This window comes from Nostoc sp. FACHB-280 (assembly GCF_014697615.1).
GTDB lineage: Bacteria > Cyanobacteriota > Cyanobacteriia > Cyanobacteriales > Nostocaceae > Nostoc_B.
Map to the genome: position 1 here is coordinate 1 of NZ_JACJSD010000008.1, position 226,662 is coordinate 226,662.

Annotated in this window: 159 protein-coding genes, 2 tRNA genes, 3 pseudogenes and 2 CRISPR repeat arrays; of the genes and pseudogenes, 88 read left to right on the forward strand and 76 right to left on the reverse strand. The window is 40.3% G+C overall.

Annotated features, from left to right (window positions below; genetic code table 11):
* From H6G75_RS07865 to H6G75_RS07880, 4 genes are all read right to left on the reverse strand, one after another.
* Positions 1 to 4,289 (reverse strand): AAA family ATPase (locus H6G75_RS07865; RefSeq protein WP_190979395.1); only part of this gene is annotated, 4,289 nt, incomplete at its 3' end.
* Positions 4,290 to 4,363: 74 nt separating this feature from the next.
* Positions 4,364 to 9,733, reverse strand: a complete 5,370-nt coding sequence (locus H6G75_RS07870; protein ID WP_190979396.1) for an ATP-binding sensor histidine kinase — start codon at positions 9,731 to 9,733, stop codon at positions 4,364 to 4,366.
* A gap of 403 nt (positions 9,734 to 10,136) precedes the next feature.
* Positions 10,137 to 15,926 (reverse strand): ATP-binding sensor histidine kinase, encoded by a 5,790-nt coding sequence (locus H6G75_RS07875; RefSeq protein WP_190979397.1) that lies wholly within the window; start codon positions 15,924 to 15,926, stop codon positions 10,137 to 10,139.
* A gap of 74 nt (positions 15,927 to 16,000) precedes the next feature.
* Positions 16,001 to 21,832: an AAA family ATPase gene (locus H6G75_RS07880; RefSeq protein WP_190979398.1), complete on the reverse strand. Its 5,832-nt coding sequence runs from the start codon at positions 21,830 to 21,832 to the stop codon at positions 16,001 to 16,003.
* A 238-nt stretch (positions 21,833 to 22,070) separates the two neighbouring features.
* Between H6G75_RS07880 and H6G75_RS07885 the strand changes: the two genes are divergently transcribed.
* The 6 genes from H6G75_RS07885 (at position 22,071) to arsS (ending at position 27,953) form a co-directional block, all read left to right on the forward strand.
* On the forward strand, positions 22,071 to 22,709 hold the full coding sequence (locus H6G75_RS07885) for a histidine phosphatase family protein (protein ID WP_190979399.1): 639 nt from the start codon (positions 22,071 to 22,073) through the stop codon (positions 22,707 to 22,709).
* 4 nt (positions 22,710 to 22,713) lie between these two features.
* Complete coding sequence (locus H6G75_RS07890; protein ID WP_190979400.1) at positions 22,714 to 23,844, forward strand: succinylglutamate desuccinylase/aspartoacylase family protein; 1,131 nt, start codon at positions 22,714 to 22,716, stop codon at positions 23,842 to 23,844.
* A gap of 20 nt (positions 23,845 to 23,864) precedes the next feature.
* Complete coding sequence (locus H6G75_RS07895; RefSeq protein ID WP_190979401.1) at positions 23,865 to 24,872, forward strand: NAD(P)-dependent alcohol dehydrogenase; 1,008 nt, start codon at positions 23,865 to 23,867, stop codon at positions 24,870 to 24,872.
* A gap of 110 nt (positions 24,873 to 24,982) precedes the next feature.
* Positions 24,983 to 25,951, forward strand: a complete 969-nt coding sequence (arsM, locus tag H6G75_RS07900) for an arsenosugar biosynthesis arsenite methyltransferase ArsM (protein ID WP_190979402.1) — start codon at positions 24,983 to 24,985, stop codon at positions 25,949 to 25,951.
* Between the two features lie 14 nt (positions 25,952 to 25,965).
* Positions 25,966 to 26,925, forward strand: coding sequence for an inorganic phosphate transporter (locus H6G75_RS07905; RefSeq protein WP_190979403.1), 960 nt, complete (start codon positions 25,966 to 25,968; stop codon positions 26,923 to 26,925).
* A gap of 38 nt (positions 26,926 to 26,963) precedes the next feature.
* On the forward strand, positions 26,964 to 27,953 hold the full coding sequence (arsS, locus tag H6G75_RS07910) for an arsenosugar biosynthesis radical SAM (seleno)protein ArsS (RefSeq protein ID WP_190979404.1): 990 nt from the start codon (positions 26,964 to 26,966) through the stop codon (positions 27,951 to 27,953).
* Positions 27,954 to 28,143: 190 nt separating this feature from the next.
* Here arsS and H6G75_RS07915 read toward each other — a convergent pair whose 3' ends face one another.
* Positions 28,144 to 28,281, reverse strand: a complete 138-nt coding sequence (locus H6G75_RS07915) for a hypothetical protein (protein ID WP_190979405.1) — start codon at positions 28,279 to 28,281, stop codon at positions 28,144 to 28,146.
* Positions 28,282 to 28,357: 76 nt separating this feature from the next.
* On the opposite strand from H6G75_RS07915, the gene H6G75_RS07920 reads away from it, so the two are divergent.
* Entirely contained in the window at positions 28,358 to 29,041 is a 684-nt protein-coding gene (locus tag H6G75_RS07920) for a calcium-binding protein (protein ID WP_199337751.1), read from the forward strand.
* Positions 29,042 to 29,541: 500 nt separating this feature from the next.
* Here the strand turns inward: H6G75_RS07920 and H6G75_RS07925 are convergent, their stop codons facing one another.
* Positions 29,542 to 31,758, reverse strand: a complete 2,217-nt coding sequence (locus H6G75_RS07925; RefSeq protein ID WP_190979406.1) for a family 10 glycosylhydrolase — start codon at positions 31,756 to 31,758, stop codon at positions 29,542 to 29,544.
* Positions 31,759 to 32,123: 365 nt separating this feature from the next.
* A complete protein-coding gene (locus tag H6G75_RS07930; RefSeq protein WP_190979407.1) occupies positions 32,124 to 33,080 on the reverse strand; it encodes a glycosyltransferase family A protein in 957 nt (318 codons plus the stop codon).
* A 157-nt stretch (positions 33,081 to 33,237) separates the two neighbouring features.
* Here H6G75_RS07930 and H6G75_RS07935 point away from each other — a divergent pair, with 157 nt between their 5' ends.
* Positions 33,238 to 34,470 (forward strand): glycosyltransferase family 4 protein, encoded by a 1,233-nt coding sequence (locus H6G75_RS07935; RefSeq protein ID WP_190979408.1) that lies wholly within the window; start codon positions 33,238 to 33,240, stop codon positions 34,468 to 34,470.
* Positions 34,471 to 34,550: 80 nt separating this feature from the next.
* On the opposite strand, the gene H6G75_RS07940 is transcribed toward H6G75_RS07935, so the two are convergent.
* Positions 34,551 to 34,874 (reverse strand): hypothetical protein, encoded by a 324-nt coding sequence (locus H6G75_RS07940; RefSeq protein ID WP_190979409.1) that lies wholly within the window; start codon positions 34,872 to 34,874, stop codon positions 34,551 to 34,553.
* 616 nt (positions 34,875 to 35,490) lie between these two features.
* On the opposite strand from H6G75_RS07940, the gene H6G75_RS07945 reads away from it, so the two are divergent.
* The 3 genes from H6G75_RS07945 to glpK all read left to right on the forward strand — a co-directional run bounded on the left by H6G75_RS07945 (position 35,491) and on the right by glpK (position 40,482).
* A complete protein-coding gene (locus H6G75_RS07945; RefSeq protein ID WP_190979410.1) occupies positions 35,491 to 36,768 on the forward strand; it encodes a hypothetical protein in 1,278 nt (425 codons plus the stop codon).
* A gap of 726 nt (positions 36,769 to 37,494) precedes the next feature.
* Positions 37,495 to 38,658, forward strand: a complete 1,164-nt coding sequence (locus H6G75_RS07950) for a helix-turn-helix domain-containing protein (RefSeq protein ID WP_190979411.1) — start codon at positions 37,495 to 37,497, stop codon at positions 38,656 to 38,658.
* 312 nt (positions 38,659 to 38,970) lie between these two features.
* Positions 38,971 to 40,482 (forward strand): glycerol kinase GlpK, encoded by a 1,512-nt coding sequence (gene glpK, locus H6G75_RS07955; RefSeq protein ID WP_190979412.1) that lies wholly within the window; start codon positions 38,971 to 38,973, stop codon positions 40,480 to 40,482.
* Positions 40,483 to 40,687: 205 nt separating this feature from the next.
* Here the strand turns inward: glpK and H6G75_RS07960 are convergent, their stop codons facing one another.
* Complete coding sequence (locus tag H6G75_RS07960; protein WP_190979413.1) at positions 40,688 to 41,689, reverse strand: hypothetical protein; 1,002 nt, start codon at positions 41,687 to 41,689, stop codon at positions 40,688 to 40,690.
* A gap of 11 nt (positions 41,690 to 41,700) precedes the next feature.
* Positions 41,701 to 41,946 carry a hypothetical protein gene (locus tag H6G75_RS32910; protein ID WP_206756988.1) on the reverse strand — a complete coding sequence of 82 codons (246 nt, stop codon included), beginning with the start codon at positions 41,944 to 41,946 and terminating at the stop codon, positions 41,701 to 41,703.
* A gap of 288 nt (positions 41,947 to 42,234) precedes the next feature.
* On the opposite strand from H6G75_RS32910, the gene H6G75_RS07965 reads away from it, so the two are divergent.
* Complete coding sequence (locus H6G75_RS07965; RefSeq protein WP_190979414.1) at positions 42,235 to 42,441, forward strand: hypothetical protein; 207 nt, start codon at positions 42,235 to 42,237, stop codon at positions 42,439 to 42,441.
* A 199-nt stretch (positions 42,442 to 42,640) separates the two neighbouring features.
* Here the strand turns inward: H6G75_RS07965 and H6G75_RS07970 are convergent, their stop codons facing one another.
* Complete coding sequence (locus H6G75_RS07970) at positions 42,641 to 43,282, reverse strand: transaldolase family protein (RefSeq protein ID WP_190979415.1); 642 nt, start codon at positions 43,280 to 43,282, stop codon at positions 42,641 to 42,643.
* Positions 43,283 to 43,573: 291 nt separating this feature from the next.
* Positions 43,574 to 44,653, reverse strand: coding sequence for a WD40 repeat domain-containing protein (locus H6G75_RS07975; RefSeq protein ID WP_190979416.1), 1,080 nt, complete (start codon positions 44,651 to 44,653; stop codon positions 43,574 to 43,576).
* 324 nt (positions 44,654 to 44,977) lie between these two features.
* On the opposite strand from H6G75_RS07975, the gene H6G75_RS07980 reads away from it, so the two are divergent.
* Positions 44,978 to 45,388: a hypothetical protein gene (locus H6G75_RS07980; protein WP_190979417.1), complete on the forward strand. Its 411-nt coding sequence runs from the start codon at positions 44,978 to 44,980 to the stop codon at positions 45,386 to 45,388.
* Positions 45,389 to 45,490: 102 nt separating this feature from the next.
* On the opposite strand, the gene H6G75_RS07985 is transcribed toward H6G75_RS07980, so the two are convergent.
* The 3 genes from H6G75_RS07985 to H6G75_RS07995 all read right to left on the reverse strand — a co-directional run bounded on the left by H6G75_RS07985 (position 45,491) and on the right by H6G75_RS07995 (position 49,682).
* Positions 45,491 to 47,227 carry a diflavin flavoprotein gene (locus tag H6G75_RS07985; protein ID WP_190979418.1) on the reverse strand — a complete coding sequence of 579 codons (1,737 nt, stop codon included), beginning with the start codon at positions 47,225 to 47,227 and terminating at the stop codon, positions 45,491 to 45,493.
* Positions 47,228 to 47,342: 115 nt separating this feature from the next.
* Positions 47,343 to 47,834 carry a phosphate-starvation-inducible PsiE family protein gene (locus H6G75_RS07990; RefSeq protein ID WP_190979419.1) on the reverse strand — a complete coding sequence of 164 codons (492 nt, stop codon included), beginning with the start codon at positions 47,832 to 47,834 and terminating at the stop codon, positions 47,343 to 47,345.
* 117 nt (positions 47,835 to 47,951) lie between these two features.
* Positions 47,952 to 49,682, reverse strand: coding sequence for a diflavin flavoprotein (locus H6G75_RS07995; protein ID WP_190979420.1), 1,731 nt, complete (start codon positions 49,680 to 49,682; stop codon positions 47,952 to 47,954).
* A 240-nt stretch (positions 49,683 to 49,922) separates the two neighbouring features.
* Here H6G75_RS07995 and H6G75_RS08000 point away from each other — a divergent pair, with 240 nt between their 5' ends.
* Complete coding sequence (locus H6G75_RS08000; protein ID WP_190979421.1) at positions 49,923 to 50,861, forward strand: 1-aminocyclopropane-1-carboxylate deaminase/D-cysteine desulfhydrase; 939 nt, start codon at positions 49,923 to 49,925, stop codon at positions 50,859 to 50,861.
* On the opposite strand, the gene H6G75_RS08005 is transcribed toward H6G75_RS08000, so the two are convergent.
* From H6G75_RS08005 to H6G75_RS08015, 3 genes are all read right to left on the reverse strand, one after another.
* Positions 50,837 to 51,175: a hypothetical protein gene (locus H6G75_RS08005; RefSeq protein WP_190979422.1), complete on the reverse strand. Its 339-nt coding sequence runs from the start codon at positions 51,173 to 51,175 to the stop codon at positions 50,837 to 50,839. The two genes, H6G75_RS08000 and H6G75_RS08005, sit on opposite strands and share 25 nt — an antisense overlap.
* 82 nt (positions 51,176 to 51,257) lie before the next feature.
* Positions 51,258 to 51,575, reverse strand: coding sequence for a hypothetical protein (locus H6G75_RS08010; RefSeq protein ID WP_190979423.1), 318 nt, complete (start codon positions 51,573 to 51,575; stop codon positions 51,258 to 51,260).
* Between the two features lie 67 nt (positions 51,576 to 51,642).
* Complete coding sequence (locus H6G75_RS08015) at positions 51,643 to 52,188, reverse strand: NADPH-dependent FMN reductase (RefSeq protein ID WP_190979424.1); 546 nt, start codon at positions 52,186 to 52,188, stop codon at positions 51,643 to 51,645.
* Between the two features lie 530 nt (positions 52,189 to 52,718).
* Between H6G75_RS08015 and ftsH the strand changes: the two genes are divergently transcribed.
* Positions 52,719 to 54,680, forward strand: coding sequence for an ATP-dependent zinc metalloprotease FtsH (gene ftsH, locus H6G75_RS08020; protein WP_190979536.1), 1,962 nt, complete (start codon positions 52,719 to 52,721; stop codon positions 54,678 to 54,680).
* Between the two features lie 445 nt (positions 54,681 to 55,125).
* Here the strand turns inward: ftsH and H6G75_RS08025 are convergent, their stop codons facing one another.
* Positions 55,126 to 56,154: a VOC family protein gene (locus H6G75_RS08025; RefSeq protein WP_190979425.1), complete on the reverse strand. Its 1,029-nt coding sequence runs from the start codon at positions 56,152 to 56,154 to the stop codon at positions 55,126 to 55,128.
* 119 nt (positions 56,155 to 56,273) lie between these two features.
* Complete coding sequence (locus tag H6G75_RS08030) at positions 56,274 to 58,496, reverse strand: CHASE2 domain-containing protein (RefSeq protein ID WP_190979426.1); 2,223 nt, start codon at positions 58,494 to 58,496, stop codon at positions 56,274 to 56,276.
* A gap of 204 nt (positions 58,497 to 58,700) precedes the next feature.
* Here H6G75_RS08030 and H6G75_RS08035 point away from each other — a divergent pair, with 204 nt between their 5' ends.
* Entirely contained in the window at positions 58,701 to 59,084 is a 384-nt protein-coding gene (locus tag H6G75_RS08035) for a nuclear transport factor 2 family protein (protein ID WP_190979427.1), read from the forward strand.
* 192 nt (positions 59,085 to 59,276) lie between these two features.
* Here the strand turns inward: H6G75_RS08035 and H6G75_RS08040 are convergent, their stop codons facing one another.
* Both H6G75_RS08040 and H6G75_RS08045 read right to left on the reverse strand, forming a co-directional pair.
* A complete protein-coding gene (locus tag H6G75_RS08040; RefSeq protein WP_190979428.1) occupies positions 59,277 to 61,328 on the reverse strand; it encodes a LysR family transcriptional regulator in 2,052 nt (683 codons plus the stop codon).
* Positions 61,329 to 61,351: 23 nt separating this feature from the next.
* A complete protein-coding gene (locus H6G75_RS08045) occupies positions 61,352 to 62,401 on the reverse strand; it encodes an LLM class flavin-dependent oxidoreductase (RefSeq protein WP_190979429.1) in 1,050 nt (349 codons plus the stop codon).
* 543 nt (positions 62,402 to 62,944) lie between these two features.
* On the opposite strand from H6G75_RS08045, the gene sfnG reads away from it, so the two are divergent.
* The 5 genes from sfnG to H6G75_RS08070 all read left to right on the forward strand — a co-directional run bounded on the left by sfnG (position 62,945) and on the right by H6G75_RS08070 (position 68,946).
* Entirely contained in the window at positions 62,945 to 64,042 is a 1,098-nt protein-coding gene (gene sfnG, locus H6G75_RS08050) for a dimethylsulfone monooxygenase SfnG (protein WP_190979430.1), read from the forward strand.
* Between the two features lie 292 nt (positions 64,043 to 64,334).
* Positions 64,335 to 65,834 carry a sodium:solute symporter gene (locus H6G75_RS08055; RefSeq protein ID WP_190979431.1) on the forward strand — a complete coding sequence of 500 codons (1,500 nt, stop codon included), beginning with the start codon at positions 64,335 to 64,337 and terminating at the stop codon, positions 65,832 to 65,834.
* 97 nt (positions 65,835 to 65,931) lie between these two features.
* Positions 65,932 to 66,462: a hypothetical protein gene (locus H6G75_RS08060; protein WP_190979432.1), complete on the forward strand. Its 531-nt coding sequence runs from the start codon at positions 65,932 to 65,934 to the stop codon at positions 66,460 to 66,462.
* Positions 66,463 to 66,596: 134 nt separating this feature from the next.
* Positions 66,597 to 67,805, forward strand: a complete 1,209-nt coding sequence (locus H6G75_RS08065; protein WP_190979433.1) for an SfnB family sulfur acquisition oxidoreductase — start codon at positions 66,597 to 66,599, stop codon at positions 67,803 to 67,805.
* A 91-nt stretch (positions 67,806 to 67,896) separates the two neighbouring features.
* Positions 67,897 to 68,946, forward strand: a complete 1,050-nt coding sequence (locus H6G75_RS08070) for a hypothetical protein (RefSeq protein ID WP_190979434.1) — start codon at positions 67,897 to 67,899, stop codon at positions 68,944 to 68,946.
* Positions 68,947 to 69,033: 87 nt separating this feature from the next.
* Here the strand turns inward: H6G75_RS08070 and H6G75_RS08075 are convergent, their stop codons facing one another.
* The gene (locus tag H6G75_RS08075) at positions 69,034 to 70,635 is read right to left on the reverse strand and encodes an iron uptake porin (RefSeq protein ID WP_190979435.1); all 1,602 of its coding nucleotides are present in this window, start codon (positions 70,633 to 70,635) and stop codon (positions 69,034 to 69,036) included.
* A gap of 648 nt (positions 70,636 to 71,283) precedes the next feature.
* On the opposite strand from H6G75_RS08075, the gene H6G75_RS08080 reads away from it, so the two are divergent.
* A complete protein-coding gene (locus H6G75_RS08080; RefSeq protein ID WP_190979436.1) occupies positions 71,284 to 72,468 on the forward strand; it encodes an acyl-CoA dehydrogenase family protein in 1,185 nt (394 codons plus the stop codon).
* Between the two features lie 150 nt (positions 72,469 to 72,618).
* Complete coding sequence (locus H6G75_RS08085) at positions 72,619 to 73,644, forward strand: LD-carboxypeptidase (RefSeq protein WP_190979437.1); 1,026 nt, start codon at positions 72,619 to 72,621, stop codon at positions 73,642 to 73,644.
* A gap of 219 nt (positions 73,645 to 73,863) precedes the next feature.
* Here H6G75_RS08085 and H6G75_RS08090 read toward each other — a convergent pair whose 3' ends face one another.
* Entirely contained in the window at positions 73,864 to 75,192 is a 1,329-nt protein-coding gene (locus tag H6G75_RS08090) for a GTPase family protein (RefSeq protein ID WP_190979438.1), read from the reverse strand.
* A 306-nt stretch (positions 75,193 to 75,498) separates the two neighbouring features.
* Here H6G75_RS08090 and H6G75_RS08095 point away from each other — a divergent pair, with 306 nt between their 5' ends.
* Positions 75,499 to 76,356: a metal ABC transporter permease gene (locus H6G75_RS08095; RefSeq protein WP_190979439.1), complete on the forward strand. Its 858-nt coding sequence runs from the start codon at positions 75,499 to 75,501 to the stop codon at positions 76,354 to 76,356.
* A gap of 77 nt (positions 76,357 to 76,433) precedes the next feature.
* Positions 76,434 to 76,506, forward strand: a tRNA-Phe gene (locus H6G75_RS08100).
* A 217-nt stretch (positions 76,507 to 76,723) separates the two neighbouring features.
* On the opposite strand, the gene H6G75_RS08105 is transcribed toward H6G75_RS08100, so the two are convergent.
* The 3 genes from H6G75_RS08105 to H6G75_RS08115 form a co-directional block, all read right to left on the reverse strand.
* Positions 76,724 to 78,409 (reverse strand): alpha/beta hydrolase, encoded by a 1,686-nt coding sequence (locus H6G75_RS08105; RefSeq protein WP_190979440.1) that lies wholly within the window; start codon positions 78,407 to 78,409, stop codon positions 76,724 to 76,726.
* A gap of 547 nt (positions 78,410 to 78,956) precedes the next feature.
* Positions 78,957 to 79,841: a WD40 repeat domain-containing protein gene (locus tag H6G75_RS08110; RefSeq protein ID WP_199337752.1), complete on the reverse strand. Its 885-nt coding sequence runs from the start codon at positions 79,839 to 79,841 to the stop codon at positions 78,957 to 78,959.
* Positions 79,784 to 80,170 carry a hypothetical protein gene (locus tag H6G75_RS08115; protein ID WP_190979442.1) on the reverse strand — a complete coding sequence of 129 codons (387 nt, stop codon included), beginning with the start codon at positions 80,168 to 80,170 and terminating at the stop codon, positions 79,784 to 79,786. Before H6G75_RS08115 ends, H6G75_RS08110 begins: the two co-directional genes overlap by 58 nt.
* A 582-nt stretch (positions 80,171 to 80,752) precedes the next feature.
* On the opposite strand from H6G75_RS08115, the gene H6G75_RS08120 reads away from it, so the two are divergent.
* The 7 genes from H6G75_RS08120 (at position 80,753) to H6G75_RS08150 (ending at position 95,347) form a co-directional block, all read left to right on the forward strand.
* The gene (locus H6G75_RS08120) at positions 80,753 to 82,105 is read left to right on the forward strand and encodes an AAA-like domain-containing protein (protein ID WP_190979443.1); all 1,353 of its coding nucleotides are present in this window, start codon (positions 80,753 to 80,755) and stop codon (positions 82,103 to 82,105) included.
* A gap of 326 nt (positions 82,106 to 82,431) precedes the next feature.
* A complete protein-coding gene (locus H6G75_RS08125; protein ID WP_190979444.1) occupies positions 82,432 to 83,325 on the forward strand; it encodes a hypothetical protein in 894 nt (297 codons plus the stop codon).
* 189 nt (positions 83,326 to 83,514) lie between these two features.
* A complete protein-coding gene (locus H6G75_RS08130; RefSeq protein ID WP_190979445.1) occupies positions 83,515 to 85,785 on the forward strand; it encodes a TOMM precursor leader peptide-binding protein in 2,271 nt (756 codons plus the stop codon).
* A 28-nt stretch (positions 85,786 to 85,813) separates the two neighbouring features.
* A complete protein-coding gene (locus tag H6G75_RS08135) occupies positions 85,814 to 86,914 on the forward strand; it encodes an amidohydrolase family protein (protein WP_190979446.1) in 1,101 nt (366 codons plus the stop codon).
* 113 nt (positions 86,915 to 87,027) lie between these two features.
* On the forward strand, positions 87,028 to 92,490 hold the full coding sequence (locus H6G75_RS08140; protein WP_190979447.1) for an ATP-binding sensor histidine kinase: 5,463 nt from the start codon (positions 87,028 to 87,030) through the stop codon (positions 92,488 to 92,490).
* Positions 92,491 to 92,767: 277 nt separating this feature from the next.
* The gene (locus H6G75_RS08145) at positions 92,768 to 93,127 is read left to right on the forward strand and encodes a response regulator (RefSeq protein WP_199337756.1); all 360 of its coding nucleotides are present in this window, start codon (positions 92,768 to 92,770) and stop codon (positions 93,125 to 93,127) included.
* A 24-nt stretch (positions 93,128 to 93,151) separates the two neighbouring features.
* Positions 93,152 to 95,347: an AAA-like domain-containing protein gene (locus H6G75_RS08150; protein ID WP_190979449.1), complete on the forward strand. Its 2,196-nt coding sequence runs from the start codon at positions 93,152 to 93,154 to the stop codon at positions 95,345 to 95,347.
* Here the strand turns inward: H6G75_RS08150 and H6G75_RS08155 are convergent.
* Both H6G75_RS08155 and H6G75_RS08160 read right to left on the reverse strand, forming a co-directional pair.
* Positions 95,337 to 95,699, reverse strand: a complete 363-nt coding sequence (locus tag H6G75_RS08155; RefSeq protein WP_190979450.1) for a hypothetical protein — start codon at positions 95,697 to 95,699, stop codon at positions 95,337 to 95,339. The two genes, H6G75_RS08150 and H6G75_RS08155, sit on opposite strands and share 11 nt — an antisense overlap.
* Positions 95,700 to 95,722: 23 nt before the next feature.
* Complete coding sequence (locus tag H6G75_RS08160; protein ID WP_190979451.1) at positions 95,723 to 99,127, reverse strand: SUMF1/EgtB/PvdO family nonheme iron enzyme; 3,405 nt, start codon at positions 99,125 to 99,127, stop codon at positions 95,723 to 95,725.
* Positions 99,128 to 99,280: 153 nt separating this feature from the next.
* On the opposite strand from H6G75_RS08160, the gene H6G75_RS08165 reads away from it, so the two are divergent.
* The gene (locus H6G75_RS08165; RefSeq protein ID WP_190979452.1) at positions 99,281 to 99,571 is read left to right on the forward strand and encodes a hypothetical protein; all 291 of its coding nucleotides are present in this window, start codon (positions 99,281 to 99,283) and stop codon (positions 99,569 to 99,571) included.
* 141 nt (positions 99,572 to 99,712) lie between these two features.
* Here the strand turns inward: H6G75_RS08165 and H6G75_RS08170 are convergent, their stop codons facing one another.
* The 6 genes from H6G75_RS08170 to H6G75_RS08195 all read right to left on the reverse strand — a co-directional run bounded on the left by H6G75_RS08170 (position 99,713) and on the right by H6G75_RS08195 (position 107,325).
* On the reverse strand, positions 99,713 to 100,060 hold the full coding sequence (locus tag H6G75_RS08170) for a hypothetical protein (protein WP_190979453.1): 348 nt from the start codon (positions 100,058 to 100,060) through the stop codon (positions 99,713 to 99,715).
* A gap of 144 nt (positions 100,061 to 100,204) precedes the next feature.
* Positions 100,205 to 100,534 carry a hypothetical protein gene (locus H6G75_RS08175; RefSeq protein WP_190979454.1) on the reverse strand — a complete coding sequence of 110 codons (330 nt, stop codon included), beginning with the start codon at positions 100,532 to 100,534 and terminating at the stop codon, positions 100,205 to 100,207.
* A gap of 50 nt (positions 100,535 to 100,584) precedes the next feature.
* Positions 100,585 to 104,028, reverse strand: coding sequence for an SUMF1/EgtB/PvdO family nonheme iron enzyme (locus H6G75_RS08180; RefSeq protein WP_190979455.1), 3,444 nt, complete (start codon positions 104,026 to 104,028; stop codon positions 100,585 to 100,587).
* Complete coding sequence (locus H6G75_RS08185) at positions 104,025 to 105,674, reverse strand: hypothetical protein (protein WP_190979456.1); 1,650 nt, start codon at positions 105,672 to 105,674, stop codon at positions 104,025 to 104,027. The genes H6G75_RS08180 and H6G75_RS08185 overlap by 4 nt, the downstream gene beginning before the upstream one ends.
* A gap of 30 nt (positions 105,675 to 105,704) precedes the next feature.
* Positions 105,705 to 107,021, reverse strand: coding sequence for a hypothetical protein (locus H6G75_RS08190; protein WP_190979457.1), 1,317 nt, complete (start codon positions 107,019 to 107,021; stop codon positions 105,705 to 105,707).
* Positions 107,022 to 107,142: 121 nt separating this feature from the next.
* Positions 107,143 to 107,325: a hypothetical protein gene (locus tag H6G75_RS08195; RefSeq protein WP_190979458.1), complete on the reverse strand. Its 183-nt coding sequence runs from the start codon at positions 107,323 to 107,325 to the stop codon at positions 107,143 to 107,145.
* Positions 107,326 to 108,181: 856 nt separating this feature from the next.
* Between H6G75_RS08195 and H6G75_RS08200 the strand changes: the two genes are divergently transcribed.
* From H6G75_RS08200 to hetL, 3 genes are all read left to right on the forward strand, one after another.
* Positions 108,182 to 109,054: a 6-carboxytetrahydropterin synthase gene (locus H6G75_RS08200; RefSeq protein WP_190979459.1), complete on the forward strand. Its 873-nt coding sequence runs from the start codon at positions 108,182 to 108,184 to the stop codon at positions 109,052 to 109,054.
* A gap of 139 nt (positions 109,055 to 109,193) precedes the next feature.
* Positions 109,194 to 110,267, forward strand: coding sequence for a nitronate monooxygenase family protein (locus H6G75_RS08205; protein ID WP_190979460.1), 1,074 nt, complete (start codon positions 109,194 to 109,196; stop codon positions 110,265 to 110,267).
* Between the two features lie 279 nt (positions 110,268 to 110,546).
* Complete coding sequence (hetL, locus tag H6G75_RS08210; RefSeq protein WP_190979461.1) at positions 110,547 to 111,260, forward strand: heterocyst differentiation pentapeptide repeat protein HetL; 714 nt, start codon at positions 110,547 to 110,549, stop codon at positions 111,258 to 111,260.
* 83 nt (positions 111,261 to 111,343) lie between these two features.
* Here the strand turns inward: hetL and H6G75_RS08215 are convergent, their stop codons facing one another.
* Complete coding sequence (locus H6G75_RS08215) at positions 111,344 to 111,514, reverse strand: hypothetical protein (protein ID WP_190979462.1); 171 nt, start codon at positions 111,512 to 111,514, stop codon at positions 111,344 to 111,346.
* A 29-nt stretch (positions 111,515 to 111,543) separates the two neighbouring features.
* Here H6G75_RS08215 and H6G75_RS08220 point away from each other — a divergent pair, with 29 nt between their 5' ends.
* Both H6G75_RS08220 and H6G75_RS32920 read left to right on the forward strand, forming a co-directional pair.
* On the forward strand, positions 111,544 to 111,777 hold the full coding sequence (locus H6G75_RS08220; RefSeq protein ID WP_190590284.1) for a hypothetical protein: 234 nt from the start codon (positions 111,544 to 111,546) through the stop codon (positions 111,775 to 111,777).
* Between the two features lie 136 nt (positions 111,778 to 111,913).
* A pseudogene (locus H6G75_RS32920) lies at positions 111,914 to 112,063 on the forward strand (type II toxin-antitoxin system VapC family toxin); the annotation flags it as partial.
* 204 nt (positions 112,064 to 112,267) lie between these two features.
* On the opposite strand, the gene acsF reads toward H6G75_RS32920, so the two are convergent.
* Positions 112,268 to 113,323, reverse strand: coding sequence for a magnesium-protoporphyrin IX monomethyl ester (oxidative) cyclase (acsF, locus tag H6G75_RS08230; protein ID WP_190979463.1), 1,056 nt, complete (start codon positions 113,321 to 113,323; stop codon positions 112,268 to 112,270).
* A 255-nt stretch (positions 113,324 to 113,578) separates the two neighbouring features.
* Between acsF and hemF the strand changes: the two genes are divergently transcribed.
* From hemF to H6G75_RS33480, 7 genes are all read left to right on the forward strand, one after another.
* Positions 113,579 to 114,622: an oxygen-dependent coproporphyrinogen oxidase gene (gene hemF / locus H6G75_RS08235; protein ID WP_190979464.1), complete on the forward strand. Its 1,044-nt coding sequence runs from the start codon at positions 113,579 to 113,581 to the stop codon at positions 114,620 to 114,622.
* 123 nt (positions 114,623 to 114,745) lie between these two features.
* Positions 114,746 to 115,495 (forward strand): heme oxygenase (biliverdin-producing), encoded by a 750-nt coding sequence (locus H6G75_RS08240; protein ID WP_190979465.1) that lies wholly within the window; start codon positions 114,746 to 114,748, stop codon positions 115,493 to 115,495.
* 89 nt (positions 115,496 to 115,584) lie between these two features.
* Entirely contained in the window at positions 115,585 to 116,982 is a 1,398-nt protein-coding gene (hemN, locus tag H6G75_RS08245) for an oxygen-independent coproporphyrinogen III oxidase (protein WP_190979466.1), read from the forward strand.
* Between the two features lie 112 nt (positions 116,983 to 117,094).
* The gene (locus tag H6G75_RS08250; protein WP_190979537.1) at positions 117,095 to 117,919 is read left to right on the forward strand and encodes a fatty acid desaturase; all 825 of its coding nucleotides are present in this window, start codon (positions 117,095 to 117,097) and stop codon (positions 117,917 to 117,919) included.
* 419 nt (positions 117,920 to 118,338) lie between these two features.
* Positions 118,339 to 118,663: a CRISPR direct-repeat array (repeat unit 35 nt; unit sequence GTTTTAAATCCTTTACCCCTCACGGGGATGGAAAC).
* A 185-nt stretch (positions 118,664 to 118,848) separates the two neighbouring features.
* Positions 118,849 to 119,265, forward strand: coding sequence for a XisH family protein (locus tag H6G75_RS08255; protein WP_190979467.1), 417 nt, complete (start codon positions 118,849 to 118,851; stop codon positions 119,263 to 119,265).
* Positions 119,253 to 119,588: a XisI protein gene (locus H6G75_RS08260; RefSeq protein ID WP_190979468.1), complete on the forward strand. Its 336-nt coding sequence runs from the start codon at positions 119,253 to 119,255 to the stop codon at positions 119,586 to 119,588. Before H6G75_RS08255 ends, H6G75_RS08260 begins: the two co-directional genes overlap by 13 nt.
* Positions 119,589 to 119,614: 26 nt before the next feature.
* The gene (locus H6G75_RS33480; RefSeq protein WP_277884080.1) at positions 119,615 to 119,737 is read left to right on the forward strand and encodes a hypothetical protein; all 123 of its coding nucleotides are present in this window, start codon (positions 119,615 to 119,617) and stop codon (positions 119,735 to 119,737) included.
* 233 nt (positions 119,738 to 119,970) lie between these two features.
* On the opposite strand, the gene H6G75_RS08265 is transcribed toward H6G75_RS33480, so the two are convergent.
* Entirely contained in the window at positions 119,971 to 120,921 is a 951-nt protein-coding gene (locus H6G75_RS08265) for an RpoD/SigA family RNA polymerase sigma factor (RefSeq protein WP_190979469.1), read from the reverse strand.
* 260 nt (positions 120,922 to 121,181) lie between these two features.
* Here H6G75_RS08265 and H6G75_RS08270 point away from each other — a divergent pair, with 260 nt between their 5' ends.
* From H6G75_RS08270 to H6G75_RS08280, 3 genes are all read left to right on the forward strand, one after another.
* Positions 121,182 to 121,553: a hypothetical protein gene (locus H6G75_RS08270; protein WP_190590279.1), complete on the forward strand. Its 372-nt coding sequence runs from the start codon at positions 121,182 to 121,184 to the stop codon at positions 121,551 to 121,553.
* A gap of 120 nt (positions 121,554 to 121,673) precedes the next feature.
* Positions 121,674 to 122,576, forward strand: a complete 903-nt coding sequence (locus tag H6G75_RS08275; protein WP_190979470.1) for an aminoglycoside phosphotransferase family protein — start codon at positions 121,674 to 121,676, stop codon at positions 122,574 to 122,576.
* A 204-nt stretch (positions 122,577 to 122,780) separates the two neighbouring features.
* Positions 122,781 to 125,117 carry an adenylate/guanylate cyclase domain-containing protein gene (locus H6G75_RS08280; RefSeq protein WP_190979471.1) on the forward strand — a complete coding sequence of 779 codons (2,337 nt, stop codon included), beginning with the start codon at positions 122,781 to 122,783 and terminating at the stop codon, positions 125,115 to 125,117.
* Positions 125,118 to 125,292: 175 nt separating this feature from the next.
* Here the strand turns inward: H6G75_RS08280 and speY are convergent, their stop codons facing one another.
* Both speY and H6G75_RS08290 read right to left on the reverse strand, forming a co-directional pair.
* Positions 125,293 to 126,468 (reverse strand): homospermidine biosynthesis protein, encoded by a 1,176-nt coding sequence (gene speY / locus H6G75_RS08285; protein WP_190979472.1) that lies wholly within the window; start codon positions 126,466 to 126,468, stop codon positions 125,293 to 125,295.
* A gap of 107 nt (positions 126,469 to 126,575) precedes the next feature.
* Positions 126,576 to 127,082 (reverse strand): O-acetyl-ADP-ribose deacetylase, encoded by a 507-nt coding sequence (locus H6G75_RS08290; protein WP_190979538.1) that lies wholly within the window; start codon positions 127,080 to 127,082, stop codon positions 126,576 to 126,578.
* A 617-nt stretch (positions 127,083 to 127,699) separates the two neighbouring features.
* Between H6G75_RS08290 and cobO the strand changes: the two genes are divergently transcribed.
* A complete protein-coding gene (cobO, locus tag H6G75_RS08295) occupies positions 127,700 to 128,395 on the forward strand; it encodes a cob(I)yrinic acid a,c-diamide adenosyltransferase (RefSeq protein WP_190979473.1) in 696 nt (231 codons plus the stop codon).
* Between the two features lie 61 nt (positions 128,396 to 128,456).
* Here the strand turns inward: cobO and H6G75_RS08300 are convergent, their stop codons facing one another.
* The gene (locus tag H6G75_RS08300; protein WP_190979474.1) at positions 128,457 to 129,173 is read right to left on the reverse strand and encodes a hypothetical protein; all 717 of its coding nucleotides are present in this window, start codon (positions 129,171 to 129,173) and stop codon (positions 128,457 to 128,459) included.
* A 427-nt stretch (positions 129,174 to 129,600) separates the two neighbouring features.
* Here H6G75_RS08300 and H6G75_RS08305 point away from each other — a divergent pair, with 427 nt between their 5' ends.
* On the forward strand, positions 129,601 to 130,296 hold the full coding sequence (locus tag H6G75_RS08305; RefSeq protein WP_190979475.1) for a Uma2 family endonuclease: 696 nt from the start codon (positions 129,601 to 129,603) through the stop codon (positions 130,294 to 130,296).
* On the opposite strand, the gene H6G75_RS08310 is transcribed toward H6G75_RS08305, so the two are convergent.
* The 6 genes from H6G75_RS08310 to H6G75_RS08335 all read right to left on the reverse strand — a co-directional run bounded on the left by H6G75_RS08310 (position 130,273) and on the right by H6G75_RS08335 (position 136,098).
* Positions 130,273 to 130,872, reverse strand: a complete 600-nt coding sequence (locus H6G75_RS08310) for a hypothetical protein (RefSeq protein ID WP_190979476.1) — start codon at positions 130,870 to 130,872, stop codon at positions 130,273 to 130,275. The genes H6G75_RS08305 and H6G75_RS08310 overlap by 24 nt on opposite strands.
* Before the next feature lie 41 nt (positions 130,873 to 130,913).
* On the reverse strand, positions 130,914 to 131,249 hold the full coding sequence (locus tag H6G75_RS08315; RefSeq protein ID WP_190686508.1) for a XisI protein: 336 nt from the start codon (positions 131,247 to 131,249) through the stop codon (positions 130,914 to 130,916).
* Complete coding sequence (locus tag H6G75_RS08320; RefSeq protein WP_190979477.1) at positions 131,237 to 131,653, reverse strand: XisH family protein; 417 nt, start codon at positions 131,651 to 131,653, stop codon at positions 131,237 to 131,239. The genes H6G75_RS08315 and H6G75_RS08320 overlap by 13 nt, the downstream gene beginning before the upstream one ends.
* A gap of 109 nt (positions 131,654 to 131,762) precedes the next feature.
* Positions 131,763 to 132,746 carry an RNA polymerase sigma factor, RpoD/SigA family gene (locus tag H6G75_RS08325; protein ID WP_190979478.1) on the reverse strand — a complete coding sequence of 328 codons (984 nt, stop codon included), beginning with the start codon at positions 132,744 to 132,746 and terminating at the stop codon, positions 131,763 to 131,765.
* A gap of 649 nt (positions 132,747 to 133,395) precedes the next feature.
* Positions 133,396 to 135,135, reverse strand: a complete 1,740-nt coding sequence (locus H6G75_RS08330) for an ATP-binding protein (RefSeq protein WP_190979479.1) — start codon at positions 135,133 to 135,135, stop codon at positions 133,396 to 133,398.
* Positions 135,136 to 135,306: 171 nt separating this feature from the next.
* Positions 135,307 to 136,098, reverse strand: a complete 792-nt coding sequence (locus H6G75_RS08335; RefSeq protein ID WP_190979480.1) for a glutathione S-transferase family protein — start codon at positions 136,096 to 136,098, stop codon at positions 135,307 to 135,309.
* 427 nt (positions 136,099 to 136,525) lie between these two features.
* On the opposite strand from H6G75_RS08335, the gene H6G75_RS08340 reads away from it, so the two are divergent.
* Positions 136,526 to 137,371 carry a fasciclin domain-containing protein gene (locus H6G75_RS08340; protein WP_190979481.1) on the forward strand — a complete coding sequence of 282 codons (846 nt, stop codon included), beginning with the start codon at positions 136,526 to 136,528 and terminating at the stop codon, positions 137,369 to 137,371.
* A 195-nt stretch (positions 137,372 to 137,566) separates the two neighbouring features.
* On the opposite strand, the gene H6G75_RS08345 is transcribed toward H6G75_RS08340, so the two are convergent.
* The 3 genes from H6G75_RS08345 to H6G75_RS08355 all read right to left on the reverse strand — a co-directional run bounded on the left by H6G75_RS08345 (position 137,567) and on the right by H6G75_RS08355 (position 139,397).
* Positions 137,567 to 137,854 carry a hypothetical protein gene (locus H6G75_RS08345; protein ID WP_190979482.1) on the reverse strand — a complete coding sequence of 96 codons (288 nt, stop codon included), beginning with the start codon at positions 137,852 to 137,854 and terminating at the stop codon, positions 137,567 to 137,569.
* A gap of 67 nt (positions 137,855 to 137,921) precedes the next feature.
* A complete protein-coding gene (gene bchI, locus H6G75_RS08350; RefSeq protein ID WP_190979483.1) occupies positions 137,922 to 139,046 on the reverse strand; it encodes a magnesium chelatase ATPase subunit I in 1,125 nt (374 codons plus the stop codon).
* Positions 139,047 to 139,187: 141 nt separating this feature from the next.
* On the reverse strand, positions 139,188 to 139,397 hold the full coding sequence (locus H6G75_RS08355; RefSeq protein ID WP_190979484.1) for a hypothetical protein: 210 nt from the start codon (positions 139,395 to 139,397) through the stop codon (positions 139,188 to 139,190).
* 101 nt (positions 139,398 to 139,498) lie between these two features.
* On the opposite strand from H6G75_RS08355, the gene miaB reads away from it, so the two are divergent.
* From miaB to H6G75_RS08385, 6 genes are all read left to right on the forward strand, one after another.
* Positions 139,499 to 140,863: a tRNA (N6-isopentenyl adenosine(37)-C2)-methylthiotransferase MiaB gene (miaB, locus tag H6G75_RS08360; RefSeq protein WP_190979485.1), complete on the forward strand. Its 1,365-nt coding sequence runs from the start codon at positions 139,499 to 139,501 to the stop codon at positions 140,861 to 140,863.
* 45 nt (positions 140,864 to 140,908) lie between these two features.
* Positions 140,909 to 142,483, forward strand: coding sequence for an RNA-directed DNA polymerase (locus H6G75_RS08365; protein WP_190979486.1), 1,575 nt, complete (start codon positions 140,909 to 140,911; stop codon positions 142,481 to 142,483).
* A gap of 259 nt (positions 142,484 to 142,742) precedes the next feature.
* Positions 142,743 to 143,090 (forward strand): hypothetical protein, encoded by a 348-nt coding sequence (locus tag H6G75_RS08370; protein WP_190979487.1) that lies wholly within the window; start codon positions 142,743 to 142,745, stop codon positions 143,088 to 143,090.
* A complete protein-coding gene (locus tag H6G75_RS08375; RefSeq protein WP_190979488.1) occupies positions 143,087 to 143,482 on the forward strand; it encodes an HNH endonuclease in 396 nt (131 codons plus the stop codon). The genes H6G75_RS08370 and H6G75_RS08375 overlap by 4 nt, the downstream gene beginning before the upstream one ends.
* A 178-nt stretch (positions 143,483 to 143,660) precedes the next feature.
* A complete protein-coding gene (locus H6G75_RS08380; RefSeq protein ID WP_190979489.1) occupies positions 143,661 to 144,449 on the forward strand; it encodes an RNA ligase family protein in 789 nt (262 codons plus the stop codon).
* A gap of 60 nt (positions 144,450 to 144,509) precedes the next feature.
* Entirely contained in the window at positions 144,510 to 145,652 is a 1,143-nt protein-coding gene (locus H6G75_RS08385; RefSeq protein WP_199337758.1) for a hypothetical protein, read from the forward strand.
* Positions 145,653 to 145,675: 23 nt separating this feature from the next.
* On the opposite strand, the gene H6G75_RS08390 is transcribed toward H6G75_RS08385, so the two are convergent.
* Positions 145,676 to 146,524, reverse strand: coding sequence for a lysophospholipid acyltransferase family protein (locus tag H6G75_RS08390; protein ID WP_190979490.1), 849 nt, complete (start codon positions 146,522 to 146,524; stop codon positions 145,676 to 145,678).
* A 199-nt stretch (positions 146,525 to 146,723) separates the two neighbouring features.
* On the opposite strand from H6G75_RS08390, the gene H6G75_RS08395 reads away from it, so the two are divergent.
* The 4 genes from H6G75_RS08395 (at position 146,724) to H6G75_RS08410 (ending at position 154,111) form a co-directional block, all read left to right on the forward strand.
* On the forward strand, positions 146,724 to 147,836 hold the full coding sequence (locus H6G75_RS08395) for a D-alanine--D-alanine ligase family protein (RefSeq protein WP_190979491.1): 1,113 nt from the start codon (positions 146,724 to 146,726) through the stop codon (positions 147,834 to 147,836).
* A 282-nt stretch (positions 147,837 to 148,118) separates the two neighbouring features.
* Positions 148,119 to 148,724, forward strand: a complete 606-nt coding sequence (locus tag H6G75_RS08400) for a hypothetical protein (protein WP_190979492.1) — start codon at positions 148,119 to 148,121, stop codon at positions 148,722 to 148,724.
* A 663-nt stretch (positions 148,725 to 149,387) separates the two neighbouring features.
* The gene (locus H6G75_RS08405) at positions 149,388 to 152,468 is read left to right on the forward strand and encodes a Calx-beta domain-containing protein (RefSeq protein WP_190979493.1); all 3,081 of its coding nucleotides are present in this window, start codon (positions 149,388 to 149,390) and stop codon (positions 152,466 to 152,468) included.
* 176 nt (positions 152,469 to 152,644) lie between these two features.
* Positions 152,645 to 154,111 (forward strand): diguanylate cyclase, encoded by a 1,467-nt coding sequence (locus H6G75_RS08410; protein ID WP_190979494.1) that lies wholly within the window; start codon positions 152,645 to 152,647, stop codon positions 154,109 to 154,111.
* A gap of 147 nt (positions 154,112 to 154,258) precedes the next feature.
* Here the strand turns inward: H6G75_RS08410 and H6G75_RS08415 are convergent, their stop codons facing one another.
* The 3 genes from H6G75_RS08415 to H6G75_RS08425 form a co-directional block, all read right to left on the reverse strand.
* Complete coding sequence (locus H6G75_RS08415) at positions 154,259 to 155,488, reverse strand: DUF4336 domain-containing protein (protein ID WP_190979495.1); 1,230 nt, start codon at positions 155,486 to 155,488, stop codon at positions 154,259 to 154,261.
* A gap of 119 nt (positions 155,489 to 155,607) precedes the next feature.
* Complete coding sequence (gene cls, locus H6G75_RS08420) at positions 155,608 to 157,050, reverse strand: cardiolipin synthase (protein ID WP_190979496.1); 1,443 nt, start codon at positions 157,048 to 157,050, stop codon at positions 155,608 to 155,610.
* 9 nt (positions 157,051 to 157,059) lie between these two features.
* Positions 157,060 to 157,896, reverse strand: a complete 837-nt coding sequence (locus H6G75_RS08425) for an endonuclease/exonuclease/phosphatase family protein (protein WP_190979497.1) — start codon at positions 157,894 to 157,896, stop codon at positions 157,060 to 157,062.
* Between the two features lie 77 nt (positions 157,897 to 157,973).
* Here H6G75_RS08425 and H6G75_RS08430 point away from each other — a divergent pair, with 77 nt between their 5' ends.
* Positions 157,974 to 158,585 (forward strand): hypothetical protein, encoded by a 612-nt coding sequence (locus tag H6G75_RS08430; RefSeq protein WP_190979498.1) that lies wholly within the window; start codon positions 157,974 to 157,976, stop codon positions 158,583 to 158,585.
* A 66-nt stretch (positions 158,586 to 158,651) separates the two neighbouring features.
* Here the strand turns inward: H6G75_RS08430 and H6G75_RS08435 are convergent, their stop codons facing one another.
* Positions 158,652 to 159,449: an Rpn family recombination-promoting nuclease/putative transposase gene (locus tag H6G75_RS08435; RefSeq protein WP_190979499.1), complete on the reverse strand. Its 798-nt coding sequence runs from the start codon at positions 159,447 to 159,449 to the stop codon at positions 158,652 to 158,654.
* A 138-nt stretch (positions 159,450 to 159,587) separates the two neighbouring features.
* On the opposite strand from H6G75_RS08435, the gene H6G75_RS08440 reads away from it, so the two are divergent.
* On the forward strand, positions 159,588 to 160,088 hold the full coding sequence (locus H6G75_RS08440; RefSeq protein ID WP_190979500.1) for a DUF1648 domain-containing protein: 501 nt from the start codon (positions 159,588 to 159,590) through the stop codon (positions 160,086 to 160,088).
* A 29-nt stretch (positions 160,089 to 160,117) separates the two neighbouring features.
* Here the strand turns inward: H6G75_RS08440 and H6G75_RS08445 are convergent, their stop codons facing one another.
* Positions 160,118 to 161,212, reverse strand: coding sequence for a serine/threonine-protein kinase (locus H6G75_RS08445; RefSeq protein ID WP_190979501.1), 1,095 nt, complete (start codon positions 161,210 to 161,212; stop codon positions 160,118 to 160,120).
* 244 nt (positions 161,213 to 161,456) lie between these two features.
* Here H6G75_RS08445 and H6G75_RS08450 point away from each other — a divergent pair, with 244 nt between their 5' ends.
* On the forward strand, positions 161,457 to 161,672 hold the full coding sequence (locus tag H6G75_RS08450; RefSeq protein ID WP_190979502.1) for a DUF2281 domain-containing protein: 216 nt from the start codon (positions 161,457 to 161,459) through the stop codon (positions 161,670 to 161,672).
* Positions 161,669 to 162,055, forward strand: coding sequence for a type II toxin-antitoxin system VapC family toxin (locus H6G75_RS08455; protein ID WP_190979503.1), 387 nt, complete (start codon positions 161,669 to 161,671; stop codon positions 162,053 to 162,055). Before H6G75_RS08450 ends, H6G75_RS08455 begins: the two co-directional genes overlap by 4 nt.
* 231 nt (positions 162,056 to 162,286) lie before the next feature.
* On the opposite strand, the gene H6G75_RS08460 is transcribed toward H6G75_RS08455, so the two are convergent.
* From H6G75_RS08460 to H6G75_RS08470, 3 genes are all read right to left on the reverse strand, one after another.
* The gene (locus H6G75_RS08460) at positions 162,287 to 164,521 is read right to left on the reverse strand and encodes a glycoside hydrolase (RefSeq protein WP_190979504.1); all 2,235 of its coding nucleotides are present in this window, start codon (positions 164,519 to 164,521) and stop codon (positions 162,287 to 162,289) included.
* A 136-nt stretch (positions 164,522 to 164,657) separates the two neighbouring features.
* Entirely contained in the window at positions 164,658 to 164,888 is a 231-nt protein-coding gene (locus tag H6G75_RS08465) for a NifU family protein (protein ID WP_062293460.1), read from the reverse strand.
* A gap of 618 nt (positions 164,889 to 165,506) precedes the next feature.
* The gene (locus tag H6G75_RS08470; protein WP_190669106.1) at positions 165,507 to 166,085 is read right to left on the reverse strand and encodes a hypothetical protein; all 579 of its coding nucleotides are present in this window, start codon (positions 166,083 to 166,085) and stop codon (positions 165,507 to 165,509) included.
* An 82-nt stretch (positions 166,086 to 166,167) separates the two neighbouring features.
* Between H6G75_RS08470 and ureE the strand changes: the two genes are divergently transcribed.
* The 4 genes from ureE (at position 166,168) to H6G75_RS08490 (ending at position 175,219) form a co-directional block, all read left to right on the forward strand.
* Positions 166,168 to 166,608, forward strand: coding sequence for an urease accessory protein UreE (gene ureE / locus H6G75_RS08475; protein ID WP_190979505.1), 441 nt, complete (start codon positions 166,168 to 166,170; stop codon positions 166,606 to 166,608).
* Positions 166,586 to 167,275 carry an urease accessory protein UreF gene (locus H6G75_RS08480; RefSeq protein ID WP_190979506.1) on the forward strand — a complete coding sequence of 230 codons (690 nt, stop codon included), beginning with the start codon at positions 166,586 to 166,588 and terminating at the stop codon, positions 167,273 to 167,275. Before ureE ends, H6G75_RS08480 begins: the two co-directional genes overlap by 23 nt.
* 66 nt (positions 167,276 to 167,341) lie before the next feature.
* The gene (gene ureG / locus H6G75_RS08485; RefSeq protein ID WP_190979507.1) at positions 167,342 to 167,938 is read left to right on the forward strand and encodes an urease accessory protein UreG; all 597 of its coding nucleotides are present in this window, start codon (positions 167,342 to 167,344) and stop codon (positions 167,936 to 167,938) included.
* A 609-nt stretch (positions 167,939 to 168,547) separates the two neighbouring features.
* Complete coding sequence (locus H6G75_RS08490) at positions 168,548 to 175,219, forward strand: HAMP domain-containing protein (protein WP_190979508.1); 6,672 nt, start codon at positions 168,548 to 168,550, stop codon at positions 175,217 to 175,219.
* Between the two features lie 614 nt (positions 175,220 to 175,833).
* Positions 175,834 to 177,496: a CRISPR direct-repeat array (repeat unit 37 nt; unit sequence GTTTCAATCCCTAATAGGGATTAGTTGAAATTGCAAT).
* Between the two features lie 290 nt (positions 177,497 to 177,786).
* Here H6G75_RS08490 and H6G75_RS08495 read toward each other — a convergent pair.
* Positions 177,787 to 178,062: a hypothetical protein gene (locus H6G75_RS08495; RefSeq protein ID WP_190979540.1), complete on the reverse strand. Its 276-nt coding sequence runs from the start codon at positions 178,060 to 178,062 to the stop codon at positions 177,787 to 177,789.
* A 218-nt stretch (positions 178,063 to 178,280) separates the two neighbouring features.
* Between H6G75_RS08495 and H6G75_RS08500 the strand changes: the two genes are divergently transcribed.
* From H6G75_RS08500 to H6G75_RS08510, 3 genes are all read left to right on the forward strand, one after another.
* Positions 178,281 to 179,246 carry an acetamidase/formamidase family protein gene (locus H6G75_RS08500; protein WP_190979509.1) on the forward strand — a complete coding sequence of 322 codons (966 nt, stop codon included), beginning with the start codon at positions 178,281 to 178,283 and terminating at the stop codon, positions 179,244 to 179,246.
* Positions 179,247 to 179,395: 149 nt separating this feature from the next.
* Entirely contained in the window at positions 179,396 to 179,767 is a 372-nt protein-coding gene (locus H6G75_RS08505; RefSeq protein WP_190979510.1) for a sulfite exporter TauE/SafE family protein, read from the forward strand.
* A gap of 306 nt (positions 179,768 to 180,073) precedes the next feature.
* Positions 180,074 to 180,274 carry a hypothetical protein gene (locus H6G75_RS08510; protein ID WP_190979511.1) on the forward strand — a complete coding sequence of 67 codons (201 nt, stop codon included), beginning with the start codon at positions 180,074 to 180,076 and terminating at the stop codon, positions 180,272 to 180,274.
* Positions 180,275 to 180,307: 33 nt separating this feature from the next.
* Here the strand turns inward: H6G75_RS08510 and H6G75_RS08515 are convergent, their stop codons facing one another.
* On the reverse strand, positions 180,308 to 181,558 hold the full coding sequence (locus H6G75_RS08515) for an HhoA/HhoB/HtrA family serine endopeptidase (protein WP_190979512.1): 1,251 nt from the start codon (positions 181,556 to 181,558) through the stop codon (positions 180,308 to 180,310).
* A 480-nt stretch (positions 181,559 to 182,038) separates the two neighbouring features.
* On the opposite strand from H6G75_RS08515, the gene H6G75_RS08520 reads away from it, so the two are divergent.
* Positions 182,039 to 183,706 (forward strand): alpha-amylase family glycosyl hydrolase, encoded by a 1,668-nt coding sequence (locus H6G75_RS08520; protein ID WP_190979513.1) that lies wholly within the window; start codon positions 182,039 to 182,041, stop codon positions 183,704 to 183,706.
* A 142-nt stretch (positions 183,707 to 183,848) separates the two neighbouring features.
* Positions 183,849 to 184,592 (forward strand): hypothetical protein, encoded by a 744-nt coding sequence (locus H6G75_RS08525; RefSeq protein ID WP_190979514.1) that lies wholly within the window; start codon positions 183,849 to 183,851, stop codon positions 184,590 to 184,592.
* A gap of 172 nt (positions 184,593 to 184,764) precedes the next feature.
* On the opposite strand, the gene asnS is transcribed toward H6G75_RS08525, so the two are convergent.
* Together asnS and H6G75_RS08535 are read right to left on the reverse strand one after the other, a co-directional pair.
* The gene (asnS, locus tag H6G75_RS08530; RefSeq protein WP_190979515.1) at positions 184,765 to 186,156 is read right to left on the reverse strand and encodes an asparagine--tRNA ligase; all 1,392 of its coding nucleotides are present in this window, start codon (positions 186,154 to 186,156) and stop codon (positions 184,765 to 184,767) included.
* An 88-nt stretch (positions 186,157 to 186,244) separates the two neighbouring features.
* Complete coding sequence (locus tag H6G75_RS08535) at positions 186,245 to 186,613, reverse strand: hypothetical protein (protein WP_190979516.1); 369 nt, start codon at positions 186,611 to 186,613, stop codon at positions 186,245 to 186,247.
* A 296-nt stretch (positions 186,614 to 186,909) separates the two neighbouring features.
* Here H6G75_RS08535 and H6G75_RS08540 point away from each other — a divergent pair, with 296 nt between their 5' ends.
* Positions 186,910 to 187,173, forward strand: coding sequence for a DUF6439 family protein (locus H6G75_RS08540; protein WP_190979541.1), 264 nt, complete (start codon positions 186,910 to 186,912; stop codon positions 187,171 to 187,173).
* 51 nt (positions 187,174 to 187,224) lie between these two features.
* On the opposite strand, the gene H6G75_RS08545 is transcribed toward H6G75_RS08540, so the two are convergent.
* Both H6G75_RS08545 and rlmD read right to left on the reverse strand, forming a co-directional pair.
* Positions 187,225 to 187,674 (reverse strand): ATP-binding protein, encoded by a 450-nt coding sequence (locus tag H6G75_RS08545; protein ID WP_190979517.1) that lies wholly within the window; start codon positions 187,672 to 187,674, stop codon positions 187,225 to 187,227.
* A 432-nt stretch (positions 187,675 to 188,106) separates the two neighbouring features.
* Positions 188,107 to 189,468: a 23S rRNA (uracil(1939)-C(5))-methyltransferase RlmD gene (rlmD, locus tag H6G75_RS08550; protein WP_190979518.1), complete on the reverse strand. Its 1,362-nt coding sequence runs from the start codon at positions 189,466 to 189,468 to the stop codon at positions 188,107 to 188,109.
* 131 nt (positions 189,469 to 189,599) lie between these two features.
* Here rlmD and H6G75_RS08555 point away from each other — a divergent pair, with 131 nt between their 5' ends.
* From H6G75_RS08555 to purF, 3 genes are all read left to right on the forward strand, one after another.
* Positions 189,600 to 190,085 carry an allophycocyanin subunit alpha-B gene (locus tag H6G75_RS08555; RefSeq protein ID WP_190594658.1) on the forward strand — a complete coding sequence of 162 codons (486 nt, stop codon included), beginning with the start codon at positions 189,600 to 189,602 and terminating at the stop codon, positions 190,083 to 190,085.
* Positions 190,086 to 190,743: 658 nt separating this feature from the next.
* A complete protein-coding gene (gene purL, locus H6G75_RS08560; protein WP_190979519.1) occupies positions 190,744 to 194,532 on the forward strand; it encodes a phosphoribosylformylglycinamidine synthase subunit PurL in 3,789 nt (1,262 codons plus the stop codon).
* A 250-nt stretch (positions 194,533 to 194,782) separates the two neighbouring features.
* Positions 194,783 to 196,273, forward strand: a complete 1,491-nt coding sequence (gene purF / locus H6G75_RS08565; protein WP_190979520.1) for an amidophosphoribosyltransferase — start codon at positions 194,783 to 194,785, stop codon at positions 196,271 to 196,273.
* A 246-nt stretch (positions 196,274 to 196,519) separates the two neighbouring features.
* Here purF and H6G75_RS08570 read toward each other — a convergent pair whose 3' ends face one another.
* Together H6G75_RS08570 and H6G75_RS08575 are read right to left on the reverse strand one after the other, a co-directional pair.
* Complete coding sequence (locus tag H6G75_RS08570; protein WP_190979521.1) at positions 196,520 to 198,019, reverse strand: MBOAT family protein; 1,500 nt, start codon at positions 198,017 to 198,019, stop codon at positions 196,520 to 196,522.
* A gap of 170 nt (positions 198,020 to 198,189) precedes the next feature.
* Positions 198,190 to 201,213: a DUF1574 family protein gene (locus H6G75_RS08575; RefSeq protein WP_190979522.1), complete on the reverse strand. Its 3,024-nt coding sequence runs from the start codon at positions 201,211 to 201,213 to the stop codon at positions 198,190 to 198,192.
* A 217-nt stretch (positions 201,214 to 201,430) separates the two neighbouring features.
* Here H6G75_RS08575 and H6G75_RS08580 point away from each other — a divergent pair, with 217 nt between their 5' ends.
* Positions 201,431 to 201,670: a hypothetical protein gene (locus tag H6G75_RS08580; RefSeq protein WP_190979523.1), complete on the forward strand. Its 240-nt coding sequence runs from the start codon at positions 201,431 to 201,433 to the stop codon at positions 201,668 to 201,670.
* A gap of 100 nt (positions 201,671 to 201,770) precedes the next feature.
* Positions 201,771 to 204,824 (forward strand): phosphoenolpyruvate carboxylase, encoded by a 3,054-nt coding sequence (gene ppc, locus H6G75_RS08585; protein WP_190979524.1) that lies wholly within the window; start codon positions 201,771 to 201,773, stop codon positions 204,822 to 204,824.
* Positions 204,825 to 204,921: 97 nt separating this feature from the next.
* Here the strand turns inward: ppc and H6G75_RS08590 are convergent, their stop codons facing one another.
* Complete coding sequence (locus H6G75_RS08590; protein ID WP_190594665.1) at positions 204,922 to 205,293, reverse strand: hypothetical protein; 372 nt, start codon at positions 205,291 to 205,293, stop codon at positions 204,922 to 204,924.
* A gap of 169 nt (positions 205,294 to 205,462) precedes the next feature.
* Here H6G75_RS08590 and H6G75_RS08595 point away from each other — a divergent pair, with 169 nt between their 5' ends.
* The 3 genes from H6G75_RS08595 to H6G75_RS08605 all read left to right on the forward strand — a co-directional run bounded on the left by H6G75_RS08595 (position 205,463) and on the right by H6G75_RS08605 (position 207,344).
* The gene (locus H6G75_RS08595) at positions 205,463 to 205,768 is read left to right on the forward strand and encodes a DUF4090 family protein (RefSeq protein WP_190979525.1); all 306 of its coding nucleotides are present in this window, start codon (positions 205,463 to 205,465) and stop codon (positions 205,766 to 205,768) included.
* 331 nt (positions 205,769 to 206,099) lie between these two features.
* Positions 206,100 to 207,200, forward strand: a complete 1,101-nt coding sequence (locus H6G75_RS08600; RefSeq protein WP_190979526.1) for an alpha-hydroxy acid oxidase — start codon at positions 206,100 to 206,102, stop codon at positions 207,198 to 207,200.
* Between the two features lie 60 nt (positions 207,201 to 207,260).
* Positions 207,261 to 207,344, forward strand: a tRNA-Leu gene (locus tag H6G75_RS08605).
* 77 nt (positions 207,345 to 207,421) lie between these two features.
* Here the strand turns inward: H6G75_RS08605 and H6G75_RS08610 are convergent.
* Positions 207,422 to 208,405: a LysR family transcriptional regulator gene (locus H6G75_RS08610; protein WP_190979527.1), complete on the reverse strand. Its 984-nt coding sequence runs from the start codon at positions 208,403 to 208,405 to the stop codon at positions 207,422 to 207,424.
* A gap of 456 nt (positions 208,406 to 208,861) precedes the next feature.
* Here H6G75_RS08610 and H6G75_RS08615 point away from each other — a divergent pair, with 456 nt between their 5' ends.
* Both H6G75_RS08615 and H6G75_RS08620 read left to right on the forward strand, forming a co-directional pair.
* Complete coding sequence (locus H6G75_RS08615; protein WP_190979542.1) at positions 208,862 to 209,290, forward strand: YidH family protein; 429 nt, start codon at positions 208,862 to 208,864, stop codon at positions 209,288 to 209,290.
* A gap of 571 nt (positions 209,291 to 209,861) precedes the next feature.
* Positions 209,862 to 215,414, forward strand: a complete 5,553-nt coding sequence (locus H6G75_RS08620; RefSeq protein ID WP_190979528.1) for an ATP-binding sensor histidine kinase — start codon at positions 209,862 to 209,864, stop codon at positions 215,412 to 215,414.
* 89 nt (positions 215,415 to 215,503) lie between these two features.
* Here the strand turns inward: H6G75_RS08620 and H6G75_RS08625 are convergent, their stop codons facing one another.
* Positions 215,504 to 216,469: a dienelactone hydrolase gene (locus tag H6G75_RS08625; protein ID WP_190979529.1), complete on the reverse strand. Its 966-nt coding sequence runs from the start codon at positions 216,467 to 216,469 to the stop codon at positions 215,504 to 215,506.
* Positions 216,466 to 218,439, reverse strand: coding sequence for a DNA primase (dnaG, locus tag H6G75_RS08630; protein ID WP_190979543.1), 1,974 nt, complete (start codon positions 218,437 to 218,439; stop codon positions 216,466 to 216,468). Before dnaG ends, H6G75_RS08625 begins: the two co-directional genes overlap by 4 nt.
* Before the next feature lie 285 nt (positions 218,440 to 218,724).
* Between dnaG and H6G75_RS08635 the strand changes: the two genes are divergently transcribed.
* Complete coding sequence (locus tag H6G75_RS08635) at positions 218,725 to 220,077, forward strand: N-acetylmuramoyl-L-alanine amidase (RefSeq protein WP_190979530.1); 1,353 nt, start codon at positions 218,725 to 218,727, stop codon at positions 220,075 to 220,077.
* A gap of 201 nt (positions 220,078 to 220,278) precedes the next feature.
* On the opposite strand, the gene H6G75_RS08640 is transcribed toward H6G75_RS08635, so the two are convergent.
* Positions 220,279 to 220,731, reverse strand: coding sequence for an ester cyclase (locus H6G75_RS08640; RefSeq protein WP_190979531.1), 453 nt, complete (start codon positions 220,729 to 220,731; stop codon positions 220,279 to 220,281).
* Positions 220,697 to 221,821 (reverse strand): RNA-guided endonuclease TnpB family protein, encoded by a 1,125-nt coding sequence (locus H6G75_RS08645; RefSeq protein ID WP_190979544.1) that lies wholly within the window; start codon positions 221,819 to 221,821, stop codon positions 220,697 to 220,699. The genes H6G75_RS08640 and H6G75_RS08645 overlap by 35 nt, the downstream gene beginning before the upstream one ends.
* 37 nt (positions 221,822 to 221,858) lie before the next feature.
* On the opposite strand from H6G75_RS08645, the gene H6G75_RS08650 reads away from it, so the two are divergent.
* Complete coding sequence (locus H6G75_RS08650; protein ID WP_190979532.1) at positions 221,859 to 222,005, forward strand: ribbon-helix-helix protein, CopG family; 147 nt, start codon at positions 221,859 to 221,861, stop codon at positions 222,003 to 222,005.
* Between the two features lie 257 nt (positions 222,006 to 222,262).
* Here the strand turns inward: H6G75_RS08650 and H6G75_RS08655 are convergent, their stop codons facing one another.
* Positions 222,263 to 224,272, reverse strand: a complete 2,010-nt coding sequence (locus H6G75_RS08655) for an outer membrane protein assembly factor (protein ID WP_190979533.1) — start codon at positions 224,270 to 224,272, stop codon at positions 222,263 to 222,265.
* 208 nt (positions 224,273 to 224,480) lie between these two features.
* On the opposite strand from H6G75_RS08655, the gene H6G75_RS08660 reads away from it, so the two are divergent.
* A complete protein-coding gene (locus tag H6G75_RS08660) occupies positions 224,481 to 225,833 on the forward strand; it encodes a lipid-A-disaccharide synthase-related protein (RefSeq protein ID WP_190979545.1) in 1,353 nt (450 codons plus the stop codon).
* Between the two features lie 87 nt (positions 225,834 to 225,920).
* Here the strand turns inward: H6G75_RS08660 and H6G75_RS08665 are convergent.
* Together H6G75_RS08665 and H6G75_RS08670 are read right to left on the reverse strand one after the other, a co-directional pair.
* Positions 225,921 to 226,538: pseudogene (locus H6G75_RS08665) on the reverse strand (LuxR C-terminal-related transcriptional regulator); the annotation flags it as partial.
* A gap of 21 nt (positions 226,539 to 226,559) precedes the next feature.
* Positions 226,560 to 226,662 (reverse strand): annotated as a pseudogene (locus tag H6G75_RS08670) (IS5/IS1182 family transposase); the annotation flags it as partial.

Sequence of the window (226,662 nt, forward strand, 5' to 3'; positions counted from 1 at the left end):
TGCTTGACTTTGTAAATCAGCTTATGGGGAATATCCTGACTGTCTTCAACCTGAAGGTTCTGCAATACTACTGGGTTTGTTCCCTGGGTAATTGAGCCTTTAATTATCAGACGATCATCTCGCAACAGCATTAACACGCACTTATCAGCCCCAGCATTTTCAATGATGATGGAAAGTAACGATAAAAGTAGTTTGTCTAGTTCGATTGCACCGGAGATAGCCTGAGATGCTTTGAGAATTGCTTTTAAATCTAGAGTATCTGAGACACTGCTGCTAGAACTTGAAGAACTGGTAGATGTGACAGTTCCCAAGCTGATGATAGTTTCATTAGTAGAAACAACCGAACGGCTAGGCTTTAATATTGGCGCAAGCAATTGAGGATAGCGGTGTTCTAAGTCGGCGACTTTGGCTTTTGCTCCCCAACGGGCATAGCAGTAGTAAGCTTCTTGCATATAGCTGGCGGCGACTTTCTCTTTCCCCCAATCGAGATAGAATTTAGCTGCAAGTTCATTTGCTAAGGCTTCTTCTTGAATGAAACCGTTGGCTTTAGCGCCCGCAATAGACTGCTCATAGCCATCAATTGCCTCCGAGATATTGCCCAAAACTCGACATCTTTCTGCTGCCAAGAGAGCCACCTTGTGCTGATGATTCATAGGGGCATTCTCAGCCCAGGTTGATAGGTTAGCGTGATGCTGTTCCGCTAAAGCAAGTAGTTGTAACTGCTCATCCTCAGACTTACCTGCTACCACCGCTAAATAGGTTAATCCCCCATAGAAATGCGCGGCGGGAATATGCACCATTCCGGCAATACCACCTAAATATTGGTTAGCTTCATTAGTATATTCAAGGGCGCGGTTATAATCACCAAACAAATAAGCCAAGATTAGCTTGTAGGTGTAAGCAATGCCAAAGCCTGTTAGTTGCTTATTTTGAAGGTACTGTGGGAATATTTTCGTCTCGTCATAAGCATCTCCAATCAAGAGAGTTGGTTGATTGTTTTTTTCAAGCAAGCGCCCAAAGAATTCTTGGTTCATTGTTAAGTAGGCTAGGGCATTATCCTGCTTTAGTGAAGCAATGGCAGAACAAAACTGAGCGACTTCTGATTGAAGGGCAGATAATTCCTTGCCGGCATAGAAATAAGCATAAAAATAGTGAGCCAGACAATAGCCTAAATACAAAAAGTCACCGATTTCTATTCCTGATAAATATCCCTGCTTTAGCAAAGCAGCCATAGAAATCATAGATTCTTTTTGATGCTGGACACAGGCAGCGAAAAAAAGGATTGTCAGACACTTATACGCTTTTGTATTGAGCCGATCAATTAAATTTAAAGCCATTTTTCCCAAGCGATAGCCCCGATCGAGCTGACCCAAGCCCGTCGCTAAGACCAAGCCATAGACAGAATAGCCAACACTCGAAACAGGAGCATTACCAAACTGGAGCGACAAGCTCACAATTTTTGCACTAACAAAGGGCAGAAATGTAGGTTGAGCTTGAAATACCATTGGCATGATTGTTCCCAGCAGTTCCATCGCAGCCATCATGGTCGGGTCAGTCATTGCAGGTAAGTTGACCAAATCCTCAATGACTTTCCCCTCTAGTGCGACTTCCACATTTTGTAAGGTTTGTTCGCTGAGGCTCGGTGTGATGTCTGAGGGAAATTCGATCCCCAATTGAGTGATGGCTTGGGCCGCAATGGCGATCGCATCCGCCAATTGATTCTGAGCCGTCAACACCCTAATTTGCACCTTGTAAACAGGCACTTTATCCAAGACCGTCTGAGCCTGATCCAAAACCTGTTGAACTTGGGCAATTGCTTCCTCAAAATCAGCCTTTAAACAGGCCACATCTGCGGCGATCTCATGGAGTTTTAAGCTCAACTCATACTGAGTTTGCCAACTATCTTCCGAGAGTAATTCCAGTCCCACCGTCACCAAGTCTCTCGCCACGCCATAAGCGGTTGCCTTTTTCGCTTTTTCGATCGCAGCTATATTTAGTCGAATCAAAGACTCACGTTCGGCTTGATGACTTAGCAACCCACGACTTCGATTTAGATGACTGACAATATCAAATAACTTCTCCTCTCGCTCTGCTTTTGACAAACGAGTTTGGAGTAACTGACCCATTTTGAGATGAGTGGCCTGTTTTTGGTCTTCAGGAATTAGTGAGTAGGCGGCCTGTTGCACGCGGTCATGGAAAAAGCGATAGTGAATTTGCTCAGAAATCTCTTCACTCAGGGATTGATGCCCCTGGGCTTGGTGATCATCCAAATAAAACTTATAGATTTTACCCTCCGGCACAATCAGACCCTCTTGCAGCGCAGACCACAAAGCCGAGGCTACTTGAATTTCGTCTTGTTCTGAAACAATCGCCAAAGTCTTGAGGTCAAATTTTGCCCCAATACAAGCGGCAAATTTAAGCTGTTCTTGGGTGGTAACGGGTAGTTTTCGTAACTGCAAAGCCATGAATTCCACCACATCATCGGTTAAGGTTGCATCCTGTATCTGCACTAGGTCACATTGCCAGTGACAAACCTCCCGGTCAAAAGTAATCAGAGTATCTTGGTGTAATGCCTTGAGAAATTGGGTCGCAAAAAACGGATTGCCCTGGGTCTTTTGCATGATCAGGTTGGTTAAGGGCTGCACAGCACTTTGTGAGGCTTGAAAAGCATCAGCAACTAGCTGATTGAGGCTATCAGCACTCAAGGGACTGAGGGTGAGAGTTTCAAGAGTAACATCGGCATTTTCTAGGGTCTTAACTGTCATCAAAAAGGGATGACCGGGAAATACTTCATTATCTCGATAAGCCCCTAAGACTAAGAGACATTGAGAGTGAGATTGGGCTTCCGTCAACAAACTTTGCATAAGATCCAAGGAGCTGGAGTCAGCCCATTGCAGGTCATCGATAAAGATGACTAGGGGATGTTCTACCTTCGCAAAAACCTGAATAAAGTTTTGGAACAGGAGGTTAAAGCGATTTTGGGCTGCCTCACCGGAAAGTTCTGGAGTGGGAGGTTGTGACCCAATAATCCATTCGAGTTCAGGAATTAAATCGATGAGGACTTGACCGCTATCTCCTAGTGCTTTGAGCAACTTTTCTTTCCAAGTTTGTAACTGCTGATCGGATTCTGAGAGTAGTTGATTCATCAAATCTCGCAGTGCTTGGACAAAGGCTGACAGGGGAATGTTGCGGTTGAATTGGTCGAATTTGCCTTTGATGAAGTAGCCTTTTTGCTGGGTAATGGGTTTGTGAACTTCATTGACTACGGCGGTTTTACCAATCCCAGAGAATCCCGCCACTAGCATAAGTTCTGAACTGCCTTGGGAAACGCGATCAAAGGCTTTAAGTAATGCTTGAACCTCAGTTTCTCTGCCGTAGAGTTTTTCTGGGATAATGAAGCGATCGCACAACTTCCCCCTAGCAATATCAAAACTTTGAATCTCACCAGTTTCTTGTAGCTGAATTAAACATTTTTCTAAATCAACTTTCAATCCTAATGCACTTTGATACCTATCTTCGGCATTTTTTGCCATCAATTTACTGACGATTTTTGAGATAACCAAGGGGATATCTGGATTAATTTCATGTACTAATGGTGCTGTTTTGGCAATATGAGAATGTACTAATTCCATCACATCCTGAGACTGGAATGGTAACTCATCTGTGAGTAATTCGTAGAAAGTTACACCTAAAGAATAAAAATCTGTGCGATAATCAATCCCGCGATTCATTCTCCCTGTTTGTTCTGGAGATATATAAGCAAGTGTTCCTTCTAATACTTTGGGATTAACTAGGGTTTGGGTTTCTCTGGGCAATAATGATGCAATACTAAAGTCAATTAATTTAATTTGTTTGGTTTCGGGATTAATTAATATATTGCTGGGTTTGATATCTTTATGAATAATGCGCTCGTGGTAGAGTAAGTTGAGAATGTCGCACAAAGTGATCGCTATTACTAAGAATTCTTCTAAAGATTGTTGAGTTTCTCTAGTTCCCCACTTCTTGAGAGAAATCCCCCCAAAGTCTTCCATAACTAGTGCATAACCATTTTGACAAGGTTCTAGACTGTAGGTTTGGACTATTAGGGGGGAGTTGAGATTTTTGGCAATTGTGTACTGGTTGCGAAACAACAACAGTTCGTTAAAGCTGGGATAGGGATTTTTGAGTAATTTAATGACTACTGGTTGTTGATCAACTTCTCGATAACCGCGATAAACCAGTGTGCGAGAGCCATTATAGAGTTCTTCGCTGATCCTATATCCAGGAATTTTCACAAGAGTGCCAACCATAATACCTAAATCTTCACAATGTCTTGATTTAGTATTCCCCAATGATCAACAGCACTCTATAATGACCTAAAAATTTACACTGGGAGTTGGATGATAAATTCGGTTCCTTCTCCCAGAGCAGAATTAACCGTGATTTGACCGCTGTGTTTTTCTTCGACAATTTGCTTTGCGATCGCTAATCCTAATCCCGTACCTTTACCGACTCCTTTGGTAGTAAATAAATGGTCAAAGATGCGATTTGTCACCTCTGCACTCATACCTTTGCCGTTATCTCGAATGTGGATATAAACTTGATTGGCAGTTACATAAGTCTGGATCGTAATTTCTTGGGGATGAGTTTGTAATTCGGCAAATGTGCGGGTTTGTGCCATTTCATCAAACATATCAATGGCATTAGCCAAGATATTCATAAAGACTTGGTTTAACTGCCCCGGAAAGCATTCAATTTCTGGGATGTGACCATATTCTTGCTGAATATTAATGGCGGGGCGCTGTTCATTGGCTTTCAGGCGATATTTTAAAATCATTAAAGTGCTATCAATACCATCATGGATGTTAGCCATGACTTTATTGATAGTATCCGCACGGGAGAAAGTACGCAGACTGTTGCTAATTGATTTGATGCGTTCAGTTGCTTCCGTCATCGAATGCAGCAACTTGGGTAAATCTTCGATTAAAAATTCCAAGTCAATATTTTGGGCATTCTTGTGAATTGGGGCAGCAGGTTCAGAATAATATTGTTGATACAGTTCTAGATGCCCGATTAAATCTTGAGTGTATTCTTGGGCGTTGCGAATACTGCCATAAAGAAAGCCAATGGGGTTATTAACTTCATGGGCAACCCCAGCGACTAAGTTACCCAAAGATGCCATTTTTTCATTTTGTACTGTCTGGAGTTGGGATTGTTCTAACTGTTGGGCATATTCTTGGGCTTGGTGATAGAGGCGGGCATTTTCTAAGGAAATGGCGGCTTGAGTACACAGAAAGTTAAGAATCAAGATGCGATCGCTCGTAAACACACCACTGCTAGACTGATTCTTTAAGTACAAAATTCCAATTAAATTGCCTTGATTGAGAATTGGTAAGCACAATACGCTTTTTGGTTGGTGCTGAGTTAAATAATTACCGATTACAGGCAAGTCAGTTTTGAGATTATCAAGCACCACGACTTCTTGGGTGTTTTTGACATACTGTATCAACTTGACTGGCACATCAGGATTATTCTCCAAAGGTTCAGCACAAAGTTCTGTAGTGTTGGTAGTGGCAATCGCTCTCACTTGCCAGATTCCCTCACGGTTGGGTAACATCAAGGCGCAGTGATCAGCACCAGAGTTTTGCAGAATAATTTGTGTTAATTGAGACAGCAAATCATCAAGTTGAATTGTGCTGGAGAGACTTTGAGAGGCTTTGAGAATGGCAGCAAAATCTAAAGCTAGATTGAGACTGGTGTTAGAAGAAGCTGTGGCAGTCTGAATCGAGACATTAGAGCTAGTAACAGCCGCCAGAGTTTCTAAGGGGTTGAGAATTGGTGTCGTCTGCTGGAAAATAGGACGCAGTAAATTAGAGTAGCGACTTTCTAAATCTTTGGTTTTGGCTTCTGCACCCCAATGAGCATAAAAGTAGTAAGCTTCCTGCATATAAGTCGCGGCGATTTTTTCTTTACCCCAAGCGAGGTAAAACTTCGCCGCCAGTTCATAGGCGAGGGCTTGTTCTTGTAGGTAGCCATTGGCTTGGGCGAGGGCGATCGCGCGATCGTACAAATCCCCAGCTTCATAATATTTGCCTAATACCCGATAAGTCTCAGCTTCGACTAATTGATACTTATGTAGATAGTTTGTAGGAGCATGTTCAGCCCATATCTGCATAGATTGTTGATTTTTAGCAACCTTTTCTAAATCTACAGTTGTTGTAAGAATATCTGGGCTAGAATATTCTGACAATAAACTCAAAGATTGATAAAAGTTCTTCAATGGAGTAATTAATAAACCCGCCGCCCCTTGCTCATATTCTTCAAATTTGCTGGCGTATTCTCTTGCTGTGTCAATATCACCAAACAAATAACAGAGTAAGAGTTTAGCGAGATAAACATAGCAAATACCGTTGACATTGCGACTTTGAATTAAAGCAGGCAGAGTTACAGTTTCATCAAAACTTGTACCAACTAATGTCATAACATTTTCGGCTTTGCCACGCAGATTGATGACTGTTTGCCGCCAGGTATTTGCCCAAATTAACGACGCTTCTTGCTTAATATCTTCAATGAGTAGACAATATTTATCAGCTTCAGATTCGGCAATTTCTAGATGTTCACCTGTCCAAAATAAAAATTGGCAATAGCAATTGGCACAATAACCAACATATTCTAAATCACCATGTTCTAAACCACTGGTCAAACCAGATAAAAATACAGGTAATGTGGAACGTAAAGAATCTCGCCAATGTTTAATAAATAAAGCAAAAGTCAGATTAACTTTGCTAGTTAATTCTTTGGCTTGCAATCGCTCTAAAATAGTCGTTGCGAGTTGACCAAATTGATAGCCGCGCTCAATTTCTCCAGTCGCACATAAAAATAAGCCATATAAACTATAAGCGATCGCGGCTTGGGGAGAGTTACCAGATTGAATACAGATTTTCACCATTGTGAATATCTTTAAAGGTAGCAATTGCGGTTTGGCTAAATATACAGAAGCGAATAAACCTACCAAGATTCGCATTGCCGCCAATTGCTCAGGCGTTTGGAGAATTGGTAAATCTGCGAGAGTTTCGATGGGGCGATCGCCTAAAATAGTTTTGAGTTGTTGATGTTGGGCAATCATTGTCTCAAAATCACAATCTTCTGGGAAATCAACACCCAGTAAATTCAAGGCTTCTCTACCTGTATTGATGGCTTCTAGCAGTTGATTTTGGGCGGTGTAAGCTAAAATTTGAATTTCATAAACTTTGATTTTATCGAGTGGTTGGCGTGCTGATAACAAAGTTTGATCAATGAAATATTTAGATTGGGCAAAATTAGTATTTAAATATTCTGATTCTGCCAAAGATTCATAAATTTGCAGAGTTAGTTCATACTGATTTTCCCAACAATTTTCTGTTAAAAGTGTTAAACCTGTGTTTAAATAACTCACAGCCGCCGAGTATGCAGTAGCCACTTTGGCTTTATGTCCTGCCCGCAAGTTTAACTCGGCTAATTGTTCTCTTTGGGATGGTTCATCAATTAATTCAATCCCAATATTTAGCTGATTAACAATATCAAAAATGCGGTTATCTAAATCTTGCTCTAGGGTATTATTTAAAAGTAATTCCCCGATTTTGTGGTGAGTGGCTTGTTTTTGCCAGTCAGGAATTAAAGAGTAAGCCGCTTGTTGGACGCGATCGTGTAAAAATTTATAAGTTAAATTCTCAATTTTGTGCGTGTTTTGATTGGTTTGTTCAGGGCTGAGATAAAATTTATAAACTTCACTTTGGGGCAGAATTAATCCTTCTTGCAAAGCTTTCCACAAAGCTATTGCTGCTTCCATTTGTAATTGTTCGGAAACAATTGCTAAGGTAGCTAAATCAAATTGATTGCCAATACAAGCAGCTAACTTGAGAATATGTTGGGTTTCATCAGGCAACTTTTGTAATTGCTGCGCCATAAACTCAACCACATCATCGGTGAGAGATAAGGCATTAATTTGAGCAATATCACATTCCCAATAACCTTGTTCTCGGTTAAATTTAATTTCCCCATCTTCATGTAAGGCTTTGAGAAATTGAGTGATGAAAAAGGGATTGCCTTTAGTTTTACGAATAATTAACTCTGTCAGGGGTAGCGATCGCTCAGTTGTACAATGCAGTGTATCGGCAATTAACTGATTGGTATCGCTCAAAGTTAGAGGTGCAAGGGTAATAGTATTTACGGTTCTGCCAACTTGCTGGAGTTCTGCAACTGTTAAGATTAACGGGTGGGTGGGTGACACTTCATTATCTCGATAAGCCCCCAACAATAACAGATAATTTTTATCTGCCATTAGCAGTTTAATTAATTGCAAAGATGCTGAATCTGCCCATTGCAAATCATCAATAAACATCACTAATGGATGTTCGGCGGTGGTAAAGACAGCAATAAATTTTTGGAATAATAAGTTAAATCTGTTTTGGGCGGCTGTTCCCGATAATTCTGGTGCAGGTGGTTGTTTACCAATGACTCTTTCAAGTTCTGGCATCACTTCAATTAAAACTTGTCCATTGTCACCCAACGCAGCTAGAATCTGAGTGCGCCATTGATGTAATTGGGTATCTGATTCGGATAATAATTGCCCAATCAAATCGCGCAAAGCTTGGACAAAGGCTAATAAGGGGATATTTCGGTTAAACTGGTCAAATTTACCTTTGATGAAGTAGCCTTGCTGGCGGGTGATGGGTTTATGTACTTCGTTGACGACGGCGGTTTTCCCAATTCCCGAAAATCCCGCAACCAACATCATTTCAGATGTGCCGTTAGCGACACGTTCAAAGGCTTGCAAGAGGCTGATCACTTCGGCTTCTCGTCCGTAGAGTTTTTCGGGGATGAGAAAGCGATCGCAAATGTCCCGTTGTCCAATGGCAAAATTGGTAATTTTACCAGTATGTTGTAATTGCTGAGAGCAAGTTTCTAAATCATGCTTTAACCCCAAAGCACTTTGATATCTATCTTCGGCGTTTTTCGCCATCAATTTCATCACAATATCCGCAATTACCTGGGGAATATCTACGTTGTTACCCAAAATTAGTGTTCTGGCGATATGACAATGCACTAACTCCATTGGATCATCACAGATAAACGGTAAAGTTCCCGTCAACAGTTCATAAAAGGTCACACCCAAAGAATAAAAATCACTACGATAATCAATACCCCGGTTCATTCTCCCGGTTTGTTCTGGGGAAATATAAGCAAGTGTCCCTTCTAATACATGGGGACTTTTGATTTCTTGAGTTTCTCTCGGTAACAAAGAAGCAATACTAAAGTCTATGAGTTGTACCTGTTTGCTGTAGGGATGAATCAGGATATTCGCTGGTTTGATATCCTTATGGATTACACGGTGTTGATGTAAATTGTGGAGAATATTGCTGAGTTGAATCGCGATCGCTAAAAATTCCGCTAAAGAAAGAGTCGTGGTTTTAATATATTCCCGCAGAGCGATCGCGCCTGTATCCGGCATCACTAATATATAACCATGCCCATAGGTTTCTAATGACAAGGGACGAATAATACCCGGAATTTGCAGATTTTTACTAATCGTGTACTGGTTACGAAATTGCAATAACTCTTGAAAACTGGGATATTCTGCGGTGAGAAGTTTGATGACTACTGGCTGTTGATCAACTTGACTGATAGCACGATATACTGTCGTTCTAGAACCTGCATATAGTTGAGAGCTAATTTGATATCCGGGAATTACGGGTGTCTGAAACTCAGTAGCCATTGATATATACCTCTAGTGTCTTTGGGTGGTTGCTTCTCTACATGGATGAAACCACGCGCAGCAAGTGTAGATAAGCTTAGTATTCCCATTTATTTGAGTTTGAATAACTAATACTTAGCCATAAGTATAATTGGCTACTACTGATATTATAGTAAGCCAACATTATATGAACCTTGTCAGCTGATACAGCGTATTTAGAGTAAATGAGGTACAAGCGTAAAACCCAAAACTATAGCAGTCCTATTTGAGAAATGAACAAAATAGACAAGGAAGACAAGGGAGATTAGGGAGACAAGGTAGAGAGATGTTTGTATATCATTTAGGATAGCTATATTTAGAGACGTTACATATAACGTCTCTACAGTATTCCACGAATATACAAACTGCTGTAATCTGTTACCTGCTAGATAATCGGCAGGGAAATTATGAACTCTGTTCCTTCTTTTAAAATCGAGTTAACCGTGATTTTACCGCCGTGTTTTTCTTCGACAATTTGACGGGCGATCGCTAATCCTAATCCCGTACCCTGACCAACAGCTTTAGTAGTAAATAAATGGTCAAAGATGCGATTTTTTACCTCTGCACTCATACCTTTGCCGTTATCAGCAATTGATATTGTTACGTATTGATGCTCTATGATTGATGTTGTGATTGTAATGCGGTTAGGATGCGCTTTAATCTGGGCAAAACTCTTACCAATATTTGCTTCTTCTAACGCATCAACAGCATTGGCAAGAATATTCATAAACACCTGATTTAATTGCCCAGGAAAACAATTGACTAAAGGTAAATCACCATAGTTAGTAATTACTTCAATTGCTGGGCGTTGTTCATTAGCTTTCAGGCGATGCTTGAGAATTAAAATTGTGCTATCAATGCCTTCATGGAGATTAAACTGGACTTTGTAATCTTTGTCAGCGCGAGAAAATGTCCGCAGGCTAGTGCTAATATTTTTCAATCTGTCGCAGGCCATAACCATTGCATCGATTGTTTTAGGTAAGTCTGCCACAAGATACTCTAAGTCAATTTCTTCAGCATGGTCTTGAATCTCATCACCAGGATTTTCTAGAGATTCTTGATAGAGTTTGAGATGTTCGGTTAGGTCAGCTAAATTAGGTTTAGTTTGTTGGAGAGTAGCAGAAATAAAACCAAGAGGATTATTCATTTCATGGGCGACACCAGCGACTAAATTACCCAACGCAGACATTTTTTCACTTTGGATGATTTGTAATTGGGCTTGTTGTAGTTCTTGTTCTGCGCGTTTGTGATCACTAATATCTAACAACAGTCCATCCCACACTAACGTGCCATCAACAAGTTTTTCTATTCGGGCTTCTCCATGAATCCACTTCATAATTCCAGAGGGTGTAATAATTCGTCCATCCCATCGCCAGGGAGTTAAGGTTTGAGCTGAATATGCAATGGACTGATAATAAGCTTCAACATCTTCTGGATGGGCCATATCTAAGAGGATCTGTACATTGGCGATCGCTTGATCGGCACTGATTTCATAGAGTTCATAACAGTGGTTACTAATGTACGACATTGACCCCGAACCATCGGTTGTCATCAGGAATTGATACACTACTCCAGGAACGTTATCTACTAGGTTATGGAAGCGGGATTGGGCAGTTTTTAACTCATCAAGCGATCGCTCTAGTTGTTGGGCATATTCCTGAGCAGATTCATAAAGTCGGGCATTTTCGAGCGAAATGGCAGCTTGAGCGCAAATTAAATTCAAGAGTTCGACGCGATCGCTTGTGAACGCTCCTGTAATTAAACTATTTTCCAGATATAAAATGCCCAACAACTTGCCTTGATATAAGATTGGGCTGCACAAAATACTTTTTGGTTGTTGATGAATAATGTATGGGTCGTTGGCTAAGGTCGTATCTGCGGTTGCATCTAATAAGACAACAGTTTGTTGACTGTGCTTGACTTTGTAAATCAGCTTGTGGGGAATATCTTGGCTGTCTTCAACTCGAAGGTTCTGCAATACCTCTGGGTTTGTTCCCTGGGTAATTGAGCCTTTAATTACCAGGCGAGCATCTCGCAACAGCATTAACACGCACTTATCAGCCCCAGCATTTTTGATGATGATGGAAAGTAACGATGAAAGCAGTTTGTCTAGTTCGATTTCACCAGAGATAGTTTGAGATGTTTTGAGAATAGCTTTTAAATCTAGAGTATCTGAAACACTGCTGTTAGAAGCCGAAGAACTACTGTTTGAGATAGTCCCCAAGGCGAAGATAGTTTCGTTAGTTGAAACAACAGAACGGCTTTGCTGTAATATAGGCGCAAGTAATTGGGGATAGCGTTTTTCTAAGTCAGTGACTTTAGCTTTTGCTCCCCAACGCGCATAACCATAATAAGCTTCAATCATGTACTCCCCGGCAATACGCTGTTTACCCCAATCTAGGTAAAACTTTGCTGCCAGTTCGTTAGCAAGTGCTTGTTCTTGGATATATTCGTTGGCTTTAGCTCCAGATATTGCTTGATCATATAGTTCACTGGCTTCGCCTTTGTTTCCTAAGACTCGACATTTTTCCGCTGCGACCAAATCGAACTTATGCTGATGATTCATCGGTGCATAGTGCGCCCAATGCTGTAACTTAGTTTGGTTTTCTGCCACCCGTTCTAATAGAGTTGATACTTGCGATGACTGTTGACTCAATAGTTCTAGAGCTACCAAGGAATCATAGAAATAAAATGCAGGTTCGGCAACTGTTCCTGCACCCGCTATGAAATAGTTTCTGCACTCAAGGGCATTGTTATTAGCTGCCTCAATTTTTCCAAACAAAAAGCAAAGTTTCAACTTATATGAGTGGAAAACATATAATCCCATTATATCGTTTGCAGACTTCAACCGAGGGAGAAAGTCTGATTCTTGGAAAGCCGATCCAGACAAAATGGTAGGATGCTCTGCCAAACCTAGTAAATTTGAAGTCACTTGCCAATAAATCAGACAGTAATTAGCTGTTCCTAACTGCTTGAGTTGGACTAAAGCATGGTAGTAAGTGCGCGTATCATTCTCTAAGTTAGCAAGCGGTTGACCGCACCAAGAAGAAATTAAACAGAAATGATTAACCGCATATCCAGCGTATTCCAAGTTGCCAACTTCTAGCCCAAGGGTATAAATCTCACTCAAGAGGGGTAACATTTCTTTGAGGTGAGATTTGCGATGGAGAATATAACCTCCTAACAGGAAAAATACTTCTAGTTTAGTTGCTTTATCATCGAATTTTGCAGTCAAATTCAATGCCAACTTCCCAAATTGATCAGCTAAATCTATATTCTGCAAATTACAGAGAACTAAGCTGTAACAAGTATATTTACTAGCAGAAAGAGATATATTGCCATATCGCAAGGATAATTTGACTAACAAGGTAGCTAGTAATGGATACAAAAGAGATCCACAGGTGTAAGCTGCTGCCATGATGCTGCTGGCAATCTGGGTAATGGCGATTTTGTTGACATCTGTCATGACAGGTAAGTCGATAAAATCTGCTATTTGGCGATCGCCAATCAGTTCGCTAATTTCTTGGATAGACTGTTGAATATCTGCGGGTGTAGGTGATGCGGTTATATTTGCACCCAACTGTTGCAGGAGATTAATGCCGATCTCCAGCACTTCACTAAGTTGGCGCTGGGAAGTCTTGGCTTGAATCCTAATGCGGTAAACATTGACTTGTTCTAGTAAGGAATGTGCTTGTTCGGTGACAATATTAATGAACTGTTCCATCGCCTCAAAGTCGCCATTTAGCATTGCCACTTCTGCTGCTAATTCATGTAAGGCGAGGCTCATTTCATACTGCTGTTGCCAAGCTTGTTCTCCCAATAAAGACAATCCCGCTGCGGCATATTCCTGTGCTGCTTGATAGGCGGTAGCAGTTCTAGCTTTGCGACAAGCAATGAGGTTAAGTTGTGCTAGTTCATCTCTTTGTGTTTGTTCGTTAATTAAAGAAGTTCCATAATTTAATTGATTAACGATTTCAAAAATACCTTCTTCTCTAGCTGCTGGCGAAATCTGTTGCAGTAGCAGTTGTCCAATGTGGTAATGAGTCGTCTGTTTTTGGTCATCGGGAATCAGAGAATAAGCGGCTTGCTGTACTCGGTCATGTAAAAATTTGTATGTGACAATTTCTTGATTTTCTAATGTATGTGCTGGGGTTTCTTGCCCAACATAAAACTTATAAACATCACCAATTGGTAAAATCAAACCTTCCTGTAATGCTTTCCACAGACAAGCTGCTGTTTCGATTTGAGATTGTTGTGAAACAATTGCCAAAGTCGCTAAATCAAATTGATTGCCAATACAAGCAGCTAACTGCAAAACTTGTTGAGTTGATGGCGGTAGTTTTTGCAATTGAAAACTCATAAAAGCCACAACATCATCTGTAACAGCTTGCGCCGTCACTTCTGCCATATCACATTGCCAACAACCTAACTTAAAGTCAAATTGAATCAGTTCATCTTGATGTAATGCTTTGAGAAACTGGGTAGCAAAGAATGGATTTCCCTGAGTTTTTTGATAGATTAATACAGAAAGTTTCCATACTAAATCTTCTGAAGATTTGAGTGTCTCAGCAACTAATTTATTGACTTGTAATTGACTTAGTGGTGCTAAAGTAATTGTATTCACTTTTGCTTGTGATTTAGCAACGTCACTCAAAGTCAACATTAATGGATGTGCAGGGTTGACTTCGTTATCACGGTAGGCACCAATAATGAAAAGATGACCTGTATCAGCCATTAATAGCTGGATTAATTTTAATGATGCGGAATCAGCCCATTGCAAATCATCTAAAAACATTACTAATGGATGTTCTTTAGTTGTAAAAACTTGGGTGAATTTTTGAAATAATAAATTGAAGCGGTTTTGCGCAGCTGTTCCTGATAATTCTGAGGCTGGTGATTGTTTGCCAATAATGTTTTCTAATTCGGGGATAACTTCAATAATTACTTGTCCATTGTCGCCAACAGCATCTAATATTTTATTTCTCCATGTCTGAATTTGAACATCACTTTCCGTTAACAATTGCCCCATCAAATCACGAAATGCTTGGACAAATGCACCGAAGGGGATATTTCGTTGGAATTGGTCATATTTACCTTTGATAAAATAACCACGTTGTCTAACAATTGGTTTATGCACTTCGTTAACTACGGCCGTTTTCCCAATTCCAGAAAAACCCGCTACCAGCATCATTTCTGTTGCACCCTGGCTGACACGTTCAAATGCTTGCAACAGTTTTGAGACTTCTGCTTCTCTGCCATAGAGTTTATCAGGAATGATGAAGCGATCGCACAGATCCCGACTAGCAGTATCAAAGCTGTGAATTTTCCCAGTTTCTCTTAACTGACTTAAACATTTTTCTAAATCATATTTCAAACCAAACGCACTCTGATACCTATCTTCGGCATTTTTTGCCATCAATTTACTGACGATTTTTGAGATAACCAAGGGGATATCTGGATTAATTTCATGTACTAATGGTGCTGTTTTGGCAATATGAGAATGTACCAATTCCATTGCATCATTAGACTGGAATGGTAACTCACCTGTGAGTAATTCGTAGAAAGTTACACCTAAAGAATAAAAATCTGTGCGATAATCAATCCCGCGATTCATTCTCCCTGTTTGTTCTGGAGATATATAAGCAAGTGTTCCTTCTAATACTTTGGGATTAACTAGGGTTTGGGTTTCTCTGGGCAATAATGATGCAATACTAAAGTCAATTAATTTAATTTGTTTGGTTTCGGGATTAATTAATATATTGCTGGGTTTGATATCTTTATGAATAATGCGCTCGTGATAAAGTAAATCTAAGATGTTGCACAGAGCGATCGCTAGGATTAAAAATTCCTCCAAAGATGCAACATACTGATGTTTGCTGAAATAATCCTTGAGGGAAATTCCCCCAAAGTCTTCCATGACTAACATATAGCCATTATGCAAGTTTTCGAGGCTATAGGTTTGAATAATTAGAGGTGAGTTGAAATTTTTACCAATGGCGTATTGATTGCGAAATAACAACAATTCGCTAAAGCTGGGATAAGGATTTTTCAGTAGTTTGATCACTACTGGTAGTGAGTCCCTTTCTCTGACTGCGCGATAAACTTGGGTGCGGGAGCCATTATAGAGTTCTTCGCTGATGCTATAACCAGGAATCTTCACAAGAGAGTCAATCATAATACCTAAATCTTTATAATGTCTTGATTTAGTATTCCCAAAAGATCAACAGCACTCTATAATGACGTAAAAATTTACACTGGCAGTTGGATGATAAATTCGGTTCCCTCTCCCAGAACAGAATAGACTGTGATTTGACCCCCGTGTTTTTCTTCAACAATTTGCTTTGCGATCGCCATTCCTAATCCCGTACCTTTACCGACTCCCTTAGTAGTAAATAGATGGTCAAAGATTTTTTCTTGTACTTCTGCACTCATACCTTTGCCGTTATCTTGAATATGAATATTAACTTGACTGCCAACAACTTGAGTGCGGATAGTAATTTGTTGGGGATGAGTTTGTAATTCTTCAAATGTTCGAGTTTGTGCCATCTCATCAAACATATCAATAGCATTAGCCAAGATATTCATAAATACTTGGTTTAATTGACCGGGAAAACATTCAACCAAAGGAATATTGCCATACTCTGACTGAATATTAATGGCAGGACGCTTTTCATTAGCTTTTAAACGGTATTTTAAAATCAGTAAGGTACTATCAAGACCATCGTGAATATTAGCCGTAACTTTGCTATCGGTGTCAGCACGAGAAAAAGTCCGCAGACTAGTACTAATTGATTTAATACGCTGCGTTGCTTCCGTCATAGAATCTAGTAAATTAGGTAAATCTTCTACTAAGAACTCCAAATCAATTTCTTCAGCGTTTTCTTGAATCTCCTCAACAGGTTGAGCATAAGATTGCTGATAAAGTTCTAAATGTCCAATTAAGTCTTGAACATATTCTTGGGCATTGCTAATACTACCATTGAGAAACCCAATAGGATTATTAACTTCATGGGCTACACCTGCGACTAAATTACCCAAAGATGCCATTTTTTCGTTTTGGATCATCTGTAGTTGGGCTTGTTTTAGCTCTTGTAAAGCTGTTTCTAACTCTTGAGATTTTTTATGAATTGCGGCTTCTGCTTGTTGACGTTCACGAAGTGCAGCTTGCTGTTCGCTAATATCTAAACCGATTGAAATACCACCACAAACTTCTCCATTAACATCTAACATTGGGGCATTAAACCATTCACAAATAATCCGTCTACCATCTTTAGTGACATTTTCATTAATCGCATGAGAGCCACCACTATCAGATAAAATAGAAGTAGCAACATCATCTACATAAGCGTGATATTCTTCAGGAATAATTGTCCGTAAATGCTTATCCATAATTTCAGTTTGTGTATAACCAAATAATTTTTCGGCGGCTGGGTTCCAATTCTGAAATTCAAACTTGGTATTCCACTCTAAGATGGCTACTGGTGTTTGTTGAATGATAATTTGCAATCTTTGTTGAGATTTTTCCAAACGCTCAGATTTTTCGCGTTCTTGGGCATGAAGGCGAGCATTTTCTAGAGATATTGCCGCTTGGGTGCAAAGAATTTCGAGAATCAGAACGCGATCGCGGGTAAATACCTCACTCGTATACTGATTTCTTAAATACACAATCCCAATCAAATTTCTTTGATTGAGAATTGGTAAACATAGCACACTTTTTGGTCGGTGGATATTGAGATATTCACTAATAACTGGTAAATCAGTTTGCAGATTATCAAATGTAACAATTTCTTGAGTATTTTTGACGTAATTTATCAGCTTAATTGGTAAGTTATGATTGTTTTCTAGGGTTTCAAAACAAACTTGGATACTTTCAGGTGTACCAATGGCTTTGAGATGCCAATTACCATCGCTCTCAGGTAAGATTAAGGCACAGTAATCAGCACCAGAATTTTGCAAAATAATCTCTGTGAGTTTTTGCAACAGTTCATCTAAATCAATGGTGCTAGATAATGCTTGCGAAGCTTTGATAATGGCAGTAAAATCTAGGGCAGTATTAATATTAGAGCTAGAAGCTTGATTGACTTGTGTAGAAGAGTGAATTGAGAGATTAGGCGCAACCAAATTTTCAAGATTTTCCCAGATGTTGAGAGTGGGATTAATCTGTTGAAGAATGGGACGCAACAAGTCAGGGTAACGATATTCTAAATCTTCGGTTTTGGCGATCGCACCCCAACTGGCATAGTAATAATAAGCGGCTTGCATATAAACTGAAGCAATTTTTTCTTTACCCCAATCAAGATAGAATTTGGCGGCGAGTTCGTTACTGAGTGCGGCTTCTTGGAGATATTCATTTTCGATTGCACCTGCGATGGCGCGATCGTAAAGGTCGATGGCTTCAGAGATATTACCAGAGAGCCGCGCTATTTCTGCCGCTAATAAATGATATTTATGCAGAAAGTTTTCCGGACAATTATTTGCCCATGTTTTAATTAATTGCTGATGTTGAAGAATAATGTGCCAATAAGATTGTTTTTCTTCCGGTGTTGCAGTTGGGTAGAGGGCAATTAGACTCAGGGGATAATAAAAGTGATATTGAATAATTGGGAAACTGCTGCCATTAGCAACCAGAGTTTGTTGACTAGCGATCGCAGTTTCGACTGCATCAGCATAATTACCATAAATATAAGATAGCTGGATTCTCAAAAAACAGTACCAATTGATGCCAGATGGAAAATTATTTTTCCGCCAAATGTGAATACAGTTAATCTCTTCACTATCCCAATTTGCTAGTAACTCCGTGTCGTATATCCTACCTTGCAAATGTAATAAAAATTGTTGCTGTTGGAGAAACCCTTGTAATATGTTAATATCATTCACTTGCTGCATATAAGCTGAATATTTCTCCGTTTCAGCATAGATATCTGCTAAACATTTACCTTGGATGATCAGCGTCCAAATAATAAACAAAGCTGCCCAAACACCAAATACTAAATCTCCACATTCATGGCAAATATCAAATGAGCGTTGGTAGAGAGGTAAATTACTTTTTAGCGGTTTAATATAGGGATTAATTGTATGACAAAATATATTACTATTTTGGGCAAGGTATTGTGGATGATTAAACTTTTGGTCAAGTTCTAGGGCTTGTTTACCAAATTGATAGGCTGTTTGATATTCTCCTTGTTCTATGAGTGCCATTCCATAGAAGCAGTAACCAAAACCAGAGTTTTCGCAATTCCCGTATTCTAAGGAAGTATTGAGCATTAATAAACGAATTAATTGATTGATTTGATGGCTACCTGTGAGATAAGTGATCGAACATAAAACACTTAAAAGCTTCATACAAGCTTTTTTATTTGGATCAGTCATCACAGGCAAATTTAGCAGATTATAATAAATCTCAATTGCACGGAATGATTCTAATTTCTGCAATTCAATATCAATGGCAGGTTGAATTGCTTCAGCAATATTTGGTAGAGTCATCCCTAAAGTATCTAAAGCTTTTAGCCCAGCCTTAATAGCAGATGTAAAATCTTCGCCTTGGGTGATTTTCAGCATCATTAAAGATTCATAAATATCGGCTTGATCAAAAATACTTTGTGAATGCTGTAAGGCAATATTAAATAATTCTTCTGCTCTTACAAAATCACTAAGCAAATATTCACATTCTGCCTGTTCTTTATATAAAGAAAACTTCAGTTGAAAATTATTTTGCCAACTATGATCTGATAAAACGCTCAGTCCTATTTTAAAATATTTTATAGCTGCTTGATAGTCAGTAGAAATTTTAGCTTGTTTACCTGCTATTAAGTTCAATTTCGCAAATTCATCTTTCTCTAACTGCTGAGTGATAAAATTAATACCATGATGCAGATGATTGACAATATCAAAAATTTTATTTTCCTGTTGCTCTAGAGTAGTATGGCGTAATAATTGCTGTCCGATTTTATAATGGGTGATCTGCTTTTGGTCATTAGGAATCAGAGAGTAGGCGGCTTTTTGAATGCGATCGTGGAGAAATTGATATGTGGGGTTAATGCTATTTTCTGTTTCAAAATCACCTAGTTCGTCAGACTGCAACAACTTATAAACTTGGCTTGTGGGTACAATTAAACCTTGTTGCAAAGCTTTCCACAATGCTGTTGCTGTCTCAAGTGGCGATAGTTCTGAGATAATCATTATGGTTGCTAAATCAAAAGTGTTACCAATACAGGCGGCTAACTTCAACACTTTTTGAGTTACATCTGGCAATTTTTGTAGTTGCAACGCCATGAACTGCACCATATCATCAGTAAGTGATAGTGTATTGACTTGGACAAGATCACATTCCCAAAAACGGCGATCGCGATTAAAGGTAATATATTTTTCTTCATGTAATGCTTTAAGAAACTGAGTTGTAAAAAAAGGATTACCTTGAGTTTTGCGGTTAATTAATTCTGTTAGTGGTTTAGCTAATTCTAAAGAGCAATTTAATGTATCTGCCAGCAAATGATTAATATCATCAATTGTCAAAGGATTCAAGGTAATTGTATTAACAATTGCCTGGGTTTTTCTAAGTTCTTCTAGCAACAACATTAATGGGTGAGTTGGCGATACTTCACTATCCCGGTATGCACCTAATACCAACAGATAATGACTCTTTTGAATCAGTACTTTAATCAACTCCAAAGAAGCTAAATCTGCCCACTGTAAGTCATCTAAAAATATCACGCAAGGATGCTCGGCAGTGGTAAATAGATTAATAAACTTTTGAAATAACAAATTCAACCGATTTTGTGCTGCACTAGCCGCTAACTCAGCGACAGTCGCTTGTTGACCAATAATTAATTCTAATTCGGGTATTACGTCAATCAAAACTTGGGCATTTTCCCCTAAGACTGCCAAAATCTTAGTTTGCCACTGCTGAAGTTTGATATCAGATTCTGATAGTAATTGTCCTATCAAGTCACGGCAGGCTTGCACAAATCCTGAAAACGGAATATTGCGGCTAAATTGCTCAAATTTACCTTTAATAAAATAGCCCTGTTGTTGGAGAATTGGTTGATGCACTTCATTAATCACGGCTGTTTTCCCAATCCCCGAAAAACCAGCCACTAGCATTAATTCTGATGTGCCTGCTGATACTCTTGCAAAAGAATTTAATAATGCTTTTACTTCAATTTCTCGTCCATAAAGTTTTTCGGGAATAAGGAAGCGATCGCAAATATCCCACTCACCAATTTTAAAATAATCAACTCTACCAGTTGATTGATATTGTGTCAGACATTTTTCTAAATCAAATTTTAAACCTACAGCAGTCTGATAGCGGTCTTCGGCATTTTTCGCCATCAATTTCATGACAATTTCGGCAATAACTTGAGGGACTCTTGCATTGTTCAATTCATCTGGTTGTTTAGCAATATGACAATGTACTAACTCCATTGGATCATCACAGATAAAAGGTAAATTTCCTGTGAGTAATTCATAAAATGTCACACCCAACGAGTAAAAATCACTGCGATAATCAATGCCTCGATTCATTCTGCCAGTTTGTTCTGGAGAAATATAAGCAAGTGTTCCTTCTAAAATATTGGGATTTTTAATTTCTTGGGTTTCTTTAGGCAGTAATGAAGCAATACTAAAATCAATAAGTTGAATTTGTTGTGTTTGGGGATGAATTAAAATATTAGCAGGTTTAATATCTTTGTGAATAACACGATTTTGGTGTAAATCGTGAATAATTTGAGTTAATTGGAGAGCGATCGCTAAAAATTCTTTGATGCTGAGAAACTTGGTTTTGATATACTCTCTTAAAGCAATGCCCCCAGTATCCGCCATTACCAAAATATAACTATTTTTGTAGGTTTCTAAGGCTAAGGGATGAATAATTCCCGGAATATCAAGATTTTTACTAATACTATATTGATGGCGAAATTGCAATAACTCCTGTAAAGTTGGATGTTCGGAAGTTAAAACTTTAATCACCACTGGCAGCCGATCAAATTGACGAATAGCTCGATATACTATGCTGCGAGAACCTGCATATAGTAATTCAATAATTTGATATCCAGAAATTAAAGGAATGCAATATTCAGTAGTCATGTCTGTACGCCTTTGTGGTAGTTAGCGTTTGCCTATCTACATAGATAAAGCTGAAATATCAAAAGTTATTATTCCCTTTCCTTCCGTATCAACTAACAAAAAGACTGAAAATGAGTATATTTTCAGACATGTTTACTTAGATTTTGTAGGGATTTTAAGAGCTATGCTAGTATGCCCTTAAAGAAGTGATAAACCAAGCATGATTTAATACTCTGCAAAACATGAGCGAAAATTTACCGTGAGCTTATATATTTACTTTCTCCGTCACGGACAAACAGAATGCAGCCGTAATAATGCTTTTTGTGGTTCCATAGACTCCGAACTCACTCCCGAAGGCTTGGATATGGCTGAGGCTTTTGCTGCTGCTTACCAGTCTCTGGCTTGGACAGCTATTTTTTGTAGTCCGATGCGACGCACCATAGCCACTGCGAAACCTTTGTTTACCGCTATTGGGATAGAACCGCAACTGCGTGAGGGTTTAAAAGAAATCAATTATGGTCAGTGGGAAGGTAAAACACCAAAGACTATTAACCAAGAATATCACGATGATTATATTCGCTGGTCAGCAGACCCAGCTTGGTATGCACCCACAGGCGGAGAAATGGCTATTACCATTGCTTCCCGTGCGATGGGAGTAATTGAAGAAATCAAGCATCTTTACAACAATGGCAATGTTTTAGTTGTGTCTCATAAAGCCACAATTAGAATTATGCTGTGCAGTTTGCTGGGAATTGATGTCGGCCGTTTTCGTTATCGTTTAGATTGCCCTGTTGGTTCTGTGAGTGTTGTAGAGTTTACTTCACATGGGCCATTCCTCCATACTTTAGCAAATCGCTCTCATTTACCTGAACAATTGCAAAGTTTACCTGGAACTTAGTGCCATGATTCCGCAGATTGAAAATATATTTTTACGGCAAATGGCCTCTGGCGATCGCCTGTATTTACAAGTTTACAAATTTGTTGGCGCTCATCCAGGTAAAAAGGTTTACATTCAGGGTAACTTACACGGGGCAGAAATTTCTGGTAATGCCGTTATTCACCAACTCATAGAATTTTTACTGACTCTCAAAGATACCGATTTAGTCGGAGAAATTTGGCTAGTTCCAGTGTGCAATCCAATGGGAACCAATGAACGCGCACAACATTTTTCGCCTGGGAGACACTGTGCTTACGAAGCTAGGGATTGGAACCGGATTTTTTGGGATTATGAAAAAGTAGCTGAAGATTTAACAGAATTTGCTCAATCACAATTCCTACTTGAGCCAGAAATCATTCGCCAAAATTATTTGCTAAAAATTAAACAGAAATTCGCCAAAATACTAGAGCAGATTAATTCAGCCAGTAGTTTGCCTTATACTGATCAATTTAGTTATCAACTACAAAGCCTCAGTTTAGATGCAGATTACTTGATTGACTTACACAGTTCCACAAATCAAGGTTTAGACTATATATATTATTTCCGCGATCGCCAAGATAGTGCCAAATATTTTCTCCTCGATTATGGCATTTTACTTGACAAATACGATGGCGATGCTTTTGATGAAGCCTTTATCAAACCCTGGTTAGCATTAGAAACAATTTTTGCGAGTTTAGGCAGAAACATTCAATTTGACATTGCAGCTTGGACATTAGAATTAGGTGCAGGAATGCAGATAAATCCCCATTCAGTTAATAAAGGTGTGCAAGGAGTGAAAAATTATCTATTGCAGAAAGGTGTCCTCAAATCTGCTAACTTCAACTACGCAGCCGAAGTAAATCATGTCATGGCTGTTTTCCACAGCAGTAACAGAACGAAATATTATGCGATCGCAGGTGGAATGATTCAATCGAGAGTCCCATTAGGGAGTATCGTAAAAACCGGAGATAGACTTTATCAAATTCTCAGTTTCAACAAAGAAAACCAATTGCCTAAACTGATTGATGTTTATGCTGAACAAGATGGATTAATTTATGATGTGGCGACAAATCAAGCTGTAAATCAAGGAGAATTTGTCTTAGGAATTATTTATTAATTCGATGATGATAGAAGTTTATGAAAGCTTATGAAATCCAAAGTAATGCCGGTATTGATGCTTTAAAATTAGTTGATCGCCCCCAACCAAAACCCGCAGCCGGACAAGTCCTAATTCAAGTTAAAGCTACATCTTTAAATTACCGTGACTTGTTAGTAGCTGAGGGAAACTACGGTGCAAAATTGACATATCCACTAATTCCGATGTCTGATGGTGCGGGGGAAGTTGTCGCCGTGGGTGAAGGTGTGACAAGGGTAAAAAAAGGCGATCGCGTCGTCAGTATTTTCTTCCAAACTTGGATTGACGACTCCCCAACCAGACAGAAAATGAAGTCTGATTTAGGTGGTAGCATTGACGGAATGCTGGCTGAATACGTTGTGCTAGACCAAAATGGGCTAGTACTACTACCCGATCACCTCTCATACACCCAAGCAGCCACCTTACCCTGCGCTGCTGTCACCGCTTGGCACGCCTTAGTTACAAAAGGTAATATTCACGCCAATCACACTATATTATTACTGGGTACTGGTGGAGTTTCGATATTTGCCCTTCAGTTTGCTAAACTCCACAATGCAAAAGTCATCATTACTTCTAGCAGCGATGAGAAATTAGCCCGCGCCAAACAATTAGGTGCTGATGAAATTATCAACTACAAAACCACAGCAAATTGGCAACAGCAAGTTTATGAGTTAACAAATCGCATTGGTGTAGATCACGTCATCGAAGTCGGTGGTGCAGGGACTTTACCCCAATCACTCCAAGCCACCAGAATTGGAGGGCGTGTGAGCTTAATCGGTGTGCTGACAAGAGGCGGCAACATTGATCCTATGCCCATATTAGGTAAAAGCCTCACCCTACAGGGCATTTATGTCGGCAGTCGAGAAATGTTTGAAACTATGAATCAAGCAATATCTCACCATCAAATCTTCCCCATAATTGATTCTGTGTTTCCATTCACCGCCGTCCCAGAAGCATATCGCTATCTCAAAACTGCCGCCCACTTTGGTAAAGTCGTGATTGAAATTTAAATTCACATTTCATACTTTCTCTCTCAGGAGAAATTCATTTAGGCGATACTTGGTTATATTAGGATGCACAGAGTTGAGTATTCCCGAAAACACCTAATATCCAGACTGTCATGACTTATTTAGAAACAGCAGCAGAATTTTACCGTGAAGTTGCAGAAACACCCGAAGTCGGACTTTGTTGTGTCCAAAGTTCACCCTTGCAATTCCCTGGCTTAAAAATTCCTTTGCCGATGCAAGAAATGAACTATGGTTGTGGTACAACGGTTCACCCAACAGAACTGATCAACCAACCAACTGTACTGTATGTTGGTGTGGGTGGTGGGTTAGAAGCGTTGCAATTCGCTTATTTTTCTCGCCGTGCTGGTGCGGTAATTGCTGTTGAACCCGTGGCTGCGATGCGAGAGGCTGCTACACGCAACCTCGAACTTGCTACCAGCGAAAACTCTTGGTTTAATCCTAATTTCGTCGAAATTCGCCCAGGTGATGCTTTTAATTTGCCTGTAGCTGATGCTTCGGTGGATATTGTCGCCCAGAATTGCCTGTTCAATATTTTTGAACCAGAAGATTTAACCAGAGCTTTAAAAGAAGCATATCGTGTGCTGAAACCTGGTGGACGTTTGCAAATGAGTGATCCCATTGCAACCCGTTCAATTCCTACCCATCTGCAACAAGATGAGCAATTACGCGCTATGTGTTTGTCAGGCGCACTTACCTACGAAGAGTATACCCAGCGCATAATTGATGCTGGCTTCGGTCAAATTGAAATTCGCGCCCGTCGTCCTTATCGCTTACTGGATGCTCAAACTTACAACTTAGAAGCAAACCTACTACTAGAAAGTCTGGATTCGGTGGCTTTTAAAGTTGCAATTCCAGAAGATGGCGCTTGTATTTTTACTGGCAAAACAGCCATTTACTGTGGTGCAGCAGCTTTATTTGATGATGGCGCAGGACATCTGCTTCAGCGTGGGATTCCCGCCGCAGTCTGTGACAAAACGGCTGCTAAACTGGCGACTTTAGAGCCGCAGCAAATCATAATTACTGATTCAACCTGGCACTATAACGGTGGTGGTTGCTGTTAAAATATAAACCCAAAATGTTAATTATTAGTTTATTTTTGGCTACGTTATTTCTGGCATACTCTCATGGAGCAAATGATAATTTTAAGGGTGTAGCAACACTGTTTGGTAGTGGCACAACTAGCTACCAAACGGCGATTGTCTGGGCAACTATTATGACCTTTGCGGGTGCAGTTGCTTCGATATTTATGGCTGGTACATTAGTCCAAAACTTTTCGGGACAAGGCATTTTTCCTGATGAAATTGCTAATGTGCCAGAAATTCATTTAGCCGTGGCGATCGCATCTGGTGTTACAGTGTTAATGACTGCTTTGACAGGGTTTCCAATTTCGACAACTCACAGTTTAACAGGTGGGTTATTAGGTGCAGGATTAGTTGCGATCGGTCTCAAGGTTAATTTTAGTGTATTACTTAGATATTTTGTTTTACCTTTAGTATTGAGTCCTATAATTGCAATTTTATTAGCAGCAGGTATTTATAAATTATTAACCTATACTAACTCTCAATTTAACTGGTTGGCTAATCAAAAACTCGTAGATACTCTGCATTTTATCAGTGCAGCAGTTGTCAGTTTTGCCAGAGGCTTCAGTCAAACTCCCAAGTTAGTTTCGATTATTCTGATTATTGAATATTTTTCCATTCAAGGTGGAATGTTAACCATTGCAATGGCGATGGGATTAGGTGGGTTACTTAACTCTCAAAGAATTGCTGCCACCATGAGTACAAGACTTGCTACTATAGATTCTACTCAAGGTTTGTCTGCAAATTTAGTGACTGGATTTTTAGCGATCGCAGCGACTTGTTTTGGTTTACCCATTGCTACAACTCATGTTGCAGTTAGTTCCATTGTAGGCGCTGGCTTAACCGCTAAACAAGTAAATTTACGCGTTTTCTGGCAGATAATTATTGCTTGGATTTTCACTGTACCCGCCACAGCCATTATTAGTGGTATAGCTTATAGATTACTACAAGGCTAAAAATTCATCTAAAAAATTTCAATGAGGCATATCAACTCATGCAAACCACCTCAAAATTTACTAGCTTTAACCATAAATTAAATACACCATTAACTAAAAACCAAATTACTGTTTTGCAAATTAACCTGGGTAAACGTTGCAACCTTGCTTGCACCCATTGTCATGTTGAAGCCAGCCCAAAACGCACAGAAGAACTGTCTCCAGAAATCTGCACACAGTTAATTGAATTAATCCATAAATTTCCCGAAATTGAAATTGTTGATTTGACTGGTGGCGCACCAGAAATGAATTATGGATTTAAATTATTAGTAGAAGCCGCTAGAGCAACTAATAAACAAGTAATCGTCCGCTCTAACTTGACTATTTACTTTGTCGATGGATTTGGTGATTTACCAGAATATTTTGCTCAAAATCAAGTGAGAATAGTTGCTTCTCTGCCTTGTTACTTAGCCGATAATGTTGATAAAATGCGCGGTGCTGGTGTTTTTGATGATTCTATCAAAGCTTTGCAGTGGCTGAACCGCGTTGGCTATGGTCACGAAGCTAATTTAATTTTAGATTTAGTTTATAATCCTCAGTTACCCACAGGTGAAAAATTTGCTTTAGCACCGGAACAAAAGCAGTTAGAGCAAGATTATAAAAGATTTTTAAAAGATAAGTTTAATATTAAATTTAATAATCTATTTACCATCACCAATTTACCAGTCGGTAGAACAAAGCTGTATTTAGAGCGCAAAAAACTCTACATTCCCTATCTCCAATTTTTAGAATCCCATTTTAACGCCAGTACTATTGAGCATTTAATGTGTCGGAATGAACTTTCGATTGATTATTTAGGAAATGTATATGACTGTGATTTTAACCAAATGATGAATCTACCCGCCAAAAATACCAACGGGGAAAACTTAACAGTTGCTCAATTGTTAGCGGCTAGTAATTTAGACTTAATTTCTGAAGTCCAAACAGCCGCTTATTGCTACGGTTGTACAGCAGGGAGTGGCTCTAGCTGTGGTGGAGCTTTAGTTTAAAATTAACTACAGAAAGAGCAAAAAACCTAATAATTTAGGTTTATGTCATCAAACTATGAATCTTGCTGCAAATTTTATTAAGTATGGATCAATAATCTTCTTGTGAGCTATATGATGAGATTAGTTAAGTCTCCTCACACCACACTATAAAGCTGTAGAAATTATATTTTTCTACGGCTTTTATTTTGTCTCAAAAGAGTATATCCCACATTCCTACAGGTAAGAAATGATGGGGCAAATAATCAGTTTCATTTCCGTATACGATCGCCACATCTGCTTCTGGTTCACTGTGACTGGGTAAAGTAATCGGGTCTTGTACACGAATCACAGCGCGATTGAAAAGTGATATAATGCGCTTCTAATTACCCTTTTAATCACTCTCTAAGTTTAGGAAAAGCATACTAATGGTCACTTATAACGGTACAAATGGCCCTGACACTTTGATTGATCCCAATCGCTCTTTAACTTTCGGTTACTTTCGTGTAGTGACCATCAACGGATTGGATGGTGACGACTTTATCAGTGGACAAGATATTTTTACTTTGTATCAACTCTTCGGGGGTAGTGGCAACGATTACATCTTTGGCGGTGCTAATGCTGATGCCATCGCAGGCGATGATCTCAATGGCGGCGGTGTTCCTGGTAACGATTTTCTCGCTGGCTTGGATGGCGACGATCTCATCGCTGGCTTGGGTGGTAACGATACCCTCTATGGAGGTTTTGGCAACGATATCCTCATTGGAGGTTCTGGCAAAGATACTCTCTATGGGGATGCTGGTAACGATATTTTCCAGTACGATTTAGCTTCAGACAGTCAACCTGGTTCGTTACGAGATATTATCAAAGACTTTGTGGGAAACGGTGACTTAGCCGGTGACAGAATCGATCTTTCTAGGATAGATGCTAACGTCTCCATAAGCGGCAACCAAGCTTTCACTTTCATTGGAACTCGCGCATTCACCGCAGCAGGTCAAATCCGTTATTCTGGAGGTATTCTCCAAGGTAACACTGATAGTAATCTAGCGCCTAATTTCGAGATTCAGCTTGAAGGATCACCACAACTAGTGGCAAGCGACATTATTGCTTAATGGGACTTATACCAATTCTATTTGAGGTTGCATTTAATCTTTATATCTCTTCTTTCTTTGTGTCCTACCCTTCGGGAAGCCACTTCGTGTCTATGCGCCCTTTGTGGTTCGTTCTTTAATTCAGTGCATCTTCATACAGAATTGGTATTAAACAACAATTAAGCCAAATCTAGGCTATGCAGTTCAAAACGGCTACTTATCAGTCTGTAGTGTTCAAAAATTTCTGTTACCAAAATTGTTACGAGCGTACAGCAGAATAGTTAGTTACCGTATTATGAGATTTAGTTAAGCTCCTCATACCACACCGAAAGCCGTGCAACTTAGAATTGCAGCGGCTTTTTTCTTTTCGTTACACCCTCATATCATGTCCGGTAAAAGACTTATCATAAAGACCGCAGGGGGCAGGGAGCAGGGGGAGAAAGAGTTTTGTCTTTCTGCAAGGATGTGTTGAATCATCACTGATTTGCCGGAAATGATATCACACCCTTACGTCAGTTTTGCTAACGACGAACACGAAACCCCTGTTGTCCGTTAATTGGGTCAAAAAGGACATCGTATCGATCAAAAAATCCAATACCACTATTCACAAATACAGGCTGTTCAGCTTGGGTAGAAATTGCAATATTCCACAAATTAAACCCCTCACGGTTGCCGGGAACTAAACTGTAATCCAAAACTTGGGGGATAGCTATCTTCACAGTATTTTCTGGGCGTAACCTTCCGGGTTTAAGTTTCCCTGCAAGGTTTGGGGACTTCAATTCAACAAAACTAGTTGTAGTTCTAGAGTCAGTAACCATTCTGCTATTACAGTTATTTTTCATCGCACTACCAGAGATAGTTAAACAGACAGCGTTAAGTCGAGAATCCCATCTATTGCCAGGTATACCATCAATTGCAGGTTGCGGCTTGAGAGAAACCATCTTAAAACCTGTGCGATTTTTTTCGGTCAAACCAAGGGTGAGACTACTGTTATTATTAGTACCACCATTCCCTGTCACAATCGCTCCGTTACTCAAATTTCCTGGTAATTTTCTCAACGGGTTATAAGGAAGTGACCGTTCAAAGTAATTGACACCGATAATACCGGAGAAGGCTGTACTACTTTTTGCCGAACAATTTGGTTTTTGGGTAGTACATTTGCGGCTAGTCACAACCTGTACCGGAACAGGTTCTTCAGTGATAAGGAGACCAATTCGGAAACTGGTATAAACTAATTCACCTTCTAAGATTGTCCCATCACTCAATACTTCCTTGATAACTTGACCTGTTTTGCGGATGGGCGCATTCCCGAAAAATTCTGGAGGTACTCTTAAACCTGCTGAACCTGTATCTAACAAAACACGTCTCGGCCGACCGTTGGCTACAGATATTTCTAAAAAATAGCCTCGACTTGCTTGGCTAACGGAACCCTTAGTATATAAAGGGACTGATATTGTATCAAAAGTAGGCTTGCGGCGGGTAATTTGTGAAGTATCCCGCAAAGCAGGGGTGGCAAAAACTTCTAAAAATCCAGCTTGTCGCTGCGCCACAGGTTCAGGTGCAATATCCCACAGACTTTCGTAGTAGAAAAACACAGCACCTAAACCGCGTTGTTGAGCCGCCCGGACTTGAGACTGAATTTGTTGTAGAGAAACTGGGCGATTTCGCAACCCTGCCATAATACCTATGCCAGTAGGTATATATTGTTGTGTTTCGATAATTTCTGGGCGAGTAATTTGGCTGATAAAAGCTTCTAATTCGTTACGGTAAACTTGCATCACCAGCTCGTCTACAATACCCAACCTCACCCAATTTAGCCAGTCTTGCAGTTGAAATTTATAAGCATAATCATAGTAATTCGGCGAAACAGAGACAATAGCATTAGGCTTGATTTGTTTCACCGCTTGATGAAGTTGGAGCATGAAAGCTGTAATTTTATCTGCCCGCCATTGCACCCATGCTTGGGCTTGAGGATTTGGTGGAGGTGGGTTGCCCGTTTCTTCTGTATATAGTTTTATCGTGTAACTGTCGTAACCAAAATCCACAGGCAAACTCATGTGGTCATCAAATTGAATCCCATCAGCGTTGTATTTGGTAATAATTTCAACTACAAGGTCAGTAATAAATTTTTGGACTTCGGGATGGAAAGGATTAAACCAAGCTACTTCACCCGCCGCAGTAATGGAAGTTTGAGTTCCATCTTGCTTTTGTGTCAGCCAATTTGGGTGAGCAGATGCTAATTCTGAGGTTAAGGGAACCATGAAACCAAATTCAAACCAAGGTATAGTCACTAATCCTTGGCGACGGCCTTGGTTAATAATGTCAGCAATGATATCTTGTCCTTCTGCACCTTTGAAGAAAAAGGGAATACCCTGCTGTTGTGCTACTGCACTGGGATATTTTGTATAACCATCATTCCAGACGACGGGATAGACTGTGTTAAAGTTCAACCGCCGCAATTGAGCCATTGTATCTTGCACTTTGGCTTGATACTTCATAATATCGAAGTCGTTATTAGTCAGCCAAACCCCACGAATTTGCTGGCGGGGTGACTCAGATATTTGAGCAGTTGTCGGTGTCAGATTACCTAAAAATACTACGATGCTGAATGCGCCGATAAACAAAACTGGTAGAAGACGCTGAATTGACCGCCAGTTTAAAAATTGCCTAAATGTAGTCAATAACTTAGCTACCCAAGCACAAATTTGTAAGCTTTGGTATTGGAAAAAATTCAACATTAGTCAGCAGTTGTACTTAAGTTATGAAAGTTATTTATAACATTTAACTTTGATGCAAAAGTCAAATGACTGCACCAGTCAAACTAATGCACATTTGACGTAGTTAACAGTTTTTTGTTCACGGCTTATATTGTGTTCGATCAAATAATTATCATTAAGACCGCAGAGGGAGCAGCATCTAGACTTCTCCTGTCGGAGACGCTGCGCGAACGCTCGGCGACCGGAAGCGGAGGAGCAGAGGAGAGAGTTTTAACGTTTCTGTATAGATTTAGGGAATCATCACTGATTACCCAGATATGCTATAAAAAGCAAGTTGGGTTTAGCGATCGCCAAACCCAACAATTTAACTATTATTCAAAATCGTGCTACTTCTGTGCTTTTTTCTTTAAGTTCGATCTAATTAATTTCCCGGCGGTTCTGGGAACAGCATATAACTTGCTAAATACCAGATTCCACAAATAACCATATTGAGGAAATTGTTTAATTAATAAAGCATCAGAAATTACATGGAATCTCGGTGGTTTTAAAGCTGGATCTTTATCTATATATCTAATCTGTTCTGCTGGCTTGGGCATCCAGTGTCCGATAATAGCATCTTTTTGGTAAAAGTTAGCTTGGACAAATAAGCCAGATAATCTATCAAACCCACTTGAGGGTATCCAAGTCACGGCTCCCATAACTTTTGTTGCTTGTGACAGTTCCGGGAGTGCTTGCTGAATCAAATCATTGCGCCAAACAACGTTATTAAAGTTTTCTAGATGATAACCTTCGTTGTCTCTTCTAGTTAAGAATGGCCAAACAAGATAACGCCAATCAAAGTTTTTATCTAAGGGAGCAATTGGAACTTCTAGTAAACCTTTGTAGTTACCTTTTTGGTAAGGATATGGATTTTCAGGAGTTTTTTTGCAGATTTCTAGTTGCTCAATATCAGGGATTTCTGCCCAAGGTTCTTGGATGCGTTTTTCATCATTCATATCAATATTCAATTTTTGTAAGCGTAGCATCCAACTTTCAGGAAATCTTTGAAAGTATTTAGCTAATAATTCGCAAACTTGGGGATGCACATAATCATCATCATCTAAGGCTAAAATATAGTCTCCTTGGGCATTAAGTAAGCCGACAAACCTTTGTGGCATCTCGCCTTTATAGGGACTGATGATTTCTTTAATTCTGGGATCGTTAATTTGTTTGGGTTTGACTTTGGGTGGGTAAACTAAAATAAATTCTACAGAACCTTCCACCTTTAAAAGACTTTCTAGCCAATAGTCAGAAAATTTACCCAATGTAGGAGTAATGATAGTAAGTAGCGGTTTATTATTCATATTTTTAGCTGATAAATTTACCAGAGATAGACTGAAAAAATGATGATTATGACTAGAGTGAAATCAGCTTACATTTTACAAAATAAAAGTTAAAGTATTATCGATTAACAATTTAACTGCATCACGATTTTTAATAAAAAAGGAGCAGCCAAATTATATGCGGATATTAATGCTATCGTCTACATTTCCATACCCGCCGAGTCGTGGAGGCACAGAAATTAGAACTTTTAATTTACTGCGATATCTTCAATATAACCACGACGTAACTTTAATTACACAGAGTAACAAGGAAACAACATCAGCCGAGATAGAGGAATTACGGAAATATGTGAGTGAATTGATTGTTTTTCCTTTACCGTCGGAACCCCAAGAAAAAAATGCGATCGCTCGTTTATTCGGTAAAACAGTGCGCTTTTTAGAGTCGGTACTCAAAGCTACACCGCCAAATGTACTCCATCGCTATTCTCCAGAGATTCAAGCTTGGGTCGATGAATATGTCCGCGCTAAGAAGTGCGATGTGATTACTTGTGAACATAGTGTCAATGAAATTTATATTCAGCCAGACTACCGTCATCTAGTAAATACGGTGGTTGATGTTCACAGTTCTGTTTACGGCTGGATTCGTGATCATTTAGAAATGGGTGCGGCGCAAAATGCAACGCGCGATCGCCTTTATTTGTCTCTGGTTCTCAAACGCTACGAACAGCGTTACTGTAATAAGTTTTCTAACATTGTGGTGACAACCACAGACGATCGCCAAGAATTTCTCAAACTGCGTCCTGATCTGGAAATTAAAGTGATTCCCAACGGTGTGGATTTAGAATTGTTTCCCTGTCGTCAACAAGACCCAGGCGGACATAAATTAATTTTTGTGGGAGCGATGGATGCTTCACATAATATTGATGCAGCGCGTTTTTTTGCTGTGGAAGTTTTACCACAATTACAAAAACATTATCCAGACACCACCTTTAGTATTGTTGGTGCTAGACCAACTCCAGAAGTTTTAGAGTTGAAAAATCTTCCTGGTGTGATTGTGACTGGGCGCGTGGCTTCAATGGCAGAATATTTACACCAGTCTACAGTTTGTGTAGTGCCGCTCCGCACTGGCTTTGGCATTAAAAATAAAACTTTGGAAGCGATGGCCGCTGGTGTACCCGTTGTAGCAAGCGATCGCGGTTTGGAAGGATTAGCTGTAGATATTGCAGATCAACCACTACGCGCTTTGAGAGCTAACACGCCAGCAGAATATGTCACAGCTATTAGTCAATTATTTGCTAACCCTCAACTGCGTTTAGAATTATCTGAACAAGGTAGACAATTAGTAGAAACAGAATTCACCTGGGATATTGCTGGAAAACTTTATGAACAAGTTCTGCTACAGCAGTCCTAAATTATGTGTGCATAAATAAATCCCCGGTTTTTTGGAAAATTCGGGGATTTGATTTGAGTTAATTAAATTTCAGTGTGATTCTACTGCTGCATCGAAGGAGCTGCAAAAATTTTACTGTTGATGGGAACGCGAAATACTGATTGAGGCTTGGTGGGGTTATTAGTTACAGCAACTGTATTTTCAACACTTTCAGATATAGTTGTTGATTTAGCACTTGCAGAATTATCTGCATTATTGACTAGCGATCGCTCATCATTCTTCAATGATGTATTTTCAGATGAAGTGTTGCTATCTAACTCAGTCGCCTTAGCTTCTGTAGTAACTTGAGCGCGACAAGGAATGCAAATAAAACTAGAGACTACACTTAAAAGTAGTGCTAGTAAAGGACAAGTATATTGGTTCATTGCAGTGGTGTAGTGTTGGAACTTTTGTTTAACGTTGCATTGTGCTATAAGTCTAAATTTCTGAGTTTTATCTTCCTGAAGAAAACATCATTAATGCTGCTATTTAAAAGCATTATTTGAAATAAAACTCATCTAAAAAAACATTAAAAAATCAACTGATAGATGCACACTGATATAATAAATAAGGGCTTGATTCACAAATCGGAGCAACGCAACTATCAGCACTATAAAAGAATAGTTCCTAATTTCTGAAGAGCAAAATTACGTATTTTACTACGTCCATTAATATTTATCAGGCTGCAATTTATTCGCATATTTCAGGATTGACAGGGTATCAATATATAAAGTTTTTATCAATAATTATGTTGATTATGTTGTCTCCATCAAGTTTTTACTAACTCTTAATTAATAGATGTATATCAGCTTGATCACTTTTAATTCAATACAGAAACTTTAAAATTGCATATTAAGTCTTTATATGGAGTAACTACTGACTAAAATTTCCATTTGGCGATCGCACCTGTAGTTGAGTTATAAACATAAAATCTGAATCTGCTGATTTAGACCCACAAAATAGATGTCTTTACTACTGCAATTTCTATTTATCTAGGAATATATGACATTGAAAAACTTCACAAAAGCCTTTGTTTTGAGTTTGGTGATTGTAAATTTTTGGTCAACAGCGCAAGCACAAACGTCCACCGGTGAAACTGCTGCACTATCTCAAGAAGTGGCTGTGCTAAGAAAACAGGGAAATCAGGGATTGCAAAAATTCCTCAATACTCACAAAACTGAACTCAATACCTCTTCTTCAGGTGCAGTTTTGCCAAATCCGCAAATTCGCGCCGCCTTAGATGAACTTTGTCAACAGCGAGATTGTTACGCTTCGCGGTTGTATTGGTACACTGACTTAGAAGCCGCGAAAGCAGCAGCCAAAGTTAGCGGTAAACCTATTTTATCTCTGCGTTTATTAGGCAAACTAGATCAAGATTTAAGCTGTGCCAATAGTCGGTTTTTTCGCGTAGCACTATATCCCAATGCGGCGATTTCTCAAGTTTTGCAAAATCGCTTTATTTTACACTGGCAATCTGTGAGACCTGTACCCAAAGTTACCATTGATTTTGGGGATGGTCGCAAATTAGAGCGAACCATTACAGGCAACAGCATTCACTATATATTAGATGCTTCTGGTCGTCCGATTGATGCTATTCCTGGACTTTACGGCCCCAAAGCTTTTTTACGCCAGTTGCAACAAGCTGAAGTTGCAACTAAAGAATACAGTAAACTTCCGGCTGCTCAACGTCAGGCTTTTTTAAAGAAATACCATAGCGATCGCCTAAATGTCATCCAAACTCAATGGACTGCTGATTTATCCCGCTTGGGGATTCAATCTCCTCCAAGGTTGGTAGAAAACCCATCACCCACAGCCGAAATAGCAGGTTCTTTGGCGGTAACTAAAATGGCTGTCGAAACCCCGATGCTGAGTGCTTTAGGTTCTGGTGCAACAGCAAATCGTAATAACTTAGCAGCAATTACTGACCAACAAGCTTGGAATAAAATTGCTCAACTTTATGCCACTGATGCCAAACTAGATCAAAATAGCATCGCTTTGATCAGCGCCAAAAAATTCTCATCGCCTAAAACTGGAGCTGAAAATTTACGAAAAATAGTCAATCAATTTGAAAATTTGATGGCGTTAGATTCCATCAGAAATGAATATATGTTGCATAGCCAAATTCATCAATGGTTTACTCAAGAAGCACAAACTACTGATATAGCGGAATTGAACGAGAAAGTTTACGCGCAACTTTTTTTGACTCCTAGTTCTGATCCCTGGTTGGGACTTTTAGCCAACGATAGCTATAGTGCTATTGATAATGATGGTTTACGGTAGTAAAAATTCGGTAATTCCTCTGACTTGACTATCGGTAAAGCTATACCTGCGGTAGTAGTGTGTTTATTCCTTTGATAGAAGTTAGCAATAAGATTCACACCTATCGTTAAGCTATAGCAGTTCTACACCACTTGTAAATAACAATATCCCCGATTTTTCCAAAGTTGGGGAGCTAAAATTCTCAATTTAGGGCTTTTCCAAAAATAAATTATTCCTGATACTGACAAATTATCTCACCCATATTTGTGCGATCGCCATCTCAGTTCAGCCCTTTTATTACAGATTTTTGAGCAAACTCTAAACTTTTATCACAAAGGTAAAAGCAACATCTACTAATAAGCTGTAAGATAGGTTTAGGCTGAATCTGTGTTCATAAATCCTTCTAAATCCTCAAGAATGCTCAAAATCACTATATAGCAATCCTATTTTATATATGAACAAAAGCAATGAGGGAGACACAGAAGACAAATTTGGTAACTTATTTAGCATTGCTATATGTAAAATATGAGAATTTGCATAACATCATAAAATAGCAAAAGCTTAATAAGCCAACTTTCTATTATGCCTTGATGAGCCTAAATTATTAACAAAGTAATCAATTTCAATATTGCAAATGCTACTGATAAAAATCATCATGATGCAGTTTATCAGACCAATAATTTTGTCTAATAAAATTTTTAAATGTTGATATTTCTTATATATGCAAGCAGATAGCAGGACGAGAAGATGAATATAAAATTATTTATCAAACGTTTAGAAGCTTTGCACAAACCTCTAGCAGATTTGTACCAAACTGCTAGTATTTTGCCTTGGATTCCTGCCGATATGCTACCCCAAGCTTATCAAGAACTATATAGTACTTCCAAGATGTTACAGTTAGCGGCAGAAGAACTGTATCAGCAAAATGAAACACTGAAAGAAACACAAAATTTGTTAGAAACAGAACGCCAAAATTACCAGGATTTGTTTGAGTATGCACCAGATGCCTATTTAGTTACCAATAGAGAAGGGATTATTCAAAACGCCAACCTAGCCGCCGCAAAATTATTGAATATTACCAAACAATTTCTCATCGGCAAAGCCATGATTAACTTTGTTTGTTTAGAAGAACGGCAGCACTTTCGCCAAGAACTCAATCAGCTAGATCAAATAGATAGAACCAAAGAGTTAATTATTCGTTTGCAACAACGTTATGGCGAATATTTTGACGCAGCTTTTACAGTCAGAGTCATCCGTAACCCAGAAGGTAACACTGTTAATTTACTTTGGTTGCTGCGAAATATTGGCGATCGCCAACAAACAAAATCACAATCAACCGAAAATTACAGCGAGTTCATCCAAAATCGCCCTCAATACAAATATCCTAAAGGTGAAACAATTCCTCTGAATAACTCAGTTGTTTGGTATATTTCTCAAGGTTTAGTCAAACTCAGCACATTTTGTGAAACTGGCGAAGAAATCTTGTTAGGATTGGCAAAAACGCAAATGGTGTTTGGTTCTGGGATGACTTCTTTATCTATTTACCAAGCCACTGCTTTATCTGATGTGGAGTTAGTACCAATTTATGCGTCAGAAATATTAATTACGCCTGCATTGAGTTATACTTTGTTACCCAAAATCAATCAACGGTTACAACAAACAGAATCATTTTTAGTCATCTCCAAAAAGCAATTAGTCGAAGATAGGTTACAGCATTTATTAGAACTTCTCAAACAGGAAATTGGTGAACCAGTAGCAGAAGGGACTCGCTTAAGCGTCCGCTTGACTCATGAAGATATAGCCAGTGCTTGCGGTACTACCAGAGTCACCGTGACAAGATTGCTAGGCAAATTACAACAACAAGGTTTAATTAGTATTGATGCTAAAAAACACATTATTTTAAAAGTGTAGGGCGTGTACTTATTCAAAACCCTGATACCTTTCGGCTGATGCTCACGGCGAAACCCCATAACCCGAATTTCTCACGTATGGGTAGCGGGTGTGGAGAGAGAGGGGAGTGTGGGGAGAAAGATTTTTTCACCATCCTCCCACACTTCCCACACTTCCCACCCCTCCCACACCCCTGGATTTCTCACAAGAGAGAAATCCAGGATACCCCTTTCACCCCCACACCCATTCTTCATAAACAATCTTTGTGCAGAAGTCCTGTTTGTGATATCCTTACCCAAAAATGACTTCAGACTTCACACTTCATCAGTAACCTTGGACAGTAAATCTCCATCATCAGGCTATATTTTGGCTTTGGACTTGGGTACAACAGGCAACCGTGCTTTTGTGTTTAACAAAACGGGTCAAATTGTTGGACAAGCATATAAAGAACTTACTCAGTATTATCCGCAACCAGGTTGGTTAGAACATGACCCAGAAGAAATTTGGCGAGATACCTGCTGGGTCATGCAAAATGCGATCGCCAATGCTGAAATTGCGCCATCAGAAATAGTCGCCTTGGGGTTAACTGTACAGCGAGAAACCTGCTTAATTTGGGATAAAACCACTGGTAAGCCGCTACATAAAGCTATTGTTTGGCAAGACCGCCGCACAGCGCCCCTTTGCAATCAATTACAAGCCGAAGGTTACGCCGCAGAAATTTACGATCGCACTGGCTTGGTGATTGATGCTTATTTTTCAGCAACTAAGTTGAGATGGTTATTAGAAAATGTTGCAGACCTTGACTTAAAAAATGTTTTGGCAGGAACAATTGATACTTGGGTATTGTGGAAATTAACAGGCGGAAAAGTCCACGCGACTGACCACAGCAACGCCAGCCGCACAATGTTAATGAACCTCAAAACTTGCGCTTGGGATGAAAAGTTACTTGAAATATTGCAAATTCCGGCTCAAATTTTGCCACAAATTCAACCCAGTTTAGGCAAATTTGGTGTGACTGATCAAACTTTGCTGGGTGTCGAAATTCCGATTACAGCGATTTTAGGCGACCAACAAGCAGCATTATTTGGTCATGGCTGCGATCGCCCTGGGTTAATGAAATGTACTTACGGCACTGGTAGCTTTTTGGTGGCTCATACAGGTGCAGAAATTGTGCGATCGCAAAATCAACTCATTTCCACCTTGGCTTGGACACAAACCCAAGACAACAGTAATTTAAAGATTGGTTATGCCTTAGAAGGCAGTATGTTTACTAGTGGCGCTTGTATCCAATGGTTGCGGGATGGCATCAAATTGATTAAAACTGCCGCCGAAACCGAAGCAATGGCTAACCAAGTTTCAGATAACGGCGGCGTGTATTTTGTCCCGGCCTTTAGTGGATTGGGTGCGCCGTACTGGGATATGAATGCTAGAGGAGCCTTTTTTGGCATTACCGCCAGCGTCCAACCCCAACATTTAGTACGGGCTGTTTTAGAAGCGATCGCTTACCAAGTTGTGGAAGTTGTTCAAGCCATCAATGCTTGTTCTCCTACACCAATGAAGCGGTTAATCGTCGATGGCGGTGCTTGTGAAAATAACTTTTTGATGCAATTTCAAGCCGATGTTTTGGGCATCCCCATAGAACGCCCAAAAATGCGCGATACCACCGTACAAGGAGTAGCATTTGCCGCCGGTTTAGCAGTTGGATTTTGGGACAGCTACACCACATTAGTTAATCAACGGCAAATAGACCACATCTTTGAGCCAGATCCGTCCAGGAATAACGCCTTAGCTAACTTTAGCATTTGGCAAAAAGCTGTTCAGCGTAGTTTAGCCTGGATAGATTAAGTAAGTAGAGAGTGCTGAGTGCTGAGTGCTGAGTAGAAAAATTTTCCTCTACCCCCTAGCCTCTAATACCATTTCACTTTAAAAATGATACGGATATGCAAGTAGCGCCTCGACTTCGCTCGGCGACCAGAAGCAGAGTTGCAGAGGAAGCGATTTCTATCAATAATTTCGTGAAATGGTATAACCTCTAGCCCCTAGCCTCTTCTCACTTACGAACTAACTTTGTATCCCAAGTGTAAAAGCCGACTGTATCCGGCATTCTAGAGAATCGTCCTATGCGATAACCGCGCGAGAGTTCATTTAGTACTTTGCTTTTTACTTCTCGCACTTCTTCTGCATTCAGGTTGCCATAAATTCCCGTGATGACTTCAGCCACACTAAAAACTTTCCCTGGATGTTGTCTAAAGAAAATGGTTAAAGCATCAATCAAAAATTGTCCTTCATAGGCTTTGAGCATTGGAACAACTTTGACTTGTGGTACGACAACAGGCTTTTTCTTAGTTTTCCCTGTCTTAGAGTTAATGCTGGTTTGATTGGTGGTGACTAAACTCAAATCTAAGGTGTAACAACCTGGTTCATTAGGGATACCAAACCAAGCTTGTCGTTCTCTACCTTGGGTGAGTGAAGATTGAACTCTACCTTTGACCACTTTAAATACATGGGGTTCTAAGTCACCATAAAGCGATCGCACGATGAAATCTATGTGACAAACAGTACCCAAATGTTGTTCTAATAGCTGTTTGATAGCTTCCATCCGAGTTAAAGAGTTATACTCGCTCAACATTGGGATATCTACATTGTTCAGCGAGAAATCTTTGTTTGAGAAAGTTAGGTCTGGAACTGGGGACTCGTTGATGTTGGTTGTTGTTGCAGAACTATCTGTTTCTAATGCTTCTGTGTTTGCTTGTGGTGAATCTGAATGCGCTTCTAATTCGCCATTAGATTTCTGAGACGAAGGAGATAAAAGTAAATCTTCTTTAGAAGCAGAGAGCATTTCGTTCACAACTTCAACCGTCAGTAGCTTATTGTTAGCTTCTGAGACTGAAGACCAGCTAGATAACAAACCTTCAACATTATCGAGTTGCGATCGCGCCTGATTGTATAAGGTGCCATATTCTTCAACCAATCGCGCATAGTAGTCTCGTAACTCTAACAAAGGCGTGATTAATGATTGTGGGGGTGGTTCCAATTGCAATTGCGGTTTCATAAAGCGTTACATCAACCCAAAGTGGTGTCACTTGTATAAGTCATTGGCCTTGGTTTGGCTTTTTGAGATGGCTGCGGAGATTTGCGTGGCGCTTGTGGAGGACGGCAGCTTTCGCAATATAAAGGACGAGGGCCATAAGTCTCGCGTTTAGTTGTCTGATTGCATTCTTTACAGACAAAGTGAAAGACCCTGGTGTGAATTAGTCTTTTATGCGCTCTAACAGTGTATTCCTGCACGTCTATATATTTACTTGCCATAGTCCAGAAACATGAATTTCAATTCTATCAATATAGCTATTCAAGCAAATGAAATTGAATCAGTGTGTGTTGATTTGTAAGTTTTATTCAAATCAATGATTAATTGTCAAAGCTGAAGTTGCAAATATTGCATCAAGCTAACTTGACACTCACCAATTTACTCTCTTCAGACAGAGACATCCGTATTCATCTAACTTCGATTTAAGTCTTCTGATAGTGTTTGATGTCCAGTTAGTCAGTTTAGGTTGGGAGTGTGAATCTAGAATATCACTGTGGAGAAAAATAGTTATGCCTAGTGGTCATGCAAGTCATAAAGGCACTGGAGATAAACCCAATACTAATGCTGAAGGTCGTATGGATATGGCTGCTGATAAAAATGTGAATCCAGAGGATGAGTTACTAGAAGGAGCAACCACAAATACTACAAGAACCCAAGAATTTGTGGATTATCCTCCAGCTATTCAACGTCCAGATGAGGAAACACAAAAGGAATAGAAGTTACATCTGTTAAGACTGGCGGTAGAGGTGTAAATGTCAGGACTTCTGCACAAAGCTGATCTATTAAAAATGAGTGTATGGGTGTAAATACAACACTTACACCCTCCTATATATCTCTACTACCTTGTCCCCCTTGTCTTCCTTGTCTCCCTTATCCCCCTTGCCTTATCTCCAGCAAGTTCGTAAAACACCACTCTTACGTCTGTAAAATCCCGCGTCCATTTTCGGCAAATTCATCAATAGTTTGCACTGACAGTTCGTGGTTGGTCATCGACTGCAACATTGCTAAGGGTAAAGTGAGATGGTGAGCGCCAGCTTGTAGGGATGCAACGGCTTCTTGGGGAGATTTGATACTGGCTGCCATAATTTCCGTGTTGCTTCCCTTTAAAACACTGGCCATTTCCTGGACTAATGCCACCCCATCACCTAATAGTCTAGTGGCTCGATTGACGTAGGCGATCGCATATTTTGCCCCAGCTTCTTGAGAGACTGCGGCTTGCGCTGCACTGTATATAGCTGTAACTGCACAGGGAATTTCTGGTGCTAGTTCAGCCACGACCTGAAAACCAACTAACGATGCGGGAATTTTTAAGACTGTTTGCTGTCCAATTAACTCAAAGGCGGCTCTGCCTTCTGCTACCATTTCTTCAAATTCAGCAGCCATCAATTGATAAAATACTGGCCCTGTAGTTAATTTTGCCAGTTGTTTTAACGTCGTCTCAACAGGTAACGGGCTTTTGGCTAATAATGTTGGGTTAGTAGTGATGCCTTTTACCCAACCTAACTTTTTAGCAGCTTCTGCTTCTGCTGCGATCGCTGAGTCTAAAAATAAGGTCACTGAGTTTATTTTCCTTAAAGTCCCATCGCTGGCATCATACCAATTTTAGCTTTATAATTTCAGTCTTTTTTGGATGATCAGAATTTCAGAGTCAGAATCCTGGCTACATAATTCTGGACAAATCAGCCTAAATTAACTGATTTATGATTGCTAACTATGGTACATCTGTTCATTAGCTTTAACGGGAATTTGAATGGAACAGGTCTGACGACAGCAGTTTTGATGTTCGTGAAATACTGTAGAGACGTTACATGTAACGTCTCTACATAGTTTTGGTAAGACTTTGATAGATTAAGGTTTGATTTGCCAAACTTTAACAGATTTATCACCACTACCACTATATAAAGTCTGACCATCACTACTCAAGGCAAGTCCATAAATGCCACCGCCATGTCCAAGCAACTCCAAGACTGATTTTCCAGTGATGATGTCACGCACTATAATTGATCTACCTAAACCGCCAGTAATAAATGTCTTGCTATCGGGACTGATAACTAACGCATCAATACTTGAACCCAACGAAAAATTATGAATTAACTTTCCTGTGTTCAAGTTCCAAGCTTTGAAACTTTTGCCATCTGTAGTCCTAACCCCAGCAGATTGAAAACTATCGTCATAGCCACCACTCAACAGCATTTTTCCATCATTACTAACAGCAAGAGTAATTGGAGATGATGCTTTTTCCGTACCAGTAATTAGGTCTTCTTTTTTTGGTAGAGGTGGGGTAAAACTGCGTATTTCTTTACCTGTTAGCATATTCCAAACTCTAATTTTGCCGCCATTTTCACCGCCACTATAAAGAGTTTTACCGTCACGACTAATCGCAAGTGCTGTTGCTTCTACTTTCAAGATGCGATCAATTTTGCGAGTTTTGAGATTGCGAAATTTGATGGTTGTATCACCACTACCACTAATTAAAGTTTGTCCATCTGGGGTCAATAACATGGCTCTCACCCCTGTTTTTTCGCCAATTGTGCGAATTTGCTCGCCTGTTTGCGTATTCCAAAATTTGATAGTGTTATCGAAACTAGTACTAATCAAAGTTTGAGCGTCTGGAGTAATTACTATTGATTTAATTTGCTCTTTATGTCCAGTTAAAGTCCGCAGCAACGCACCTGTATTTGGATTCCAAAGCTTGATTGTTTTATCATCGCTACCACTAGCAAGAAGTTGACTATTGGGTGCAAGAGCTAATGCACGAACAGGTTCAGTATGTCCTGATAAAGTTAATTTCAAACGCTGTGGTTTATCAGCCTTTGTAGCAACAGAAGGTGTATCTGCTATAACTTGCAGGCTTGGAAGCATACTTAAAGGTATAAGTAAGTAAAAGCCAATTAATGTTAAATTTTTAAATACAAAAGGCAGTTGCATAGTGATACAGTAATCCTATTCGATTATTCCTTTAATATTTAAAGTATAGGAAAATACCTGTATTTGTATGACTCATTTCATATTTATGTAACACTTATGGCTCTCCTAGACTAGCTATAGCAAATTAATACTTAATATCAGGTTAAATCCTTACATAGTCTGGGATTCAGGAGTAATAAAGTAAATTTTTATTAAATCATTGTTTTTATATTAGCGAAACCTTGTTATATCAATCATTTGAGCCATTTTTTAGTGTTAATTTATCAACCCAAGTCTGGGAGAGCCACACTTATTTTTAACAGTACTGTCTTTAATAGCTATACTATGAAAAACGATCAATGGCAGATACTCAAACAAAAACTGACAGATGAAGCAGACTTATCCAATATCTGGGGATTTTATATGGATAATTTTGCAGATCATCCAGAATTTACTGACTTGGGTGAGCCTGCTTATAATCAATACCTCGATAATGTTATTCGCAAAACTTGTCAGCAAATGTTTGGCAGAGAAATCAAGATTAGTGACTTTTTCTTAATTTATATTGCCAAACATCATTTATTTCATGGAGCTTTCTTTGTTGAACGGCGAATTGGAGGTGTGATTTATTTCGAGGATATCAAAGTAGGGTTAATTGCAGTCTCGGCAGATTATCCGCCTACTGATATGGTTAAATATTCTCGTTTTTCTGAGGTACTGCAATTGCCGAAACCTAATCGTAATGATCTCAATTAAATAGAAACCTCAGACTGGAAGTCTGGGGCTAGACAAACAAAGCCTGCACTTCGACCCTTTGACAAGCTCAGTGAGCATCTTTGCAGGCTAATTAGGTTTTGATTAATAAAAACTACCAGATTTGCGATGTTCAATTGCGGTCATGCCGTCATTGGTTAACATTTCGCCTTTATCTACAACAGCATAAATCAACCATCGATCGCCACATTCTAGTTGATTTTGGACTGTACATTCTAAATAGGCTAATGCGTCATCAAGAATTAAGCAACCATTAGTAGCAGTTTGGGTAGCAAGATTAGCAAATGGGTTATCGCCGGAAGTACTTTGGCGGGAAAAATAACGGCGCACATTTCTGCCTTCTTTGAGAATATTCAACACAAATTTATCGCCGGGATGACGCATTAAATCAGCATTTTGTTCTGGAGAAATGGCAATCATAATTCCGGGTGGGTTAAAAGTGGCTTGTGATACCCAAGAAGTTAAAATTCCTTTGTGACTGTTTTGGTCACGAGTTGTCACAACACACAAGGAACCAACTATTCTGCCGACTGCTTGTTCTGTGCGGTCTACTTGTGCTTCTGTAACGGCTTGGCGAGGAACACGGAGTTTTTTGGTTTTTTTCAAGGTTTGAGCAAATGTCGCACCTGCATCTTTACACTGTTGCAAAGTCTCGGCTGTAGGGCTAAAGCGCACACGTATGGTTTCAAAACCCAAGCGATAATTTGCATCTGTAAGTTTGCTTTCTAATAAATCAATGGCTTCACCACTCCAGCCGTAGGAACCAAAGACACCTGCTAATTTGGTTTTGGTAGCTGTTGATAAAACTATTCCTAAAGCTGTTTGAATTTGGGTGGGTGCATGACCGCCTAAAGTGGGGGAACCGATAATAAAGCCGTCGCAAGCTTCGATAATACGTGTAATTTCGGCTGTTTCTGCTAGTTCGCAGTCAATTGATTCTACATTAATGCCGTTTTGAATTAATCCTTGGGCGATCGCATTCGCTACAATTGCCGTATTCCCATAAGCGGAAGCATATAATAAGGCGACGCTAAATTCCTGAGCTTTCTGCCCTTGGCACCATTGGCGGTAATCATAAGTAAAGCGACTCAAACTGTAACGCACAACCGGGCCATGTGCTGGTGCATAATATCTTGCGCCTAATGTTGCCAATTTATCTAAAGCAACTTCGACTTGTTTGGCTTGGGGTGCATGAAGACATTCAAAATAATAACGGCGTTCTGCGTCTAATTTTTTCCAGTCTTCGTCAAAAAGCTTATCTTCGCAGATATGTGCGCCAAAAAATTTGTCTGTATATAGAATTTTACTGGCAGAATCATAAGTACAGAGTCCATCTGCCCAACGGGGAGTCGGTACAGTCACAAATGACAACAAATGGCCTTGTCCCAAATCTAAAGTATCTTCCGAACGTACCGCTTGAATGTGTGACTCTAATTCGGGAAAAGTGGACTTTAACGCATTAACCGCCGGACGCGAACAAATTATGGTTGCTTGTGGTGCATGAGACAGTAAGACTTTCAGTGTGGCGCGGCGGTTGGGGTTGACGTGGTTGAGAATGATGTAATCTAGGGTTGCTAAATCTAGATGTTGTTTTAATTCGTGAATGTAGATTTCGGTAAACGATTCACCCGGTGGGTCAATTACAGCTTTTTTATCAGCTTGAATTAAATAAGAGTTGGCTGTGGTGCCTTTTTGGCGGGAATATTCAACCTCAAATTTTAGCCTGTCCCAAGTGCGCGATCGCAAAATAATTGTATTTTGTCCAATTTCAGCAACCTGGACATCTCTAGGACGGCTGGGTGTGATAGTAGCAATAGACATATTAACCTCTTAAAATAAGTCTGAAGTGTGAAATTTTAAAAGTATAAAGTTTGAGGTATGAAGCAAAAATTTTTATGGTTTAGTTTTTATTTCATACTTCATACTTCCTAATTCATTATTGATTTTGACGAGTTTTTCTGTAGCGTTGCGATATTTGTTGTTCTGGGTCAATACCTTCAAAAGTTGGTGGTAGCCAAACTCGTAAAATCAAGAGAATGCCGAGAACTAATAAAAAGGCGCAAGCTGCTAAAACCTGAGTCCAATTAGTTTCCAGCACACCTTTAACAATTACTTCGCGCAACGCAGAAACAATCGAAACTTCTACCGCTACACCAATAGATATCCGTTGTTCTTGTAAGTAAATAATCAGCAGTCGGAACAACTCAACTAAAATCAACAGAAATAGAATATCAGCAGTCACAACTTGGAAATTTAGCGGAGGAAGTAGGGAGAGGAACATATCTCTCACCTGAATCGCCATGAAGCTAAATAAGCCAATACATAAAGAAATCACAATCACATCTTGAATCATTTCCAAGCTGCGAACAACACGAACTCTATTAACTTCGTAGGCGGTAATTGGGCTATCATCAACAGGCTTATACATGGCTTTTTATGTGAATAGAGACTGCGTAATTAATTAAGTAAAAAGGTAAAATTAAGTCTTATATTTTGACTTATTACTATTCGCTTTTGACTTTTACCTTTTTACTTTTGACTTGATTTAGTAGTGATTACCAATTTTGCGGTGATGAACGGCGGTGAGTCCGTTGATGTTTGCGACTCTTCCAGTTTGCACGGTGCTATAAATCACCCAATGATCGCCACAATCCATCCGGCTGGTGATTTCACATTCCATGTAAGCTAAAGCGTCAGCCAGAATTGGACAACCATTAGCAGCAGGATAGGTTTTCACACCAGCAAAGCGATCGCTACCAGGAGGAAAACGCTTGAGGAAGTGTTTCATATAGCCTTGGTACTTCCCTTCTTCCAGGACGTTTAACACAAAGCGATCGCCTACGTGCATTAAGGATTCAATGGCGCGTTCTTTCGCCACAGCAATGGCTACACCTAAAGGATTACCACTGGCTTGTGTCACCCAAGACGCAAACATGGCGCTTTGAATTTCTTCTTTCTTTGCAGTGATGATGTATAAGCCTGTGCTAATGCGTCCAAGAGCTTTTTCTAAATCAGTGTTGATGGATTTGATTTGTTTAATGGCGCGATCGCGGTTTAACCAGAGTCCGATATCGGTTCCCGCTTCATCACACAATTGTTCTGTCACTCTGCTAGGAGTTTCTTTAATTAAAATTGGTGGAAAAGCTTCAGTTAAGCCAATTTCTTGAAACTTGTTACGCAATGGATAAACTGGTTCATCTTCTCCACCACCCGACTCAAATAAACCAATTGCTTGTTTATAGTGAGCCGCAGCTAATATTGTACTTAATGCTGTTTGGGCAACTATAGCAGATTGGGGTGGCATTCCGATCACTAAACCCGCAGCTTGTGAGACTAATTCCCGAATTTCTTGCGGTTCAGTACTATTTAGGGGAACTAATTCTACGACTACTCCAGTTCTGGTAATGCCATGTGCAGTATAACGGGCGATCGTCTCACTATAACCGTAATCTTCTGTGTAGAAAATAGCTACAAATTGCTCAGTTTTAGTTTGTTCTAAACTCCAAGTTTGATAGCGGTCTAGCCATTCGGAAATATGATGCTTTAATAATGGGCCGTGTCCAGTAGCAACTGTTGCTATTTCCAATTTTTCAATGCGTTTTAATGCTGCCAAAACTGAGCGGGCATTTGGCCCCATTAAACAATCATAGTAATAATGAAAATCTTCTTCAATGATGGCTAAATTTTCATCAAAGGTATGGTCATCACAGTAGTGCATTCCAAACACATCACAGGTAAAGAGAGTGCCTGTTTTGTGGTCGTAAGTAAAGATGGTGTCTGGCCAGTGTAGGTTAGGCGCTGAGATAAATTCTAACTCATGACCATTACCTAAATCTAAGCGATCGCCACTTTTTACCGTAATCGATTTAAATGGCTGGTGAACCATATTTTCTAAAAATTGAATCGCCACCTTGGCACCCACAACAGTAATATCTGGTGCTAATTGCAAGATATCTTTAACTAGTCCACTATGGTCTGGTTCTGTATGACTGATAACTAAATAATCTATTTTTGTTGGCTCAATTAATCCTATTAATATTTCCAGGTACAATTGCTCAAATTTACGGTGGGAAGTGTCAATTAAAGCAATTTTTTCACCTTGAATTAAAAAAGAATTATATGTTGTCCCGTTGCGTAAACCAAATTCAACATCAAAACGCTCTCTGTCCCAATCAAGGCAACGAATTGCAGTAGTTTGAGTAGCAATTTTAATAGTTTGGATAGTTAAACGTGATGGATTAGAAAGAATTGAATTATTTTCTGTAAGTGCAACCATTGGGTTTCTCCAAAAATCAATTTATCTGGAGTGAATCTGCTTACTCTTATGTTGGACTGTTATCTTCAATTAGTAAAATGCCAATTTCTAAAGACACTCATTAGTAAGTTTTATTCATGACCCAATTTTGTTTACCATTGATTTATATCAATGTGTACCATTAGTTTTGAATGATAAAATACCCGACTTCTTCAAGAAGTCAGTTATCTAAATCTCACTAAAATTGCAATTTAAGTCTTCATGTCCTCAATGTTTCTTCCTCCACCGACACAACAAATTCATAGCGACATCATCGAAAGTGCTGGTGTGGAAATGTCGGTACTGCGTCTCGACTTGATGCACTCTTGGGTTAACGGTAATAAGTGGTATAAGCTGAAATACAACTTATTAGAGGCAAAAGAAAGAAATTTCACCACATTGTTAACATTTGGTGGTGCTTATTCTAATCACATTTTTGCCACCGCCGCCGCAGGTAAGTTATTTGGTTTGCAGACAATTGGTGTCATTCGCGGTGAAGAAAGGCTACCACTAAATCCGACGTTGAGTTTTGCGCTAGAACAAGGGATGCAGCTTGTCTATATGAGTCGCACTATTTACAAACAACGCAATTCTCCAGAATTACAAGCAGAACTCCAAGAACGTTACGGTGAAGTGTTTATTATTCCTGAAGGTGGATGTAATTTAAATGGTGTGCTTGGCTGTACAGAAATCCTCAAACAAGCAGAAAATTTTGATATTGTTTGCGTTGCTTGTGGGACGGGTACTACTTTTGTCGGGATTTTACTTTCTCTCACTCCACAGCAAAAAGCAATTGCTTTTCCGGTTCTCAAAAATGGTGGATTTCTGCAACAAGAAATCGAAATGCTATTGCAGAATTATCTAGCGGCTGATTTACCGATATCAAATAAATCTTTGTGTGCGTGGGAATTAATTTGTCATTATCACTTCGGCGGTTATGCCAAAGTTAACGATGAATTACTAAAGTTTAGCCAGCACTTTCAGCAAATCTACGGTATACCTTTAGATTATGTATACACCGCCAAGATGTTTTATGGTGTGATGGATTTATTACAGCAGGGTTTTTTTAGTAAAGGCGATCGCATTTTACTAATTCACACTGGTGGTTTACAAGGTAATTTAGGTATACAGAATAGCTATTCGGGATACTCGATTTCTTGAAGGGTATGAGAAGAATTTACGTAGCTCACTGAAACAACTCCTACAAAAGAAACTCTCAGTTTACAGTGATAAGAAGAATTTTCCCAATCATCACGGTAAGATAAATCACAAAGTTCTTGTTCTCCATCAGGATGAAGATTATGCCCCATAGAGTTCAGTTTTTCAACTATACTTTGAAATTTATGTAAGACCACTTGATGGATTTCTTGTTTAATTTTAGTAGCTAATTCTTCCCTAATTGCATCTTTACTTTCATTATTCAATGTATTTTCATCAAAAGCATTGATAGAAAAATTTTGATATTTTTTGTTCACAGTAAACAACACCCAAGATGGAAAAATTTGTATAAATAAGCTATTTATTTGTTAAATAAATCTTTTCTCTCTATTTAAATATTCAATCATCAGCTTCATTGGAAATAAGATGAGCATATCCAGTTGCTACAATCATATCAAAGTCAATTTTCAGTTTATAGTAATTATCTGGCTCTAAGCAATGATCACAAAAGGCAATATAATCTTTTGTCTCTTCAGATAAACTTATATTATGGCCTTCATTATTTAGATGATTGATTATCTGCAAAAGCTGAGGCTTAATTATAAGTTTAAGTTCATTTAATATTTCATCTGCTAATAAATTAGCTAACTCCCTAGCTTCATCTGTGTCTAAGCCGCATTCAGCAAATGATTGGGCTGAAAATCTTTCATCTATCATGATATGTTGAATAGTTTTTTATCGGCTAAAAGTAGTAGGGTAGGCAAAATTTGCCCACCCGACAAATTTAATTTATGCCTTTGAGTTTGCGAGTGCTATCAACTAAACTTTGAGCAAAATCATCAAATCTTTGGGAAAGTTTTTCGTCTAATAACTTACCTTCTGGGTTAAAAGCACCCCAGGCTTGGCCGATCGCGATTTGTTCTGGAATCACCCAACCATGTACCCAGCGCACAATTAAGCGTAAATCATTCAGGGCGTTGCTATTAGATTGACCTCCCAAAACGCTAATAAGTCCTGTGACTTTCCCTGATAGTTCTTCAAAACTCATTAAATCGAGGGCGTTTTTTAATACGCCACTCACGCCGCCGTGATACTCTGGTGTTGCCAAAATCAATCCATCTGCACCACTGACAGTATCACGCAGGCGTTTAACATCAGGATATTCGGGATATTCTTTTTCACCGTTGCAAAATGGTAGCTGGAGTTGCCGTACATCCAAAATTTCTACATCTGCACCTATGGCTTGTAATCTTTGGGCTGCTACTTGTAAAGCCAACTGTGTGTAAGAGTTAGGTCTTAAACTACCACCAATGCCAACAATTTTTACCATAATTTCCTCATCTATTACAAATAAGAAGTCTGAAGTCTGAAATGAAGCAAGAGTTATAGGCTTTTAGCAATTTATATAGGCTGCTAGACCCCCGACTTCTTCAAGAAGTCGGGGGTCTGACCATTCCCACTTCTTTCAATTAATGAGATGAACTACTTGTACAGAATTACGATTGCAAGTCATAATCATTACGACTATGTTTATCTTAGCGAGTTATGGTTTTGTAGTCAAATTTGTCGCAGCAGTAGATATGAAAAGTCACGAAAAACTGTACTAAAGCAAATAGTCAGTCAAGCTTGGTTCACTTCCCACACCTCCCACACTTCCCACACTCCCCACACCCCAGGAGTATAATTTATCCCACTAAAATAAAATTCCTTGAGTAGCATAGGTAAAGAGAGTAGGGAATAGTTTGGTGTAGAAGTTAGACTAGATAAAAAACCGTGATTTCCAGTTATTACAATTTTTGCTAGAAAAAGAGGCATAAAATCAGCGCGAAGCTCATGCCAGCAAAAAAAGGGTTAAATGATATGAAAAATTTTAGGAGACAGGCATTGATGCAACAGCGATCGCCCATAATCAAACCAACTAAGGCCAAACCAGAGTTAGACAAAACCCGCCAAAAGCGAACAAAAAAATCTGTGGCTTGGTCTGGGGCGTTAATCGCCAGTTTAATGATGTTGCCAAATATGGTGGGCGGTACGCCAGCCCTGGCACAAAGAGCTGATCGCGAAATTAGTTATGGCGAGTTGATTAGAAGAACCGAAAAAGGCGAAGTTAGAAAAGTTGAGTTAGACGAAACTGAACAAACCGCCAAAGTATATTTACAAGGGCAGAAGCCAGATACACCACCGCTACAAGTCAGACTGTTAAATCAAAATACAGAGTTAATTAATAAGCTCAAAGCCAAAAACGTCGAGTTTGGGGAAGTTTCTTCTGCTAACAGTCGGGCGGCTGTTGGCTTGTTAATCAACTTGATGTGGATTTTGCCACTGGTAGCATTAATGTTACTGTTTTTGCGCCGCTCCACCAATGCTTCTAACCAAGCGATGAACTTTGGCAAATCCAGAGCGCGTTTTCAAATGGAAGCCAAAACAGGGGTAAAATTTGACGATGTGGCAGGTGTAGAAGAAGCCAAAGAAGAACTCCAAGAAGTTGTCACCTTTTTGAAGCAGCCAGAAAGATTTACGGCTGTTGGCGCACGGATTCCCAAAGGTGTGTTGTTAGTCGGGCCGCCAGGTACAGGTAAAACATTACTGGCAAAAGCGATCGCAGGGGAAGCTGGTGTACCATTTTTTAGCATTTCCGGTTCGGAATTTGTGGAAATGTTTGTTGGTGTGGGTGCTTCTCGTGTGCGCGACTTGTTTAAAAAAGCCAAAGAAAATGCGCCTTGTTTAATATTTATTGATGAAATCGACGCGGTAGGTAGACAACGGGGTGCAGGTATCGGCGGTGGTAACGATGAGAGGGAACAAACTCTCAACCAATTGCTGACCGAAATGGATGGTTTTGAAGGTAACACAGGCATTATTATTATTGCTGCTACCAACCGTCCCGATGTTTTAGACGCAGCCTTATTACGTCCTGGACGCTTTGACAGACAAGTCATTGTGGATGCGCCAGATTTAAAAGGGCGATTAGAAATCTTGCAAGTTCATGCCCGAAATAAGAAAATTGATGAGAGTGTATCATTAGAAGCGATCGCCCGGCGGACACCGGGTTTTACAGGTGCAGATTTAGCCAACTTACTCAACGAAGCCGCCATTCTCACCGCCAGAAGGCGCAAAGATGCCATCACCATCTTAGAAATTAATGATGCAGTTGACCGCGTAGTAGCGGGGATGGAAGGTACACCTTTAGTAGATAGCAAAGTCAAACGCTTAATTGCTTATCACGAAATTGGTTACGCCATCGTCGGAACCTTGCTTAAAGACCATGACCCAGTGCAAAAAGTCTCTTTGATTCCGCGCGGACAGTCACGGGGTTTAACTTGGTTTACCCCCGATGAAGAACATTTTCTCATGTCGCGATCGCAGCTATTAGCCAGAATTACCGCCAGATTAGCTGGAAGAGCCGCCGAAGAAGTAATTTTTGGTTTACCAGAAGTCACTGGTGGAATGCGCGAAAATCGCAAATTAGAATTAGCGACAGCCATAGCCCGACAAATGGTCACACAGTATGGTATGTCCGAAATTGGGCAATTTTGCTTAGAAGCCCCCAATAGCGAGGTATTTTTAGGGCGTGACTGGATGAACAAATCCGAATATTCCGAAGAAATTGCCTCCCAAATTGATCGCAAAGTGCGGGAAATTGTCAATCAATCCTATGACACCGCAAAACGTCTGATTCAAGAAAACCGCACATTAGTTGACCATTTAGTAGAGATTTTGATTGAACAAGAGACCATTGAAGGAGAACAATTCCGTCAAATTGTCGCTGAATATCAAAGTCAACCGATAGCTGATGGAGCGACAGTAGCTGTACCTAATTAAAATTACGCACCAAGATTCTCTGTTGAGAAGGGTGTAGGGGCAAAATTAAGTCAAAAGTTAAAAGTTCTTTTACTTTTGAATTTTGACTTATTTGTAGGGATATAGGTATTCAAAACCCTTATACCCTCACACCCTTTTTCATCACCTGTAACCTGTAACCTATCAACTGTCACCCGCTATAAAAAATCCCCTGGTTTTACGGTTGTCACCAGAGGAAAAATTAATATTGCTCTAATTTAGGATGTTTTTCTTGTTATTAGCATAGCAATATTGACTAGTTTTAAGGTGCCAAAATGGCAGAAAAAAACAATTTTTTTACAAAGTGAAATTCAGAATTCATCGTAATTTTAAAATTCATATAAAACTCATATTTGATTTATTAAAAAAATCAGTACACTTAGATAAGACTTTTTCCTACTCCAGCCTACACAAGTAGATTCAGAAATCAACTCTCTACTAAATTCCAGAAATAGCCATCTGGTGCAGTGAAAGAAAAACTTCTTTCTCGAAACTCATTTTCGATGAGGTTCGTAAAGTTTAGCACCTGACTGGACTTGATGCGATCGCAATATTCATCGATGTGCTGCACACGGTAAGTATACAACGACATTCCTAAACTTCCTGGTTGGGCGGCTTCAAACCGTGATTCTAAGTTCATAGCTTCGGGAAAACGAACTACGTAAAGTCTCCCACTCCGCGCCGCCATTAAGTCAGTTTGGGAAGAACGGGGATCATCAAAAGTTGTGACGATAAATTTTTCCCCTGGCTTGAGGTCAAATAAATCTCGACCTGCGGCTGAAGATTCATAGCTAGTTTCGACATCATCGCGCACACGCAACAAACCTAAAACTTCCTCATAAAACTTCAGGCTAGTTTTGCTATCGTCTTGAACAATAATCCCTATATGGGTAAACTGGCTGGTTTTAAATACCGATGCTTCGTTGATATGTCCGTAATTTGGGATGGTGTAACCAAATCTTTGAAATAAAACTTGTCGAGTTAAGGGTTGCAGCAGTAACATTTCTCGCACCCCGACAGTTTGGTCAATAAAAGGGCGGCTTTTGCGTTCTTTGTTGTAAATTACTTCCCAGTAGGGAATGCTATAGCGCACTGAAAAACCAGCAGCTTTGGCTTCTTCCGCATGATTTAAAATTGTTAAAATATCAGAGGTGAGGGTAGTTGCCCAACGACTTCCCTTGGTTTTCATGGATGCTAACCCCAAACCTTGATTAGTGGGGTTTTGCCAAACCATCAACCGAATCAACCCATGATCTGTATTTTGATGATATAGGCGAATGGAACGCAAAGCAGAATTTACACCATATAATTGATAGGCTGTGTCCGCAGGTAATTGACCAACTTGTCCAATCCGATAACCAAATTGTTCCCAATATTGAATGCCAAAAATTGGGTCGGGAACACCAATACATACTTCATAAATACCTGTTATTTTAGGTTCTTTTTCTAGAGTCATACTGAATTTAATTTAGATATAACCAAATAATATTAATTCAAAAATAAGGTGGAGGAACAGGATTTTTTTGTCTCACGCAGAGACGCAGAGGCGCAGAGGTACAGAGAGGTACAGAGAGTTTATTTGTCTGTGATTTGGTTTAAATCTTGGAGGACGGCTGCGGCTGATTGATAGCGATCGCTAAAATGATAGCGTACCATTTTATCTAAAATTATTCTGAGTTCGGCACTGATTTGGGCTGTGGGTTGCCACATAATATTGCCTGTGTCTGGGTCTGGTTGTAATTCTTGGGGTAAGATACCAGTAATCGCTTGAATGCCCATCATCCCCAAAGCATAAATATCACTCGATAAGCGCGGATGTCCTGCAAATTGTTCTGGTGGTGCATAGCCCCTTGTGCCAATAGCAACTGTGGGTAATTCTGTTTGTTCACTAGTTGGTGGCTGCATTAATTTCACTGCACCAAAATCAATTAAAACTAAGCGGTTATCTTGATTACTTCTAATAATATTGTGGGGTTTAATATCTCGGTGAATTACTCGATGTTCATGGACAAATGCTAAAACTTCTAATACACCTTTGAGCATTTCAATCACAAAAGTTTCAGTTTTTGCGCTATGTACAGGTGCTAATTCTTCGTGGAGTGTATGTCCAGCAATGTACTCTTCGACTAAATAAAATTCCTGTTGGTCTTCAAAATAAGCCAGCAAGGCAGGGATTTGGGGATGTTTCCCTAAAGCTTCTAAGATTTCGGCTTCAGTATTAAATAATCTGCGGGCGACTTCTAAAAATTTTGGGTCTCGACGTGCCGGCATTAATTGTTTGACAACACAAGTAGGACTCCCCGGACGTTGAGTATCTTTGGCTAAATAAGTACGACCAAATCCCCCTGCGCCCAAAACTCTAGAAATTTGGTAGCGTCCACCCAACAGTAAATCTCCAGTTCTTTTTTCGGGTTGTGTAACTATGGCTGCGGTGTGGGTATGTTGGTCAATAATTTTAGTCGCTTCTGTGGCGGAGGTAGTTTCTTGTAAGAGAATATTTAATTGAGCGATCGCTTCTTGTTGTTGTTCAACTTGCTGAATAATTAATTTAGTTTGCTTTTGGGTGTTATAGGCTGTATAAACTAACATCCCCACACTACTAAATACAAAAGCCGTCGCTGGGGGAATCAAGGGTATCCAAGCCGCAAGTAAAAATAAAACCCCGCAAATTCCCACCAAAATAGCAAGGACTAAACCTCCCACAACCAACAGCATTAAGGGATGTCCCCACCGCCAGCCTAAAAAGCTACCTAGCAAAGACCAAGCCAACACCCAGATTATTTCTAGCCACTCAGGCCAATACCAAATTAATGGTCTACCATCTAACACTGTACTGAGAATTTGGCTGGTTATCTGGGCATGAATGAATAAATTTGATGTTCTAGTGGGATGGTTTGGTGAAGCACTGTAGGGAGTATATACCCCCGGATGAATACTAGTAGCAGTAGTGCCAATAATTACTAACTTATCTTTGATCCAGTTGGGATTAACTTGATTGTTGAAAACTTGAGAAAGAGTAACTGTTTGGGCTAGGTGATCAGGGTGGCGATAATTTAGTAATGTTTGATAACCAGCCGCATCTGTCCCAATATAACTACCAGAATTAGCTGAGAGGATGGGGAAAGTGGTTTTACCAAGATGGAAATATTTTTCTGCAAAATCTACATTGATTCCTTGTTTCTCTAAATAAATAATCGCCATTAAACCAGCAAAGGAAAATTGCGTTGCACATTTATTGCTATTAGTCGGTTCGGCAAATATTAAACTCCGGCGAACAATTTGGTCTTCCTCATTATCAGAAAGTAAATCGCTATAACCAACATTATCGAGAGGGAAATTGGGCGGTGGCGGAGTTTCTGATCTACCTTTACTGCTTAACAAACAAGTAGCAACAATGTTCTTTTGATTAGCAATTCCAGCCGCCAGATTTTTTTGATCTGGGCGATAAATATTTAGACCAATAACACGGGGTTGATAAGATTCAAGTTTAGTTAATAACTGATTGATTGTGGCATCAGATAATGGCCATTTGAATTGTGCCAAATCTTCTTCAGTAATTGTAACTAGTAATAGTCGCGGATCTGGTGGTTCTGAAGGACGCGATCGCAACATTTGGTCATAAGCTTTTAACTCCCAAGGTTGCAACCACTTCAGTTCCCGCATTCCCCACACCAAAGCAGTAACTCCCACACCAGTGACGACAACCATTCGCCACCAGTGAATCTTTGTCAAGGTGTCACGATAATCTTGATTTTGGTTTAAGGCAGTTCGCAGGTATTGTAATATTCCACTAATCACAGAGTTGTAGTAGAAGGCAGGAGGTAGGAGAATTTTAGATTTTAGATTTTGAATTGAATAGCAGAAGAATGCAGTTTTACATTTCAGACTTCATACTTTAATTTAGCAACTTACGTACCTCAAGGTTACTGTTTAATTTCTCTCTAAAAATGATAGCTTGTATAAGCTATATTAATTTTCTCCTTCCAATCAGCAAACTCAGTCATGTCAAGCACTACCATTGAAACCATAATTGCAGCCTACTTTAGTAACATTACCGCCATGAATCCAGAAGGCTGGATAGAGAACTTTGCTGAAGATGCAGTGAGTTATGACCCAGTCGGTGAACCCCCAGTCAAGATTCGGGATGATTATCACCGATTTATCGGGCAATTGCAAGCTGTCTTTGACAAACTAGCCGCAACAACTGAACATATTTTTGTCGCTGCTAATGAAGCAGCAGTCAAGTGGACAATGCAAGGAGTCAGTAAAACTGGTAAATCAGTCAGCTTTGAAGGAATCACCATTTTTGAGATTAACCAATATGGCAAAATTCAAACAACCCGCGCCTACTGGAACCCCAAACAATTGGTAGCACAGTTGCGGTAGGAGATGAGGTTGCAGTCAGTAAATCAGTTCAACAGATTTATGGTTTAGATAAGTTCTTATCTAGCCTCGCCAGCAAACCGATATCGGGAGCATTAAATTTTTTATTTAGCGAGCAAAGATTAATCCTTTGAGATAGGCACAATGATGAGCTAAGAAGTGAGGAATATTCTATATAAACTTTTGTATTAGCTTTCAACATTTCTGTGGTAAATCATAATTATCATAGAGAACTTTCATGTGTCGGCTAAACTGTTCTTCTAAAAAATAGCTACTTGAAAATTCACTTGCAAAAGAAACCTGATGAAAATGATAATCTAAATTCAGTAGGTTGTAGACAAGTCTCAAGAAATAATCATCTATCCAAAAATCTACATCAAACAGGGAAATGCCATATTTTCCTTCTAACCTGCGATTTAAAGTTTTTAACAACCAAGACCATTGAGGTTTGAGGGTCGGATCGATGCGATTGCCAAATAAAGGATTAAAAAACTGATTGACTTGAGTTTTTCTCATTTCAATAACTTTAGTTAATAAATCTGTTGCCTGAATTGGGGATGAATTAAACCAATAGTTAGCAACTAGTAAATCATGTAAATAAGCTACAACAATTTTAGGGTTTTCTTTAATGAACTGCGAACGACAAACAATGCCTCTAATTGATGGAATTCTTAAACTATCTGTTTGAGATAGAGGCAGCTTTCTAACAAAAGCATATCCTTCTAAAATTGACGCAAAAGTGTGACAACACACATAGGCATCTATAGTTTTGTTAGCGAGACTCCTACTAGCCCTTTGTGGATCTTCATTTACTAATCTGCAATCTTTACTGACATCCATATTATAGAGATCAAACAGAGTAATGATGAACCGATGAGCATTTGAACCAAATAAAGTAGAAATTCGCTTTCCTTTAAGTTCCTGGACAGTATTTATGGCAGAATCTTTATGGATAACGATATTCACATCCTGACCCAAAAGATTATACGAAGCAATTCCAATTAATTTAGAACCGAAACTTAAATCATCAAAAAATTGACTACCATTATTCAAGAGAGAAATATCATCTAAAATACAAATATCTAGTTCTTTGCGCTTCATCTGCCGATTCATTTCTTCTCCAGAAGAAAAGGGCAGAATTTGTAGCTCGAAATCTCGATTAATTTCAATATTTTTGAAAATAGGCTGTTCAATTAATGAGGATGATCTTTGTAAATCAGAAATATACTTAGTTCCATAGCCTGCAATAAATTGTCCTATGGAATCACGCTGAATCCCTATTCTTAGAACATTTTCTTCCTTAGCAGAAGAGCCACCTAAAATTAAATTTACATTAGGCACACTTTCCAAGTTATTTTGTTCGAGTCTAAAACTTCTGACTAAACCTTCTGCGGAGATTAACAATTCACTAAAGCGGGGAACATGAATATAAATTCCATATTCATTAACATCTTGTATACTCAGGGTTAAAACTTGGTATTGAGATATAATATCAGCCTCACAAAAGTCTGGTAAGATAGTTGATTTCTGATTTTCTGAAGCAGATTTTAGGACATCTTGATAACTAGTTAGTAGGTTAACTCCACTTAATTTATTCAATAAAAATCCATTTTTAGATAGTTCTCGATGAACTTCATCTAAAAGTACGACTTCATCCCAATCAACCTCATGTGTTTTAATCAAGCTATAATCATCGAGATATTTATTTTTCCCAAAAGAGAACAACACCATTTTATGAGTTGTTAATCTAGTACAGTGGTGTTCTTCCTTATATCCAGGGCAACTGTTGAGTAGTAAATCTATATCTAAAAGTTGAGAATTTGAGAAAAAACTACTACTTTGAGCCTCAATTTCTTTGATATTTCTACCGGGAAAACAAAGCTGAAATCGCTGCAAATATTGTTTTAACCAGACTTCTAAAATTAAACTAGTCGCCCCCAATATTAAATCTTCACCCTCGGCGCTAAATGTTGCGTGAAATTCTTCTCGCAGATTTTCTACCGTTTCAACGACATTAAGTGTTTGAGAAATCAATTTCTTGCCTTTATTAGTTAAGCATATAGAGCCAGGAGAGCGATTCAGCAGAATTACTCCAAAATAATCCTCTGCTTGCTTTACTTTTTTACTAATTAGTGCTTGACTATATCCTAGTTTTTGGGCTGCTTTCGAGAAGCTACCACAATCATCTACTGCTTTTAAAATTTTGAGGTGATTGAGGGTAATATCTTCGAGTTTAATCTTATTCATGCAATGCAGGTCAAGATTTTGAATTATAAGCTAACTAAGTTATTTTGTTGTGTGTATTCGGAAATAACTAGTTTGTGAAAGCGAATAGTATCTTCTAACATCGATTCAAATTTGAGTATGATTAAATCAACGCCAACAGTTTCGTATTCTTTCAGCCGTTGAATAATAGTATAGCGATCGCCTACCAGTTGAGCAGATAAACCAAGATTAGCTTCAATGGTTTGACTGATATCTAGTTTGTTGTGAGCAACTACGTTAGGATCGATTTGCTCTTGAAAATATTTAATCTGCTGTTGATCCGCAGAACGATAAATTGCGGCTAGTCTAGCTTCAGCTTCGGCTGTATGTTCCCCAACGATCGCAAACGCACTCATAGCTACTTTAATATTACGACCGTAGCGATCGCTCGCCAATTTTTTCACCTTCTGCACCAATGCGGCTGTTTTTTCTGGTTCATCAGCATTGATAAATAAATAATCTCCGTGACGGGCTGCTAAATTAATGGCTCTATCAGATTCGCCAGCAATGAAAATTGGTGGTGTTGGTGTTGGTTTATCAGTGATAATACCACCTTTAATAGTGTAGTATTTGCCAACATAATTAAAGTCATCGATTGTCCACAGCCCCTTGATGACATCAATATACTCTTCCAATCGAGCGTATCTCTCACTATGAGGTAGCCAAACATCTCCATAACTTTCTACTTCTAACTTCCACCATCCAGCAATTCCACTCAGGGCAAATCTGCTGTTACTTAATTGATTTTGAATGTTTGCACTCACATTGGCAACCACCGCAGGTAGTTTAAAACCAGGTTGTACAGCTGCCACAATCTTGATGTTCTTGGTGTTCAAACTGGCTAAAGCTGCCGTAATCCATGCGTCAGCGACATTATAGTCAGGCCCATGAACTGCATTCAAGTAATGTTCAGGAATGTAATAGAAGTCATAGCCTAACTTGTCTGCTTCAATTGCCAACTTTACCAAATCTTGTGTAGATACATTAGCCTCGTGATTCACAACCCGCAACCATCCACCACAGACAGGCGACCAAATTCCAAACTGAAGTGGCATAAATATTTCTCCTATGCTTTTTCTCCAAGGCATTAATTAAACTACGGTATTTTTATCTTGCCACCGTAGTTTAGTAGTTCACACTACCATATTTATTTCTGCTGTGTATAGTTGAAAAGCATTCACTTATCACGATCTGGAATAGTAGCCATCTTTTGTTGAGTCCTGTATTTCGGGCTTCTTTGACATAATCAGGATGATAACTAGCAAATATAAAATAATAATTAAATATTCAGCAAAAGTAGGCAGTATTCCAAAATGGAATACAGAAATAGAATTTAAGTATATGCAGTCACGACATCGGAAAAATTGTCGTGATAAAGTCTGATCCAAAGAAAATACGGTAGCCCAATCGGTTTATGATATATTGCCAATATCAAATCCTGAGATTGTCTACTTGTAAACTCAGAGGACTTTGCAGCCGCTATCAAGCTTTAGATTTTTTGGATAAGTGATTTGCCTAGTGATGGCAAATTCGGACTTGTTGCATCACAAGCAAACTTCCACAAATAACCAAGCTGTCTCATTCTCAAACACACAATTATGGTAGATATTAAGTTCGCATACTGGATTCCCAACGTCAGTGGTGGGTTAGTAGTTAGTAAAATTCCCCAACGGACGAACTGGACTTACGACTATAATGCTCAACTAGCGCAAACTGCTGAAGAGGTTGGGTTTGAATATGCGTTAGCCCAAGCTAGATTTATCGCCAGCTATGGGGCTGAGTACCAGCTAGAAGCATTTACAACCGTATCAGCCCTCGCTCCAGTCACCAAAAAATTGAAGTTGATTGCGGCGGTTCATCCTGGATTATGGCATCCCGGAGTAGTTGCCAAAATCGGAGCTAGTATTGATTTTCTCTCTAACGGACGATTTGCTTTGAATATAGTTAGCGGCTGGTTCAAAGATGAATTCACTATCTATGGTGAACATTGGTTAGACCATGACGAACGCTATCGCCGTTCCGAAGAATTTATCCGCGTCCTCAAAGGCTTATGGACTGAGGATGAGTTTCACTTTAAAGGCGACTTTTACCGGATTAACGGTGGTTGGGTCAAACCTAGACCAGTCAATCAGAATCCCCATCCAGAGATTTTCCAAGGTGGTAACTCCAAAGCAGCTCGACGGATGGCTGGCCGCGTCTCTGATTGGTATTTCATGAATGGTAATACCCTAGAAGGTGTGAAAGAGCAGATTGCCGAAGTGTCGGAATTAGCTCGTCGAGAAGGACGCACAATTAAGTTTGGGCTAAATTCCTTTATCATTGTGCGAGATACGGAAGCAGAAGCCCATGAAGTATTGCGCGAGATTATTGCTCAAGCTGATGTGGAAGCAGTGAAAGGATTTGGCGAAGCCGTCAAACAAGCTGGCGCTGCAACTCGTGAACGTGAGGGAATGTGGGCAAATTCCAATTTTGAAGATTTAGTACAGTACAACGATGGCTTCAAGTCAGGTTTGATTGGTACTGCTGAACAAGTAGCAGAGAAGATTCGCCAATTCCATGAAGCGGGAGTTGATTTAATTCTCGGTGGCTTCTTACACTACACAGATGATTTGCCAGCATTTGGTAAGAACGTCATCCCCATTGTGCGCGAACTGAAAACTCATCGTCGGACAGCTGATGAGTTGGCTGTGGTGTAGATTCACAGTCACATAGCTTGTAGGAGTGGGTTTTGTAGAGCCAAGCTGTTGCGATCGCAGCTAAACCCGCTTCTACAGCAACAGGGAAACGCTACGCAGATATCAACGTTTAATGAATCGATTTTTACGTAACTAAAATCGATTCGCCCAACTCAAATCATCTTCATAATTGCATAAATTTTAGTAGCAAATTAAATTTGGGATAACTTAGTGTACCTCTGCGTTTAAAAAAGCTACAAAGGCAATTTCATTCTCTCATTAGTCAGAGAAACAAATAACAGGAGAGAAAGTAATGCTAGGGATTACCCTGACTGCAAGTGCATCCCTTGGTCAGACAGAAGGTATCATCACATTAATTGCGATGGGGTTGACAATGCTAATTGTCTCCTACTACGCCAAATGGAAACTCGTGAGGAACACCCATGATTTTGTGATTGCAGGTCGCAAATTGGGATTAGGCTTTGGGATTGCTGGCTTGCTTTCAGTGTGGACATGGGTAATTGGCATTTTATTGCCCATTGGTGTCACGTATAAATACGGTTTATCAGGATTGTGGTGGTTTACTGTACCCAATGGTTTATCAGTCGTCGCTGTCATTCCATTCGCCAAAAAGCTCAGAAGGCTGATGCCTCATGGCTATACCATTAGTGAATTTGTATCTGTGCGTTATGGCGGTGCTAAATTAGCGCGGATTGTCGTAGTTGCAGGTATCCTTTTTGGGGCTGTGCAAATTGTGACAGTGAATTTAAAAGGTGCATCTTTGATGGTGGCAACGATTTTTGGCATGAATGAGGGAGTTGTGGCGGCGATCGCATCTACTGTGATTCTCGGCTATATCATGCTAGGTGGGCTATGGGCATCTATGTCAACTTCTACACTGATGTGCTTACTAATTATGGTTCCGTCCGTCTTAGTTACAGCAGCAGTAGTTAGTCAAGTTGGTGGTTTACAAACCATTTGGCAGGCGGTAGAAAGTAATGGCAATGGGTTACTTTCCGTCACTCGGCCTGATGCGTTCCAGAGTTTTGGTTTAACCTTCTGCTTGGCATTGATTACAGCAACCATCGCCGGACAAGAATTTTGGCAAGTCGCCTGGGGGATTCGCGAAAAAGAACTAGGTAAGACTTTTTTCTGGGGAGGTGCGCTTTACTATCCAGTGGCTCTGTGTTTAGGAGTGATTGGGCTAGTGGGAATTGCCCTGAAGGTAGATTTAGCAAAAGACTTGGGAGGCGATCCCGCAGCCTTGGGGCCTTTTCTCATCTCTCATTTAGGCTTACCAAGTTGGGTAATTTATCTGTTTGTGATTATCGTCCTTTCGGCTTGTTACTCAACCTGTGATGGCACACTGGCGGCCGTAAGTTCCGTTTCAGCCATAGACGTAATTAAGCCATTATTTCCCAACATATCCGAGCGATCGCTTTTTGCCTGGACAAGGATTTCTATGGTGATTGCCGCCCTGATTTCCATATCGGTTATTTTATCTGGTATTGATTTAGTGACCTTGGTGTTAGGAACCTCGGTAATTCGAGCCGCAGTCCTGGTACCACTCATCCTTTCAATCATCTGGACAAAGATGAATGCAACTGCATTTACCGCCGGTACAATTAGCGGGTTAATTGCCGGAGTGATTACCCTCCTGACTTTAGGAGAAGAAATTAGCACATATACAGTAGTTGTTGTTAGTGCAGTAGTCCCCATCATCATTGCTGCCAGAAATTCAGAACGGTTTGATTACAGCAAGCTCAAACAGGCTCATGATTTATCTGAAGTCTCTGAATCCAATACTAGGTAATTTAGTGAAACTTTTGGGCATTGCTGAATTAAAGCATGAAATTTGATGAAATCTAAAACTCCTTATTCTCTCTGCGCCTCTGCATGAGATTAACATCATGAACAACATATTGAGGTTAGGTAGCATTACTAAACGCATTGGTTTTTTTATTCTGGGTACTGTTTTAACAGTTATCTATGCACAGCTTTTTCATCCTCAAAGTTCTGCTAGTGTTGGTAGCCCTGCCACCAATAACCCATATTCCCTAGAAACAATTATTACCGCAATTATTAGTGCCATCATCACTATCTTTTATCTCAGAGCAATGTATCTTGTTCTCACCTATGCTTCTAAAACCTATGGGCTTGATGATCAAGACCTAGATGAAAACGAGGACAACGAATCAAATGCCAACAAGATATTAGGGTTTGGTGCATTTTTCTTAGTTGTTGTTTCTGCCTTGATTATTGCTTCCTATGGTTTCGGCTGGGGATTCTTGTATCTTGGCCCAATTATTTGCTTACTCGGCCCCATTGTTCCCATTGTGGCAATGGAAATGGATCTCAACCGCTACAAAAAAGTCCTGGCCTCAAAAGCAGCACAGCAAGCAATTAGAGGAAGAGCAAGTCAGTATTTCAAGGAGCCGTAAGTATTTTGAAGGATGGCTATCTTGTCCATCTCAAAACGCTTATGGGCAAGATGTCCATCCTTCAAGATGGGATTTGCTGATTAACTTAGCACTGGCAATTATCAATTACTCAATCAAAAACAGGGTAATACATCATGACATCACTAATTAATACAGAACAGAAGGCATATATTATTCGTGATGACAAAGAAGCGATCGCGATCGCCCACGAATTAGCGGCGGAGTTTGCCAAGGGTGACTCAGAACGCGACCAAACTCGGCGTTTACCTGCCGAAGAAGTGCAGAAGTTCTCGCAAAGCGGATTGTGGGGAATTACAGTCCCGAAAGAATATGGCGGGGCTTTTGTCTCAAACGTCACCCTAGCAGAAGTAATTAAAATCATCTCCGAAGCCGATTCTAGCCTCGGTCAAATTCCCCAAAACCACCTCTACATGGTAGAAGCAGTCAGGTTGGATGGTACGGACGATCAGAAAAAGTTCTTCTTTGATTTAGTTCTACAAGGCAAACGCTTTGGTAACGCCTTCTCGGAAATTGGCACTAAATCTGTCACTGATGTGCAAACCAAATTAACACCAGATGGTTCTGACTACGTACTCAATGGACGCAAATACTACTCGGCTGGCGCATTACTAGCACATTGGGTTCCTGTGATTGCAAGCAACCCAGATGGTAAAACAGTAGTGGCATTTGTCGAGAGAGATGCCCAAGGACTAACTCTACTTGATGACTGGACAAGCTTTGGACAGCGCACCACAGCTAGTGGCACTACCATTATTGAAAATGTCAAAGTCAAGGCAGAACACGTTATACCGCACTACTTAGCCTTTGAGAGAGCAACACCAATGGGTGCGATCGCTCAAATCATCCAAGCCGCCGTAGACGTGGGAATTGCCAAAGCCGCAGTCCGTGACACCATTCACTTTGTCCGTAAATATACGCGCCCTTGGGTTGACAGCAATTTAGAAAAAGGCTACGAAGACCCCCTGACACTATATGAATTTGGTAACGTGCAGATTCAAGTCCACGCTGCTGAAGCTTTGCTGCGTCGTGCAGGCGAATTTCTTGACATTGCTAACGAGTCAGGTTTAGAAGAACCCAAGGTAGTTGAAGCGTCAATAGCAGTTGCAGAAGTCAAAGCCTTAGCCACCGAAGCCGCAATTCTAGCTACCAACAAGTTATTTGAACTAGCAGGTACTAAATCCACATTAGAGGAATTCAACTACAATCGCCACTGGCGAAATGCCCGCGCTCACACACTCCACGATCCCGTCCGTTGGAAATACTACGCTGTTGGTAACTACTTCCTGAATGGTGTTTATCCCCCGCGCCATCCTTGGCTGTAATGCCCTAATTGTCTATTGGGGTGAAGCATTCAGAGGGAATTTTTACAGAATGTTTTGCCCCTAATAAACCAATATTATTCAAGTTGATCCTATGAGCGTTGCAAACCCAACCCAGAGGCGGAGTATTTGGAAAAGACAGCCATTTAAGGGGCTGCTTTTTATTGCTGTAATTGCTGTCATTAGCTATATTTTTGAACTCATCTTTGGTCAAATTATGCAGCTAAATGTAGGCACAAAATTGACGTATATCACTATATGTTTCGTCTGGTGGTGGCATCTCGGTTTTTCCCTCAATGGCTATCCAGGTTCCCGCTTTTCTTCTACCAGATTTGGACGAGGAACAGTGAATTTAGTAGTGCTGTTGGCGCTAGTTTACATAACTGGAGAAGTTTGGAAGTTCATTTCTGCAAAACCAATTCTCACTGATACACCTGTTGGTTTGTGGGGACAAACAGCGATTATTGCTGCCGCCGCCAGTTTATTCTTCTTTGATAACACCATTGTCACTACTGATAAAGTCCGCAACTGGCATCCAATTAGTGGCTTTCTCAATATCTTCTTTGCCGTCTTCTTTATTGCTCCTGCCTTCACATTTTTGCCGCAAATGTGGGGGCTTCAACCTTTTTACATTCCTTGGTATTGGTATCCTTGTTCAACAGTATTCGGCAGTTTCTTTGAACGTTGGCCTCTAAACAAATTAGAACTAGGAATGCCACGTTTGGGGTTACTTCATACAGGGATTATTTTATTCCTGACTCTAATTACACAATTTTTCCTCAAACAGTTAGGACTGGATTTGTTTACGACAACTACAGGGCCAACCTTTGCGGCAATTTGGACAACTGTTGGTTTAGGATTTGTTTGGCAATTCAATATGTGGCCTTTTACAGAACTATCGCAACCCACAAAAGGCATAGTTGCATCTGTTGTGAGTTTAATAATTTCCGTCTTGTTGTACCTACTGACAGTATCTCTAGTAGGTCAGGACAATATTATTCAAGGGCTTTACTGGTGGTTTAATATTCTTTGGGTTCAAGTATTTCTCATGGCTCCAGGATTATATGACGGAATTAGCCTTTGGCAAGACATACCACCACTAATTGAAGAACAACAACCCCTAAGCTTGAATCGTAATTCGTAATTTTTAGCTCATGTAAAGTGCTGTATGCCTGAAAAAAATTTACTTTTCAATCAGCAACGCCAAAACTTTTAACGTTGCTGATATTGCTTAAAAAGTGAAGGTTGTTCTCACTGTGCCAATTACAGCATCCTGATTATCATTGTTTTGAGCCGGAGCCGTAATCCAAATTACGCCAGGGGTGATAGCAATATTATCTGTGAGCTGATACTTGTAAAAGCCTTCAATATGTAAGGATAAATCATTTGCAGGTGCGGGATTCCCACCCCGATAAGGCTCTGCGCCCACAATAATACCGCCAAGGTTCCCTTGCTTACCTAAATCTGGGAATGCCAATCCTAGAGCGTAATACCAAATATCTGCACTACCACTACCTGCTAGATTTTTGGCGTTAGTGTAGCCAAAAAACCCATTGACTGCAAATCGAGGACTAAATTTATAAAAAGCTTCTACCCCGTAGGAGTTGGTAATCATCCTCTCAAATGGCCTATTAGCTTGTTCTGTACCGACAAGTGTAAAACTACTACCCAAGTCAAATATTGCTCCTCGATTTTGGTAGGCATTTACATAGGTCAAACCAATACCAGAGTTATTGTTGGGGTTCCATGTTATTTGTCCAAATGCGCTGTATTGACCATTAAAAAAGCCGCTATCTGGTTGAGGACTGGCATGATCTCCGGCTAAGTAACCCAAGCTCAATAGCAATGTGTCATTCAATCGATAATTGATTCCCCCACCGGCACCACCACCAATACGGTAGATAGGACTAGAAGAGGCAAATTCTGTCAAAGCACGACCACCCCCTGATGCACTATCCAAATAAGGACTGAGAGTCGGAACAAAATCATAAATTACTCCGTTGACGGCTCCTATATAAGCATTGATGTTGTGGCTAATTGGGAAGTAATAAGACAACCAATCTAAAGACACATTATTGTTACTCGGCGAAAGATTAAAAGTTTGCAAGCCTTCGGCTGTACCACCAGGAAACTGCAAAAGATTAGTGTTACCAGTGCTTATCCGAGTATTTAGATTATCTCTACCTGTAAAACTACTTTTGAAAACGAGGCGGACTCTATCTTGAAAAACTGTGTTGCTACCATTAACTGAGCCACTAAAGGCATTTGTGACGGCAAAGATGGCTTCTCCTACTAGCTTTGTGGTTGGAGAAAACTGATTGGCTTCTAGTTCCGCAGTCCGAGATTCTAAACTATCAACGCGACCCTGTAGGGTTGCTAGTTCAGTAGTAAACTCTGCTTGCAGTCTTTGTATGGTAGTTAAATCTTCTTTGGTAACTAAGTCCGATGTAGCTGTGGCAATTAGCTCGTTAATTCGAGATAAACAAGCATTTAAGCCTGCGGCAAATTCATAGCGAGTGATGGCGCGGTTTCCTTGATAAGTGCCATTTGGATAGCCTGCAATACATCCATAACGCTCAACTAAAGACTGGAGTGCGCCAAAAACCCAATCAGTTGGCTGTACATCAGAAAACTGCGATACAGATGTTATCTGAGACATATTATTTGTCTGTTCAAGGCTTTCATCATTATTGATTGCAGGAATTTGAGGCGTTTGTGCGATGGTTATAGTCGCTAAATTACTATCTTCAGCATAAACTGATGTGCTGGTTAGTAAAGTAGTACCCAAAATCATCGATTCCATAAATAAATTATGAAATGAACGATTGAACATTTCTCTCACTCCTTATATTGGTGTTTGCAAAGATTTAGTGTAAATAATCAGTATTTCCCTAACTTAGCAAGGCAGAAATTCAGGCTTGGCTAGGATAAACCTTGATGTTATCTAACACTCAAAAAATTTTATGAAATCGCTAAACTTCCAGATATATCAGTAGCTTTCTCGTAGTTCAATCTGCATGTTTCCGTGTAATAAGGACTTGTTCTTCTAAAAATAAAAGCCTTAAACAAGATGCTCTATTTGCCTAGATAGTCTCTATCTATCCGTGAATACAATATGGCAATTTTTTAGAGAACTCTGATTTGCTGGTGATTATCTAGAAACTACTGCGTCAACATCGATTTAGAGTAGTTTTGCGAATTTAATTTAATAATATTGCATATCTGGACTACAAAAACAAGTGAATAAAAAATATTATCAAAGGTTAAATTTTTACTTTGCCGTGAATAAAATATTTTTCATGGAGTAACAATAACGTGTGATTTTGCATAAAAATATTTTTATTCAAGCTTGATTTATTGGCTCGTATATGTAATACTAACTTTGTGGTAAGAAGGTGGATTCAAAAACCTACTCCGAATCTTTTTTTAGAAAAATTATATTTACTCCTCAACAGAGTATTTGCAGGAGAAATTGCGAAGTATGCAATTAATCAAGACTAAAGAATCTCAAAATTATCTGGAACTAGCTAAATCTTTAGCGCAGGAATTTGCTGCTACTGCTGTAGAGCGAGATGTCAAAGGGGGAACGCCAAAGTATGAACGCGATCGCCTGCGCCAAAGCAACTTGCTAAAATTGATCGTACCAACAGAGTACGGTGGTTTAGGAGAAAGCTGGATTACCGTTCTCAGAATTACCCGTGAGTTTGCCAAGGTTGATAGTTCTATTGCTCACGTCTTTTCTTACCACCATCTAGGCGTAGTAGTTCCGCATATATTTGGTTCAACAGAGCAGAAGCAGCGATATTATACAGAAACTATTCACAACAATTGGTTTTGGTGCAACGCTCTCAACCCTTTAGATAGAAGAACGACGCTGACACCAGAAAATGATTATTTCCGTCTTAATGGCATCAAAAGCTTTTGCTCTGGCTCCCACGATTCGGATATATTACCCATCACCGCTACTGATCAAGAAACTGGTGAATTCAAAATTCTGGCAATTCCTACCCAACGCCAAGGTGTGACTGTTCATGATGATTGGGATAACATGGGGCAACGCCAGACAGATAGCGGTACTGTGACATTTGAAAATGTGCTGGTATACCCAGACGAAATTCTGGGTATTAGAGATAAACCCAGTCAACCCTTTACCACGATTCGCGCCTGCTTAACTCAATTGAATCTGGCTAATATCTATTTAGGAATTGCCCAAGGAGCATTTGAAGCTGCTAAAACCTATACTGGCACTAATACCAAACCTTGGCTGACATCAGGTGTAGAAAGTGCTACCCAAGATCCATACATTATCCAGCATTACGGCAATATCTGGGTTGAGCTTCAGACTGCTACTTGTCTAGTTGACCAAGCAGGAGAATTATTACAACAAGCTTGGGATCAGGAATGGTCACTCACCGCAGAACAACGGGGAGAATGTGCGCTATTTATCGCTACAGCCAAAGTCGTCGCTACTAGAGTCGGATTAGATATCACCAACCGCATCTTTGAAGTTATGGGCGCACGCGCTACTAATACCAAGTATGGTTTCGACCGCTATTGGCGGAATCTCCGCACATTCACTCTCCATGATCCTGTTGATTATAAAATCCGAGATATAGGAAATTGGGCGTTAAATGATCAACTGCCAAAACCCAACTTTTATTCTTAAGAATGACAAGACTGATAAAGTTGGCAGGAGATGGGTTGCAGCGTATGAATTAACAGATGAATTGCGTCTGTCTGTGTAGCTGCGATTTTAGTCGTTTGGTGCAAGATGTGAATATAATCAAATTTCTTTCCTACTCCCCACTCCCCAATTTTGAAACGACGCAACTTTATTACCACCTGTGGTTTAACCACCTTAGCTACACAGATACCTCTAGCTAAAGTTCAAGGTCAACTATCGCCAAACACCATTATCAAGCCACCCCGCCTCCAAGCGGGAGATACGGTAGGATTAATTTCTCCGGCTGGTGTCATTGATGCGGAAGATTTAGCCAATGCCAAGCGATCGCTCACTGAGTTAGGATTAAAAATTAAATTAGGCAACCATATTTTAGATAAGTATGGCTATTTAGCTGGTACAGATGCTAACCGCGCCAACGATGTAAACGCGATGTTTGCAGATGATTCCGTCAATGCCATTATGACTATGCGCGGCGGTTGGGGTTGTAATCGCATTTTACCTTTACTGAACTATTCCCAGATTCGCGCCCATCCTAAAATTATTATGGGGTTTAGTGATATTACTGCTTTGGTGTTGGCTATTTATGCCCGTAGTCGAGTCCTGACTTTTCATGGGCCGAATGCCACATCTACTTGGAATGACTTTACAGTAGATTATGCCAAACGCATATTATTTGATGGCGAAGCAGTCACAATGGAAAATCTCAAAACTGAAGATGTCCAATTTGAGACGATTGCATCAGGAAAAGCCACAGGCAAACTAATCGGTGGTAACTTATCTGTGATAGCAGCAATGGTGGGTTCGCCTTATCTACCTGCTTGGTACAAAAGTATTTTATTTGTGGAAGATGTCAGAGAAGATGTTTATCGCATAGACCGAATGTTAACTCAGCTTAAAAATGCTGGGATTCTCAATCAAGTTTCTGGTTTTATCTTTGGTAGATGCACTGACTGTAGTATTGGTGATGAACCAGCTTTTAAATTGAATCAAGTCTTACGTGACCATATTATTCCCTTAAAAATTCCCGCTTGGTATGGTTCGATGATTGGTCATATCAAAGATAAATTTACATTACCAATCGGTTTGAATGTCGAAATAGATGCCGATGCTGGCACAATTAAAATGTTGGAATCGGCTGTGGCGAGAGGGGATAGGTGACAGGGGATAGGTGACAGGTGACAGGTGACAGGGGATAGAGTTCAAATTCTCATAGCAATTTTCTAAAATAAGACAACAGAATAAAATCAATTTGTAGCGATCGCAAAACCTAACAAATTCTATAGCAGTAGCCAAGTTGGTTAGGACATCGATAAATCATAAAACTTAGACAAGCTTGTAGGACTATAACCTGTCCCCTGTAACCTATAACCTATCACATCACCGCTTAATCCCCTTAAATCGTTCTTTCGCGGCTTGAAATTCGGCTTGCATCACAGATTGGATTTTTTGCGGATCAGGTTTTTTCCCACCCATAACATCACCAAAATAAACACAAGCTGCTTCACCTAAAGACCAAGTATAAGCCGCCGCCCAAGAAGCCGCGATCGCACTGCCAAAACCAGGGATAATTTTGACTAACTCTCGTCCTATGGCTTGGGCGAAAAATCCGCCGGCGATCGCACTGACAATTCCGCCTGCTTGCGATGGTGTGATGGTTTGCCCGTATAATTTACCTAACAGTCCTACCATCGATACTTGCAATGCTGTCAAGACAGGCATAGTTGCAAATGGTAAAGGGATAGCTGCTAAAGTTGCTGCCATCACAGAAAAAGTCAACATATACCGCCGTCCCGCATCACGGTAGATATTACCAATTTCTTTACCTACTCCCTGTGATAATAACTGATTAATGGCACGAGCTTCGGCTTCTGGCAACAATTCCGCTAAAGCATCTCGAAACTCTTCTAAACCATAAAATACCGGGTTGTAACCATCTTCTTCTAAAGTAAAGTCTATCAGCACAGCGCGATCGCACAATCCACTAAAAGCTTGCTGAATTTCGGCAAAAGCGCGTTGAACTTCATCATACTCTGGTGGATAATTTGGATGATCTACCACATCCACAGGATAAACTTCGTGTAAGCAAGTCACCGCCAGTAAACAAGGAATGTCAGGATATTGCTGACGTAGGTTTTGGGCAATTTGGCGTAACGTATCAGTGGCAAAATCGTTAATCTTAACGGTGAGAATTAACACCCTCGCACCGCGACTAGACTTTTGCAAATCACCCAACAACTCTTGAATAATAATTTGAGTTTCCTGATTAACATCTCCTAACCCTACCGTATCGGTAAAAATCAGCAACGGTAAATCATTAGAAGGATAGGCGTAGCGTTCAGTATGTTGGGTATGGGGACGAAAACCTTGTCCGATAATTTCTGCTGAAACTCCAGTCAGTCCCCGCACAATCGAACTTTTACCAGCTTGGGGTTTACCAATTAACAAAGCCTCCGTAGTTGGCAGTTCAGCGCGGACAGCTTCTAAAATCTCTGCTACCTGAGCTTCACTGACACTATACCATTCAACTACAGTCTGCGATACTTGTTCCACAGGTAGAAACTGCATCAAACTCGATGTAGCTTTTTGCCAGATTCCTGTAATGCGGTTTTTCCAATCATTATTAGCCGACTGCGTTTGACCTCCAGACGGTTCATTGGTAGATTGAGAATCTGCTGATGGCAAATTAGTATTAGGTTGCTCAGTCATGGTAATCAAAACAGCAGATAGATGGCAGTTTGAGTTGAGATACTCACTGGCCATTTTAGATGATTCACCACTCACCTAACCTGCACCTTTATAGCAATCTTCCAATCAACAAAAATCACACCGGAGATTATATAGGACTCATATTTGATTTATGAAAAAAATCATTACACCCAGATAAACCTGGATTTCTCACAAGAGAGAAATCTAGGTGTGTGGGAGGATAGTAAAGAAATCTTTCCCCCCTCTCTTCCCACACTCCCCACACTCCCCACACAAATAGATTCAACAATCACACCGGATGATTATATGAGTTACCCCATTGCAGAGTTAGCCATTGCCAACAGTCAAGATTTAGTGAGTTTATTACAATTTCCCTTTATGCAACGGGCGCTGATTGGTGCGGTGTTGATGGGCATACTGGGAGGGTTGCTGGGTAGTTTTGTCACTTTACGGCAATTATCGTTTTTTAGCCATGCCGTTGGTCATGCGGCTTTAGTTGGTGTAGCCTTGGGTGTGCTGCTACAGTTAAACCCTACTTGGATGCTACTGCCTTTTACCTTGGTTTTTGGTGTTGTTGTCCTTTACTTTGTCGATAAAACCGATTTAGGCAGTGATAGCGTACTGAGTATAGTTCTTTCTGGTGCATTGGCGATCGGTGTAATTCTTTCTAGCTTGATTCAGGGATATCGGGGCAACTTGATGGGCGTGCTGTTTGGCGATATTCTTGCTATTGATGCCACCGATTTGGTTTTAACACTACTCATACTTGTAGGCGGCGCTATATTTTTATTCTCGACTTTACGCCAGCAAATTTTACTCACCCTCAATCCTGATGTTGCCAAAGTCCAAGGTATTCCCGTGGAATTGTACCGTTACGCTTTTGTAGTGCTGCTGTCACTAGCCGTTGCTGTGGCAATAAAAGCCGTGGGAGTTTTACTAGTTAACGCCTTTTTAGTGATCCCCGCCGCGACAGCCAAGCTGATGAGTCAACATTTTAGCCGCTTTTTATGGATGTCGGTAATAATTGGTTCAATTAGCAGCATTGCAGGTATTCTGGTTTCCGGGATTTTTAACCTTGCTTCTGGCCCTAGTATTGTACTGGTTCAGTTTTTGCTATTCATCGCTGTGTTCGTTGTCATTAAGCTGGGTTGGCAAACTGCATAACTTTTTTTTGGATGACCCTTGCACAACCATTTTTTGTTTGCTAAGATTATAAATCGTGGCGCAAAAACAAAGCACACGCCGGGATAGCTCAGTTGGTAGAGCAGAGGACTGAAAATCCTCGTGTCACGAGTTCAAGTCTCGTTCCTGGCATCACTAAAAACCTCTTGAAATCCAACGATTTCAAGGGGTTTTTGCTTTATGAAGCCTGATTCATCAAGAAAAATGTTCTAAATCCTACAAAAATTTTGGTCAGCCATTGTGTAAAGCGATCGCCCACTCAATAAGTTGCTACTACATACAGATATGAATAGCGATCGCATTCTCCTGGCAGGCTTAAGTTTTGGGAAATATACTGGTAAGTTGTGCTTTACTTGAGTGCCTGAATTTGGGCCAAAATATCAGGGGAAAGTTGAGTAACTAAACAAATTGGAAATGCCTGAGTCGAAGCAAAACGGGCATACTCTGGAGTGAGAAAAATAGCATATTCTTTAGCTTCTGGTGTCATTTGAGCAGCAAAGGCTAAAGCAATAGCTTTCATATATTTGCGAATATCCGCAGCTTGTTCACCAACTACTTCGCCACCACCAAAAACAGAATTTTGTTTTTTCTCTTCTCGCTCCATAGTAGTGTTAGGGTCTTTGACACTTGCATGGGTGGCTCCAATGATGCCGACAAGCCATTTTGGTGAGGGAATTTGGTTAAAACCAATAACCTGTTCGGTGAGGGCTGGGGCTGTTTTATCTTCTGATGATGCCAGGACTAAGGTAGGGATTTCCACCTTTTGTAAACCAGTTTTGCCAAACATGAGTGAACTGGTGGGATTTAGAGCTATGACTTGTTTTACACGCGGATCTCGGAGTTGGTAGCGATTTTCTGGTAGTTCTGCGGCTTTACATTGCAAACCTTCGGCAAAATTCACACTTGTTAAATCTTTTTGGCAGCGTTGTTTTAAGTAATCAATTTGCAATTCGGCTCCAGCTATGGATAAGGCTGTTCCACCACCAAAGGAATGACCAATGACTATAGCGCGGTCAGTTGCAAGTTTATTTTGAAGTGGACTATTGGCTTTTTGGTTGAGTTTTGCAAGTTCATCTAAAACAAAACTAATATCTTTAGGACGTTCTAAAAACTCTTTTGGGTTCATTAGTGGTGGTGCAATACCGGGTTTTTGCAAATCTATTTGATAAGCTTGATTACTACCGATATGTTCTATTGCGGCTACAACATAACCATGAGATGCTAAATGTTCTGCTAAGTAGCGCATATCTTTGCGCCCAGATGTATAACCGTGCGACAAAATAATTACTGGTTTAGCTGAAGTTGCAGTGCTAGACCAATAAAGGTCAACGGGAACCTGACGTTGGCGTTTTTGATCATTCCAGTTAAATTCTTCCAACTGGACTTTACCGCTTCCTAGTTGGCTGGGATCTAAGGGTAAATTTAAGTTTGGTTTTTGACCAGATAATTGGGGCGAAATCGCTTTGACAAACTGTTGAGTTTGTTGATAAGACTTGTTGAGATTACCTAATACTTCAAAAGCCTGCTTGATATCAATGCGGATATTTTCGCTAGGATAGGCTTGAATAAATTTGATAATCGAAAGTTCTCCATTTTTAGAGCCTGTTACTAAAGCCGCTCTTAAAGCTTGCAATCCTTCAGCATCTTTCCGTATAGTTACTTTAGATAAGTCTTGAAGAATTTTGCTACCAATATTTGTGTTAAGTAATTTACTTAAGGTAACAAAATTAATTTTTGTTGATTGCTTTAGTGCTTCTATAATTAGGCTGCGTTGTTCTGGAGGTAATTGCTTGAGATACCTCTGATAATTATCAGGGATTTTTCCTGTATCTGCGATAGTTTGTAACTCTTTAACTGAGATGAATTCTTCTGAAATACCGTAATTAAAATATACAGTATTTGCTGCTTTTGCTGGAGTGAATTGGGTGGTGGCAACAGCACAAAATAAACTTAGAGCTAGTCTGGAAATTAGGCTTTTATGCAGGTTTTTAATGGCTATAAAAGCGTGGGTTTTGATTTTTGAGTGTTGGTGCATAAGTCATTAATGTGTAGTTGATTAATATTGTTGATAATGTTTAAAAAGTATTTATCTGTCGTTTTAAGCACTTATTGATCCCCCTAAATCCCCCTTAAAAAGGAGGACTTTGAGATTAATTCCCCCCTTTTTAAGGGGGGCTAGGGGGGATCTAGAGTGTTTTGCTACCAACAAGCAGACTTTTAAAACAACCTCTTAGAAGTAATGACTAAAAGCTGATTTGGTATGGGGCTATAAAAGTGTGTCTTTTGATGTTTGAGTTTTGTTGCATAAGTCATTAATGTGTAGTTGATTAATATTGTTGATAATGTTTGAAAAGTATTTATCTGTCGTTTTAAGCACTCATTGATCCCCCTAAATCCCCCTTAAAAAGGGGGACTTTGAGATTAATTCCCCCCTTTTTAAGGGGGGCTAGGGGGGATCTAAAGTGTTTTGCTACCAACAAGCAGACTTTTAAAACAACCTCTTAGAAGCAGATGACTAAAAGCTTATTTGGTATGGGGTGATTGAGATATGTTTGTACTCAATCACTGTTGAAGAGAAAGCATTATTGCTGGAGATGCCAATATTGTTCACAAGTTGCTTTAGCTTCTTTGGCGACGGCATCTTTAGGTGTGGCAAGAATAACGTGATAGCTTAATTGTTCACAGGCACTTTTCATCCAATGGTCAAAATTAATATCCCACAACCTGACTGTGCTATCATCTCCACCACTGACAATAGTTTTGCCATCACTGCTGATTGCTACTGAATTGATATAACCCTGATGACCTTTGAATGGTTCAGGCAGGGGCTGACCATTGATGCGCCACAACCTGAGTGTGCCATCTTCTCCACCACTGACAATAGTTTTGCCATCACTGCTGATTGCTACTGAACTGACACGACCCTGATGACCTGTGAATGGTTCAGCCAGGGGCTGACTATTGCTGCGCCACAACCTGAGTGTGCCATCACTTCCACCACTGACAATAGTTTTGCCATCACTGCTGATTGCTACTGAACGGACACCACCCTGATGACCTTTGAATGGTTCAGCTAGGGGCTGACCATTGCTGCCCCACAACCTAACTATGCCATCATCTCCACCACTGACAATAGTTTTGCCATCACTGCTGATTGCTACTGAACTGACACGACCCTGATGACCTGTGAATGGTTCACCCAGGGACTGACCATTGATGCCCGACAACCTGAGTGTGCCATCAATTCCACCACTGACAATAGTTTTGCCATCACTGCTGATTGCTACTGAACTGACATCACCCTGATGACCTTTGAATGGTTTACCCAGGGGCTGACCATTAATGCCCCACAACCTAACTATGCCATCATCTCCACCACTGACAATAGTTTTGCCATCACTGCTGATTGCTACTGAACTGACACGACCCTGATGACCTTTGAATGGTTCACATCTATAGGGGCGCACAACCTTTCCCAATGTAAAGTTCTAATTTCATCGCGATCGGCAGCTTCAATAGAAAGTAAAATCCGTAAAGGGCAATCATGGCTACTCTTTGGCAAAACACGTAAAAATGTATCACGCACATTGTCTCGAAAAAGATGTTTGCCCAGTAAAATGCCATATTCTTTTTCGTTTTCTTGTTTTTCTGTCAGCTTATAAAAATCTTCCTCACCTAGCTGAAGAATTCCCCTCGAATGAAGAGTCAAGCCATCTGGTTGCTTACACCTGATAACAATCGGCCAGCCATTACTCGACTTGCTTTGAATCGTAATCTCAAACTCAAAGCTATTCATACAGTCTCTCCTCCTTCAATTTTTGGTTCTGTGCCGAGAATGGATTTGTAGGCAGATTAAATTTACACAAGAAACAGGTAGGTCTACTCTACCATCTTGATCAGCTACATCAATACCAAGCATAATAACTTTCTATTTTCTCGAAAATTAACTTTTTATTTAACAAGGTAGAAAACGCAGATACAAGAATTTATTTATTATCTAATTATCCGATTTTTTTGGAAAACCGGATAGAGATAATGTGTTCAGGTAGAGTTTGAGACTATCCGAACTAAACTCTATATCCTCTGTCTGCTGCCTTCTTGAAAAATGATAAAATTTACTTTTTCTACGTTTTATATTAAATAGATTAGATTAAATATGAAATCTATAAAACTCATATATTTTAATCAATATGAGTTTAATACCTCATAAAAATCCTAATTTCTACACTAAGAGAAATTTATTCAATCCACAGCAAGGTGTGTTTTTTTGATTCAGACAATAAAGCCTGATGAAGAATATCTCCGCTATTTTACGCCAAAAAACGGTAATTTGATTATGGACACGTTTATCTATAAACAAAATGAGCTTTGAGTCTTTATGAATCTTGATTCTTTAATTGAAATAATTAACCGTAAGTTGATAGAGAGCCAAAATCGTCCCCTCAGTTCCACAGAAGTTTTGATTCTGCGCGGCATCTGGGAATATCAAACTTATAACAAAATTGCTGAGTACGGTGGCTATAGTGCTGGCTACTTAACTAACGTGGTAGCCCCAGAGTTATGTCAACGGCTTTCTAATTTAGTTGGACAACGGGTTACTAAAAAAAACTGTCGGATGCTATTAGAGGCTTATGTTGCTTCTCAAACAGCTTCAGACTTAAAAACTCAAAAATCACAGTTTAAAGCACTTTCTGGCGAAATTGCTCAAGATTTTTCCCATCGCTACCCTAATGGTGCAGTTCCCCTTGATTCTGCCATTTACGTTGAACGTACTTTAATTGAAGAACAGGTTTATGCAGAAATTAGCAAACCAGGAGCATTAGTGCGAATAAAAGCTCCCAAAGAAATGGGTAAAACTTCACTCATGCTCAGGACTTTAGAATATGGAGAAAATTTAGGTTACTGTACCGTCAGCCTAAATCTAGAGCAAACTGACCAAGCAATATTGAGTGATTTGAATCGGTTTCTACGCTGGCTATGTGCCAATATAAGTAGTCAGCTTCATTTAGAACCAAAACTAGATAATTACTGGGATGAAGATATTGGTAGCAAAGTTAGCTGTAGTTTGTATATTAGAAACTATTTATTAGAGAACATTAATGCTCCTTTAGTTTTGGCATTAGATGAGGTGAACCAGATTTTTGAGTATCCGCAAATAGCTAAGGATTTTTTACCTCTGCTACGTTCTTGGTATGAAGAAGCTAAAAGATTACCTATCTGGCAAAAGCTACGCTTGATCATAGTTCATTCAACTGAAATTTATGTTCCTCTCCAAATTCAACAGTCTCCGTTCAATGTTGGCTTACCAATTCAATTAACCAGTTTTAATTTAGAACAGGTGCAGCAGTTAGCCCAGCAATATGGAATTGACTGGACTGATGGGGATGAACCTAGACAACTTATGGAGATGGTTGGCGGACATCCTGCATTAGTGAACATCGCACTCTATCATCTTAATCGTGGGGAGATAAATCTTCCACAATTGCTAGAAACTGCTCATACCTCGACTGGGGTTTATTTTCATCACTTACAACGTCATTGGGTAAGTTTACAACAGCAAGCTGAATTAGCGATCGCACTTACTACTGTCCTAAATTCTACTCAACCAACACAGTTAGAACCTATCATTGCTTACAAGTTAAGCAGTATGGGGCTGATTAAGTTAGATAATAACCAAGCTACACCTAGTTGTCGGTTATATCAACAGTATTTTCAGTCAAAGCTTCTCTAGCAATAGCATCAAATATTAATAGTGAATATTGGTAATTTTTATCTAACTTTACTTGTTTAAAATGGCAACATATTTTTCTCATATAAAAACTCATATTTTTAATATGAAAATCTTTGAAAACTCATAATAATTACAATTATAAAAAAATGTATCGTTATTAATATTTTATATTCGTAAAATATTAATAACGATATGATTAACTGTAGTTAAGCAAATGTAGGTTTGATGAGTTATTGCTTTTTAGTTAGTTATAAATTTCGCTAAATCAAACTCATCTTTCTATTTGCCAAATGAGAATATTTTCCAATTTTTAGGATGCACAAACGATGAGTCTACCGAATGCTTATAATATTCTTATTCCCCAAAAAAGGCTCTCCCAGCTAATCGCTCAGTCATGGTTAGATGGTAAGACTATTCCTTTAGAAAATAAAAGCTTTCTGATTGAACAGAAAATCTTGTCTCCAGAAGAAGCTGAAGTGTTTCGGATAATTTTAGTAGAAATCAGTCAAGTTGAAATAGATGAGGTAGATAAGAAAATTGTCATGCCTGCTTATCGACCAGACCCAGAAGTATTAGAGGATTTAGATATCAGAGATTGGCTTTATAATTGGGTTGCAAGTGATCCGAAAAGTTCTCCTTGGATAGCACCACCACCGCCAAAACCAGAGGTGAATATAGAAAAGCCAGGAAAAGTCATAGTTTTTGATTCACCTAATGAACAGAATCTTCTGAATGAAAATGCCAGCGAAATCAAAAATTTGCAAGTTCCTTTACTACCAAGTGTAAAAGTTTTCCAAGGGGCTAATGCCAACATAGCACCAGATGAACAAGAAGTCAGAGATGACCAAAAAGCAATAGACATAGAAATAGCACCCTTCAATACTCTGATTCCCAATAAAAAACTTTCTCAACTGATTGCTAAATCATGGCTAGAAAATAGGGAAATTAATATCGATAAAGACTTTCTGGTTAATAATGGCATTATCTCTGAATTTGAGGCTCAATTTAAGATTGATATTCACGTTGAGCGGAATCAGCCACCGCGTGAATATAAAGGAGGAATAACACCACAACAATATGGTTACAAGATAAATGTACCTTATCCTCCAAAACCTAGCAGTGAGAATTTACCAGAAGATGTTTTACGGGAATGGGTAGAAAATGACTCATATTCTGCTCCTTGGACACCAAGCAATGAATGGATTCCTTACACTTGCTGATGGTTGATAAATAGTGTTTTTAGGATTTATTACCCTAAAGATATTGAAATCAAACATTTAAGTCTGGTAAAAATGATGGTGGGAGAATAGTTTTTTATTCTCTCATCTTAAGATTGGTGCTTGAATTTGTAAAAAATAATAATTAGCTTATCAAACAGTGTTCGATTTAACGAACTGAGGTGAAGAAATATGTTGACTCGTCCAAAATTAAAAACTAGCTTTAAATATTTTGAATTTCTAAATAAAAATAATGAGCATACATTATTACTGTCTGAAAGAAAGGCTAATTTCCTCAATGGTTCTGTATATCAAATGTTAATTCCATTAATTAATGGCAAGTATACAGTTGATGAAATTGTTGACTTACTTATGCAAAAAAGTATATCTGCTAGTGAAATTTATTATGCTCTGATGGTCATGGAAAAAATGGGCTATATTATTGATAGCAATGAATGTCTACCATCTAATTTAGAAATTTTTTGTGAAAATTTAAATATTAATACACAGATTGCTTATCAAAGATTACAAACAACTAAAGTAGCAATCAAATCTTTTAGCTCTTATCTTCCTGTTGATGAATTTAAAAATACTCTTGAATCTTTACATATTGGAGTAACATCCGAATTAGGAGATATAGAGATAGTTTTAACTGATGATTATTTGCATAATGAGTTAAAAAGCTTTAACGAGGAAGCCTTAAAATTAAATAAGCCTTGGATGTTAGTGAAACCAGTAGGCACAATAGTTTGGATAGGGCCTATCTTTATTCCTGGTAAAACAGGTTGTTGGCATTGTCTAGCTCAACGTTTGCGAAATAATAAACCTGTAGAAAGATTTATCGAAAGACATCAAGGAATGTCCACATCTTTAACTCCTCCTCTGGGTTCGTTAGCTACCACTTATCAAACTGCATTAGGAATGGCTGCTACTGAAATTTTTAAATGGATAGTTCAAGGTGAAAATAAACGCTTGGAGGGGATGCTAGTTACCCATGACACTATTTCTTTAGAAATACAAAACCATGTTTTAGTAAAGCGTCCTCAATGCCCATGCTGTGGTAATAGCAATGGATTTAATGCTGAACCATATCCAATAGTTTTAGGACATCGGCAGAAAACATTTACATTAGATGGAGGACACCGATGTATTTCTCCAGAGGAAACATTCAAGAAATATCAACACCATATTAGTCCTTTAACAGGAGTAGTTAGAGGGCTAGGTAAAATAGATCAAAATTTCCACACTTTAATTCATACCTATGTAGCTAGGCATCACTTTGCTACGATATTTGATGATTTAAATGCTTTACGGCAAAATATTAGCGGTAGAAGTGCAGGAAAAGGAAAAACTGACCAGCAAGCAAAGGTTAGTGCCTTATGCGAAGCTATTGAACGGTATTCTGGGGTATTTCAAGGAAATGAAAATAGGCAAACAGGAAGTTATCAACAACTTATAGATAAAGCGATTCATCCTAATGCCTGTATGAATTTTAGTGAAGCACAATATAGCGATCGCCACAACTGGAATGCAAATTGTTCTGGCTGGTTCCAAAAAATTCCTGAACCTTTTGATGAAGAAAAAGAAATTGAGTGGACACCAGTTTGGTCTTTAACTCATCAAGAATTTAAGTATTTACCAACAGCCTATTGTTATTACGGCTATCCTAACTTGTTAATGCCTGAGTGTTGGGCTGACTCTAATGGTTGTGCTGCTGGTAATACTTTAGAAGAAGCAATCCTTCAAGGTTTTCTGGAATTAGTAGAACGTGATTGTGTGGCTTTGTGGTGGTATAACCGACTCAAAAAACCACAGGTAGATATAGAAAGTTTTGAAGACCCTTATTTTCTAGCTCTCAAGAAATATTACCAAACAATTCATCGGGAACTGTGGATTTTAGATATTACTAACGATTTAAACATCCCAACCTTTGCTGCTATCAGTCGCAGAACAGATAGCCCAGCAGAAGATATTATCCTTGGTTTTGGCACTCATTTTGATCCGCAGATTGCTATGAGCAGAGCTTTAAGCGAAATAAACCAAATTCTTCCTAATGTTTTATCTGCGAACGCTGATGGTAGTACGAAATATCCTGCTTCTTCAGATTCCCTCGCTCTTAAATGGTGGAAAACAGCAACAGTAGAAAATCAATCTTATCTGTTTCCCGATAAAAATATCACACCTAAATTATGTACTAATTATCCTCATAATTGGAGCGAAGATTTACTGGAAGATATCATGCTCTGTCAGCAATTAGTTGAAAAGAATGGTATGGAAATGCTGGTTTTGGATCAAACCCGTGCAGATATTAAACTGAGGGTAGTTAAAGTAATTGTTCCGGGAATGCGTCATTGGTGGAGACGTTTAGGTTCAGGTAGATTGTATGATGTTCCTGTAAACATGGGTTGCTTGAAGCAGCCACTAACTGAGAATCAACTTAATCCTTTTCCCATGTGGATGTAATAGTTAATTGAAATTAAGTGATAGATTAATGGTAAAAGAATATTCAATTATTGATGCAGATTCCCATGTATTTGAACCTTTTGATATGTGGGCAAAGTATTTAGAACCTGCTTATAAAAGCTTTGCACCATCACCAGACATGAAAATTCAAGGTGAAGATATTTATTATAAAGCTTCCGGTGAAGTTGTCGCTCAATGGAATAAACAGATCATGCAAGCTCATCCAATGGCTCGACTTAATGGCTTCACTAATGAGCTTCATGTTTTAGAAACAAAAAGAATGGGCGCTGATATTTCTTTTATTTACCCAACATTGGGAATGTCAATCATAGCAATTGATACGATGGAACCTAATTTAGCAGGTGCATTTACCCGCGCTTACAACAACTGGTTGTACCAAGATTTTTGCAGTTATGACCCAAAAATTCTTAAAGGAGTAGGGATGATTAATCTTCATACGCCTGAAGAAATGGTATCAGAGTTGCATCGCATTGCAGAATTTGATTGCAAAGCAGTCTGTTTACGTCCCAACCCAGTTAAGGGAAGGTTATTGAGCGACTCTGCTTATGAACCTTTTTGGACAGAGTGTGAACAACTGGGAATAGCCGTCAGCATTCACGAAGGCACTCATAGCCGCTTGCCTACAGTTGGTGCAGATAGGTTCAATACTCGTTTTGCCTTGCGTTCTTGCTCCCATCCTATGGAGCAGATGATGGCTATGCTTGCTTTAATTGAAGGAGGAGTACTAGAACGTCATCCTCAGCTAAGAGTAGGTTTTCTAGAGTCTGGTTGTGGTTGGTTAGTTTACTGGCTATGGCGTTTAGATGAAGAGTATGAATGTCATTACTGGGAAGTTAAGGATAATGTCAAGCTCAAACCTTCAGAATACTTTAAACGCCAATGTTTTATCGGGTATGAACTAGGAGAACCTGGCGTTGAGTCGGTAATTAAGTATATTGGTGCAGATCAGTTAATTTTTGGTTCTGACTACCCTCATGTTCATTGGAGTCAAACAGAAGGAGAAGGTGGATGTTTCCACATTCAAAAAACTCTTCACGAACTACTACCAGAAGAAACTGTAAAAAAAATTCTTTGGGATAATCCGTCCCGTTTTTATGGTTTACAATAATTTTTCTTTGCTTATACTCAGCAGCATATAATTAAACTAGGATTACAGGAAATATTCATAAATAAATTACTCTGCTAGATACTTTAAATATTGCAACATAATCCATACCAATTATGAATACCATTGCTGGCTGCCAAATTATAGCCAAAATCTATGAAAGTGCTAACTCTTTAGTCTATAGAGCTATACGTAGCCAGAATGGTCAGCCTGTAATATTGAAGATTCTTAAAGAAGATTATCCTCTGCCATCAGAATTGATTAGGTATAAACAAGAATATGAAATTACCCATTGTTTAAATTTAGATGGGGTAATCCGAGCTTATGAATTACACAGATATAAAAATAGTTTGCTTATAGTTTTGGAAGATTTTGGTGGTGAATCTTTAAAAGTATTAATGCAAAGGCAACAGTTTACATTAAGAGAGTTTTTGACACTTGCTATCAAAATTACCGAAAGCTTGAGTGCTATTCATACTGCCAATATTATCCATAAAGATATCAACCCGTACAATATCGTTTTTAACCCAAAAACTGGACAAATTAAAATTATTGATTTCGGCATTTCTAGCATTTTACCGAGAGAAAACCCGATAATTCGTAATCCTGAACATTTAGAAGGAACCTTAGCTTATATTTCACCAGAACAAACTGGCAGAATGAATCGGGTGATAGATTACCGGACTGATTTTTATTCTTTGGGAGTGACTTTTTATGAGTTACTAACTCAGCAATTACCTTTTGTAACTACTGAACCTATAGAGTTGGTACATTGTCATATAGCTCAATTACCTCTACCACCACATATTGTAGTAGGGGAAGAAATTTGCCCTAAAATTATCTCAAATATCGTCATGAAATTAATGGCGAAAACTTCAGAAGAGAGATATCAAAGTACTGGGGGAATAATAGCAGATTTAAAAACTTGTCTGAATCAATTAGAAAAATCTGGTAAGTGTTCTAATTTTAGTTTAAGAAGCCAAGATATTTCAGATAAGTTTAAAATATCGCAAAAACTCTATGGTAGAGGAAAAGAAGTAGAGCAGCTATTAACAACTTTTGAGAGAGTAAGCCTTGGCTCGACAGAAATGGTAGTTGTAGCTGGTTATTCTGGTAGCGGTAAATCAGCTTTAGTTCAGGAAATTCATAAAGCAATTGTTCAGAAACAGGGTTATTTTATTTCCGGTAAATTTGACCAATTGCAGCGTGATATTCCCTACACTTGCCTGATACAAGCATTTCAACAATTAATTCAGCATTTACTCACAGAAAGCCAGACGCACCTTTATAAATGGAAACAGAAATTATTAGCAGCACTTGGAACAAATGGTCAAGTTATTATTGATGTTATTCCTGAAGTAGAATTAATTATTGGCAAACAACCTTCAGTACCACAGTTAAGCTCAACTGCATCTCGAAATCGTTTCAACTTAGTTTTGCAAAAATTCCTGGGTGTATTTACAAAAAAAGAACATCCTTTAGTTATTTTTTTAGATGATTTACAGTGGGTAGATTCTGCTTCTTTAAAATTAATTGAACTATTCATGGCTAATATCGATAGCCAATACCTTTTAATGATTGGAGCGTATCGAGATAATGAAGTTAGCTCTACTCATGCTTTGATGCAAACTTTAGATAAAATTCAAAATGCTGGAATTAATCTAAATAAAATTATTGTCCAGCCTTTGAAGTTAGAGAATGTAGAAGAATTAATTGCTGATACACTGGGTTGCTCAATTGAAGAGTCAAAAACCTTAGCTGAACTAGTATTTAATAAAACTGATGGAAACCCTTTCTTTTTGACTCAGTTACTTCAAGCTTTATATACACAAGAATTTTTGTTATTTGATCATAGTAATCGTTGTTGGCAATGGAACATTGCAGAGATTCAACGGGTAGAGATAACTGATAACGTAGTTGATTTAATGGTGACTAAAATTGAGAGGCTAGATAAAAGTGTTCAAGATTCTTTAAAGTTAGCTGCTTGCATTGGTAATGAATTTGATTTAGATGTACTTGCGATAGTCAATGAAAAGTCTCTTAGAGATACAGCTATTGAACTTTTCCCAGCTATTCAAGAAGGCTTAATTATACCTCTGAGTGAGGCGTATAAAATTCCAATTCTTTGGCGGGAACAAAAGAGCGATCGCACAGTAATATCTTCTGCTAAGATACCTGATGTTCCAGCTTCCATATCATACAAATTTTTACACGACCGAGTTCAGCAAGCTGCTTATACTTTAATTCCAAATGAGCAAAAGCAAGAAGCTCATTTCAAAGTCGGTCAACTTCTGTTAGAAAATATTACACAAGATAAATTAGCAGAAAATATATTTAATATTGCCAATCATTTAAATATCAGTTTATCTTTAATTACTAATCAAACAAAAAAAGATAATCTGGCTCGTCTAAATTTAATAGCAGGTAGAAAAGCTAAGAATGCTGCTGCTTATGAAACAGCTATTAGATATATTAAAATTAGCTTAGAATTACTTTCAGCAAATACTTGGAATGTTCAGTATGAATTAACATTGGCTCTTTATGTAGAAGCTGTAGAATTACAATACCTGAATACTAATTTTGAGGAAGCTGAAAATCTATCTAATATTGTCTTATCCGAAGCTAAGTCTCTGCTTGATAAAGTCAGAATTTATGAACTCAAAATTCAATCTTATATTGCTAAAATTCAAATGCAACTAGCTATAAATACTGCATACCAAGTTTTAGCACAGCTAGGAATTAATCTACCTCAAATACCAGACATCACTCATATTAATCAAGAGCAAGAAACTGTAAAATTACTTTTGCAAGATAAGCAAATTGAGGATTTGTCTAATTTACCAAAGATGGCAGATCCGTATAAACTTGCAGCAGTCAGAATCTTAATGATTGTTACTACTGCGACAATTATTAGTAATCCTCTTTTATATTCTTTAGTAACTTTAACGGCGGTGAATCTTTGCATTAAGTATGGTAATCCACCACAAGCTACTAGTGTTTATACTTTTTATGGCAAACTTTTGTGTGGAATGATGCAAGATATTGATACTGGTTATCGATTTGGTCAATTAGCTTTAAACTTACTAGAAAAATTTGATATTAAAGAAGCTAAACCACTCGTATTCCACTATACAAGCGGTTTTATTCGACACTGGAAAGAACCTATTCGTGAAGGTAGCATAATTGAAACATTACAAGAAGCTATTAACATAGGACTTGATACAGGACATATAGAATATACTTCTTATGCAGCTTCAGCATATTGCTTATTTTTAATGTTTAGTGGATATAATCTTGCCGAATTAAATCATAAATATCAAGAGTACATTAATTTAAATATTGAGTTAAAACAACAATATACAATTTTCTACATGAGAAACTGTAGAAGTATTGTTGTTAATTTAATAAATGAATCTGAAGACGGAAATTTTGCCATAATTGGAAATTCTCTGGCAGAAGAGCAAAAATTACTAGAGCAATGGAATCAAAACAAGGCTGTATGGTTATTATTTAGTGCTTATTTAGCGAAAACAATATTATATTATCTATTTCATGACTATCACCAAGCTGTTAGTTATGCTATTCAAGCAAAAAATAATTCAGAGAGTTCTGCTTCTTATATAGTTGCAGTACAACATAATTTCTACTATTCCCTGGCGCTACTTGCTTGCTGCTTTGATAGAGAAAATAATTGTCAAGATGAATTTTTAGCAAAAGTAGCATTGAATCAAGAGAAAATGAAAATCTGGGCTAATCATTGCCCAGACAATTATCAACACAAATATGAATTAATAGAAGCAGAGAAAGCACGAGTATTAGGACAGCATTGGGAAGCTCAAGATTTTTATGAAAAAGCTATTCAAGGAGCAAAAAAACAAGGCTTTATTCAGGAAGAAGCTTTAGCTTATGAACGTGCGGCAGAATTTTATCTCTCTATTGCCAGAGAGGAGATAGGACAGTTATATATGAAGAATGCACACCATTTTTATGCCTACTGGGGTGCAGCAGCTAAAGTTAAAGATTTAGAGTCTAAATACTCACATTTTTTTGTGGGTGTAACAAAACGAACGGGTGCTGAAACTATTAATACCACTTACTCTACTACTAACAGTAATATAGAAGTGTTAGACTTAACAACAGTTATTAAAGCATCCCAAACTCTAGCTGATGAAATAATTCTCAGCAAGCTGCTCAAAAAGTTGATGAGGATCATCATTGAAAATGCAGGCGCTCAAAAAGGTTTATTGATCCTTGATAAGAATTGTAGTTTAGTTATTGAAGCTGAAGGTGTAGTTAATACAGAAGAAGTTACTACACTACAATCAATTCCTGTAGATACTGTTGATGCTGATAGTAAAAGACATCTTTTATCAACTACTATTATTAACTATGTATTTAACACACATAAAAATGTCGTTTTAGATGACGCTGCTAATCAAGGTCAATTTATTCATGATCCATATATTATTACTACTCAACCTAAATCTATCCTTTGTACACCCTTACTTTATCAAGGTAAACTTAGCGGTATTGTCTATTTAGAGAATAATTTAACCACTGGTGCATTTACTGTCGAGCGTGTCGAAGTTTTAAAAATTCTTTCGGCTCAAGCTGCTATTTCTATAGAAAATTCTCGTCTTTACGAACAATTAGAAGACTATAATCGGACTCTCGAACAAAAAGTTAAGGTAAGGACTCAAGAATTAGAAGAAAAAAATGATGAGTTAGCAAGTATATTGCAGACATTAAAAGCTACACAAGCTCAGATTATTGCTCAAGAGAAATTAGCTTCACTAGGAGCTTTAGCTGCTGGTATCGCTCACGAAATTAAAAACCCTTTAAATTTCGTGAATAATTTTGCTGAACTATCCATAGAATTAGCTCAGGAACTAGCAGAAGAGATTGAAAATCAAAAAGACTCTTTAGACTCGACAAGCAAAAAATATATAGAAGAAATTTTAAATGATATTAAACAAAATGCCCAAAAAATATATGAGCATGGCAAAAGGTCAGATAATATTGTAAGTGGAATGCTGATGCACTCACGGGGGCAAACTGGTGAGCGTCAACTAGTAGAAATTAACGTTTTGTTGGCAGATGCTATTGACCTAGCCTATCACGGAATGCGTGCCAAGAATGCAGCTTTCAAGATAACTATAAAAACAGACTATGATCCTAGTCTTGGTCAAATAAACGTCGTACCCGAAAATATTAATCGCGCTTTAATAAATATCATTAATAATGCTTGCTACGCAGCACATCAAAAGAAAATGTGTTTGCAAGAAAAAACAGAGTTTATCGCTGAGGAATTTGCACCTACGCTCTCAGTGAGTACAAAAGATTTAGGTGAGGAAGTAGAAATCTGCATTCATGATAACGGTGAAGGTATTCCGCCAGAGATAATAGATAAAATTTTTAATCCTTTTTTTACTACGAAGCCTACTGGTGAAGGCACCGGTTTAGGACTATCTATAACTCATGATATTATTGTCCAGCAGCATCAGGGAAAAATTAAAGTCAATAGTGAAGTAAATAATTATACTGAATTTATTATCACTTTGCCAAAGATGATTGGCTAAAAGAGGTAGTCTTGGTTAATGCTGAAGCGATCGCTTATCAACCACAAACCCAATTAAAATTACGTTTATATACTTTACAATATTACATTTTTCTAAATAAATTTTAGCAATAAAAAATCTTATAGCTGTAAGACGTTACCTTGATTAATATTAGCCTCATTTCTGCATAATATACTCTAGTTTTAACGATAATATTCTATAAACACTGTATTTTAATAGCTCTTTAAAATACATGTTTCATTCAATTTGTCAAATCATATTTTAGTAAATGAAGATCATGGTTGTAGATGACGAACAAGATGTCCAATTCTTGTTTAAACAAAAATTTAGGAGAGAACTTAAAGAAAATCAAATTAAACTATATTTTGCTTTCTCAGCAGAAGAAGCACTGGAATATTTACAAAGTAAGCGAACTAATTGTCTAAACTTAATTGTCACGGATATTAATATGCGTGGAATGAATGGTTTAGAAATGCTCAAACTAATTAAAGAAAAATATCCAGCTTTGAAAGTATTCATTATTACTGCCTATGGTGATGAAGAAAATTATTTAACTGCAAAACAGTATGGTGCTGATGGCTATATTACTAAGCCAATTGAATTTAATCAACTCAAGCAAAAAATCCTAAATTTATAAATTAGCTTAATCAGGTAATAAACTATGCCAGCTAAAATACTGGTTGTGGATGATGAGCCTGACTTAGAAATCTTGCTCCGTCAAAAATTTAGAAAAGAAATTCGACAGAACCAATTTAATTTATTTTTTGCACATAATGGTATTGAAGCATTAGAAATAATTCAAATAGAGCCAGATATAGATGTAGTATTAACTGATATCTATATGCCGCAAATGGATGGATTAACTTTAATAAATCAACTTAATGAGTTATATCCAATGATTAAAGCGGTAATTATTTCTGCTTATAGTGATATTGATAATATCAGAGCTGCGATGAATCGCGGTGCTTTTGATTTTTTAACTAAACCGATTAATTTTCAAGATTTAGAAATTACTACTTACAAAACTCTGCAATATGTCCAGAAGATGAAAGGTATTAAGGAACAGGAACTAATAGCACAACAAGCTCAAGCAGAGTTATTAATTCGTCTACAAAAAGAAGTCACAGTACGCCAACAAACAGAAGCAGCATTACGCACCAGCGAAGCCAAGTTAGCTCAATTTTTAGAAGCTGTCCCAGTAGGCGTTTTTGTAGTTAACAGCAATGGTCAACCTTTCTATGCAAATCAGACAGCCCAACAAATACTTGGTAAAGGAATTGTACCAGAAACTACACCACCTCAATTGAGTGAGTTTTATCAAGTTTATATATCGGAAAAAGAACAGTTATATCCTACAGAAAAGCACCCAATTGTACGAGCATTGAACGGTGACAGTATCACTGTTGAAGATATGGAAGTTCGCAAAGGCGACAATATTATTCCTTTGGAGGTGTCAGCTACACCAATTTTTGATGAACAAGGAAAGATTATTTATGCCATAGCTGCTTTTCAGGATATCACACAACGCAAACGCTCAGAAGCAGAGCGATCGCAGTTAATTTGGGAATTAGGAATTAAAAATCTAGCTTTGCAAAATACAAAAGAAGAATTAGCCCAATCTAACCAAAATTTAGAACAAAAAGTTAATGAACGCACGCAAGAATTAACACAAACATTGGCAATTCTCAAAGCTACGCAAGCAGAATTAATATTTGAAAATGCACTGCTGAGAAGTGCTGAACAAGCTTCAACTTTTGATTATCAAGTTGGCGGAAGCTTACCTATGGATGCACCGACTTACGTGGTGCGTTCCGCAGATCGTTATCTTTATAAAGCGTTAAAATCTGGAGAGTTTTGTTATATCCTCAATGCCCGACAAATGGGTAAATCAAGCTTGATGGTACGCATGATACACCATCTTCAACAAGAAGGATTTAGTTGTGCAGCAGTTGATATTACTCGTTTGGGTAGTGAAAATACTACTCCTACTCAATGGTACAAAGGATTAATACTTGAATTGTGGCAGAATTTTAATTTGTTGGGTAAGGTTAATTTTAAAAATTGGTGGAATGAACAAAAAGATTTATCACTTATTCAATGTTTAGCTCGGTTTATTGAAAATATATTACTCAAGCAAGTTGATAGCGAAAATATTTTTATTTTTATTGATGAAATTGATAGTGTTTTAGCGTTAAATTTCCCTGTTAATGATTTTTTTGCGTTAATTCGTTTTTGTTATAATCAGCGTAGTCTTAACCCAGAATATCGACGGTTAACCTTTGCTTTGTTTGGTGTCGCTACACCATCAGATTTAATTAATGATTATCAAAGAACACCGTTTAATATTGGTAAAATAATTCAGTTAAATGGGTTTCAATTACACGAAGCTCAACCTTTACTGCAAGGATTAACACCAAAAGTTAGCAATCCTCAGTTAGTGCTGAAAGAAGTATTAGCTTGGACAAATGGACAGCCTTTTTTAACGCAAAAGCTTTGTAAAATTATCCGGAGTTATACCTCGGAAATACCGCCAAACTTGGAAGCAGTTTGGATGGAAAATTTGGTGCGATCGCATATTATTGACAATTGGGAATCTCAAGATGAGCCAGAACACTTGCGAACAATCCGCGATCGCATCCTCAAGAATACTCTCTACCCTGTTGGGTTACTAGAACTATATCAGCAAATTCTCCATCATGGGCAAGTGGGTGTTGTTGATAGTATACAAGAGAAGGAGTTGCTGTTGTCGGGGTTAGTAGTTAAGCAACAGGGAGTTTTGAAGGTTCATAATCGGATTTATGAACTGATATTTGATAGTAGTTGGGTTGAGGATTCTGTTACATTAATTATAAATTAGATATTCTCCTATAATAATTTTGGCTCCCAGGAACGCTTATTTTTTCCTTTGGTGTTATCTTGTAAGCTTCAAATGATAAAGTAACCTCTTTCCTACTATCTACTTGAAGACGAGTAAATTTTATTTGATAATTAGCTTCTTCTTTTAAATTAGCAATATTGTTAAACCTCTGTGACTGGCCTGTACCTATTTCTAGGGAATCTATGCTTTTAGTTCCTAAATGAGTAACCTCAATAAGTTCAGCTTTGACTGCTTCTCCACCCTTTACTTTTATTTCAAAATAATCGGCATCGGAGATATCAATATTAACAATCTGACTTTTTTCTTCCGGTTTTATAGTACAGTTAGGCATTTTTTGCTCTCCTAAAAAATTTATTAAATTATATTTATAAATGTATCATCCTTTTTGGATTTAGCACAACGTAGACCTGTATCTTCAGCTTGAGAATCTGGTAAAGCACTCTGACGAACTGTAATTTTTCTTCCTAGAAATCTTAAAGTTAATGGCTGATTTAATTTTAAAATTTCAGAATTGATATACCAAGGCTTTTTAGATAGTTGAAAATTGAATTGCTTAAAAAAATAAGATGAAGTCCACTCCCACGAGGGGAGAGTAGATGAAAAATTTTGAGAATTACGTGCAGCTTTTTCCCATTCTAATTCAGTTGGCAAGCGTCTTCCCAGCCAGTCGCAATAGTCATTGGCTTGAAAAGCTGTAACTCCAACAACTGGTTTGTCTAGATTATTTTTGTCAAGAAATAATTGTGGTTGCATTACTGGTCTAGAACAAGCTCCATAACTAACACATAAACCATACTGATGATTAGAAACTTGATGCTTATCAATTTCAAAATCATCAAGATTGATCTGTCTTACTGATATCTCATTACCACGAGGATTCTTTGCCCCAAAGTAAAATTTACCTGCTGGTATCTTCACTGTTTCTCCTAAAGAATATGCTTCTAACCGTAATTTTTCACGATAAGCAAAGTAGCTGATGAAAAGGATAGTAATGATAGTCATAGCACCAGCCAGGCATTGCCAACCAAGCCGTGCTTGTTTCTCCCGTTGTAGTTCTCGTTGTTGCCTTTGCTCTTGCTCTAAAGCCGATCGCTCTCTCAACTCCACACAAGCACTGATATAATTAGCCTCAAGCTGGTTCAAAAATCCAGCTTTCTTTAATAACGTCTCAGCATCTTCTAACCTCCCGCCTCGATGTACTAAATAATTTTCGTCTGTTGGTTTTTCTTCCCACTCAAACGCAGCCTGACGGATAGTTTCACGCAGTTGTAAACCAGTCCGATTTTCATTCAACCAATCAATTAATCTTGGCCAGTAGCGGATTAAAGCTTCATGAGCAACTTCCACTTCTTCAAGATTTGTAGACTCATCTACACTCGTCACTACGAGCCGCGCACCTTCCCCAGCCAATCGCTGCACCAGATTTTTAGTTCCCATCAACTCCCCACCTACAGGTACTAGCTCCTCTAACCCAACACGCCGTCGTGTATCCCGGCGTTGCTCACCTTGTACAGCTTCTTCATCCAAGCGGGTGAGGCGCACAAAGATATTCTTGATTTGCTCTCGTGCTTCTGGTTGTGAACGATTGTAAACATCATCGGCAGTTTGAGAAATTGCCTTTTTCACACCGCCAATTGCCTCATACTCTACACAACGCAACCATCTGCCGTGTCGCCGTTTCCACAACTCTAGCAGTGCGTGTTGCAGCAGTGGCATAGCACCTGGCTCACCTTGAACATCCTCTAAAATACTGTTACTCAAGCCAGCTTCAAAACGTAACCCCACTTGAGCAGCCTGCATTTCCATTGCTTTTCGCAGTTCTGAAACGTTCATCGGCGCAATTAATTTTTGCCTTGCTTCCATCAACTCTTTGAGTTCTTGGTAAGGCGCACATTCTCCCCAAAAGTCTGCTCGCATCGTAATTACGACTTTCTGCTGCTGAGTCAGGCTTAATACTTGCTCGATAAAGACGAGGCGTTGAGCTTCATCAGTGCAGAGGGTGAACAGTTCTTCAAACTGGTCAATTACTAGGATTAGGGATTGACGTAACCCCCTAACCCCCTTTTCTTCATGGGAAGGGGTAAAATTCAAAGCCTCTCTCTCTGCGGAGGAGAGGTTTGGAGAGGGGTTTTCTAAATAAGGTGATAGACTTATTTGCAGTTGTTCGTTGGGATTGCTACTTGGGGTCATGTAAGCGATCGCCAAACTTGGCTGCTGTTGTTGTAAAGCCGGAATCAGCCCAGCTAGTACCAATGAAGATTTACCACTCCCAGAAGCACCTAACACAGCTAAAAAGTTGTGTTCAGTCAGCTTTTGTTGCAGTTGGGCAATTAATTCGTCACGCCCAAAGAAGAACTCGCGGTTTTCTTGGCGGAACGGATATAAGCCTAAAAAGGGACAGCGAGAATCGTAATTTGGTGGTTGCTTGTCTAACGCTAAAGCATGAAAGCTGATATCTATGGCTTCATCGCAGAGATTGTCTATTTCAGTTAAAGCCTGCTCTCGTTCTTGACGCGCTTGCTTGCTCAAGGCGGAGACATCTGCAACTATAATGTTTCTTAGCTTTTGTGCTTGCTCCTCAAATGGATGGGAGAGTACAGGCGATCGCTCTGACAGCAATTTTTTCAGATGTTCCAAGCCATACTCAATTTCTGAGTTAGTCAGTGCGCGGTCGAGTTGGTCGCTGAATAAAGGTCTTGCACCTAAGCGACTGAACAAAGCCGGGACAGTAATATCACCGCGCTCGGCTAAACTAGCTGTGGCTTCATGCAGTGCTATGTCCACTTCTCCCGATGCTTTGAGTTGCCGATAAAAGTTTTCTGCTAATACCTGGGCTGTTTTAATTGTTACCTTATCGGTCATTGCCACCACCGCAGGCATACCCAAATCCCGCACCAAGCGTTGGGCTAATCCTCCTAATCCACCCTCTACTCCAGGGCTGGCACTTTCGCAAGCACACAAAAAGGCAAAATGCGGTAATCCTCTAGCTCCCCGTAAAGGGTCGAGCCGTTCTAGCAAGCGTGTTGCTGTGACTGGCTCAACTGTATTATCAGCTTTTGCCCAGTAGAGGACGGTTTCGCCATCATCCAATAACTTACCGTGACAGACAAAATGCAGTATGGTGTATTGCTTTGTCCGGTCAGTCAGTTGAGAACACAGAGCGTCAAGAGTTGGGGGAGCGATCGCACCTTCCACCGTCGCCAGCACATCAGTCGGGATATTGCCTAAAGCAGTTCGTACACTGTCAACCGTAGCCTTGGCATCAAATTTAGCTAAATTATACTTGTCTGCATCCGTGGGGCTGGCTACCAAGACCAAGGCTCGCAAATCACGCCGTCCAATTGGCGGAAAACGGCGATCGGTAATTGCGGGGATGTAGAAAGAAAAAGGCGATCGCTGTTGGAGAGCTAACAACTGCCAATCCCCATCAATTGGGGCGCATAGCCTTTCCCAACGCCAAAATTTTAGTTCGCTGTCTGCGGCTTCGAGAAACAGCAGAACCCGCAGAGGGTTTTCACTCTCTCGCAAAGCACTGACAAAAGCATCGCGTATTTGACCCTGAAACAACGCTTTGCCCAAGACTGTACCATAATCCTTTGGTCTTCCCAGCAGGCTTGTCAATTGTTGAACATCCTCTAGAGTTACCACCAGAGTGCCTTCACTGCGAATTGGTAGCAGTTCACCAGGGCGACTGTGTTCTGCAACTATCGGCCAGCGATCGCCTGATTTGCGTTGAATGGTAATCTCAAAGGTGTTCATTGCTGAAATAGGCTAATTCTTTGGATATTGTCGCAGAGATGGCGATCGCTGTTACGAACATTAGCACTGGGATTGTTCAGATCGTCAATCGTGTATCCAATCGCACCCATAAGTAAGTAGCCCAACTTTAAACCAGACTAGCTAGAGAATTTGATGCGATCGCATATTATTGACAATTGGGAATCTCAAGATGAGCCAGAACACTGGCGAATAATGTGCGATCGCATCCTCAAGAATACTCACTACCCTGTTGGGTTACTAGAACTATATCAGCACATCCTCCATCATGGGCAGGTGGGTGTTATTGATAGTCCAGAAGAGAAGGAGTTGCTGTTGTCGGAGTTAGTAGTTAAGCAACAGGGTGTTTTGAAAGTTCATAATCGGATTTATGAACTGATATTTGATAGTAATTGGGTTGAAAGTTGTATGCGGAAATTTGTTTGAAGAATACTGACTTTGTTTAACTTGAGTTTAGGACAAGCTAAAACTTTGAGTCTGTTGTTAGTTTTGAAAGCTTATAACCCTTATTCTATTGTACAAGCAATCAGAATTTAGTCTTTAACCCTAATTGAGGTTAATTACATTTCAACTAATTACCCAATCTCCATTAACTCTATAGTCTGCAATAGTTGTTTCTTCCTGACGAAGCCAGTACCATTTGTTAGGATCACCCTTATCGTATGTTACTTGTATTTGACGATGTGTTTTGCTGTCACCCGTTTTAGAAGAAGTAACAGGTCTCCACTCACTCTCATTTGAATTTCTATTTGATGCTTCACATATACAAAAACTAGCACTTCCTGCGGTTATCTCAATGTTGGCAACAAGATTTTTTTTACCCTTAATAATGTGGCTAATAGATACTCTTATGGTTTCATTATCCTGGATATGCACACCACTCATCATGATTTCGTGGATATGAAAACTACTCATCTTATTTTCTCCCTTATGTTTTAATTGAGTTTAGGACAAGCTAAAACTTTGAGTCTGTTGTTAGTTTTGAAAGCTTATAACCCTTATTCTATTGTACAAGCAATCAGAATTTAGTCTTTAACCCTAATTGAGGTTAATTACATTTCAACTAATTACCCAATCTCCATTAACTCTATAGTCTGCAATAGTTGTTTCTTCCTGACGAAGCCAGTACCATTTGTTAGGATCACCCTTATCGTATGTTAATTGTATTGTACGATGTGTTTTACTGTCACCCGTTTTAGAAGAAGTAACTCTTTTCCACTCACTCTCATTTGAATCTTTATTTGATGCTTCACATATACAAAAACTAGCACTTCCTCCGGTTATCTCAATGTTGGCAACAAGATTTGGTTTACCCTTAATAATGTGGCTAATAGGTACTCTATTTTTTGTGCTGACTTCACCATTGCCCTCGATATGCCAAGTACCCATCTGATTTTCCCCCTTATGTTTTCATTGATAAAATCGTCTAAAATGATACACTATTTCGCACAACGTATACCAGTTTGTGGAGTATGAGATGAAGCCTCTCTACCCGTTGAAATTTTCCATGTGAGAGAATGTAACTTATCTCTCCAATTTCCTCCTCTAACAACTAAAGAATTTGATTTTAATTGCTTAGGATCGGCATCCAACCAAACTAAATTCTGATCATATTTGAAGTAAGATTCTTGATAGTAAGATGCAGTCCATTCCTCAACATTTCCAACTAAGTTGTAAATGCCTTCAGGATCAATACTTTTGTCTTTTGTAGGTTTATTTACTTCTATAATACCAGTTCCTTGTGTTTTATTTTCGGGTAAAACGTTTGCAGGAAATAGTGTAGGAGTGTCATTCCCCCACGGCCATTTATTACCTTTTCCACCACGAGCAGCCCTTTCCCACTCCAATTCTGTAGGTAAACGCATTCCTAACCAATCACAGTAAGTAGCTGCATGAAAAGCTGTTACCTGTACTACTGGGTGTTCTGAAAATTTCTCATCATATAGCTTACTAGGGTCAACTGGCTCATCACAATGTCCAGCCTTAACACAGAGACGATATAGACGATTAGAAACTTCAAATTTTTGAATTTGAAAAGCTCGTATATGAGGATGCCATTCAGGCATTTCATCTTCATTAGCATCACGATCATTTGTGCCAATAGTAGCATTACCTTCAGGGATAGATACCATTTGAGTTTGCCAAATTGTATACCAACGTAATACTTCACGATAAGCAAAGTAGCCGATGAAAGCGGTACTAATCATACCTAGCACAATTACCAACCATTGCAATCTGCGTCTTGCTTGTCGCTCTAGTGCTAGTTGTCGCTGTTGCCTTTGCTCACGTTCTAAAGCCGATCGCTCTCTCAATTCCACACAAGCACTGATATAATTAGCCTCAAGCTGATTCAAAAATCCACTTTTCTTTAATAACGCCTCAGCATCTTCTAACCTCCCACCTCGATGTACTAAATAATTGTCGTCTGTTGGTTTTTCCTCCCACTCCCAAGCCGCTTGACGGATAGTTTCACGCAGTTGTAAATCAGTCCGATTTTCATTCAACCACTCAAGCAATCTTGGCCAGTAACGAATTAAGGCTTCATGAGCAACTTCCACTTCTTCAAGATTTGTAGACTCATCTACACTCGTCACTACGAGCCGCGCACCTTCCCCAGCCAATCGCTGCACTAGGTTTTTAGTTACCGCCAACTCACCACCAACAGGTACTAACTCCTCTAACCCAACACGCCTTCGTGTATCTCGGCGTTGCTCACCTTGCACAGCTTCTTCATCCAAGCGGGTGAGGCGCACAAAGATATTCTTGATTTGCTCTCGTGCTTCTGGTTTGGAACGATTATAAATATCATCGGCAGTTTGAGAAATCGCCTTTTTCACACCGCCAATGGCCTCATACTCTACACAACGCAACCATCTGCCATGTCGCCGTTTCCACAACTCAAACAATGCGTGTTGCAGTAGTGGCATAGCACCGGGTTCTCCTTCGACTTCATCTAAAATGGAATTGCTCAAACCAGCTTCAAACCGCAAACCCACTTTTACAGCCTGCATTTCCATTGCTCGACGTAACTCGGCTAAATCCATAGGTGCAATTAATTCTTGTCTAGCCTGCATCATTTCTTTGAGTTTGGGGTAAGTTGCACATTCTCCCCAAAAGTCTGCCCGCATCGTAATTATCACTTTTTGCTGCTGGCTAAAACTGATTAATTTGTCGATGAATTTTTGTCTTTGTGCTTCATCACTACAAAGAGTAAACAATTCTTCAAACTGGTCTATCACCAATACAAAATTCTGGCCTTGAAAGGTTGATAGACTTGTTTGCATTACAGCAATTGGTTCACTAGTGGGTGTCATGTAAGCCATTTGGAGGTTTGGCTGCTGGCTTTGTAGTGCTGGGATTAATCCTGCCAATACCACGGATGATTTACCACTACCAGAAGCCCCCAACACAGGTAAAAAATTGTCTTGCGCCAGTTTCTCTTGTAGTTGTGCAATCAACTGCTCCCGCCCAAAGAAAAACTCGCGGTCTTCCAAGCGGAACGGGTACAATCCTCGAAAGGGACAGCGTGAGTCATAGGCTGGTGGTTCTTTACCCAATGCCAAAGCTGGAAAACTCAAATCCAAGACTTCGCTACATATCGTATTGATTGCGTCCAAAGCCTGCTGCTGTTCTTGCAGTGCCTCTTTGGTTTCAGTATTTAATGTTCTATTCAGCACTGTTATTTGCTGATTCAACTCATCAGACAGTATGGGCGCACGTTCTGGTAATAATTCTTTTAAAGAATCTAAAGCATACTTGATTTCTTTGGATGTCAGAGGACGGTCTGGAGTATCACTAAATAGCGGTCTTCCTCCCAAACGGCTAAAAAGTGCAGGAACAGTTATGTCATATCTACCCTGCAATCCTGCTGTTGCTTCGCTCAATGCTAAATCTACATTGCCATGTACTCTCAATTTTTCATAAAAAGTTGTAGCTAAAGCTTGAGCAGTTTTTATACTAACTTTCTCCGTCATTGCCACGACGGCAGGTATACCCAATTCTCTAACTAAGCGTTGTGCTAGTCCGCCCATTGCTCCTGTTACTTCTGCTGTATTACTGGCACTTTCACAAGTAGACAAAAATACAAAATGCGGAGCGCGGCGTAATTTACTTAGTCTATTAATTAAAGTAGTTGCGTTGACTGGTGCTACTTGGTTGTCATCAGTGGACAAATAAATGGCAGTCTCTCCATCCGCTAATAACTTACCGTGGCAGATCAAGTGAACTAATGTATAGTATTTTTCATTATTTGTGAGACACTGCAAAAGTGCATCCAAAGTGGGCAGCCCGATCGCACCATCAACTTTTGCTAGAACATCGCCAGGAATTTGATTACCAAGGGCTGTTTTTATACTCCCTACAGCCCCATCCACATCAAAACTATCTAATTGAAATCTACCCAAACCTGATGGACTGGCTGCTATAACCAAAGCCTGCAAGTCTCGCCGCCCAATCGCCGGAAACAGTTGCTCTGTAATTGCCGGAATGTAAAGTGAAAAAGGTGTCCTTTGGTTAAGTGATAAAAATACCCATTTTCCATCTAAGGGAATACAGAGTTTTTCCCATCGTAGTTCTTTGAGATCATCTGCTTCAATGTTGAGCAAAACATGGAGATGGTTGTTTTTATTTTCACCATCTCCCACAGTTGCTAAGGCTTTAACAAATGCGTCACGGATATCATTATGAAATAGTGCTTTACCCAATGCCGCACCATATTTCTCAGGTTGTCCAGTTAAGGCTCTGAGTGCAGCGATATCATCATCATTAATCTCAAGGATGCCTTGATTACGAATCGGTACGAATTGACCGGGTTTGGTATGTTCGACAACTACAGGCCAGCTATCTTGATATTTACGTTGAATAGTAATTTCAAAGATATTCATGATTTCAACTCCAAGAGTAAATCATTGACTGCTGACACAGTTGCTTGAATTTGTTCAGCTTCAAAGGCTGGAGCTTGCTGGACTTTTTCTAAAAAGGTTTCTAACGATTTAATTAAATCCAACTTCGCTGGCTGTAATACTGATACTTCTGCTGTTATAGGTGCAGCACTGAAAGTCACTTTTTCCATGACTGGCCGCTCTATAGCGTTTTCATCACCAACAGGTAGCCGCACTGCGGGGTCGCCAATAATTGTGTAACTCCGAGCATCATTATTGGCTGTCCACATAGTAGCTATAGCTGCGTCATCAGCGATCGCACCAAATTTAATTTCTTCTAGTTGAACACTCAAATCAGATGAAAGTTCAGCATAACGCTGGTTGAAAAATTCCATCGCCGAACCCACAGGATGCCCTTCCATCAAGCGTTTTAAAGAACTTTGGAAGACTTGCAACTGCGCTCCCGCCCTCTCCCACATAAAAGAATATCCCCAAGCTCGCTCGACATGACCAACTACAGCCAATGCTCCTCCTTGGGGATGACTCAACAAACGTCTTGGTAAAGGAGCCACAAAAGCACGCGGAGCAATAGTTAACCTTTCGTTAGTTGCTTTAAGATGGGCAAAATCATCGAATTTGGGAGTACCAGCACCATAGCAGGCAAAATGAATAGCGATTAATCCGAGCAGGCGATCGCTTACACTAATGTCATCCGCAGAAAAATAAAAATCTTCAGGAATTTTTTCTCTCCACTGGAGTGGCCCCGGCCAATCTTGGCAGAGTAACCCCCCTTGATGGCGTTCTTGTCGTGGGTCGCCATTGGGAAAACCCATCCCATGACTCGCTGTAAACAATAAGCTAGGAGTTTGATCACCACCTAATAATTGCCCTAACCGAGCCTTGGTAGCTTCATCTTTAAGGATACTTTGAATATTCCAGCTTGCTTGGTCTTGAGCTATCCATTCAGCTAGGGGTTTAATTAGTTGGTCAGCACTGAGTTGAGTTGCTTGGTCGCCATTGTTCCGCACGCCGAAAAAACTAGCATTGCGGGGTAGTGAGAGTTTACCTGTTTCTGCTTCGACAACACTATGAGCATACTGAGCATATTCTTCTAATGTGTCAAAATAAATTCGACCTACCGCATACTGCACATCAAGTTGGTACTGAAAGCTATAGGGAATTGTTTCTGGGTCGCCGACAATCATTAGATAGTAAGGCATCTTATCAGGGTCGGCTGGCCCTTGCCCTACTTTATGACGTGCCAAAAACGTAGTTTTCGTCTCACCTGGACGATAAGCTTTAACGCCAATATATTCCTGATAATAATGTTCTTTGTTTTGGGTAGCTTGCTTTTGACGCAGTTCTAACAATGGGCTAAGTGCTTCTTTAATTGCTGGGTCAGCACCATAAGCAAAAATTACTCCCCAACCAGTCTCTGCTAAATTTTTCGGGTCTACTCCCTCTATGGGTGCATATTCTGGGTCTAGACCTTTGACGCGTAAATTTTTCCTTTGGAGTTCTTTGAGAAGTTCTACATCTATTTCTTCACCCTGAGCAATTTGAGAAACTTGCATCGGTGTCAGTGGCGGAAGCGAATACTTACCAGTTGCGCCATCAATTCCATTAAAAAATAGCAATTCTTCACTCATAATTTGGCTATTCCTTGATTTCTGATTGATTCAACTAGCAAGTGCAGCTTGCCACACAGCATGAGCTACTTCTGGTTTAGCTATATCATTATGAGCGCCCACAAATATTCCATCACTAGTATCACAGATATATTGAGTGCTATCCAAGTTGTAGACTTTACCTGCTGCAAACTGGTACGGTTCATTCACAGAAAGCATTTTCATATCTACAATTTCCAAACCTGGGCCACGAGCGCCAAAAGTACCAAGTGCGCCAAATTTAGGAAATTCCATAGGGTCAAAAACTACTTGCTGGCGAATTCCCGCCGCGAGAGGATACATCATCCCAACAGCTTTGTCTAACTGCGTTTGGGTAGTAATAATCGGCCCAGCAACTTTATGATTAGCGATGATGGAATGAAAGTAACCTGGACGACCTGGTAAAACTGGGATGTCTGCACAATAAGACCACAATGATAAAGCACCTTGGATTAAAGCTACAGAATTAACTGGGCGGATTAAAGTACCGTGACCACCAGAGCCTGCTAACATGGCGGAGACAACAATACATCCAAAACTGTGACCCATGAGGTGAAACCGCACAGTATTTGCAGTTGCTTTTTGGAGTTGTGTTAGTAACTCAAAACCTCCAGTTTCACCAATTTGACGCGCTCTATCTTTCATTTTCCAAAAAGATAGAACTCGTAGAGGCATCAAGATTCCATTTAAGTCAAACTGACCAAAATTAACTGGTTCTGCTTTAGTAGCTTCAAATATACCTTCTGGATCAAAAGAAAAGCGATCGCTCCCCGGTGCTGCTCCTTCACCATCATTACCTAAACCCGATTCTCGGTTCAAAACTTCGTAGGCTTGACGTACCTCTAATGGCATATACTCAGGTGCAATATCTTCCATCGCTGCTTGGAAAATTGTTTTGAGTGCTTGTCGAGAAGTATCTGTGTCAGCAATCCTTTGAGCATACTCCTCAATTAAGCTCTCTAATGGAGAAATAGAGCTTGAATCAAAAGACACAGAATTACTCAGTTCCTCATTACCCCAAGGCAAACTCGGCCAATATAAACCAATTAAAAGTGGGCGAAATTCTGGGCATACTTGTTTGATGTGTGCAATATCATTTAAATTGTGGTGCATTGCACCAATCCATTTGTTATATTGCTGCCGCGCTCCAGCAACATCACTCATCCAACCATGACTAAATATAAAAACATCTGTAATTTGCTCACAAGATAAAATATCTAATATCTTTTGGCTCATTTTACCTTGAGGATCATCACGTTGATTACCAGCAGCATCAAACGGGACTAAATAGTACTGTAATGAAGTTCCTGGTATTGGTTCAAGTGACATATAAATTCCCTCAAAAATAAATTAAATCTTAATTAAAAAGCCAAACAATATTAATTTTATTACTTACAATAAGAATCCAAGGGACAAGTAACAAAAGTTTTGCCACTCATCCCCCTCAAATTTATAATCCAATTGCCCCAACTACAACTTCTTTATCTGGATTTCCCTGAATATACTTCAGCACAATCTGAACGCCTATTCCTTCCTGACGCACAGCAATTTGATAGTGGTCTGGGTTTAAGTCTTTATTATTTTCTTTAATAAAATCAAATAGTTTAACTAAGTTAAATTGTGTGTTAGCCATTTTATTCTACTCCAAATTAATTCATAAACAAAAAACAAAATTTAAGTTTCTGTTTTTTTGTTTATTGCTTTTCTATAAAAGATAATAGTTCTAATTTTATGTATATAAAATCTATATAACTCATATTTTTTCAGGAAAAATAACCTAAAAACTCATATTAAGATAAGTTAAAATCTCATATAAATAGGACTTACGCAAGAACCCTCTCAAATCCTCTTAACTTCGTGTCCTTTGCGCTCTTTGCGGTTCGTTTTTTCATGATTTTGCGTAAGTCCTGATAAAATTAATATCGCTGTTATGCAAAGCAGCAGTTTATAAGCTAGTCACACAGTAGCTTTAACTGTTTTGGTGATGTTTAGCCTGCTCAGTTTTGGTGCCAGCGATCGCCAAGGCAGCCATATCATAGAGAGTATCCACTTTTGGAAGAAATACCAGGCGATAGGAAATCGCGGTTCATCTTGTACACAAACAAAGTCCACCTACGCGGACTATCTTGAAACCCGCGCAGGCGGGTTTAGTTTGTATAGCCCCAGACTTCAGTCTGAGGGCTATGTGCTGAAAAGGCTTGCATAATATGGGCGGGCAAGATGCCCACCCCACAAGAGTTTAATATAATTTAGATATGCAAACTAAATGTTTTTTGGCTTAGTAAATAAAGCTCCAAACCCTCTCCTTTCCCCCTGCTACGCCAGTGGCTACAAGTCGGGAAACCAGCCCAACGTGCTGGCTCACCTGCGGTCATAAACTGCAAATTATGTGTTTTATAGTTTATTCCCTTCACCACAGACAAAGAAATTAGTTTATGCTGGAAAAAGTGAAAGATTAAGAAAATTTAAATTTTTCTCCCAGTGTACTCATGCAATGTATCGTAAATCGCCGCGCTCAATTTTCGGCTAGTCATCGCTATTGGCTACCCGAACTGAGTGAAGCTGAGAATTTTGAGAAATTTGGTGCTGGCTCAAAATTTCCTGGACATGGACACAACTATGTCTTATTTATTTCCCTGGCTGGGGAACTAGATAAGTATGGCATGGTGCTGAATTTGTCTGATGTCAAACAAGTCATTAAACGCGAAGTTACCAGCCAACTGGATTTTTCTTATCTCAATGATGTCTGGGCAGAATTTCAAGAAACTCTACCCACCACTGAAAATATTGCACGGGTTATCTGGCGGCGGTTAGCACCCCACTTGCCTGTAGTCCGCGTACAGTTATTTGAACATCCTGAACTTTGGGCAGATTATATGGGAAATTCAATGGAAGCTTACCTCAGTATCAGTACTCACTTCAGTGCCGCACACCGTTTGGCACATCCTGATCTCAGCTTAGAAGATAATACTGAGATTTATGGCAAATGCGCTCGGACTAATGGCCACGGACACAACTATCATTTAGAAGTGACTGTAAAAGGCGAAATTGATCAACGTACTGGAATGATTGTTGATTTGGGTGCATTGCAGAAAGCGATCGCAGATTATGTGGTAGAACCATTTGATCACACCTTTTTGAATAAAGATGTACCTTATTTTGCTGAGGTTGTGCCGACTGCGGAAAATATTGCTCTATATATTAGTAATTTACTGCGATCGCCCATCCAAAACCTAGGAGCCAAGCTTTACAAAGTCAAACTCATCGAAAGCCCCAATAACTCCTGCGAAATCTACTGCACAGATACAGAATCAAATACTGTCGGTGTAGCAGATAGCCAACCTGTTTTAGCTAGGTTGTAGTTTTTCTAGAGACGCGGAATTTTGCGTCTCTAATTTTTCATCAACAGAAATCTATGCAAAGGATGACTATCCAAGAAAAGTCACACGGAGATGATAAAATTACTCTTTAGTTATTTAGTTAATAATGAGTAATTATCAAATGTCCTCGACGCTTCATCCCTTGCAAATTGGTAAACATATTGCCCGTTATCCCATTATGCAAGCGGCAATGGCAGTTAGGGTTGCTGGCGCACAATTGGCTGGCGCAGTTGCTAATGCTGGGGGCGTGGGGATGATTGCTTCTCTGGGACTGGGTTTAGATTCTCCCTACTTTAATCAACGCAAACCGAGTAGTTTTTTCACAGCCAATCGACTCGCACTGATTGATGAATTGTCTAAAGCCAGATATATCAGCCCTGATGGGGTGATAGGTGTAAATATTCTTGTCGGTACGAAAGATTACGCCGGATTAGCCACAACCGCCGCAGCTGAGGGTGCAAATTTAATTGTGACTGGGGCAGGAATGCCTTTAACTTTACCAGAGTACACGGCTGATTTTCCTGATGTTGCCCTGGTACCAACGATCGCTAATTTTGATGCAGCTCAGTTTCTTTGTCAAACTTGGAAAAATCGATATAATCGTTTACCCGATGCTTTAATTGTGGAAAACTGCCAGAAGGTAGGGGGACATTTTACCCAATGTGAACAGATAAATGTGCCAGGGTTTTCAGTTGGCTGGGTGATTTCGCAAATTCGAGATTATTTAGCCCAGACAATGGGTGCAAGGATACCTTTGATTGTCACAGGTGGAATTAGCGATCGCCACGATATTGATCAAATGTTAGCAATTGGCGCTGATGGCGTGCAGATAGGTACTCGCTTTATCACCACAATTGAATGTGATGCCAATCAGCGTTATAAAGAACGTCATTTGCAAGCGAATATAGCAGATATTGTTACTGTACCCAGTCCCGTCGGCAAACCGAGTCGGGCTTTACGCAACTCCTTCGCCGAGGAAATAATGGCAGATTCATCACAGAAAAGGTCTTGTATTGCTAACTGTTTAGAAACTTGTCTGTTTCGAGACAAAGGCAAAACCTACTGCTTACTCAATGCCCTAGCGCAAGCTGCCCGTGGTGATGTGGAACATGGTTTAATTTTTTCTGGTGCTAATGTTAGCCATCCTGGGCGCATGATGTCTGTTGCAGAATTGATGGCAGATTTGACGGCTTAAGATCATGTCTGGTAAAAGACTTATCATAAAAACCGCAGGGGGCAGGGTGCAGGGGGAGAAAGAGTTTTGTCTTTCTGCACAGATTTCTCGAATCATAACTGATTAACCAAGCATGGTATCACTTATTGCTAAATCTGCGTTGTGGCTAATGCTACGCTTTAATTAACTTGAGTTCGACAAACATCATCAAAAAGACGAAAAATGATTCATCGAACTCATATTTAATTACAATTAAGTTTTAAAGTAATTGCTGAAACTGGAAATTTTTAACATTAATTTATGAACATAAATGACATTCTCAAATCCTATGTTGCTGGTAAAAGAAACTTCCAAAAACTGAATTTGCAAGAAGCAGAATTAACTAATGCCAACCTTACAGGTGTAGACTTTAGCTATGCTGATTTGCGTCAAACCAGACTGGGTAAAACTAATCTGAGCCAAGCTTGTTTACGAGAAGCAGATTTGAGTGAATCTATTCTTTGGGGTATAGATTTAAGTGAAGCAGATTTATATCGTGCTGTTTTGCGAGAAGCTGATTTAACGGGTGCGAAATTAGTTAATACTCGGTTAGAAGAAACTAACTTAATTAAGTCAAGTTTATGTGGTGCTAATTTGCATAAAGCAAACTTATCGCGTTCACTGCTGTTTCAAGTTGATTTGCGTCCTAGTTCTAACCAGCGCACAGATTTAGGATACGCACTGTTAACTGGAGCAGATTTGAGTTACGCTGACCTGAGAGCAGCTTCTTTACATCACGCTAACTTAGATCAAGCCAAGTTGTGTAGAGCTAATCTGAGTAAAACAATACAGTGGGGTAACTTAGCCGCAGATTTAAGCGGGGCTAGTTTGCAAGGTGCAGACTTGAGTTATGCCAATTTAGAAAGTGCAGTTCTCAGAAAAGCCAATCTTCAAGGCGCAGACTTAACGGGGGCTATTCTCACAAATGCCGATTTTCAAGGAGCAATTATGCCTGATGGTAGCATTCATGATTGAATAGGAGCGATCGGGTAGTAGTCCATAGTCAAGAAGTGTTGTTAAGACCACAAAAGAGCTTGAGATTCTGCAAAAACATACATTTACGGGTAAAGAAAAGTTTGGCGTATGTAATTGCCATCATGAATATAATTTTGCATGGCATTGATGCGCCAGCCATCATAAACGCAATACAAACCATCAGGTTCAGTACCGCCGAAACCTCTAGGTTCAGTGCCGCCGAAACCTCTAGGTTGAGCGAAGCCGAAACCCAATTAACCATCAAATACATAAGATTTGACTTATGCTGATTCAGAAAATTGTCCAAGAACTGCAAAACATCCCCGAAGATAAACTCGCAGAAATTTATGATCTGATTCACTACTTTCGCTTAGGTTTAAATCGGGAAACTGCCCAACCTCTGACGGTAAGCGAACTTGAACCGCGTACCCCAGGATTACTAACAGGAAAACTCAGCGATGCTTTTTTTGAACCCTTACCGGAAGAAGAACTTCAGCAATGGGAAGAAACTACCTAATTGACACACATATCCTATTATGGTGGCTCTTTGATGACCCAAAACTCGATACTGAATGCCGAGACATCATTCGCAACCCTGATCATCGCATTTTCGTGATAGTGTTTCTGCTTGGGAAATTGCCACTAAATACCGCATTGGGAAACTACCTGAAGCAAAACAACTCGTTGAGCAATATTCACAGATATTAAATCGGGCAAGATTTATCGAATTTGGAATCACCTCAGCCCATGCACTCAGAGCCGGAAGTCTACCAATTGCCCATCGAGATCCCTTTGATCGCATGATCATGGCTCAAGCGGAACTCGAAAGTTTGCCCGTCATCACTTACGATACAGCATTTCAAACGGGACTGATTCAGGTAATTCCCGACCACAAGTAAAGACTATGAATGAAGCCGAAACCTCTAGGTTGAGTCCAAAGTTTACTCAGTTCATAGTCATGGGAATACTGCTTGGGTAATATAGAAATAGAATGTCTTGAAGCAAGACTAACGCACGGTTTCACGCAAAGCCTCAGCATCAATGGGTTTGATGAGATAAAGCAAGAGTAAATTCCAGACAATAGCCGCTATTAAAGGTAGTTTACGCATCAGCTTGATAAATTTAGGCTGAGAACTACGTTCAATTTCTGCAATTTGTAAGTTGTAATCTGCACAGCGTTGTAAGCGGGGGAAAAATTGGGGATGTTCGGTATTTAACATTACAGGAAAAGCTCGTCCGGCGGTTTCATTGGTGTTGTAAACCACTTGGCGGTCAAAATCTGTCGCATCTAGTCCTAAAGTTCTGTAAAAACCAGATCGTTCATGAACTGTCATTGTATGGGTAGCAAAGACCGACAGCAAGAAAAAGCGACTCCAGAGTTTAGCTTTCCAGGTCTTCCAAAGTTGTGGTTGAGAACGTAACAGCGCCTTAAATATATCTCCGTGGCGATTTTCGTCCTGACACCAACTCTCAAAGTAGCGGAAGATGGGGTAAAACTGGTTTTCCGGGTGCTGTTGTAGATGTCTGTAAATAATGATGTAACGCCAATAGCCGATTTTTTCTGAGAGGTAGACGGTGTAGAGTACCCATTCTATTGGGAAAAACGTATAGGTGCGGGTTTTCGTCACCATTGCTAAATCTAGGGAGAGCTTAAAATCCCCCATTGCTTTGTTGAGAAAGCCGGCGTGACGAGCTTCATCTCGCGCCATGAGTTGAAACATCTCTGCTAGTAAGGGGCTGCGATTTTTCAGCTTGCGCGACAACTCCTTGAACAGCAAAAAGCCAGAAAATTCGGAAATGCAAGAGCGTTCTAAATAATCAATAAACGCCTGTCTCGCTTCACCTTCAATGTGTTCCCAGGACTGTTCAAATGCTTCATCCCGAACAAAGTGGTGGCGGTTGTAGTCGGCTCGCATCTCTGCCAACATTGCCTGCAATTCTGTATCTTGAGTAGACAAATCTAGGTTGGCTGCTTTTTCAAAATCTGTTGTATAAAAGCGGGGAGTGAGTACAGTTTCTTTGGTGGGGGTTTTAATTCCTGGCTTGGGCAGAGTATTAACCATAAGTAATACGGTAATCAAGTAAATAATTTCATAACTATCAAGTTATGATAAGTTGGATTCTTTGGCTAGACCTCTTTACAATCCTTCAGTAAAGTCGGAAATTACCAGACTACAGATATTAGAGCAAAGCTTTAGAGGACAGGGGTTAGGATAGTTTATTAAGTTTTGAAACTTATCGGTTGCAAATTCAATTCATAACTATAAAGTTATTAAGTGGTGATAATTTCACCGACCTGAAATTATAGAGGTTTTACCATGCGCCGTCATTCCGATAAGTCTCTGCATGAATCTTCAAATCACACAACATTGCTCACATCACCGAATAACAGCATACCCAAGGATTCACGGCAGCGAGTGTTACAATTCATGCAAAAAATCCAGGATGAGATTTGCACAGGGTTAGAACAAATTGACGGAGAAGCACGCTTTCAACAAGATTATTGGGAGCGAGAAGAAGGTGGAGAAGGACGTACCCGTGTGATTCGAGAAGGGCGGGTGTTTGAACAGGGTGGTGTGAATTTTTCCGCAGTCTGGGGAAAAAATTTACCAGCTTCGATTTTGACGCAACGTCCAGAAGCAGCAGGACATGAGTTTTTTGCCACAGGAACTTCAATGGTGTTGCATCCTCGTAATCCCTTTGTGCCAACAGTACATCTTAACTATCGCTACTTTGAAGCTGGCCCGATTTGGTGGTTTGGTGGTGGCGCAGATTTAACGCCATATTATGCCTTTGCTGAAGATGCGGTTCACTTTCATCAGACATTTAAAAATGCTTGTGATTCTCACCATCCAGAGTATTACCCAACTTTTAAGCGTTGGTGCGATGAATACTTTTATTTGCGCCATCGTCAAGAACAGCGCGGTATTGGGGGGATTTTCTTTGATTATCAAGATGCAAGCGGTAAGCTTTACGTCGGTTCTCAAACAGATACTCCAGCCGCTATTTACAGCCAAAAAGTGGGGAATGTAGAGCGCAATTGGGAAAATATCTTTGGGTTTGTGCAGTCTTGCGGTAAAGCTTTTTTACCTGCTTACTTGCCCATTGTAGAACGGCGACAAGGAATAGAGTATGGCGATCGCCAGCGTAATTTCCAACTGTATCGTCGGGGTCGTTACGTCGAGTTTAATTTAGTTTACGACCGAGGCACAGTGTTTGGGTTACAAACCAAGGGCAGAACAGAATCTATCCTGATGTCATTACCACCTTTAGCACGGTGGGAATATTGCTATGAAGCAGAAGCAGGAACCCCAGAAGCGGAATTGACGGAAGTTTTTCTTCAGCCTAGAGATTGGGTGTAAGAAAGGCAAAAGTAAAAAGTAAAAAGATTCTTTTCTTTTGCCTTTTAACTTTTACCTTTTTACTTCTCTTCCCAATCCCAAAAACATAACCAGAATTTTTTAATAATGAATGAGGTATTCGCTATGAGTAGCCATTTAGATGTGCGTTTGCGAGAAGGAACAAAACATTCCCATACCTTGGCGGAAAATACTGCGTTTATGAAATGTTTCCTGAAAGGGATTGTCGAAAAGAGCTTTTTTAGGAAATTGTTGGCGGATCTTTACTTTGTCTATTCTGTTTTAGAGGCAGAATTACAACGATATCAAAATCATCCAATTGTGGGGTTGATTTATTTTCCAGAATTGAATCGGCAAGCCAATTTAGAAAAAGATTTAGCATATTATTACGGTGAAAATTGGCAAGAAGAAATTAAACCTTCACCATCTGGAAAAATTTATGTAAATCGGCTGCGGGAAATTGCTAACACACAACCTGAGTTATTAATTGCTCATGCTTACACCCGCTATATGGGAGATTTATCTGGTGGACAAGCCCTACGAAATATTGCTCGTTCTGCAATGGATTTACCACCAGATCAAGGAACTGCAATGCACGAATTTGAACAAATTCCTACCCCAGAAGCCAAACGAGCATTTAAAGAACAATACCGTCAAGCGTTGAATTCTTTGGCGATAGATGAAACTATAGTTCAGAAAATTGTAGACGAAGCTAACTATGCTTTTGCACTCAACCGGGATGTCGTTCATGAACTAGAAGCAGATGTGAAAGCTGTTGTTGGTGATCATGTTTTTGATTTGATGACTCGCCAAGATAAACCAGGTAGCACAGAAAATAGGACTGAACAAAATAAGGTACTTAATTACAGTATTTGAAGTGCTGCAAAATGAACAGATACCCGACTTCTTCAAGAAGTCGGATATCTAAAAACCTGTAAACTGATGATGTGAAATTGCGAATTTTTATGAACGTTTTGTCGCAAAATGTGAGATTCGATGCTGACTTGCTGAGAAAATATGATCAGCCTTTACCGCGCTACACTAGTTATCCTCCCGCTACAGAGTTAACAGAGGATTTTGAACAAGCTGATTTTAAAGCAGCGATCGCAGTTGGCAATTACAAAAAAACACCTTTATCACTATATTGTCATATTCCCTTTTGTGAAAGTGCTTGTTATTTCTGCGGTTGTAATACTGTTATTACTCCCAATAAAATACTTGCTGAACCTTATTTAAATTATTTGATTCGGGATATTCAGCGAGTAGCATCTTTAATTGATTCCGAACGCACTGTTCAACAATTACATTGGGGTGGTGGTACTCCAAATTATTTATCACTATGTCAAGTTGAGGCTTTATGGTACGCGCTCAATCATTGTTTCGATTTTGATGATGATGCGGAAATTTCTATTGAAGTCAACCCACGATTTTTAGATAGAGATTACCTTTTTGCTTTAAAAGATTTAGGTTTTAATCGCATTAGTTTTGGCATTCAAGATTTTAATTTGCAAGTACAACAAGCTGTTAACCGAATTCAGCCGGAAGAAATGCTGTTTCAGGTAATGGATTGGGTGCGCGATGCTGGTTTTACGAGTGTGAATGTTGATTTAATTTATGGCTTGCCTTATCAAACTTTAGAGACTTTTAAAAGCACAGTTAACAAGACAATTCAACTCAATCCAGACCGGATTGCGGTATTTAATTTTGCTTATGTACCTTGGTTAAAACCAATTCAACGTTTAATTCCACAAGAGGCTTTACCATTAGCTGAAGAAAAATTGCGAATTTTGCAGATGTCGATTGAAGAATTAAGCAACAATGGCTATGTTTTCATCGGTATGGATCATTTTGCTAAACCGAATGATGAATTAGCGATCGCTCAACAAAAAGGGCAATTACACCGCAACTTCCAAGGCTATACTACCAAACCAGAATCTGATTTATTAGCATTTGGGATGAGTTCAATTAGTATGCTGCATGATGTGTATGTGCAGAACCATAAACGCATAAAAAATTACTATCAAGCAATTAATAGTGATGAATTACCCATTGAAAAAGGAGTGAAACTCAATCAAGATGATATTGTCCGGCGGACAATCATTATGGAATTAATGTGTCAATTCCAGGTTTCACCAGACAAAATCGAAGAAAAATATCATCTACACTTTGATAGCAATTTTGCTGAGTATTTCCAAAGAGAGCAATTACCACTACGGCTATTAGAAGCAGATGGTTTGATTAAACTTTCTCCTAATCAGATTGAAGTTACACCAAGCGGTAGATTACTCATTCGCAACATCGCGGCTGTATTTGATGTTTATCTGCGGGAACGAGCCAATATTGGTTATTCTAAAGCGATTTGAGAAATTAGCAATTGGGAGTGAAAAATTCAAAAAGTTATTTAATTTTTTAGTTTTGACTCTCCGAATTTTGGCTTTTGAATTGGTATGAGGAGTGTTTGTGAAATTTAATTCTATGAGAACTTGGTCAGATAATCCCCAATCATTACGTTTGGATTGGCTAACTGTCGCATTTTTTGTGATAATTCATGCTCTGGCATTGTTAGCACCGTGGTTTTTTTCTTGGTCAGCGTTGGGTGTGATGGTGTTGCTGCATTGGCTATTTGGCAGTATTGGAGTTTGCCTGGGATATCACCGAATGTTGAGTCATCGTAGCTTGCGTGTGCCTAAGTGGTTGGAATATGCGATCGCAATTTTAGGGGCGCTATCTTTGCAAGGCGGGCCAATATTTTGGGTAGCAGGACATCGTTTACACCATGCCCACACAGAAGATGAATACAAAGATCCCTACTCTGCCCGTAGGGGTTTTTGGTGGAGTCATGTTTTATGGATTTTCTATCCCAACAAAGAATTCTTTGATTATGACTGTTACCAAAGATATGCACCTGATTTAGCACGAGATGCCTTTTACCGTTGGCTGAATCGCTACTTTTTACTATTACAAATTCCAGTCGCCTTGTTGTTGTATGCCCTTGGCGGTTGGTCATTTGTGATTTATGGTGTGTTTTTGAGATGTGTAATTCTGTGGCACACCACTTGGTTTATCAACTCAGTAACCCACATGTGGGGATATCGCACATTTGAGTGTAATGATAATTCACGTAATCTCTGGTGGGCGGCGATTCTCACCTATGGCGAGGGATGGCACAACAATCACCATGCTTATCCTCATGTAGCTAGGTGTGGTTGGCGCTGGTGGGAAATTGATATGACCTGGTGGGCAATTAAATTATTGAAAAACCTGCGTTTGGCACAAGATGTCAACTTGCCACCGAAATAGATTCACATCTTGCGAAAATTTGGATTTGCCAGACTTCTAGCTTTTGTGATGGGAGAGGTAAAAATCTATCGACCTATGATTTGAAAACCTTGATTAAGAAATTGCATTGTGTTGATTGGTATGGTATGTTTTATACCAACGCCAGCACCATGAAAATTAAATCAAAGTTATTTGCTTGTAACTGAAATAGTTAGTTTCCGATAACAAGTTTGTAAAGAAATGTAAACTGAGGGGGTCATCCACAAGCTGAAAAGCTGATTGTTTCGTAGACCCCATCAGGTTGCTTACTGTGTAAGGGTTTAGATGGCTTTGAGGTGGTACCGATTATCAATAACTGTGGCTTGTTGACAGTAAAAATATACCCCCCTCAGTTTTATAGCTCTGTAAGCCATATTGGGTAAGCTCTCTGTCAGAGTAGGGTTTTAAATCCTTTACCCCTCACGGGGATGGAAACTCAGCAGGTAGGCGGCGTGCTGGGCAGTGGGGTTTTCCAGTTTTAAATCCTTTACCCCTCACGGGGATGGAAACCTTAAGGTATTTTTCGTGCCTATTGAGGTATAAAAAACAGTTTTAAATCCTTTACCCCTCACGGGGATGGAAACGCTTAAATTTTCTTCATATTCTGTTTTCAGAAACAAATGTTTTAAATCCTTTACCCCTCACGGGGATGGAAACTTGAACGCATCAATCTGATCTTGTTCTTTTATGTGTTTTAAATCCTTTACCCCTGACGGGGATACAAAGATTGAGATTAGTTAGCAGTACGATCGCATTATGGTAATTAGAGGAAGTGCGATCGCTGTGATGTTAGGGTGTATTGTCTGAGTCAGAATCATGAATGTGCGATCGTGGTATGACCGCTATGGAGACTGTATTTGATAGAATAGATACGCAATGGTGCGATAAATACAAACAAATTTTTCTGCTAGATGTCAGCTAGAGATTTATTTCATGAAGCGGTTAAAAAAGCACTCCATAAAGAAAATTGGATAGTTACTGATGATCCCCTACAAATAGAATTTGAGGAGGTGACGCTCAAAATAGACTTGGGTGCAGAAAGGCTGATAGCAGCAGAAAGAGAAGGCGAAAAAATAGCCGTGGAAATTAAAAGTTTTGCGAGTAACTCTGCGGTTAGCGACTTTCATACAGCATTGGGACAGTTCTTGAACTATCAAATTGCACTGGAAGAAAATGAACCAGAACGTCAGTTATATTTGGCAGTTCCAATTGATGCTTATGAAACCTTTTTTCAGACTAAACTTGCTCAAATTGCCGTGCGGCGACATCAACTAAAACTAATCATATATGATCCAATTATGGAAGTGATTGTGAAATGGACAAACTAGAACAATATCGCCAATATATCCAAAATATTTTAACTAAACACAGTCAGTATAAACCTCACCGGGGAGAGATTGACAACGAAGTAATATTGGATACAGTACACGACCACTATCAGTTGATGCGTATAGGTTGGAATGGTTTAAGTCGCGTATATCATAGTGTTATTCATTTTGATATTAAAAATGAGAAAATCTGGATTCAGCAAAATATGACAGATGTGGACTTAGCACAAGAACTTCTGGAAATGGGAGTACCAAAAGAAGATATTGTGTTAGGCTTACAGCCACCATATAAACGTCCGTACACAGGATATGGAGTTGCATAGAAAGTAAATTGAAGCAGGTTAGGTTGATGAACAAAACCCAACGCCCCAAAAATCTGGATTTTGTTCCGTTTCACTGCGCTTTACCCAACCTAGACTTATTTGTTATCGATTTGAACAACAGCAATCTGAGAATGTGCGATCGCTTTTAGTCCTGAACCTTTTAAAACATATTCTTATCAATACAACTGTAGGGGTGAACAGCCATTCACCCCTACAATTTGTTTTCTTGATTTTCAAGATAGTTACTAAGCCAAAATTGGTTTTGAGTCTTAACTGAACCTTATAAAGCCAAAATGGGTAACATTCTCAAAAACTGAGTATCCTTTTTCTCACTCAGCACTCACACTTCGACTTCGCTCAGTGTACAGCACTCAGCACTTGCTCAAGAAGATAGATATTGCCCCATTTCTGGTTGTTGACGACGCAGAACATTCATGGCTTGCTGCTGAATTTGACGAACACGTTCGCGGCTGACATTGAGCTTTTCGCCAATTTGTGCCAAACTCCGTTCTTGATTATCTAGCAGTCCAAAACGCAAAATTAATACTTCACGTTGTACAGGTTTCAGTGATGATAACCAGTTATCCAAGTCTTGACGCAGCATTTCTTGGGTAATTTGGTCGTTGGGAGAGACACCATCATCACTTAAAAGTTCACTGAGTTCTGTGTCTTGGTTATCGCCAACTTTTAAATCTAAAGAAATTGTCGAACTAGCAGCACTGAGATATTCTCGAATTTGGCTGGGTTCGATGTCCAATTTTTGACCAATTTCAGCCACGGAAGGACGACGACCGAGAGTTTGAAATAGTTCTCGCTGGACTTTCTTGATTTGATTGAGTTTTTCGTTAACGTGAATCGGTAGCCTAACAGTGCGGGATTTTTCAGCGATCGCTCTGGTAATAGCTTGGCTAATCCACCAGTAAGCGTAGGTTGACAATTTATAACCACGATTGGGGTCGAATTTTTCTATCCCTCGTTGCAAACCAATTGCACCTTCTTGAATTAAATCCAATAACTCTAGGTTGCGACGCTGATATTTTTTGGCGATAGAAACCACCAATCGGAGGTTTGCTGTCACCATTTTTTGCTTGGCGCGTTGACCAATATGGCGGATTTGAGTGATTTCAGATTCGCTTTTGTTGACAAAAGTAGCTAACTCTGCTAATGTTGGTTCCCTATCTAATTGTTCACTCAGCTTTTGTTTCTGCTCCTCAATGGCAATCATTTGCTGTACTTGCCTGCCATAAGTGATTTCTTGGTCTGAGGTGAGTAGAGGAAACTGGCCAATCTCTCGTAAATAAACGCGTACCATGTCAGGACTTAGGCTGGACATACAACTTTCAAACTGTGCTTATTTGATAATTTCAGACGAATCTAAAAGTATAAATCAAATAGACTCAGAAAAAATGCCAATTCGCACAAGCCATTTTGTGCTGCGATCGCGCCTATAGTAGTTCATCAACCGAATATTGTCGTGTAGATCCAGCAGGGGTGCAGCGTGCAGGGGGAATTGGGGAAAGCAAAATTCTCTGGACAGGCTACTAGATGAGGGGTTTTAACGATAGACTGGGGAAAATTCTGGAGAAAACCTTCATGGCAAAGTCAAACGGGGCTAAAGGCGAAACCACAACTCAAGATGTAGTTACCAATACCGAGGATACAGACACAGTACAAGATGCACCCGCACCAGCAGAAAGTAGTCAAGATATCGATGAAATTCTCAACTCACTGAAAGCTTTACTCAGTAGTGTGGAAAAACTGCAAAAGGTACGTCAAGAAGTTGGCGACATCAAGCCTTTAGTCCAAAGAATGCTAGATGGTGAATTATTGGCTGGTGAAGAACTAGAATTACTCAAAACAGGAGTAAGCGGTTTAGTACGGTTAGTTCGGGCTTATGGTGATCATCAAACTGCACTAGCAAAAGCGCAACCCGCAAGAAACCTTTTAGACGAAATCCTGAAATAAGGCTAGAGGTAACAGGTTACAGGTTACAGGTTACAGGTTAAAGGGGACAGGTTAGAGGAAAAGAATGTGTGTAATTAATTCACTTTAATTACTTAACTCAAGTTCTGTGCGATCGCCATTATGACTAGTCCACCAGAAAAAGCTCGTCTGGAAAATGCCATCCATGCTGCTTGTACAGTCGCCAAGCAACAAGGGCTGACGTTTACTGAGGCGGTGGTGCTGCAAGACAGAAGTAATTTAGTCATTCATTTACGCCCTGCGCCTGTAGTTGCACGCATCGCCACTACAACAGGTACAGTGCGGTTTGGTGACACTTGGTTTGCTAAAGAAATTGCCGTAGCCAGCTATTTAGCAGCCGCAGGCGCACCTGTGGTTAGTCCCAGCAAGCTCATTCTACCAGGTACTCATCAGCACAATGGGTTAGTTCTGAGTTTTTGGGAATTTGTTGAAGAAATAGATAAATTCCCAGATGCAACTGTTGTGGGAAAAACTTTGCGAGAATGCCATGAAGCTTTAGTCAACTTTGCAGGTGATTTGACAGTTTTAGATCCTTTAACTGAGTGTGAAAGTCTGCTGCGTAATCTCATATCTCAAAACGCATTCAGCTGCAAAGATGGCGAAATGTTGCAAGCGGTCAATCATCACCTCAAAAGTCAATTTCAGCAGCTTCAGTTACCAATGCAACCTCTTCATGGTGACTCCAATTTTTCTAATGTCCTGAATACCAGAGGCGGCGTATTGTGGACAGATTGGGAAGATACTTTTATTGGGCATATTGCTTGGGATATTGCTTGTTTAATTGCTTCTAGCTATGTTTTCGGCACTGAGATGGAACTTGCAACGGCAGCTTTAAATGGTTATGGACTAGCCAGAGATCAAGAAATATTAGATTTGTTTATCGCAGCGCGGACTTTTCAAGGCGTTTTGTGGAATTTTATTATCGGACAACAACATCCAGAGAGTCTACAACGGTTAGAAGTTCGGTTACGTTGGTTGCGCGATCGCTTCTCTAACATTGCTTAATTTTTACAGTATTTTCGGAATATTTTGCTGTTTATTGCAAAATATTATTTTTTGCCACTTATTGTTGGAACTGCTTGTTAATTAGACTGTATCTGAAAGTTAATTTCTGTACAAATAAACTATAGAATTAGAACATAAGTATTCAGTAGTCAGAATACTTAAAATTCATCGTCAAAATAGTTGCATCACTTACGCAAAAATATAATGAAATACGAGGTGGTCGAGCAAATTTTCAACAAATATTCGACTTTGCGTAAATTTGAATACTTAGAACTAGATATTCATTTCCGGATTGTGGATAAATCTGAGCAAGTGCATCGTTTTGCTATGTATCCCAATGCGGTCATGTTCGGTACAGATATTCGTGTGGCTTTTCCTGAATTTGTTGGTAAAGAAGATATCTTAAAATCTATCATTCAAGGGCAGCAAGAAATATTTGAATTAGAGATAATTAGGCAAACAACTGATACTCAAGCAAATATCTATATTAATATATATATTATTGGTGAATCTCAAGAAAAATTACCCGTCAAAAAATTGATAGTTTTTCTGGAAGATGTAACAGAAACAACTAAAAATAAACAAGATTTATCCAAAATTACTAATGCTACTAGTCTGCTTTCTATGATGCTGGTAACATATAAAAATTATATGGAAACAGTTATCAGGTCAATGGCAGATGCTTTATTGATAACTACAAATACAGGCAAAATTAAGCAAGTTAATTTAGCAGCTCAAAAGTTATTTGACTTTTCCGAAGCTGAGTTAATCAATCAACCAATATCTTTACTATTTGAAGATAATTTTTCATTACTGAGAATTATTAATCATTATAGTAAACTCAATCGAGATTTACAGCAATTTGAGGTTGTCTGTCGCAAAAAAACACGAGAAAAAATGCTTGTGGCTTTTTCTTGTACAGTCATGCAGCGAAAAAATGAAGCTTTAGAAGATATTATTTATATTGGGCGAGATGTTACCAGTCGCCAGCGTCGAGAACAACGGAATGTTGCTCAATATCAAATCACGCGGATACTTTCAGAATCGTCCAGTATTCAACAAGCAATACCAGAAATTTTACAGGCAATTTGTCAAAGTTTAGAGTGGGATGTTGGGGAATTATGGACAGCCAGCGAATATATTACTACTGATGTACCAGCAGAAAGTGACGATGCTGTATTAAGATGTGTAGAAATGTGGTCAAGTCGGCTGATATCGGCGCGGGAATTTAAGGCTGTGACTTGGCAGACTACATATTTGCCGAATGTCGGCTTACCTGGGCAAATCTGGGGCAGACGTTCGGCTGTATGGAACAAAAATATTTTAGACTATGTAGACTTACAGCGATCGCCAACTGCCATTAACGCCGGACTATGTTCAGCCTTTGGTTTCCCCATCTTAGATGACAATAAAATCTTAGGAGTGATGACTTTCTTTAGCCGCGATATCCAACCTCAAGACGCAGATTTATTACAAATGATGGTTTCTGTAGGTAGTCAAGTCGCGCAATTTATGAAACGTAAACAAGCAGAAGAAAAATTGTTAGAAAGTGAATTACGCTATCGGGATATTTGTGAAAATGCCAATGATTTAATTCAGTCTGTGAATGTGCATGGGCAATTTTTATATGTCAATCGAAAATGGTATCAAACATTAGGATATAGCGCCGATGAAGTGCAGCAGATGAATGTATTTGAAATTATCCATCCCGATTATCAGGCACATTGTCGGCAAACTTTTTCTCGGTTAATGTCTGGTGAAAAAGTAGAGCAAGTAAAAACAGCTTTTATTGCTAAAAATGGTCAAACAGTTTTTTTAGAAGGCAATATCAATTGTAGATTTTCTCATGGTTTACCAGTAGCAACTAGAGGTATTTTTCGCAATATTACCCAGCGAGTTTATTTAGAAATAGCATTACAGCAACAGCAAGCACAAACAGAACAATTCTGGCAAGCAAGAATACCAACATCTCACACCATAGCATCATCAATAGACGGTACAGAAGTAGATTTAATTAATGTGACTGTTTTATGTGCAGATATTGTTGGGTTAAATGAAATTGCGGCTTCTGGAAGTGCGATGCAATTAGTTAGCTTACTTTGTCCAATTTTTGCAGCTTTTGACCGCCTCTGTAATCGCTACGGTTTAGAAAAAGTTAAAACCATTAATGAAGCATATATAGTCATTGGCGGACTACCCACAAAACACCCAGATCATACCCAGGCTATAGCCCAAATGGCGTTAGATATGCAAGCGGCGATCGCTACCTTTAATATAGAAAATCAACAAAACCTGAAAATTTGCATTGGTATCCATACAGGAGTTGTCACAACAGCAGCACTGGGTTTAATAGATACCATCAATATTGCCAGAATCCTCCAAACTCAAAGCGTCGCTGATACTATCCAAGTCAGCACCACTGTTTATGAACAAATATATGATGAATTTATCCTAGAACCCCAGGATGAAATCGAAATTCCCCATCAACAGAAAATCGCAACTTATCTATTACGTGGACAACAGCAAGAGAATAGGGATTGAGGTTGGATAAATTTTCTCTAGCGGCGTTGCATAATTGCGGGATGATTTATCTCACGCAGAGGCGCAAAGACGCAGAGAGAATAAGGAGTTAAAAATTTCCAAGACATCAAATTCATCCCCTCATTCAGCAATGCCAATTTTCTCTAGCCTCTAACCCCTAACCTCTAGCCTCTGTTTACGGACTATTCGGAATCAGTCTACCGCAAGGATAAGTTGCAACACCTTCTTCTGCATCTCCAACCATAGCCGCAGGTACTTTGTCAGATGGTTGCGTTTTAGCTGCGAGATAATCTTTTTGCAGTGTGGCTAACATTGTTTCCCGTTGATCGTATAACCGTTTTAACGGCCGAGGCGAACATTGATTTAATGTATATGCTGTCACTAACGGTAAAGCGATCGTGCTATCGGTATAACAAACAATTGTGCTAGGTAACTCTTCTGGGTCAATCTTACCCCAGCTTACTGCTTCTGATGGAGTCGCCCCAGATAAACCACCAGTATCAGGACGCGCATCGGTAAACTGGACAAAGAAATCATGTCCGCGTTCTTCTAACCCTAGTACTTCATGAATTTGCGGTTGAGTTTGCAGTAAGAAATTCTTAGGACTACCACCACCCAGAATCACCGCCGCACTTTTACCGTCACTTTCTCTGGCATTGTAAGCGATCGCAGCTGTCTCATTCACATCAATGGCGGGATCTAAAATTAATTGCGAACCTTCTAACGCCAACGCTGCTACGTTCATTCCAATGGAACTATCCCCAGGGGAAGAAGTGTAAATTGGTACGCCACACTCGTAAGCCGTCGCCAGTAAGCAAGAATGCTGTACACCCAATTGCTTTTCCACTTCCCGCACATACTTACCTAAAAGATAATGAAACTCTGCTGTTCCCATCCGCTTTTGGAAAGGTTCGGCTTGCAAAATCTTGCGAATAAAAGCATCAGTTTCTAACAATACATCGTAGCCAAATACAATGTCATAAATGCGGATTGTACCTTCTTCCCGCAGTTTGACATCATCCACAAATGGATTACCTGCAAATAGCTCAAAACCTAAGCCATAGTGCATATCATGGTATAAATTCGCCCCAGTGCTAATCATCCAGTCAATGAAACCGTTGCGAATGAGGGGTGATAATGCAGAAACCCCAAATCCCGCTGGTGTCATCGCACCAGAAAGACTAACTCCCACCGTCACACCATCTTGAAATACATCTTTACTCAGCAATTGACAAACTTCCCGCAAACGTGCTGAGTTGTAGGCTGTGAAGTAATTATTGATTAAATCAACTACCCCAATATTAGATGGTATCGGTGTAGGTGCGATTTTTTGACCACGCTGTTTTGACATTTTGCACTCCCGAACAGTAAACGCGCCGAATCTAATGTTATAGCAACAACCAAGTCAGTGCGGAAATTACACGACTTTTCACTCTGTAACCTGTCACCTATCACCTGTCACCTGTTTTCAGCAAATTCTTGCATCGTCTTAGTGTACAAATCGAATGCACTTTGCCCAAAACAGACGAAAATCACTTGTTCTAAGGAGTTTGACTGTGAGAAAAACTTTTTGACTGTTGCGATCGCAATTTTACAAGCAGGTTCCATCGGGAATCCATAAACACCTGTACTAATAGCCGGAAACGCAATAGTTTTAACTTGGTATTGTGCTGCTAAAGCCAAACTATTGTGGTAACAACTAGCTAGTAGCTCATTCTCTCCATAATTTCCGCCTTTCCACACTGGCCCAACAGTATGAATTACCCATTTAGCAGGCAAATTATAACCTTTAGTAATTTTTGCCTCTCCAGTTTTACAACCCCTTAACTCTCGACATTCTGCTAGTAATTCTTTCCCTGCTGCACGATGAATTGCACCATCAACACCGCCACCACCTAATAAAGAACTATTAGCAGCATTCACAATTGCATCTACCGATAACTGAGTAATATCACCCTGAATAATTTATATCAGACTCATATTTGATTGTTGAAATACAAGTAGGATGTTTTAGCGACAGCGTAACACATCTACCCCAAAGCTTTGGGTGCGTTACAGCTTATTAATGGACTAACACAACTAAATTAAAATTCTATCCGTGTTTATCTGTCTTGAAAAGTTTGCTCAAGTCGGCAGAGCCGCCCACACAACTTTTCGCTGCGTCCATCTGCGGTTAATTTTTTCACAATTTAGCGTAAAGTTATAAAATTGTTATTCAGTAACCATTTTTAACATATATCAATTGTTAATAACAATCACCCAAATTCTTAAGAAAGTTGAGGATATAACTCTCGTCAAAGTTACTACAAAATTTTATATTAAAAATGCTTTAATAAAACTATTGAATTATTGATAATAGCCGTAAAATTAGACTTCTATGACTAATAATTGTAGTGAATTTTAAAGCGTTATTGTCCAATAAATTATAAGCTTACTGTCATTTTATATAAAATCTCTGCATCTTATTCTATCAGTAAAGTCTTGTATAGCAATCGTAAATCATTTATAAACATCTCTCTCCCTTGTCTCCCTTGTCCCCTTGTCTCCCTTATCCGCCAAATAGTTACTTTGATAAAATGCTGATGAGTAAAGATACACCAGAAGAATTAGAATCAGATAAAGAAATCGAACGCTTAATTGATGAAGTAATGTCCTCATCCATAAATAATGATTTTAAGCTGACTGATGAGCAGTATCGCCAAAAAATGCAGCGCCGGAAAGAAATCCAAGATCGGCGGATAGCACAAGCTGTCCCAGAGAAGGGGTTAATTATTGTCCATACTGGTAACGGTAAAGGTAAAACCACTGCGGCGTTAGGAATGGTGATGCGATCGCTTGGTCATGGCTATAAAGTAGCGATCGTCCAATTCATCAAAGGCGCGTGGGAACCCTCAGAAAAACGGGTGTTCAGTGATTGGGAAGACCAAATTGAGTTTCACGCAATGGGTGAAGGTTTTACCTGGGAAACTCAAGATCGCGATCGCGACCTCGAAAAAGCGCAAGCAGCTTGGGAAAAATCTTTAGAATATATCCGCAACCCAGACTTTCATCTGGTGCTGTTGGATGAAATTAATATTGCTTTAAAAATGGCTTATTTACAAATAGAAGAAGTTTTAGCAGGTTTAGCAGAGAAACCGCCTCATAAACACGTAATTCTCACAGGGAGAGGCGCACCCGCAGCGTTAATTGAACGTGCAGACTTAGTAACAGAAATGACATTAATTAAACATCCCTTCCGTGACCAAGGCGTAAAAGCTCAACCAGGAATCGAATTTTAATTAAGTGTGCAACCTGAAGTCTGAAATATTTACGACATCAGAGATTTCAGACTTCATACTTTTATATTGCATTTTGACACATCTGGAGAATGCGGCGATCGCTAGGACTGATAGATTGAATGGGATGATAATCTTGTAATGCTACAGAGTAAGCATAATTATTGAATTCATCATCAGAAACTGATGGAATTGTGCTATTTGTAGCCACATCTGATGTACTTACTTCATCTGGGGAGCCATTTACAGTCATTGCCAACTCACCAGATTTGTCAATTGTGCCTTGAAAACAACTAAACTCAGAACTAGGCATATATAAAGCACCAGTTACTTTACCTTGCCGTTTCTGAAAAACAATATAACCTTGACCGATTTGGTTTGGTGTTGGTGATTGTCCATAAAGATATACCCCATCTCTTGTGGGAATATTTCTTTTAGGCATAACTCCAGATTCTTTAGCAGTTTTTTGATAGTTGATAGGCGCTAAATCTCTAGATTCCGGCTCGATAATTTCACGCTCAAAAGCTACTGTTTGTGGTTGACTACGCTGTTCCCGAATTTCTCTCAACCGCGACAACAAAGAATTATCAGAACTAACATAGTGATGATTTGTTAATCTAGAAAAATCACCATTCAAAGATGCGGAAGTAGTTACATTATGTAACTGTTTGCTGAATACAGGTTTAGTCTGCTCACTAACAACACCAACGGTTAAAACTAAGCCAACAATAGAAATTGTTAACTGTCGAGGGGATAAAAATTTAGAAATATTGTTAAGCACCCGACCACTCCTGTTACGAAATTAACTTTCTCCTCTACGACTCACTTAAACCATAACCAATTGTCTATCATTCAAGGTTCTGTCGATGGTTTGATTTAAATGTCTCAAAATAAAAATTCGTCAAAAAAAGAAGTTTTTTAGAATATTTGACGATAACTTCACATTATCATCACTTAAATAATTTACTCTTCACCCAACAGAATCACCCAATCGGGTGATGTAAATCTGAAATACAATCTTTCGATGATTTTTGAGAGCTTCTCCTTTACAAATGTTGATATTTTGCTTGCCGATTGATTTAACTATAATTAGCTACAACAGCCAAGCTCTGCATTCCGCAAACGATAAAAATTTGATTTGTTGGGTGTAGAGTGACGGAAAAACAGAGGTTAGAGGCTAGAGACTAGAGGCTAAGGAAATTACTTGTATGATATCTGCTGACAAAACTGCTGAACTGTTGACAACTCCACCTTTAGAGAATGGCGACAAACTCACCCGTGCGGAATTTGAGCGTCGTTACCACGCTATGCCGCATCTCAAAAAAGCAGAATTAATTGAAGGAGTTGTTTACGTGGCTTCCCCTGTACGAGCAAAAAAACACGGTAAACCCCATAGCCGCATTATGGGCTGGTTAGTCGCTTATGAAGCTGCTACCCCAGGAGTAGAAACGCTGGATAATACCACGGTTCTATTAGATGCCGATAACGAACCACAACCAGATGCACTTCTCAGAATAGAACAAGGTGGACAGTCACGCATTACCGAAGATGATTATGTCGAAGGTGCGCCAGAATTAATTGTGGAGATTGCTGCTTCTAGTGCTTCTTATGATTTGCATGAAAAACTAAAAGTATATCGCCGCAATCAAGTCCAAGAATATTTAGTATGGCGAGTTTACGATCGCCAACTTGATTGGTTTAGATTAAATGAGGGTGAGTATCTTCAACTTGCACCAAATTCAGATGATGTAATTTGTTCTCACGTCTTTCCTGGTTTATGGTTAGCAAAGTCAGCATTATTATCAGGAGATTTAGCTCAAGTATTAGCTACTTTACAACAAGGTTTATCGACTCCTAAACATCAGAGTTTTGTAGAGAAATTATCGAGTGAGCATCCAAACTAAAATTCCGAGTATTACATCCACTGGTGGTAAGGGGTAATCAGTTAAATCAATGGTCACATTCTGCCCTGTTAATTGCAGAAACCGCCAAGCAGTACCATTAGTTACACAGCCATAAATTGTAGAAATAGCTTGATTATTGATTTCATTGAATTTTTGAGCCGCAATCATTTCCGCAATGCACTGACCAATACCTGGATTCAAATCTGCTTTTTTCGCTTCAATAATAACAACGGCTGGTGCTTCAATTTCTAACTGTTCTGGGGAACGACTCAGAAGAAAATCACAAACTCCTGTCAATCCTAAAGAGGGATCTACAGTAAAGTCAGCACCAGAAAATAAACTAATTTTCCTCTGTAAAATTTTACGTACTTCTAATAAAACTGGACTGATTATTAATTCAGAACGGGCTTTTTCACTGCCTGTTGCTATGGCTAAAGGCAAGCTTTCTGCTAAAAAATTAGTCAGGGTATCACTAGCAGCAATTGGTTTTATTTCTGGCAAAAATTTTTCACCTTCAATGGTTTTTATACCAAAGGTTTGTTTGACTTTTTTGATAGTAAAGTCACTGTAGGGCATAGGTTATTTTTTACCTGGATGATATAAACTTAAGGCTCAATTTAACCAACGCCAAAACCTGTATATTGCCTCACCAATGGTTCATGAAATGCTAGTACAATATCTTCTTTCGGCACTCCTAATCTAACTAATTCATTAGCCATCCCAATTTCAGTACCGTCATACTGTATCCAAATCTTATCATTCTTAATATCTAGATGTAGCACACACCCGTACATTGGGCGGCGATTTTTCCAACCGGTATAAACAACTTGATAATGATCCCTTTGGGTATCAAAAATTAGTTCGGTGTCTACTTCATCATCAGAAGGGCTTCCTTTAGCATATTCAGTTAATAGTTGTTGGATGTATATACGATATTGTTCTATTTTTTCCATTCCAAAATTGCCTCCTTATTTGGCTCATAAACTAGTATGCTAAGTTGGAACCGTTCAATAATAGTTTCTACAAATGGTAGGTTGAAAAAAGTTTTATAAGTACCTTGTGGAACTGCTAAATATAAAAAACGGTCAGGCTGTTGTTCTTCCAAAGCAACACGGTAGTTAAGAAATTGACCCAACGCAGTATGAAATTCAGAAATATTAGATGGACTAGTAAAGCTTTTAATTTCAACAGCTATCTTTTCTTCTCCTCTCTCAGCAGCAATGAGTTTTTCTGCTCCCAGATCGATTTGCATATCAACCCTACCTGCTCGAATTCTGAGAGGATCATCTGTAATTATCCATCCTTCTTTTTCTAAACCTTTCCTAACCGCGTCATGAAAAATGTCTTTAGCAGCCATTAACTTAAAATATAGTGATTGTATCCAAATAATAATACAAATATTTCACATTATCTTTACACAAAAAATCGCCCCCTGAATTCAGGAGGCGCATCACCGTTATAGATAATTAACTAGCAACGTATTCTTTGACGTTGGCGCGACGGCGGCGCAGATGAGCTAAGGCTTGGTGTTCGAGTTGACGAACACGTTCGCGGCTGAGATTTAATCTTTCGCCAACTTTAGCTAAGGACAATTCATTACCATCCTCTAAACCAAAGCGCAGAGCCAACACTTCGCGCTGTTGGGGTGTGAGTTCAGCAAGCAGGGTGTTCAGGTCTTGGCGCAAGAACTCTTGGGTGGTGTAATACTCTGGTGATGGGCCTTCGTCTTCCAACATTTCTTGCAGTTCGGTGTCTTGGTTGTCACCAACACGCACATCTAAAGAAACTGGTTGACGTGCCATATTCAGATATTCCCGAATTTGCGCTGGTTCTAGTTCCAGTTCTTTGGCAATTTCCGCAGGTGTGGGAGAACGGCCTAAAGTTTGGGCTAGTTCGCGCTGTACTTTTTTGATTTTGTTCAGTTTTTCGGTAATATGAATCGGTAAGCGAATAGTACGCCCTTGTTGAGCGATCGCACGAGTAATGGCTTGACGAATCCACCAGTAAGCGTAGGTTGAGAATTTATAGCCGCGTGTGGGGTCAAATTTCTCTACGCCTCTTTCTAACCCAAGTGTCCCTTCTTGGATTAAATCGAGAAACTCCATGTTACGCTTTTGGTACTTCTTGGCGATCGCTACTACTAAGCGCAAGTTCGCCTCAATCATTTTTTGCTTGGCGCGTTTACCTTGAGCTACCGTTTGTTTGACTTCGGTTTCTGATTGTTTAACATGGTTCGCCCATTCTGGTAAACTCGGTTCTCGGTGCAGTTTCTTCGCCAAAGCTTCTTTTGCTTCGACGAGTGTCATCATTTGTTGCACCTGCTTCCCAAAGACAATTTCTTGCTCACGGGTTAGCAGTGGTACACGACCAATTTCCCGCAGATAGGTTCGCACCATATCAGCCGTGAATTTGGTGTTCAGGTTTTCAGTTTGGGTGTTAACAGTAGGCATTGGTGCGTTGTCCTCTACTCCGTAAACACAATGAATCTTTAATAACTAAAAAAATTAATTAGGAAAGGCTATCTATAAAAACCGAACTTAAGTGGTTTTTAGGGATGGCTGATTTAGAAATTTGTTCCATCTGCTCGTCTACTTGCGGCTCTCTCGTTCTGGCTTCCATAACTGATGAACGGCTATATAAGAATAATTCAGTTCACATACTTGAGATTCCAGAAGATGAGTGTTTGAGATAGGTTCCCCCTACCCTTCCTAAATTGTTAGGTCTTTTTAAAAGCACATTGGGTTGTTTTCAAGAATTCTTCTTTATCTTCAGTTGCGATCGGCTACTGGTAAATCCGAAGTCGGTATGAGTTTTACTTGCTTTTATCTTAGGACAAATCAGGCGGATAGTAAAGTAGTCTACAGAAGGAGAAAACTATAATCCAAAAGTAGTTAATTACAACAAAATTTAAACTTCCTTAGAGTGCTTACTATACCTATAGTGACGGCAAAATCCCCTCTCATGTTGCCTATCGTTAGGGAGAAAACCGAACTCTCTGGGCATATTTTTGGAGGGATGTTACGAATGGGTCAATGGTCATTAGCCATTGGTCATTGGTTCAGAATCATCTTGAACAAAGGACAAATGACCAATTACAATTTAAAACCCCAAATCAGCTTTAGCTAGTTCTGCTGCGGCGAATACTTCTGCGTCTGGCTTTTCCTCCCAAGCCGGATCACCGATTTCGGCATAGAAAGTAGCATCGTAAGGACGAGTACGCACAACTACTGGCATGGGAACGGCATGACCTAAAATCAAGGCTTGTTGTTTGGAGTCTAATTTCGCCAGTACCGATCGCAGTCCACCTGCGCCAGATACACCCGTAAAAATGGCATCGATGTCTTTTTCGTCGTTGAGTAAGGCTGTGATTCGAGTACCAATCTGGGACATAACTTCATTATCTATCCCTGACGGTCGTTGATCAACTACTAGCAACGTTACGAAATATTTTCGCAGTTCCCGCGCGATCGTGCCGAAGATAGTACTTTGGACAATGGCTGGGTCAAGAAAACGATGCGCTTCTTCAATGGTAATCATCAAAGGTGTGGGGCGATCGTTAGGGTTTTTGCTCTGCAAGAATTTATCAGCTTTGCGGACATAATGCTCATGTATACGTCTGGTGATCATATTTGTCACCAACATATAAGAGAGCATATTTGACTGGGAACCAAATTCTACCACGACATTCTTGCCAGCCTCTAGAGATTGTAAGATTTTATTAATGTAGTTTTGGGGGCAAACTGCCCGCATATACTTCAACCCGTCTAGGCGCAAGAGTTTGCGTTGCAAGGCCATTATCGAGCCTTTGTGTCCCCGCTTTTCTTCACAGAACATTTCGATTTCTTCGTTCGTCATGTTCAGCAGTTGCACAATCCAAGCTTTGTTGAACTCGCTATAGAGAATATTGGCATTGTCTAACGCGGCTTCTGACAGTCCTAAATCACGACTGCATAATTTAATATCTTCAACTTCGATTTGTTCATAACTGAGATATAGTTCCTGAGAATCGCGCACACCCCGCCGCTTGGTTGATTCAGGATCAAGGGTGTAAACTTCCACTTTCCCCGGAAATAATTGCTTTAACCCTTTAACAGTATTAACATTCTTACCTTCAGCGACGGCTTCCCAACCGTATTCCGAGTGCATATCAAAAATCAAGTTTACCGCCGCGTTTTTGCGAATCACACCAGCTAAAACTAAGCGGGTGAGAAAGGATTTACCTGTACCAGATTTACCAAAAACGCCGTTACTGCGTTCCACAAAGCGATTTAAATCAATGCACACAGGTACATCCATATCTAATGGTTTACCAATGGCAAAATTCTTTCTTTGGATGTCATCTTCCCAACCAAAGACGCGGCGAAAATCTTCTTCACTCGCGTCAAAAACCTGACTAAAGTGACTGGGAATAGTTTTGACTGGAAGTAATTCCATCGTCGTACTAGTTTGGGGTTGAAAAGAAGCCAAACCCGTAGTTGATGGAACAAAAGGATTTGCAGATTTGCCATTAGTGGAAGAAAAAGACTCATTAGATTCGGGGGTAAACATCAACATCGGCGCTAAGGCGATGGTTCCATAAGTACCGCTTCCGGCTAAGACATCTCGTAAAAAAGTATCTTCCCAACTGGGCGGATTAGCAATAATCCGGGCGTTAGCTGTACCGAGGGATACATCTGTCAACATACAGAAAAACCGCGATCGCATCCCTTGGACAACTAAAAACTTACCCACCCGCATATCTTCTACAGAAATATCCGGGTGTAGTCTTACTTCTAATCCGCCAGTTAGTGAGCCTTGGATTACCGAACCTAATGGTTTTACCAATTTGTCATTTGTCATTGGTTAATGGTCATTGGTCAAGAGTCAAAAGTCAATGGTCATTTGTCATTTATTCTTCTCCTCGCCACCGCATTCTCTATTTCTTTTACTCAGCACTCAGCACTCAGCACTCACACTTTGACTACTTCGGCTGCGCTCAGTACAAGTTCGCTCAGTGTACAGCACTCAGCACTAATCTATTTGAATCGAAGTTGGTGCTGAACCTGCGGGAGAAGCGCCGATTAATGGCTTACGAAATTGAGCATACAGGCGATCGCGCCATTCAAAGAATAATTGATAATCGGGGTTATTTGCTATAGTTGGCACGCCTTGACCTCTTAAACTGGCTGGTAAATCTAGATAAGAGCCTTCGGGGAACTTCAATAATATGGATAAACCAGCCACGGCTAAGTCAGCTAAAGTTGGTTCATCGCCTGTGAGATAAGGACTATCTGTCAATAATAAAGTTACTGCTTCTAGGTCTTGTTTTAAATCAGCGATCGCTGCTTTCACCACATCTGGGCTATATCCTACACCCAAGCCCAGGACTGTCAAAATATCACTGGGTACGCCTTCCACTAAACTACGGAATATGTCTGGTGTGGATGTGGGTAATAAGGATTTACGAAAATTTTGATCCTGACTAATTGCGGCAAAAAGAGCTTTTCTACCTTTAATCCCGATTGATTCATCAGCCCATTCTTCAATTAATAAGGTTAAAGCTTTTTGCTTGGGATTTTGCGGTATGAGTGGGCGTTCTGGATATTTTGCATCTACATACTTAGCTATTTCTGTAGAATCAACAATATATCGATTACCATCCTTTAATACTGGCACTTGTCTTTGACCAGTGAGGCGAAATAATTCTATCTGTCCGATACCTGGGGTAACTTCGATTTTACGGTATTCTAAACCTTTGTAATCGAGAATTAATCGCACTTTTTCTGAGTATTGCGACAGTTCCCATTGGTATAATTCCAGCATATTATATCCCTGATTACTGAGTGAGAAAATAACTCTCTAATTTTATCTTCACTTCTCGAAAATTTGGCAAGTGAAAATAAAATCTATCAAAGAAATATGAATAAAATCAGTAATTTTAGCTCATGGATTTTGAGTAAGTTTTAAATTTTCAGGTCTATATTTTCCTGCATCAGCTATTTTTCTAAATTTAGAGAAGTTATTCTCCATCATCTACCTGACTTCTTCGATAAGTTGGGGAGCTATAAATTATTCCGAAATAATTTGCAAATTTGCCCCGTCTGCTATTAATATATTTATTTGCCAAAAATTTAATAGTACAAAAAATAAAATTTATCTTAAAAATCTTCCTTTTCAGGTTAGATTTTTTGGGTGGCAAAGTGATATAAGTCTTTATGTAAACTGTGATAAATCAAAACAAACAAAATTTATGAAGGGGAATTACAGCAAATTATTGACTAATATAGCAAGTATGGCAGGATTAGCAGGGATAAGTTTCCTGGTCACTTTACCATCACAAGCTAAAGAAGTACTAAATCCCAACCCCAGCATTTTTAGCGAAGCTCCTTACAATCGCAGTCAACGGATACAGGCAAATGTTAGTTATACACCAGTTCAGCCTGCGATCGCTACAGATAAAAACAACACTCGTCCCAAAACTGTAGTTGCTCAAACACCTACAAACAGAGGGCTAAATCCCCGTCCCAGCATTTTTGATGAGCCTCCTTATAACCGTGGTAGTCGGACTGAAGCAGCCCCCGTCACACCACCAGCAGCAACACCAGCAAAACCTCCCGCAACAGAAGTACCAGCTACCGAAACACCAGCACCAACTTCCACCAACGAAACCAGTGATTCTAAGAAAACTGTTGTAGCATTGGCGGAATCGAGCAGTTCTTTTAAAACCCTGACCGCAGCTTTAAAAGCAGCTGGATTGATAGATACTTTACAAGGTGCAGGGCCTTTCACCATTTTTGCCCCAACGGATGCGGCCTTTGCTAAATTACCCCAAGATGCTTTAAAAGAATTGTTAAAGCCAGAAAACAAAGAGGTTCTGGTGAAAATATTGACTTACCATGTCGTACCGGGCAAAGTATTGTCTTCTGATTTGAAATCTGGGGAAGTCAAGAGCTTGCAAGGAGATACGATTAATGTCAAAGTTGATGCTGCCACTGGTGTCACCGTGAATGATGGCAAAGTTACTCAGCCAGATATTCAAGGCAGCAACGGTGTAATTCATGTCATCGACACTGTGATTTTACCACCTAGCTTGTAGTTTTTAGGGCGTTAAGACTGGGTGTAAGGGTATAAGGGTGTGGGGGTGTAGAAGCTATAGATTTCCATCTCACCCCTTATACATTGTCTTGTGTCTATTCTGGTGCGATCGCGGGTTAAAAGCTTTGTGGTATCTAAGTTTGATTATTTACGATGTCCTAAACAACTTGGCGACTGCCATAACTTAGTTAAATAATTAGAGAAAATCCAAGAAACAGTAGAGGCTGATTAACAGTAATAATAAAGCGGTGAAGCGAGAAACTTGGGCTTCTGGTGAGGGTGCGATCGCTTCTCGGACTAACATAGATATAGCTGCTCCAATGGCATAACTCAAGCACAGGAGCATATAAGGTAATTCTTGGGTAAACCCCCAAATACCAAGCAGTAATAATGTCAGCACTAGCATGACAAACTCGATAAATCGGGCTGGTTCGTATTGACTAGACAGAAACACACTGTTGAACCAAAAGCGCCAAAATCTCATACTCAATCAAGCAAATAAATTTCAGGGCGCGGTGCTACACGCCCCTACTTTTTATTTTCGGGCAAAACTAGCGCACACCCGTTTTAATTTGTCCGGTACCATTTTTCTTTGCAGAATCTTCTTCTGGCAACTCTACGCCAAAAACGCGAGCAAAAGCTTTTTCCACTTTGTAGCCAGAATCAATGGATTCTAGAGGATCTTTCCGCAACCTGTGACGCAAGCACAAAGTAATCACGCGACGGATATCATCAAGAGTAACTTCAGTACGTCCTTCAAAGGCGGCTATGGCTTTGGCTGCACGGTTGGTCACAATATCACCACGCAAACCATCTACATCTAACTCTGAACAAACTTCGGAAATTTTCACCCGCAAATCATAGTCAATTTTGACTTCTCGCAACAGATTTTGGGCATTGACAATTTTCTGCTGGAGTGCTTCTTGGTCAGCTTTGTGCTGTTCCAAAAATTGTGGCGGGTTTTGGTCAAATTCCGAGCGTTGTTCTACTATCTGCACCCGCAACGCAGGTTCTTTCACCGTATGAATTTCGGCGTGCATTCCAAAACGGTCGAGTAACTGGGGGCGCAATTCGCCTTCTTCCGGGTTTCCTGAACCGACAAGCACAAACCGCGCTGGGTGACGGATAGAAATACCTTCCCGTTCTACGGTGTTCCAGCCACTAGCCGCCGAGTCGAGTAATACGTCTACGAGGTGGTCATCAAGCAAGTTGACCTCATCCACGTAGAGAATACCACGGTTAGCTTTTGCCAATAGTCCTGGTTCAAAAGCTTTCACACCCTCAGACAAAGCTTTTTCGATGTCGATAGTACCGCATACCCGGTCTTCTGTAGCACCCAAAGGCAGGTCAATCATTTGCACCTTTCTATGGCCTACAGGAACATCCCCACCTTGTGCTACTGTTTGGCGGACTTCATCGCTCATCAAGTCGGGGTCGCTGGGGTGACTATTGAAGGGGTCATTAGCAACTACAGGGATTTCTGGCAACAAATCCGCTAATGCCCGGATAGTAGTTGTCTTGCCGGTACCGCGATCGCCCATAATCATGACACCACCGATTTTGGGATCAATCACGTTCAACAGCAGCGCCAGTTTCATTTCTTCCTGGCCCACAATTGCCGTAAATGGAAATACCACGCGACGCGCACTTGCCGTGGATTGAGCAGTTGGAGTCACTAAATTACCTTAATAACTTTTTTTATTACAGTTCTTTATTGTGCCACAGTTGGGGGCGGGGGGAATAGGGAATTGGGAGTGGGAATGGGAGACCAGGTAGACAAGGAGGACAAGGGTAGTCTTACTGTTTCACTAATTTGGTCAGTGACTTACAGAAACTCCCACATTAGCAGCTACAATAAATCTTTCGGAACCTGTGGGATTGTTCCAAGAGGTGTACAAAACTTCGGTTAACAAACGCTGTTGTTTTTCTGAGCGAAAGTTATCCACAGGGGTATCATCTTCAATAACGATGTGGCTGATGTCTGGTGCGGGAGCTAGGTTTTCTGATGATACAGTTTCTTGAACCATATAAAGCGATCGCCTCCTCCATCAGTTAGTCTTTTCTATACTTTAATAGAATAGAAACAGAAACCAAGCATATTTAATCACGCTAATTAAGCACAATTCCCATGACCACTTCTAAACGCCGCTATCACATTACTACCTTCGGTTGCCAAATGAATAAAGCCGACTCAGAGCGCATGGCTGGCATTTTAGAAGACATGGGCTTTGAGTTTTCCGAAGATCCCAATCATGCAGATGTCATCCTCTACAATACCTGCACAATTCGAGACAACGCCGAACAAAAGGTATACTCTTACCTCGGCAGACAAGCCAAGCGCAAACACGAACAACCAGATTTAACATTAGTCGTTGCTGGTTGCGTCGCTCAACAAGAAGGCGAAGCACTACTACGCCGCGTCCCAGAATTAGATTTAGTGATGGGGCCACAACACGCCAACCGCCTGAAAGATTTGCTGGAATCAGTATTTGGCGGTAATCAAGTTGTCGCCACTGAACCAGTGCATATTATGGAAGACATCACCCAGCCGCGCCGGGATAGCAAAGTTACCGCCTGGGTGAATGTGATTTACGGTTGTAATGAACGCTGTACTTATTGCGTAGTTCCCAACGTGCGTGGTGTAGAACAGTCCCGCACCCCCGAAGCCATCCGCGCCGAAATGGAAGAGTTAGGCAGACAAGGTTACAAGGAAATAACTTTACTCGGTCAAAATATTGACGCTTACGGTCGAGATTTACCCGGCTCAACATCAGAAGGACGACATCTGCACACCTTTACAGATTTACTTTATTACGTCCATGATGTGCCGGGAGTAGAACGCTTAAGATTTGCTACCAGCCACCCCCGTTATTTTACGGAAAGATTAATCAAAGCTTGTGCGGAGTTACCCAAGGTGTGCGAACACTTCCACATTCCTTTCCAGTCTGGGGATAACGATGTCTTAAAAGCAATGTCACGGGGTTACACCCACGAAAAATATCGCCGCATCATTGATACAATTCGCAAGTATATGCCGGATGCGTCAATTAGTGCGGATGCGATAGTTGGATTCCCTGGTGAAACAGAAGCACAGTTTGAGAATACCTTGAAATTGGTGGAAGATATTGGGTTTGACCAATTAAATACAGCCGCCTATTCTCCGCGCCCCGGAACACCTGCGGCATTATGGGAAAATCAACTAAGTGAAGAAGTCAAAAGCGATCGCCTACAAAGATTAAATCATTTAGTGGCAATTAAAGCAGCCGAGCGATCGCAGCGTTATTTTGGTCGCATCGAAGAAGTATTAGTCGAAGACCAAAACCCCAAAGATCCAACTCAAGTTATGGGACGCACAGGCGGTAATCGTCTGACATTTTTTACAGGCGATATTAATGAACTCAAAGGGCAATTAGTGAAAGTTAAAATCACCGAAGTTCGCGCTTTTAGCTTGACTGGCGAACCGATAGAAGTACGACAAGCTTTACCTGTTTAATGCTTGTATTGAGTGAATATTTATCACCTCTAAAATTTAACAGGTATGTTGACTCTTAAACAAAATAGTCTCAATTGGGCTTTAGCACACGCTCTAAAGTATGGAGATACTGATGTATTTCCACTTCCTTTTGAGTATGAAGCTATTCAACATGATTGGCAAAATTTACGCTCTTGGATTGAAGCACAAAATATTCTAGATTGGCAAGTACGTCCCCATCGTACTTTACTTTCACCAAAAGCTAAGTACGGTTTTAGAGTAATAACACAACTTGATCCACTTGATTTTCTCGTATTTGCTGCCACTGTTAAAGAAATTGCTTCTGATATTGAAAACAGTCGAATCCCTGCAAATCAGAATTTAGTCTTCTCATATCGTTTTAAAGCCACGGCAGATGGACAAATTTTTGATCCAAGTTTGGGTTACAGCAATTTTCAAAATCAAACTCAACTCTTGCTAAAAGATGAACAAGTAGAGTTCATTGTTGTAACTGATATTGCTGATTTTTACTCACGCATTTATCATCATAGGCTAGAAAATGCTTTGCAAAGTTCTACTAAACATCAGTCTCACGTAAAAGCAATAATGCAACTGTTAGCGGGTTGGAATGGAACCGAAACTTTCGGGATTCCAGTTGGGAATGCTCCCTCACGTTTATTGGCTGAGATTACTCTCGCAGACGTGGATGAAGCGTTGTTAGCAAATAGTGTCCGCTTCATTCGGTTCAATGATGATTACCGTATTTTCGCAAAAGATTATGCAGAAGCTTATCGGCACTTAGCATTTTTAGCTGATATTTTGTTTCGTAATCATGGACTTACACTGCAACCACAAAAAACTAACATATTAAGTAAAGAAATATTTAAAAAACGCTATTTAGCTTCACCTGAAGATAGAGAAGTTCATTCATTAGAAATTCGATTTGATCGGCTTATTTCAGTTTTGGGTCTTGGCAGTCGTTATGAACGTATTGAATATAAAAATTTGAAGCCAGAACAAAAAAAACTTGTAGATTCATTAAACCTTGTTGTGCTTTTCCATAAAGAAATTCATAAGGAAAATGAGCCAGATTTAGGAATTCTTCGTTTTATTCTGCGGCGAATGGGACAACTCGGCGATTCAGTTTTATTAAGCGAGGTATTAAATCATTTAGATGTGCTTCACCCAGTATTTCCGGATATTATTCATTACCTTAATAATTTGCGTAATTTATCTAATGAACAGCGTCGAGATATAGGCGCAAAGTTAATTAATTTACTAGAAGATTCGATTATCAGTGAACTTGATTACCATAGAATGTGGGCGCTTGATATATTCACTCGCTCGACAGAATGGGGTAACGAAAATCAGTTCTTTAAGTTACTTGGTTCGGCTAGAGATATGTTAAGTCGGCGACAGTTGATTCTTGCAATGGGTCGAGCCTCACAGCGTCATTGGTTTCAATCCCAATGGCGAAGTCTTTTTAACGAATCTCATTGGCCGCGGAGAGCCTTGCTTGCAGGAGCTAGTTGTATGTCTCCTGATGCTCGAAAGCATTGGTATAAGTCTGTTGAACCCCGGCTTGATCCTCTGGAAAAAGCTGTGATGAAGTGGGCAAAACAAAACCCATTTGGCAGTTGAAATTACTATCTAGCCGTACACTAAACAACTCTTGAAATGGCTTCAATGTTAACTAAATAACAAATCATCAGCGAAACACCTTCTAAACAATCACAAAATTCTGATGACGAACTTTTGGCTGAGTACAAATTTGATCACCAAAAAGCTAAATCAAATCGTTTTGTAAAAGAAACTATTTCATCTCAAGCATGGGTTAGTCATTTGATTGCTAACATTAATTTTCAAGATTCTAGTCCAAACTAATCAGCCAACAGCATATATGCCAAAAATTACCCTAGAAGTATCAGAAGAATTATCTCAACAACTAGCACAAGTTGGCGATCGCTTACCAGAGCTACTGGCTTTAAGTTTGCAACAACCAGCAATCCCCGCAGAAATTTATCGATATATTCTGGACTTTCTAGCCAGCAATCCCACACCCGAACAAATTGCCCAATTTCAACCGACACCACAAATGCAAGAGCGATTACATACTTTGGTAACACGTTCTAAGGCTGGGGAACTCACACCTGTGGAATTAAAAGAACTAGATGAGTACGAAAGGATTGAGCATTTGATGGTCATGATTAAAACGGGTAATTTAGCTTATTTAGACATTCAATCGTGAGTTTAAGTTATATTCCAGTTGCGCTGCGTCGTTTAGTCGAAGAACGAGCTAATCACAAGTGTGAGTATTGTTTGCTACCAACTAAAGTAGTGTTCTTCCCCCATGAAATCGACCATATTATTGCTGAAAAGCATGGTGGTAAAACAGATGCAGAAAACTTAGCACTTACTTGCTGGCGTTGTAATCGTCACAAAGGTACTGATTTAGGTTCTTTTGATCCACAAACAGGTGTTTTCAGTTTTTTATTTAACCCTCGTACTCAAAAGTGGTCTGAACACTTCAGTTTTTCAGAACTAACTATTGTGGGCTTGAGGGATGTAGGACGTACTACTGTTCATTTATTGCAAATGAATAACGAAGAAAGAATTACAGAAAGGCAGAGATTACCATAATTTGTTGATGCTATAAAGCGATCGCTCGACACTCATCAAATCACCCAGCCACACCAACACTACTAACTAACATGGATGGGGCAAACTCTAAGAAATTATCGCTTATCCTATTGTTGAGATGAAGTGCGATCGCTTAACCTATATATTACAATTGTATTTTGCATAATACAATATTTATATGAGTGACGATTTTTCATTACGGAGTTGTGACCTAGATAAACTCAACTCTATGACTAAATATCCCAGCATTCCAACTTATCACACGCTGGGAGACAAAGGCGCATTGTTGGAAGAAACCGTCATTTTTGACGGTGAGGTAATTTTGACGGAAAAAGTCGATGGTACAAACTCGCGGATAATTTTGCTACCTGATGGGAACTTTGTTTTAGGCAGTCGAGAAGAGCTTTTATTTGCCAAAGGGGACTTGATTGGTAATCCTGCGTTGGGAATTGTCAACTCACTCAAAGATGTTGCTGATTCTTTACCGCCTTCTCAGGATTGTATCACTGTTGTGTATCTGGAACTGTACGGTGGTAAGATTACCTCTGCGAGTAAACAATATACTGCCGAACAAAAAGTAGGCTGGCGGCTATTTGACATTGCTGTTCTCACAGAGATTGATACATTATTTGCCAAGTCTACCAAGCAACTGTCGGCATGGCGAGACAATGGAGGTCAACTGTTTTTGGATGAAGAACAACTGAGTAAAACAGCGAAAGATTACAAACTTGAACTCACACCGCGACTGGCAAAAGTTACAGCTTTACCAACTAGCATAGAGGAAGCACACGAGTTTCTTTTGGCAATTTTACCGAAAACTAATGTAGCCTTAGATGTAGGTGCAAAGGGTAGAGCCGAAGGTATTGTAGCAAGAACTATTTCCCGGAGTGCGATCGCTAAATTGCGTTTTGAAGATTACCAGCGCCATACTAAACGCCGCAATAGTGATCAAGTAGAATTCAACTAGAAAAAGCTATCTTTTTATACTAAAATTCTGCTTAACTACGCCTAAAACTTTTAACCAAAAATGACAATTATCAAATCATTGCAAAAACGCAATCTTTATCGGTTTGATCCTATTGCATATTTATTACTAGAGAAATTTCAACTTTCTCCCTTAGCGTTTGGGATATTAGGTATTTTGATTGGTAGTAGCATTTATTTAATTACTGCTTGGATCAGTAATACATTATGGCTGCCAAAGGGGCAAGTAGGACTACTACAAGATATATTGCCTTGGATATGGTTATTATTGATTAACCCAGTTGTTCTAGGCTATTATTTATGGAGTTTTCAGGCTATAGATTTTGTAATTCAGGAATTAGAAGAATCTGATGTTTTAGAAATTGAAGAATCAGAAATTCAAGCAATTAATCAAATTTCATTCAATGCTTATAAACCTAAATGGCGTATCTTTTTAGCTCTTATTAGTGGGATTATTTTTAGTTTTTTTGTTTTTGGGACACGCTTCAAATTACAAAATAGTTGGACAAGCTCTCATCCTCTACCAATTTTAATTGTTAGCATCTCTACCTTATGCTTGGTTTACTTAGGTAGTATTTTAGTGATTAATCTGATTATGAATGTCTGGATACTGCATAGTATTTTAAAAAGAGCATTAGCTAGAAAACAATTTAACGTTAATCCTCTACATCCTGACCGTTGTGGTGGACTTCGTTCTCTGAGTGATTATGCAATTAAAACTGCATATTTAGCTGCGGTTTTAGGTCTGATGGTTGGCTTTATTGAGTACCAGTTTATCACACGAGGTACTGGACAAAATTTATGGTTTGTTCACTTAATTATTCCATTAGATATTTTATTATCTATTGTCTGTTTTTTCGGCCCTTTAGTAGCTGCTCACAGAGGTATGAAGAAAGCAAAAGAAGAACTTCTGCATGAAATTGCGCGGCAGTTTCAAGCTGATTATGCCCAGATTCATTCCAGTCTGACTGGTAATGCCGAAACTCTGAAACAGGGTACAGAAAAAATTAGAAACCTACGAGCTTTTTACGCCTTAACTGACAAATTTCCAGTTTGGCCTTTTGATGTTCAGACTTTTCGTCAGTTCTTACTAACTGTTTCTGCACCATTCCTACCTCTTTTAATTGGGTTCATTAAAAAAATGATCCCAATACTGCTCAAGAAATGGGGCATTAATTTTAGTTAGAAATTTATTTTTGGTACAGGAAATCAAGATTTTTCGGTGAGCAAGACTAGCTGATCTAATTGATACTGCATTTTACTCACAACTAATTCGTAGCATTCATCAACGTAACTGCGATCGCTTGCCGCTTCCCTACCATAGCGTTCAAATAAAATTGGTGGACAAATTTGTGTATGAATAGATACCGGAAATGGAATATTCGGCAGGGGGCCAATTGCTAATCCCCAAGGCCAACCCAAGTAAATTGGAAACACCACCGGATCAATATTCAATAACCAAGGCATTCCCCATTCATGAAATTGGTTGAGAACTTTATATATATCTGCCAACACAATCAAGGTGTCATGCGCTCCCGCCGAAATCACTGGTACAATCGGTACATTTTCCCGCAGTGCCAGTTTAATGAATCCTTGTCTGCCAGCAAAATAAATTTTATTTCTTAAATAATGGGGTCGAAACACATCCTCTGCGCCACCAGGATACACCAGCACACTTGCACCAGAACGCAAAGCTGAGTATGCCATTTTAGGATGAGCTATAATTGCTCCCATTTTGGCAGCTAGTTGTGCTAGAGGTGGTGCAACCTCCCAAACTCTGGGGTGCATCAAACCATATACTGGTTTTTCTACACCAAAACGCTGGAACCAGTCGTACATCATCATCAACATATCGGGGGCTGAAAGTCCGCCGTTATGAGAACCGACAAACAGAACTTTTTGCTGTGGTGAGATGTGATGCCAACCACTAGTTTGCACCCGAAAATAGTAATGATATAAAAGGCCTAATAAAGGCATCATCAATTTGATGAACTGTGGATCTCGCTCATCCAAAGACCAACCGAGTTTTTTTTCCAAAGTATGTCGCTTTTGTAACATCAAAAAATCTTAACAGTATTTATAAAAATCTGACCACGGCCTTTTACTAGTCCGTTTGTGGTTGTAAAACAAACATACCTAAATATGGAGTGATTTTGGCTCATCCATAGTGGCAGAAAATTTATTAGTCAAAGGAAAATATAGCAACTTTGACAGGGTGTGATACGCTATCTGCGATAAGAGTGTAGAGGTACAGACAATGACTAAGCTCAGGGTGGGATTGTTATTTGGCGGACGTTCTGGCGAACATGAAGTGTCGATTAGTTCAGCAAGAGCGATCGCTAAAGCCTTAAGTGCAGAACAAAATGCTAATAAGTACGAAATCTTGCCTTTCTACATTCAAAAAGATGGACGTTGGTTAGCTGGGGACGTGCCACAACAAGTATTAGGTTCTGGTAAGCCTTTAATAGAATCGGCAAATTCCCCAAACTCAGAACAAAATCAACTCACCAATTCTCAAACCCAAACCCTAGAACGTTGGCAATCTCCTTCCCAAGTTGCAGAAGTGGATGTCTGGTTTCCCATTCTTCACGGCCCCAACGGGGAAGACGGCACAATTCAAGGTTTGCTGACATTGATGCAAGTTCCCTTTGTGGGTTCTGGGGTGCTAGGTTCGGCTCTGGGGATGGATAAGATTGCGATGAAAATGGCATTTGAGCAAGCTGGCTTACCCCAAGTTAAATATAAAGCCTTAACCAGAGCGCAAATTTGGTCAAATCCTTGTATTTTCCCCAAACTTTGTGATGAGATAGAAGCGACATTGGGCTATCCTTGTTTTGTCAAACCTGCTAACTTGGGTTCATCGGTAGGTATTGCCAAAGTGCGATCGCGCTCAGAATTAGAAACTGCACTCGACCAAGCCGCTAGTTACGACCGCCGCATCATTGTAGAAGCGGGAGTTGTCGCCAGAGAAGTAGAATGTGCCGTATTAGGTAACGACCAACCCCAAGCCTCAGTTATTGGCGAAATTACCTTTGATAGCGACTTTTACGATTACGAAACTAAATACACCGAAGGTAGAGCCGATTTAGTCATTCCCGCACGACTGCCAGATGATATCAGTCGTAAAATTCAAGATATGGCATTACAAGCTTTTGCGGCGGTTGATGCAGCAGGGTTAGCCAGGGTAGATTTTTTCTATGTAGAAGCAACCGGGGAAATCTTAATCAACGAAATTAATACCTTACCGGGTTTTACTGCTACTAGTATGTATCCTCAACTTTGGTCTCATAGCGGCGTAGCTTTTCCTGAATTGGTAGATAGGTTAGTACAACTAGCTTTAGAAAGACATTCGCCTGCAAGTGCTGAGTGAATTAATTTTGAATTTTACTGTCATTAATCTGAGTTTGATGAACCTCTCCCCAACCACTCCCCAGCGCGGAAAGTGGTTGGGGAAAATTTTGGAGAGGGGTTTTTTCAATCCCTCGAACTCACATAAATTTGCAGCAGTATCGATTTTTAAAGAAAAGATGAGATTTAGGCGCTAACCATGAAGACAAGAGCTAGTTTATGCCAAAATCTGGCTATGGATACTTGATAACTTACCCCTTAAGTATAATCATGAGTCTGAACGGGTATAAATCTCAAAGTGATCATGGAAAATCGTCAAAATTTCAACCATGAGCCAACCCAACTGATAGAATCCAATCGAGAATTAGCTAAGACTAAATTGGGTTCCAAAGGTCGCTCAAACATACTGATGGCTTTACTAACACAGCATCCATTGGTGCTGTTATGTGGAGTTTTTACAATGGTTGTGGGTACGGCTGCTGTGGCATTTTATAGCCTCAGTCATGTTGATCATGGGAAACAGGTAGAATTAGAACCCATCCCAGTGATCGTAGAAGAGCCAATTACGACTGAACATAGCAATCCTCTACCTTTATGGATGGTAATGGCGATCGCTCTTAGTTGTGGTAGTGGTTGTTATGTAATTTTTCGCTTGTGTAACCCAACCCAAGCACATAAAGTCTCTAAATCTGCTTCCAGCCGTCTAAAAGCTTTAAAACCAGTTTCACAAACATCCCAGAATTTACCAGTGTTTGTACCTTTGCAACCACTCAAAGTCAAAAGCAAAACCTTGGTTGAAGTTCTACCGCCAGCACAAAAATACCGCCTAGGTAAAGGTAAAGAGTCACTCGCAGATTTAATGGATATTCGTAAGGAAAATTCATTGTCAGCACTTTTACAAAAGCATTAATGTTGCCATAATACAAAAACTTTTGAAATACAACTTTTAAACCAAGAGGGTACAGCGATGCTGTACCCTTATTAGCATAACTTATACCTATATTTTGGATTGTTAATTGCTATCTGCACTTGGGTGTTTTCAATATATCTGTATCAATGTTTTTGTGAATTGGGATAACACCATCAACTGCCCTCTTCTGCTTGTTCGCCTGTATCATTTTTAAAATAAAACAGTATTAGGCTTTTAACTCAGTCACCCGAAATATACTGTATGTTTTAGCTGAGATACGAAATTTTAGTAAAAATAATATGTTGGTTTGATTAAAAAATAACATATTATTTTTATTTTCTCCGTATTTACTTATTTATACATATATCTATTGTTGGCATTTATTTACTTATATTCATCAGTTGTTGATATTTAATTAGTTAATGTAATATATTTATGGTTTTATCAAAAAGTTAAATCAAATACAATTTCAAATCAAAAATTTTGAGCAAATGATTTGATTTGTATAGTTTATTGTTGAAGCATAAAATTATGCTCTAACAATAAAAATATAGCTGTATTCATTGTTTATTTATCAAGCATGAATATAACTAAATTAATCATAAAGAATGTTTTTTAAATCTGAATAATCATCAATTTTACCATACATAATCAAGAGCATTTATGAGCGAATTTCCTAATTCTGCTTTGGTACTGGCACAAAATCAACTGTCTGCTTTTTCTAGTTTAGATAACTTCTGGAACTTGTTTGATAGTGCTTTTGGTAAAGAATACAATCGTACTATTGCAGAAAAGATGCGATCGCAGTGGCAAAGCGGTGATTTCCGTCAACTCCCACAAATTGAAGTTATTGATAGTAAGATTCTAGGCAATATTAACGGAGCTTACGCCACTAGCACCAATACCATTTATCTGTCAGATAGGTTTTTAGCAAATGCTATCCCAGAAGCCGTTACATCTGTTTTGTTAGAGGAAATTGGACACTTTATTGATGCCCAAATTAATCAACAAGATACACCAGGAGATGAAGGAGAAATTTTCTCAGCTTTAGTTCGAGGTGAGAATTTAACAACTCAGAGTTTAACCAAAATCTACGCAGAAAATGATTGGTCAACTATTACGCTAAATGGACAGACAATTGCTATCGAAAAATCAGATCCAGATGTACTTAATTTTAATATTACCTTTAATGATCCATTAGGAAAATTTTCTGCCTATTACTCTGCCATCAAATCCAATATCTTAGCGGCTGGTGCAAATTGGGATAACTATATTACAGGTAATGCCAGCTTAGAAATTCTTGTTAATTTTTCTAATCCCAACCCCACAGCAACAGGTAGAAGTTTAGCTTCATCTTTTGTATATAATAATGGCACTTTGTCAGTATATGAGCCAGGTGCAATATCAGAAATTCGCACAGGAGTTGATCCTAATGGTGCTACGCCTGACATTGAATTTAACTTTAATCCTGATTACCTAGTTAACGAACTGTGGTTTGACCCCGACCCAGTAGCACGAACTACGACTGTACCCATTAATAAAACAGATGCTGTTTCTTTATTACTCCATGAATTTGGTCATGTATTTGGGTTCAACGCCTGGAAAGATAATTTTGACGCTACACTCTCAGGTAATTATCAATCTACATTTGATGAAAAAATTGTTTTTGATGGCAGCAATTTTTTCTTTGTAGGAAAACAAGCAACTAGTGTTTATGGCTCTCCTGTACCTTTAACCTTTGGTAACATCACTCATGTGGGAAATGATGCTTCCAGACCAGGAGTTAATCTGGTTGGGGACTTAATGAATGGTGTCATATTTTATCGAGGAGTTCGCTATAATATTTCCCCACTTGATGTTGCCATATTAAAAGATGCTGGTGTACCTATTGTTGATGTCCCAATTGTTAGTCTCACTAGTGCAAACCAAACAATAGTTGAAGGTAACAGCAGCATTCAAAACGCTACATATACTGTTAATCTTTCTCAAACCAGTAATCAAACTGTCATTGTCCAATATTTCACTGCTAACGTTACAGCTACAGCAGGTTCAGACTACACCAGTACTATCGGAACAATAACCTTCAACCCAGGAGAGACAAGTAAGGTTATCAATATCCCGATTTTGAATGATTTCATTAACGAGGAAGATGAAACCTTTATCCTCCAACTTATCTCCCCTGCTAATGCAATTCTTGGAACTAGCAATACTGTTACTACAACTATCACTGATACCTTAACTGCTTCTGTTACAACTACTTTACCAACCAACGTTGAAAACCTCACCCTGACAGGAACATCTCAGATTAACGGTACAGGGAACGCTGGTCATAACATTCTTAAAGGTAATAGTGCAAATAATAAGCTAATAGGGAACGCTGGGAATGACACTCTAGATGGTGGGGCTGGAAATGACACCTTAGATGGAGGTGTTGGTAATGACTTGATGATTGGTGGTGTTGGTAATGATATTTACTACGTAGATAGCAGCAACGACCAAATTATTGAACTTGCTAATGAAGGTACTGATAATGTGTTTGCTGGTGTAAGTTGGGTGCTGAGTGATGCTTTAGAAAATCTCACTCTCACTAGTACTGATGCGATTAATGGTACAGGAAATGCTTTAAACAACAGCATTACAGGTAATAATGCAAATAATAAGCTGTTGGGTGGTGATGGTGATGATACGCTTAAGGGAGAAGGCGGTAACGATATTTTAGACGGTGGTGCTGGCAATGATACCTTAACCGGCGGTAGTGGTAATGATATCTTAATTGGTGGTGCTGGTAACGATAGTTACTACGTAGATAGCAGCAATGACCAAATTATCGAACTAGTGAATGAAGGAACAGATACAGTCCGTACAACTGTGAATTGGACACTTGGCGATAACGTAGAAAATTTGGTCTTAACTGGTACTAGTGCAATTAATGGTACGGGAAATGCTTTGAAAAACACCATCACAGGGAACACGGCGGATAATCAACTGTCTGGCGGCGATAATGATGACAACCTGATAGGAGATGCAGGTAACGATACCTTAGATGGTGGTGCAGGTAACGACACCTTAGATGGCGGTGTTGGTAATGATTTGATGGTTGGTGGTGCTGGTAATGATATTTATTATGTTGATAACAGCAATGACAAAATTATCGAACTAGCCAACGAAGGAACTGATACTGTGCGTGTCGGTTTTAGTTACACTCTCGGCGATAACTTAGAAAATCTGGTTTTGACTGGTAGTAATGCTGTTGATGGGACTGGAAATGCTTTGAAAAATACCATCACAGGTAATGCTGCTAATAACAACTTGTTTGGTGGTGACAATGATGACACCCTCAATGGCGGAGATGGCAATGATACCCTCAATGGCGGCAATGGCAATGACACGCTAGTTGGTGGTAATGGTAATGATACATTGGTTGGCGGTGTGGGGAGCGATCGCCTGACTGGTGGAGCTGGTAGTGATAAATTCGTCTTTTCTAGTCTGGGTGAGGGTATTGATACTATTACTGATTTCAGCAGTACCGATGATTTTTTAGTAGTACAAACTCTCTTGACTAACTTAAGTTACACAGGTACTAATCCCATTGCAGATGGTTACATCCGAAGCATACAATCTGGGTCAAATACTTTAATTCAAATTGATATTGATGGCTGGAATGGCAACTCAATTTTTAGCACTTTAGCCACAGTCAACAACTTTATTGCTAGTAACTTCAGCTTGAATAACGTGATTTTTTAGGGCAATCATCAGCTAGTTTGCCTTGAGGTAACTATTCAGCGCCTCAGTATATTCCCACAGGCAAATACTCGTTTTTCATCAATATTTGACAATTACTATTAATAGTCATAGCAAAATTTACTTGTTAAACTTTAAGTTACCTATACAATGTTGTCGGTTACTAAAGTTTAAAATTAATGAACGAACAAACGAAAGCAATTCGAGTTGCTTGGTGTAGTTCACTAGATTTACCTCAACCAACAAATGTGCCTCTCAATTTTGAGTGGATTACAGTTGATATTTCAACCTTATTTGAACAAGATTTTGACATTATTGTAATCGACTTCAGGATTTTTGAAAGCCAAGATAAAGCCAGACATCTGTATAATACTGTTGGGAAACCGACAGTATTATTAGTAGACACGATTGAGCAAGAATCTGCTGCGCTTGACTGGTTAGAAGCAGAAGATGAAACCTGTAAATATGATGCAATTAATCAGCAAATAGGTCTACGTTTACAGCGCAGTTTTTGGCACAATCAACAAAAGCATTTATTTAATCTCGATAAATTAACAGGAGTTGCTAATTTTCGGAAGTTTAATGATTATGCAATCAATCTTTTAACATCTAATGAAGATATTGGCTCGATATCTTTGATTTATTTAGATATTGACCGTTTTAAGTTTATTAATGATCGTTATGGACACATTACAGGAGATCAGATATTACAAGAGATTGGACAAATTCTGCAAAAGTACTCATTAGGTGCAGGAATTGTGGCGCGGACAGGCGGTGATAAATTTGCTATTTGTATGCGTGGAAGTATTGAGCAAGGGAAGGCCTTTGCAGAGTTTCTCAGAACCCAAATCGAAGCTCATGAATTTAAGCTTCATACTATGTCTTCTGTGCGCCTTACTGCTTCCTTGGGTGTGGTTTCGATGTTAGGACATGCTTCGATTGAGCAATTATGGCAAGAAATTAATCAATGTATATATGCAGCCAAGCAAAAAGGGCGTAATCAAGTTGTCACCTCTGAAGAATTTGATGCGATCGCGGATGCTTCTGGACAAGATAAACTTATAACTGATTTTGAGCATCGCATTCGTGTCACCGCAGAACGGATGATTAGCGAAATGGTGCTGAAAGCTAGTCGATTAGCCAATAAATACCGCGTCGAAGCCGAACATGATGGTTTGACGGAAGTGTTTAATCGCCGCTATCTTGATAGATTACTGGCGCGTGAAATTGAAAAAGCTCATAAATATCAGCAACAACTCACAATCTTACTTTTAGATTTAGATAATTTCGGTGCAGTTAATCGCACCTACGGTTTTCCTACAGGTGATCAAGCTTTAAAAACTGCTGCACAAGTATTTCAAACTCATATCAGAGCCGGAGATTGGGTGACACGCTACGGTGGAGAAGAATTTTGTATTGTTATGTCTAACACTGACCTGAATACAGGTTGTCAGATAGCCGAACGAATTCGCCTCGCTCTCAGTGCAGAAATTATTACAGCCTACAATGGTCAGCAGTTCCAACTCACTACTAGTATTGGGGTTGTCGAACTTATGGACGAAAATAACCCTGTCTCCTTTTTACAGCGTGCCAGCGATAAAGTCAGAGAAGCTAAAAAAAGTGGGCGTAATCGCATTTGCTTTTGATTAGGAAGTGCTGAGTGCTGAGTTGGATTAGACAAGGTAGAGGGTGTAGACAAGGTAGAAACATTACTCCTTTGTCCTCCTTGTCTCCCTTATCCCCAAATAATTCCATATTCCTCTAATTAAAAGTCCCCAATAACCAAGCACACTTCAAATTTTCTCCTTCGCCGGCGGGACAATACCCGTTTGATTTAAACCTGCATCAATATCCCGCAGAATTTTAAAATCATCCTCTGGTAAAGGATAACTACTACTGTTAAACAAACCTGCACTTGCAACTGGTTGCTTTTCTAAAAAGGAAAATGCTTGGCGAAATTGCTGCGGTTGGACTTTAATTGGTGCATCAAAATGACAGGGAATAATCCACTGAAAATCCCAACTAGCAACCTTATCAGCCCAATCAAGTGTTTCTCTGGGTGCGCGGTTGAGAATGAGAGTTTGCAAAACTGGCGCGACAAATAAACGCCCATCGCCGCGCAAGGCGTGAAATGACCTTTGCCAGTTATTTTGCCATTTAAAGGGAAATAAACCAAAATAAGCTTTGCGGGAACGTTCTGGGGCTTTGAGGGCATCGCGGAAGACCTCGCCCCAGGCGGGTACGTCTAAAACACTGGGTTGAAAGTATAAAGCAAATAAGGTGATGCGTTGCCATCCTTTGCGGCGGTTAGCTTGATTATCAGCAACAACATCAGAACCTTTTTCTTTAGCGTGGAAGAGTAAAGGATAAGGGTCGAGTTGAACGATCGCAGGTGGTTCTTCTGGTATAGATACTACTGCATCTGTGACTAATAAAGTGTGCGATCGCTTGTGCAGAAATGCCACTTCTGTAAACTTACCAGGGCCTAAATCAATCGTTTTCAAAATTGCATAGTCAAACTCATCACCAAAAGGCGCTTGATTGCTATCTTCTGGTAATACTTGAGTACGTTTTCCCGGTAAACCCAACCAACTCAATGGCAGATTTAGGGGGAAACTCCATTGATTTGGGGCGACAAATACCTGTGCATTGGGAAAGCATCTGGCGAAGGGGCCGACAAAAACCTTATGTTCAATACCAGAAATAGTTGGCAAGATAATATATTTCACATCGCCGTGTTCTGCGACTAACTCCTGCATCAGTTGCAGACATTCTCGTGTTGGTGCGACAGGCGCATAAACCAACAAACCACCTGCATCTAGCTTGACAACCGTCATCCGAATCGGCACAACAACATAAAAAATGCCCTGCAATTGGTCAAAAGTCCAGATGGTGTCTTTGATGATTTCTTTGCGAATTGTCCGCCGCCTGCTATATGGGTAGAGTGGCACAATTGGCCAGAATGGCCAAGAAATATCTTTTGGATGAATTTGTTCTGTTACTATACGTTCATCAAAAGCCACCCTGAAACCCCTCCGAAATTCCCAATACTTAAGTTTATTCGTTCTCTCCGAAGTTGGAGTTTAGCAAATTCTGTGCCTTATGCAGAAACGCAAAGACGCGGAGAGATGATGAAATGAGTTTACAACAAGGGGGTGAGTAAACGAGAGATTCTCACAGCTAACTTGAACCACAAAGGTTTTTTATCATATTTAGAAAAATCTACGGTTACAGAGGCAGCTAAATCGGTTTTTAGCATTTTCTCGACGCTGTTGACAAATTGAGCATTGATAATAAAACTCATAACTTCAAAGTTGAGAAAAAATGAGCGATTATCCAGGTTGACTGTGCCTACTCCTGCTAAATCATTATCGATGAGGATGATTTTTTGGTGCATGAACCCATGTTTGTAACGGTAAAACTTGATATCTATGGGTTTCATCTCGTTGTAATAAGAGAAGGAACACAGATAAACAAATAAGTGATCGGGTCGGTTTGGTAAAATAATGCGGACATCTACACCGCGCATTGCTGCTAATTTTAAAGCTGTGAGAGTTGAATCATCTGGGACAAAATAGGGAGTCGCTATCCACAGACGAGTTTGGGCTTGATTAATAGCATTCACGAAAAAAAGTTGACAAGCTTTGTGTTTGTCGGCGGGGCCTGTGGGTAAAATTAATGCTGTTTGGTTGGCTTCCCAGTTGGGTTGAACTTGCCAATTAACATCGATAACTTTGCGATTTGCCCAATACCAATCTTGCAAAAAAGAACTTTGTAGACTTTGAACTGTCGGCCCTTGCAATTTTAGATGGGTGTCGCGCCAAGGACTGAGACGGCAATTTTTACCGACGTAATCATTACCAATGTTTAAACCACCAGTAAATGCAATTTCACCATCGACTACTAAAATTTTGCGATGGTTGCGAAAGTTAAGCTGGAAACGATTACCTCTACCTTTGGTGGTATGAAATGCACTGACTTGAATAAAATTTTGGCGTAGAGAGTTGATATATGTTCGAGGTAATTTATTAGAACCAATTTCATCGTAAAGAAAATAAATCCGAATGCCTTGTTGTGCTTTAGCAATTAAAGCGGCTTTAAATTCATGACCTGCTTCATCGTCATCAACAATGTAAGATTGCAGCAAAATATAGTTTTTTGCAGAAGCGATCGCACTTAACATTGCTGGATATGTTTGCTGTCCATCAATGAGTAATTCTGCTGCATTCCCTGATGTAAAAGCAACGCCTGTAAATGTTTCTGCTAATAATTCTAGTGATTTTAATTTCTCTGGAACTGCAACTTGAAATTTAGTTATTTCACTATATGCTTGGCGAACTAATTTTTGATGTTCAGAAAAGACTGAACGTAAGGCTTCAGCATAGCCATGAAATTTAGTTCTGCCTAAAATCCAGTATAAAGGTAAAGCCAGCCAGGGAAAAGTAACTAACGAAATACTCCAGGCGATCGCACCACGGGAAGAACGCACAGTCATGACTGCATGAGCAGCATGGGCAATTCCCAAAGCATGAACGACAACGGTAGCAGCACTAAAAAAAGTGAGGATGCTAATGTCTACAAGCATCTTTATTTCTTACATATCGACATAACTAAATTCTGCCAGCAATGGCTTGTGATCGGATGAATTAATTTCATCTAAAACTTTGGCACTGGCGGATTTTTCAGTTAATCCTCGATAAAAAATATAATCTAGGGGGGGTGACAAAAGGAACCTTTTAATCTTTTTACTTTCATGAGGGGCAAATTCGACTGACTTTAACCCTAATTTAGTGACAGCTTTATCTAAAAGTATGGCTCGTTGACGATTCCAAGTATTGAAATCACCAGCAAAAATAATCGGCCCGTGATGTGTGGATAACGCTAACTCTATTTCTTGTAATTGAGTTTTAAATTTATTTAAATCAACAAAATTAATTAAGTGACTATTAATAGTTAACAGGGTTTTGTGCTGGTGAGATAAAGAATATTCTGCAATTAATGAAACCTTGGGTGTGTTAACTAGAGGTTCATAATGTTTAGTCACTATCGCTTTCTTACTGAGAGGACTAATATTAGCTGCTGTTAAAATCCCCGAATAAGTTTGATGATGGGCATCAATGAAATTCGGTGCATAAGCCCAACTCAATTTGTTAAACCCAATAATTTGTTTCACACCTACACCCATTCGGACTTCTTGGCAGAAGATTAAATCAGGTTGGTACTGTCGCAGAATGCGGTAAAAATCTTTAAACCAACTTTTGTCAAAGTTATTTTTAGCAATATTCCAGTTTAAAACCTTAATTGAGTGAGGCTTTAGTTCTGTTTGCAGTTTATGACTATTACCGAGTGTAGATTCATGGGTGCGAATGAATCGATAAGAGGGAACAAACTGTCTGGCGAAAGAGGCGATGTTTTCTTTGAACTCAGACATGACTCAAATTTACTAAACTTTATCTATGTTAAATTATTCCCTAGTTGTGGATGTTTACGCTAACAAGGTCAATTAATATGGCATTTAGTAATTATAAAAATATTAGTACAGTCATCAAAAAATTTCAAATCAAATATATCCAGTCTAATTTTATGTCGGAATTAGATTTTCCTGTTCCCCAAGCTTTCCAAGAAGAGTTAGATTTACTATTTATAGATGGAGTTATAGATAATTCTGAAGATGCTATTTGTGAAAATCTGATCTATCCAGTTTTAAAAGAAGTTTGGAAACATTACCGGAGTAAATTAACACTTTGGAGCCATGAAACATTGACTTATGACGAAGATTTATCAGGAGTTCCAGATTATACAGTCACCCAGCGAAATCCTCTAGGAACAGTTGTATTTGATAAACCATATTTTCTGACAGTAGAAGCTAAACAAGACAGATTTGAAGAAGGTTGGGGACAGTGTTTAGCTGAGATGATTGCAGTCCAAAGAATTAACGATGATTTTGTCAGCGATATTTTTGGAATTGTGACAAACGGCAAAGTATGGCAATTTGGCAAGTTGTCTGCTGATGTGTTTACTCGGAATAAAGATTTGTATGTTATTCAATATTTAGATAAATTGTTTGCAGCAGTTAATTATATTTTTCAACAATGTGAATTAAAAACAAAGCCTGCCTAGCTTATCTAAAATGGCAAAGCCAAACGCAGGCTAATTCTTCTGATACATTATAGGAGCGATCGCAGGCTATGGACTCTCCTGTGCAGCCACTCGGACAGACTCTACATCAACCTTCAGTTGTTGAGCAATTTGTTCTATACTCATTCCTGTTTTTAATAACAGAGGTACAGCCGCTTTCAAAATTTCAGCTTTCTGTTCTTCTCTACCCTCAGCTTTTGCTTCTTGATAAACCCTTGTTTCTTCTAAAGTTAGTCCCAGCATAGCTTCTACTTCCTCTCTACTCAAAGACGCAAACTTGTAAACAGCTATTGTCGTAATAATATCGATGATTTCGGTTTTCTGGAGTGTATCTGTTAATTCTAATTCTACCCTTTGAATTACTTGCTTGGCTTTCTCTGCCATTTTATTCTCTGAGGCAATTGTTAACTGCATCAAATTAATCCCGATTGGTAGAGTATCAGAACTACCCAACTCATCTAAATAAATGCGCTGTACTTGGTCGCTGTTTAAAAAAATTCGATGTGTTCTAGTATCGCTTGGTTCTAAACTGCGTGATGGAAAAATTACTACACAATACCAATCATCGTATTCATTTTGATTCCGGTACAAATACGTCATTGACTCAGTAAAGAAGCGATGATACAAAGCTTCATCTCGCTGAAATTGCACTTCCGCGAAAAACACAATTCTTGGTGTGACACCCTCTGATGGTAAAAAGACTCCATCAATGCGAAAGGAGGTTTCTTTCACCTCAACTGATTCAAATCGATAATTTTGCGCCTGTTCATGCCGATAATTAACGATTTCAAAAATTAAGGCTGGGAATCGTTTAAAAATTTGGTAATAAATAGAGTCACGTTTCACTGAACATATCGAAATAGGCTGATTGTCCTTAATTTTATCAGTTAATGCAAATGATTGTTGATTTGAATGTTTTTATGAAGACATTTACTTGTTGGAAAAGATAGATTAGAAATGAATTACGTTCAAAAAGGTAATAATATGAGTCGTCATAGGCCTGTTTTAGTAATTCCTCAATCTTCTTCAGCACAAATCATAAACTGGATTGCGATCGCCGGCATCGTGGGATTATTTGGCATTGCGATTCACGCTTGGTTGGCGTTACCAGAAACGATACCCATTCATTTTGGATTTGATGGCAAAGTTAATGGTTGGGGAAGTAAAAAAATTATTTGGCTGTTACCAATTTTAAGTTTAGTAACTTATAGCTTTTTAACATTTATTAGTCGTTACCCACACACATTTAACTATGCAGTTACTATCACTGAAGTAAATGCTGTGCGGCAATATCAAATTGCTGGCTCGATGCTAAATTGGTTAAAAACTGAGATGGTTTGGCTATCTGCTTATATTGAATGGCAAATTTACCATCTAGCAACTACAGCCAATCCCTCTTTAGGCATCTGGTTTTTGCCTGGATTAATTATCATCATATTCGGCACGATTGGATATTGGTTAAGGCAATCGTTTTTGGCGAGATGAGATTTAGGGATAAGGGAGATACTTAATATTTAGACTGAAGTTAAGTAAGAATTTAACTGACGGTGCAATTGTTTATTGTTGAGTTTAGCTTTCCATTCTCGAATTGCGATCGCAGTTTTGGCTGTTGGTGAAATGTATGTTTGTTGGGGTGGTGTTGGTTCTGGTTGAGGCTGGAATGTTCGCAGGGGTTTTGTGGTTAAACAGTTGCTTAAATTAGGTAAATTCTTCTCTAGATTTAATGCTTTAATCACATCATCTACAGTCTTGAAGCGATCGTCTAAGGAAAACCTCACCATTTTTCCTAAAATCCTGGCAAAGTGATCACTAATATTCACTTCTTTTTGCCAGCTAATTTCCCCTGTGGATGTATCATGTTCAAAGTCTAAAGGCCCTTTACCAGTTAATAAATACAGACAAGTGACTCCCACTGCATAGATATCACTGGCGTAAACTGGCCGCAATGCAAACTGTTCTGGTGGTGCAAATCCCATAGTTCCGACAAAATTAGTCGTGGCTGTCTTGTAGCCAGAGTCTTCAGAAATATCAACTAACTTTTCTTTAACTGCACCAAAATCAATCATCACCAATCGTTGGTCATCTTCACAGCGCAACAAGTTTTGCGGTTTAATATCTCGATGAATTACCCGATTTTGATGGATATACTGCAATATTGGCAGAATGTCTTGTAAAAACTGCTTAACTTCGGCTTCAGTTTTCACGCCATTACGTCTGACTTCTCGTGCTAATGTACAACCCCGCACATATTCCTGCACTAAATAAAACTCACCATTTTTTTCAAAGTAGTCTAACAGCATAGGAACTTGTGAATGACTACCAAGTTGCGCTAAGGTTTTGGCTTCTTGTTCAAATCTTTGACAAGCTTTTTGCCAACTTTTGGTACTGGTGGTTTTTGGACAAAGTTGTTTAATTACACACAGAGGATTTCCGGGTAAGCGGGCGTTTCTGGCTAAAAAGGTAATGCCAAAGCCACCTCTACCTAAAATTCGCAATATCATGTAGCGATCGCGGAATAGCTGCGTAGAACCACACAATCGAGCCAGTTGATTTTTTTGTAAACTGTACTCGTCTGGAAAAGGGGTAATGTTTTCAGAAAAGCGATTCATGGTTTTAAAACAGCTACTCTGCATTGTTTTCAATGTAACTTTAAAAATATTTTTTTGCCAGTATCATTACTGCATGTTTGTAAAACTTTTTCAAAGTCTTCTATCGCCCAACACTTGATGCTCTCAAGTGGAACAACAAAAACAGTTGAAGGATGCAGTAGAATAACTCAACGTTTAGACCTGTGCTAGTCAGTAAGTCACGGTTCCCTTTGCTAAAATTAGAGGTGTCTATAAAGGCGGTCTGATGCTCGAAACCACCATCCTTCAACACCTCAAACAACTACCTGAATCTCTCCAACAAGAAGTCTTACACTACACTCAATTTCTCCTGGCAAACCACGTCAAAACTAAATCTGTCTCCCCAAAACGTCAAGCTGGCTTTCTCAAAGGCACTTTTAGCTTACCCCTACCAGAAGACTTCGATGAGCCTTTGGATGATCTGAAGGAATACATGGAATGACGGCATTACTGTTGGACACTCACGCTTTTATCTGGTATTCAGAAGATGATCCTAACTTGCCTGACTCACTCAAAGCAGAGATTGATCATGCAGAGCGCGTTTATCTCAGCATCGCCACATTATGGGAAATTGCGATCAAGCTTAACCTCGGTAAACTCTCACTTCAGGCAAATTACGAATTAATTGAAGCTAGTTTAGAGCCTGCTGGAATCAACCTCCTGCCGATCGCTTTTGCTGACACGATACAAATCCTCAAACTCCCACTCCATCACCGTGATCCGTTTGATCGCATTCTAATTGCTCAAGCAATGCGCCATAATTTGGCGATCGTCAGTCGTGATCGTGCATTTGCGGCTTATCCACTACAACTGTTGTGGACATAAAAATTTTGGCGTTGCATAAATGCGGGATGAAATCATAAAATTCCACTTTTAAAACTCTTGCTCTTTGCGCCTTTGCGTGAGACAAAAATCATCCCCGTAATCAGCAACGCCAAAATTTTTTGCTCAAAGCGTCAAGCTCTGGACTCGAACGTTTTAATAACAGATACACCCAACAAAGCATAAAGACTGAAGCAGTTGTTTCATACTTCAGCCTTCATACCTCATATTTTCCTACGGTACTTCAATTGGAATTAAAGCATTTTCTGGCAAATAGTCAGAAAAACGCCCGTTATCAGCCAGAATTAAAATCAAGCGCAGGGGATAATCGGGGGGAACTTGCAAATCTGCCCAAGGCACTGATAATTCTAAACAAGTATCTAAAGCTACTTGGGCGCGGCTAAAGCGGGGTTGCCATTGATAATCTTCTGCGGCTTCGCGGAACTGTACTGATTGTGTGAGTAAATTAATTTCCAAATGGTGATGGTACAAATAATTTACTGGTGCTTGCTGCGGCACATCTTTTAAGGGAATTGGGCTATTGTGCATGGTTTTATCAGGATAGAACCACAGCAAATTTAATTCTGGTGGTAATTCTTGTCCTGGTTTGACACCACTTTTGAAGTCCAACCGGATATAAAAGTTGAGGTGATCTACCCCATACCAAAGTCGTTGGATGAGGCTGCTGTTGTGCATTGTGCCTCTCGCACCACCAACTTCGATTCTGCCGGCTTTGTCCCAATCTTGTTCGTCACCACGGCCATCAATGACCGGGTGAATAAAGCTTTCTGGAAGATGATTGGCGCGAATTTCATGCACTTCTACAGCTTGAGAGAGATAGGCTGGTACGGGTTCATTTAAGGCTTTGTAAATGCCAGCTAGATGCTCTCGAAATAATTCATCAAAAATAGCATCTTGATTAGAAGAATGCCCTTCACCAAACCACCAAAACCAGTCTGAACCTTCAGCCGCGTACAAAGCTTCCCAGGCGGCTGGGTTAGTTTCTTCGGTGGCTTCTGGATGGCTGGCTAACACGGCTCTGGCTTGGGTGAGGTAGTCCCAGGCTTTATTTTTTGCTGGGTCGCCAATCCAGGTGGTGAAGCTACCATCTACCCACGAACCACTGTGTAATTGTTCTTGGGGGATAGTGGCTGTGGGTGGGAATTTTTCAATAAATTCCGAGACGGTGACAAGTTGCAATTGGGGGTCGTTGCTCAGGTTGTGATACAAAGCTTCCAGGAACAGCTTGCCATCTTGGGGATAAAATTCCCAGCAATTTTCGCCATCTAAAGCAATGGTGACTAACCAAGGTTGGTCGCTGGGGTTTTCGCGCTGCTTTTTAGCGATCGCTTGCAGATGTCCCACTAAGTTGGCGGCGGCTTGTTTTGGCTGCATTGCCCCGTAGGTAAAGCCAATTAAATCAGACAATCTATGGTCGCGGAAAACAATCGCTAAATCCCCTGCTGGAGTTGTTAGGCGATAAGGGCGATATAGCATTTCTGGTTGCTGGACGTTCCCTGCACCATCTCGATGGAAGAAGTGTCGCAGTGTCCACCCTAAGACTGCTTCATCTGAGCAAATCCACTTAAAACCTTGTTTAATAATATACGGTAATACTTCTGGACTCACAGATTGTTCCGAAGGCCATAAACCTCTGGGTTCTTGACCAAAACGCTCTGTATACATATCCCAGGCTTTGCGTAGGTGGCGGGGAATGTCTTCTGCCCATTGAAAGCGATGCTCTGGTAAGGTCATATTCGGCACTGCTACCCGACCAGAGTTAGTATCAGCCAGCAAAGGCATAATTGGGTGAGTGTAGGGCGTGGTTGTGACTTCTAATTGCCCTGTTTGCTGCATTTTTCGGTGTTGGGGAATAATGCGGCTTAAGATTTGGCGTTGTTTAGCGTAAATTTGCTGGCGATCGCTTAAACTAAAATTCCGCCCTTGTTTTAACCAAGCGGCAATTTCTGGGTCATCCCAAAACAAAGGATCTATCCAAGCTAAATTGTGCCAAGCCAGCAAATCGCTGTAATCCTGCACACCCCAATTTGCTAAACACCAAGCTTGTCCTTTGTCTTGCCTTTGTTGATATAACTCAGCATAACGGGGATGGGGATCAATTAAGGTGTGGTGATTGGCATCAAAGAAATGTTGGACAATAAATTCGTGCTGTTCTCTGGTTAGTTGTTCAGCAGCAGTTAAGCTGGCTGTTAAATAAGGGTCAAAAGCTGTACCAGCAATGTAATCTTCTAATTGCAATATCAAAGAAGGTACCAAATTCACCGTTTGGTGTAACTTGGGATATTGTTCCAGGATTAATATTAAATCTAAATAATCTTTAGTGCCGTGTAAGCGTACCCAAGGTAGCTTGTATTGTTGGGTAGATGAAAGTGAAACGCCGCTGTCAGGAGATTTGTACAGCGGCTGATGTTGATGCCAAATAAAGGCAACATAAAGTGGATGGGACATAATCGGTAATGATTAAGGATTAGGGATGAGGACTTAGGGATTTATAAAGTGAAAAGTTTAAAGGCAAAAGTAAAAAGCGTTAAATTTTGACTTTTTACTTTTGACCTTTGACTTTTTACTTCTGATCCCTCAGCCCCTAAATTACTTGTTCAACTTCAGCAATTTCGGGAATCATTTCCTTGAGGCGGCGTTCCAGACCCATTCTCAGGGTCATTGTGGAGCTAGGACAAGAACCACAAGCACCTTGTAACCGTAATCTGACCACAGGGCCATCAAGTTCTACAAGTTCCACGTTACCGCCATCAGACATCAAATAAGGGCGCATTTCATCTAAAACGGTTTCTACGTTGTCAATTGTCAATTCCATTGTTTTAGACCTGTGAAGTTAGTGATGGTGATGAGGTATGAGTTTTTCGTAGATTTTTGGCACTACTACCAACTCAATACCCACAGCTTTGTTTTTTAGCTTTGTTAAATCAATCCTAGATCCAATTGTCGCTAGATTGCTTGGCGTAGTTTTACCTTTGTTGTTTGACACAAAACAATCACTAGCGACTCAACAGCTAACATCCAGCCCTGTGACGGGATTCGTGAACTTACTAGTTAATCGAAGTGAAATACATCATAACTTTACCTTACTCCCCAGGCATATATATAGTGTTTTCATATACAGTCATAAAAATTGGGTGCGTGGGTTTAGGGGTGTATGGGTAGGGAGGGGTTTAAGGGGTGTATAGGGCGTATGGGAGTGGGGAGTGTGGGAAGTGTGGGGAGTGTGGGTGTGGGGGAAAGAAAATCTCGCTGTCAGTTCTCTAGTCTACGTTTCTATAACCTGTAACCGAAAAGGTGCTGAGTTAAAGAGCGTATATTACTCAGCACTAGTAGAGGTTGGCGTAAATAAACAGACTATCTGGAATAGCTAAAAGGCTTGTTTTATCACTATTCTTTCTTTTTACTTTTTATTTTTTACTTTTGCTCTGTTGTACTAGTCTGGAAAAGCTAAACCTGTTCTGGGGTCGCGGATATACAGTCCTAGGGTGAGACTCCGCATCACTTCATCCCAAACGGGTGTTAACTGTTCGGCTTGGTCTGCCCAAAACTCAAAGGTAATTAAGCATTGTATATTTGAGCCTAAACCAATGCAAATTCGAGAAAAAGCTTCTCTTGGTTCGGCTTGGGTGTCAATAAATTTAAGTTCTGTCCACACAACTCTGGCGGTTTGGCGTTTGAGGGTGATAACTTCGCCTTTCTCAATTACATCGCGGCTGTCTTCTTCTACGATTTTCTTTAAGGTAGCTTTGAGGGGAAACAAACTCCAGTCGTGGGGCGGTAGGTGATTAAAAGATACTTCTAAACAGCAGTCATCTTTGGGTGGTTTTTTATCCATGAACTTGAAGGATTTTTCTTGGGGTTCAAATACCCAATTTTGGGGGACGTTGAAGCGAACAGCCCCCCGGTTAGCAACGAAAATTTTATAGCCTGATGGAGATTCCCAGTGGTGGTCGGGTTGGAGATCAAGCGTTTCTTTAATCCACTGGAGATTGCTTTTTTTACGCTTTGCCATAGTTTTAGCGATCGCTCACTTCGTTAATAATATCAAATTGATGAATGTTGAATGTTTCGCGCAAAGGCGCAAAGGTGCAAAGATGATCTTGACTCAACGTAAACCACCAGATGCTAATGCTGTGGTGAGTTTAACTTTAGCACTGACGGCACAAGAACGGACTCGCAGCCGTCATCGGTTTGACATGGAAAATGGTCAGGTTGTGTTTTTGCGTTTACCCAGGGGGACTGTGTTACGGGATGGCGATATTCTACAAGAGGAAAATGATGGTAGTTTAATGAGAATTGTTGCGAAGCCAGAACCTGTGCTGACTGTCTCGGCTAAATCACCACTGTTGTTAATGCGAGCAGCATACCATCTGGGTAATCGTCACGTACCTCTGGAAATTACGCCGAGTTATTTGCGTTTGTCACCAGATACTGTTTTACACACGATGTTGGTACAGTTGGGACTGGAAATTACAGAAGAAATTGCACCGTTTCAGCCAGAATTAGGGGCTTATGGACACCATCACCCTCACTGATAGTCATTTTTTGGGAATTTTGCAGTTAGCCAGCCCCGCTTTACCTGTGGGCGCTTATAGTTATTCTGAGGGTTTGGAAACTTTGGTAGAACATGGCATTATTACCAATCAAGATACACTCAAACATTGGCTAACCTCGGAGTTACGTTACGGTGCAATTCGGCTAGAGGCGGCGGTGATGTTACGGGCGGCTGCATCTGCGAAGATGGGGAATATTGAAACCCTCTGTTATTGGAATCACTGGTTATCGGCGGCGAGGGAAACCCAAGAATTACGCAACTCTAGTTGGCAGATGGGGCGATCGCTGGCTCAATTACTTGGTAAACTACAACCAGAATTACTACCTACAATTAATAGTGTGGGTAATCGTTGCAATTATGCAGTTGCTTTTGGTATTGCTGTTGCTCATTGGCAAATTCACCCCAATGCTGCTTTACTCGCATATCTGCATAGTTGGGCTACTAATCTCATCACCGCCGGAGTTAAACTGATTCCCCTCGGACAAACCGCCGGACAAGAATTATTACTAAATTTACAACCCTTAATTAGTGCTACTGTCCAAGCAGTTCTTGTTTTAGAAGATGATGAATTAAGTTGTTGTAGCTGGGGTTTATCTTTAGCAAGTATGCAGCATGAAAGGCAGTATACAAGGTTGTTTAGAAGTTGAGTGGGAAGTATGAAGTGTAAAGTATGAAGTATGAAATTTTATCCTTTTGCCTTTTGACTTTTTATTATGACCGCATTTCGAGTAGGTGTTGCAGGCCCGGTAGGTTCGGGGAAGACGGCGTTAGTGGATGCTTTATGTAAGGCGTTACGTGACCAGTATCATCTTGCTGTGGTGACGAATGATATTTATACTCAGGAGGATGCACAATTTTTGGTGCGTTCTCAGGCTTTAGCAAGCGATCGCATTTTGGGTGTAGAAACTGGTGGCTGTCCCCACACGGCGATTAGAGAAGATGCTTCAATGAATTTAGCTGCAATTGAACAGTTAGAAGAGCGTTTTCATAATTTAGATTTAGTCTTTTTAGAAAGTGGTGGTGATAATTTAGCCGCTACCTTCAGTCCCGAATTAGTCGATTTAACTATCTATGTTATTGATGTGGCTGCTGGTGATAAAATTCCCCGCAAAGGCGGCCCAGGAATTACCAAATCTGATTTATTAGTGATTAATAAAACTGACCTTGCACCATTCGTCGGTGCAGATTTAAGCGTTATGGAACGCGATGCGAAAAAAATGCGCGGTAATAAACCTTTTATTTTTACGAATTTAAAAACTCAATCAGGTTTAGCAGAGGTAATTAACTTCGTTTGTAAATACTTGGCTTAAAAATTTTACCATTTGTAATTTATCAATACGTCAGCGTAACCTAACTCTGCGTTACTTTGTGCTGACTTTGCAGGTATAGCAGGGGACAGGTGATAGGTGACAGGTGACAGGGTTAAAAGCTTTGTGCTGTCTCAGTTTTACTATTTATCCATGTCCTAAGCAACTTTGCTACTGCTATAAATTTCCCTAGCCTCTAGCCTCTCTTCCCCATCTACTTGTACTGCACCCAACCGAGAAACGCTACGAATAACAAACTTATCTTATACTGTCCTCTATCTTTGGTTAGATAGAACTAATATATTATTCCTCCTAAAGTTAGATAAATTCTAGAGTTAAAATCATTGATATTTAGTAATAATGAGTCTGTTATATTAAAAGTGACTTTTAACTATCTTCAGCAAGAGTTTAGTTAACAATCAGCAAAAAAATTCTCTTCTAAAAAGCGTTGGTACTTAAGCATCAATTTACTTATCCAAGACACATTAATTTTTGTATGTAGATGTGTGGCTTAACGATGATTCTTGGATAATAACGCTCTGAAAAATTATGAGTGTGCAGTATTAATATCTTTTCCCTAACATCACTCCCCAGTTTCCCAAGGATATAGTAATGGCAACCGAACAGTTAACCAGAGAAAGCGACAATCTTGATTTAAAACAATTGCTGAAAACACTCACTGCTGTGAAAAAAGGTGACTTTTCGGTTCGGATGTCCGTAGAAAATACTGGTTTGGCAGGTAAAATTGCTGACACGCTCAACGATATCATTGACCAAAATGAGCGGATGGCGCTAGAACTCCAGCGCATTGGGAATGTGGTTGGGAAAGACGGGAAAATTACAGAACGCGCCTCTTTAGGAACTGTGCGGGGTTCTTGGTCAGATTGTGTGAATTCTGTCAATACTCTCATTACAGATTTAGTCCAACCAACAGCCGAAACTACAAGGGTAATTCGGGCGGTGGCGAATGGGGATTTGTCTCAAACCATCGCCACAGAAATAGATGGTAAACCCCTCAAAGGCGAGTTTTTGCAAACAGCCAATATCGTTAACACAATGGTAGACCGACTGGGTTCCTTTGCATCCGAAGTTACCAGAGTGGCGCGGGAAGTGGGAACAGAAGGAAAACTTGGTGTCCAAGCAGAAGTGCGAGGTGTGGCGGGAACTTGGAAAGACCTCACCGATAACGTGAATTTGATGGCAGGTAATCTTACCGGGCAGGTACGTAATATTGCGGAAGTTGCAACCGCGATCGCTAATGGTGATTTATCGAAGAAAATTACAGTCAATGTCAAAGGCGAAATTCTGGAACTAAAAAACACCGTCAACACAATGGTGGATCAGTTGAACTCCTTCGCGTCGGAAGTTACCAGGGTAGCGCGGGAAGTGGGGACGGAAGGAAAACTCGGTGTTCAAGCGGAAGTTCGGGGTGTGGCGGGAACCTGGAAAGACCTCACCGATAACGTGAATTTGATGGCGGGGAATTTGACAGGACAGGTACGTAATATTGCGGAAGTTGCAACTGCGATCGCTAATGGGGACTTGTCGAAGAAAATCACTGTAGATGTGAAGGGTGAAATTTTGGAGTTGAAGAACACTATCAATATCATGGTGGATCAACTCAGTTCATTTGTGTCAGAAGTTACCAGAGTGGCGAGAGAAGTAGGCAGTGAAGGAAAACTTGGTGTCCAAGCCGATGTTAAAGGCGTGGCGGGGACGTGGAAAGATTTGACTGACTCTGTGAATTTCATGGCGGGAAGTTTGACAGCCCAAGTACGCAACATCGCAGAAGTGACAACGGCGGTGGCGAATGGTGACTTGTCGAAGAAAATCACTGTGGATGTGAAGGGTGAAATCCTGGAACTGAAAAACACTATCAATACAATGGTGGATCAACTCAATTCCTTCGCGTCGGAAGTAACCAGAGTAGCGCGGGAAGTGGGAACGGAAGGAAAACTTGGTGTGCAAGCGGAAGTGAGGGGTGTGGCGGGAACCTGGAAAGACCTCACCGATAACGTGAATTTAATGGCGGGGAATTTAACAGGTCAGGTACGTAATATTGCGGAAGTTGCAACTGCGATCGCAAATGGTGATTTATCGAAGAAAATCACGGTGGATGTGAAGGGCGAAATTCTGGAACTGAAGAACACGATCAATATCATGGTGGATCAACTCAGTTCCTTTGCATCAGAAGTAACAAGGGTGGCGCGGGAAGTAGGAAGTGAAGGTAAGTTAGGTGTCCAAGCTGATGTGCGGGGTGTGGCGGGGACTTGGAAAGATTTGACTGACTCGGTAAACTTCATGGCGGGGAGTTTGACAGCCCAAGTAAGGAACATCGCGGAAGTCACAACGGCGGTGGCGAATGGGGACTTATCCAAGAAAATCACGGTGGATGTAAAGGGTGAAATTTTGGAGTTGAAGAACACGATTAATACAATGGTGGATCAACTCAATTCCTTCGCCAGTGAAGTAACGCGGGTGGCGCGAGAGGTAGGAAGTGAAGGAAAACTTGGTGTCCAAGCCGAGGTGCGCGGTGTGGCGGGGACATGGAAAGATTTGACTGACAGCGTGAATTTCATGGCGGGAAGTTTGACAGCCCAGGTGCGAAACATTGCTGATGTGACAACGGCGGTGGCGAATGGCGACTTGTCGAAGAAAATCACCGTGGATGTGAAAGGTGAAATTCTGGAGTTGAAGAACACGATTAATACAATGGTGGATCAACTCAGTTCCTTTGCATCAGAAGTAACCAGAGTAGCGCGAGAGGTGGGTACAGAAGGAAAACTGGGTGTCCAAGCCGAAGTGCGCGGTGTGGCGGGAACCTGGAAAGACTTAACAGGTGCGGTGAATATGATGGCGGGGAACCTCACCGACCAAGTACGTAGTATAGCGGAAGTTGCAACTGCGATCGCCAACGGGGATTTATCGAAAAAAATCACTGTCCAAGTTAAAGGCGAAATTCTGGAGTTGAAAAACACGATCAATATCATGGTGGATCAACTTAATTCCTTCGCATCGGAAGTAACCAGGGTGGCGCGAGAGGTAGGAAGTGAAGGTAAGTTAGGTGTCCAAGCCGATGTTAAAGGTGTGGCGGGGACATGGAAAGACCTCACCGACAGCGTGAATTTCATGGCGGGAAGTTTGACAGCCCAGGTACGCAACATCGCAGCAGTCACAACGGCGGTGGCGAATGGCGACTTATCTAAGAAAATCTCTGTGGATGTGAAGGGGGAAATTTTGGAGTTGAAAAACACCGTCAATACAATGGTGGATCAACTTAATTCCTTCGCGTCGGAGGTAACGAGAGTAGCGCGAGAGGTGGGAACGGAAGGTAAATTGGGTGTCCAAGCCGAAGTCAAAGGTGTGGCGGGGACGTGGAAAGACCTCACTGACAGCGTGAATTTCATGGCGGGAAGTTTGACAGCCCAGGTAAGAAACATCGCTGAAGTCACAACGGCGGTAGCGAATGGTGACTTGTCGAAGAAAATCACTGTGGATGTGAAGGGTGAAATTTTAGAGTTGAAAAACACTATCAATACAATGGTGGATCAACTTAATTCCTTCGCTAGTGAAGTAACGCGGGTGGCGCGTGAGGTGGGAACGGAAGGTAAACTTGGTGTCCAAGCTTACGTCCGGGGCGTTGGGGGGACGTGGAAAGACCTCACCGATAACGTGAACTCAATGGCGGGGAATCTTACAGCCCAGGTAAGGAACATCGCGGAAGTAACTAAAGCGGTGGCGAATGGGGACTTGTCGAAGAAAATCACCGTGGATGTGAAGGGTGAAATTCTCGACTTGAAGAACACGATTAATACAATGGTGGATCAACTCAGTTCCTTCGCATCGGAAGTAACCAGAGTAGCGAGAGAGGTGGGAACAGAAGGAAAATTAGGTGGTCAAGCTGTAGTACAAGGTGTGGCGGGGACTTGGAAAGACCTCACCGATAATGTGAACTCAATGGCGGGTAACTTAACCGCCCAAGTGCGAGGAATTGCGCGAGTTGTTACCGCCGTGGCGAATGGGGATTTGAAGCGGAAATTGATGTTAGATGCAAAAGGGGAAATCGAAACCTTAGCAGAAACCATCAATGAAATGATTGATACCCTAGCGACCTTCGCCAATCAGGTCACAACCGTAGCGCGAGAAGTGGGAATTGAGGGTAAACTTGGTGGTCAAGCCAGGGTACCAGGGGCGGCGGGAACCTGGAAAGACCTTACAGATAACGTAAATGAACTAGCCGCAACCCTGACAACACAGTTACGGGCGATCGCAGAAGTAGCAACGGCGGTAACAAAAGGCGACTTAACTCGGTCAATTTCCGTGGAAGCACTAGGAGAAGTGGCAATCTTAAAAGACAACATCAACCAGATGATTGCCAATTTGCGCGAGACAACCCAAAAGAACACCGAACAAGACTGGTTAAAGACCAACCTCGCCAAATTTACCCGGATGTTGCAAGGTCAGCGCGACTTAGAAACCGTCTCCAAACTCATTCTTTCAGAACTTGCACCATTAGTAGGCGCACAACATGGCGTATTTTACTTAATGGATGCTGGTGAACAACAACAAGCATATCTAAAATTACTCAGCAGCTACGCCTACCGCGAACGCAAACATCTCGCCAATCGTTTCCATTTGGGCGAAGGTTTAGTGGGACAATGCGCTTTAGAAAAAGAGCGAATTTTGTTAACGGAAGTGCCGAGTAATTATGTCAAGATTAGTTCTGGTTTGGGTGAAGCAGCCCCACTCAACGCTGTAGTTTTACCTGTGTTGTTTGAAGGACAAGTCACCGCCGTCATTGAACTCGCATCCTTCCGCCGCTTTAGTGAAATTCATTTAACCTTCTTCGACCAACTTACCGAAAGTATTGCGATCGTTCTCAATACTATAGCCGCTTCCATGCGTACCGAAGAATTACTCAAACAATCGCAATCTTTAGCCGAAGAACTGCAAACTCAACAAAACGAACTCAAAGAAACCAACAAACGCCTCGAACAACAAGCCCAGTCTCTCAAAACTTCGGAAGATTTACTCAAGAAACAACAAGAAGAACTCCAACAAACCAACGCCGAACTCGAAGAAAAAGCCGAATTACTGGCGTTGCAAAAGAAAGAAGTTGAACGCAAAAACCTGGAAATTGAACAAGCGAGACTTTCTTTGGAAGAAAAAGCCGAACAATTGGCGCTGTCATCCAAATATAAATCCGAATTTCTGGCGAATATGTCCCATGAACTGCGGACACCGTTAAATAGTTTGCTGATTTTAGCGAAGTTGTTAACCGATAACATTGATGGGAACCTCAGCACCAAACAAGTGGAATACAGCCGCACAATTTACTCGGCGGGGAATGACTTGTTGGCGTTAATTAATGACATTTTAGATTTGGCAAAAATTGAGTCGGGAACCATGTCAATTGATATGTCGCAAATGTTAGTCACCGATTTGCGAGATCAAACAGAACGCACCTTCCGCCAAATCGCCCAAGATAAAGGACTCACTTTCACCATTGAAACCGGTGCTGATTTACCCAAAGCCATTTATACTGACCCAAAACGCTTGTTACAAGTCCTGAAAAATCTGCTTTCCAACGCCTTTAAATTTACCGAACGGGGAGAGGTGCGCTTACGCATTGAAGTCGCCAAGCAGGGGTGGAGTATGAATCAAGAAGCCTTGAACCGCGCCCCAATGGTAGTCGCCTTTTCCGTGATAGATACGGGAATTGGGATCGCCCCAGAAAAACAAAAAGTGATTTTTGAAGCCTTCCAACAAGCCGACGGTACTACCAGCCGCAAATACGGCGGTACAGGTTTGGGTTTATCCATCAGCCGCGAAATCGCCCGCTTATTTGATGGCGAAATCACCTTGGTAAGTAACGTCAGTCAAGGTAGTACATTTACCTTCTACTTACCCCAATTTGATTCCGACTCCACCTTCATTCTGCCTGAACCCACATCTCAACTAGTTCTCACTCCCCCCACTCCCAACTCAGCACTCAGCACTCAGCACTCCCAACTCCCAACTCCCAACTCAACACTCAGCACTCAGCACTCAGCACTCAGTACTCAGCACTCAGCACTCCTAGAAGACGATCGCATTGATATTCAAAACAGCGATCGCGTATTATTAATCGTTGAAGATGATATTCACTTTGCTCGCATCCTCTTGGAAATGGCACAGCAGCAAGGTTTTAAAGTCATCGCCGCCCAAAGTGGTAGTAATGGTTTAGCCCTCGCCCAACAATTCCAACCCGCCGGAATTCTACTCGATATCCGCTTACCTGATATGGATGGTTGGACAGTCCTCGACAGGTTAAAGCATGACGCAAATACCCGTCACATTCCCGTTCATATTATGACCGTCGAAGAAGGTAAACGCCGGAGTTTACAATTAGGTGCATTAGCATATCTGCAAAAACCAGCCAGCAGCGAAAGTATTTCCGAGGCTTTAAATAAAATCAAAGGTTTTGTGGAACGGCGGGTGAAGAGTTTGCTAGTAGTAGAAGATGACGACACCCAACGCCATAGCATTGTTGAGTTAATTGGTAACAGCGATGTCGCCACTACCGCCGTCGCCACTGGTGCAGCTGCTTTAGAAGCAATTAGCGCCCAACCCTTTGATTGTCTCGTCCTCGATTTAGGGCTACCCGATATGAATGGGTTTGAACTGCTTCAACAAATCAAACAGCAGCCCAATGGTGAATCATTACCCATTATTATTTACACTGGTATCGAATTAACCAAAGCCCAAGATGCCGAACTGCGGCGCATTACCGAAACCATCATCGTCAAAGATGTGCGATCGCCCGAACGCCTCCTTGATGAAACGACATTATTTTTACACAGAGTCCAGGCAAATTTACCAGAACCCAAACGTCAAATCCTTGAACAACTGCACGCCCGTGACTACATCCTGGCAAATAAGAAAGTATTAATTATTGATGATGATGTCCGTAATATCTTTGCCTTGACCAGTATGTTAGAACGCTATCACATGCAGGTGATGTATGCCGAAAACGGCAGAGATGGCATCACTATGTTAGAAACGACACCCGATATTGATGTGATCTTAATGGATGTGATGATGCCAGAAATGGACGGTTACGAAACCACTCACTTAATCCGCCAAAATAACCGATTCATCACCTTACCAATTATCGCCCTCACCGCCAAAGCCATGCAAGGCGATCGCGAAAAGTGCATCGAGTCCGGCGCATCCGATTACATCACCAAACCTGTAGATATTGAACAATTACTGTCTTTATTGCGCGTTTGGCTATATCGGTAAACTAACATAGGACTTACGCACCAAGATTGTCTGTGGGGATTGGGTGTAGGGGTGAAAGGGTATGGGGTGTAAGGGTTTTGAATACTTATACCCTTACACCCTCATACCCCTGTACCCTATTCTAAAACCTTATTTTTTCGTTTTTTTGCGTAAGTCCCATAACAGTAGAGACACCACAGCGTTGTTAAAGTTACTCATCAATCTTTGCTTCGCTGTGTGTTTATTTATTGCAGTTTAGAGGTTGTTTGAAAAGTGCTTGGTTGTGATGATTAGGATTTATTGATCCCCCCAACCACCCTTAAAAAGCAGGGGGGCTAAAACCTGCTTAAAGTCCAATACGGTTCCGTTAAGGTTATAAGAGTAGATTTCTCAATTTTCTGCGCTACCTATCAGATAATGAGCAAGATTTGGGGGATTCTCCCCCACGCCCCCGATTGGGGGACGGTTGCGTCCCCCAAACCCCCTCCAAAATCATTTTTTCGTTTTTTGTTGATTTATCATTTGCTGGTTCTGTTATGACTTGGCTTTCTTAACTGAACCGTATTGGCTTAAAGTCCCCCTTTTTAAGGGGGATTTAGGGGGATCTAAAATGTTTTGTCCAACACTGCGACATTGTTTTAATCCCTAATAGGGATTAGTTGAAATTGCAATGAGTACTGGCTTGGGTATGTTGGATACACTCAAAAGTTTCAATCCCTAATAGGGATTAGTTGAAATTGCAATCCCAGGTATGGGACTGGGTGAGAGCGATGGCGAAGGTTTCAATCCCTAATAGGGATTAGTTGAAATTGCAATTTTGGTAGCGTTAGCCAAAGTCAGCATTGGGAATTTGTTGGTTTCAATCCCTAATAGGGATTAGTTGAAATTGCAATCTATGAATTGCCCTTACTTACAAACGAATGAGAGTGTTCAGTTTCAATCCCTAATAGGGATTAGTTGAAATTGCAATGGACGCGGACAAGAGGGCTGGCAACAGGGGGGAGTGACGTTTCAATCCCTAATAGGGATTAGTTGAAATTGCAATAGCTGTGATTACTGGCTCGTAATTGGGCATCATGTTTCAATCCCTAATAGGGATTAGTTGAAATTGCAATCATTTATGTATTTATAATCACTGTCTTTTTGTAACATTTTAGTTTCAATCCCTAATAGGGATTAGTTGAAATTGCAATGTATAGAAGATTTTCAAGTTTGTACTGGCATCTAGCGTTTCAATCCCTAATAGGGATTAGTTGAAATTGCAATCACCTGCACTATTGTTAATATAGATCCATGTTTCTGTTTCAATCCCTAATAGGGATTAGTTGAAATTGCAATAATAAAATAGGGGTGGATATTGATTCCACAAACTTGTTTCAATCCCTAATAGGGATTAGTTGAAATTGCAATCGTATACCATCGGTGGCACAGGATTTCTAACACGTGTTTCAATCCCTAATAGGGATTAGTTGAAATTGCAATTTCATTCAGTAATTCATCTTTTTCAAGACTACCCGTTTCAATCCCTAATAGGGATTAGTTGAAATTGCAATTTGGATGTTGCCACCACGTATCCCCCACTCTCTCATCTGCGTTTCAATCCCTAATAGGGATTAGTTGAAATTGCAATGTATGGGATCTCTTTAGATTTTGAGCAAATCCCTCAGAACGCGTTTCAATCCCTAATAGGGATTAGTTGAAATTGCAATAGAATGCACTGGCATTCCTTTCGCCCAGCATAATCGTTTCAATCCCTAATAGGGATTAGTTGAAATTGCAATCCACGCTGATCAGCGTCGGTTTGTTCAAGTCCGCGTTTCAATCCCTAATAGGGATTAGTTGAAATTGCAATTCTTCGTTCGATTGCGAGTCATTTTCTGAATACTCGTTTCAATCCCTAATAGGGATTAGTTGAAATTGCAATTTGGTGGTGGTAATTTTCCTCAACTAATTGAAGATGTTTCAATCCCTAATAGGGATTAGTTGAAATTGCAATGAAAATCGGTCAACGCAAAGGACAACCACTTAAAGAAATTGTTTCAATCCCTAATAGGGATTAGTTGAAATTGCAATTCTCGCACCTGCCGGAAGAAATTTTGTATCTTCCGTAATTGAAGTTTCAATCCCTAATAGGGATTAGTTGAAATTGCAATAGGACTATTCGCCCTTAAATCACAAGGGTGACACGTTTCAATCCCTAATAGGGATTAGTTGAAATTGCAATACAGATCAGCGATCGCTTGCGCGGTAAGGAAGCACTAGTTTCAATCCCTAATAGGGATTAGTTGAAATTGCAATAGCGGGAGCCGGAAAAGCTTACTGTATTTAGTTTTCAAGGTGCGGTTTCGCGGATGGGATAATTTTAACATGGTTTAATGTCAATTGATTTGCGCTAAATTGCTGAAACCTATACTGTATAAGCCGCGCGGACAATTTTAATTAATTTTTTCTGCAAAACCTTACCCTCTAAGCAATCCAGCCATTCTTACTCAAAGGCGATTTTGCACACCTACCCATCCGCGCATTTTGACTAAATTTGTCGTACTGTTCAGATCCCCGACTTTTCCAGAAAATCGGGGATCTAGATATTACATCAAGAGTTGGCGGATTAAAATACTCATGACTTCATCGGGGTTGGCGGTTGGTAAAAGTGGACTCCAGTCGCCGACGCTGGCGTAACCAATGAGGTGTAAACGATGAATGGTGATAGTGACAGCTTGCGCTGAACCGATGAGTAAATGCTTAACGGGTTCGCGTTTGGAAAGTTGCTGTTGTGGTAATTGATTGGGTGTGGCTGGACTAGACTCTGCACCAGGCAGGTATTGTCTTAAATTTGACAGTGTAGACTTTGGTAATTCTGGCATCATCAATAGTTGTACTCCGTTATGGGGATTGTAGGAAGGCGATTCGCAGACTCTTGGCCGAGGGCGATCGCCTTTTCCATAACCTCATAATAAAGTATAAAATTATACCTGTCAAGCGTAGATATAAAAAATTTTGTCAATAATTTTCTCCTCACTCTCTATTCCCTACACCCTGTCTACACAAGTAAATTGGGAAATCAAATCTGATTTCTATATTCATGACGCATCACACCTTAAAAGCCACCACCGAAACAGTGCATCTTGGTGGGTTCTCCCATTTATTAAAACCAGCACTCATGATTAATTCTGGGGACACCATTGATGTCGAAACCTTCACCGGTTACTACATTTACGACAAAGCACCACCAGAATTTCTCCCCCCAGAATTTGTAGATATCTGCCAAAATTTGCCAGCAGAACGCAAAATTGCTGGGGGGCCGCATTTACTCACCGGGCCAATTTATGTGCAGGATGCTGAACCAGGAGATGTTTTAGAAGTAAGATTAGAAGCGATCGCCCCAAGTTTACCAGTGGGTTTTAATGCTATTCGTACAGGCTGGGGAGCTTTACCACAACAATTTACCCAACCTGCACTAAGATTCATTCCCCTAGATTTAGCTAATAATATCGCCGAATTTCCCGCTAACAGTGGCATTAAAATTCCCCTCACACCCTTTTTTGGGATTTTAGGTGTGGCGACACCGCAAAGCGATCGCAATTCCATTCCCCCCGGTAATTATGGCGGTAACATCGATAACCGCGAACTCCAAGCAGGTTCACGGTTATTTTTACCAATTTACGTCCCTGGGGCTTTATTTTCTATTGGTGATGGACATTCCGCCCAAGGAGATGGTGAAGTAAATGTTACAGCCATTGAAACTTCTATGAATGGCAGAATTTCTCTCACACTCCGCAAAGATTTATCACTCACAACACCCATCGCTGAAACTCCAACAGACATCATCACAATGGGTTTTGCCGAAACCTTAGACGCAGCCTTAGAACAAGCTTTAAAAAATATGATTGCCTTTCTACAAGATTTCGCCAATTTATCAGCAGAAGAGGCTTATGTGCTGTGTAGTTTAGCTGTAAATTTTCGCATCACCCAAGTTGTAAACAGTCCCCATAAAGGTGTTCACGGGATGTTACCTAAATCAATCTTCTCACCTAAAATGAGTTTGTAAGAAAGTATTGAGAATTCACAGTCTAGTAGCCAGAATCTTGAAAACGTTCAGAGATGTCATTCTTCACTTGCCCTCTGCTATAGCTAAAATTCTGACTCCTGACTTCTGTATTCTTAATTCTGTAAGTCAAAAACAAACAAACATTTTGTATGTCTAATATTCTTGTACAAATGCTGCTTATTGGTTTAGCGGCTGGTGTTGCTGGTGGGATGTTTGGTATCGGTGGCGGTGCAATTATGGTTCCAGCAATGGTACTACTAGTAGGGCTAGACCAAAAGTTTGCGACCGGCACATCCATCGCCGCCCAAATTTTACCCATCGGTATTTTAGGCGCAGCAGTTTACTACCGTAGCGGTAACATTAACATCAAATATGCAGTCATGATTGCGATTGGTTTAGTAGTAGGAAATCTCTTTGGTGCGTTATTTGCCAACCAGCCATTCATTAGCAGTGAAACCATGAAGAAACTGTATGGCATCTTTTTATTAATCATAGGTGGAAGATATTTGTTCTTCCGTTAATTTCTGGGTGTGGATGGGGGTGTAGGGGTGTATGGGGTGTGTGGGTGTAAGGGCGAACAGCCGTTCGTCCATGCTGTCTCTATAAACTGGCGCAAACCCATAACTTTGACCTTATATCCCATACTCCAATACGCTTCAGATAAGAAAACTAAATCACCCCAAAACCAACAAATAATGACTTATACCAAATCGATATGAAGTTGCACATATCTTGATCCCCCTAAATCCCCCTTAAAAAGGGGGACTTTGATAGATTTTTTCTGGTTCCCCCCTTTTTTCAAGGGGGGTTAGGGGGGATCGAATTCTATGCAGCCTTATAAAGAATTGGTATTAACAAAAAACCCAAGAATAATTTTGGAGGGGGCTTGGGGAGCCACTGCGTTGGGGAGACAGCGCCGTGGGCGGGTTTCCCGACTTGAGGCGACTGTCGTCGGCTTTGCCGACTTGAAGCATGTGGCGTGGAGAATCCCCCAAATCTTGAAATCTTGCCCATTATCTAATATGTAGAGCAGAAATTGAAAAATCAACTCTCAGCACTCATCATTGCACTTGCGTGGGGAAACTACCAGGACGCACAGATAAATTCAGAGTTTGTCCATTCCGACGTAACTCTAAACGCAAATCTGCACCAATTTGGCTTTTATCAACCGCTTTCTGCACACTTTCAGCTTCTGAGACAGTGTTACCTTCAATCTTTTGAATGACATCACCTGCACGTAAGCCTGCTTTGGCGGCGGGTGAATTGGGCAGAACTTTCACAACTAAGACACCTTTATCTTCATTAATACTCAAACCACTATTGGGGTCAGAATTGATACTTTGTTTGAGTTGTGGTGTCAACCCAATCATTTGAATGCCAAGATAAGGATGTTCAACTTTACCTGTAGAAATTAATTGGTTAGCAATACGCTGTGCTGTCGCAATGGGAATCGCAAAGCCAATACCTTGCGCTCCTTGAATAATAGCTGTATTCATAGCAATTACTTCACCACGGGCATTAAGTAATGGCCCACCAGAGTTACCAGGATTAATTGCTGCATCAGTTTGAATAAAATCTACTCGCTTATCAGATGCGCCAATTTGGTTGCTACTGCGTCCGGTGGCGCTGATAATGCCTGTAGTAACTGTATTATCTAATCCTAAAGGATTACCAATTGCGATCGCCCATTCTCCTGGTTGCAATTGGTCAGAATTACCCACGGTAACAGTCGGCAAATTGTTGGCTTGGATTTTGACAACCGCAACATCTGTTAATTCGTCTTTGCCTAAAACCTTACCTTGAAAACTCCGCCCATCTTTGAGGATGACTGTCACTGTATCTGCACCATCAACAACGTGAGCATTGGTGAGAATTTGACCATCACCACTGATAATAAACCCAGAACCAGTACCACGCTCTACTCTTTCTTGGCTTTCTGGTAGTTGTGAACCAAAAAAGCGGCGGAAAAATGGGTCGTTAAATTCCTCTGGTAATTGACTTTTCACGGTGCGAGAGGAATTAATGCGTACCACTGCTGGCCCTACCTTCTGCACTACCTGAGTCACAAAATTAGGATCTGTACCTGCTGCAATTGGTGGTGCAGCATTCACCCGACTCAACGCCAAATTTGATGCACTTTGCGACACCTGCGACTGATGGTTAGCCAGATAACCACCTGCTAAGGTCATACCAGAACCTAGCAACACCAATGATAGAGAAGCCGCCGCCTTTCTCCAAGGTGCTGGTTTACGGTATTTGGCATCTGAAGTGCTATTTAATGGGTTATTTCCGTCTGGTATTTGATTTTGCATTGCCGTCTGAAAGGTTATTTTGAATCTATTACTAATGTAGACAGGGTTTATTACACTTTTGTTACAGACCTGTAGCAGAAATGTGAAAATGTGACTATTTTCCTACTTCAGAGCCATATTGTGTATCAAAATAGGCTTTTTAAGTAGGTAGACACAATTATTTAGAAGACGCATTTCGACTTCTCCCCAAGGGAGAAGGGTCGAAACCCGGTAATTTTAAGTTAGGTTTAATTTAGTCCTACTACTTACTACCTTTAAAGCAAGGGTTTTGTCTATTTCCAAGATGAACCAAGTCTTCAGTCGCTTGGTAAAACATATCAATTTACAAACATCTCTCCCTTGTCTACCCTTTCCTCCTTGTCTCCCTTGTCTCTATTGTTCATATATCAAGACTGCTATATAACCTCCGAAAGAAGCTTTTATTCTTTATTAAGTCCAAAATAAAAAAGCATTATTTTGACAAGTATATATCTCAATAAAATGGCGAATTTAATTGAATTTAAATTGTTTGCGCCTCAAAATGAGCAGGCAAGTTTAATTGGTTCTTTTTCTCAATGGCAGGATATACAATTAGAAAAAAATGAAGATGGTTATTTTCAAACTCAAATACCCTTAGAAGATGGAATTTATTCATATAAATTTCGGGTGCAAACAAAAAGTCCACAGTTTGCACTGAATGAATGGGTAGATGTTATTGATCCCTACGCTACAGATATTGATGAAGCTAGAGAATGTGGAATTATTCGGATAAAGCATGGTGAACGAATTGTTGACACATATATTTGGCAGTATGATGATCAGGCTTTGCCAGATAATGAAGAATTAGTAATTTATGAATTGCATATTGCCGACTTTACTGGCGATGAAAATGCGCCTGATAAACGTGGTAAATATTTAGGTGCGATCGCTAAACTAGATTATCTCAAGGAATTAGGCATCAATGCCATTGAATTAATGCCTGTGAATGAGTATCCTGGCGATTATAGTTGGGGTTATAAAGTCCGCCATTTCTTCGCTACAGAATCTAGTTACGGCACTACCGAAGATTTAAAATTATTTATTGATGAATGTCATGCTAGAGGCATTCGGGTATTTCTCGATGGCATTTATAATCACACAGATGAAGAATGTCCGTTAATGCTGATAGACAGAAATTATTGGTATTACGAACATAAACACTATCCTGAAGACCCTGATAATTATTGGGGGCCAGAGTTTAACTATAATAATTACGATGAAAAGTTAGATATCAAACCAGCCTGGAAATATGTTGGTGATGTTGTGCAGTTTTGGATTCAGGAATATCATATCGATGGAATTCGGTTTGATGCAGTGCGTCAGTTAGCCAACTTTGAATTTTTAGCATGGCTGGCGCAAACAGCCAAACAAAGCGCCGCACCAAAACAGTTTTACAATATTGCCGAACACATTCCCGATACTAACACTGTAGTCCAACCCGATGGGCCTTTAGATGGTTGTTGGCATGAGAGTTTTCATTACTTTATTATTCCGCTAATTTGTGGAGAAAAATTAGAATTAGAAGAAGTAATCTCGGTATTAGACCCCAGAAAACAAGGTTACGCCACCAGCATCAACGTTATCAATTATTTAGCAACCCATGACCGTGAACATCTCTTGAGAGAATTAGGCGATCGCGGTATCTTTGATCAAGACGCATTTACCAGAGCTAAATTAGCAGCCGTCATCTTGATGACAGCAATGGGTATACCAATGCTCTGGATGGGAGATGAATTTGGTGAATATCAACAAAAAAGTAAAAGCGTCACTCAACCCAAAAAAATTAATTGGTCTTTACTAGCCAATGACCAAAATCGTGAGTTATTTCAGCATTATCAAAAACTCATCGCCTTACGTCAGCAAACACCAGCTTTGCAAAGCGACAACATTGAGTTTTTCTACACCGATACTCAAGCTCAAGTCTTAGCTTATATTCGTTGGGATGAACAAGGTTCTCAAGTTGCTGTCGTCATTAACTTTTCTGAACAACATCTCACTGATTATCTTATTCCTAATTTTCCCATTGCAGAATCTTGGTGTGATTGCTTTGATAACTCACAAGTCCAAGTTAATGAAGATAATTTAGTAACTAATATCCCAAGTTATACCGCCAAGATATTCATTTCTTAATACTGTTTCTTGATCAAGATACAATTTAGCAGTAGAGAGGTTGTATACAACCTCTCTACTGGATTTATTTAGTGCGGAATTGGCGCTGAGAAAAATTTTGTGTTATGGTGTCGTCTTTTACAGGGTTCCCTACTAACAAATCATGATTAAGCGCCGCCAATTCCCCAAATCTTTAGTCATTTTATGTTTATTCGCAGCATTGGGAATTGATTTAGTCAATCCTCAAGTTGTTGCTCAAACTAGCATCAAGACATCTTTCGCCAAAAGTGTAGCATTTACCTGCAATGAAAGTGAAGCCAGCATCAAAGCAAAAAACGGGCCGAAAATATCAATAGGTGCAAAAACCATCTATATTGGTTATCAACAAGTATCATCTCAAAACCAAGATCCCCGACTCATTCGCTTTGATAATGGTGTAAGAAAATGGTGTCGCAGTGACTACGAAACCACCATTGATGATGGTAGAGGTTACGGCTTGTTGTGGGATGGGAGTAACGTTTTATATGGCGTTTTTTCTTCGACTGGTAGCCAACCTGGTAACGATTTTCGCCGCTTTGCTAAGAACGGTTGGCTATCTTCTTATGGTAATGGTGGCGGTGCAAAAGTAGCCGTTATCGCCCGCATTAATCCGAGCAATGGTAGCATTTTATCTGCGACATTTGTTACTGCTAAAAAGCCCAATGATGGTAAAACTAACTCTTTAGCTGTTACTAACTTATCATGGAACGGCACAACTTTAAAAGTATTAGCAGATTCATGGTGGAGTCCACAGCGTGCTGATAAAAATTCTATGAGTTGTACTGGTTCATCACCTTATAAATACACAGCTATATTTACTGGTGATTTAACAAAAGTAAACTCGGCTTCCGCAGTTAATTGTAAATAAGAAGATTACAGGTTACAGGTTACAGGTTACAGGTGATGAAAAGGGGTGTGAGGGTATAAGGGTTTTGAGTACCTACATTCCTACGGAAAAGTCAAAAGTCAAAAAGTAAGATAATTTTTGACTTTTGACTTTTGACTTAATTTTCTCCCCACACCTTCCTTTCTATCCCTAACTAAAATTCAGCATTTTGTGGTGTGCGTGGGAACGGAATCACATCACGAATATTCCCCATACCTGTCATAAATTGCACGAGTCTTTCAAAACCTAAACCAAAACCCGCATGAGGTACAGTACCGAAACGGCGCAAGTCTAAATACCACCATAAATCTTCGGGTTTCATTCCTTGGGCTATTACCCGACGTTCTAGCACATCTAAACGTTCTTCTCTTTGAGAACCGCCGATAATTTCCCCAATTTTGGGTGCGAGAATATCCATTGCGCGGACGGTTTTTTCATCGTCATTCAACCGCATATAAAATGCTTTGATTTGCGCGGGATAATCTGTGACAATTACTGGCTTTTTAAATAGTTGTTCTGCCAGATAACGCTCATGCTCTGATTGTAAATCTAAGCCCCAACTTACAGGATATTCAAATTTAACATCAGCTTTTTCTAATAATTTGATGGCATCTGTATAAGTCAGCCGTTCAAATTGATTGTTAACAATATTTTCGGCTGTGGCTAAAACGGTATTATCAATACGTTCATTGAAAAACTGCATATCTTCTGGGCATTTTTCTAACACATAATTAAAAATATGCTTGAGAAATGCCTCTGCTAAATCCATATCACCTTCTAAGTCACAAAATGCCATTTCTGGCTCAACCATCCAAAATTCTGCGAGGTGGCGGGAGGTGTTAGAATTTTCGGCGCGGAAGGTGGGGCCAAAAGTATAGACATTAGAAAACGCCATCGCCATAACTTCGGCTTCTAACTGTCCACTAACTGTTAAATAAGTGGGTTTGGCAAAAAAGTCTTGAGTGTAATCTACAGCTTGATTATCAGTGCGGGGAACGTTTTTGAGATCGAAACTGGTAACGCTAAATAATTCACCTGCACCTTCGCAATCACTGGCGGTAATAATGGGGGTGTGTACCCACAAAAAGCCCCGTTCTTGAAAGAATTGGTGAATGGCTGCTGAACAGGCGTTTCGGACGCGGAAAACTGCACCAAAGGAATTTGTGCGCGATCGCAAATGTCCAATCGTGCGTAAAAATTCAAAAGAGTGGCGTTTCTTTTGCAATGGATAAGTTTCGGGATCAGCTTCACCGTAGACTTTCACCGCCTCGGCTTTTAATTCAATACGCTGTCCTTTTCCTTGGGAAGCTACCAGTACCCCGTTAACTTCCACCGACGCACCTGTATTCAGTCTTTTCAAAATCGCCTCATAGTCGGGCAAATCTTGATTGATGACAACTTGCAAATTCGCTAGTGATGAACCATCATTGACTTCAATAAAGGCAAATCCTTTCAAGTCACGCTTTGTTCTTACCCAGCCTTGAACTACAAGAGACTCATCAGGTTGACCACTTCGCAATATTTCTGCAATTCGTCTATCTACCATAATACGCAATCGATATGACTTCGATATAAGGAATACAACTATTCTAAGAATGCTAACAGCTAATTCAAGCTAAAATCCAAAATTCAGCTTACCCAGCCCAGGATCTTAATATCCAGCCTATGATAACGCCCATTCCACCAAAGCGGACGATTTGCCAGAAAGGTTTTTTTAAGCTACGCCAAGAAAATAACCGACTTTCTAAATTGGTTTCTAGCAAATCCAATTGTTTTTGAATTTGTTGTAACTCAGCTTTGATTTGTGGTGTTTGGGGTTTATTGTCTCTTAGTTCCTGCTTTTTTTGTTGCCATTCTGCCTTTTGCTGTTGATCCTGCTTAACTTGAGTGTATCGTTCTTTAATTAAGATGAGCGATCGCTCGACTTGGGCTAATTCTTGCTCAAAATCTGGCTCTTGATTTTCTTCGGCTGAAGGATTATGTGATTTTTTAGGCGGCTTCATTGACTGGTAGTAAATTAAGATAAATGTAACGTGATGTGCAACTTATTTTTCAACCCCTCTCCAAACCTCTCCCCTAAGAGGAGAGAGGCTTTGATTCTTGCTCCCCTTCCCTTGTAGGGAAGGGGTTGGGGGTTAGGTTTGAGGGAAAGTTGCACACGGCGTAAATGTAAGCTTTGCCAATAGTTAAAAGCTACTAGTCAATCCCCAAATGTATAGATATGGAATCTCTTAATACTCAGCACTCAGCACTCAGCGAGAAGTTGCGTGCGGGGGTTTCCCCCGTTGAGCAAACTTCGGTGACTCAGCACCCAGAACTCAGCACTCAAGAACTAGCACAAGCCCTCATGGAAAGACTCACCATCTCTCCTAACGATTGGCATCGCCTCAAGTCTAACCGCAATTCTCGTGCTAGTGAACAAGTAGCCGCAGCACTGGTATATCTTCTCAAAAATCAACCAGAAGAAGCCCTTCCCCGCCTCGAACAAGCTGTGGGTTGGTTGAATAAATCAATATCTGCACCCCCATGTCCTACACATGGACACAAGGAAATTAAAAGTTAAAAGTCAAAAGAATAAAAACTTTTGCCTTTTACTTTTTGACTTTTAACTTGTTCATCGCCTCAAAGACAACCGGGGGCGATTTTCCATTTGTTTACACAATCGTAATTCTGTACCTTTGCGGCCCCATTCTACTTGATCAAAAATTTGATGAAGTAAACATAAACCGCGACCACTTTCTGATTCATCAGGTGGTAAATAGTCTGTCGCTTCTTTATCAGAACTTGGTTCTGGTGTAAAGCCTTTTCCTTGGTCGGAAATTACCCACCAATATTGATTATCTATCAGCGAAAAACGGACTACGACTCTTTTACTGGGGTCGAGATTATTACCATGTTTGGCGGCATTTACTAAGGCTTCTTGGAGTCCTAGCCGCAATTCTGCTTGTAATTTTGCTGGAATTTCTGCCAGCAGTAAATCTAATATGGGACAAAGATATAGAGTAGAGGCAAAGCTAAGTGTGCCCCAATAACGTCCAACTGGACGGAGCGAAATACTAATCACAAGAGAAACCCCATAGCTTTCAGTTAGCTAGACATCAGTTTGCTTGTACGCGCACCCTGACAAAATTGGAGGTGGTCATGCTGCCTTCAAACTTGCGTCTTTTATACTAGTTTTGAAAATGCTAGGGAGCATTTACTCTATTTATGAAATTTGATTGTTGATACATAAAACGGCTTTTAAAAATCTGCGATCGCAGCCAGCAAATTAAAATATGCTGAAAATTTTTGAGAACTATTAGAGTGAGTTTTGTATTGCCGATTTTGGTGTCAGACAACCTTATTCATAATCAATGAGAGTCTATGCAACTTTAGTTGTTTTAACAAAATCATTTCTATGTTTTAGGTTAATTCGATTTTAGCATTGTTACTATGCAAGAGACTACAAATTTGCAATTTAAGATTTTGATAAAGAGTGAGTACTCTTATTTAAATGTCATAACACAAGAAAGGCAGCAGCTTCTACATGAGATGTTTGTGGAAAGAAATCAGCAGGTTGCACCCTTGTAACTTTATATAGCCCTCCTTCACATAACAACTTCAAGTCACGCGCAAGTGTGGCTACTTTACAGCTGACGTAAACGATGCGGGCAGGTTTCGATCGCAGTAATGAATCGATGACAGTGCGATCGCATCCCTTACGTGGTGGATCAAGTATGACCACATTAGGTATTATTCCCATTTGCGGCAGTAAATTCTCTACCGCACCAACTTGAAATGTTACGTTATGTATACTGTTGCGATTCGCATTCAAAATTGCTTGTTCAACTGCTTCAGCTTGTAATTCCAGTCCAAATGCTTGGCGTACCTGCTGGGCTAAAGGCAGAGTTAACGTCCCAATTCCACAATAAGCGTCAACTAGTACCTCATTTCCTTGGAGGTTAAGTTCTGCCTGAATGACTTCTAACAGTGCTTCGGCTGTTTCCGTAGAAACTTGGAAAAATGTATCGGGGCGGACTTGAAATTCTAAATTGGCAAATTGTTCTCTCAGATAAGGAACTCCAGCAATAGTACGAGTTTCCCTACCAAAAATGGCATTAGTGCGTTCTGGGTTGCGATTTAAAGAAACTCCCACCAATTGCGGATATCGCTGCAACCATACCTCGGCTTGTTCCGTAATTCCCGCTAAGTGCCAATCTGTCACCACCAAAGTCAACAGCATTTCTCCCGTCCGGCGGCCGATGCGTAAACCTAAATGGCGAATTTGCCCTTGGTGGCGTTGTTCGTTGTAAATTTTCCAGCCACGCTTTTGAATGTCTTGCTTGACTTCCGCAAGCAGAGGATTTAAGCGCGAATCCTGCACAGGGCATTGATTTAAGTTCACTAAATGGTGACTACCCTTTTGGTAATATCCCGCCTGTACTTGCCCGGTAGTAGAAACACTGACAGGATAAGTAGATTTATTGCGGTATCCCAGGGGTGACACAGCTGCCAATACAGGATCTACTGACGGTGCAGTAAAACCACCAATACGTTGTAAAGCTTGGATAACTTGATTGCGTTTCGCTTCTAGCTGATATTCATAATCAATATGCTGCCACTGACAACCACCACACTTATCAGCCACAATACAGCTTGGCCGAATGCGGTGCGGTGATGGCTGCAATAGCTCGATGAGTTTGCCGTGAGCATATTTTGGCTTGACGTGTAATAAACGTACCACGACGCGATCACCAGGGACAGTATCTGGTACAAATACAACCCGCTCATCATAGCGACCGACCCCATCACCAGTATCACTGAGATCAGCGATCGCTACTTCAATTAATTCACCTTGTTTCCAAATATTATTCGTCATTTGTCAATAGTCATTTGTCATTTGTAACAAATTATTCTCCCCTGCACCCTTGCACCCCTACCCCCCTGCTTCCCTTCTGTACCTCCAACTCGTTAAACTAGCAAATAATATTTCTCGTGATTACAATAATCATGACTGTAATTAGCCAAGTTATTCTCAAAGCCGACGACGAACTGCGTTATCCCAGCAGTGGCGAACTCAAAAGTATCAAAGACTTTTTGCAAACAGGTGAGCAACGGACTCGTATTGCTGCTACCCTGTCCGAAAATGAAAAAAAGATAGTTCAGGAAGCCACCAAGCAACTTTGGCAGAAGCGTCCTGATTTTATCGCACCCGGTGGCAATGCCTATGGTGAACGCCAACGTGCATTGTGTATCCGTGACTTTGGCTGGTATTTACGCCTGATTACCTACGGCGTACTTGCTGGGGACAAAGAACCAATTGAAAAAATCGGTTTAATTGGTGTGCGGGAAATGTACAACTCCCTTGGTGTTCCCGTTCCTGGAATGGTAGAAGCCATCAGTTGTCTGAAAAAAGCCTCCCTTGACTTACTCAGTGCAGACGACGCAGCCGCAGCAGCACCATACTTTGATTACATCATTCAAGCGATGTCATAAGCCAAAGTTTGTTTTGCTTCTTTAGATGTGTCTTCCTGTCTCCTAAAGTGAGTGCTGAGTGTTAGCACTCAAAACATAACAACTCTAATTTGATCATACTCTCCCCACATTTGGTAGTGGCTTTGGCCATCTCTGTGTCAAGCTATCAACCAACTGTGGGGAAATTTTATTTGCTGAGGACTTACGGGTAAGGTGGAGAAGGGGGACAAGGGGGACAAGGGGGACAAGGGGGACAAGGGGGACAAGGGGGACAGGGAAGATAAGGTAGAAATATTACTTCCTTGTCTACCCCCTCAACCTTGTCTACCTTGTCTACCTTGTCTACTCCCTCAACTCCCACTCCCAAATACAAAAAGCCGACAGTTTTTCATCAAAGCTGTCGGCGATTAGTGTGTTCCCTATTAATGACTCGGCTAGAGTTCAGTTGTATGTAATTATGCCAATTTGCCAAAGGGCAAGAGACGATCTCAATCATATTTCTATGTGATTGTCGTCACTTGAGTGTTACTATCGAGCGGTATCTACTTAAGTGTGTAACAACGGACAAGCTTAGAGCTACAACAGCAGTTACAGATGGGGAAAAACAAAGTACAAATAGCCAATGACTATTGACCATTAACTATAAAATAGTCTTCTGTCCCCTTGGTGCATTATTCCCATGACCACCACCCCCAAAGATCCGTTTTCTCCCCAAGAAATTGCCGCCGAAGGTATTAAGCCCGAAGAATATGCAGAAATTGTGCGACGTTTAGGCCGCCATCCTAACAAAGCAGAACTGGGAATGTTTGGGGTGATGTGGTCAGAACATTGCTGTTACAAAAATTCTCGACCCTTACTCAAACAGTTTCCCACTACAGGCCCCCGCATTCTCGTAGGCCCTGGTGAAAATGCGGGTGTGGTTGACCTGGGTGAAGGACTCCGCCTCGCTTTTAAAATTGAATCTCATAACCATCCTTCCGCCGTTGAACCCTTTCAAGGAGCCGCCACGGGTGTCGGTGGTATCCTCAGAGATATTTTTACAATGGGTGCGCGTCCCATTGCTTTGTTAAACTCATTGCGTTTTGGTTCTCTAGATGACCCGAAAACCCAAAGGCTATTTACTGGGGTAGTATCAGGAATCAGCCATTATGGTAACTGTCTCGTCAGTGATGAAACTTTTATTTGGCAAAATCAAGACGGGATACATTTTGATACCATTGGCAACTTTGTGGAATCTCGCCTCACAACCAACGTCACAACTTTAGAACTCAATGATAGTGATGCGGTTCAAACTTTATCTTTAGATCCCGACAGCCAAACTGTTTGTTGGCAACCTGTACGGCGAATATTTAAACGACGTAGCCAAAATTTGATCACCATCCGTACAGCCTTGGGACGTACTTTGGTGGTTACGCCAGACCATCCGATGTTAATTCGCGCCAATGGTGAATGGGATATTGCAGTGGCGCAGTCTTTAAAAGTCGGTGATGAAATCCCGTTAATCACTGCATGGCCACAATTAACAGCAGAAAAAGACACCGCCTTAGATTTGCTGACTGGCTTAAATCCAGAAACAGCTATTGGGAAAGATGTATACGTGCAGCTACCCGAAAATTGGCAAGTCACAGAAGCGGTGCGGACTGCGCTGAGATTACTCGAACCTGCTGTTTACAAACGCCATCAATACTTATCTACAGGTAGATTTCCTCTAGCTTACTTTTTGGCATTGGAACTGCTGCTGAATGTACCTCGTAGCGATATCCGCTTATTGCGGCGCGGTAAAGCCAATTATATGAATGCAGTTATTCAGCCAAATAAATTGTTTGCTCGGTTAATTGGCTATTTTCTCTCGGAAGGCTGTGCTGCCAAAAACGGCAATACCTACAAAATTGTTTTCACCTTTGCCCATCATGAAACAGAGTATGTTGATGATGCGATCGCTGGTCTAAAATATTTGGGGTTACGTCCTTGTGTAGAAAAACGTGCTTCTACCATTGCTGTTTACGCGACTTCTTGGCTATTCGGGCATTTCTTGAAGAATGTTTGGCAATGCGGCACAGAAGCCAGCAATAAAGCATTCCCTAACTTTGTCTTCCAGTGGTCACAAGAATTGCAGTATGAAGTCCTCAAAGGCATATTCCGGGGAGATGGTTCTATGACTACCAAAACTCACGGTAATCACGCCAAAATTAGTTTTGCCACCACTAGCCGCAAGTTATTTGAGCAAACAGTCCTATTACTGCAAACTCAAGGAATCATCCCATATATTTATTGCCAACCAGTAGGAGAAGCAGAAATTGAGGGACGCAAGTACATCCGTAAACCCTTATGGCAATTGGAAGTCAGTAATTTTGCGGCATTAAAAGCCTTAGCTACAGTTTTTAGCCAAGAGCGAAATCAGGAATTAGCCGTTGCTTTAAATCGTTCCAGTGGTACAAAACATTCATTTCCTCGGTTTACCCAGTCGGCAACAGATGTAGCTACTGTCAAGATTCAGAGTATTGAACACCAAACCGTGGCCGAATGTGATGTCTATGATGTGGAAGTAGATAATACACATCTTTTTGTGACTTCATCGGGGATCGTGACACACAACTGTGTCGGCGTTCCTACTGTTGGCGGCGAAGTCTACTTTGACCCTGCCTATGCCGGAAATCCCTTAGTTAACGTTATGGCCTTGGGATTGATGGAAACGCCGGAAATTGTCAAATCTGGGGCATCGGGTATCGGTAATCCGGTATTGTATGTGGGTTCTACCACCGGACGCGATGGTATGGGTGGCGCAAGTTTCGCCAGTGCGGAATTAACTGATGCGTCGATGGATGACCGTCCGGCGGTGCAAGTCGGCGACCCATTTTTAGAAAAGTCGTTAATTGAAGCTTGTCTAGAAGCGTTTAAAACAGGTGCAGTGGTTGCTGCCCAAGATATGGGTGCAGCCGGGATTACCTGTTCTACCTCAGAAATGGCAGCCAAAGGTGGTGTCGGCATTGAATTAGATTTAAATAAGATTCCGGTGCGGGAAACTGAGATGGTTCCCTACGAATATTTACTGTCGGAATCGCAAGAACGAATGTTGTTTGTTGCCCACAAAGGCCGGGAACAGGAGTTAATTGATATTTTCCACCGTTGGGGACTTCATGCGGTCGTCGCCGGCACAGTAATTGCAGAACCCATCGTCAGAATTTTATTCCGGGGTAAAATTGCGGCGGAAATTCCGGCTGATGCTTTGGCAGAAAATACGCCACTTTACGAACGTGAGTTGTTAGCGGAACCGCCAGAGTATGCCCGTCAAGCTTGGACATGGACAGCCGATAGTTTACCTGCTTGCACAACTGCGGGGATCGGTAGCCACAGTTGGAATGATATCTTATTAACTTTACTCAATACACCCACGATCGCCTCAAAAAATTGGGTATACCGCCAGTATGATCATCAGGTACAAAACAACACTGTCGCCCTTCCCGGTGGTGCAGATGCGGCTGTGGTGCGTTTACGTCCATTAGAAACCATCCCCAATCTCACATCGCCAAATCTGAAATCTGCCGTTGCTGCTACAGTAGATTGCAATCCCCGCTATGTTTACCTTGATCCCTATGAGGGGGCTAAGGCGGTAGTTGCTGAAGCAGCCCGCAATCTGAGTTGTGTGGGTGCAGAACCATTAGCTGTTACCGATAACCTGAATTTTGGCAGTCCCGAAAAACCCATTGGTTATTGGCAATTAGCCGAAGCTTGTCGCGGTTTAGCCGAAGGTTGTCGAGAACTAGCCACACCAGTCACCGGGGGAAATGTCTCTCTTTATAATGAAACTGTCGATTCTCAAGGCAACCCCCAACCAATTTATCCGACTCCTGTGGTGGGAATGGTGGGTTTAATTCCTGATTTCACGAAAATTTGCGGTCAAGCTTGGCAAGCAAGCGGTGATGCGATTTATTTACTGGGGTTAACTGTACAATCCAAAGTGGAATTAGGCGCATCAGAATATCTGGCTACCATCCACAATACTGTAGCTGGTAGACCACCACAGGTAAATTTTGACTTGGAACGCCGTGTACAGCAGGTTTGCCGTGATGGTATTCGTTCTGGTTGGGTGCGTTCAGCCCATGATTGCGCTGAGGGCGGATTAGTTGTGGCTTTGGCAGAATCTTCGATTGCCGGCAATTTGGGCGCAGAAGTCCAATTAGACATTTCGCCAAATCAGTTACAGCGTTTGGATGAAGTTTTATTTGGTGAAGCTGGCGCAAGAATTATTGTTTCTGTGGGATCAGAAAACCAAGAAATCTGGGAATCATATTTACAAGAACATCTCGGCCAAGACTGGCAAAAATTAGGAATGGTTGGTAATTCTGGTGCTGGTTTGACGGTTTTAACTACCGATAACCAGACCTTAATCGCAGTTAGTATGGAAGATATAAAGGATCGTTACAATAATGCGATCGCTAAACGTCTAGCTGCACACACTCAGTCCTAAAAAAGTATCTTGTCTGAAGTCAAAAATTTCACACTTCAGACTTCATACTTCAGACTTCTTAGGGTACTGTTTTAATAAGTGGTTAAAGATTTGTTAAGAATAGACCATAACACTTTCAAAAAGTGAATGCGGAGAAGGATTGCTCAAAAGGTGACATACTGACCGTTTGACAATCCAAAATCCCAAATGGTATAGCCACCTCAAGCCATCACCCCAGTGACTTGACACCCCAACCAGGAGCAAAGCCAGCATGATTCCCATTGATTCTGTGACTTCGGATGAATACCCCGAATCTCATTTCAACTCAAATAATGACCGTCCTGACAAGCCCGAAGAAGCTTGCGGTGTCTTTGGAATTTACGCACCAGGAGAAGACGTTGCCAAACTAACCTACTTTGGATTGTATGCCCTCCAGCACAGGGGTCAAGAATCTGCTGGCATTGCCACCTTTGAGGGGACAAAAGTCCATCTGCACAAAGATATGGGCTTGGTATCTCAAGTATTCAGCGAATCTATTTTAGAAGAATTACCGGGAAATCTTGCTGTTGGTCACACCCGCTATTCCACAACTGGTTCTAGCCGCAAAGTGAACGCTCAACCTGCTGTAGTTGAAACTCGCTTAGGCAATCTAGCTCTAGCACATAATGGTAATCTTGTCAATACAACACAATTGCGTGATGAATTGGTTAAGAGCAATTTTAACTTAGTTACGACAACTGACTCAGAAATGATTGCCTTTGCGATCGCCGAAGCAGTCAACGGTGGTGCAGATTGGTTAGACGGTGCAATTCAAGCATTTCACCGTTGCCAAGGAGCCTTTAGTTTAGTTATTGGTACTCCAGTTGGGGTAATGGGAACCCGCGATCGTAACGGTATTCGTCCTTTGGTGATTGGGACTGTGGGGACAAATCCAGTTCGTTACGTATTGTCTTCTGAAACTTGCGGTTTAGACATTATTGGTGCTGACTACTTGCGCGATGTGGAACCGGGAGAATTAGTTTGGATAACCGAAGAAGGATTAGCTTCATTCCACTGGAGTCAAAAGCCGCAACGTAAATTGTGCATCTTTGAAATGATTTACTTTGCCCGTCCCGATAGCGTTATGCACAATGAAACTTTATACAGCTATCGGATGCGCTTAGGCAGACAACTCGCGGCCGAATCTAATGTCGAAGCCGATATTGTGTTTGGCGTACCTGATTCTGGTATCCCCGCAGCGATTGGATTTTCTCAAGCTTCTGGGGTTAGTTATGGCGAAGGTTTGATTAAAAATCGCTACGTCGGGCGCACTTTTATTCAACCAACTCAAACTATGCGTGAGTCTGGTATTCGGATGAAACTCAACCCACTCAAGGATGTTTTGGCGGGTAAAAGAGTTGTAATTGTAGATGATTCAATTGTGCGGGGTACTACCAGCCGCAAATTAGTTAAAGCCTTGCGTGATGCGGGTGCGGCTGAAGTTCACATGCGAATTTCTTCACCCCCTGTCACTCATCCTTGCTTTTATGGAATTGATACCGATACTCAAGATCAATTAATTGCGGCGACCAAGTCTGTTGAGGAAATTGCCCAACAACTAGAAGTAGAGTCTCTCGCCTACCTCAGTTGGGAAGGAATGCTCAAAGCCACAGGAGAAGACACCAATAGTTTTTGTTCTGCTTGCTTTACAGGAGATTACCCAGTGGCTATTCCTGAGCAAGTGAAGCGTTCTAAATTGATTTTAGAGAAGGTGGTAGTTTAGAACTTTGAAAAAGGACTGCAAATTCCTATGAGTTAGGGATAAGGGGGACAAGGAGGACAAGGGAGACAAGGGAGATATAAGTCTTTTTTTGGAGTAACCAAAGAATTGAGAACTTACACCATAACTCTCTAAAACTCTTATAACTTCGTGTCCTACCCTGCGGGAAGCCGCTTGCGCGTCTATGCGTCCTTTGCGGTTTGTTTCTTCATACTTTTGCGTAAGTCCTAACCTATCACCTACTACCAGTTAAAAATCAAAATATATGTAAGGTAGACCGCCTTCGGGAGCTAGTAACCAGACAATATAAAAACATAAGGGTACGAAAACCAGCTTAATAGGCCAGTTTAACTCTAGTTTTAATCGACCATTCACAGCATAGACCAAGCCCATCAAAGCCGCTAAAATTCCTAGCAGCCAAGAGAGTTGATAAGGGCTAATGGTTAAAGCTTCTACATATACTTTTTGGGCGAACTGTGCATCAGCTTTGTGACCCCAAAGGTTCTGAATGACTAAAGAAGAGTCTTGGAGATTGGGTAAACGAAACCAAATCCAAGAAGTGAAAACCATAAATTGTGTCAATAGCCAAGCGATAAATATACCAATAGGATTTTGCCAGAATTGGGCTAGTTTTTCGTTGCGATCGCTCCAATCATCTGTGATTCGATGTACGGCTAAAGCAATACCGTGGAGAATACCCCACACAAAGAAACCCCAAGCGGAACCGTGCCAAATACCTGCAATTACCATCACCAGGAATAAATTCCAGCAGGTACGCATCAAACCGCGACGAGAACCACCCAAAGGAAAGTAAACATAGTTCCGCAACCAATCACCTAAAGTCATGTGCCAGCGCCGCCAAAAATCAGCAATACTAGTACTGAAGTAAGGAAAATCAAAGTTTTCTGGCAAAACTAAACCAAATAGCAATGCTGTACCACGGGCAATATCTACATAGCCATTAAAATCTAAATACAGTTGCAAACCATAGGCAAAAGTCGCCAACCACAAATCTGTACTACCTGCGCGGGGCAAATTTCCAAAACATAAATCAACAAAAATCCCCAAATTATCTGCCAAGAGTCCTTTTTTAATTGCACCTCTAGCAATTAACCACAATGCTTCTGCGCCTCTCTCGGCTGTGGGAAATTGCAGTGTATTAAATTGAGTTGCTAAGTTGTGATAGCGCGTAATTGGCCCGGAAATTAGTTTGGCAAAAAAGAGTTTATATGTGGCAAATTTGAGAAAATGGTCAGTAGCCGGAGCGCCGCGATAAACATCGATTAAATAAGCAATACACTCAAAGGTAAAAAATGAAATTCCCAACGGTGCAATAACTTTAAAAGATGTTTCCGTTGAACTTGATTGGATAGGAAAAACTAAGTTTAATATCGGCGAAATATATTTAAATCCTAGAAGTAATAAAACATTTAATACTATACCTAGTGATAACAATTTCAGACGGCGACTATTCCAATCAGCATTGGCATATTGCCATTCTTCATTAGATATGCGCCAATCAAGACTATGGTCTCCCGGCGAAGTATTTTTGCCTATTTCTCTACCTAAGCGAAAGTTAATAAAGGTCAATGCTAATAACAGTGGAATGTATTGAATACTCCACGAAGCATAAAACGCAATACTAGCAATTAATAAAATCCACAATCGCCATTTTTGTTCGGCAACAGTCCAGTAGATGCCTAATATACTCAGCAGAAATATCGCGTAAGAAATTGAAATAAAGTTCATATTTTGGTCATTGGTCAATTGTCAATTGTCAATTGTCATTGGTCATTAGTCATTTGCTATGAAGCAGGAGGCAGGGGGAGAATCTTTAACTCAACATGTACACTTCGACTTCGCTCAGTGTACAGCACTCAGCCCTCAGCACCCAGCCCTCAGCACTCAGCACTCAGCACTTACTTTGTAGGCCAAGGAATCACCGGGTCGATCGCTAGTTTTTTCGAGACTTCATAAGCACCAAAGCGGTTCAGATGGCTGGGGTCAGAGAAATAGTCATTTTTCCTGGGCCAAAGTTGGCTAAAATCCCGATAAATAAAATTAGGATTTGTTGCTAACCGAATCATATATTGTTGAAATTCTTGCTCGTATTTTTTGCGAATTGGATCTAAATATTCGGCGGTGAGAGGCATATTAATAAATACGAGAGGGATTTGCTGCGCCTGCGTGAACTTCAAAACTTCTTGGAAGGCGGCATCTTGATTGCCTTCTATATGAAATGATTTGTAGTCATTGTCATAATTACCTGTGACTCTGGGATGTTTTTGATAGTATCTTGCCGGATTGAAACGCACAGACAAAGGTAAGAAACCATCAAAATCAACTGATTGCAGTGAAGTTTCATCATCGGAAGTTTCAGTAACCGAATCAGTTGGTTGATTGTCTTTGGAATTGCGATCGCTAATTAATGGCAAACTATCCAGTTGTTGATGTAACAGAGATTTAAGCTGGTTACGATTTTGATAGGTACTGGAAAAAGCCCCTAAAATTTGATTTAACCCATTATTAATCGCTTGATAGCTAGTAATTTCATCTGGTTTTTTTGTGTTTTTTTGCTTATCTGGTGATTTTGCTGGATTGTTAGCAGCTTCTTCATTAGCGTCAGTATTCTGGGCTTTTTCCAAGATTTTTTGATAACCGGGGGAAGCAGCGATCGCATTAAAGGTAATATCGTCTCGACCACTATTAAAAGCGCGAGAACCATCAGCCCAAAGAATCACTTTGGGTAATTCTGATACCTCCAGGACTTGACGAATAATAAAATCGACAACTTGGGCTGTCGCACCATTTACCCCAAAGTTGAAAATTTGAATGTTGGGATATCCTTGTTTAGCTAAACCTTTGGATAATGCAGCCGGGTCAACGCCACGCAAAGCCCGCGAAGAACCAATGATTAAAATATCTGGGGGACTGCCTTTAATATTTAATTGTTGGCGGTATAAAGCTAATTGTTCATCTAATTGCCGCGCATTAAAACTGGGCATTTGCGATCGCGCTGCTAATAAAATTGCCGATGCTGTGGCTTTTTCTTTTAATGGTGCGGCTGTTAAATCTGTTGCTTCTGGATCATCTTCATGCACAGTAAATCCAGAAGCGTTGAAGGCGGAATTTTTCGACCCTGACAATTTCTGCCCAGAGGAATTATTCAATAATTCCACTTTTTCTTGATGTTTGGGTTTGCGTGGGGGTTTTGGTTTGGCATTGGCAGTCTCTACACTATTTACCTGTGGTGTCTGGGGTAATGTCCGCGTGACAATTTGACCACTAATCCAATCGGTTTGTAGTGTCAGCAATAATCCTAATGTTCCCCAAACCAAAGCCACTTTCAGTCCGCCTTGTAAATCGGGGTCGGCGGCGGCTGACTGACCAACTTCGGTAAATATTTGTGTACCTAAGAGGAAATTTTGAATTGTTGTGGTGAAGGTGGTAATCCAATCTCGCGCGACTTCGGTAACGAAATTTTGAACTTCTTCGGAAGTTAAATCAGGGCGAAAAATTGGTTCTTGACCGTCTTTAACTATCAGTTCACCCACATATTCTGAGGTTGCGGCAAATTCTGGCGTGGCTTCGGGTACTAAACGTTGGCGCTGGACAAAATCTGCGCCATGATGCCAAACTGGTTCTTTGTTGCCTGCGCGACGACCATAAACCCTCACTCCTGTAATACCTGGTAACTTTAACTGCCGAACAAACTGGGTGACTTTATTGGCAACTTGTTTGCGGTTGGGACATACAGGCGCATCACACATAATGTGCAGCAAGTCGCCTTTGTGAAGCAGGAGGACACGTATCCCGCCTGTTTTCAAGCGCCATTCTAAATCGGTATTAAGTAAGCGTTCTAATAAAAAATGCGTGGCTGGTTCATCGCCGCTAATGGCTAACTCTAAAGCGGAAGTTGCCAAGGCTGGGTGTTGGGACGCAGGTAAAGAAATCCAATCAATCCAAGCTGGTTGCTTTTGGGCAGTTTTTTGACCGTATATCGTCGCGCCGAGAATGCCTTGAGGAGCGATCGCTTCTAGGTGCGATACGATGATATCCAAACATTGAGTTTTATCTGGTGCGGGTGCATCTTCTAGCGGATCAAACGCCGGGGAGCAGAAAAGGTGTAAAGTTGATTCTTTGAGAGATGCTTGGACAGTAACTTTAAATTCTAATAATACTTCTGTTAACAGCCGCGCGATCGCTTGTATATCTCCCCAACGCGCCCATTCTTTCAACATCACTTCTGGGGGCGTTAAATCTACCCGCAGTACCCAATCGTTGCTAGTTTCACCACTAACTTGGGCGGTAATGACTGCATCTTGATAGCCTGTCAACTTTAATAGTCGCAGTTTTTGGGCAATGGTTTCGGCTAATAAAGAAGAATCTGGACTATAGACAGATTGACAAAAAACCCAGAGACGGTTTGTAGGGGCTTGGGTTTTGTCTTTGGGTTGGTGTGGCTTAATTTTGACTTGAACTCCCACACCCAAAGAACTGAGAGTTTCACTGAGATAATGAGCGATCGCATTGGGGTCGCCGCGACGGGCTAAACTCTCATTTGATATAATGAGCGACCCACCTGGCTGTGATGCTTCTGCGTCTTTAAGGGCTTGTTCTACCTGTTCTAAATGCTTGTCTAACTGATTTAGATGTACCCGATGACACCATTGGGGTCGATTTTCGCCCTTTTTTCGTCCATAAACCAATACTTGGTATATTGAGGGTTGTTCGTTATTGGTTAAGACATCTAAATCTGTTTGCTGGAGTGCGTGAAGCAAATCAGAAAGAGTGCGCCAGCGTAGAGGACACTCTGTCGCTTCACAAAGAATGTGTAGGTCATTTCCCCGCAACCGGACTTTCACCCCTAAAGTGTTAATCCCTGTTGCTTGGCTTACCCATTGCACTAATATTTGCTGGCTATCTACTAATACTTTTTTCATGGGCAGTTAACTTTACAGGAAGCGAGTATTCGGGGGTATTGCCTGCACTTGTAAACTAGAACCATAATGTCTATCACATTTTGCTGTTTTTTTTTAACACTTTTGTTACCTTCTGTGCTTGCAAAATAGGCCAAGATAGTCTTATATCGTTGCAAGTCATACAGATTTTGAGTTTTGCGTTTCATTTTCCTCGTTTGCCAACCACCAAAAATTAGCAATGCCTCCTATCACCTCCCAATCTTCAACCAACCCCGGACTAAATCTGGTTTTGTTTAGCATTCCCCAATCTTTTATCCTCGAAATAGGTACAGCGTCTATACTACTGTTGCTGACCAGCGAAAAATTCACGCTCAAAGCCCTAGAATCTATTGGGCAAGCTAGTGAAGAATTGTTTCGCGGCGATCGCTTGCCGATTCTTCCCTTTCCCAATCACGATGAATTAACCAATAAAAGCTAAAACTTATACTTTAAAAAATAAATCGCTCATAGAAAACAATGAGCGTAAATCACAAAGTTCAAAAATGTAAACAGTAATTGGCTTTACAAGAGAAGCAAATATGAGTTCGCTTTTATACTCTGTGTCCCACGCTGCGAATTATTACCCTGCGTCAGAATTATTTTTACGTCGTCGTCTCCAAATCGTCGAAGAATTATGGGAGAACGTCTTGCGGCAGGAATGCGGCCAGAAAATGGTAGATTTGTTGGGGCAGTTGCGCGATTTGTGTTCGCCGGAAGGACAAGCCACCAACGACCAAGCATCCTCCGCCGTCAAATTGATTGAACAACTGAATATTAATGAAGCCATTCGGGCAGCACGGGCTTTTGCGCTGTATTTTCAGCTAATTAACATTATTGAGCAAGAATATGAGCAGAAGCAGCAACTCACCCGCTACTCAGAAGTAGATGAGCAAGTTACTACCAGTTCTGACACCATGTCAGAGAGTACCTATTCTTCCAACCACACCGAAGATGATGCTTTTGCCAACAAAGGTATAGGTTCAGACTTGTTGGCTAAAAGTTGGGTAGGCAAAATGCACAATAAACAAAAAGGTACTTTTGCCACACTGTTTCCTTATTTGTATGACTTGAATGTCCCACCCCAACAAATTCAGCGTTTAATTTCCCAGTTAGATGTGCGCTTGGTGTTCACCGCCCACCCCACAGAAATTGTGCGTCACACCATCCGCGATAAACAAAGACAAGTAGTCAATTTGCTGCAACAAATGGATGCAGTGGAAAATCGCGCGGGTGCATATCCTTGGGAGTCAGCCGAGTTACGCGAGAAGTTACTAGAAGAAATTCGCCTCTGGTGGCGGACAGATGAACTCCACCAATTTAAACCTACAGTCTTAGATGAAGTAGATTACGCCCTGCACTACTTCCAAGAAGTCTTATTTGATGGCATTCCCCAACTGCATAAACGCTTTAAGTATGCTTTGGGTAAAACCTTTGATTGGTTAGAACCGCCCCGGAAAAACTTTTGTTCCTTTGGTTCTTGGGTAGGTTCCGATAGAGATGGGAACCCCTCAGTTACGCCGGAAATTACTTGGAAAACAGCTTGCTATCAGCGCAAAATGGTGCTGGAACGCTATATTCATTCAGTCCAAAAGCTGATTGAATTATTGAGCATCTCCATGCACTGGAGTGATGTTTTACCAGATTTGCTGGAATCGCTGGAATTAGATCAGTCGCAGTTAAGTGATATATATGATGCCCTGGCGTTGCGTTATCGCCAAGAACCTTATCGTTTGAAGTTGTCTTATGTTCTGAGACGGTTAGAAAATACCCGCGATCGCAATTTAGCATTATATAAACGAGAAACTCCCACCAACGAAGATGCACCAATGTATCGTTCTGGGGCAGATTTCTTGGCAGAATTGCGACTAATTCAACGCAATTTGAGCGAAACCGGCTTAAGTTGTCGAGAATTAGATAATTTGATTTGTCAAGTCGAAATCTTTGACTTTAACTTGACCCAATTAGATATCCGTCAAGAATCAACCCGCCATTCGGATGCGCTAAATGAAATTTTGGAGTATCTGCAAGTCTTACCCCAAGCATACAACGACCTGACAGAAGAACAGCGCGTGGCTTGGTTAACTTCCGAATTGCAAACCCGTCGTCCCTTAATTCCGGCGGAATTGCCATTTTCCGAGAAAACCAACGATATCATTGAAACCTTCCGAATTTTGCGATCGCTGCAACAAGAGTTTGGTGTTAACATCTGCCAAACTTACATTATTAGTATGTGCCGTCAAGTCAGCGACGTACTAGAAGTTTTACTGTTGGCTAAAGAAGCAAGATTATTTGACCCAGCTATTGCCGTTGGCACAATTCAAGTTGTACCGTTATTTGAAACCGTAGAAGACTTACAACGTTCTCGCAGCATTATGCGCCAGTTGTTTGAACTTCCCTTGTATCGGGCTTTATTGGCTGGCGGCTACGAAAATATTCAGCAAAGACTTTCTGACGCTGAAGCAAATCCCCATTCCACAATTACACCTGACTTACAAGAAGTCATGTTGGGATATTCCGACAGTAACAAAGACTCTGGCTTCTTAAGTAGCAACTGGGAAATTCACAAAGCCCAAAAATCATTGCAGAAAATCGCCGAAGAATACGGTGTTGATTTAAGAATTTTCCACGGTCGCGGCGGTTCTGTGGGACGAGGTGGCGGCCCTGCTTACGAGGCGATTTTGGCACAGCCAGGTCACAGTATTAACGGGCGAATTAAAATTACCGAACAAGGGGAAGTCTTAGCTTCTAAATATTCCTTGGTGGACTTGGCGTTATACAACTTAGAAACCGTCACCACTGCGGTAATTCAAGCCAGTTTGCTGCGGACAGGGTTTGATGATATCGAACCTTGGAATGAAATTATGGAAGAATTAGCAGCGCGATCGCGGCAACATTATCGTGCTTTAATCTACGAACAACCAGATTTCATTGACTTTTTCAACCAAGTCACCCCTATTGAAGAAATTAGCCAACTGCAAATTAGTTCTCGTCCCGCACGTCGTCCTTCAGGAAAGAAAGATTTAAGCAGTTTACGCGCCATTCCTTGGGTATTTAGCTGGACACAAACTAGAGTTTTACTACCTTCTTGGTACGGTGTCGGAACAGCTTTGCAAGAATTTTTGAATGAAGAACCAGAAGAACACCTGAAATTACTCCGCTACTTTTATATGAAGTGGCCGTTCTTCAAAATGGTGATTTCCAAAGCAGAAATGACACTGGCGAAAGTCGATATCCAAATGGCGCGACACTACGTCCAAGAATTATCCAACCCAGAAGATAAAGAACGCTTCGAGAAAGTCTTTGAGCAAATCGCCAGTGAATACTATCTCACAAAAGATTTCGTCCTGAAAATCACTGGTCACACTCGACTGTTAGATGGTGATCCTGTATTGCAGCGTTCAGTACAATTACGCAACGGCACAATTGTACCCCTCGGTTTCATTCAGGTTTCATTACTCAAGCGCCTGCGCCAAGCCAAAAATACTACAGCTACCTCTGGTGTAATTCACTCCCGTTACAGCAAAGGCGAATTACTCCGGGGCGCACTGTTAACTATTAATGGGATTGCTGCGGGAATGCGAAATACAGGCTGATTTGGTTTGGTGAGTCCTTTGTCAATGGTCATTCGTTCTCTAGTGACCATTGACTAGGGAAAGGGGACAAGGTAGACAAGGTAGAAGACTTCAGACTTCAATTGCGCGATCGCAAGTTATGCAAATTTCTCCAGGAATTAGTACTAGTATCAAAACAATGCCAAGTACCGTCCTTGGTATCCTGATAACAAAACAAAGTGCGATCGCCACTGTATAAATTATCGGTTAAATAGTATACTAGCCCCCGGAATGGATATGTTTTGCGACTTAAACGTTTAGCTACAGCTTGATTGGGGCATTCCACAATAAATACTGGTTTTTTGTTCAAGTGAGCTAAAGAGAATATACACATACGCAAAATCGCTCTCAGCCAACTTTCGGAATTATCAAAATAATCATCAATAATCCTGTTAGTTAGTGCTTTTTCGAGAGTGCGATCGTTGTTTTGAGAGATGTGAGCCTCAGACATAGCCTCACCTATTCCTATACCAATGGTTCGAGGTTAATCCAAAATTTCCCAAAATGCCAAGGGTCGATCTGGACTTGCTCAGTTTGGGGAGTGTGGGGAGTGTGGACAGATAATCTTTGTGCATCAGTCCTGGTAAAATCTACCCAGAGCAAAGAAAGAGCAAATAGCCATGACTGCTGAAACTAATCAAGTAAATTCCACAACCAAGGGTGCAGATGCGATTGATGAAGCGATCGCTAAAGGGATAGATTTTGATGGAAGTCCCATTCCTAGTGCCAAGCTAGACCTTTATAACCAAGTCATGGCCTTAGAAGCAAATAGACAGCGTAGTGGCGTTTCTAATACCATGCGATCGCGGATTGTGAGAATTGGTGCAAAACATATCCCCCAACCAGAACTTGACCAAAAACTCATTGATGCTGGTTTTGCGCCCTTGAAGGAAAAAGAAATCGCTTTTTTCTATGGCGGTAAGTAATTAATTCAGGACTTACACACAAAGTTTGTCTGTTAAGAATGGGTGTAGGGATGGGTAAGGCGCACCAATCATTGTCTGTTGAGGCTGGGTATAGGGGTGTATGGGTTGGGTTTACAAAGATTGTCTGTTGAGGCTGGGTATATGAGTGTATGGGTTTTGCTCACCTAAACCCACTGGTTACTGAGCTAAACCCATCGGTTACTGAGCGCAGCCGTTCGCGGAGCGTCTCGCAGAGAAGTACACCCTCACACCCTTCTCCAACACCCTCACACCCTCACACCCTTACAACCTTCTCAAACACCCTCTCTCAAACCCTTGATTTGTCCTCATCATGACAGATGTCTCTTTACCCATTAACCTCTGGGAATATGAACAGTTAGCCAAACAGCATCTCTCGCAGATGGCTTTTGATTATTACAGCAGTGGCGCTTGGGATGAAATTACATTACGAGATAACCGCGCTGCTTTTGAACGGATAAAATTGCGTCCGCGGATGTTGGTAGATGTGAGCGATCGCAATTTAAGCACCTCTATTTTAGGACAGCCTTTGCAACTACCCTTATTAATTGCACCGATGGCGTTTCAGTGTCTAGCCCATCCCCAGGGAGAACTAGCCACAACCTTAGCCGCAGCCACCGCAGGTGTAGGTATGGTGTTGAGTACAATGGCTACCAAAAGCTTAGAAGAAGTTGCGGCGGTGGGTTACAAACATAATGCTTTGCAATGGTTCCAACTGTATATCCACAAAGACCGAGGCTTAACGCGGAATTTAGTAGAAAGAGCTTATGCCGCAGGTTATCAAGCCCTTTGTCTAACAGTTGATGCGCCAATTTTGGGGCGACGAGAGCGAGATGTGCGGAACACCTTTAGCTTACCTCCTGGATTACAATTGGCGAATATTACCAATATTTCAGGGTTGAATATTCCCCAAGAATCAGCAGAATCTGGCTTATTTACCTATTTTGCCCAGCAATTAAACCCGGCTGTAACTTGGCGTGACTTGGAATGGTTGCAGTCCTTATCGCCACTACCTTTGGTACTCAAAGGTATTTTACGCGCTGATGATGCGGTGCGAGCAGTTGAGCATGGAGCCAAAGCAATTGTAGTTTCTAATCATGGTGGCAGACAACTCGATGGTGCGATCGCCTCTTTAGATGCACTGGCTGAAATAGTTGCTGCTGTGGATAATCAAGCTGAAGTGCTAGTAGATGGCGGGATTCGTCGTGGTACAGACATCCTCAAAGCCTTGGCTTTAGGCGCAAAAGCTGTGCTAATCGGTCGCCCCGTACTCTGGGGATTAGCTGTTGCAGGACAAGTTGGCGTATCCCATATCATTTCCCTACTACAAGATGAACTAAGTGTAGCAATGGCTTTGAGTGGCTGCACATCAATACAAGATATTGACCCTAGTTTAGTGACTTTCAAACACTAACCAGAAAAATTACTTGCAGAGAAGTGAATAGATATGCTATATTAGGAAAGTTGCACCCAAGGGCGGGTGGCGAAACTGGTAGACGCACCACACTCAAAATGTGGCGACCTTGCGGTCATAGGAGTTCGATTCTCCTCCTGCCCATTTTAAAGTATGTATCATATCTGAAATTAATATGTGTGTTGACACATTAATTAATTGTCATTGGTAACAGAATTATCCTACTTCAGTCTTTTTGTACTAGCTAAATTTTTTTCAAGAAAACTTGTGGTGGTGTATGCTGCAATTAAGGTTTGTTCAAAAACTTTAGCTAGAGCCGTTTGAAATCTTTGGCGATGCTTGAGTTTAAAAAATGGTCTGACTATTTCTAAATCTTTACTGTTATCTTCTGCGTGAGGGAAAATTTTAATTGCGCGTAAAGTGCCTAATTGAATTTCTTTTTTTACCATCAACTCAGAAATTCCAGTTGCACCTACACCACTTTCAACAGCAGCTTTGGCCATTTCGCCACTATTAAAAACTAAAATCACATTCAGTTCATGCAGATTAATACCCCAATTTTTCAAGGCTTCTTCAAATCTTTGCTGAGTACCAGAACCTGGTTCTCGCATTACCCAAGCTGTTTGAGTTAGTTCTGCAACGGTGATTTCTTGGCGCTCAAACCAAGGGTGAGTTTCACCCACAACGATTTGTAAGCGATCGCTCCCGATAATTTCTTGTTCTAAAGTATTCTGTAAGGCTGGTTTAACATCTCCTTCGACTAAGCCTATGTCAAACTGTCCCATTGCTGTTCCTTCACAGATTGTTTCAGCATTTGCCAAACAACAATCAACCGTAATCTGCGGATACTTACTTTTAAATTCACTAATTTTCCTGGGTAGCCAATAGTTACCAATGGTTAAACTAGAACCTAATTTTAATTCACCCCTTTGCAGGTTATTTAATTCTCGCAATCCCCTTTCTGTTAATGTCACTTGGTCAAGAATTTTCTGGGCTTCTACTTGTAATAATTTACCAGCCTCGGCAATTTCAATGTGACGACCAATGCGATGAAAGAGTTTGACTCCGTATTCTTGCTCTAAATTATGAATTGCCGCACTAACAGCTGGCTGGGTAATATAAAGCTCCTCTGCTGCACGGGTAAAGTGTAGATGTTCTGCTACAGCGAGAAATATTCTAAGCTGCTCCAGCGTCATCCCGGCCATACTCAATTATTCCTAAAAAACCTGATGTCAAAATTTAATCACTTATATTTATAATTTTGACAAATAAAAACATTTGATTCTATTGATTAAATTACATACAGTAAAGAATAAGACTAATAAATACACCCATAAAGAATGTGCCTACTCAAACATAAAAAGTACGATTGAGAGATTTCTATTCTATTAATGAATAATCGAAACTATCAAATAGGCAAAATGCTGCTTAGTTGTCAATAAAATCTGAAATTAAGACTAATTGGGAGAATTAATAGTGTTATTGAGACTTGTGTTATTACTATCTCTGCATTAAAATAAATTTTGGCAAAAATGTACCAGCAAATTAAATATATTTTTCAAGTGCGATCGCTGCACAAATGGCCAATTATCTGGAAAGAAATTTACTATCACTTTGGGATTTTTTGGAGAGGAGCCTCTTGGGGTTTAAGGGTGTTATTAATGCAATTAGAGTCTAAACCTACAACAGACAAGCAAGAAACGAAGAAACTAGGCAGGCTAAATCCATCACGCATCAGGGATCATTTAGCCAACGAACGCACTTACCTAGCTTGGATGCGAACAGCGATCGCACTTTTGGGTTTTGGAGTCGTTATCGTTCGTTTGCGAGCCTTTCAAGTCCCGCTAGTACCCACACCCGGTAATGGCTGGAAATTGGGTTTAGTCTTTTCGCTAGTTGGGTTAATTACAGTCTGGCTGTCAACCGCACATTATTTTGCTGTGCGGCGTGATATTGAAGATGATAATTATGAGCCTACAGACCGCTGGGTGATTTTATTTAGTTTGGCAATTATGATTCTCGGCTCTGGAGTCATATATTATGTGTTTACTACTCCACTGAGTCCTTTGAGTCCAGTGATTCCAGATTAATAGGACGAGTCTGGAGACGGAAAATCAATGCTTTGGCAAGGGTGTAGGGGTGTATGTATCTAAAACCCTTACACCCACTTTTAAGTAGTAGGACTAAATTAAACCTAACTTAAAATTACCGGGTTTCGACACTTCGACAAGCTCAGTGCATCGCTGCGCTCAACCCTCTTATTCTAAAGGATAGAGCATTGAGCGTTCGCGTAGCGTCTCCCTTGGGGAGAAGTCGAAATGCGTCTTCTAAATAATTGTGTCTACCTACTTAACAGACAATCTTTGTGCGTAACATCATATCGGAGTAATCAGTAGTGATTTCGACAATCTGTGCAGAAACGTTAAAACTCTCTCCCCTACTCCTCTACCTCCTCTGCTCCCTCTGCGGTCTGTATGATAAGTCTTAAATGAAGATGATTATCGACTTCACTGTTCTTAACATTGTTTAGTTTTTTGTTTATACCCATACATAAATGTTAGTGAATATCTAGCTGATGGGAATACTAGCGGAGTGCAGAGTTTGTCTGCACAGCTAGTTGAGCAATAATAGAAACTAACTTGTGGCATGAGGTATGTATAGATGACAACAGTCAATGCTAACCCCATCATTCCCGGATATGAACTTAGCTCACAACTGTATTCTGGCTCCAGAACCATTGTATATCGAGCTATCCGGGAATCAGATCAACTTCCAGTTGTCATCAAATTGCTGACCTCACAATATCCGAGTTTTGGCGAACTACTGCAACTTCGTAATCAATACACCATTAGCAAAAATCTCAACATTGCTGGCACTATTCAGCTATTATCGTTAGAAAATTATAACAATGGTTATATTCTCGTGATGGAAGATACCGGGGGAGTGTCATTACGGGACTATATTCAACGCAATACCCTCTCTTTAGCAGAATTTTTGAGGATTGGGATTCAATTAAGTACCAGTCTCTATGAATTACATCAAAATCGCGTGATTCATAAAGATATTAAACCAGCAAATATTTTAATTCATCCCCAAACCAAACAAGTTCAATTAATTGATTTTAGTATTGCTTCATTACTACCAAAAGAAACTCAAGAAATTAAAAATCCTAATATTTTAGAAGGAACTTTAGCTTATATTTCTCCTGAACAAACAGGGAGAATGAACCGAGGCATAGATTACCGCAGTGATTTTTATTCTTTGGGTGTGACATTTTATGAATTATTAACCGGAGACTTGCCATTTAATAGCGATGATCCAATGGAGTTGGTGCATTGTCATTTAGCGAAAATGCCAACAGCAATAGGGAATAGGGAACAGGGAACAGGGAACAGTAAAGAAATTCCACAAGTGCTTTCAGATATTGTGCTGAAATTAATGGCGAAAAATGCCGAGGATAGATATCAAAGTGCGTTGGGATTACAGTATGATTTAGAACTTTGTTTAACACAACTTCAAGAGACAGGCGAAATTAGAGATTTTAAAATTGGTGAGCGGGATGTGTGCGATCGCTTCCTCATCCCCGAAAAATTATATGGTAGAGAAGCAGAAGTTCATAGCTTATTAGAAGCATTTGAACGTGTTGCTAGTGGTACATCAGAAATGATGTTGGTGGCGGGATTTTCTGGAATTGGTAAAACGGCTGTAATTAACGAAGTTCATAAGCCGATTACCCGTCAAAAAGGTTATTTTATCAAAGGTAAATTTGACCAATTTAATCGTAATATCCCTTTCAGTGCCTTTGTCCAAGCCTTGCGTGATTTGATAGGGCAATTATTAGCAGAATCAGATGCAAAATTGGCACATTGGCGGAGTCAAATTTTAGAAGTTGTTGGAGAAAATGGACAAGTTTTAATTGAGGTAATTCCTGAATTAGAGCGTGTGCTTGGTCAGCAACCACCTGCGCCAGAATTATCAGCAACTGCGGCACAAAATCGCTTTAATTTGCTCTTTCAAAACTTTATTGCTATTTTCACAAAATCAGAGCATCCTTTGGTGATGTTTTTAGATGATTTACAGTGGGCAGATTTGGCTTCTTTGCAGTTAATTAAACTGTTGATGGAAAATCAAAATTTTCTGCTGTTGTTGGGAGCCTATCGAGACAATGAAGTATCATCTGCACATCCATTAATATTGACCGTGGAGGAGATAAAGCAGTCTGGGAAGACGGTGAATACCATCACTTTAACTTCTCTGGCTTGGGTAGATATGAATCAGTTGGTAGCCGATACATTGCATTGTACCACTGAGCGATACTCCCAAGGAGTCGCTTCGCGAACGCAACCCCTCACCGAATTAATTGAGCGTAAAACTAAAGGTAATCCTTTTTTTATTACGCAGTTTCTCAAAGCATTATATGAAGATGGGCTGATTAAATTTAATTACCAACAAGGTGATTGGGAATGTGATTTGGCGGCAGTAAATACATTAGCTGTAACTGCGGATGTAGTGGAGTTTATGGCTAGTCAATTGCAGAAGTTACCAGAAACAACACAAAATGTTTTAAAGTTGGCTGCTTGTATTGGTAATTCCTTTGATTTAAATACTTTGGCAATTGTTTCTGAGCAGTCATTAACTGATACGGCTACAGCATTATGGAAAGCATTACAAGAGGGCTTGATTTTACCTCAAAGTGAAATCTATAAATTTTATTTGCACCAGACTCAAACTAATGGTAATCAGGGGCAGATTCAGAATGTTACTTATCGATTTTTACACGATCGCGTTCAACAAGCGGCTTACTGTTTAATTACCCAAGACCAAAAAGCAGCAACTCACTACCACATTGGGCAACTATTACTCCAGCATACTTCCCCAACAGAACAAGAGGAAAAAATTTTTGATTTAGTCAATCAATTCAAATTAGGAATTGATTTAGTCACTAGTCCTCAAGAACAGCAAGATTTAGCTGAATTGAATTTAATCGCCGGACGTAGAGCGAAAATTTCCACAGCTTACGCCGCATCTGTTGATTATTATGCAGTTGCCAGAAAATTATTAGCCAATCATCATTGGCAAGTATCCTATGATTTAATGCTGACAATCTACACAGAAGCGACAGAAGCAGCTTATCTAAATACAGATTTTGGGCAGATGGAGGAGCTATCTGCAATAGTGTTAAACCAGGCGAAAAATATTTGGGATACTATACCCATTTATGAAATTAAAATTCAAGCTTGTATTGCCCAAAATCAACTGCGCTTGGGCTTAGATACAGCGTTGGCAGTTTTGCATCAGTTAGGGATAGATTTACCTCATCAACCTACATATCAAGATGTTAATCAAGCACTAGAAAGAACACATTTAATCTTGGCTAATCAAACCACCGCAGAGATAATTGATTTGCCAGTAATGACAGATATTCGCGCCCAAGCTGCAATGCGAATTTTAGCAACTATGTTTGGGGCTGCATATAACGGCTGTCCAGAAATGTTACCCCTGACAATTTCTGAACAAGTTAATTTATCAATTAAATATGGTAATACAGCTTTATCAGCCTTTGCCTATACCAGTTATGGGTTAATTCTTTGTGCTTTTACGGGTGCGGTAGAAACCAGCTACAAATTTGGGCAACTGGGTGTAAATCTAATGGAGAAGTTTTCTGCCCAACACTTGCGTGCCAGGATAGCAGCCGTCTTTAATAATTTTATTAGACATTGGCAAGAGCCTCTGAAAGCAACGCTGACATCTTCATTGCACGGCTACCAAAGTGGGTTAGAAACAGGGGATTTAGAATGGGCTGTATGGTGCATATTTGGTTACAGCTTCCATTCTTATTGCTCTGGTAAAGAACTAACAGCATTAGAACAAGAGTTAGCTACATATAGTAAGGTGATCGCCCAACTTAAGCAAACCACAGCCCTGAATTATCAAAAAACCTATCACCAAGCGACTTTAAACTTACTCGGCTATAGTGAAACTCCTTTTTTGTTAGTAGGGGATGTTTACAACGAAGATGAGATGTTACCCCAACATCAAGCAGTTAATGATCGTCCGGCTGTTTATCATGCCAAGATTAACAAAATTATTCTCTGCTACTTGTTTGGTGAATATGAACAAGCGATCGCGGAGGCTGAGATTGCGGCACAATATTTAGATGGTGTTCCTGCTTTATTTGTCAGTGTTTTGCTGCCTTTTTACGATGCTTTAGCACAGTTAGGCATCTTTAACCAAGTTGCAGAAACTGAAGCATCAGCTATTTTAGAGCGTGTTCAACTTCATCAGCAAAAACTTCAGCAATGGGCAGATTTAGTTCCCAGTAATCATTTACACAAATTCCACTTAGTAGAAGCTGAACTGTGCCGTGTTTTAGGCACACCTTACGCTGCAATGGAATTATACGATCGCGCGATCGCAATAGCAAAAGAAAATCATTATATTCAAGAAGAAGCATTAGCCAACGAACTCGCCGCTAAATTCTATCTTGAACGCCAACAAGAAAAAATCGCCGCAGGCTATATGCAGGAAGCCTACTACTGCTATGCTCATTGGGGTGCGAAAGCCAAAATCGATGATTTAGAACAACGCTATCCTCATTTATTGCGTCCGATTCTGCACAAAATCACACAGAACTGGAACCCATTGGAAACACTTGCGAGTATTGCAACTTCCAATGTTGTGATGAATACCAAAAATACAACCTCTCACTCTTCTAGTACAAGTATTAATACAACTCTTGATTTTGTAACTATTCTCAAAGCGTCTCAAGCCATCTCTGGCAAGATTCAACTGAATGAATTGCTGCACCAACTAACGCAGATGATTCTCCAAAATTCTGGCTGTGATTGCTGTGCGTTGATTTTGCCAAATAATCAAGGAGAATGGTTATTGAGAGCAATCAGCACACCCAATAACACCGAACTTTTTTCTCAACCCCTGGAAGATAATCCTAATTTACCTGTGAAGTTGATTCAGTATGTCAAAAATAGTCAACAAATGGTAGTAATTAATGATCTGAAAACAGATTTACCTGTAATTGATGAATATTTATGGCAATGCCGCCCCAAAAGCTTGTTGTGTTTGCCAATTCTCAATCAAGGATATTTAATTGGAATTTTGTATTTAAAAAATAACTCTGCCAGTGGAGTATTTACAAGCGATCGCATCTTAGTTCTCAACTTTCTGTGCATTCAAGCTGCCATTTCTTTAGAAAATGCTCGCTTATATCAACAAGTCGAAAATTATTCTTACACTTTAGAAGCAGAAGTAGAACAAAAAACCCAAGCTCTCAACCAAAAAGCTCAAGACTTAGAACAAACTATTAAACAATTACAACAAACTCAAGCCCAATTAATTCATACAGAGAAAATGTCATCGCTGGGGCAATTAGTAGCCGGAATTGCTCATGAAATTAATAATCCAGTGAGTTTTATCCAAGGAAATATAACTTATACAAAAGGTTATATTCAAGACATGATTAGTTTGTTAACACTTTATCAGCAAGAATATCCCCAGCCTAGCCAAGCTATTAAAAAGAAAAGCAAAGAAATTGACATTGATTTTATCTTTGATGATGTAAATAAAATTCTGGAATCAATGGATGCCGGGAGCAATCGCATCAGCCAGATTGTTTTGAGTTTACGTAATTTCTCGCGCTTGGATGAAGCCGGTATTAAAGCTGTGGATTTGCATAGTGGGATTGAAAGTACTTTGCTCATTTTGCAACACCGTTTGCAGGATTCAGCAATTCAACCCGAAGTGGAGATAGTGAAAGAATATGGCAAACTACCTCTGGTAAATTGTTATCCTAGCCACTTAAATCAAGTTTTCTTAAATATTATTAATAATGCCATTGATGCAATTCGAGATAATCGCCAATGCAGTGAAAATCCACAAATTCGCATTCGCACTGAAGTAATCGAAAATCACCGCTTACGCATTGCGATCGCTAATACAGATAGTACAATTCCTGTACATATCCAAAACCGCATTTTTGAACCATTTTTTACCACAAAACCCTTCGGGCGTGGTACAGGGTTGGGTTTATTTGTCAGCTATTCAATTATTCAACAACATGGCGGCACTTTAAGCGTGCGATCGCAGCCAAATGAAGAAACAGAATTTGAAATTATTCTGCCGCTCAACTTTGCTACACCTAATATAGTGTCTGGAGAAAGACTGATCATCAACACCGCAGAGGGAGCAGAGGATTAGAGGAGAGAGTTTTAACGTTTCTGCACAGATTGTTGAAATCTTCACTGAATCAGCCAAAAAGGTCTTTTTTCACAAGTCATATTTAAAATTTACTTGCGATTAAATGATGCAATTAACGGATTTTGAGCAACTAACATTTGATTTAGAGCTTCCAGCGCGGTTGTTTGATAACGAACGTGAGCATCAATAAATAAACCAATAATTTGAGCGATTAAATCACGGAGTGCTGCTTCTGGCTGTGTAGCAGGAAAGTCAAGAAATGGTGTACTAATAGTGGCATCAAAAGGATGGGTAACAGAAAAATGGTTTGCACCTTCCAGAATTAGTAAATAACTATCATCTCTACCACCTGCGATCGCTTCTTGGAAAGTCCTGATTATCGGAGTTGTTGGTTGTTCCCAAGTTACGCCATAGTTATTGCTACTGTTCGCAATCACGCCATCACAAGTTCCGCCAATCAAGAGTAACGGTAAGGAGTCTGGTAAAGGTAAGATTTTCCCGGCTTCATACCCTAGTTGTACAGTTGCTGCTGTATGTGCGCCATAAGCAAAGGCGGCTACTATCTGTGAGCAAAATCCCGGATCTGCACTTTCAATTGCAACTGTACCACCAGCAGAATGTCCACCGAGAATGATTTTGTCTAAATCAAGCAAGCCAGCCAAAATCCCTTCCACTTGCAGACGTTCCAAGGTTTTCAGCAATGTGGGTAAAGCTGAAGCTGTTGGCCCTTGACCATAAATACCGGGAGCCAGCATACTCAAATCAACACCGGGAGTCATAGCCACAAACCCAGGTATATTTTCAGCAATCCAGGAAAATGTCACAACTACCAGCCCAAACTCGGCTAATTTCACCGCCAACCATTGATACATTTCCGGGCCACAGTTAATTCCGTTGAACAAAATCACGACTGGAAACTTAGATGCTTGAGCTTCAGCCGCAACAAGACTTAAATTTTGTTCTGGTTCTGGGTAGAAAACCTTGAGGTGAATACTGTTATATGGTGGCGAAATATTTTCAACCGTCGCAGCTTGAAAAAATGCTCGAACTTTCATAACAAATCAGTAATGGAAAATTGGCGCTGGCGATCAAGTTCTTGCAGTTTGATTTTTTCGTTATAAAATGCCTCATAATAAGCTCGGAATTTTTCCGGCTCTGCGTCTGGATCTGTTTGTTGCCATAATTCTAAAAAGTGACGATAACGTTTTTCTCGCAATACTCTTTCCATCCCAGCAGTCGCAGCTTGGACAACTTGCGGGGTGCGGAGTAGCTCTTTTTTACTCTTTTCATTTAAATGAAATAAATGTGAGATTAATTCGATTTCTTCCCCTAATTCTAAATATCTATCTTGCAAGCTGGAGATTAAGTTCTCTTTTGAGTGCTGTACACTGGATGCTGCATACTGAGCGGAGTCGAAGTGTGAGTGCTGAGTATTAGTTTCCTCTAACGCTAAAATTTGTCCCCACAAAAACCGATGATGAGACAAACTAAAATCTAGATTTCGTTCTTCCAGTTCGTTAATAATTACTTGTCGCTGTTCAGGACAATGCAAATAAATTTGCAGTAATAAAGCTTCGGCTCGTTCTAAAAGACTTTTATCTGTTTGTGGAACTGGCGCTTTTTTCTGACTACTCGATTCTCTTTTTGTGGATGTCGGCTGAGAAAATTTAATTACATTCGGGGAAATTTGAGTCAGCAAATTTTCCACCCGTAAAGGTATTAATCTCGCATCGCCCAAGCTGAGAATTTCTGCACAGTGCGAAACATAATAGTTGCGAGTATCGGTGTTAACGATATTTTTGAGTAACTTAACTATCTGCTGAGTTACTTGTTGAAAATCAGTTGCTTGTTTTAAATCGCGTTCTTTGGTAATTTGCTGAATTTGCCAATCTAACCACAGTGGCGCATTTTGCAACAAACTTTGATAATCTTCTGTGGTATGAGTATGTAAGTATTCATCAGCATCTTTACCATCGGGAATATTCAGAATCTTGAGTTGGACTTCACCTTTGTAGGCTAAATCTGCAATTTCACCGATCGCCCTCTCCGCCGCATTAGTCCCAGCTTTATCAGCATCGAAGTTGAGAACTAACTGTTTTGAGTCGGTGTAACGTAACATTAACCGGACTTGTTCTAAACTTAGGGCTGTACCCAAAGAAGCAACAGCATTGTTAATCCCCGCCGCATGAAGGGCGATCGCATCAAAATATCCTTCTACTACCACAGCTTGGTCAACTTGAGCAATCCCCGTTTTGGCTAAGTCAATGGCGAATAACGTTTGACCTTTATTAAATAGTTCCGTCTCTGGAGAATTGAGATATTTTGGCTGTTCGTCAGTCAGTGTGCGCCCCCCAAACGCAATCACCCGCCCTTGAATATCGCGGATGGGAATCATCAAGCGATCGCGGAAAACATCATAATACCCGCCTCCTTCTTTGCGCGGCTTTATCAATCCTGCCTTTTCTAGCAACTGCACAGGATAATGTTTATTTTCCACCAAATACCTATACAGCGTTTCCCAACCAGCCGGGGCGTAACCCAAACCAAACTGCTGAATAGTTGCTTCTTTTAATTTGCGGTTCACTAATAAATACTGTAATGCCTTTTGCGCCTGAGTTTGACGCAGGGCGTGTTGATAAAAATTGGCGGTTGCCGCGAGAACCTCATATAATTGTTCCCGCAACGACAATTGACGCTGTAATTCTTGTCTTTGTTCAGGTTCCAGGGTTTGGACATTCACTTGATAGCGCCGCGCCAAATCCAGCACCACTTCCGTAAACGACTGCTTACCCAAATCCATCAAAAACTTAATTGCATTTCCCCCAGCATTACAGCCAAAGCAATAATACATTTGCTTAGTTTGACTGACGGTAAAGCTAGGACTCTTCTCACTATGGAAGGGACACAAACCGATAAAATCTTTACCACGCTTGCGTAAAACTACGTGTTCTGATACCACATCCACAATATCAGCACGTTGTTTAATTTCCTCAATTGTGTCTGGGTGCAAGCGGGGAATGTACATATTACCCGAATTTCTCACGTATGGGTAGTGGGTGTGGGAAGTGTGGGGAGAGAGGGGAGTGTGGGGAGAAAGATTTCTTCACCATCTTCCCACACCTCCCAAACCTCCCACACCCCTGGATTTCTCTCAAGAGAGAAATCCAGGATTAGTCATTGGTCATTGCCACGGACTAAGGACAAATGACTAATGACAAAATACTTCTGATAGCTATTATATTCTTGTTGCTAGACGAAGAATTATGTATAGAATTGCTTACGCTTAACTTTTTAAGAGGAAATACTGAAGATGGGGCGTATTTTTATTTCGGCGGCGCACGGAGGCAAAGAAGCAGGAGGAATCGATCCCGGTTCAATTGCTGGGGGAACTACAGAAGCCAGAGAAATGATTCTGCTGCGGGATTTAATTGTTACAGAACTGCGGGCGCGGACATTTGAAGTGTTGGCTGTTCCTGATGATTTAAGCGCCGCCGACACCATCACTTGGATTAATTCTCGTGGTCGTCGGGGCGATGTCGCCCTGGAAATTCATGCTGATGCAGCCAGTAGCCCAACGGTACGTGGGGCTAGTGTATTTTATATTGCCAATAATAATGAGCGTAAAAGTAATGGTGAACTGCTGTTAGTAGGTTTGTTACGTCGCATTCCCCAATTACCGAATCGGGGAGTCAAACCAGATACTGATAGTGGCTTGGGACGTTTAGCCTTTTGTCGTCAAACGACACTACCTTCATTATTAATGCAAGTGGGATTTCTCAGTAGCCCCGATGACCGCGCCTTGCTGCAAAACCGTCGCCGTGATTTTGCTTTGGGTATTGCTGATGGTTTGGCTTCTTGGAGTCGTGTTGTTGACCCCACCCCCGGAGTTCCGACGGAACAAACTTATACATCTATTAATATTAATATTAATGGTCAGAACTACCCAGAACAAGGAATATTAGTTAATGGTAATGCTTATATTCCCATTGATTTAGTAGACCGCTTGCGAATTGATTTAACAACAGCCGCCAATGTCAATCGGATTACATATCGCCGAGTGGTATATGTGAAAGCTGTGGAACTCCGGGATTTTAATATTTCTGTCAACTGGGACAGTACAACACGTACTGTTAACCTACGTTCGATTTTAGTGATCTGCAAAGGTCAAATGGATCAAATCATCTCCCGTGGTAATACTTCCGAAGTGCAGCTACAACTATTTTTGCGAAATAACAATGAAAATGCTTTAGCCAAGTTTCCTGATCTTCCCAAACTCTATCGAGAAGAAGCCACAATTGAAGGTGTGAATTATGATATCGCCTTTTGCCAAATGTGTGTTGAAACAGGGTTTTTACGCTTTGGTGGTGATATTCGACCAGAACAAAACAACTTTGCTGGACTTGGGAGTATTGGCGGTGGTTCTGATGCGGCTGCGTTTGAAAGTGCCAGAATTGGAGTCAGGGCGCATATTCAACATTTAAAAGCTTACGCCAGTTTAGAACCGTTAGTGAATGAAGTTGTTGATCCTAGATTTCGCTTTGTCACACGCGGAATTGCACCTTTAGTTAGTCAACTTTCTGGTCGTTGGTCAGCAGATTTAGATTATGGGGCAAAAATTACAGCGATGGTGCAAAGGTTATATGAATCAGCCGGATTTATGTAATTAATTTATCTCTTTTGAGGAGGCGATCGCTATTTAATTAGAACGCCAATTTTCAATCTGTAAATTAGGCACTCTTTGAAACTCTCGGATATTAGATGTTACTAAAACGTGATTGTTGGATGGTGTTTGCTTGTCCTTTAACAAAATCACTAATTACGGATAAACCATAATTAAATTTCTATTTCGCTGAGTTTGAATTACTTACATTGATGGGGGAAGAATACCAAGTTGCTGCATCAAAGCCATAATATCTGCCTGTCCCCAATGTTCTACCACTTTGCCGTCAACAATTTGGTCTATGTGCATAACGGCAAATTCCACTGGCTGACCTGTGGGCGGAAAACCCAGTAATTCTCCCTCATGAGTACCGCTAAATGTCCCACGGGTAACAACTTTATCATTCTCAACAATCACATCTGCAAATGTATGCTTTCCATCAGGAAAAGTATTACGCATCATTAACCCATACTCGATAAAACCATCTAAATCGAGAGGTTCCGATGCGCCTGTTGTATGAGCGATAAAGTTTGCAGCGATAATTTTTTTGGCTTGTTCAACACTGCCATTGTCAAAGGCTTGTTGACATACTCCCTGCCCTATAAGTGCAGGGATTCTAGCTTCAAACAGCAATCGCAGTCTCGGACTGTCTGACATCGCCTAAGCCAATGGTTGATGCCCCAACCATTTCAATTACTTTAGATGCGTTTTCGTCCCTCCCGTTCACTGACTGGCAGGACGGACAACGCCACTCTCTAATAGACAAATGAATACTTTCTAAAACTTGTCCACAGCGCGAACAAGTCTTACTACTGGGATACCATTGGTCGATAAACACAACCAATTTATTCTTCTTTTTGGCAACCCATTCTAGGATTTGTATAAACTCGCCAAAAGCCAAATCTGATATCTTTCTACCCCAAAGACGTTGCATTCCCTTAAGGCTCAAGGTTTCAAAGCAGAGAACATCAAACCTGTCTGTTAACTCATGGGCTAACTTCCAAAACCAATCGCGCCGACGATTAGAAATATCCTCATACTTGCGGACTAAATTCTTTCTGGCTCGTTCACGATTAGATGAGCCTTTTAACTTTTTGGAATGCTGTCTGCTGGCTATTTTGATGGCGTTGAGTGACTGCTTGAAAAATTGGGGAGACTCAATTTGAGTACCGTCTGAGCAAGTGAGGAATGTTTTCAATCCAAAGTCAAAACCAGCGATTTTACCCGTCTTAATCTCGACTTCTGACTTGCCACCTTCATCCACAACAATAACCATAAATAGTTCACCCAGAGGAGTGCGTTTAATGGTTAAGGTTTTGATTGTTCCTTCTATCTCTCTAGACTTCCAAAACTGATAAACTCGATTACCAATTTTTACTCTATTGCCACCTAAAAACTTATAACCAGCTTGCTTAAGAGTGAAGGATTTGTATTTCTTAACCTTCTTAAATCCCGGTGGTCTAACTCCTTTTTTGTTGTGTTTAAAGAACAACTGGTAGGCTTTCTCAATGCGTTGACAAATATCTTGTGCTGATTGAGAACCAACTGTTTGCCAGAATGGATTTCGCTTTCTCAATTTGGCAATGTGAGACTGAAGTTTAGCGCAGTTTAAGTGTTTGCCCCACATCCGGCAGTACCGACGATGTAGCGCAATGCAATGGTTATAAATTACCCCAGCAGCATTGATTGTGCGCTTGAGGTATCTATTCCGTTTGTGTTCGTACAGCTTAAACTTCAGGGTTTTCATGCTAATATCATACCATCTTTGACGGCATTGTGACGGCATGAAAAAATTAACAATTAGATGTTCAGACGAAGAGTACGAGATACTTGCAGAGTATTGTGCAGAAACAAGTCGCACTCAAAATGATGTACTCAGGGAATTTATTCGCAAGCTAAAGAAAAGCCGTGCTTCTAGCACGGGGCTTTAGACCCAGTTTTTTGGTAAAATTCCAAGGCAATGGCTTTGTTTTGTGCGGTAGACATGATTAGATACTGACAGGATATTAAGCATTTAAATACCCTGATATTTACCCACAGTCAATAGTTTTAACCTTTACTTTGATCACGTATAGTTCATCTCATTTAATTTTTCAGACGTGGGAGTGGTCAGATCCCCGACTTCTTAAAGAAGTCGGGGATCTCGCAGCCCAGCAAATATAAATGCGATAAATCACTAGCTGGACGTTTAAAATCGCTGACCGATACCCAAATGCACTTTACTTTCGCCTTGGCCGTTAATACCGTAGTCAGCGCGAATTAACCCCAGTGGCGAATCTAAGCGCACACCTGCACCGTAGCCAAAACCGAAACCGGGTTTATCACGCGCACCCGCCGGATCTCCTAAAACGGTGCTACCAGAACCTAAATCAGAGCCGATGTCAGCAAATAACACGCCGCCAACTATGGGTAAGATGGGGAAGCGGTATTCTGCGGAAGCTAAAACGTAACTGCGTCCACTGCCAACTTTACCTGCATCGTAACCGCGAACCGAGTTGGAACCACCTAAGTTGAAGGCTTCGTAAGGTGGTAAATCACCAATGACTGTCCCAGCTTGAACATTTAAAGCGAATACTTGTGGTTGTTTACTGTCGAATACCTTGACTGGCACGTATTGGCTATAATTTGCTGTGACGCGGTTGAGGGAGATATTACCTTGACCGATGGGGATAGATTGTTCTGTACTCAATTTGAGTAAGGAACCTTGAGTCGGGTTGAGTGGGTTATCGCGTTTGTCTTTGGCGGCGGTGAAAGATACGGTAGTTAAGTCATCAATACCTGTACCACTGGCAGATAAGGGATTTCCTTGGGCATCGGTTGAATTGATATTACCTTGGCGATCGCGGATTGTAGTTCTTGTATAATTCAATCCGAGGGAAGCATCCCAACCATCAATCGGTCTTTGCAAGCTGACACTCCCGCCAATTTGCCCTTCTCGCACTTTATCACCGTTAGCTAATTTAATAGTGTCGTCAAAGGTTTCGGAAAGTTCTTGGCGACGAAAGCCGTTAATGGTGTAACCCAAGCTATCAGGATTGTTGGGACGATAAGGATTAATTAATTTCCCATCAAATTGCAAATCACGACTACTAACACCTACATTTAAATTTAAAATATTGTTCTTGCCTGCAACGTTTTGGTCTTGATAATTCACAGTACCTATAATGCCTTGATTAGCGTTATAACTCCCACCTAAATTAATTGCCCGTGCGCCATTTTCCTTGAGTACATACACTAAATCTAATTTATTAGCATCGCCTTCTAAAGCTACATTCACACTAGAAAATAAGCCTGTGCGGTATAGTTGTTGGATATCTTGCTGGACTAACTTTTCTTGAAATATTTGCCCAGTTTGCAGTTTAATTTGCTGCCGTAAAAACTCTGTTTTAGTCCTTCCGGTTACGGGATTACCTTTACTATCAACAGTTTGACCTTCATCGTTGACAAAGCGAAATTTAATATCACTTACTAAACCTTCGGCAATGTTGATGTTAAGTATTCCCTCCCGGCTGGGTTTAATTGATAGCACCCGCGCCAAGTTATAACCGTTATCGCTGTACCATTTATTGACCTGTTGCACGGCTTTTTGCAGTCCGGCGGGGCTGATGGCGCTATTGAATTGTGGTTGAAATTGTTCTAGGGCTACTTGATAAGTTAGTACCTTTGCACCAGAAAGTTGCAGCGATCGCACTATTACTGGTTGCACTTGATAAGTTACACTCAACCCTGCGGCTGTGCTGCGGCTATTAACATTGGCAGTGGTAAATAAACCAGTCTCTAAAATTGCGGCGACATCCTTTTGTAGCTGATTTTGGCTGGTGTTTCCCCCAGGCTGGGTTTTAATCACGCGGCGGACAATTTCTTGCAATTCGGGAGTTGCGCCTACTATCTGGACATCTGTGGCGGTGACAACTAAATTATTATCTGTCGCTAAAGTAGTCTTGCTTTGATTAACGGGAGTGAGTACAACTGGCGAATTTTTGTTAATAACTGTGGATTTTTGGGTAAATTGCGGCGTAACTACAGTTTCCGGTGCTGAAATTGCTTCGGTGCGGATGGGAGTTTCTTCAATTACCGGAACTACGACATCTTTTTTAGTTTCGCTGGCTGGGGTAGTTGGTACAGCTAGTGCTTGTTGAGTGACATTACTAGCCGCTAAAGTAGCTAAAGTTAAAATTGCGGTTTTAGAAATTTGCATAACAAATAATTACTAATTCGTAATTCGTAATTGAAGTATGCAAGCTTAAGCCACCACTGTGTTGATTGGGTTTACCCAAAACCACAGCAGTTCCCTCAATTTATTGACGGAAGTAATAAGCCTCAAACCCTTAGCTAACTTCTATGGGTTAATTACGAATTATCAATTACAAGTTATTTTGACAGTTAATCTTGATGTTTTGTTTCTTATGAGTCATTCACCATCTGCAAGTTCTCGGTTACGCTTACTATTTTTAAGTAACGGTCATGGCGAAGATATCATCGCAGTCCGCATTGTGCAAGCATTCCAGCAACTATCAAACCCACCAGAGATGTTTGCTTTACCGTTGGTGGGTGAAGGACATGCTTATCATAAATTAGGCATTCCTTTGATTGGTGCAGTACAAACAATGCCTTCTGGTGGTTTTATATATATGGATAACCGTCAACTGATGCGGGATGTGCGCGGCGGTTTAGTACAGTTGACACTCAGCCAAATCCAAGCAATGCGGCGGTGGGTGAGTTCGCAACCAAAATCAGGTAAACAAACAGCAATTTTAGCGGTGGGAGATATTGTCCCGTTGTTGTTTGCTTATTTTAGTGGCGCGAATTATGCTTTTGTCGGCACAGCGAAATCTGAGTATTATGTGCAGGATGAAACAGGATTGTTACCACGCCAATCTAAGTCTGCACGTTGGGAAAATTTTTCTGGTTCAATTTACCATCCTTGGGAACGTTGGTTAATGAGTCGTCGCCGTTGTCGGGCGGTGTTTCCCAGAGATAGTTTGACTACGGAAATTTTAAAACAATGGCCGATTCCGGCTGTTGATGTGGGAAATCCGATGATGGATAATTTGGAACCGAGTTTTCCCTTGCAACGATTTTACACTGCTGATATCCAACAACAAGAATTAGCCAGACCATTGGTTGTGACGCTGCTTCCTGGTTCTCGTCCACCAGAAGCTTATCAAAATTGGCAATTAATTCTGGAAGCTGTATCTGCATTGCTGGCTAGTTTTCAAGAACGAGATGCAGCAGGGCATACGTCTGGTAATGTAGTGTTCTTAGCAGCGATCGCACCCAGTCTGGATACCAGTCAACTCACCTCTAGCTTACAAGTTCAAGGCTGGCAACCCCAAACAACATCACCAATTTCTCTACCAGATACCAATACTTTAATTTATCAGCAGCGCAATGCTTATTTGCTCATCTCTCAACAAGCTTATAACGATTGTATACATTTGGGAGATGTGGCGATCGCAATGGCGGGGACTGCTACAGAACAATTTGTTGGTCTAGGCAAGCCTGCGATCGCAATTCCCGGACAGGGGCCACAATATAATTATGCCTTTGCTGAAGCCCAAAGCCGTCTTTTAGGCTCTTCTTTGATTTTAGTTGAGAAACCATCCCAAGCAGCGAAGGTGTTGCGATCGCTGCTACAACATCCTGACAGGTTACAAATCATCGCCGAAAACGGTTTGCGGCGCATGGGTCAACCAGGCGCAGCTAGGCGAATTGCCGATTGTTTAGCCGAAAGATTAGTTTTAAAAAGCAAAAAGTAAAAAGGGAAAAGATTCTCTTGTTTGAGAGTCAAGTGCTGATTTTTGAAGCTATAACTTTTGCCTTTTGCTTTTTGACTTTTAACTTCTCTATGCAACTAACCCAGAACGTAACGCACGTACAGCGGCTTGGGTACGGTCATCAGCACAGAGTTTGTTTAAGATATTGCGGACGTGGGTTTTAACTGTACCAACGGTAATATAGAGTTTTTCGGCAATTTGACCGTTACTGCACCCGGCGACGATTAATTCTAAAATTTCTAATTCTCGCTGAGTCAGAGGATAGGTTTCGAGAACTTGTTCGTATTCTGTGGCTAAGGCTTCAATTTTCACGGTCTTGGGTTTGTCACCGTTTTGGGCTTCACCGGGAATACCCTGGCGCATCTTACGTAATACTACATTAGCGATCGCTGGATCAATCCAAGAGTTCCCAGTGTAAGTTGCTTGGATTGCTTCTGTTAACTTGCTAATACTAGTTTCTTTCATATAGTAAGAGTCTGCACCAGCCGCAAACGCCGCCAATACTGCATCCTCTGTATGATCCATTGTCAAAATCAGGATTTTGGTAGCTGTTTGCCCAGTTTCAGCTTGATAACGTCTATATTTACGGGTGAGTTCAATCCCATCCATATCAGGTAAGCCGATATCTACCACTGCAACATCTGGCTTTGCGGTTTCTAAAAGCTTCATTCCTTGGGTAGCGTTAGAGACCATTTATAAAGTAAATCTTTAGACGGCTAGACGACGTAACATAATACGAGTCATAACGGCATATATAGCAGCTTCACTCATTTCAGGAAGACGTTCGTAATCCTTACTCAAACGATGGTAC

Excerpts from the sequence above, each read along its gene's own strand:
- H6G75_RS08505 (WP_190979510.1), top strand. The coding sequence starts at position 179,396 with ATGTCTAATATTCTTGTACAAATGCTGCTTATTGGTTTAGCGGCTGGT.
- speY (WP_190979472.1), bottom strand. The coding sequence starts at position 126,468 with ATGTCAAAACAGCGTGGTCAAAAAATCGCACCTACACCGATACCATCT.
- H6G75_RS08340 (WP_190979481.1), top strand. The coding sequence starts at position 136,526 with ATGAAGGGGAATTACAGCAAATTATTGACTAATATAGCAAGTATGGCA.
- H6G75_RS07975 (WP_190979416.1), bottom strand. The coding sequence starts at position 44,653 with ATGCAACTGCCTTTTGTATTTAAAAATTTAACATTAATTGGCTTTTAC.
- miaB (WP_190979485.1), top strand. The coding sequence starts at position 139,499 with ATGACCACTTCTAAACGCCGCTATCACATTACTACCTTCGGTTGCCAA.
- H6G75_RS07940 (WP_190979409.1), bottom strand. The coding sequence starts at position 34,874 with ATGAACCAATATACTTGTCCTTTACTAGCACTACTTTTAAGTGTAGTC.
- H6G75_RS07930 (WP_190979407.1), bottom strand. The coding sequence starts at position 33,080 with ATGAATAATAAACCGCTACTTACTATCATTACTCCTACATTGGGTAAA.
- H6G75_RS08205 (WP_190979460.1), top strand. The coding sequence starts at position 109,194 with ATGTCCTCGACGCTTCATCCCTTGCAAATTGGTAAACATATTGCCCGT.
- H6G75_RS08335 (WP_190979480.1), bottom strand. The coding sequence starts at position 136,098 with ATGCTGGAATTATACCAATGGGAACTGTCGCAATACTCAGAAAAAGTG.
- H6G75_RS08185 (WP_190979456.1), bottom strand. The coding sequence starts at position 105,674 with ATGAGTGAAGAATTGCTATTTTTTAATGGAATTGATGGCGCAACTGGT.
- H6G75_RS08165 (WP_190979452.1), top strand. The coding sequence starts at position 99,281 with ATGCGATCGCATATTATTGACAATTGGGAATCTCAAGATGAGCCAGAA.
- H6G75_RS08410 (WP_190979494.1), top strand. The coding sequence starts at position 152,645 with ATGAACGAACAAACGAAAGCAATTCGAGTTGCTTGGTGTAGTTCACTA.
- H6G75_RS08595 (WP_190979525.1), top strand. The coding sequence starts at position 205,463 with ATGACTGCTGAAACTAATCAAGTAAATTCCACAACCAAGGGTGCAGAT.
- H6G75_RS08000 (WP_190979421.1), top strand. The coding sequence starts at position 49,923 with ATGTCCTCAATGTTTCTTCCTCCACCGACACAACAAATTCATAGCGAC.
- H6G75_RS08015 (WP_190979424.1), bottom strand. The coding sequence starts at position 52,188 with ATGGTAAAAATTGTTGGCATTGGTGGTAGTTTAAGACCTAACTCTTAC.
- H6G75_RS07895 (WP_190979401.1), top strand. The coding sequence starts at position 23,865 with ATGAAAGCTTATGAAATCCAAAGTAATGCCGGTATTGATGCTTTAAAA.
- sfnG (WP_190979430.1), top strand. The coding sequence starts at position 62,945 with ATGGTAGATATTAAGTTCGCATACTGGATTCCCAACGTCAGTGGTGGG.
- H6G75_RS08190 (WP_190979457.1), bottom strand. The coding sequence starts at position 107,021 with ATGTCACTTGAACCAATACCAGGAACTTCATTACAGTACTATTTAGTC.
- H6G75_RS08405 (WP_190979493.1), top strand. The coding sequence starts at position 149,388 with ATGAGCGAATTTCCTAATTCTGCTTTGGTACTGGCACAAAATCAACTG.
- H6G75_RS08070 (WP_190979434.1), top strand. The coding sequence starts at position 67,897 with ATGAGCGTTGCAAACCCAACCCAGAGGCGGAGTATTTGGAAAAGACAG.
- arsS (WP_190979404.1), top strand. The coding sequence starts at position 26,964 with ATGCAAACCACCTCAAAATTTACTAGCTTTAACCATAAATTAAATACA.
- rlmD (WP_190979518.1), bottom strand. The coding sequence starts at position 189,468 with ATGACGAATAATATTTGGAAACAAGGTGAATTAATTGAAGTAGCGATC.
- H6G75_RS07980 (WP_190979417.1), top strand. The coding sequence starts at position 44,978 with ATGAAAAACGATCAATGGCAGATACTCAAACAAAAACTGACAGATGAA.
- H6G75_RS08610 (WP_190979527.1), bottom strand. The coding sequence starts at position 208,405 with ATGGCCGGGATGACGCTGGAGCAGCTTAGAATATTTCTCGCTGTAGCA.
- H6G75_RS08495 (WP_190979540.1), bottom strand. The coding sequence starts at position 178,062 with ATGCCAGAATTACCAAAGTCTACACTGTCAAATTTAAGACAATACCTG.
- H6G75_RS08600 (WP_190979526.1), top strand. The coding sequence starts at position 206,100 with ATGACAGATGTCTCTTTACCCATTAACCTCTGGGAATATGAACAGTTA.
- H6G75_RS08515 (WP_190979512.1), bottom strand. The coding sequence starts at position 181,558 with ATGCAAAATCAAATACCAGACGGAAATAACCCATTAAATAGCACTTCA.
- H6G75_RS08280 (WP_190979471.1), top strand. The coding sequence starts at position 122,781 with ATGAAATACGAGGTGGTCGAGCAAATTTTCAACAAATATTCGACTTTG.
- H6G75_RS08125 (WP_190979444.1), top strand. The coding sequence starts at position 82,432 with ATGAGTCTACCGAATGCTTATAATATTCTTATTCCCCAAAAAAGGCTC.
- H6G75_RS08315 (WP_190686508.1), bottom strand. The coding sequence starts at position 131,249 with ATGGAAAAAATAGAACAATATCGTATATACATCCAACAACTATTAACT.
- H6G75_RS08330 (WP_190979479.1), bottom strand. The coding sequence starts at position 135,135 with ATGACAAATGACAAATTGGTAAAACCATTAGGTTCGGTAATCCAAGGC.
- H6G75_RS07960 (WP_190979413.1), bottom strand. The coding sequence starts at position 41,689 with ATGAAACCGCAATTGCAATTGGAACCACCCCCACAATCATTAATCACG.
- H6G75_RS08510 (WP_190979511.1), top strand. The coding sequence starts at position 180,074 with ATGCAGCCTTATAAAGAATTGGTATTAACAAAAAACCCAAGAATAATT.
- H6G75_RS08520 (WP_190979513.1), top strand. The coding sequence starts at position 182,039 with ATGGCGAATTTAATTGAATTTAAATTGTTTGCGCCTCAAAATGAGCAG.
- H6G75_RS08645 (WP_190979544.1), bottom strand. The coding sequence starts at position 221,821 with ATGAAAACCCTGAAGTTTAAGCTGTACGAACACAAACGGAATAGATAC.
- H6G75_RS08390 (WP_190979490.1), bottom strand. The coding sequence starts at position 146,524 with ATGTTACAAAAGCGACATACTTTGGAAAAAAAACTCGGTTGGTCTTTG.
- H6G75_RS07950 (WP_190979411.1), top strand. The coding sequence starts at position 37,495 with ATGAATATAAAATTATTTATCAAACGTTTAGAAGCTTTGCACAAACCT.
- H6G75_RS08140 (WP_190979447.1), top strand. The coding sequence starts at position 87,028 with ATGAATACCATTGCTGGCTGCCAAATTATAGCCAAAATCTATGAAAGT.
- H6G75_RS08195 (WP_190979458.1), bottom strand. The coding sequence starts at position 107,325 with ATGGCTAACACACAATTTAACTTAGTTAAACTATTTGATTTTATTAAA.
- H6G75_RS08535 (WP_190979516.1), bottom strand. The coding sequence starts at position 186,613 with ATGAAGCCGCCTAAAAAATCACATAATCCTTCAGCCGAAGAAAATCAA.
- H6G75_RS08065 (WP_190979433.1), top strand. The coding sequence starts at position 66,597 with ATGACATCACTAATTAATACAGAACAGAAGGCATATATTATTCGTGAT.
- H6G75_RS08655 (WP_190979533.1), bottom strand. The coding sequence starts at position 224,272 with ATGCAAATTTCTAAAACCGCAATTTTAACTTTAGCTACTTTAGCGGCT.
- H6G75_RS08370 (WP_190979487.1), top strand. The coding sequence starts at position 142,743 with ATGCCAAAAATTACCCTAGAAGTATCAGAAGAATTATCTCAACAACTA.
- arsM (WP_190979402.1), top strand. The coding sequence starts at position 24,983 with ATGACTTATTTAGAAACAGCAGCAGAATTTTACCGTGAAGTTGCAGAA.
- H6G75_RS07920 (WP_199337751.1), top strand. The coding sequence starts at position 28,358 with ATGGTCACTTATAACGGTACAAATGGCCCTGACACTTTGATTGATCCC.
- H6G75_RS08260 (WP_190979468.1), top strand. The coding sequence starts at position 119,253 with ATGGACAAACTAGAACAATATCGCCAATATATCCAAAATATTTTAACT.
- ureG (WP_190979507.1), top strand. The coding sequence starts at position 167,342 with ATGACCGCATTTCGAGTAGGTGTTGCAGGCCCGGTAGGTTCGGGGAAG.
- H6G75_RS08115 (WP_190979442.1), bottom strand. The coding sequence starts at position 80,170 with ATGAATAGCTTTGAGTTTGAGATTACGATTCAAAGCAAGTCGAGTAAT.
- H6G75_RS08365 (WP_190979486.1), top strand. The coding sequence starts at position 140,909 with ATGTTGACTCTTAAACAAAATAGTCTCAATTGGGCTTTAGCACACGCT.
- H6G75_RS08035 (WP_190979427.1), top strand. The coding sequence starts at position 58,701 with ATGTCAAGCACTACCATTGAAACCATAATTGCAGCCTACTTTAGTAAC.
- H6G75_RS08490 (WP_190979508.1), top strand. The coding sequence starts at position 168,548 with ATGGCAACCGAACAGTTAACCAGAGAAAGCGACAATCTTGATTTAAAA.
- H6G75_RS08150 (WP_190979449.1), top strand. The coding sequence starts at position 93,152 with ATGCCAGCTAAAATACTGGTTGTGGATGATGAGCCTGACTTAGAAATC.
- H6G75_RS08615 (WP_190979542.1), top strand. The coding sequence starts at position 208,862 with ATGCAATTAGAGTCTAAACCTACAACAGACAAGCAAGAAACGAAGAAA.
- H6G75_RS08460 (WP_190979504.1), bottom strand. The coding sequence starts at position 164,521 with ATGTCCCATCCACTTTATGTTGCCTTTATTTGGCATCAACATCAGCCG.
- H6G75_RS07925 (WP_190979406.1), bottom strand. The coding sequence starts at position 31,758 with ATGTTGAATTTTTTCCAATACCAAAGCTTACAAATTTGTGCTTGGGTA.
- H6G75_RS08500 (WP_190979509.1), top strand. The coding sequence starts at position 178,281 with ATGACGCATCACACCTTAAAAGCCACCACCGAAACAGTGCATCTTGGT.
- H6G75_RS08455 (WP_190979503.1), top strand. The coding sequence starts at position 161,669 with ATGACGGCATTACTGTTGGACACTCACGCTTTTATCTGGTATTCAGAA.
- hetL (WP_190979461.1), top strand. The coding sequence starts at position 110,547 with ATGAACATAAATGACATTCTCAAATCCTATGTTGCTGGTAAAAGAAAC.
- H6G75_RS08135 (WP_190979446.1), top strand. The coding sequence starts at position 85,814 with ATGGTAAAAGAATATTCAATTATTGATGCAGATTCCCATGTATTTGAA.
- H6G75_RS08170 (WP_190979453.1), bottom strand. The coding sequence starts at position 100,060 with ATGAGTAGTTTTCATATCCACGAAATCATGATGAGTGGTGTGCATATC.
- H6G75_RS08380 (WP_190979489.1), top strand. The coding sequence starts at position 143,661 with ATGAGTGACGATTTTTCATTACGGAGTTGTGACCTAGATAAACTCAAC.
- H6G75_RS08480 (WP_190979506.1), top strand. The coding sequence starts at position 166,586 with ATGGACACCATCACCCTCACTGATAGTCATTTTTTGGGAATTTTGCAG.
- H6G75_RS07995 (WP_190979420.1), bottom strand. The coding sequence starts at position 49,682 with ATGGTTGCACTTACAGAAAATAATTCAATTCTTTCTAATCCATCACGT.
- H6G75_RS08620 (WP_190979528.1), top strand. The coding sequence starts at position 209,862 with ATGACAACAGTCAATGCTAACCCCATCATTCCCGGATATGAACTTAGC.
- H6G75_RS08555 (WP_190594658.1), top strand. The coding sequence starts at position 189,600 with ATGACTGTAATTAGCCAAGTTATTCTCAAAGCCGACGACGAACTGCGT.
- H6G75_RS08240 (WP_190979465.1), top strand. The coding sequence starts at position 114,746 with ATGAGTAGCCATTTAGATGTGCGTTTGCGAGAAGGAACAAAACATTCC.
- ftsH (WP_190979536.1), top strand. The coding sequence starts at position 52,719 with ATGAAAAATTTTAGGAGACAGGCATTGATGCAACAGCGATCGCCCATA.
- H6G75_RS08465 (WP_062293460.1), bottom strand. The coding sequence starts at position 164,888 with ATGGAATTGACAATTGACAACGTAGAAACCGTTTTAGATGAAATGCGC.
- H6G75_RS08395 (WP_190979491.1), top strand. The coding sequence starts at position 146,724 with ATGACTAAGCTCAGGGTGGGATTGTTATTTGGCGGACGTTCTGGCGAA.
- H6G75_RS08640 (WP_190979531.1), bottom strand. The coding sequence starts at position 220,731 with ATGTCAGACAGTCCGAGACTGCGATTGCTGTTTGAAGCTAGAATCCCT.
- H6G75_RS08575 (WP_190979522.1), bottom strand. The coding sequence starts at position 201,213 with ATGAAAAAAGTATTAGTAGATAGCCAGCAAATATTAGTGCAATGGGTA.
- H6G75_RS08590 (WP_190594665.1), bottom strand. The coding sequence starts at position 205,293 with ATGTCTGAGGCTCACATCTCTCAAAACAACGATCGCACTCTCGAAAAA.
- H6G75_RS08345 (WP_190979482.1), bottom strand. The coding sequence starts at position 137,854 with ATGAGATTTTGGCGCTTTTGGTTCAACAGTGTGTTTCTGTCTAGTCAA.
- ureE (WP_190979505.1), top strand. The coding sequence starts at position 166,168 with ATGATCTTGACTCAACGTAAACCACCAGATGCTAATGCTGTGGTGAGT.
- H6G75_RS08105 (WP_190979440.1), bottom strand. The coding sequence starts at position 78,409 with ATGCACCAACACTCAAAAATCAAAACCCACGCTTTTATAGCCATTAAA.
- H6G75_RS08145 (WP_199337756.1), top strand. The coding sequence starts at position 92,768 with ATGGTTGTAGATGACGAACAAGATGTCCAATTCTTGTTTAAACAAAAA.
- hemN (WP_190979466.1), top strand. The coding sequence starts at position 115,585 with ATGAACGTTTTGTCGCAAAATGTGAGATTCGATGCTGACTTGCTGAGA.
- H6G75_RS07990 (WP_190979419.1), bottom strand. The coding sequence starts at position 47,834 with ATGTATAAGCCTGTTGATGATAGCCCAATTACCGCCTACGAAGTTAAT.
- H6G75_RS07870 (WP_190979396.1), bottom strand. The coding sequence starts at position 9,733 with ATGGCTACTGAGTTTCAGACACCCGTAATTCCCGGATATCAAATTAGC.
- H6G75_RS33480 (WP_277884080.1), top strand. The coding sequence starts at position 119,615 with ATGAACAAAACCCAACGCCCCAAAAATCTGGATTTTGTTCCGTTTCAC.
- purF (WP_190979520.1), top strand. The coding sequence starts at position 194,783 with ATGATTCCCATTGATTCTGTGACTTCGGATGAATACCCCGAATCTCAT.
- H6G75_RS08025 (WP_190979425.1), bottom strand. The coding sequence starts at position 56,154 with ATGACTCTAGAAAAAGAACCTAAAATAACAGGTATTTATGAAGTATGT.
- H6G75_RS08155 (WP_190979450.1), bottom strand. The coding sequence starts at position 95,699 with ATGCCTAACTGTACTATAAAACCGGAAGAAAAAAGTCAGATTGTTAAT.
- H6G75_RS08275 (WP_190979470.1), top strand. The coding sequence starts at position 121,674 with ATGACTAGTCCACCAGAAAAAGCTCGTCTGGAAAATGCCATCCATGCT.
- H6G75_RS08010 (WP_190979423.1), bottom strand. The coding sequence starts at position 51,575 with ATGATAGATGAAAGATTTTCAGCCCAATCATTTGCTGAATGCGGCTTA.
- H6G75_RS08060 (WP_190979432.1), top strand. The coding sequence starts at position 65,932 with ATGAACAACATATTGAGGTTAGGTAGCATTACTAAACGCATTGGTTTT.
- H6G75_RS08440 (WP_190979500.1), top strand. The coding sequence starts at position 159,588 with ATGAGTCGTCATAGGCCTGTTTTAGTAATTCCTCAATCTTCTTCAGCA.
- H6G75_RS08625 (WP_190979529.1), bottom strand. The coding sequence starts at position 216,469 with ATGAAAGTTCGAGCATTTTTTCAAGCTGCGACGGTTGAAAATATTTCG.
- H6G75_RS08130 (WP_190979445.1), top strand. The coding sequence starts at position 83,515 with ATGTTGACTCGTCCAAAATTAAAAACTAGCTTTAAATATTTTGAATTT.
- H6G75_RS08320 (WP_190979477.1), bottom strand. The coding sequence starts at position 131,653 with ATGGCTGCTAAAGACATTTTTCATGACGCGGTTAGGAAAGGTTTAGAA.
- H6G75_RS08580 (WP_190979523.1), top strand. The coding sequence starts at position 201,431 with ATGCCTCCTATCACCTCCCAATCTTCAACCAACCCCGGACTAAATCTG.
- H6G75_RS32910 (WP_206756988.1), bottom strand. The coding sequence starts at position 41,946 with ATGGCAAGTAAATATATAGACGTGCAGGAATACACTGTTAGAGCGCAT.
- H6G75_RS08120 (WP_190979443.1), top strand. The coding sequence starts at position 80,753 with ATGAATCTTGATTCTTTAATTGAAATAATTAACCGTAAGTTGATAGAG.
- cobO (WP_190979473.1), top strand. The coding sequence starts at position 127,700 with ATGAGTAAAGATACACCAGAAGAATTAGAATCAGATAAAGAAATCGAA.
- H6G75_RS07890 (WP_190979400.1), top strand. The coding sequence starts at position 22,714 with ATGATTCCGCAGATTGAAAATATATTTTTACGGCAAATGGCCTCTGGC.
- H6G75_RS08180 (WP_190979455.1), bottom strand. The coding sequence starts at position 104,028 with ATGAATATCTTTGAAATTACTATTCAACGTAAATATCAAGATAGCTGG.
- H6G75_RS08525 (WP_190979514.1), top strand. The coding sequence starts at position 183,849 with ATGATTAAGCGCCGCCAATTCCCCAAATCTTTAGTCATTTTATGTTTA.
- acsF (WP_190979463.1), bottom strand. The coding sequence starts at position 113,323 with ATGGTTAATACTCTGCCCAAGCCAGGAATTAAAACCCCCACCAAAGAA.
- H6G75_RS08175 (WP_190979454.1), bottom strand. The coding sequence starts at position 100,534 with ATGGGTACTTGGCATATCGAGGGCAATGGTGAAGTCAGCACAAAAAAT.
- H6G75_RS08055 (WP_190979431.1), top strand. The coding sequence starts at position 64,335 with ATGCTAGGGATTACCCTGACTGCAAGTGCATCCCTTGGTCAGACAGAA.
- H6G75_RS08430 (WP_190979498.1), top strand. The coding sequence starts at position 157,974 with ATGGCATTTAGTAATTATAAAAATATTAGTACAGTCATCAAAAAATTT.
- H6G75_RS07875 (WP_190979397.1), bottom strand. The coding sequence starts at position 15,926 with ATGATTGACTCTCTTGTGAAGATTCCTGGTTATAGCATCAGCGAAGAA.
- H6G75_RS08650 (WP_190979532.1), top strand. The coding sequence starts at position 221,859 with ATGAAAAAATTAACAATTAGATGTTCAGACGAAGAGTACGAGATACTT.
- H6G75_RS08090 (WP_190979438.1), bottom strand. The coding sequence starts at position 75,192 with ATGACTGAGCAACCTAATACTAATTTGCCATCAGCAGATTCTCAATCT.
- H6G75_RS08270 (WP_190590279.1), top strand. The coding sequence starts at position 121,182 with ATGGCAAAGTCAAACGGGGCTAAAGGCGAAACCACAACTCAAGATGTA.
- H6G75_RS08425 (WP_190979497.1), bottom strand. The coding sequence starts at position 157,896 with ATGTCTGAGTTCAAAGAAAACATCGCCTCTTTCGCCAGACAGTTTGTT.
- H6G75_RS08160 (WP_190979451.1), bottom strand. The coding sequence starts at position 99,127 with ATGAACACCTTTGAGATTACCATTCAACGCAAATCAGGCGATCGCTGG.
- H6G75_RS08445 (WP_190979501.1), bottom strand. The coding sequence starts at position 161,212 with ATGAATCGCTTTTCTGAAAACATTACCCCTTTTCCAGACGAGTACAGT.
- hemF (WP_190979464.1), top strand. The coding sequence starts at position 113,579 with ATGCGCCGTCATTCCGATAAGTCTCTGCATGAATCTTCAAATCACACA.
- H6G75_RS08570 (WP_190979521.1), bottom strand. The coding sequence starts at position 198,019 with ATGAACTTTATTTCAATTTCTTACGCGATATTTCTGCTGAGTATATTA.
- H6G75_RS08305 (WP_190979475.1), top strand. The coding sequence starts at position 129,601 with ATGATATCTGCTGACAAAACTGCTGAACTGTTGACAACTCCACCTTTA.
- H6G75_RS08385 (WP_199337758.1), top strand. The coding sequence starts at position 144,510 with ATGACAATTATCAAATCATTGCAAAAACGCAATCTTTATCGGTTTGAT.
- H6G75_RS08095 (WP_190979439.1), top strand. The coding sequence starts at position 75,499 with ATGAGTTACCCCATTGCAGAGTTAGCCATTGCCAACAGTCAAGATTTA.
- H6G75_RS08075 (WP_190979435.1), bottom strand. The coding sequence starts at position 70,635 with ATGTTCAATCGTTCATTTCATAATTTATTTATGGAATCGATGATTTTG.
- H6G75_RS08310 (WP_190979476.1), bottom strand. The coding sequence starts at position 130,872 with ATGCCCTACAGTGACTTTACTATCAAAAAAGTCAAACAAACCTTTGGT.
- H6G75_RS08470 (WP_190669106.1), bottom strand. The coding sequence starts at position 166,085 with ATGGCAAAGCGTAAAAAAAGCAATCTCCAGTGGATTAAAGAAACGCTT.
- H6G75_RS08250 (WP_190979537.1), top strand. The coding sequence starts at position 117,095 with ATGAGAACTTGGTCAGATAATCCCCAATCATTACGTTTGGATTGGCTA.
- H6G75_RS08045 (WP_190979429.1), bottom strand. The coding sequence starts at position 62,401 with ATGCCACTTCAGTTTGGAATTTGGTCGCCTGTCTGTGGTGGATGGTTG.
- H6G75_RS08660 (WP_190979545.1), top strand. The coding sequence starts at position 224,481 with ATGAGTCATTCACCATCTGCAAGTTCTCGGTTACGCTTACTATTTTTA.
- H6G75_RS08635 (WP_190979530.1), top strand. The coding sequence starts at position 218,725 with ATGGGGCGTATTTTTATTTCGGCGGCGCACGGAGGCAAAGAAGCAGGA.
- H6G75_RS08355 (WP_190979484.1), bottom strand. The coding sequence starts at position 139,397 with ATGGTTCAAGAAACTGTATCATCAGAAAACCTAGCTCCCGCACCAGAC.
- H6G75_RS08200 (WP_190979459.1), top strand. The coding sequence starts at position 108,182 with ATGCAATGTATCGTAAATCGCCGCGCTCAATTTTCGGCTAGTCATCGC.
- dnaG (WP_190979543.1), bottom strand. The coding sequence starts at position 218,439 with ATGTACATTCCCCGCTTGCACCCAGACACAATTGAGGAAATTAAACAA.
- H6G75_RS08400 (WP_190979492.1), top strand. The coding sequence starts at position 148,119 with ATGGAAAATCGTCAAAATTTCAACCATGAGCCAACCCAACTGATAGAA.
- H6G75_RS07945 (WP_190979410.1), top strand. The coding sequence starts at position 35,491 with ATGACATTGAAAAACTTCACAAAAGCCTTTGTTTTGAGTTTGGTGATT.
- H6G75_RS08080 (WP_190979436.1), top strand. The coding sequence starts at position 71,284 with ATGCAATTAATCAAGACTAAAGAATCTCAAAATTATCTGGAACTAGCT.
- H6G75_RS08265 (WP_190979469.1), bottom strand. The coding sequence starts at position 120,921 with ATGTCCAGCCTAAGTCCTGACATGGTACGCGTTTATTTACGAGAGATT.
- ppc (WP_190979524.1), top strand. The coding sequence starts at position 201,771 with ATGAGTTCGCTTTTATACTCTGTGTCCCACGCTGCGAATTATTACCCT.
- H6G75_RS08255 (WP_190979467.1), top strand. The coding sequence starts at position 118,849 with ATGTCAGCTAGAGATTTATTTCATGAAGCGGTTAAAAAAGCACTCCAT.
- asnS (WP_190979515.1), bottom strand. The coding sequence starts at position 186,156 with ATGGTAGATAGACGAATTGCAGAAATATTGCGAAGTGGTCAACCTGAT.
- H6G75_RS07880 (WP_190979398.1), bottom strand. The coding sequence starts at position 21,832 with ATGACTACTGAATATTGCATTCCTTTAATTTCTGGATATCAAATTATT.
- H6G75_RS07905 (WP_190979403.1), top strand. The coding sequence starts at position 25,966 with ATGTTAATTATTAGTTTATTTTTGGCTACGTTATTTCTGGCATACTCT.
- purL (WP_190979519.1), top strand. The coding sequence starts at position 190,744 with ATGACCACCACCCCCAAAGATCCGTTTTCTCCCCAAGAAATTGCCGCC.
- H6G75_RS08040 (WP_190979428.1), bottom strand. The coding sequence starts at position 61,328 with ATGAATAAGATTAAACTCGAAGATATTACCCTCAATCACCTCAAAATT.
- H6G75_RS07965 (WP_190979414.1), top strand. The coding sequence starts at position 42,235 with ATGCCTAGTGGTCATGCAAGTCATAAAGGCACTGGAGATAAACCCAAT.
- H6G75_RS08325 (WP_190979478.1), bottom strand. The coding sequence starts at position 132,746 with ATGCCTACTGTTAACACCCAAACTGAAAACCTGAACACCAAATTCACG.
- H6G75_RS08450 (WP_190979502.1), top strand. The coding sequence starts at position 161,457 with ATGCTCGAAACCACCATCCTTCAACACCTCAAACAACTACCTGAATCT.
- H6G75_RS07985 (WP_190979418.1), bottom strand. The coding sequence starts at position 47,227 with ATGTCTATTGCTACTATCACACCCAGCCGTCCTAGAGATGTCCAGGTT.
- cls (WP_190979496.1), bottom strand. The coding sequence starts at position 157,050 with ATGCTTGTAGACATTAGCATCCTCACTTTTTTTAGTGCTGCTACCGTT.
- H6G75_RS08220 (WP_190590284.1), top strand. The coding sequence starts at position 111,544 with ATGCTGATTCAGAAAATTGTCCAAGAACTGCAAAACATCCCCGAAGAT.
- H6G75_RS07935 (WP_190979408.1), top strand. The coding sequence starts at position 33,238 with ATGCGGATATTAATGCTATCGTCTACATTTCCATACCCGCCGAGTCGT.